General features: G+C 44.8%; 186 protein-coding genes, 1 pseudogene and 2 riboswitches (2 of these 189 only partly in view). Of the genes and pseudogenes, 101 read left to right on the forward strand and 86 right to left on the reverse strand.

The window, feature by feature from the left end:
• Both QQL36_RS23705 and QQL36_RS23710 read left to right on the forward strand, forming a co-directional pair.
• A protein-coding gene (locus QQL36_RS23705; RefSeq protein WP_321566993.1) for a hypothetical protein crosses the window boundary here: on the forward strand, positions 1-119 show its final stretch. 259 nt of this gene lie to the left of the window's left edge; 119 of the gene's 378 nt are visible here — the last part of the coding sequence; its start codon lies beyond the left edge, outside the window; the stop codon is at positions 117-119.
• Positions 120-201: 82 nt separating this feature from the next.
• Entirely contained in the window at positions 202-474 is a 273-nt protein-coding gene (locus tag QQL36_RS23710; protein ID WP_321566994.1) for a hypothetical protein, read from the forward strand.
• A 262-nt stretch (positions 475-736) separates the two neighbouring features.
• On the opposite strand, the gene QQL36_RS23715 is transcribed toward QQL36_RS23710, so the two are convergent.
• The 9 genes from QQL36_RS23715 to QQL36_RS23750 all read right to left on the reverse strand — a co-directional run bounded on the left by QQL36_RS23715 (position 737) and on the right by QQL36_RS23750 (position 10,495).
• Positions 737-2,431, reverse strand: coding sequence for an ATP-binding protein (locus QQL36_RS23715; RefSeq protein ID WP_083727603.1), 1,695 nt, complete (start codon positions 2,429-2,431; stop codon positions 737-739).
• 1 nt (position 2,432) lies between these two features.
• Positions 2,433-3,557 carry a histidine kinase gene (locus QQL36_RS23720; RefSeq protein ID WP_083727601.1) on the reverse strand — a complete coding sequence of 375 codons (1,125 nt, stop codon included), beginning with the start codon at positions 3,555-3,557 and terminating at the stop codon, positions 2,433-2,435.
• A gap of 42 nt (positions 3,558-3,599) precedes the next feature.
• On the reverse strand, positions 3,600-4,193 hold the full coding sequence (locus QQL36_RS23725; protein WP_083727599.1) for an N-acetyltransferase: 594 nt from the start codon (positions 4,191-4,193) through the stop codon (positions 3,600-3,602).
• A gap of 8 nt (positions 4,194-4,201) precedes the next feature.
• Entirely contained in the window at positions 4,202-4,756 is a 555-nt protein-coding gene (kdpC, locus tag QQL36_RS23730; protein WP_321566995.1) for a potassium-transporting ATPase subunit KdpC, read from the reverse strand.
• Between the two features lie 11 nt (positions 4,757-4,767).
• A complete protein-coding gene (kdpB, locus tag QQL36_RS23735) occupies positions 4,768-6,783 on the reverse strand; it encodes a potassium-transporting ATPase subunit KdpB (RefSeq protein WP_083727595.1) in 2,016 nt (671 codons plus the stop codon).
• A gap of 12 nt (positions 6,784-6,795) precedes the next feature.
• Complete coding sequence (gene kdpA / locus QQL36_RS23740) at positions 6,796-8,475, reverse strand: potassium-transporting ATPase subunit KdpA (RefSeq protein ID WP_321566996.1); 1,680 nt, start codon at positions 8,473-8,475, stop codon at positions 6,796-6,798.
• A 1-nt stretch (position 8,476) separates the two neighbouring features.
• Positions 8,477-8,557, reverse strand: coding sequence for a K(+)-transporting ATPase subunit F (gene kdpF, locus QQL36_RS35755; protein WP_083727591.1), 81 nt, complete (start codon positions 8,555-8,557; stop codon positions 8,477-8,479).
• Positions 8,558-8,648: 91 nt separating this feature from the next.
• Complete coding sequence (locus QQL36_RS23745) at positions 8,649-8,999, reverse strand: hypothetical protein (RefSeq protein ID WP_083727589.1); 351 nt, start codon at positions 8,997-8,999, stop codon at positions 8,649-8,651.
• A gap of 158 nt (positions 9,000-9,157) precedes the next feature.
• The gene (locus QQL36_RS23750; RefSeq protein WP_321566997.1) at positions 9,158-10,495 is read right to left on the reverse strand and encodes a sigma-54 dependent transcriptional regulator; all 1,338 of its coding nucleotides are present in this window, start codon (positions 10,493-10,495) and stop codon (positions 9,158-9,160) included.
• A 304-nt stretch (positions 10,496-10,799) separates the two neighbouring features.
• Between QQL36_RS23750 and QQL36_RS23755 the strand changes: the two genes are divergently transcribed.
• Positions 10,800-11,264 carry an AAA family ATPase gene (locus QQL36_RS23755; RefSeq protein WP_321566998.1) on the forward strand — a complete coding sequence of 155 codons (465 nt, stop codon included), beginning with the start codon at positions 10,800-10,802 and terminating at the stop codon, positions 11,262-11,264.
• 16 nt (positions 11,265-11,280) lie between these two features.
• On the opposite strand, the gene QQL36_RS23760 is transcribed toward QQL36_RS23755, so the two are convergent.
• Together QQL36_RS23760 and QQL36_RS35760 are read right to left on the reverse strand one after the other, a co-directional pair.
• Complete coding sequence (locus tag QQL36_RS23760; protein ID WP_083727583.1) at positions 11,281-11,595, reverse strand: hypothetical protein; 315 nt, start codon at positions 11,593-11,595, stop codon at positions 11,281-11,283.
• 193 nt (positions 11,596-11,788) lie between these two features.
• Positions 11,789-12,064 (reverse strand): transposase, encoded by a 276-nt coding sequence (locus QQL36_RS35760; protein ID WP_415751081.1) that lies wholly within the window; start codon positions 12,062-12,064, stop codon positions 11,789-11,791.
• 156 nt (positions 12,065-12,220) lie between these two features.
• Between QQL36_RS35760 and QQL36_RS23765 the strand changes: the two genes are divergently transcribed.
• The gene (locus QQL36_RS23765; RefSeq protein WP_143709039.1) at positions 12,221-13,222 is read left to right on the forward strand and encodes a hypothetical protein; all 1,002 of its coding nucleotides are present in this window, start codon (positions 12,221-12,223) and stop codon (positions 13,220-13,222) included.
• A 639-nt stretch (positions 13,223-13,861) separates the two neighbouring features.
• Here QQL36_RS23765 and QQL36_RS23770 read toward each other — a convergent pair.
• From QQL36_RS23770 to QQL36_RS23835, 14 genes are all read right to left on the reverse strand, one after another.
• Positions 13,862-15,034, reverse strand: coding sequence for a hypothetical protein (locus tag QQL36_RS23770; RefSeq protein ID WP_321566999.1), 1,173 nt, complete (start codon positions 15,032-15,034; stop codon positions 13,862-13,864).
• Positions 15,031-16,350, reverse strand: coding sequence for a hypothetical protein (locus tag QQL36_RS23775; protein ID WP_321567000.1), 1,320 nt, complete (start codon positions 16,348-16,350; stop codon positions 15,031-15,033). Before QQL36_RS23775 ends, QQL36_RS23770 begins: the two co-directional genes overlap by 4 nt.
• Positions 16,347-18,227: a glycosyltransferase gene (locus tag QQL36_RS23780; RefSeq protein WP_321567001.1), complete on the reverse strand. Its 1,881-nt coding sequence runs from the start codon at positions 18,225-18,227 to the stop codon at positions 16,347-16,349. Before QQL36_RS23780 ends, QQL36_RS23775 begins: the two co-directional genes overlap by 4 nt.
• Positions 18,211-20,043, reverse strand: coding sequence for an FISUMP domain-containing protein (locus tag QQL36_RS23785; protein WP_321567002.1), 1,833 nt, complete (start codon positions 20,041-20,043; stop codon positions 18,211-18,213). Before QQL36_RS23785 ends, QQL36_RS23780 begins: the two co-directional genes overlap by 17 nt.
• A 31-nt stretch (positions 20,044-20,074) precedes the next feature.
• Complete coding sequence (locus QQL36_RS23790; RefSeq protein ID WP_321567003.1) at positions 20,075-24,421, reverse strand: hypothetical protein; 4,347 nt, start codon at positions 24,419-24,421, stop codon at positions 20,075-20,077.
• Positions 24,422-24,435: 14 nt separating this feature from the next.
• Positions 24,436-25,374: a hypothetical protein gene (locus QQL36_RS23795; protein WP_321567004.1), complete on the reverse strand. Its 939-nt coding sequence runs from the start codon at positions 25,372-25,374 to the stop codon at positions 24,436-24,438.
• Between the two features lie 7 nt (positions 25,375-25,381).
• Entirely contained in the window at positions 25,382-26,851 is a 1,470-nt protein-coding gene (locus tag QQL36_RS23800) for a hypothetical protein (RefSeq protein WP_321567005.1), read from the reverse strand.
• A 26-nt stretch (positions 26,852-26,877) separates the two neighbouring features.
• On the reverse strand, positions 26,878-30,117 hold the full coding sequence (locus tag QQL36_RS23805; protein WP_321567006.1) for a DUF6603 domain-containing protein: 3,240 nt from the start codon (positions 30,115-30,117) through the stop codon (positions 26,878-26,880).
• 33 nt (positions 30,118-30,150) lie between these two features.
• Positions 30,151-30,645, reverse strand: a complete 495-nt coding sequence (locus QQL36_RS23810) for a hypothetical protein (RefSeq protein ID WP_321567007.1) — start codon at positions 30,643-30,645, stop codon at positions 30,151-30,153.
• A 38-nt stretch (positions 30,646-30,683) separates the two neighbouring features.
• Positions 30,684-31,853, reverse strand: a complete 1,170-nt coding sequence (locus tag QQL36_RS23815) for a hypothetical protein (RefSeq protein ID WP_321567008.1) — start codon at positions 31,851-31,853, stop codon at positions 30,684-30,686.
• 16 nt (positions 31,854-31,869) lie between these two features.
• Positions 31,870-32,871 carry a hypothetical protein gene (locus tag QQL36_RS23820; RefSeq protein ID WP_321567009.1) on the reverse strand — a complete coding sequence of 334 codons (1,002 nt, stop codon included), beginning with the start codon at positions 32,869-32,871 and terminating at the stop codon, positions 31,870-31,872.
• 1,070 nt (positions 32,872-33,941) lie between these two features.
• Positions 33,942-34,940 (reverse strand): M91 family zinc metallopeptidase, encoded by a 999-nt coding sequence (locus QQL36_RS23825; RefSeq protein ID WP_321567010.1) that lies wholly within the window; start codon positions 34,938-34,940, stop codon positions 33,942-33,944.
• A 113-nt stretch (positions 34,941-35,053) separates the two neighbouring features.
• Positions 35,054-35,599, reverse strand: coding sequence for a hypothetical protein (locus QQL36_RS23830; RefSeq protein WP_321567011.1), 546 nt, complete (start codon positions 35,597-35,599; stop codon positions 35,054-35,056).
• 6 nt (positions 35,600-35,605) lie between these two features.
• Positions 35,606-35,842: a DUF4172 domain-containing protein gene (locus tag QQL36_RS23835; RefSeq protein WP_321567012.1), complete on the reverse strand. Its 237-nt coding sequence runs from the start codon at positions 35,840-35,842 to the stop codon at positions 35,606-35,608.
• Between the two features lie 431 nt (positions 35,843-36,273).
• Between QQL36_RS23835 and QQL36_RS23840 the strand changes: the two genes are divergently transcribed.
• Positions 36,274-36,813: a hypothetical protein gene (locus tag QQL36_RS23840; RefSeq protein WP_321567013.1), complete on the forward strand. Its 540-nt coding sequence runs from the start codon at positions 36,274-36,276 to the stop codon at positions 36,811-36,813.
• Positions 36,814-36,849: 36 nt separating this feature from the next.
• Here QQL36_RS23840 and QQL36_RS23845 read toward each other — a convergent pair whose 3' ends face one another.
• The gene (locus tag QQL36_RS23845; RefSeq protein ID WP_321567014.1) at positions 36,850-37,473 is read right to left on the reverse strand and encodes a hypothetical protein; all 624 of its coding nucleotides are present in this window, start codon (positions 37,471-37,473) and stop codon (positions 36,850-36,852) included.
• A gap of 102 nt (positions 37,474-37,575) precedes the next feature.
• Between QQL36_RS23845 and QQL36_RS23850 the strand changes: the two genes are divergently transcribed.
• From QQL36_RS23850 to QQL36_RS23890, 9 genes are all read left to right on the forward strand, one after another.
• Positions 37,576-37,857 (forward strand): hypothetical protein, encoded by a 282-nt coding sequence (locus QQL36_RS23850; RefSeq protein WP_143709036.1) that lies wholly within the window; start codon positions 37,576-37,578, stop codon positions 37,855-37,857.
• A 13-nt stretch (positions 37,858-37,870) separates the two neighbouring features.
• The gene (locus tag QQL36_RS23855) at positions 37,871-38,194 is read left to right on the forward strand and encodes a LytTR family DNA-binding domain-containing protein (RefSeq protein WP_321567015.1); all 324 of its coding nucleotides are present in this window, start codon (positions 37,871-37,873) and stop codon (positions 38,192-38,194) included.
• A 287-nt stretch (positions 38,195-38,481) separates the two neighbouring features.
• The gene (locus tag QQL36_RS23860; protein WP_321567016.1) at positions 38,482-39,045 is read left to right on the forward strand and encodes a hypothetical protein; all 564 of its coding nucleotides are present in this window, start codon (positions 38,482-38,484) and stop codon (positions 39,043-39,045) included.
• 358 nt (positions 39,046-39,403) lie between these two features.
• Entirely contained in the window at positions 39,404-40,507 is a 1,104-nt protein-coding gene (locus QQL36_RS23865; protein WP_321567017.1) for a hypothetical protein, read from the forward strand.
• 132 nt (positions 40,508-40,639) lie between these two features.
• Positions 40,640-41,512, forward strand: a complete 873-nt coding sequence (locus QQL36_RS23870; RefSeq protein WP_321567018.1) for a hypothetical protein — start codon at positions 40,640-40,642, stop codon at positions 41,510-41,512.
• Positions 41,475-42,116 carry an ATPase gene (locus QQL36_RS23875; protein ID WP_143709035.1) on the forward strand — a complete coding sequence of 214 codons (642 nt, stop codon included), beginning with the start codon at positions 41,475-41,477 and terminating at the stop codon, positions 42,114-42,116. The genes QQL36_RS23870 and QQL36_RS23875 overlap by 38 nt, the downstream gene beginning before the upstream one ends.
• A gap of 2 nt (positions 42,117-42,118) precedes the next feature.
• Positions 42,119-42,484, forward strand: a complete 366-nt coding sequence (locus QQL36_RS23880; protein WP_321567019.1) for a hypothetical protein — start codon at positions 42,119-42,121, stop codon at positions 42,482-42,484.
• Positions 42,485-43,354: 870 nt separating this feature from the next.
• Positions 43,355-43,993 carry a colicin E5-related ribonuclease gene (locus QQL36_RS23885; protein WP_321567020.1) on the forward strand — a complete coding sequence of 213 codons (639 nt, stop codon included), beginning with the start codon at positions 43,355-43,357 and terminating at the stop codon, positions 43,991-43,993.
• A gap of 5 nt (positions 43,994-43,998) precedes the next feature.
• Positions 43,999-44,289, forward strand: a complete 291-nt coding sequence (locus tag QQL36_RS23890; protein WP_083727528.1) for a hypothetical protein — start codon at positions 43,999-44,001, stop codon at positions 44,287-44,289.
• Between the two features lie 1,536 nt (positions 44,290-45,825).
• On the opposite strand, the gene QQL36_RS23895 is transcribed toward QQL36_RS23890, so the two are convergent.
• Positions 45,826-46,308 carry a transposase gene (locus tag QQL36_RS23895; RefSeq protein ID WP_321567021.1) on the reverse strand — a complete coding sequence of 161 codons (483 nt, stop codon included), beginning with the start codon at positions 46,306-46,308 and terminating at the stop codon, positions 45,826-45,828.
• A 124-nt stretch (positions 46,309-46,432) separates the two neighbouring features.
• On the opposite strand from QQL36_RS23895, the gene QQL36_RS23900 reads away from it, so the two are divergent.
• On the forward strand, positions 46,433-46,825 hold the full coding sequence (locus QQL36_RS23900; protein ID WP_143709100.1) for a hypothetical protein: 393 nt from the start codon (positions 46,433-46,435) through the stop codon (positions 46,823-46,825).
• Between the two features lie 246 nt (positions 46,826-47,071).
• Here QQL36_RS23900 and QQL36_RS23905 read toward each other — a convergent pair whose 3' ends face one another.
• Positions 47,072-47,392, reverse strand: a complete 321-nt coding sequence (locus tag QQL36_RS23905) for a winged helix-turn-helix transcriptional regulator (protein ID WP_083729609.1) — start codon at positions 47,390-47,392, stop codon at positions 47,072-47,074.
• A gap of 125 nt (positions 47,393-47,517) precedes the next feature.
• On the opposite strand from QQL36_RS23905, the gene QQL36_RS23910 reads away from it, so the two are divergent.
• The 3 genes from QQL36_RS23910 (at position 47,518) to QQL36_RS23920 (ending at position 50,375) form a co-directional block, all read left to right on the forward strand.
• A complete protein-coding gene (locus tag QQL36_RS23910) occupies positions 47,518-48,288 on the forward strand; it encodes an SDR family NAD(P)-dependent oxidoreductase (protein WP_321567022.1) in 771 nt (256 codons plus the stop codon).
• 456 nt (positions 48,289-48,744) lie between these two features.
• A complete protein-coding gene (locus QQL36_RS23915) occupies positions 48,745-49,068 on the forward strand; it encodes a hypothetical protein (RefSeq protein WP_179091322.1) in 324 nt (107 codons plus the stop codon).
• Between the two features lie 182 nt (positions 49,069-49,250).
• Complete coding sequence (locus QQL36_RS23920; protein WP_321567023.1) at positions 49,251-50,375, forward strand: DUF5009 domain-containing protein; 1,125 nt, start codon at positions 49,251-49,253, stop codon at positions 50,373-50,375.
• Positions 50,376-50,395: 20 nt separating this feature from the next.
• On the opposite strand, the gene QQL36_RS35765 is transcribed toward QQL36_RS23920, so the two are convergent.
• Positions 50,396-50,560 (reverse strand): cytochrome P460 family protein, encoded by a 165-nt coding sequence (locus tag QQL36_RS35765; protein WP_415751082.1) that lies wholly within the window; start codon positions 50,558-50,560, stop codon positions 50,396-50,398.
• A gap of 81 nt (positions 50,561-50,641) precedes the next feature.
• Positions 50,642-53,053 (reverse strand): FtsX-like permease family protein, encoded by a 2,412-nt coding sequence (locus QQL36_RS23925; RefSeq protein WP_321567024.1) that lies wholly within the window; start codon positions 53,051-53,053, stop codon positions 50,642-50,644.
• Between the two features lie 154 nt (positions 53,054-53,207).
• Here QQL36_RS23925 and QQL36_RS23930 point away from each other — a divergent pair, with 154 nt between their 5' ends.
• Positions 53,208-53,696, forward strand: coding sequence for a YhcH/YjgK/YiaL family protein (locus QQL36_RS23930; RefSeq protein ID WP_321567025.1), 489 nt, complete (start codon positions 53,208-53,210; stop codon positions 53,694-53,696).
• On the opposite strand, the gene QQL36_RS23935 is transcribed toward QQL36_RS23930, so the two are convergent.
• Positions 53,650-54,036 (reverse strand): MBL fold metallo-hydrolase, encoded by a 387-nt coding sequence (locus QQL36_RS23935; RefSeq protein ID WP_321567026.1) that lies wholly within the window; start codon positions 54,034-54,036, stop codon positions 53,650-53,652. The two genes, QQL36_RS23930 and QQL36_RS23935, sit on opposite strands and share 47 nt — an antisense overlap.
• Before the next feature lie 103 nt (positions 54,037-54,139).
• Between QQL36_RS23935 and QQL36_RS23940 the strand changes: the two genes are divergently transcribed.
• Entirely contained in the window at positions 54,140-54,433 is a 294-nt protein-coding gene (locus QQL36_RS23940) for a hypothetical protein (protein WP_083729590.1), read from the forward strand.
• Positions 54,434-54,455: 22 nt separating this feature from the next.
• Positions 54,456-55,217: a hypothetical protein gene (locus tag QQL36_RS23945; RefSeq protein WP_321567027.1), complete on the forward strand. Its 762-nt coding sequence runs from the start codon at positions 54,456-54,458 to the stop codon at positions 55,215-55,217.
• 42 nt (positions 55,218-55,259) lie between these two features.
• Here QQL36_RS23945 and QQL36_RS23950 read toward each other — a convergent pair whose 3' ends face one another.
• The gene (locus QQL36_RS23950) at positions 55,260-56,180 is read right to left on the reverse strand and encodes an AraC family transcriptional regulator (RefSeq protein ID WP_321567028.1); all 921 of its coding nucleotides are present in this window, start codon (positions 56,178-56,180) and stop codon (positions 55,260-55,262) included.
• A 218-nt stretch (positions 56,181-56,398) separates the two neighbouring features.
• Here QQL36_RS23950 and QQL36_RS23955 point away from each other — a divergent pair, with 218 nt between their 5' ends.
• Together QQL36_RS23955 and QQL36_RS23960 are read left to right on the forward strand one after the other, a co-directional pair.
• Complete coding sequence (locus tag QQL36_RS23955) at positions 56,399-57,931, forward strand: aldehyde dehydrogenase family protein (RefSeq protein WP_321567029.1); 1,533 nt, start codon at positions 56,399-56,401, stop codon at positions 57,929-57,931.
• A 71-nt stretch (positions 57,932-58,002) separates the two neighbouring features.
• Positions 58,003-58,359 (forward strand): DUF779 domain-containing protein, encoded by a 357-nt coding sequence (locus QQL36_RS23960; RefSeq protein ID WP_321567030.1) that lies wholly within the window; start codon positions 58,003-58,005, stop codon positions 58,357-58,359.
• A 2-nt stretch (positions 58,360-58,361) separates the two neighbouring features.
• On the opposite strand, the gene QQL36_RS23965 is transcribed toward QQL36_RS23960, so the two are convergent.
• Both QQL36_RS23965 and QQL36_RS23970 read right to left on the reverse strand, forming a co-directional pair.
• The gene (locus tag QQL36_RS23965) at positions 58,362-58,781 is read right to left on the reverse strand and encodes a MauE/DoxX family redox-associated membrane protein (protein WP_321567031.1); all 420 of its coding nucleotides are present in this window, start codon (positions 58,779-58,781) and stop codon (positions 58,362-58,364) included.
• Positions 58,782-58,868: 87 nt separating this feature from the next.
• Entirely contained in the window at positions 58,869-59,807 is a 939-nt protein-coding gene (locus QQL36_RS23970; protein WP_321567032.1) for a hypothetical protein, read from the reverse strand.
• A gap of 56 nt (positions 59,808-59,863) precedes the next feature.
• Between QQL36_RS23970 and QQL36_RS23975 the strand changes: the two genes are divergently transcribed.
• The 9 genes from QQL36_RS23975 to QQL36_RS24015 all read left to right on the forward strand — a co-directional run bounded on the left by QQL36_RS23975 (position 59,864) and on the right by QQL36_RS24015 (position 71,386).
• A complete protein-coding gene (locus QQL36_RS23975) occupies positions 59,864-60,022 on the forward strand; it encodes a hypothetical protein (RefSeq protein ID WP_321567033.1) in 159 nt (52 codons plus the stop codon).
• Between the two features lie 807 nt (positions 60,023-60,829).
• Positions 60,830-61,420, forward strand: coding sequence for a nucleotidyltransferase family protein (locus QQL36_RS23980; RefSeq protein ID WP_321567034.1), 591 nt, complete (start codon positions 60,830-60,832; stop codon positions 61,418-61,420).
• A 225-nt stretch (positions 61,421-61,645) separates the two neighbouring features.
• Positions 61,646-62,119, forward strand: coding sequence for a molybdopterin-dependent oxidoreductase (locus tag QQL36_RS23985; protein WP_321567035.1), 474 nt, complete (start codon positions 61,646-61,648; stop codon positions 62,117-62,119).
• Between the two features lie 534 nt (positions 62,120-62,653).
• Positions 62,654-63,931: a TlpA family protein disulfide reductase gene (locus tag QQL36_RS23990; protein ID WP_179091320.1), complete on the forward strand. Its 1,278-nt coding sequence runs from the start codon at positions 62,654-62,656 to the stop codon at positions 63,929-63,931.
• 178 nt (positions 63,932-64,109) lie between these two features.
• Entirely contained in the window at positions 64,110-65,156 is a 1,047-nt protein-coding gene (locus tag QQL36_RS23995) for a class I fructose-bisphosphate aldolase (protein ID WP_321567036.1), read from the forward strand.
• 89 nt (positions 65,157-65,245) lie between these two features.
• The gene (locus tag QQL36_RS24000; protein WP_321567037.1) at positions 65,246-67,159 is read left to right on the forward strand and encodes an amylo-alpha-1,6-glucosidase; all 1,914 of its coding nucleotides are present in this window, start codon (positions 65,246-65,248) and stop codon (positions 67,157-67,159) included.
• Between the two features lie 81 nt (positions 67,160-67,240).
• A complete protein-coding gene (locus QQL36_RS24005; RefSeq protein ID WP_321567038.1) occupies positions 67,241-69,001 on the forward strand; it encodes a DNA polymerase III in 1,761 nt (586 codons plus the stop codon).
• A 1-nt stretch (position 69,002) separates the two neighbouring features.
• Positions 69,003-69,833 carry a universal stress protein gene (locus QQL36_RS24010; protein ID WP_083729579.1) on the forward strand — a complete coding sequence of 277 codons (831 nt, stop codon included), beginning with the start codon at positions 69,003-69,005 and terminating at the stop codon, positions 69,831-69,833.
• A 32-nt stretch (positions 69,834-69,865) separates the two neighbouring features.
• Entirely contained in the window at positions 69,866-71,386 is a 1,521-nt protein-coding gene (locus QQL36_RS24015; protein ID WP_321567039.1) for an alpha-N-arabinofuranosidase, read from the forward strand.
• A 173-nt stretch (positions 71,387-71,559) separates the two neighbouring features.
• Here QQL36_RS24015 and QQL36_RS24020 read toward each other — a convergent pair whose 3' ends face one another.
• Positions 71,560-71,775, reverse strand: coding sequence for a YwbE family protein (locus QQL36_RS24020; RefSeq protein WP_072357996.1), 216 nt, complete (start codon positions 71,773-71,775; stop codon positions 71,560-71,562).
• 71 nt (positions 71,776-71,846) lie between these two features.
• On the opposite strand from QQL36_RS24020, the gene QQL36_RS24025 reads away from it, so the two are divergent.
• From QQL36_RS24025 to QQL36_RS24045, 5 genes are all read left to right on the forward strand, one after another.
• Entirely contained in the window at positions 71,847-72,560 is a 714-nt protein-coding gene (locus QQL36_RS24025; protein ID WP_321567040.1) for a thioredoxin family protein, read from the forward strand.
• Between the two features lie 493 nt (positions 72,561-73,053).
• On the forward strand, positions 73,054-73,410 hold the full coding sequence (locus QQL36_RS24030) for a YciI family protein (protein ID WP_083729575.1): 357 nt from the start codon (positions 73,054-73,056) through the stop codon (positions 73,408-73,410).
• Between the two features lie 214 nt (positions 73,411-73,624).
• The gene (locus QQL36_RS24035; protein WP_321567041.1) at positions 73,625-74,866 is read left to right on the forward strand and encodes an RNA polymerase sigma factor; all 1,242 of its coding nucleotides are present in this window, start codon (positions 73,625-73,627) and stop codon (positions 74,864-74,866) included.
• Between the two features lie 27 nt (positions 74,867-74,893).
• Positions 74,894-75,904 (forward strand): MBL fold metallo-hydrolase, encoded by a 1,011-nt coding sequence (locus tag QQL36_RS24040; RefSeq protein ID WP_321567042.1) that lies wholly within the window; start codon positions 74,894-74,896, stop codon positions 75,902-75,904.
• A 551-nt stretch (positions 75,905-76,455) separates the two neighbouring features.
• Positions 76,456-77,298, forward strand: a complete 843-nt coding sequence (locus tag QQL36_RS24045) for a glycoside hydrolase (RefSeq protein ID WP_321567043.1) — start codon at positions 76,456-76,458, stop codon at positions 77,296-77,298.
• 264 nt (positions 77,299-77,562) lie between these two features.
• Here the strand turns inward: QQL36_RS24045 and QQL36_RS24050 are convergent, their stop codons facing one another.
• The 3 genes from QQL36_RS24050 to cysC all read right to left on the reverse strand — a co-directional run bounded on the left by QQL36_RS24050 (position 77,563) and on the right by cysC (position 80,426).
• Entirely contained in the window at positions 77,563-78,837 is a 1,275-nt protein-coding gene (locus QQL36_RS24050) for a Na+/H+ antiporter (protein ID WP_083729572.1), read from the reverse strand.
• Between the two features lie 28 nt (positions 78,838-78,865).
• Positions 78,866-79,696, reverse strand: coding sequence for a sulfotransferase (locus QQL36_RS24055; protein ID WP_321567044.1), 831 nt, complete (start codon positions 79,694-79,696; stop codon positions 78,866-78,868).
• 172 nt (positions 79,697-79,868) lie between these two features.
• Positions 79,869-80,426 (reverse strand): adenylyl-sulfate kinase, encoded by a 558-nt coding sequence (gene cysC / locus QQL36_RS24060; protein WP_083729570.1) that lies wholly within the window; start codon positions 80,424-80,426, stop codon positions 79,869-79,871.
• A 299-nt stretch (positions 80,427-80,725) separates the two neighbouring features.
• Between cysC and QQL36_RS24065 the strand changes: the two genes are divergently transcribed.
• Genes QQL36_RS24065 through QQL36_RS24080 form a run of 4 tightly spaced genes read left to right on the forward strand, consistent with a single transcriptional unit; the run spans position 80,726 to position 85,232 of the window.
• The gene (locus tag QQL36_RS24065; protein WP_321567045.1) at positions 80,726-81,148 is read left to right on the forward strand and encodes a hypothetical protein; all 423 of its coding nucleotides are present in this window, start codon (positions 80,726-80,728) and stop codon (positions 81,146-81,148) included.
• Between the two features lie 19 nt (positions 81,149-81,167).
• On the forward strand, positions 81,168-83,825 hold the full coding sequence (locus tag QQL36_RS24070; RefSeq protein WP_321567046.1) for a hypothetical protein: 2,658 nt from the start codon (positions 81,168-81,170) through the stop codon (positions 83,823-83,825).
• A gap of 4 nt (positions 83,826-83,829) precedes the next feature.
• Complete coding sequence (locus QQL36_RS24075) at positions 83,830-84,462, forward strand: DUF6250 domain-containing protein (protein ID WP_321567047.1); 633 nt, start codon at positions 83,830-83,832, stop codon at positions 84,460-84,462.
• Positions 84,462-85,232 (forward strand): rhamnogalacturonan acetylesterase, encoded by a 771-nt coding sequence (locus tag QQL36_RS24080; protein ID WP_321567048.1) that lies wholly within the window; start codon positions 84,462-84,464, stop codon positions 85,230-85,232. Before QQL36_RS24075 ends, QQL36_RS24080 begins: the two co-directional genes overlap by 1 nt.
• Positions 85,233-85,302: 70 nt before the next feature.
• Here the strand turns inward: QQL36_RS24080 and QQL36_RS24085 are convergent, their stop codons facing one another.
• A complete protein-coding gene (locus QQL36_RS24085) occupies positions 85,303-85,929 on the reverse strand; it encodes a response regulator transcription factor (RefSeq protein WP_083729565.1) in 627 nt (208 codons plus the stop codon).
• Between the two features lie 529 nt (positions 85,930-86,458).
• On the opposite strand from QQL36_RS24085, the gene QQL36_RS24090 reads away from it, so the two are divergent.
• Both QQL36_RS24090 and QQL36_RS24095 read left to right on the forward strand, forming a co-directional pair.
• Positions 86,459-87,433 carry a sugar phosphate isomerase/epimerase gene (locus tag QQL36_RS24090; protein ID WP_321567049.1) on the forward strand — a complete coding sequence of 325 codons (975 nt, stop codon included), beginning with the start codon at positions 86,459-86,461 and terminating at the stop codon, positions 87,431-87,433.
• Positions 87,434-87,564: 131 nt separating this feature from the next.
• The gene (locus QQL36_RS24095; RefSeq protein ID WP_321567050.1) at positions 87,565-88,617 is read left to right on the forward strand and encodes a phosphatidylinositol-specific phospholipase C1-like protein; all 1,053 of its coding nucleotides are present in this window, start codon (positions 87,565-87,567) and stop codon (positions 88,615-88,617) included.
• A 193-nt stretch (positions 88,618-88,810) separates the two neighbouring features.
• On the opposite strand, the gene sprA is transcribed toward QQL36_RS24095, so the two are convergent.
• The 4 genes from sprA to QQL36_RS24115 form a co-directional block, all read right to left on the reverse strand.
• Positions 88,811-96,055, reverse strand: a complete 7,245-nt coding sequence (sprA, locus tag QQL36_RS24100) for a cell surface protein SprA (protein ID WP_321567051.1) — start codon at positions 96,053-96,055, stop codon at positions 88,811-88,813.
• Positions 96,056-96,367: 312 nt separating this feature from the next.
• On the reverse strand, positions 96,368-98,845 hold the full coding sequence (locus tag QQL36_RS24105) for a YfhO family protein (protein WP_321567052.1): 2,478 nt from the start codon (positions 98,843-98,845) through the stop codon (positions 96,368-96,370).
• A gap of 21 nt (positions 98,846-98,866) precedes the next feature.
• Positions 98,867-100,192 carry a hemolysin family protein gene (locus QQL36_RS24110; RefSeq protein WP_083723017.1) on the reverse strand — a complete coding sequence of 442 codons (1,326 nt, stop codon included), beginning with the start codon at positions 100,190-100,192 and terminating at the stop codon, positions 98,867-98,869.
• Between the two features lie 18 nt (positions 100,193-100,210).
• Positions 100,211-100,570 carry a winged helix-turn-helix transcriptional regulator gene (locus QQL36_RS24115; protein ID WP_083723018.1) on the reverse strand — a complete coding sequence of 120 codons (360 nt, stop codon included), beginning with the start codon at positions 100,568-100,570 and terminating at the stop codon, positions 100,211-100,213.
• Positions 100,571-100,760: 190 nt separating this feature from the next.
• Here QQL36_RS24115 and QQL36_RS24120 point away from each other — a divergent pair, with 190 nt between their 5' ends.
• The 5 genes from QQL36_RS24120 to QQL36_RS24140 all read left to right on the forward strand — a co-directional run bounded on the left by QQL36_RS24120 (position 100,761) and on the right by QQL36_RS24140 (position 109,411).
• Positions 100,761-100,970 carry a hypothetical protein gene (locus QQL36_RS24120; protein ID WP_321567053.1) on the forward strand — a complete coding sequence of 70 codons (210 nt, stop codon included), beginning with the start codon at positions 100,761-100,763 and terminating at the stop codon, positions 100,968-100,970.
• Between the two features lie 60 nt (positions 100,971-101,030).
• Positions 101,031-103,184, forward strand: a complete 2,154-nt coding sequence (locus QQL36_RS24125; protein ID WP_321567054.1) for an alpha-galactosidase — start codon at positions 101,031-101,033, stop codon at positions 103,182-103,184.
• Positions 103,181-104,659, forward strand: coding sequence for an OmpA family protein (locus QQL36_RS24130; RefSeq protein ID WP_321567055.1), 1,479 nt, complete (start codon positions 103,181-103,183; stop codon positions 104,657-104,659). Before QQL36_RS24125 ends, QQL36_RS24130 begins: the two co-directional genes overlap by 4 nt.
• Positions 104,660-104,886: 227 nt before the next feature.
• Positions 104,887-108,027 (forward strand): SusC/RagA family TonB-linked outer membrane protein, encoded by a 3,141-nt coding sequence (locus QQL36_RS24135; RefSeq protein WP_321567056.1) that lies wholly within the window; start codon positions 104,887-104,889, stop codon positions 108,025-108,027.
• Positions 108,028-108,031: 4 nt separating this feature from the next.
• Positions 108,032-109,411, forward strand: coding sequence for a SusD/RagB family nutrient-binding outer membrane lipoprotein (locus QQL36_RS24140; RefSeq protein WP_321567057.1), 1,380 nt, complete (start codon positions 108,032-108,034; stop codon positions 109,409-109,411).
• A 40-nt stretch (positions 109,412-109,451) separates the two neighbouring features.
• Here QQL36_RS24140 and QQL36_RS24145 read toward each other — a convergent pair whose 3' ends face one another.
• Complete coding sequence (locus QQL36_RS24145; RefSeq protein WP_321567058.1) at positions 109,452-110,783, reverse strand: HAMP domain-containing sensor histidine kinase; 1,332 nt, start codon at positions 110,781-110,783, stop codon at positions 109,452-109,454.
• Between the two features lie 172 nt (positions 110,784-110,955).
• Between QQL36_RS24145 and QQL36_RS24150 the strand changes: the two genes are divergently transcribed.
• From QQL36_RS24150 to QQL36_RS24170, 5 genes are all read left to right on the forward strand, one after another.
• On the forward strand, positions 110,956-111,450 hold the full coding sequence (locus QQL36_RS24150) for a DUF4251 domain-containing protein (protein WP_083723025.1): 495 nt from the start codon (positions 110,956-110,958) through the stop codon (positions 111,448-111,450).
• Between the two features lie 83 nt (positions 111,451-111,533).
• On the forward strand, positions 111,534-111,797 hold the full coding sequence (locus QQL36_RS24155) for a hypothetical protein (protein WP_083723026.1): 264 nt from the start codon (positions 111,534-111,536) through the stop codon (positions 111,795-111,797).
• 138 nt (positions 111,798-111,935) lie between these two features.
• Positions 111,936-112,781 carry an SAM-dependent methyltransferase gene (locus tag QQL36_RS24160; protein ID WP_321567059.1) on the forward strand — a complete coding sequence of 282 codons (846 nt, stop codon included), beginning with the start codon at positions 111,936-111,938 and terminating at the stop codon, positions 112,779-112,781.
• A gap of 32 nt (positions 112,782-112,813) precedes the next feature.
• Complete coding sequence (locus tag QQL36_RS24165; protein ID WP_083723028.1) at positions 112,814-113,260, forward strand: nuclear transport factor 2 family protein; 447 nt, start codon at positions 112,814-112,816, stop codon at positions 113,258-113,260.
• 364 nt (positions 113,261-113,624) lie between these two features.
• Positions 113,625-114,080 carry a PA2169 family four-helix-bundle protein gene (locus QQL36_RS24170; protein ID WP_083723029.1) on the forward strand — a complete coding sequence of 152 codons (456 nt, stop codon included), beginning with the start codon at positions 113,625-113,627 and terminating at the stop codon, positions 114,078-114,080.
• A gap of 224 nt (positions 114,081-114,304) precedes the next feature.
• Here the strand turns inward: QQL36_RS24170 and QQL36_RS24175 are convergent, their stop codons facing one another.
• On the reverse strand, positions 114,305-114,655 hold the full coding sequence (locus tag QQL36_RS24175) for an Hpt domain-containing protein (RefSeq protein ID WP_083723030.1): 351 nt from the start codon (positions 114,653-114,655) through the stop codon (positions 114,305-114,307).
• 21 nt (positions 114,656-114,676) lie between these two features.
• Entirely contained in the window at positions 114,677-116,035 is a 1,359-nt protein-coding gene (locus QQL36_RS24180) for a sigma-54-dependent transcriptional regulator (RefSeq protein ID WP_083723031.1), read from the reverse strand.
• 598 nt (positions 116,036-116,633) lie between these two features.
• On the opposite strand from QQL36_RS24180, the gene QQL36_RS24185 reads away from it, so the two are divergent.
• Positions 116,634-117,353, forward strand: a complete 720-nt coding sequence (locus QQL36_RS24185; protein WP_321567060.1) for a hypothetical protein — start codon at positions 116,634-116,636, stop codon at positions 117,351-117,353.
• Between the two features lie 279 nt (positions 117,354-117,632).
• Here QQL36_RS24185 and QQL36_RS24190 read toward each other — a convergent pair whose 3' ends face one another.
• From QQL36_RS24190 to QQL36_RS24200, 3 genes are all read right to left on the reverse strand, one after another.
• Positions 117,633-118,805, reverse strand: a complete 1,173-nt coding sequence (locus QQL36_RS24190; RefSeq protein ID WP_321567061.1) for a glycosyltransferase family 4 protein — start codon at positions 118,803-118,805, stop codon at positions 117,633-117,635.
• 96 nt (positions 118,806-118,901) lie between these two features.
• A complete protein-coding gene (locus QQL36_RS24195) occupies positions 118,902-119,387 on the reverse strand; it encodes a response regulator (RefSeq protein ID WP_083723034.1) in 486 nt (161 codons plus the stop codon).
• Positions 119,388-119,582: 195 nt separating this feature from the next.
• On the reverse strand, positions 119,583-120,815 hold the full coding sequence (locus QQL36_RS24200) for a DEAD/DEAH box helicase (protein ID WP_083723035.1): 1,233 nt from the start codon (positions 120,813-120,815) through the stop codon (positions 119,583-119,585).
• A 149-nt stretch (positions 120,816-120,964) separates the two neighbouring features.
• Between QQL36_RS24200 and QQL36_RS24205 the strand changes: the two genes are divergently transcribed.
• Positions 120,965-122,101, forward strand: coding sequence for a mechanosensitive ion channel family protein (locus QQL36_RS24205; protein ID WP_083723036.1), 1,137 nt, complete (start codon positions 120,965-120,967; stop codon positions 122,099-122,101).
• A 277-nt stretch (positions 122,102-122,378) separates the two neighbouring features.
• On the opposite strand, the gene QQL36_RS24210 is transcribed toward QQL36_RS24205, so the two are convergent.
• Genes QQL36_RS24210 through QQL36_RS24220 form a run of 3 tightly spaced genes read right to left on the reverse strand, consistent with a single transcriptional unit; the run spans position 122,379 to position 126,257 of the window.
• Positions 122,379-122,834, reverse strand: a complete 456-nt coding sequence (locus QQL36_RS24210; RefSeq protein WP_321567062.1) for a VOC family protein — start codon at positions 122,832-122,834, stop codon at positions 122,379-122,381.
• 23 nt (positions 122,835-122,857) lie between these two features.
• Positions 122,858-123,415: a T9SS type A sorting domain-containing protein gene (locus QQL36_RS24215; protein WP_321567063.1), complete on the reverse strand. Its 558-nt coding sequence runs from the start codon at positions 123,413-123,415 to the stop codon at positions 122,858-122,860.
• A 1-nt stretch (position 123,416) separates the two neighbouring features.
• Positions 123,417-126,257 carry an OmpA family protein gene (locus QQL36_RS24220; RefSeq protein ID WP_321567064.1) on the reverse strand — a complete coding sequence of 947 codons (2,841 nt, stop codon included), beginning with the start codon at positions 126,255-126,257 and terminating at the stop codon, positions 123,417-123,419.
• A 370-nt stretch (positions 126,258-126,627) separates the two neighbouring features.
• Between QQL36_RS24220 and QQL36_RS24225 the strand changes: the two genes are divergently transcribed.
• Both QQL36_RS24225 and QQL36_RS24230 read left to right on the forward strand, forming a co-directional pair.
• Positions 126,628-128,913, forward strand: a complete 2,286-nt coding sequence (locus QQL36_RS24225) for a GH92 family glycosyl hydrolase (protein WP_321567065.1) — start codon at positions 126,628-126,630, stop codon at positions 128,911-128,913.
• A gap of 321 nt (positions 128,914-129,234) precedes the next feature.
• Positions 129,235-130,404, forward strand: coding sequence for a FecR family protein (locus tag QQL36_RS24230; RefSeq protein WP_321567066.1), 1,170 nt, complete (start codon positions 129,235-129,237; stop codon positions 130,402-130,404).
• Positions 130,405-130,443: 39 nt separating this feature from the next.
• Here the strand turns inward: QQL36_RS24230 and QQL36_RS24235 are convergent, their stop codons facing one another.
• Positions 130,444-131,109, reverse strand: coding sequence for a response regulator transcription factor (locus tag QQL36_RS24235; RefSeq protein ID WP_321567067.1), 666 nt, complete (start codon positions 131,107-131,109; stop codon positions 130,444-130,446).
• 1,408 nt (positions 131,110-132,517) lie between these two features.
• Here QQL36_RS24235 and QQL36_RS24240 point away from each other — a divergent pair.
• Positions 132,518-133,285 carry an SGNH/GDSL hydrolase family protein gene (locus QQL36_RS24240; protein ID WP_321567068.1) on the forward strand — a complete coding sequence of 256 codons (768 nt, stop codon included), beginning with the start codon at positions 132,518-132,520 and terminating at the stop codon, positions 133,283-133,285.
• A gap of 84 nt (positions 133,286-133,369) precedes the next feature.
• Here the strand turns inward: QQL36_RS24240 and QQL36_RS24245 are convergent, their stop codons facing one another.
• The 5 genes from QQL36_RS24245 to QQL36_RS24265 all read right to left on the reverse strand — a co-directional run bounded on the left by QQL36_RS24245 (position 133,370) and on the right by QQL36_RS24265 (position 139,872).
• Positions 133,370-136,396 (reverse strand): efflux RND transporter permease subunit, encoded by a 3,027-nt coding sequence (locus QQL36_RS24245; RefSeq protein ID WP_321567069.1) that lies wholly within the window; start codon positions 136,394-136,396, stop codon positions 133,370-133,372.
• A 25-nt stretch (positions 136,397-136,421) separates the two neighbouring features.
• A complete protein-coding gene (locus QQL36_RS24250; RefSeq protein WP_321567070.1) occupies positions 136,422-137,618 on the reverse strand; it encodes an efflux RND transporter periplasmic adaptor subunit in 1,197 nt (398 codons plus the stop codon).
• Between the two features lie 22 nt (positions 137,619-137,640).
• Positions 137,641-139,002, reverse strand: coding sequence for a TolC family protein (locus tag QQL36_RS24255; RefSeq protein ID WP_321567071.1), 1,362 nt, complete (start codon positions 139,000-139,002; stop codon positions 137,641-137,643).
• Between the two features lie 102 nt (positions 139,003-139,104).
• The gene (locus QQL36_RS24260; protein WP_321567072.1) at positions 139,105-139,713 is read right to left on the reverse strand and encodes a TetR/AcrR family transcriptional regulator; all 609 of its coding nucleotides are present in this window, start codon (positions 139,711-139,713) and stop codon (positions 139,105-139,107) included.
• A gap of 24 nt (positions 139,714-139,737) precedes the next feature.
• Positions 139,738-139,872, reverse strand: a complete 135-nt coding sequence (locus QQL36_RS24265) for a hypothetical protein (protein WP_321567073.1) — start codon at positions 139,870-139,872, stop codon at positions 139,738-139,740.
• 53 nt (positions 139,873-139,925) lie between these two features.
• Positions 139,926-140,039, forward strand: a riboswitch (SAM riboswitch).
• A gap of 140 nt (positions 140,040-140,179) precedes the next feature.
• On the opposite strand from QQL36_RS24265, the gene QQL36_RS24270 reads away from it, so the two are divergent.
• The 3 genes from QQL36_RS24270 to QQL36_RS24280 are packed head-to-tail and all read left to right on the forward strand — an operon-like array spanning position 140,180 to position 143,960.
• Complete coding sequence (locus QQL36_RS24270; RefSeq protein WP_321567074.1) at positions 140,180-141,349, forward strand: PLP-dependent aspartate aminotransferase family protein; 1,170 nt, start codon at positions 140,180-140,182, stop codon at positions 141,347-141,349.
• 35 nt (positions 141,350-141,384) lie between these two features.
• Complete coding sequence (locus QQL36_RS24275; RefSeq protein WP_321567075.1) at positions 141,385-142,686, forward strand: amidohydrolase family protein; 1,302 nt, start codon at positions 141,385-141,387, stop codon at positions 142,684-142,686.
• The gene (locus tag QQL36_RS24280) at positions 142,683-143,960 is read left to right on the forward strand and encodes a YdcF family protein (protein WP_321567076.1); all 1,278 of its coding nucleotides are present in this window, start codon (positions 142,683-142,685) and stop codon (positions 143,958-143,960) included. Before QQL36_RS24275 ends, QQL36_RS24280 begins: the two co-directional genes overlap by 4 nt.
• 63 nt (positions 143,961-144,023) lie before the next feature.
• Here the strand turns inward: QQL36_RS24280 and QQL36_RS24285 are convergent, their stop codons facing one another.
• Positions 144,024-145,277, reverse strand: a complete 1,254-nt coding sequence (locus QQL36_RS24285) for a dicarboxylate/amino acid:cation symporter (RefSeq protein WP_321567077.1) — start codon at positions 145,275-145,277, stop codon at positions 144,024-144,026.
• Between the two features lie 176 nt (positions 145,278-145,453).
• Here QQL36_RS24285 and QQL36_RS24290 point away from each other — a divergent pair, with 176 nt between their 5' ends.
• The gene (locus tag QQL36_RS24290; protein WP_083723050.1) at positions 145,454-147,151 is read left to right on the forward strand and encodes a sodium:solute symporter family transporter; all 1,698 of its coding nucleotides are present in this window, start codon (positions 145,454-145,456) and stop codon (positions 147,149-147,151) included.
• A gap of 330 nt (positions 147,152-147,481) precedes the next feature.
• Here QQL36_RS24290 and QQL36_RS24295 read toward each other — a convergent pair.
• The 4 genes and pseudogenes from QQL36_RS24295 to QQL36_RS24310 form a co-directional block, all read right to left on the reverse strand.
• Positions 147,482-147,880, reverse strand: a pseudogene (locus tag QQL36_RS24295) (transposase); the annotation flags it as partial.
• Positions 147,881-147,891: 11 nt separating this feature from the next.
• On the reverse strand, positions 147,892-148,425 hold the full coding sequence (locus QQL36_RS24300; RefSeq protein WP_321570559.1) for an IS110 family transposase: 534 nt from the start codon (positions 148,423-148,425) through the stop codon (positions 147,892-147,894).
• A complete protein-coding gene (locus QQL36_RS24305; protein WP_321566369.1) occupies positions 148,314-148,655 on the reverse strand; it encodes a hypothetical protein in 342 nt (113 codons plus the stop codon). Before QQL36_RS24305 ends, QQL36_RS24300 begins: the two co-directional genes overlap by 112 nt.
• A 329-nt stretch (positions 148,656-148,984) precedes the next feature.
• Positions 148,985-149,524: a hypothetical protein gene (locus tag QQL36_RS24310; RefSeq protein ID WP_321567078.1), complete on the reverse strand. Its 540-nt coding sequence runs from the start codon at positions 149,522-149,524 to the stop codon at positions 148,985-148,987.
• Between the two features lie 453 nt (positions 149,525-149,977).
• Between QQL36_RS24310 and QQL36_RS24315 the strand changes: the two genes are divergently transcribed.
• From QQL36_RS24315 to QQL36_RS24325, 3 genes are all read left to right on the forward strand, one after another.
• Positions 149,978-153,202, forward strand: a complete 3,225-nt coding sequence (locus QQL36_RS24315) for a TonB-dependent receptor (protein ID WP_321567079.1) — start codon at positions 149,978-149,980, stop codon at positions 153,200-153,202.
• Positions 153,203-153,221: 19 nt separating this feature from the next.
• Positions 153,222-155,045 (forward strand): RagB/SusD family nutrient uptake outer membrane protein, encoded by a 1,824-nt coding sequence (locus QQL36_RS24320; protein WP_321567080.1) that lies wholly within the window; start codon positions 153,222-153,224, stop codon positions 155,043-155,045.
• 458 nt (positions 155,046-155,503) lie between these two features.
• Entirely contained in the window at positions 155,504-157,084 is a 1,581-nt protein-coding gene (locus QQL36_RS24325) for a DUF5123 domain-containing protein (RefSeq protein ID WP_321567081.1), read from the forward strand.
• Positions 157,085-157,091: 7 nt separating this feature from the next.
• On the opposite strand, the gene QQL36_RS24330 is transcribed toward QQL36_RS24325, so the two are convergent.
• Positions 157,092-157,238 carry a hypothetical protein gene (locus QQL36_RS24330; RefSeq protein WP_321567082.1) on the reverse strand — a complete coding sequence of 49 codons (147 nt, stop codon included), beginning with the start codon at positions 157,236-157,238 and terminating at the stop codon, positions 157,092-157,094.
• Positions 157,239-157,407: 169 nt separating this feature from the next.
• On the opposite strand from QQL36_RS24330, the gene QQL36_RS24335 reads away from it, so the two are divergent.
• The 5 genes from QQL36_RS24335 to araA all read left to right on the forward strand — a co-directional run bounded on the left by QQL36_RS24335 (position 157,408) and on the right by araA (position 163,623).
• Positions 157,408-158,058, forward strand: coding sequence for an HAD family phosphatase (locus tag QQL36_RS24335; protein WP_321567083.1), 651 nt, complete (start codon positions 157,408-157,410; stop codon positions 158,056-158,058).
• Between the two features lie 412 nt (positions 158,059-158,470).
• Positions 158,471-159,175 (forward strand): NUDIX hydrolase, encoded by a 705-nt coding sequence (locus QQL36_RS24340; protein WP_083723056.1) that lies wholly within the window; start codon positions 158,471-158,473, stop codon positions 159,173-159,175.
• 144 nt (positions 159,176-159,319) lie between these two features.
• Positions 159,320-160,963 (forward strand): ribulokinase, encoded by a 1,644-nt coding sequence (locus QQL36_RS24345; protein ID WP_321567084.1) that lies wholly within the window; start codon positions 159,320-159,322, stop codon positions 160,961-160,963.
• A gap of 108 nt (positions 160,964-161,071) precedes the next feature.
• Positions 161,072-161,776 carry an L-ribulose-5-phosphate 4-epimerase AraD gene (gene araD / locus QQL36_RS24350; RefSeq protein ID WP_083723058.1) on the forward strand — a complete coding sequence of 235 codons (705 nt, stop codon included), beginning with the start codon at positions 161,072-161,074 and terminating at the stop codon, positions 161,774-161,776.
• Between the two features lie 341 nt (positions 161,777-162,117).
• Positions 162,118-163,623: an L-arabinose isomerase gene (araA, locus tag QQL36_RS24355; RefSeq protein WP_321567085.1), complete on the forward strand. Its 1,506-nt coding sequence runs from the start codon at positions 162,118-162,120 to the stop codon at positions 163,621-163,623.
• Positions 163,624-163,733: 110 nt separating this feature from the next.
• Here araA and QQL36_RS24360 read toward each other — a convergent pair whose 3' ends face one another.
• Together QQL36_RS24360 and queG are read right to left on the reverse strand one after the other, a co-directional pair.
• Positions 163,734-164,279: an RBBP9/YdeN family alpha/beta hydrolase gene (locus tag QQL36_RS24360; RefSeq protein WP_083723060.1), complete on the reverse strand. Its 546-nt coding sequence runs from the start codon at positions 164,277-164,279 to the stop codon at positions 163,734-163,736.
• Between the two features lie 481 nt (positions 164,280-164,760).
• A complete protein-coding gene (queG, locus tag QQL36_RS24365) occupies positions 164,761-165,687 on the reverse strand; it encodes a tRNA epoxyqueuosine(34) reductase QueG (RefSeq protein WP_321567086.1) in 927 nt (308 codons plus the stop codon).
• Positions 165,688-165,789: 102 nt separating this feature from the next.
• Here queG and QQL36_RS24370 point away from each other — a divergent pair, with 102 nt between their 5' ends.
• From QQL36_RS24370 to QQL36_RS24385, 4 genes are all read left to right on the forward strand, one after another.
• A complete protein-coding gene (locus QQL36_RS24370; protein WP_321567087.1) occupies positions 165,790-167,823 on the forward strand; it encodes a DUF3858 domain-containing protein in 2,034 nt (677 codons plus the stop codon).
• Between the two features lie 3 nt (positions 167,824-167,826).
• Complete coding sequence (locus QQL36_RS24375; protein ID WP_321567088.1) at positions 167,827-169,734, forward strand: DUF3857 domain-containing transglutaminase family protein; 1,908 nt, start codon at positions 167,827-167,829, stop codon at positions 169,732-169,734.
• 162 nt (positions 169,735-169,896) lie between these two features.
• Complete coding sequence (gene clpB / locus QQL36_RS24380; protein ID WP_321567089.1) at positions 169,897-172,509, forward strand: ATP-dependent chaperone ClpB; 2,613 nt, start codon at positions 169,897-169,899, stop codon at positions 172,507-172,509.
• Positions 172,510-172,831: 322 nt separating this feature from the next.
• The gene (locus QQL36_RS24385) at positions 172,832-173,311 is read left to right on the forward strand and encodes a nucleoside deaminase (RefSeq protein WP_321567090.1); all 480 of its coding nucleotides are present in this window, start codon (positions 172,832-172,834) and stop codon (positions 173,309-173,311) included.
• Between the two features lie 118 nt (positions 173,312-173,429).
• Here the strand turns inward: QQL36_RS24385 and QQL36_RS24390 are convergent, their stop codons facing one another.
• The gene (locus QQL36_RS24390; RefSeq protein WP_083723069.1) at positions 173,430-173,621 is read right to left on the reverse strand and encodes a hypothetical protein; all 192 of its coding nucleotides are present in this window, start codon (positions 173,619-173,621) and stop codon (positions 173,430-173,432) included.
• A 267-nt stretch (positions 173,622-173,888) separates the two neighbouring features.
• Between QQL36_RS24390 and QQL36_RS24395 the strand changes: the two genes are divergently transcribed.
• Positions 173,889-174,128, forward strand: coding sequence for a hypothetical protein (locus tag QQL36_RS24395; protein ID WP_083723070.1), 240 nt, complete (start codon positions 173,889-173,891; stop codon positions 174,126-174,128).
• A 149-nt stretch (positions 174,129-174,277) separates the two neighbouring features.
• Here QQL36_RS24395 and QQL36_RS24400 read toward each other — a convergent pair whose 3' ends face one another.
• The 3 genes from QQL36_RS24400 to QQL36_RS24410 form a co-directional block, all read right to left on the reverse strand.
• Complete coding sequence (locus QQL36_RS24400) at positions 174,278-176,473, reverse strand: ATP-binding protein (RefSeq protein WP_321567091.1); 2,196 nt, start codon at positions 176,471-176,473, stop codon at positions 174,278-174,280.
• Between the two features lie 95 nt (positions 176,474-176,568).
• Positions 176,569-176,781, reverse strand: a complete 213-nt coding sequence (locus tag QQL36_RS24405) for a hypothetical protein (protein ID WP_321567092.1) — start codon at positions 176,779-176,781, stop codon at positions 176,569-176,571.
• Positions 176,782-176,916: 135 nt separating this feature from the next.
• Positions 176,917-177,612 (reverse strand): LytR/AlgR family response regulator transcription factor, encoded by a 696-nt coding sequence (locus QQL36_RS24410; protein ID WP_083723073.1) that lies wholly within the window; start codon positions 177,610-177,612, stop codon positions 176,917-176,919.
• A 119-nt stretch (positions 177,613-177,731) separates the two neighbouring features.
• Here QQL36_RS24410 and QQL36_RS24415 point away from each other — a divergent pair, with 119 nt between their 5' ends.
• From QQL36_RS24415 to QQL36_RS24435, 5 genes are all read left to right on the forward strand, one after another.
• Positions 177,732-178,088: a hypothetical protein gene (locus QQL36_RS24415; RefSeq protein WP_143708844.1), complete on the forward strand. Its 357-nt coding sequence runs from the start codon at positions 177,732-177,734 to the stop codon at positions 178,086-178,088.
• Positions 178,089-178,159: 71 nt separating this feature from the next.
• Positions 178,160-179,566: a TolC family protein gene (locus tag QQL36_RS24420; RefSeq protein ID WP_321567093.1), complete on the forward strand. Its 1,407-nt coding sequence runs from the start codon at positions 178,160-178,162 to the stop codon at positions 179,564-179,566.
• A gap of 210 nt (positions 179,567-179,776) precedes the next feature.
• Positions 179,777-182,974: an efflux RND transporter permease subunit gene (locus QQL36_RS24425; protein WP_321567094.1), complete on the forward strand. Its 3,198-nt coding sequence runs from the start codon at positions 179,777-179,779 to the stop codon at positions 182,972-182,974.
• Positions 182,975-183,044: 70 nt separating this feature from the next.
• A complete protein-coding gene (locus QQL36_RS24430; protein ID WP_083723076.1) occupies positions 183,045-184,133 on the forward strand; it encodes an efflux RND transporter periplasmic adaptor subunit in 1,089 nt (362 codons plus the stop codon).
• Between the two features lie 837 nt (positions 184,134-184,970).
• The gene (locus QQL36_RS24435; protein WP_321567095.1) at positions 184,971-185,162 is read left to right on the forward strand and encodes a hypothetical protein; all 192 of its coding nucleotides are present in this window, start codon (positions 184,971-184,973) and stop codon (positions 185,160-185,162) included.
• A 237-nt stretch (positions 185,163-185,399) separates the two neighbouring features.
• Here the strand turns inward: QQL36_RS24435 and QQL36_RS24440 are convergent, their stop codons facing one another.
• Positions 185,400-186,221: a phosphatase PAP2 family protein gene (locus QQL36_RS24440; protein WP_321567096.1), complete on the reverse strand. Its 822-nt coding sequence runs from the start codon at positions 186,219-186,221 to the stop codon at positions 185,400-185,402.
• A 164-nt stretch (positions 186,222-186,385) separates the two neighbouring features.
• A riboswitch (Fluoride riboswitch) is annotated at positions 186,386-186,459 on the forward strand.
• A 53-nt stretch (positions 186,460-186,512) separates the two neighbouring features.
• Between QQL36_RS24440 and QQL36_RS24445 the strand changes: the two genes are divergently transcribed.
• The 3 genes from QQL36_RS24445 (at position 186,513) to QQL36_RS24455 (ending at position 191,700) form a co-directional block, all read left to right on the forward strand.
• Positions 186,513-187,775 (forward strand): voltage-gated chloride channel family protein, encoded by a 1,263-nt coding sequence (locus tag QQL36_RS24445; protein WP_321567097.1) that lies wholly within the window; start codon positions 186,513-186,515, stop codon positions 187,773-187,775.
• Between the two features lie 380 nt (positions 187,776-188,155).
• Positions 188,156-189,103 carry an NADP-dependent oxidoreductase gene (locus QQL36_RS24450; RefSeq protein ID WP_321567098.1) on the forward strand — a complete coding sequence of 316 codons (948 nt, stop codon included), beginning with the start codon at positions 188,156-188,158 and terminating at the stop codon, positions 189,101-189,103.
• Positions 189,104-189,525: 422 nt separating this feature from the next.
• Positions 189,526-191,700, forward strand: coding sequence for a bifunctional alpha,alpha-trehalose-phosphate synthase (UDP-forming)/trehalose-phosphatase (locus QQL36_RS24455; RefSeq protein ID WP_321567099.1), 2,175 nt, complete (start codon positions 189,526-189,528; stop codon positions 191,698-191,700).
• A 192-nt stretch (positions 191,701-191,892) separates the two neighbouring features.
• Here QQL36_RS24455 and QQL36_RS24460 read toward each other — a convergent pair whose 3' ends face one another.
• Positions 191,893-193,674 carry a glycoside hydrolase family 15 protein gene (locus tag QQL36_RS24460; RefSeq protein WP_083723082.1) on the reverse strand — a complete coding sequence of 594 codons (1,782 nt, stop codon included), beginning with the start codon at positions 193,672-193,674 and terminating at the stop codon, positions 191,893-191,895.
• 248 nt (positions 193,675-193,922) lie between these two features.
• On the opposite strand from QQL36_RS24460, the gene QQL36_RS24465 reads away from it, so the two are divergent.
• The 3 genes from QQL36_RS24465 (at position 193,923) to QQL36_RS24475 (ending at position 198,095) form a co-directional block, all read left to right on the forward strand.
• The gene (locus QQL36_RS24465; protein WP_321567100.1) at positions 193,923-196,370 is read left to right on the forward strand and encodes an AsmA family protein; all 2,448 of its coding nucleotides are present in this window, start codon (positions 193,923-193,925) and stop codon (positions 196,368-196,370) included.
• Positions 196,371-196,436: 66 nt separating this feature from the next.
• Positions 196,437-196,871, forward strand: coding sequence for a hypothetical protein (locus QQL36_RS24470; RefSeq protein ID WP_083723084.1), 435 nt, complete (start codon positions 196,437-196,439; stop codon positions 196,869-196,871).
• 330 nt (positions 196,872-197,201) lie between these two features.
• Positions 197,202-198,095, forward strand: coding sequence for a YihY/virulence factor BrkB family protein (locus QQL36_RS24475; RefSeq protein ID WP_083723085.1), 894 nt, complete (start codon positions 197,202-197,204; stop codon positions 198,093-198,095).
• 112 nt (positions 198,096-198,207) lie between these two features.
• Here the strand turns inward: QQL36_RS24475 and QQL36_RS24480 are convergent, their stop codons facing one another.
• Positions 198,208-198,453, reverse strand: a complete 246-nt coding sequence (locus QQL36_RS24480; RefSeq protein ID WP_083723086.1) for a hypothetical protein — start codon at positions 198,451-198,453, stop codon at positions 198,208-198,210.
• 417 nt (positions 198,454-198,870) lie between these two features.
• Here QQL36_RS24480 and QQL36_RS24485 point away from each other — a divergent pair, with 417 nt between their 5' ends.
• Complete coding sequence (locus QQL36_RS24485; protein WP_321567101.1) at positions 198,871-201,054, forward strand: S9 family peptidase; 2,184 nt, start codon at positions 198,871-198,873, stop codon at positions 201,052-201,054.
• 8 nt (positions 201,055-201,062) lie between these two features.
• Positions 201,063-201,467: a hypothetical protein gene (locus QQL36_RS24490; protein ID WP_083723088.1), complete on the forward strand. Its 405-nt coding sequence runs from the start codon at positions 201,063-201,065 to the stop codon at positions 201,465-201,467.
• 128 nt (positions 201,468-201,595) lie between these two features.
• Here the strand turns inward: QQL36_RS24490 and QQL36_RS24495 are convergent, their stop codons facing one another.
• The 3 genes from QQL36_RS24495 to QQL36_RS24505 all read right to left on the reverse strand — a co-directional run bounded on the left by QQL36_RS24495 (position 201,596) and on the right by QQL36_RS24505 (position 204,049).
• Positions 201,596-202,240, reverse strand: coding sequence for a VIT1/CCC1 transporter family protein (locus QQL36_RS24495; RefSeq protein WP_321567102.1), 645 nt, complete (start codon positions 202,238-202,240; stop codon positions 201,596-201,598).
• 180 nt (positions 202,241-202,420) lie between these two features.
• Positions 202,421-203,653: an ornithine--oxo-acid transaminase gene (gene rocD, locus QQL36_RS24500; RefSeq protein WP_321567103.1), complete on the reverse strand. Its 1,233-nt coding sequence runs from the start codon at positions 203,651-203,653 to the stop codon at positions 202,421-202,423.
• A 138-nt stretch (positions 203,654-203,791) separates the two neighbouring features.
• Positions 203,792-204,049 (reverse strand): acyl-CoA-binding protein, encoded by a 258-nt coding sequence (locus QQL36_RS24505; protein ID WP_083723091.1) that lies wholly within the window; start codon positions 204,047-204,049, stop codon positions 203,792-203,794.
• A gap of 132 nt (positions 204,050-204,181) precedes the next feature.
• On the opposite strand from QQL36_RS24505, the gene lepA reads away from it, so the two are divergent.
• Positions 204,182-205,972, forward strand: a complete 1,791-nt coding sequence (gene lepA, locus QQL36_RS24510) for a translation elongation factor 4 (protein ID WP_083723092.1) — start codon at positions 204,182-204,184, stop codon at positions 205,970-205,972.
• 223 nt (positions 205,973-206,195) lie between these two features.
• Here the strand turns inward: lepA and QQL36_RS24515 are convergent, their stop codons facing one another.
• Together QQL36_RS24515 and manA are read right to left on the reverse strand one after the other, a co-directional pair.
• The gene (locus QQL36_RS24515; protein ID WP_083723093.1) at positions 206,196-206,792 is read right to left on the reverse strand and encodes a SoxR reducing system RseC family protein; all 597 of its coding nucleotides are present in this window, start codon (positions 206,790-206,792) and stop codon (positions 206,196-206,198) included.
• Between the two features lie 212 nt (positions 206,793-207,004).
• Positions 207,005-208,222, reverse strand: coding sequence for a mannose-6-phosphate isomerase, class I (gene manA, locus QQL36_RS24520; protein ID WP_321567104.1), 1,218 nt, complete (start codon positions 208,220-208,222; stop codon positions 207,005-207,007).
• A gap of 16 nt (positions 208,223-208,238) precedes the next feature.
• On the opposite strand from manA, the gene QQL36_RS24525 reads away from it, so the two are divergent.
• Entirely contained in the window at positions 208,239-208,664 is a 426-nt protein-coding gene (locus tag QQL36_RS24525; RefSeq protein WP_143708845.1) for a YraN family protein, read from the forward strand.
• A gap of 95 nt (positions 208,665-208,759) precedes the next feature.
• Here the strand turns inward: QQL36_RS24525 and purB are convergent, their stop codons facing one another.
• Positions 208,760-210,097, reverse strand: coding sequence for an adenylosuccinate lyase (gene purB / locus QQL36_RS24530; RefSeq protein ID WP_083723096.1), 1,338 nt, complete (start codon positions 210,095-210,097; stop codon positions 208,760-208,762).
• A 94-nt stretch (positions 210,098-210,191) separates the two neighbouring features.
• On the opposite strand from purB, the gene QQL36_RS24535 reads away from it, so the two are divergent.
• Both QQL36_RS24535 and QQL36_RS24540 read left to right on the forward strand, forming a co-directional pair.
• A complete protein-coding gene (locus QQL36_RS24535) occupies positions 210,192-210,932 on the forward strand; it encodes a menaquinone biosynthesis protein (protein ID WP_321567105.1) in 741 nt (246 codons plus the stop codon).
• Between the two features lie 254 nt (positions 210,933-211,186).
• Positions 211,187-211,852 (forward strand): NADPH-dependent F420 reductase, encoded by a 666-nt coding sequence (locus tag QQL36_RS24540; RefSeq protein WP_083723098.1) that lies wholly within the window; start codon positions 211,187-211,189, stop codon positions 211,850-211,852.
• Between the two features lie 40 nt (positions 211,853-211,892).
• On the opposite strand, the gene QQL36_RS24545 is transcribed toward QQL36_RS24540, so the two are convergent.
• The gene (locus QQL36_RS24545; protein WP_083723099.1) at positions 211,893-213,527 is read right to left on the reverse strand and encodes a M1 family metallopeptidase; all 1,635 of its coding nucleotides are present in this window, start codon (positions 213,525-213,527) and stop codon (positions 211,893-211,895) included.
• Between the two features lie 45 nt (positions 213,528-213,572).
• Between QQL36_RS24545 and QQL36_RS24550 the strand changes: the two genes are divergently transcribed.
• The 3 genes from QQL36_RS24550 to QQL36_RS24560 all read left to right on the forward strand — a co-directional run bounded on the left by QQL36_RS24550 (position 213,573) and on the right by QQL36_RS24560 (position 218,792).
• Positions 213,573-215,177, forward strand: a complete 1,605-nt coding sequence (locus QQL36_RS24550) for an ABC transporter substrate-binding protein (protein ID WP_321567106.1) — start codon at positions 213,573-213,575, stop codon at positions 215,175-215,177.
• 184 nt (positions 215,178-215,361) lie between these two features.
• Entirely contained in the window at positions 215,362-216,129 is a 768-nt protein-coding gene (locus QQL36_RS24555) for an acyl-CoA desaturase (protein ID WP_083723101.1), read from the forward strand.
• Positions 216,130-216,347: 218 nt separating this feature from the next.
• A complete protein-coding gene (locus QQL36_RS24560; RefSeq protein ID WP_321567107.1) occupies positions 216,348-218,792 on the forward strand; it encodes an ABC transporter permease in 2,445 nt (814 codons plus the stop codon).
• A gap of 224 nt (positions 218,793-219,016) precedes the next feature.
• On the opposite strand, the gene QQL36_RS24565 is transcribed toward QQL36_RS24560, so the two are convergent.
• The 4 genes from QQL36_RS24565 to QQL36_RS24580 are packed head-to-tail and all read right to left on the reverse strand — an operon-like array spanning position 219,017 to position 222,586.
• Positions 219,017-219,607: an HAD family hydrolase gene (locus tag QQL36_RS24565; protein ID WP_321567108.1), complete on the reverse strand. Its 591-nt coding sequence runs from the start codon at positions 219,605-219,607 to the stop codon at positions 219,017-219,019.
• Positions 219,607-220,338: an SDR family oxidoreductase gene (locus QQL36_RS24570; protein ID WP_083723104.1), complete on the reverse strand. Its 732-nt coding sequence runs from the start codon at positions 220,336-220,338 to the stop codon at positions 219,607-219,609. The genes QQL36_RS24565 and QQL36_RS24570 overlap by 1 nt, the downstream gene beginning before the upstream one ends.
• A gap of 32 nt (positions 220,339-220,370) precedes the next feature.
• Entirely contained in the window at positions 220,371-221,699 is a 1,329-nt protein-coding gene (locus QQL36_RS24575; protein WP_321567109.1) for an FAD-binding oxidoreductase, read from the reverse strand.
• Positions 221,699-222,586, reverse strand: coding sequence for a decaprenyl-phosphate phosphoribosyltransferase (locus QQL36_RS24580; protein WP_083723106.1), 888 nt, complete (start codon positions 222,584-222,586; stop codon positions 221,699-221,701). The genes QQL36_RS24575 and QQL36_RS24580 overlap by 1 nt, the downstream gene beginning before the upstream one ends.
• A 139-nt stretch (positions 222,587-222,725) precedes the next feature.
• Here QQL36_RS24580 and QQL36_RS24585 point away from each other — a divergent pair, with 139 nt between their 5' ends.
• From QQL36_RS24585 to QQL36_RS24595, 3 genes are all read left to right on the forward strand, one after another.
• The gene (locus QQL36_RS24585) at positions 222,726-224,417 is read left to right on the forward strand and encodes a hypothetical protein (RefSeq protein ID WP_321567110.1); all 1,692 of its coding nucleotides are present in this window, start codon (positions 222,726-222,728) and stop codon (positions 224,415-224,417) included.
• Between the two features lie 157 nt (positions 224,418-224,574).
• A complete protein-coding gene (locus tag QQL36_RS24590; protein WP_321567111.1) occupies positions 224,575-225,834 on the forward strand; it encodes a putative DNA modification/repair radical SAM protein in 1,260 nt (419 codons plus the stop codon).
• A gap of 1 nt (position 225,835) precedes the next feature.
• Entirely contained in the window at positions 225,836-226,567 is a 732-nt protein-coding gene (locus QQL36_RS24595; RefSeq protein WP_321567112.1) for a TIGR03915 family putative DNA repair protein, read from the forward strand.
• A gap of 260 nt (positions 226,568-226,827) precedes the next feature.
• On the opposite strand, the gene QQL36_RS24600 is transcribed toward QQL36_RS24595, so the two are convergent.
• Together QQL36_RS24600 and QQL36_RS24605 are read right to left on the reverse strand one after the other, a co-directional pair.
• The gene (locus tag QQL36_RS24600) at positions 226,828-228,033 is read right to left on the reverse strand and encodes a DUF763 domain-containing protein (protein WP_321567113.1); all 1,206 of its coding nucleotides are present in this window, start codon (positions 228,031-228,033) and stop codon (positions 226,828-226,830) included.
• Positions 228,034-228,036: 3 nt separating this feature from the next.
• A complete protein-coding gene (locus QQL36_RS24605) occupies positions 228,037-228,705 on the reverse strand; it encodes an MgtC/SapB family protein (RefSeq protein ID WP_321567114.1) in 669 nt (222 codons plus the stop codon).
• Between the two features lie 95 nt (positions 228,706-228,800).
• Between QQL36_RS24605 and QQL36_RS24610 the strand changes: the two genes are divergently transcribed.
• The 3 genes from QQL36_RS24610 to QQL36_RS24620 all read left to right on the forward strand — a co-directional run.
• The gene (locus QQL36_RS24610; RefSeq protein WP_083723112.1) at positions 228,801-229,055 is read left to right on the forward strand and encodes a hypothetical protein; all 255 of its coding nucleotides are present in this window, start codon (positions 228,801-228,803) and stop codon (positions 229,053-229,055) included.
• A 79-nt stretch (positions 229,056-229,134) separates the two neighbouring features.
• On the forward strand, positions 229,135-229,371 hold the full coding sequence (locus tag QQL36_RS24615; RefSeq protein ID WP_083723113.1) for a hypothetical protein: 237 nt from the start codon (positions 229,135-229,137) through the stop codon (positions 229,369-229,371).
• A 220-nt stretch (positions 229,372-229,591) separates the two neighbouring features.
• Positions 229,592-230,686, forward strand: partial view of an ABC transporter ATP-binding protein gene (locus QQL36_RS24620; RefSeq protein ID WP_321567115.1) — the 5' portion only. It continues 672 nt past the right edge of the window; only the first 1,095 of its 1,767 coding nucleotides appear in the window; it begins with the start codon at positions 229,592-229,594; the stop codon falls past the right edge of the window.

Genomic DNA, 230,686 nt, shown 5'->3' on the forward strand with positions numbered 1-230,686 from the left:
AGGAAAGGGATGCCGCGCTGAAACCAGTATTGTCTGACGATCAGTTTAAGAAATTTCAGGAAAATAAGAAAGCGAGAAGAGAGGAAATGAGAGAGAATTATAAAAATAGTAAGAGCTAACGATCAGCTCAGGCACTTTAGCCTTTAGTAAGAATAAAATAAAAACCTGATTTCCATGAAAAAGATATTGATTTGTTCTGTTTTGGGTTTGTTTTGCGCCGCAGGCGCAACCGCGCAGGTAGTTGTTGTAAGACCAGTACATAGAGTAGTCGTAGCCGCTCCACCTGCAAGAGTCGTGGTAGTCGCAAGGCCAGTTCCTCCACCTCCACCCGCAAGAGTCGTGGTGGTCGCAAGACCAGTCCCTCCACCTCCACCTGCAAGATTCGTGGTGGTCGCAAGACCAGTCCCACCACCTCCACCCAGCGTCGTAATCGTCAGACCAAGACCAATTGTTCGCGTATACGCAAGATTATAAAATCACTTCAGACAACTGCTGCTATTACATTAACTGGAATGGCAGTAATAGTAGTGGTTGTCTGTACCTTCTACACCACCATGAAGACCTTCTACACGACCATGGACAACCCGCTACAAGACAATGAACCCCTTTTAAACCACCATGGCCATCCCTCTTCACCACAGCCACCCGCTCTACCACTTCCACCTCTTCACCACAGCCACCCACTCTACCACTTCCACCTCTTCACCACATCCACCCGCTACACCACATCCACCCACTACACCACTATCGGCAAACTAAACCCAAATGTCGCCCCTTCCCCCAACTTACTATTCACCCATATCTTTCCCCCCTGTGCTTCTATAAACTCCCTTGATATCGACAACCCTAACCCTGTCCCCGCTTTCTCAGGCGTACCAGGCACTTTAAAATACCTATCAAAAATCTTCGGCAAATACTTCTCATCTATCCCCCTCCCATGATCCTCCACCGTAAAAGAAATATTATTATGGTGAATAGTCGTCGTCAACACAATCTCATCATCCTCCGGTGAATACTTCACCGCATTCGTCAAAAAATTCGTCAACACCCACGCCGTCTTCTCCGGATCCGTCAGCATCTTACATGAAGTACCCGCCTCTTCCACCCGCACCCTGATATTCTTCTGCTGTGCTAAAAAACTCACTGTACTCGTCGCATTTTCAATAATAATCTCCGGACTCACAGGCGCTATCTTCAACTGTATATGCCCCGTTTCTACCTGACTCATATTCAGCAACTCACTGGTGATCTTTAACAATCTGTCTGAATCATCCGTAATACTCCTGATCAACTCATCCTGCTCTTTATTTACCGTACCCACCCGATGATCCGCCAATAACTGCGCACTCATTTTTATACTGGCAATAGGTGTCTTTAACTCATGAGAAATGGTCGCAATAAAGTTCGTCTTTGCCTCATTCAACTCATGGAAAGGCGTGATATTCCGTAACACAATTACCTGCCCGATCACCCGCTCATTATTATCTACATTGATCACATCAAGATGGAAATAACTCTCTTTATTATCCGCAAAGATCTTCAATTCCTTCTCCTTATTATTCTCCTGCAATAAACTGCGCATCAGATCATTCTGCAACGCCACATCCGGGGCATACTTACCAGCTATCTCCATTTCTTTCAACCCTAACAACTTCTCTGCTACGCGATTTGCAAATAGAATATGCCGGGTATCATCTATCCCGATAATACCATCATTCATCTGGTTGATGATCGTATCAATACGGGATTTTTCAAATTTAATTTTAGCAAGATTACTATGTTCATATTCATTCAGCTTTTCCGCCATCGTATTGAAAGCCTGTGCCAGCTCTCCGAATTCATCATGCTGATTCAAATGTATCCTGCGCGAATAGTCTTTATTGACAATAGATTTGATCCCTTCTGATAATGCATTGATAGGCTCACTGATAATACCCGGGAAGTTCACCGCCAGTGTAAATGCAATCAATGAAAGTAAAGAAAAGATAAGCACCAGCCAGTTACTAAACCGCTTTGCATTAGACATCGCAATATTGTTCTTCGCAAAGATAGCCTGTTGATTGGCGGTATTGATCAGGTATATTTTCTCTCTTAATAATTGTTGCAGTGAGTCATTTGATGGTGATTTTTTTAACTGCTCAAAAAGCGCCCGCACAGCGCCTGTCGCCGCACCCTCACCGGGCTCTGTGATATTCGCTTCCTGTTTAGCCAGGTTTTGCTCAAAGGTTTGAATACTGGCAGGATGCGTATGAAACTCCTCGAGTGTCTGCAACATATTATTGCTATACACCAGCGTCTCGTAGTTATCTTTCAATACAAGATGTGCATCTTTCTTCATCAGGTTGATAGAGAAGATACCCAGCAATCCGGATACAAGGATGGCCGTAAATAAAAACCCAATGCCTATACTTAATTTCGTTTTCAGGCGCATCTTATGACAGAATTATAATATCAATATCCGATTCTGACAACTTCCCCAGCAACTGGGAAAATACAGCCGTATTCAACACCATCCCCAATACATTCAAATGAGGTTTGCCCATACAAATAGTGGTAATGTTCTTTTCTTCGGCTGTGGTCATGATCGTTTTGGCAATATTACTACTTTTTACTTTCAGTACTTCTCCTCCCAGTTCCATTGCCAGTTTGAAATTATTGATCAGATGGCGCTGAGAGGCCAGCTCGATCCTGTCCATATTCTCCTTTGGCGTTTGTACATACAACACATAGAACCGGCTTTGGTAGTACGCCGCCAGTCTGGCCGTTTTGCGGATCACCTTGCGGGCTATAGCATGATTACTGCTGATGCAGGCCAGAAAGCGTTCACTGCGTAGGTGTGCTGTGCGTGGAAGAGCAGTCTCAATTTTATGCTCCACCTGCGAAGCTACTTCTTTCAATGCCAGCTCACGGAGTTGTAAGATCTTTTCCGGCTGGAAGAAGTTCTTCATAGCTACCGCAATCTTATCCGGGGTATAAATTTTCCCTTCCTTTAAACGGGTGATGAGCTCATCGGCTGTGAGGTCAATATTGACCACTTCATCTGCCTGCATTAAAACGTTGTCAGGAATGCGTTCCGATACATCGATGCCCGTAATATTCTTTACTGAAGCCTGCAGGCTTTCTATATGCTGTATATTCACCGCGCTTATCACATTGATCCCCGCATCGAGTATCTCCATCACATCCTGCCAGCGTTTTTCATTCTTGCTACCTTCTATGTTAGAGTGCGCCAGTTCATCGATCACCACTACTTCCGGGTGCAGGTTCAATACCGCCTGCATATCCAGTTCGTCCAGCATCTTGCCTTTGTAAAATAGCTGGCGGCGGGGTATAACAGGCAACCCCTCCAGTAAGGAGTGGGTTTCCGGCCTGTTATGTGTTTCGATGTATGCGATCTGGATGTTGACACCGTTCCGCAGGAGGGTCCTTGCCTCTGTAAGCATACGATATGTTTTGCCTACACCGGCACTCATGCCGATGTAGACTTTAAATTTTCCTCTTCTGGACTGACGGATCAGGTCGAGGAAATGTTGGACATTATTTTCTTTTTCAGTCATGAAAAGAAAGGCTGTTTTGTTTTTATCCTGAAAAGGAATTTTTTATTGAACCACCACCTGTTCCCCTGCACGCACTCCTACCCGCAATCCCGCATGTTCTTCCGGCGTATACAACATCGCTGTACATATGCAATGCTTAAAATCCTTTTTCTGTAAAATGTCATAATTGACACAACCCTTACACCCTGCCCAGAAATTCTCATCCTTCGTGATCTCACTAAATGTAACAGGCTCAAATCCCAGTTTGGTATTCATTTTCATTATCGTCAACCCACTCGTAATACTGAATACCTTTGCTGCAGGATACAGTTCCCCCGATAACCGGAAGATTCTTTTCTTAATCCTGGAAGCGACCCCCATATTACGAAAGGCAGGGTTCACTATCAAACCAGAATTGGACACATACTCCCCATGCCCCCATATTTCAATATAAGAAAATCCTACCCAAACTTTATCAGCCGTCACCGCTATTACTGCCTTTCCCTGCCTGATCTTGTCAATAATAGTAGATACAGGTCTCTTTCCTATTCCGGTCCCCCTGGCTTTTGCCGAAGCTTCCATTTCATCCGTAATTGTGGCAGCATATTTAATGTCAGAAAGAGTCGCCTTTCTGACGATTATCCGGTCGTGTTCCATTGTGCAAATTATTTTAACGCGTCCAGCGCGATATTGAGTTTTAAGACATTAATTTTATCCGGGCCTAACCACGATTTATCTGTGTGGTTGGCGATTAATTGGTGCAATACATTGACGTCTATATGACGGGTTGCAGCAATTCTGATTACCTGTATGTCCGCAGCAGCGGGAGAGATGTCCGGATCCAGGCCACTCCCGGATGCAGTAACTAATTCACTTGGAATGTCTGCCATTGCAGTACCGGGATTATGTGCCATAAAGGTATCGATACGCTCCTGTACTGTTTTGATATAATCAGGATTGCTCGCTGCTTTGTTTGAACCACCGGAGCCTGCTGCATTGTAATCTACAGCAGAAGGACGACCCTGAAAATATTTATCTTCAGTAAATTTCTGTCCTATATTTTCGTAACCTACTACTTTACCATCGACAGTTATTGTGCGTCCTTTGCCCTGTCCATTAGCAAAGTGTGCGACACCTGCAATCAACAGTGGATAGGCTACACCTAAAACTAAGATCAGTATTAGGGTGAGTTTTATAGATGGCAAGAGATACTTTTTCATAATTTCAAATTTTACATAAAGATTGACAGGAACAGGTCTATCAGTTTGATACCGATAAAGGGGATGATTACACCACCCAGACCATATATAAACAGGTTTCTGCGCAACAACGCACTTGCCCCAATTGGCTTATAAGCGACCCCTTTCAGTGCCAGTGGTATCAATGCCGGTATGATAAGCGCATTGAAGATCACAGCAGAGAGGATCGCACTCTCCGGACTTTTCAGGTGCATAATATTCAGTCCCTGTAATGCTGGTATAGCTGTCACGAACAGCGCCGGCACAATGGCAAAATATTTAGCCACGTCGTTGGCAATAGAGAACGTAGTCAATGTACCACGGGTCATGAGCAGCTGTTTGCCGATCTCTACGATCTCAATGAGTTTGGTAGGGTCGTTGTCCAGGTCCACCATGTTCCCCGCTTCTTTTGCCGCCTGTGTGCCACTGTTCATTGCCACACCTACATCCGCCTGTGCCAGTGCAGGTGCATCGTTTGTACCATCACCCATCATCGCCACGAGCTTACCACCTTCCTGTTCACGACGGATGTAAATCATTTTATCTTCCGGCTTTGCTTCGGCAATGAAGTCGTCCACACCTGCTTTCTCTGCAATGAATTTAGCCGTAAGTGGGTTATCGCCTGTCACCATTACCGTCTTTACACCCATCCGGCGCAAACGTTCAAAACGCTCACGGATACCGGGTTTGATAATATCCTGCAATTCGATCACACCCATTACCTGTTCATTCTGACTCACCACCAGTGGCGTACCACCATTGGAAGAGATCTCTTTTACTTTCTCCTCTGTTTCAGCAGGGAATGAATTTGCAAGTTTGCGAATCGCATCATACGCCCCTTTACGAATACGCAGGTGACCTACATTCACACCACTACAACGTGTCTCGGCTGTAAATGGAATAAACGTAGCACCGGTCGACTGTAAACTGCTGGCTTTGATACCTTTCTCCGCAGCTAATTCAATGATCGATTTACCTTCAGGGGTTTCATCTGCTAAAGAAGCCAATACACATGCTTCGAAGAATTCTTTTTTACCGATAGCAAAAGCAGGCCAGAAATGAGTCGCTTTTCTATTTCCGATAGTGATAGTACCTGTCTTATCGAGCAAGAGCGTATCCAGGTCACCAGCGGTTTCCACGGCTTTACCACTTTTTGTGATCACATTCGCTCTCAGGGCGCGGTCCATACCTGCTATACCAATAGCACTTAGTAAGCCACCGATGGTAGTAGGAATAAGACACACAAAGAGAGAGACAAATGCAGCAATGGTGATCGGCGTATGTGAGAAGTCACCAAAAGGTTTCAGTGTCACACATACAATAATGAAAACCAGCGTAAAGCTAGCCAGCAGGATCGTAAGGGCGATCTCATTCGGCGTCTTCTGCCGGCTGGCGCCTTCTACAAGGGCGATCATTTTGTCCAGGAAACTTTCCCCGGGATCCGTCGTCACCTTCACTTTGATTTTATCACTCAGCACTTTGGTACCACCGGTTACAGAGCTTTTATCTCCGCCTGATTCGCGGATCACCGGGGCAGATTCACCTGTGATGGCTGATTCATCTATGGTGGCGAGACCCTGAATGATCTCACCATCCATAGGAATCATGTCTCCGGCTTCACAAATAAAGATATCGCCTTTGCGCAGTTGGGAGGAAGGAACTATTTTCACTTCGTCCATAAAGATTTCACCGACTGCCAGTATTTTTTTTGCGGGGGTTTCTTCTCTTGTTTTACGCAGACTTTCCGCCTGCGCTTTTCCCCTTGCTTCGGCGATGGCTTCTGCAAAGTTGGCAAAGAGTAAGGTTAAAAACAGGATGATAAAGACCGTAAGATTATATCCGGGCGCCCCCTGTGAGCGATCGCCTGTAAAGTAGGTATATATGGTCACAGCCAGCATGATAGCAGTACCTATCTCAACGGTGAACATGACCGGGTTGCGGAACATGATCTTTGGAGACAGCTTCACGAAAGCCTGTTTCAGTGCGCCGGCAAATTTATAATTAGACATGACAGATACTATTTAATAAAGTTGAAAGAATTCAGCAATAGGTCCCAGTGTCAAAGCCGGGAAGAAAGCCAGTGCAGCTACGATCATAATCACAGCATACGTCATGATACCGAAAGTAGCCGTATCCGTTTGCAGCGTACCTGCTGATTCAGGTGTATATTTCTTGCCGGCCAGGATGCCTGCGATCGCTACCGGACCAATGATTGGGAGGAAACGACCTAACAACATCACCAGACCCGTGCTGATATTCCAGAAGATATTATTATCACCCAGCCCTTCAAAACCGGAACCATTGTTGGCAGAGGCAGAAGTATATTCATACAACATCTCTGAAAAACCATGGTGACCGGGATTATTCAACCATCCCGCCTGCGGATGATAAGCCGCGATAGCAGTACTCACGAGTACAAGGAATGGATGGAAGAGGGCAATGATCGCAGCGATCTTCATTTCCTTTGCTTCTACTTTTCGCCCCATGAATTCAGGGGTTCTGCCTACCATGAGACCGGATATAAACACGGCGATGATAAGGAAGATAAAGTAGTTGAGCAGGCCCACACCTTTACCGCCATAAAAGCAGTTGATCATCATACCGAGTAGTTGCATGGCGCCGGAAAGCGGCATAGAACTATCGTGCATAGAGTTCACCGAACCGGTAGAGATGATGGTCGTCATCACCTGCCAGTAAGCAGAAGCAGCTACGCCGAAGCGGACTTCCTTGCCTTCCATGGCACTGTGATCATGCAACCCGATTTTTGCAAGGGCAGGATTACCGCCCAGTTCGGAGAGCATATTGGGGATCATCAATGTGAGCATACCAATGGTCATCACACCGAAGATGGCATAACCGAGTTTCCGGCGATTGATGAAGAACCCAAAGGCAAACACCAAAGCCATTGGAAGTATACATTGAGCGATGGCTTCCACCATATTGGTGAAGTAGCTGGGATTTTCCAGCGGGTGGGCGGAGTTAGCGCCGAACCAGCCACCACCGTTAGTACCTAAGTGTTTGATCGCGATCATGCCGGCAGCCGGGCCACGGGATACCTGTACCGTATCACCCTGCAGGGTGGTAATGGTATCCTTGCCATCGAAGGAAGCAGGCGTACCGCTAAAGGCGAGGATGATAGCCATGATCACAGCTAACGGCAATAACAGGCGCGTGATCGTCTTAATAAAGAAAACGAAGAAGTTACCCAGCTTCTCAGTCGTTTTGCCTGCAAACGCCTTAAAAAGCACCGCTACCGCTGCCACACCGGTTGCTGCAGATACAAATTGCAGGAAGGTGATGACGAGGAGCTGTGTCAGGTAAGTTAATCCGGATTCGCCGGAATAGTGTTGCAGGTTACAGTTGACGAGAAAACTGATACTGGTATTAAAGGCCAGATCGGGAGTCATGCTCGCATTACCATCCGGGTTGAGGGGAAGGTGAGACTGGAACAGGAGTACGAAGAAGGCATAGATGAGCCAGACCAGGTTGATGGTTAATAAAGCCACCATGTGCTGTTTCCAGTTCATTTCCCTATTTGGATCGATGCCGCAGATGCGGTAGAGGAATCTTTCAAAAGGATGGAGAAAGTCGGTAAAGGTCGGCGCCCCGCTGAATACTTTGGCAATGTACTTTCCGAGGGGGAAAGCAATCAGTAAGGTGATTAAAAAAGTGGCTAAGACGCCTGTCATTTCGCTGTTCATTTTAGAATTTTTCAGGTTTTAAGAGCACATACACCAGGTAGATGAATACGAGGACGGATATGATCAGAAGTAATGTCATCATAGCTTAGATGTTTTCGAAGAAGTCAATAGATTTATAAAAGATGTAAAAACAGGCTGCTAAGATGAGCAGGTAGATGAATGTGAGCATATGTTTAAGCGTGTAATTGTTGGATATAAATAGAGAAGATGTTAACGGGCATCTTGCTTTGTATTTCCTGCCATTCCTGGCGGGAGCAAACCATTTTCATGGCGCTGAAGCTGTAGATGAATACGTTTTCGATGGCTGTTTTTACCAGCTGATTACCTTTGTTGTAGATTTTTTCGGCCAGGAGCATGGAGTGTTGTACTTCTCTGATTTCATGGTCCTGGATCATTTTCAGGGTATAATTAGCCAATACTTTGATACAGAGATAGGCAGAGCCGAATACGGGGGCTTTGACTATTTCTTTTTGGATGGAAGGGATTTCATCTGCGATTTCGGCAGCGGCTTCATATTGGTTCATAAAAAATGATTTTTATATGGGGAGTGAAGCCAATTGGTGTGCCGGGGTGTTTTTTCTAATTTAAGTGGTTGATTTACAATATGAATGTAAAATAAGTGAAATAATAAAACCCTCTCAAAATGAGAGGGTTTTATCAATTTGGAGGGGCCTGCGGCCGGCTAGAGTTTATACTCTTCAATCTTTCTATACAGCGTAGCAAGCCCTATGTTTAATAGCTTTGCTGCTTCTGTTTTATTGTTTTTAGTATGATGCAACACCTTTATTATATGTAACTTTTCTACACTTGCGAGATCAAAAGCAGACAGTATATTTGAGGACTTATCTGCTATCTGCAGGTCAAAAGGTAAATGCTCTACTTTCAATTCATCACCATCAGCGAGTATCACCGCCCGTTCCAATACATTTTTCAACTCACGTATATTCCCTTTCCATTCATGCAATTGCAGTTTCTCTACAAATGCCGGCGCCATAGTAAATGGCTTTCGGTTATTGCGATTGGCAGCGAGCTGGATGAAGTATTCCGCCAGTGCGGGAATGTCTTTTTTCCTTTCTCTTAAAGGAGGTAGTGTAATCGCGAATACATTCAGTCTATAATATAGATCTTCCCTGAAAAGACCTTTTTCAGCTTCTGTCTTCAGATCCCTGTTCGTCGCTGCAATGATGCGTACATTTACTTTGGTAGGTTTGGTATCGCCTACTTTTATAAACTCCCCGGTTTCTAATACGCGGAGCAGTTTGGCCTGTAAGTCCAGCGGCATTTCACCCAGTTCGTCCAGGAAGATGGTGCCGTTATTCGCTTCTTCAATCAATCCTTTTTTATCGCGGGTGGCATTGGTAAAAGCCCCGGCTTTATAACCGAACAGTTCACTTTCCAATAATTCCCTGCTGAAAGCGCTACAGTTCAGGGCTACAAAGGGTTTGCCGGCGCGCCTGCTATTATTATGAATAGCCTGGGCAAAGACTTCTTTTCCGGTACCGGTTTCACCTAATAATAATACGGTGGTGTCGGCAGGGGCTACTTTGCTGGCCTGATCGATGGCATCAGAGATGGAACGGGAATTGCCAAGAATGCTTTCAAAGCTATATTTCTGTCCTACCTGTTTTTCCAGTTTTTCGATACGTTTTTGCAGCAGCACTTTCTCATGGGCACGGTTCAGCAATGGGATGATACGGTTATTGTCATCTCCTTTGGTGAGGTAGTCGAAAGCCCCGTTTTTAATAGCCTGCACGCCGTCGGGGATGTTGCCATAGGCAGTGAGGAGGATGACTTCAACAGAGGGATATTTTTCTTTAATGGTCTTTACGTAATCTACGCCACTGCCGTCGGGTAGTCTTACATCGCAGAGCACGACATCAATTTCTTCTTTATCTAATAACTTTTGCGCTGATTTGATATTACCGGTTTCCAGGACGTTGTAACCTTCCAGTGTGATGAGGCGTTTCATCAGGCTGCGTAACTTCTCTTCATCGTCGATTATGAGTATCGTTCCTGCCATATAGTTTATTTGTGGGGCAAAATTAAGGTTTATTGGTTAGTAATAGATTTGTCAATGTAATTATAGACTATTAGAAGCACAAGCCAGTTCAACGCATATTCATTTATTAGTATGAAAAGCATTTTGCGCGCGTACTGGTCCTGGCAGGCGCGTTATTTGAGAAGGCATGCGAACATTTACAGCAAACTGTTATTATCCTGACCGGATTAGGTTCGAATTTTATTTGCAGCGAATGGAATAGCAGTTTTTATTGTTTGTGATTTTGGACATGGTCACCAAATAGAAAAGATTGGTATTTGAGCACATGGGGGAGAAGGAAGAAAAGTTTGAATTCAACTTCAGCGAAGAATCGGATGGTACTAAAAGATTATTGGAATACTTACCAGTATTAAATAGTATTGTGAATTCATCTTCAACCTTTATAATCGATGAAATTGAAAGGAGCATCCACCCTCTCGTAGTTAAAAAATTGATAAGTAAATTTTCTGGAGATGAATTAACGCAAGGACAACTGATTTTTACTACCCATGAATCAAATCTTTTAGATCAGGAAATTTTTAGGCCTGATGAAATTTGGTTTGCTGAAAAGAACATTATTGGGGCCACCAGCTTATACTCACTTAGTGACTTTAAAGAGCACAATACCATTGATATAAGAAAAGGATATTTAAGTGGAAGGTATGGAGCTATTCCATTCTTAGGGAATTTAAATGACTTAAACTGGCATAAATTCAAGATGAGACGAAGTAATATATACCAGGCGGGATAGGGTGGCGACAGCTTGCTCAATGATTATAATATGTTCTTGGCTCATCATCTCTGTAAGCAGCGTCTATCTCATCTGCTAATTCTACCAGTGTTTCAGCGAGGTAGGAGCCGCGGTATTCAGTATGATGCAGAAATACTTCAGCTACCCAATAGCCAAGGGTATCGTCGAACCATACTATCCCTACGAAATGGGGTGCAAGGTACAGGGCATATTCATGCCGGCCTTTTATTAACTTTGCTATATGGTAATTAATTTTATAGTTAAATCTGGATATGATTGGTTCATTGGAAAATATCATGAAGTTATTGGGTAATGTGAGGGTTGTTTTCATAGTGTTAAAATTATGTAATTCCACACGAAACCAGGCAGCAGTGTAGCCGCTTCTGGTTAGGGAAGGTGGTGAATGGCAATTTGCCGTGCTGTGCATGTTGCCAGGGGAATAAGCTCTTCGAATACCATTTCAACTGGCAGGTGTCTTTTCCGGCCATTAATATGTTTTCCGACATCAATGCCAGTTTCAATATTTATGAATGGACTTTTTTTATACTCTGGTTATCAATGGCTGCTGCAGAAGGAGCATAATTTCGGCCCTGCCTCATTCGTTCCTTTCGTACAACCTTCTTCGTGACATCGTCAAAGAATCCATTCTTCTTCCACTTGTTAAAGTAATAGTAAACTATCTGCCAGTAATGGAATTCGTTGCTTAGGTTGCGCCATTGACAACCCGTTCTGCAAATCCATAGAATAGCATTAAATATGGTTTGAAGAAAATATTTACGTTTTCTTTTGTCGGGTAATATTTTTTTCTATACTTTTCCATTGCGAATCGGTCAATAATGTGTACTTCGGTCTCATAGTTTATTTTTGATAAATCCAAACTAATTGATCGATTCGTTTTTAGCTAATTTCCCGCAGTTTTATTTTTAAACATTGTTCCTTAATAAACGGAATTATTTATGAAGAAATTATTTCTTTTCCTATGCCTTGGAGCCAATCTACATATGTTCGCCCAAACAAGCTACGACACCCTCCGCACCAACTACATCGGGGTAGGCGGTAACGTTAACTCTGCCTTCCCCTTGAACGTAGGCGGCATTTCCCGCTTTTCAGAACAAGTCCATTTTGGCGAATGGTATGATGCCGGTGCTTACGGTAAAGTACAGATATCAAGATTGGCTGATCAGGGGGATAATGCCTTTCACCTTTCCTTTGTCAGAGCCGGATCTATTACCGCAGGTATGGGTTTCCTCCGCAACAGCAACACTTTTGCGATACAAACTGCTGCGTCAAATAACTCCTCTACCAAAGGTATCTTTATGACATCCGCCGGAAATGTAGGTGTCAATAATTCCAGTCCAACCGTACCACTTGACGTTACCGGGAATATCAGGCTCAGCGGCAACTTCCTTTATCTGAACACCTATGGCGCATTGTATTCTGATGTCAACAATATCGCCTTATTCGCTGATGGCGGACTTTTCTTTGGAGATAGAAATAATACCTATCCCAGGGCGATTATAGAATCCAGCGGTGTTTTAAGGTTGTACAACAGCACTTCGCATGTGACGACTGCTTATGTAAGCCCCAATGGCGATTCTTATTTAAATAGCGGCGGCCTGGCGATTGGTTTTACCTCCGTGCCGGCGAATTATAAACTGGCTGTAAATGGAACAATAGGCGCTACCAAATTAAAAGTAACGCAATCATGGGCTGACTATGTATTTTCACCAGACTATAAACTTCCTGCATTAAAAGATGTAGAAGCACATATCAAAGCTAATAATAAACTACCTGATATTCCTTCTGAAAAGCAAATTGCTGCTGAAGGGCTTGACGTAGGTGAAATGCAGAAATTGCAAATGCAGAAAATAGAAGAGCTGACACTCTATATCATCGATCTGGAAAAACGCCTGCAAAAACAACAACATGAGATTGATGAATTGAAAACCGGAAAATAATTACTTCCCACCAAACTGATTAATATTAGAACTCATTTCATAATTACCATTTAAGTATTGATTATCAACCACCAATGCCTATTTGTGAAATGAGTTCTATACATAAATTTGCGCTTTCTTTTGTCTGTTAATAATTTTTCTATACTTCTCCATTGCGAATCGGTCAATAATGTGTACTTCGGTCTCATAGTTTGTTTCTGATAAATCCAAACTAATTGATCGATTCGTTTTTAGCTAATTACCTATCATACTAATAATGAGCTTATGTTTTAGAAAAAGCCTTAATACTCATTTAGGATAATCATTCGTGCATTTTTGTTTATTGAAGGGCTGGAATTGAATTTCATGATTTATCTTCTTGGACACTATGGCTAAGAACCATACCACTAAAGTTTATCTGTTTCCCCTGATTGGCCGTGTATATTGAAGTAGATTTCGATTGAATTATTATCATAAGGAAGAAAGCTGCTTAAAAAAGATAATAATCACTTCGGACTTTTTAAAAATATCTTCCCAAAACTCTTCAACTAAGAAATCTTCTCTAAATTCTATTACACCCTATACATCTCATAAAACAGGAAAAAGGCGCCTATTACTTCTGAGACGCCTTTTTAATATTTGAATTACAATCTTTCAATACTACGAAACATTGATCGTGATCGTAGCCGGCGTACCGCTTACCTGGCTGGCTGAACCTGGATTGCCCTGTGAACCCGTAGCGCCCTTGGTACCATTGGTACCGTCGCCATGACCTTTACCGCCATCACCGCCAGTACCTTTCGCGCCACCACCACCGGGAGCGCCGCCCTGTCCGAAATTACCCGGAGGCGCAGTGGCGCTGCCTTTGGTTACCATGCTTGCCATAGCGCTGGGTATCATAACTGTGATATCCCCTGCACAGTTCACCCCATTCCCTGCATCACCTCCACGGCCACCTGAACCACCGGAGCCGCCGTTACCACCATTACCACCTTTGGTGCCGGTACATTCGCAATTGGCGCCATTACCGCCTTTGCCACCGTTACCGCCATTGCCGCCCGTGCCTCCGTTACCACCCGATCCACCTGTACCAGAACGGGTGAAGAAAACTACTGGCTTGCCCGTACTGGTGGTGATTGCATTGTTGATGGTAAATATCGCCTGGCAGCTTGCCAATCCGGGACCACCGGGGTTGCCGGCACCGCCTGTAGCGCCTGCTGTACCATTTCCGCCATTACCGCCTTTGTCGCCGGGTTCTGAACCCGATACTGTACAGGTGCCTTTGCTGCCTTTACTGCCGTTGGTGCCGAAAATATTGAAGTCGCCGATTTCGGAATTGCCGTTGTCCCCATTGCGCACCAAGGTATCCATGGTAAAACCATTGACCACCGTGTTGTAGAAATTGATATAAACACCCTGGTTCAGCGTTACGGTGCCATAGTTGAATGTCAAGGGTATTACCGGGCTATTGAACGTCTCAGGCCCAGTAGGCGTGTAATTGGATTCAGAAGTAGCCTGTATCTGCATCGGGAAGGCGCCCTTGATCCGTTCCCGGTCGGCAGGATGCAATTCAGCATCGCCATAAATAAATTCATTCACACGGCGAAGGGTACCTGCCGCCGTACGGTCGTTCTGTACATCCGTTAATGGAACATTGCCGAAAAGCTGGGCGCCGATGTTGGGATTGTTTTCCCGGTCGATGAATAAATTCGTGATCTCTTTCAACTGGTCAACGTCCTTGACCGTAATGAAGGTGGTAACGGGTATTCCCTTTTCAAGCAATTCGAGGGAATGCCCCAATCGCTCAGCCCTTTCTTTAAAACTCAATTTCATAATGTGTAGTGTTTAGGTAAAGAAAATGATGAATGATACTTATGATCGTTGAGATAGCATACTGCTGCATGTCGCCCCCGGCCATGGAGCCCGTTCTTACCTGGTATTCCATGATGTCCGTTGGTACCGGGCACACCGTTGAGCGTGGCATCGGTCATCGGCACAACGGTTCCGCCTTTGCCGCCCAATCCGCCTTTGCCGCCTTTACCGCCAATACCACCCAACGAGCAGAAAGCCGTCATACGTACATGACCAACCGCTTCTTCCGGAACATTGAGATAAATATTGGAAGAAATACCACCATGACCGGCATTACCGCCACGGCCACCGTTACCGGCAGGCACTTTCATATTGAAACCATCCAACCCGGGTGCGCCGTTGCCACCATTACCGCCATGGCCTCCATCACTGCCGTCACCACCTGCACCACCGGCACCGGCCTGTGAAAAAAGATGCAGCCGTCCTTCGAGCTCACGAATGGTGATCTCAGCCAGCTTGCACATACCGCCATTACGCCCTTTACCGCCGTCGGTGCCGTTTTCGGCATCGGTTGCATCGGCGCCGTGCAATTCGTTCAATGGCTGGTTGGGTATCCAACGTCCAAGAATACTTGCTTCAGCAATACCCTGTATACCATTACGGCCATGCAAACCGCCCGAGCCATTTTCGCCATGGATGCCGTTTTGCGGACCGTGCCCGAAATCAACCGAAAAAGGTGTAGGCATTATGCCCACCTGGTAATCTATATCAGCACCGGCATTGCCCAGTGTAATGAACCGCTGGCAAAGCAAGGAGAACACATTGCCGCGTATTACTACTTTGGCGCCTTCTTCCAGCACAAGGGTGCCGATATTTACAATGGTGTACAATTCTTCCATTTCGCCCAGGTTCCATATTTCCTGCGGCATGGTCAGGTCCCAGGTTTCTCCTTTGGGAACTACTTTGTGCAGCACCGAAATGCCTTTCAAACACAACGGGAAATGCCGGTTGATCCCTTTGGCATCTTTTTCTGATATGGGCGCACCGGCAAATAATACGGCTTCGCCCCGGTCGTGCTTACCCTGTCCCAGCTTGGTGCGCAGTTCATGTGCGGCACTATAAAATGTAGGCAGGCGCAGGCGGTGCTGTTCATCCGTGGCATTGCTCAGCACCTGGCGTGCAATGTTAAAATCATGCAAATGGAAATATGTGGTGATCTCTTCACCGCTGAGTAATGGTTCATGGTCGTGCCCGATGAGCGATGCCTTGTGCAGGAATTCCTGCATCGATCTTTCAGAAAGTGCAGTAGTCGATTGGGTTTTAACGTTAGCGATCATAATACATCGGTTAAAATAGTTGAAGGATAATACCCGGCCACACGCGCAAACGGGCGCATGCTGCATACCCATTCAAAATTGCGCAGTTGTGCAGGCCGGTTCACGAAATGATGACTCGCGGGGTTCCTGTTATTGTACCGGTATAAAATAGTTTCGTTGAAAATAACGCGGTAAAAGCCGGCCATCTCCATAAGAGGGAACATGATGGCGGTGTCTGTTGCCGATTGTAACCATTCGCCTTCGCTGTTTTTAAGACAATTGTATTCCGGGTCCTGGTCGGCAATAGCCATAAAAAGTCCGGCACGGAAAGTCCGGATATGCGATACACGCCAGCCCTGTCGCAGGGTGGCAAAATCTTTTGGTGAGGCATAGGGTGCTGAAACGCCCAGGCATCCGTCGGCATCCATATATTGACCGTACATGGTCCAGCAATCGTAACGAACATATTGTTCATTGATGATGGAAAGCGCATTGTGGCAGGCCAACTGGTCATCGCCATCGAGGCAAACCACAATATCATCCGGGCGGCACCAGGTTGTGATGGCCTGGTATATATTGTATGCAGATCCCATTTTTTGTTGATTGCGCAACAGCACTGCATCGAGCGCTTGCGGTGGTTCAAAATGCGCACTGGCGTCGGTAGAAGCATCATCTATAAATATCACCTGTGCATTCGGGTAATCCTGCATCAGCATACTGCTTACACATTCACCCAGGAAACGGCCCGGATTGTGAAATGGTACGATCACCACCAGCCGGTTGCGCGTTTCATCCATGTCACGGCCTTTGCCGTGGATCAGTTCAAAAGCCATTTTGCGCGCGTGTATGGTGTATTCGTATATGCCTGGCGGTAAACTATTCTGCCATAGCAAACGGTTGGCGGCTGTAATGGCTTCCGATACCCGGCCACAGGCAATGGCGCAGACCATGAACTCGAACAGCAACTGGTAATCATATACCGGTTTATCGATGAATAGTTTATCATTTGCCGGGTAAGGCGGGTCCTGTAAAGCCAGAGATGCCATACAGTATCCCTGCAAGTACTGGTGATTTTCGCGATAATAACGGGCCATGGCATGTAATGTTTCAAGGCGCCAGGGTCTTGCATCGAAGGCCGCCATGTAGGCAGCCTGTACGTCCGTCCATGCGCGTCCCAGCAAACGCAGCATGTCGGCACGCTGCAAACGGGCATACCAGCGTTCTTCATCCCAGCCTTCTTTTTCAATTCTTTTTTCATACCAGTACAATGCCTGTTCGTACAACTTCAGGTCGCTGTACGACTGCGCCAGGTAAAACATATACCGTTCATTGTGCGGCTCTGTTTGCAGCGCTTCGGTAAGCAATTGCACATCGCGCCCGAATTTATCCGAACGGCAACCGCCATCGCCATAATGGGTAAGGCTTATTTCGGGCAAAAAAGCCCATTCCGTGGCAGTTTCTGCATGAAGGTATTCGTGGGTAACACCGATGTAACGCCATTGGTGACGGCTGCTGATGAGCATGGGTTGCGAGTAATCGAGACTGCCTTCGTAACGGATCTCGTAAAAATCGTGCTGCAGTTTTTGCCTGAAAGGCGCTTTCACATTCAGCGTCATATCGGCATCCATGATCAGCAGGTAATCGGCATGGCTACGCGCCCGTTCAAGTACTTCACTGCGGTTGCGCCCGAAGTTTTTCCAGGTGGTATGATATAGTTGACCGGGTTTGTCCTGCATCACATTGGCAATGACGGCAGGCGTATCATCGTTTGAACCGGTATCGCAAATCACCCAATAGTCTATATACGGCAGTGCCGATTCCAATGCGCGCCGGATGATATGCGCTTCGTTCTTTACCATCATACAAAGGCAGATGGAGGGATCAGGTATTCTTGACATATCGAACGGAAAGAAAATAGGTTCTGTCTATAGAATTTTTGGCGTTCACCGATTTTTGCGTCAGGAAGAAAGCGGTGTCGAAATTACTTCCCGGCTGCTGGTTGTTGGCGGTGGAGGTCCAATAGTAACCTGTAGCCAGGAGGCTGTTGAAATTGCCGAGATTATCGCCCATGCCGCCCGCCTGTGCATTAAAGCCGCTGCTGCCGCCGTTGATCAATGCGGCAAATGCATTGGCGCCAAGCGAAGTGAAAAGATTATTCCAGTCGTCCTGGCTGGGTATACGCCAGCCGGCCGGTGTATTGGTCTGTGCCTGCGCTTCGGTATACAGCATGCCATATTGCTTACGGTTGCTGCTGTTGTTGTCATAGGCCACACAACCATTGCCTGAATTATAATTGTAATTGGCCGCCAGCCAGGTTTGATTGTTGAGGAAAACTGTTGGATACACCTGTCCGTTCGGATCAACAAAAAAGCTGGCCGATATGAATACGGTAAACTGCAGGGCGTTGAGATAATTATTGTTGTTATCGAAAGCCTGCAGGGTAATGAACACGGGCGTTTCCTGCGATACCTGTATGGGCAGCGTCAATGTATAGGTATCATAGGCAAGCGGCTGTATGTTTGGCGACTGGTCGGGCAGGAAATAATTTTTTTGTAGCATGGGTGCCCCGGGAATATTACAAATGAGCTTGATATTATCTACGTAGAACATCGCCCAGCGCAAGGGGATCTGTATGGTTTGTGAAGGTTCCGTTAGGGCTATGATAGAGCCATTGGTGCCAAAAAAGTTGAAGAGTCCACGGGTAGAAGGCGGGTTCTGTTTCGAAATATCGAGTATGAAAGTGACCGGTTTGTATGCCGTGGTACTGTTCATCATAAAGTTATTGAACGTTACCATCATTTGCGTATGACCGGCTGGCGTAAACGAATTGATATTGTTGAAGGCAAAAGTAAGGTTGGCCTCGTTGCCGGTACCGATAATGCCTGCATTGCTGCTTTGGGGATAAAGGGTCCATACAGGTGTATTGCCATCCCCGGTATTGGTGGGGTTTTTGAAAACCCATGACTGGTTGGTAACCAGGGTTACGCCAATATCCCAGGCCTGCCCCGAATTATCGGCAGGCGCCAGGGCACCCGCGGTATTACCATACACGAAAGAAACAGTAACAGTGGGATTGCCCGTCCAGGGTTTGGTATCGTTGTATAAAGGCGTATTCGCCGTGTTTTTGATATTCAGGAAAATGGTATTGCTCAGCGGGTCGCTTGCTGCAGAAACATAAACGGTGCCCTGGTTGTCGAGGCCAAGGTTCAACACCGTAGTAAGGTCTACCGCCTGTGGAGGCGCACTGCTGTTGAGTGCCAGGTTTTGCGATTGCAAACCGGCAGGCACATTCTGACCATTGAGATTGTTGAGATTCACGTTCACTGCACCAATGGTCGGCGATGCAGTGGCTGTTACATTGATGATGGTAAAGGTAAGGCTGGTATCTTTTGCCCAGATGCCCGATGTATTTCCATACGCGAGCAGCAGCCCTTTGTACGGAGCATCATAGCTGAAGCTCCAGCCCGGTTGCGATATATTGTTGATGGTCATTCCGGCTTTCTGATCGGCGGTAAAAAAATTGGGCATGAACAGCTCGATGCCCGAAGCCGTATCGGCGTTCCCGCCTTGCAGGGTAATATCGGCGCCGGTATTGTTCACAATGGTAATATTCAGCGTAGCGGTAACTTCTACATAGAGCTGGGGCTGGTTGCCGGCATCGGGATTGGCCATGGAAAAGTAAACAGGATCGGAAGAAACGGCATAAGTGCTCATGCTGTTAATAAGTTAATGTTATATGAAAGCATTACTGTTGATTATTTTCCGGTGGTATGGGGCTCAGCACCAACCATCCTTCCTGCAGCACCTGCGGCGAATAGCCGTACACTGGGGTTTCATTCATCACGTTGGCCTTAAGCGCTGTGGTATTGGCGGCGCCGGGTGTTATCCACGACCAGGAATACCCGCTTTCTGCCGGCAGGGGAACGGTCATGCCCTGCGCCATTTGCAGCATGGGGCGCGTAGTGAAGTTCACCGCCAGGTTGTTCATGATATCAGAATACTGATCGGGTGGTATCACCAATTCGCTTACGGCCAGTACACCAGTGGTAGCATGCACCGCAGCACGCGGGTCAACCAGCATGGTAATGGCAATGGGTTGCTGGTTCAACGTAACCTGTATGGTGGTATCGGTAGGTAGCGTTACGCCATTTTTCCAGAAGGCTTTAGCAGCGGGCATGTATAAAGGCTGTTGAGTGTACGGGTTGCTATTAGTTGTTTCAAGCACGTAGGCTACCAGCCCGTCGTCGAGGTTCGCCAGGTCACCCAGGCGGACAGGAAAAAGTACATTGCCCAGGTTCGCGCTGCTATGGGGCATACGGGTGGGGTAGCTGTAGCGCTGGTTGTTCACATCCTGCGGAAAGGGGCTCTGGGCATTGTTATCCGCCTGGTTCAGCGGCAGCAGGTTGCCCATTGTTTCAAGTCCCAGAATGGCGCGCGTAATTGCCAGCGGGCGTCCGATGAGCACTGCCAGTGAATTGTCCTGCGCATAATTGGAGGGGCTTACAAAGGTTTCCGAATCCTGTATCGCCGTCATCATGTCTTCAAGAAAAGCGCCGCTCTGGTTGAACAGGAACCACATGAAATTAGCCACATGCGGGTTAACGGTAGGCGTGCCACGCTGGCCAATGTCTACAGCGAGCTGCTGTTCGCTGGTGCCGGCATTGGCAATATTACCGGCACGGGTACGGTATACGTTCTGACCATGTTCAACACCAAATGTGCCAATGGCGGAACCATCTATATCGTAAAAGAAAAGATCGTTATCGAGGTGGTTGGGCATTACCCATCCGCAAATAGGCGCGGTAGCAGGGTGGCTGTTCGTTTCCACGAAATCATCACTTACACCCGTCACTTCGTTATTATGCGTTGCCGACAACCATTTGAACCAGGTCCTTGTGGGTGTTACAATACGGGGCGAAAGGTAAATGCGGCCCTGGTTCTGCTTATCGTTTTCGTTGGGCGTCATGGCATAGGATGTAATGCAACTAAGACCGCCCTGTGGACTGCGGGTTGCTGTTTGCAGGTCCATCCGCTGTCCGAATGCATCAACGATCTCGATGCTGAGGATGTCCATAAACCCGGCGCGCAGTGGACCGAAATTTCCCTGTGCCAGCAAACCGGTAGGGATGGGTTCCAGGTTGGTGAAGGCATCATCGTACCAGTTGTCGTTGGCCGTAGCGCCGGCGGCTGTATTTATCCTTGGCGTAATACTATCCATTCGCCCGGCAACCAGGTTTTCTACTGCTACCTGCGCCACATAGGAAGTAAGTACCAGGTTGCTATTGAAACCGCTCATGGACTGCGAAAGGATCTTACGGTTATCGTACAACGCGGCTATCTGCTTCAGCGTATTGTCTTCCAGGTCGGTTGGATTGTTATTAATATAATTGGTGATCTGGAAAGAGAGTACGCCGGTAGCGCCCGAGCGCATCGTAGCATCGTCGTCATAACTTACCGGAGTGGGCGATGTAAAAGGCAGCGGTGCCGTACCATTCATCTTGTATACATAGTCAACCCCATCGGCATCGAGGTTGAAATAATCGGTGATGTTGGTAGCGGCGTACAACTGGTTACCGTGGTCCTGCACCCATTGCAAAGGCGACAGGTTCACATTCCAGATCATAAAGATCGGCATGAAAGGATCTACACGGTTGGTGGAAAATTCAGGCAATGCGTTTTGCGTATTCCAGCCCACGCTGCCACATGAATAACCGTCGTTGTTGGCATTGGTCCAGGTTACGCTCAGCGCCTGCGGGCCTGTTACATTAATGACCAGCGCAGTGCCGGGTTGGTAGGTGCTACTATTGATCAATGCAAATAAACTGTTGGCGGGTGGTGTAGGAACGCCACCGGGATTGGGGGCAATGTCGAGCGGACTGAGTCCTCCCTGTGCATACATCAGCGAAAGCGTACAATTTGCCAGCGATGCTACTGCCGGGTTGCCATTACCGCCTGCCGAAGCAAGCGCCGATGCTACCTGACCAGCCAGCATGGGAGTAGTGAGAAAAGCTTCGCCGGTAAGGGTTTGCGCATCGCTTTGTATGGCGGCAGGCATATTGGTGTTCACAGCCGGTACGCCGGGAACAGCCGTTGCATTGACAGTGAAGTTGTTCGAATTGTAGTTGATGAGCAGTTCAGTAAGCAATTCGGTGCTTAACCGCACAAAGGTGGTATCGCCATCGCCATTCCGCTGCGGCGGTTCCATCATATCCCCTTCCATCAAGATCACGGGTTCTGCCGGCATCTGGAAATAATCGGCCATATCGCATTGCAGGGTCCATATGGCATTTGTATTCTGCTTGTTGATGTCGGTAAGTGCATTCAGCACTGTTTGGTAATTGTTATATACGGCATATGCCAGGCTGCTGGTGCTTACGCCCGAACCAGGTGCTAGGATGCCACTTACCTGCCCGGTTTCTTCATCGATGGTATATTGCAGCAATCCTACACTGTTGCCATAGCTGATCACATCGTTCAGTTCACCGGCGGTGGACGTGTAGATGAAATTATTCATTGTGCCCTGCTGTATATAGCTGTCGCTGGTTTCGCCCTGGAACATTTTCACGTACCTTATCCAATCCATGAACAGTTGTTTACGGCGCATGCTCAGCGCGCCGCGTCCCATATCGTACTGCTTTTGCACGCTGTTCAGCAGGTACAACTGTTCGGCCAGGGTAAGCGGCAGGGTTATTTCTGTGTCTTCGGTGCTGCCATCGTTGGTGCCCTGCTTTGTATTTGTGATCAGCCAGTTGAAGCCACCCGAAATATTTTCAAACCCATTGTTGTGCAATGCTTCTTCGAGTGTAATGAGTTTGTTGGGCGTTTTTTCAATATCGTTCAGCAAACCCAGTTGCAGGGCATCGAGGAGGTATTCGTAATTCGTAAGTACATTTGGGTCGTCGGTATCCTGCCCCATATCGATCTTCAGAAGTGCCGAAAGCGCTTCTTCGGTTGAATTGCCGATGGCAATTTCGGTATTGGCATTCCATACCGACATATTGCTTTGCCCCGAAGAAAGAAAATAGGTACTGCCTGTATTGCTGGTCATGTTCCATACTACTTCCTGCATAGTGCCGGCGCAAAGTGTTTGCGTGGGCAGGTTTAGTTGTGTGATCTGGTATTCGTCATTTACACTGTATGAAAGATCGCCATTGTTAAATGTCCACTTCAGGTTTTGTGTGGTTATCTGGCTGAAGAAATCCAGCGGCGTCATTTCAGGCACTGTATTGTTTGCCAGGCAGCGTTGCACATAATCATTATACTGCTCCGTTACCTGGTCCCTGATATCGTTGAGCGGGTCGGTGCTTACATCGTTCAGCCATCCGATCACCTGGTAGGTAGCGCGGAACTGGATGGGGTTATTGCTTTTGATGGCCGATTGCACATCGGGCAGATCGCTGAAATTATCCCAAAAACCAAACACACTGCAACATTCGGGATAATAAGAACTGAAATAAGGTCCCACAAAACCAATTGAAGTGAGATAACAGGGATTGCCATCGGTGTCTTGTTGCGAAGGCAGGTAGCTGGAAGCTGGCTCGGTGGAAGGGTTCCAACTGCTGTGGTCAACCACGCGGCCCATGTACATATAGGGTTGTTGCTGATAAGCGGGGTTTACGGGCAAGGGCACGGTAATATGGGGACGCCCGTCGGAAGGTTTATCAGATGTAATATAGTCGCTCTCCACGATCCAGCTTTTTGCCGTTGGCGCGGCATAGCTGTTGGTCGACTGGTCATAGATGCTGAGATAGCGGGTCACCAGCCAACGGTTTGGGGCATGCGGGAATAAGATATTCGAACTACCGGGCAGTTGCTGTCCTTTTTTGAAATAATCGGGCAATTCCCAATGCAGATGAATACCCGCGCCCAGCGAGTTGTTGGGGCTCACTAGCGGACCGCCGCTGCTGGTTAAACCGAGGGGTTGAAAAATTTTATCTCCGGTACTTGCCATATTCGTATAGCTGTCACCGGGGTCGGCCCAGGGCATTTTTTCGAACAGGGCGGTCTTGCCCTGGAAATTACCTGCTACTTTATCATAATCATTCTGATTAACGCGCAGTGCGGCGATATTCAGCGGAACGATTGCATTCATACGATCGGGTGCTTTTATTGGTTGATGAAACTTACCATGCCTACGCCTTCGGTCATTTCGAAGCCCATAATGGCGGCATCTATCGTTGCCCCGTTGTTGGCATTTGAAATAGTACCCGCAAGCGCCTTCATATTCAGTACACGGGTAGCCGGCGACCTGAATGTGTTGCTGATGTCGGTGGGCGTGGAGGTATCGCTCATGGTAACGCTTTGCACTTTGGTGCCATTGGGATTAGTGGTAGTGGTAATGGTGAATGTATGCAGGTTCTTTACTGCCAGCACGGGTACCGTTTTCACCTGGCAATTATCATTGAAACAGTCTATACCATAATGCAGTGCCTGCGGCGCTTCGTGTATGTCGATGCGCCAGGCATTGCCCGAAATAAGACAGATCATGGTGTCGGATTTTGGTCCCAGTTGTTCCAGCCGCAGTATATCGAGCATGTCGGGATCCTGATCATCGGGCGTACCGCCTTTGGGGTACGCATTCACGCCCAGGCTGGGATAATCGAGCACCAGTGAAGAACGCAATAAAAACCCGGTGATGATGGTAGGCGTAGGAGGCGGATCGGTACCCAGTTTCTTCGAACGCACTTTTGTTGTGAATTCGTTGGTCTTTTGCAGCGACTGCGGCAATACCGCCGCATCGAGGTTCAGCATGGCATTGCTGGTATCGGCAGTGAGGTTGCGTCCGATGCTGAAGGCGCCGTCGCACAAAGTTGTTACCCAGTTCTGGTCGAGGTAAAAAAAGCGGATCGATTCCTGCGGCAGCATCCGTTCATCAGGCACCAGGTAGTTGAATGGCACCCCATTCAGCAATGCCAGGCGGCTCAACCAGGAAGCCAGGTCATCCGGCAGAACGGGATCGGTGAGAGAAGCCTGGATACTTGCCACACTGGCATAAGTAGCAGCCAGGCTTTTTCGAAGAAGCGCTCTTGTCAATGTCTTTTTCATAATGGGTTTATTGCTTTAGCTTCAGCACTGTTTGTTTGAAAATACTGCCCGGCAGCAACGATACACGCTTACCACTGCGTTGCGATAAGGCAGGTTGTGGTGATGGCTGCACATTGAAATACTGCATCATCAGCGTATTCTCTACATTGTTGTTCACCTGTTGGGCCAGGCCTTTTTTCCAGTTGTATAGTCCGGTGGAAAAAGAAGTATCCTGAAGGGCTACCATGCGTCCGATGGTCCATGCAGCCGCATAGGAAGTATCGAGCATGCCGGTAGTGGGGTCGAATACGTTCGCCGCATCGGGCGAAGGAATGGGCACCTGTAGGGGATTGGCGCCGGCATTAGAATAGGGAAGCAGCGGTCCGCGGTACCACGACACGTTTTTTTCGGCGGTGCGCATGGTTTGGTTAAGCGGTACAAAACCCATATTGAAAGCGCCGGCTACCACCGCATTGCTACCGGCATATGGTATGCGAATGTTTGTATTGCTGGCCGGTACGCCACTGCCCGGAGTACAATCATTAAGGCTTTCGAGCTGGTGTACGAATGTGGCGCTTTCGCCGGTGCTGAAAAAGGTCCAGTTTGCCAGCACCGCCAGCCGAATGGTATCAGTTTGTTTATAGTTGGTTGCCGATGGAATGGAACCATCATCCTGCGGCAGAAAAACTTCCAGTCCCTCCAGCGACACCAGGTAAGCCCTGGTTTTACGCTGGGTATTGGGCAGACGGTTGCCAAATACGATCGAAAAGCTGCCGGTAGGCTCGCCGTTCGAATTGCCATTTGTAGGCTGGTTCACCAAACTCACAATGCGCACATGCGCCATCAGTTCCAGGTCATCGATCGAAGGCGCCAGTTGCCAGAACAAACCCATCGGCACGTCGATCACATTGATATTATCTGCCGTATTCTGACCGGGCTCAAGGTCGGCCAGATCGGTAGCTGCGTAAAAGTAAGAATAGGTATTGTCAGGTATTTTACTGTTGGCGTAAGCGGTTTTTGGAAAAAGATCGCAGGTGGTGCAGGGCGTAATACTGTTGGTCAGCGCCGGGTAGGCCGCCGTATCATCATCGTCGAGCAGCAGCACCCAAAGCCAGGTGGGCACATCGCCGTCTACATCCTTACCTGGTTGTGGCGGATCGTAAGGTTCCTTAAGCGTGGGATAACGCGTCCAGGGAAACGTTGTTTTATTGAATACCACATGCGGCAGCACGTTCGAAAATTCGCCCGAAGCATTGTCGTTCGGGAAAACGCTGTTGATCACGCTACCGGGATTGGCAAGACTGAAGCGATCGCTGGTAACGGCAAATGTATAGGTATTGCTGTAGGCTTCGCCGCTCACGGGCGTTTTACCATCGCTTTGAAATACCTGCTGGTTTAACTGCAACTGGTACTCCCCGGCATCCAATCCGGGTAAAGCATGTTGTACGAAGGATACCTGTTCATTCAGCAGGTACTGTTCGCTGTTATTATCGGGCATGATACAAATATTTTGATGAAAATATTTTATGCGGCATTGTTGGTTTCAAGAATGGCTATCATTGGCCAATCGGTAAGCATTTCGGTGCTGCCCATATTGGTGAGCGTCACCAGCGAAGATGCGTACGTATTCCAACCATTATCATTCAGGTCGTCCAGTATGGCATTTCGCTGACCGTTCACCCAGGTATTGATGAACGCACTCAACACATAACTGCTATTATCGAGTTCTTGCGAAGTGGTGCCACTGACGGTGATGTCGAGGGTTTCAGCTTTATCGTTTTCCTTAACCTGCAAGGTGTAGCTGGTATCGGGTTGCGGCGACATATAGCTGAAATTGGTTTGCTCGCCACTGGTGAACAGCAGATCGATGAGCGGCACATTGTTCACTGTATCGGGATTACGCGGCACCGGCGTTATGTTGAAGCCCAGCAGGGTTTGGGTAAGTAGGGCGGGGGTATTGGCATCGTTCGAAGAGAGAGCGGGATCGCCCCAAAGCGCCGTATTGCTACTGCCAAGCACGGGGTCAACCGATACATTGTTGCGGTAATCGCTGAACTGGCCTTTTTTATCAGTGCTTTCCCGTTTGCAAAGCGTAATGGTATGTACCGATTGTACATTGGAAAGCTTCATTGGCTTTACATTCACATTCGGGTTCCATACCTGTGTTTTGGAATAGGTTTCCGTGCCTGCCGGGAGGTCGTAATAAGGATGACTGCTGGTATCGATATCGGCGCCGTTGTATTGCGTGGGGTCATTGGGAATAGCGGCGTTGGTAGTGGCGCCCGTTGCCCAGTTGGCCATGTTGGCAGGGATGGTGGTAGTGGTAACGATATTGAAATTGTCGGGATCGAGCAGCCAGTTCCAGGTTTCGCCGTCCTGGCTGGTGGCATCCTTGCCCAGCAAACCGGTCGATACCGAAGCCGATACATTGGTCGTAATAGTGGTATCGGTAGCGGCAGCACTCATGCTAACAGCGCTCATCAATCGCTGTTGCGGTTGTGGAGCAGGTTGCTGGGTTTTTACAGGCGGCGGTAAAAAGTTCTGTTCCAGGTTCTGCCAGGTAACCGGTACAGGAGCGGCTGCCGTTGATCCAAACTGGATGGTGATCGTGATCACATCGAGGTCAACATCGGCATGGCCACCAAAGGGTGGTCCCCACAATTGCAGATCGGCGCCTACATGTATCTTGATAGTGAACAGTCCAACATTGAGATCACAGCCTATGTTCACATACGCATCGGCCTCGTACTGGAAGGGCGACCAACTGATGAGAAAATCGGCGCCCATGTTGAACCATACTTTCACCACGGTGGCATCGTAGGTGGCCGCCACCGACATGCCAGCCATGAACATCGAAGGCGTAAGGGCCAGGTAGCTGGAACCAGAAGCCTGGAAGGGACCGAGGTTGAATGTAACGCGAATGCGCGGCACATCAGGATACCATTCAGGTTTGTTAAATGCAGGATGATAACCACCCAGGCTCACAACAAAATCGCCCTGGTGCTCACCGGCAAACCACAGGTAAAAAGCAAAGCCGCCGCTGAGTTTTACAAATGGTCCGAATATATAAGATGCCGGTGTAATAACGCCTGTTACATTGATAAGACCGGTGGAAGGCGTAATGGCCGCCACCAGGTTCACCTGTATACTTGCCAGTGCATCGGGCGAGCCTTCGGGCAGTACAATAGCGCAACTACCCAGCAGGGCTACCTGCATATCTACCCCGAACGAGAAAGTGACCATGGCAAAGGCCGAGATCATATCGAAAGAGGTAAACTGTACGCCGAAACCTACCCAGTACTCACCGGCTTCGTATTTGATCACACTGCCGTTCTGCAACTGGCCGATGACGCTGCTGAGCGCATCCTCCGCGTTGCCCTGCGGCGGCGCCATATTTGGCAGCAACAGGTAGGTTGGCAGAGTGTCGATGGTAGGCAGTATCAGCGCATAATTCACCCCGAAGCCAAAAGCCAGCCCCGATACATAGAAGAAGGGCGGACCACCAAGCGGCACTTCAAGATTGGCGTAAATGAAGAAAGCTGCCGGGTTGCTATTTTGCGCCGGGGCATAACCTCCCACAGCTTTAAAACCAAATTCGGCTATCTGTACAATGACTTCACCAAAATAGTTGGTGATATCGGTTTTGGGGTCGACCGTTTTCAGAAAGGCGCCACCGATCTCCAGGCCCGGTTCGGTAAAATCCATACCCAGTCCCTGTATGTCGAAGGTCACTTCATTGCCTGCAGGCATGCCAGGCAATGGGAACGGGAACGTTATGCAAAGTCCCTGCACATCCAGCGTAAAACCGCCCATGCTCATACCGGCGGAAATGCCGAAAGTAGCTTCGCCCGATGCATAGTTCAACCCAACCTTCTGCAGGCTTACCGGGCCAAAGGTTTTGTTTACATTGATCCAGTGCACCGGACTTGCAGGCGGACTGGTTTGTACTTTATTGGCCGGGTTGTTATAATAGGAAGCCGGCGTATTACCAGGTGTTGCAGCAGGCAACGCCAAGGGAAGGGCAAAATTATTTTCCGCCGTAGCCGATCCTTCGCGCATAAGCCCCGCTGTAAGCGAAAAACCACCCTGGGTGAGCGTGAAAGCCGTTTGATCGCCTTTCGTATCGATCGAATAGTTGTTCTTTTCTTTGCCATCGCCAATGGTGCGCGTGTAAAGCGGGTTGGCCGTTGTATTTACTTTGGGAATATGAAAGTTAACTGGTTTGCCCGTTGTTTTCGGATCGGCATTTGTGTAAGAAAAGCCGATGTGCTTCAGGGTATATTCATTGAACACCGGTATATCGCCCACCAATGGAAGGTTTTTAAAAGCCAGGTCGGTATCGATGGCGGCGCCCACCACATATGGGTTGGTGCCGGTTGCCCCGGACTGTATGATGGAGTCAGCATAGAAACTCAATGTTACCTTATCGGTGTTACTGCCATTGGAATACTCCAGTTCAAAACTAGCAGACACGCCCAGCTCGGTAGTAGCATTACCGGTTTTGGGCGATGTATAGATCACCTGTCCGGCTACATAGTTTATGATTGCTTCGAGATTCAGCTCAGGCGGCAATAGCACATTCACACCGAATTGCTGACCAACAAAACTGATGAAGGTACCAATGTCGATCACGGCATTTTGTACGCAGCCGTTGAAAGTATATGTAGTGGCGGTATCGGTGGTGGTCAGTTCTGCAGCCAGCGATACTGGAACGGAACCTATTTCAAGGTTGATGCCTGTTGTCAGATCTACGTTAGTGGGCATAATGGCGGGTTGAGAAATGCTTAAAGAGTTTGGTCATGTTTGTTGCGATGCGCTGCCCGATGTGGCAGAGAAAGCAACGGAAAGGCTTTGGATCTTCAGCCAGTTGTTCAGATCGCCCGGAAGGGCAATGAGCCCCTTCGAAGGATCGCTGCCTTCTATATCGAGATTAAAGGAAAAAAGAAATTCTTTGGAGGATGAGTTGATAGAGAATTCATATACGTTCACCATCGTTTGATTCTGCGCGTTAAAGGTATCTGGTGTAAGCGATGGGAATGCCTGTGTAATGAGCGACATGCCAGGGCTTTGGGAAAGATCGGAAGCGCCGAGTTTCGATTCGATGAAATTGATCACATCGCCCAGGTAAACGGTCACCGGCGGATCGCCCGGCTGCCGGTCGAGTTTAAAAAGAAAGCCATTGGTTACGCCATCCTGCGACTGGTCATCACCAAAAGCGAGTTCCGAAGCCAGGGGTACCGTTTGCTCACCGATCAGCAACTTCGCTTTGAAATTAACGGCAGTACTGCTCATGATTTAAAGTTTAAGGTTCACGGTCAAACACCAGGCGGTTATGATGAATAGGCAACCGCTATACTAAATGATTCAAGTGAAAAATTCTCGAAAATGCCGAACTGGCCCGACATAGCTATTTCGAACTCAAAATCCGAAATGTAGCCCGTGGTCACATCGGCATCTGTTGCAAAGTCGAATTTCTCAAGAGTGATACTATTGCCGATGCCCAGGTCGGTAGCCTGCCCCAGCAGGTCCGACACGATCTGCGAAACCGGCTGGTTATATGGATTGTCGAAATTGCCCGAGAGGCTGAAATTAGGTTGATCGGGCGGGTTAGGAAAACCCATATTCAGGTCGAAGGTAAAGTCGGGATTGCCGGTATCGCCCGGGCGATTGAAATTGCACAACACGAAATTACCAACCAGCCCCCAGGCAGGCTCGGGTGTTGTATTTATGTTACTGATATTGATCCATATGGCCAGCGGGTTGAGATAGAGGGCTTGTTTATAAATGGGAATATTGGTAATGCCAATGGTAACGTCTACACCACTCACTACTACCGAAAAAGAAGGCGCTGTGCTTACATACAGCGATACCCCCAGACTTAGCAGTTCAAGTTGGGTTTGGTTATTATAATATGGGCCCAGTTGTGTTGAAGGAAAGCAAGTGCTGAAATTGTTATTGCCTGGCACCAAAAAGTTAAGATCGCTGAGCGCGATACCGAAATTGGTAAAGCTGGCCGAGATGTTGAAGAAGCCGTCAGACATTGGTATCTGCGTGGTAAGGGTGCCTGTTCCGCTGCCGATGGCAATGGTCATGCTGAGATCTATTTCGTCTGTTTGCGGCTCATCATCGCTGGTTTGCTGTGTGCCGGTAACATTCACGATGCTGATGCCGGCATTTTTACAAATATCGCCCCCGATGATAGGAATGCAGGCGGCAAGTGCTTTGGTCAATACATCATTATCGGATGATTGCAGGTTCACCGAAAGTTGGTTATTGCTGGTGGTAACGGTGCCAGTTATGGGAATGGTCTTGGTGCCGGTAAGCGCCGCCAGTACATTCATGGCATTGCCGGTAGCTGTAAGATCGAGGCTGGCGCTGAATGAAGTGCCGATCACAGGCGAGTTGCCCGAAGGCACATCGAATACCAGCAAGCTGAGTATACTGTTGGCCAATGCAGGGTAGGTGCTCCCGTATTGGTCGGTAAATTTCCAGGTGGACATGATTGTAGTTTTTTTGTTACCACTCTATTACTACGGGCAGGTGATCGCTCACTATATTATAGGCATTTACCAGTGCCAGCAGGTTGGTGCCTGCCAGCAGGGTATTATTCGCATTCATATTGCGGGCCTTGCCGATCAAATCCACTACCAGTTCCTGACCGTTTTGAAGGACGGTATTGTAAATGATATTATCATATGCATCGCTCAGATAATTAGCCGGTGGCTGCATGCTGTTGGCCGGTTTGGTTCGTACGCTTGATAAAGTGCCGTTAGGTATGAGGGTAATATAGGTAGCCAAACCCGGGGTAAAGGGGAAAACCTGTACTTGCTGCCCACCGACCTGTTCCTTGTTGTAATATGATGCCGGATTGCAATTGAAATCGCCCATGATGAAAGTGTTGTTCATCGTTGCCAGCTCGATAGTAGGCAGAATAGTACAATAGTTGATAGGAGGGCGGTATTTAACACCATCGGCGCCTTTAGGCGGTGGTGCATGAATGCCTACTACCTGGAAAGAATCGGTGCTGTTGAGCACCTGGAACTTGGCGCCATAAGGCGTGCGTGGGTTGATCCAGTTCTGGGTGGTGTTATTGCGAAAAGCCTGTGCCGACAATACTTTCAGCTTTTTGGTATTAAACAATATGCCCACGGTTTCATGATAGCCTGTTATCTGCGGCACAATATAATCGTATTCATAAGTCGGGTTCTGATTATTTGAATAATTTTTTTTAGCAAGCGTGTTCAACTTGGCCTTGATATTATTGAGGGTGGGAAGGCAGGTGCCGCTGATGGCTTTGCCTTTCTGGCTGCCGCCAGTCTTCAGCTCTATGACGACAAAGATATCGGCCGGGTTGGTGCTCAGGTTGGGTACGGCATTCCAGCATGGGTTGCCCATTACCAGCCCCGTAATATAATCGATCACATTATTGCCCAGCCCAAAAGCGTTGAAGATTGGGCTGAATGGATTATTAAGTTTGTTATCACCAATATTCTTGAGATTCCAGGAAACGATTTTCATGATAAATTATTGGTATAGGGTTTAGTGGTTATACTGTAATAATGATAAGATCATTTTACTTTTTCAGATACAGTTTCGCTGTTGGGAGAGTTGGGTAGATTGCTATCAGGGGTCAAGGGGTGTTTTCAGTATAATATTTATCCTGTAAAAGGACAAGGTTTTGTTTTCATAATATATGTGTTATCACGCGGAAATGTATTTGAACTGACTATACAATTTAAATCTTTTTTTTCATTAAACCGGATGTATCATTTTACTTTTTTTTAAACCCGGTTATTTTTTTTGAAAATATGTATATCAATGTTCGGTAAGTTTTTCCATAGCGCAGCTGTGGAAAAACTTACCGAACATTGATTAATGAATATGATATTTGAAATTACATTTGTATCTGGCTTACATATTCAATAAAATCTTTTTTAAATTTCTCTTTATCAAAATCAGGTATTTCCAAAACATTAATAGCTACAATGGATTAATAAGTTCGGTTTTAATTCGTTTGGTTAACTCTTCTCTTTGTGCATTTAATATACTTTGGAAATCAGCATCCGGCTACAAATTCCGAAAGACACTCGATGACAGGAAAAGGCACGATCAGAGAGGATTAGATAAGTTTGAAAAAGCCTCTTCCTAAGTTGTCAAAGTAGAATTAAACGTACCTATAAAACAGCAAAGCCGCAGATTTTTCCTGCGGCTTTGCTGTTTATCTCTTTCGCTTTTTGTATTTCTTATCATACCAGTCATGCCATTTCCGTAAATCTTCCTTTGTAAAATCAAACTGCCCAAAATATGTAATTTTTCCGGATGAAGGGACTTCCGTTTCATCCTTCATAAACCGTACACAATTAATGCATCCATATAGGGTATCATTGGGCGATGCAGCAACCAGTGAGTCCATTATCCTAAAATAATAAGCACGCTCAATATTCTTTTTGGAAGTATTTATGTAATAGTTATCAACTTGGCCATACATAATATTAGGCACAAAAAAACACAGTATTAGTATTCTAAAACTCTGACCTACAGACAACATAGTTTTACATTTACGTCTTCTCCGGTAATAACAATCGTGGTCACAGTTGCCTTAAATAATTACCATACAACTTAAACCTTCGCTTGTTCATAACTACATAATTCCCAATGGGAATATCAGTCAATACAGTAAGTGCTATTTTTCTTTCATTAAACTTAATGGGAATCCATCCTGACGACATACCATTCTCAAAAGCAATTTTAACGCTATCTATCTTCTCATATTCTCCCTTACACATTCCAATCATTGGGAGACATTTTATAGTGTCATTATTAACTACCACAAAAGCATCTGTCAGGAGTTCATGCTTGACATTTTCTACAACAGCAATATCACAACTATCAACGAATTTTCTATTTTCTCCATTACTTATTTCAGCAGGAAAATTATTCATTTGAAATGTACTTTCCAATATTAATATACCTTCTGACAATTTCCATGTACCCTCACTTATTTGATGAGTGCCAATAGTATTAGCACTATAATAAAAAGTATTATCCTTTTTCAATATTAAGCTTACAAGGCCATAACTGTCTTTGGCTGAATAGTTGAACTTAAAGGAAATACCTTTCATCCTATCATTTTTAGTAATGCGTTCCTTTTTTAATGTTTGGCAATTGCCACATATTGAAAAGAAAATTATGACAGCAACTATAAAAAGTACTTTCATATTGTCAAAAAGCTTTGGAAAACGGGTTGTTAAATGACTTAGAAACGTGTGACGCAGTGATTCCTTATCAATACTATCAGTATTAAGATTGCCCGTACTATGGAGCGATTCCTTACTCCTTACATTCAATTCCTCGTTTGGAAGATTGCTGCCTGGATGGTCCGGATCGTTGGAATAAGTAGCTGTTCTATAGTCCATCTTACCTTCGAAAATGTTTTCCGTATGTATGAGTTCATGCAACAGACCAATAAATGATGGCCTACCTGATGTTCCGTTTTCATTTTGGATCCTGCTACCCGGATCAGTTGGATTGTATTCTACTACGGCATCTGTCCCATTACCTGTTCCTGCTGATTCTTTTGAAAGCATAAATTTGGGGATAAAAAAATATTTTCTTGCTTATTCATCTGCGGCGAAGGTGAAAGCAAAAACAAACGCTACCTGATTGAGTGGCGTTTGTTTATTTTTATTGACTGATAATTTTAGTCTATCATAAAAGCGGGTATCAGCTTTACATAAATACTATCCATTCCTTTTTCATACATGCCCACATAAATAAAATTTGAACCAGATAATGTTTTTCCTTTTTCTTTAGCTAATGTTTCCAATTCTGCAAAGCGATGCTCTTTTAAATATTTTATAATTGCTGTATCGCTGTCTATTGGGTAGCTATACCTTTCAACTTCTTTACTTAAAAAAGGGGTTTTATAAAAGAGCTTTGAAGTATCGTCTATTATCATTTCACCGTAACTGGATTTCCCCCCTTCAAAACTTACCATGTCTAAAATAATAAACCTATCAATCTTTGAAGTATCTGTTTGTACTCCAAATAAAAGAGCAGCTTTTTCCCTTATCGCATATATGCGACTATCATAAGACTGATAAGAAGAACCAGCTTTAATTCCTGCTTTTTGTTGATGCTCTTTATTGATTAATTCAATAACAGATTTACTACTCTTAGTTACTTGCAGCGTAGGACTACAAGATATAAAAATAATTATGCTGAATAATATTTTAATGGCTCTCATATTGTACTATTTTGGTTTTCTATAGATATAACGATTGGCTTCAGGTACATCACTGGATTTTATTACATCGAGGGTGAGCGTTTCTAACGTGGCCTCGTCCTGTAAATTGAAGCTTAAACTCTCCATACTACCTAATCGCCTGCCTTGCCTGAAGCGTACATTTGCACGTATTTCGGTTATTGCTTCCTTATCCCATTGGAAATGGGGCCAATCTTTCAATTGATATATGTAGATGTAACTCATTCTACGCAAGATTTGCGTCAATTATAGCTAATATTCTTCGCATGAAGAAGTATTCTACGCATACTTTGCGTAGAATATATGGCGTAATCTACGCAAGGGCAGATGAGGAAGGCCATAACCGGTGGTAAGTCTGTTGGACCTGCTCAAATATTCCAATCTCCCCAGTATAACGATGAAGGCATCACCCACTTGGTAAGACAGACTATCCATGACAGGAGCTATACTTTTCTATGTAATTATAGACCTCCATAGCTATAGTATAGCTATACTGCTATCAGTACACCACAAGTACATTAAAAGTACATTTCTATATCAATTCGATATTGAGGTGTTGATTAAGTGTAGTATTAGTACTCATTTAGTAATATAGTTACACTATAGTTCGGACGAAGATTTTAATATTGTCCTTATTACCCCAAAAATTGTTTGTTATGGCGCTTGTAAAAGACAACATACTCCTTCAACTTGTCCGAGGTACCCTCGGCGATCAAATCACGATTTACGAACGGAATGGCCAGATTATAATGGCAAAAAAACGTGGCCCGTCAAAGAATAAGCCGACAGCGAAACAGCTGGAAGCCCGGTATAAAATGAAAGTAGCTGCGGCTTATGCAAAATTGATCTTGCAGGATCCTGCGCTAAAGGCTTATTATAAGTCACTGGCAGGTCCTGGTCAGAATGCTTACAATATGGCAGTAAAAGATGCATACAAGTCTCCTGAAGTGCAGCAAATACAGTTCGAAGACACGACGGTCGTCGTGACGGCAAAAGATGAATTTAGGGTAGCAGCAGTGGAAATTCGCATAGAAGATGCGGCAGGTAATATACAGGAACGGGGCAATGCGGTATTAGGGCGAAATGGCGTGGATTGGTATTATAAAGGGAAAAGTTTCCCGGCAGGGGGGAGGGTGATAGTGGTGGCGGTAGATCTGCCTGGCAATGAGACGGTGAGAGCGGTGAGATTGGAATAGAAAAGTTTACTTATTCTCAGGGCGTAAAATGCTTGCTTAGTTTCCTTTATTCACGCCAATTATTTTTACTGCCTGACAAGTAATAGCGGATGCCGTGTCGTTCGTATATGCTACCCCTATAGCTACAAATAACGGTTGATCATTATTTATTTCAATATAAACAGGTCCTGCCTGCAGATCGCTCCTGGCGATCCACGCTGTACTTCCGGATGTTGTTGTGGAGGTATAAGATGCAAGATCTATTCCTACACCCAACAATATAATTTTACAATAAGCAGTATGCACCTGCCACCCGATCTGGTCGGATGGGATGGTAAGCGTGATTTTATTATCAATGCCTGTTATTATTCCGGCAGGAATGTAATTCGATACCTGGTGATCCGGGTCGAACTCATATCCCTCAAAAAACTTTAAATTTTCAATGAGTATTTGCCGCTCACCTGTTTTGTGGAAGGTGTCTGCATGAATAACATGATGTAGTATAAACTTCGCGAGCCGGTGAAAACGACTGCGATCTGGTTTCATTAAAGCTGCGCAAACCCTGATCAGTTTTGCAGCACGGATGGCGGTTGTAAATTCTGGATTCAGGGTTCTTTTGGAGACTTTCTTTTGGGACTTTTTATTATGAAGATGCAACAATAATTTACTCTTTGCCGGCATAATTAATTTAAATTTTGAGTAGTACAAAATGGCCATGGAAGCGGCATTATTTCTATATTTGTTTTACCCAAAACAATTATAAACAAAATAAATTTCAGCGTATTGAGCAATGAAAAACGGGACGAAATTGACAGTTTTGAGAAATTTACTGTCAATGGCGAGTATGCATATTTATTCCATGAGGTGATAAGAGCAAAGGCGCTCATGTGGATGATAGATGATTCTTTATCTACTGCTTATAGATTATTGAATAAGGCGAAAATTGCGCTGGAGAAACCTTTGACCTATAAGTTGACCTTGGGGGAATTTTGTGTTTATTATCGCGATCAGCGGCCGGAGTGGCTGGCGTATCGATTTTGGAGGTATATGGAAGGTGGAAAGTAAAATTCTTTTTTAGATGATGGATGATTTTCTTTTTGTTAAGCAATCAAATGGGCTTTTCACGAAAGTGGATAGTCGGGGGATTGTGCTCGTGGAGGCTAGTGGAGGATGTTCAAAGATCATTACCACTAGTAGTCATTACCTGGTGAATAGCACGCTGGGTGAACTGGAAGGGATATTGCCTGAGGCACATTTTTGTAGGGTCAATAGATCTTGTTTGGTGGGGATAGGGCATATTAGTGGGTTTACGGTTGAGTCGATTTTTATTTTGGATAAGGAGGTGGCTTTGACAAAGGCGTATGCGGAGAAGTTTTTTGAGCGGGTGAAGGTCGTGTTTTGATTGGATCATGGCAGTCTTGTGAGGAGGACGCTGGCGAGGTTGTTTGTGATAGATTGGCTAAAAACCTTTCGTGAACGAAGTGAAGGCTTTTTAAATATTCATCCCCACCCTCATCCTCCTCTTTTCGATTCCCCAACCCCCACTTTTCGATTCCCCAACAGATTTTCTTATTCCGCACCCATTTCTTGCCGATCATTGCTCCAGGAATACAGGCCGTGCCGGGGATGAAAGAGAGGCACCTTTTATCCCACTGTATCCTATCTTTTTCACCCCTTAAAACAAATGTCATGGCAAAATCAGCAGCAATGATCTGGAAATCCGCCTCCGGAACCGTAGGGAAAGAACTCACCATTACCACCAAAAGATCCGGTACTGTCCTGATAGGCAAACACCGCAAGGCAAGTTCTGTAGATCCTACGGAAGATCAACTCAAAGTGCAGCAAAAATTTAAACAGGGCACTATCTATGCAAAAGCTGTGATGCAGAACCCTGATCTGAAAGCACAATACCAGGCAGCGGCAAAAAACGACCAATCTGCCTATAACGTGGCTTTACGGGATGCCTTCAAAGCCCCGGAGATCAATGATGTCAGCACAGCCAGCTATACCGGTGCTATTGGTACTACCATCACCGTTAGGGCTACCGATGATTTCAAAGTAGCCGGTGTGAAAGTGCAAATCACCAATGCAGCGGGAGTATTGCTCGAACAGGGAGATGCTATACTGCTGGAGAATGGGCTGGACTGGTTATACACCGCCACCGTGTTGAATGATGCTGTGCAGGGTAGTATCATCACCGTGAGTGCAAAGGATCTGCCTGCGAATGAAACGGTGAAGGAAATTGTGCTGTAATCTTAATGAGGATATTGGATGTTAAGTGGCCAGTTGCACCTTAGAACGTTGATTGCATTTTAAAACGTCAATTACATTTTATAACCGCAATTGCATTTTAAATCCCCAATTGCACCTTCATACAATCCAATTTCCTCTTAAGAATACCTGTCTGTTTTTTAAAAAGCGCCTGCTTTTTTTCTTAAACCCCGTGTTGCTCCCGATTATTCGGGAGCAACTTTTTTTATAAATATCATAGTATCACTTATGGTACTATCCAATGCTGTATTGCATTTCACGTCATGGTATCACTTGTGATACCCCTGCTCGTTGCAGTTATGTCCCGGTACTTTGCACTAAGATCAAATTCAATACTCACATGAATCACCTATCAACCTTCGAACACCTGGTTAACGCCACCGGTCAAACAGATTTTCCTACCATCCTACATGAAGAAAAAAACAGGATTATCGCCGAATGGCAGCAAAATCTTTATGCAGATGATAACAGATTGAAACAACGCATCCAGCTATATCAAAACAAACTTCTATTCCTGTTGGAAACCATTACGAACCAGTTTCCTCCTGAAATGTTCACCACAGATCAATCAGACGATCAGCTTGTTCAGCTTTCCTTCACCTTGTATGATTTGCTTGTCTACCTTGAAGAGAACTATGCCGCCTACCTGGATCTTTGTTATAACATTTCCCGGCTTCACCTACTATCAGCCCGCGAAGAATTAGCCAGGGAAACACCGCTACTGAACCGGATACTGCCAGACACTGATGTAATGAGAATCGTGATCTCTTCTTTTGAAGAAACCCTGCGATCGGATCATGTCACTTTCCGGCAGCTTTATTATACCAGGGAGTTGAGCAAATGCCTGCGAAACCTACAGCCAGACAGTCTTCCAGAAGATGTAGAAGCCCTGTTGCTTTACATGAATTTTAATGATAGTATGTACCTGAAATATAAACTACAGTTGTTATCAGTAGAGATCAATTCGCATCCAACAACTCATCAACAACTAACACAAACAAAATGGTTGTTGAAAATGAATAACCAGCAACAGGAACAGTACGGTTATGCATACGACATTGATCAACTATCCCTAAAAGACCAGATCAGTGAGTGGCTAATGCATGAAAGTGAATTCCTGGAATATAAAATCAAGATCGATGAAACAACCCCCTTGCCACAAGAGGTGGCCCGGTGGCACAACTTTAAAGTGAAAGTAGACCTGTCTGTCAATGAATTGGCCTTCCTGTTGCGGGTGATGATCGAACATGGATTGATCCTGAATAACAATAAAAGCGAAGTGGCGGAGTTTTTTGCCAGGTATTTTGCTACGAATAATCAACCGTCTATTTCAGCAGATAGCCTTCGTAGAAAAATGTATGATTATTCTGCATCCAGCATAGAATCTGTAAAGCAATTACTACTTGACCTCTTTCATACGAGTAAACGTATCAATTCTGATTAAAAATCTAACACTTTTTTTATTTAGTAACACTTTTAAAATCAATTAGTCGCAACCCTGGTTGTCACCCCTGTCACTAGTCTGGCATCGTTTATTGGTCTTCATTTGCATCATAAACAAAACAAAAAATACGCTATGATTTCAAATTTACCTTCGGATGAATTACATCATTTCAAAACAGGCGTGCTGGCTGAAAAGCAGGTAAGAATGACTCTCCCGGAACAGTATACAACGGAGGGAGCTGGCGAGATTAACTACATACGCCATATGAATGCTTTCTATACACGGTTAAAGAATGAGCGCCGGTTAAAAGCACATCATATCAGTTTGTATTTGTCGCTCTTTATGGCCTGGAACAAAAATCATTTCCTGGATAGTTTCCCTGTATTTCGCGAGCAGGTGATGTCGACCAGTGGAATAGGATCTACCAAAACGTATACCGATAGTCTGAAATGGTTGCATGAATGTGGATATATCATCTATCGTCCCTCCGGGAAAGTATATGTTCCCTGCCAGATCAGTATCATTTCTTATACCGGAAGCCGATCGGGTGGTAGTAAATATGCTACTGATATCGGTAGTAAATATGATACTGATACAGGTAGTAAATATGCCACTGATACGGGTAGCAAATATGCTACTGATACAGGGCCTCAAAATGGTACCGTCTCAGTAGCAAAATCGCTACACAATTATAATAATAAACAAATAAACGGGGGAAATGATTGTAAACAGGCACTCCAATCCCCCCAATTAATTATTCATGAAAAAAAAATTCCAACAATGGAAGCTGCCACGCATTGGTTTGCGCAAAAAGGCCAAACGGCCCAGGAAGCCCGCAAATTTTTCTACCATTACGATGCGATTAACTGGCGGTTCGGCACGCAGCCGATAGCGAATTGGAAATCACTCGCATCGAAATGGATCGAGAGTATCAGAATAACCAGGAATGAAAAACCAGGAAAGTTGCATGTCGACAAAAACAAATTATATAGCGAGCCCCTATGATTATCATTTTATGCTGCAGCATGTGTCCAAAACAGGGAAAGATCTTTTCGGCCGCGATTTTGTAATCGAGGATGTTGATAAGCCAGTGATCAACAGGTTGTTATCTTATTTCCTGAAAGATAAAAGAGTGGCGGAATCGGAAGGGATCAGCCTACACAAAGGCATACTCCTCGTTGGTCCGGTAGGGTGTGGTAAAACATCTATCCTGAAGATCATGAGCAATTTTTGCTCTTCGGCGGAAAAACCTGTTTTTCGTTCGTGCAGCGACGTGGTATTTGATTTTAATACGAAGGGATATGAGGGTATTGAACCTTATACCAGGGGCGCGTTTTGGTCATACTCTTCTCAGCCACTCGTCCATTGCTTTGACGACCTCGGACCGGAACCTATAGGGAATTACTATGGGAATAATACCAATGTCATCGCAGAGATTTTATTGTCACGGTACAACTATTTTATTTCCAGGAAAATGATCACGCATATTACGACGAACATGAATAGTGATGAGCTGGAAGGAATATATGGAAATCGCATTCGTAGTCGTATGCGCGAGATGTTTAACCTGGTTGTTTATAGCAATTTGTCAACAGATAAACGAAAGTAACCATGTTCTTAGTAAAAATAAATAATCAATTGGATGGTTCGCGGGTATTGGAAATTTGTGGGCAGGCATTTACAGCGGAGGCTGATGATCATTCCATTGATCGGGCCATCGAACTGGCGGGCTGTTGGGAACCTTACCAGGTCACATACGCAAGAGTGGTGCATTTGAGAAATTGGATCATGGAGAATGAGGAGTACCAGGTGTCTTTGGTGGATATATATGATATGGTAGGGTGTAAGCGATTTGTAGATAAAGTGATCAATGCTGCATTTGTTGACTTAGGTGGGCGGTACCGGGAAGGTTTTCTTGCAAGGATGAGGGAGAATGAACGAATTTTTTTTGAAGAAGATTTTATGGATACAGTTTGAGTGATTTAAAAATGTAGGAATGAAAAGGGCCTGGTAGTCTTGCCGGGCCTGTATTTAAAAGAGATTAAGAGTTATTAGGGTTAACATAGAGTAAGTAAGAGTAAGGCCTGGTATTCTTGCCGGGCCTGTATTTAAAGGATATTTATTAGGGTTAAACATAGAGTAAGTAAGAGTAAGGCGTGGTATTCTTGCCGGGCCTGTATTTAGAAGATATTTATTAGGGTTAAACATAGAGTAAGTAAGAGTAAGGACTGGTAATCTTGCTTTGCCTGTATTTAGAAGATATTAAGATATTTATTAGGGTTAACATAGAGTAAGTAAGAGTAAGGCCAGGTAATCTTACCTGGCTTTACTATAAAGATTTTCATCAGAACGGATAATGTGTAAGGCCTGGTAATCCTGCCGGGCCTTTAATTTCCCGTATTCCCCAATGAAGAATACTGTAAAGTGTTATGCAAAATCTCTCTTCTAAATTCCCGCAATCATTAATAAAATTCCACTAATAAATTTTGTATTCTCCATTTATTCTCTAATTTTGTCCCACAGCATTCCATTTTAACGTTTATCTGTCAGTGAATTACTTAACCCATTTTTTAATCCAAAATGTACCTATGTCATAATTTTTACGCATCGAGAACGCATTGATACCCATTCTGATTTAAGAATACCTATGTTCGTATTCCCAATCACAACTGTTTAAATAACAAGTTGAAATTACTATACCTTATATTATTCTTCCTCACGGCAGGGAGCCTGGTAACCTATGCTCAATTACAACGTAGCACCAGCCTTCCCGGAGCCCCAGGTAAAGGACCCATAGTTGCATTCCCCCGCGGTATTAAGCAATCTTCCGGCGAAGTGTCTTATATAATGGCTACTGACACCGGCGGCAATGTTAACCTGGTACCCTTGTACGGTAATAAACACTATGATAGCACCACCCGGCCGCTACCACCCCGCAAGCCTTTCCTGAAGGTGCATGGGAATGTTATGTATGACTATTACTACCAATCCGGCGTTGATACCCCATATCAGCAAAAAAATATTTATCAGCATACTGTACAGACTTCCTTAGACCTCACTATCAGTGATCAATATCCCATACGTGTGAATTTTACCACTGCCAGAGGTAACTCTACGCTGTTTCGCAATATCACAGGTATTTTAAATGGTGCTACTGCAGTGAATAAATATGCAGAATTGAAGGCTTTTGCTGAGTCAGGTAGGGCAACCAGTGTTTATGGCATAATAGACAAAAAAATTGCTGATCAAATGTTGTATAGAAAATGGACTGGAGAGTTAATTGATGAGACAATATTACATCCATATACTACAAGAGTCTCTACAAATAAAGCAACAGGAGTAGAGTCTACAGTTTTTTATCAAGAAAATGGATCCTACGTAATAAGAGAAAATAATACTAATAAAATTATTCAAATTAGCGATAGGACAGTTCCTGATTGGATTCCTGATGATAATATTATTAATCCATATATTCCTAAAAAATAATTATAATGAATGAAGTCGAAATTTTTTTTCAAGAAAAAGCAATAAAGCGAGGTGGGGTTGTTTTATATTCAAAACAGGATACTTTGGACTTTATTAAAAAGTGTAAAGATTGCGACATTGGTATTCTTGGAATAGACGGATTCTATATAAAAGAGACAAATATTCAGCCAAGTTTGGACAATAGCATTGATTATTCAGCTGATTTATCAAATAATTCTATTTATGATTATGATAACGCATTGGAATTTGTTTCAAAACGTGATGACAATCTTTTTTTTGAAATAGTATGTGATTAACTGCAAGGCTTCGTCTCATAAATAATAATTGCTTCATTTTTTATAACGTGGTTGCTACATCGAAAGAATGATCACCAGTATAATTTCAAGCGATTATATAGGAGGATGAATGGATGTATAAGAGGTGATGATGTGAATAGCTTCAATTTTTATTAATGAACATGACAAATAAGGCACCTTATACCATAAGGTGCCTTATTTTATTTACTTAGCGGTCACATTATAGGATTTCTCACAGTTGTTTAATTGTATAAATGCTAAGGTTTTTACCATATTCCTAGGAGGAAATAGAGACATGGCCTTATTAGACTGGTTTAAAGAGATAGTGGTTATAAACGAGAGTTATTATCCCCTCATATTCTAATTATTACCAGGGAAAGCTTGTGGCTCCGGGAACGGGAAATAAGAAGTTAGCAGATTTTTCCAATGATTCATGGAACATTGCAGCAGCTACATTAGTGTATTTACGTGCGTTACAAAATAGTCCGGATCCTGAAGTAAGGCGAAGATTTGAGGTGCTGAATAGTAGTCCTAGATATGTTTTCAGCATTAAGTTTTTGTCCCAATGAAGGTTCTTCCAGTTACAAATTAAAAGTTAATGGAAACCCATACCAACTTGACTATAAAGGGAATTACAAAATATCAAGAAAAGAACTTTAGGAAATTCAAATACCGGAATTGTTAAAATTGAATTTGCATGGATGGGAGTGTATAACGATAGCATTTTCTTAGATGAAGATGATAATTTAGTATTGTATTTTTTCCATTTAAATGATAATAGTACAATGATGGATGTACAGAATGTAGATTTGGTAGCCATTCACCCAGGAAAAATGATAATGAAAGGTATTGTTATATTGGTAAGACAAAGGAATTATTCAAAAGAGTTCATTATTCCGAATCAGGTTTTTCACCGATGCTAATAAAGTTTTTTAGTCTTGGTAATGGCATCAATTTATAATGGCAATTAAACAACTTCATATAGTAAAACTGATTGATGATGCTCAATACAAGAACCGTAACAAAGACGGGGAAAAAGGATTTACCCGGAACCTTAAACTCCCATTCAAAGAACTCATAGTACTTATAAGCCGAGGTATGATGCGATCAATTCAGCGTGAGCTTAACGATTTTTTTGGAAAGATTCTGGATCTGGATTATAGTATGATGATATACTTCTTAAAACATGTGAAAGTATTAGAACTGGTAGAAAGTTTCCTAGGAACCATAAAGTCAAGAAGCCTGCAATGGAATACAAATAACAAAAGCCGTCTCTGAATAATAAGAGACGGCTTTTACCGTAATTAAGGAAATGAAATCAAAATTGAATATTCGCCTCTTTTAAAGGGTTGTCCTGTTTATCTGAATAGAAATTCACAGATAACAAATTTTGACCGATTACTAAATATCTGACAAATACAAGGTCATTTGGCCTTTTTTCATCATAATAGAACACATGTGAAAGAGCTGCGGGATGTGTTTCTATATAATACACCCCTTTAAATTTATACCCACAAATCTCTTTCGGAATTTTAGCTAATTCTTCAAGGTGACACCAATTTGTCCGCAGTATTGTCTTTTCACCCCTGCAGAGAGTTTTCCTTTTTTAGGATTACCACTTTCATCAATTATCAAACAGGTATCGTCTTCCAGTCCACTCTGTTGTAAAAGATGCCAGAAATCTAATGTTATCCTATCCATCAACTTTGAATAACACCACTTTCCAATGGTTATAAAGTGATGTAAGCATTGCTGACTGGTATTTTGAAGCTCCTCTGCCATCACCTGGCAATTACGTCGTCGACTAACCATTAACCCCTTCAAATAAGAAGCTGCATTTGATGTTCCGTCTTTTGTCTTGCTCTTAAAGTAAAATGTAAAGCTGAGAAGAAATTGTAACAACCGACTCTCTACGAGCCGGAAATTGTTTATTTTCGACTCATATTTTTGTTTATTAATAAAGCCCGTTCGGTTTCTACTGTTTGGGCTCTTCTTTTGGGATATTGCAAATGTATGCAAAACCCGCTTCCGTGCAAAGTTTCGACTATAATATGTAAAGAACTATAATTTGACTAAACAGAGTTAAAATTTATTTTTAATGATAGAGGTCACAGCAAGAAAGTAAATAAATAAAATTAATTTTATGAAATATTTTGGTGTTGACGTCTATGATGCAACGTTTATTTCTCCATTTGTTTTAGATGAAAATCAATCTCTCGAATCTCAGGATTTTCTGTTAGATAGTGAGATTGGAGGTTTGGATTTTCTTTTTAGACAATATGAGTTTTTCCTCACTATTGCTTGGTATGGAGACAAAGATGATCTGTTTAATGAGAATAATGTGTTTGTAATTAGGATCTATGAGCCAGTTAATTTTGAAGGGCGTAAAACTTTTTTTAAAAAGATAGCCAGAACTGATTTTGGAGAACTTAAAAAACTACTACATGAAGCTGTTGAATTTATGGAGAAAATGAAGACAATGAGTGATAAAGATATCCAGGAATTTCCAGATTTGAATTATTGGAGTATACGGTGAATGTTTTAAGAGTGTAGTATCATACCAATAAGAAGAGGTTGCGTCTCAAGATATGATGCAACCTCTTCTTATTGATTCTGATTAACCCAATTGAGGTGTTTTTAAGATATAGTGGCAGAAATCAAAGCACCAAAGTTCAGTTTTGCACAAAAGTTCAATCAAATAACTTCAGTTTAACTTTATACTATAGTTGAATCGTAGCCGTTCATTCGCTTATCGTCAACACTATATTAGTGGTTGCGTTTTTTATTTTGTCTGTTGAAATTTTATTGCCCATTCATTCATTTGTTCAAGCAGGGGTTTCATTGTTAAGCCGCCTGTTGTCAAACTATATTCAACTGTTATTGGAACAGTATTAAATGTTTGTCGGTTTACAATTCCTGCGGCTTCTAAATCTTTCAATTCTTTGATGAGCATTTTGGCTGAAATACCTTCTATTTCCCGTTCCAATTCCTTAAACCGTTTTTTACCAAAATACAGTATGGAAAGAATGTGCAATTTCCATTTTCCACCCAAAACCTGCAAGATGAATTGTAATGATTCAAAATTGTTCACACATTTTTCCATGTTTATCTTCGTTTTATTTATCTGATTTCTAATAATAGTAACTTTTTGGTTATTAGTATACTTTATTGTAACTACTTGCAAAAGTATACCATTGGGTTTACATTTACAATTCAAAACGAAAAATTATGTTGAAAGGAAGAACAATTTTAATTACAGGCGGTGGGTCGGGAATTGGCGAAACACTTACAAACAAGTTGTCAAACGATAACAAAATTATCATTTGCGGAAGGAATGAAGATAAACTGAAAAAGGTTGCCGCTGCAAATACGAATGTGTCATATTTTGTTGCTGATGTTTCTGTCGCCAACGAAATTGACGAACTTTTTAAAAGAATAAAAACAGACGGAATTGTTTTAGATGTTTTGTTCAATAACGCAGGTGTCGTTGAGCAATGGGACATTACAAAATCGGCCTTGTCATCTGCTCAGATTTTTGAAAAGATAAATACAAACTTGTCTGGTGCTATCGCTATTACACAACAATTTGTAGGTCAGGCAAACAAGTCAGTAAGCAACGTAATTGTAAATATTACTTCTACTATTGCAATTTTTCCTTTTCCTGTTTTAGGTTTGTATTCTACGTCTAAATCAGGGTTAAGTATATTTACAAAAATGATAAGACAACAACTGAAAGGTACAAATTTCAAAGTTGTTGAAATTCTTCCGTCTCAGGTTGAAACTGAAATGCCTAAAAAATTAGGATTTACGTCAAGAGGTATGAATGTGCAGGATTTTGCAAACAAAACGATTAACGCAATCAACAAAGGTAAAACAGAATACTCAGCTGACCCGAATGTTCCTATGCTTAAATTATTCAATAGACTTTTACCGAAAAGTAGCGTGTTGAATATGGCTGATAAAATCAGTAAAAAAATATTGAAAAGTATTGCAGTCTGATGGTTGGGGAGAAACCTTTTGGGTGAAAGGGGGAACCATCATTGATTCTTTGAAAAAATATGATATGAATAATATTGGAGAATTGGTAAAGAAGAATATTTGTTTACCAGGATAATAAGCTTAGGTGCCTATTTAAAAGGCTGAGGATATTATTGATTTTTAATACTTTCCCAAAAAGAATAAACTTTTATTTTGCTCCGTAGGAAATAATGTATGACGAAGTAGTCGGATTTTTAGTTGGGCAGCTCTGCACACTGTACTTCCCATTGCAGTAAATTACCGTTATTTCAATCATTATTAACCTTTCGAAAAAAGCCTATGTTTAACCCATTAGTCATTCCATACTTGGTGACGACCGATTGCATATGCAGCCGTGGCCGAGTATACCGAAGACCCGAAGATGCAATCGCCTCGTATTGTTAGTAATCCATTTATTAACGATGTATCGCATCTTCCATGAACACTCACTTTAATTTATACATACAACTTCCTGCCTTCTGGAAACTTAGAATGGCAGACAAAAACATCAAACCTCATCATGTTATATTGTACCTCAACCTCTTGTTGAAATGGCATGAACAGCATGACAACCCCGTTCTCCACATCAAGTCATATGAAATGATGGATGAAACTAATCTTGGTTCCCGGAGAACGTATTTCCGTTATATGAGAGAACTCCTTGAATGGGGTTACATCAATGGATACCGCAAAGGAACCAACGGAGCGATAGTAGAGATGAAATTCCTACACCTGCCTGCTGACGAACAGATTGTATCCTAACCCCGTACAAAGAGTTAGTAGCAGGAGATGAGGATGTTGAAGTGTATGATAACGTCTAAAGTCCAAGGTTGCTTCCAGGTGGTACTGGAAGCAACCTTTTATTAAATTGGCCATAGTATATTATAAGCTGAGAGGGAGGATAATTAAATAAAATTTACTATTTTGTTATGTAATGTTCGATTATGAAAAACTTGTCTCAACGTCTCTTATCTATCGATGCCTTCCGTGCCATCACCATGCTGGCTATGATCTTCGTCAACGATGTCAGTGGGGTATCTAACATCCCTGCCTGGATAGAACATACCAAAGCTGCAGATGATGGAATGGGGTTTGCTGATACAGTATTCCCTGCCTTTTTATTTATTGTCGGGTTGTCGATCCCATTTGCCATTGGAAAGCGGATCGCGAAGCAGGAGTCATTTATCAAAACAGAAACACATATTTTAACCCGTTCACTGGCCCTGATCGTGATTGGCTTTTTTCATGTGAACCTGGAAAGTTATAATCGCGAAGCGGCCATCCTGCCATATGCAATATGGGAGATATTGATCACTGTAGGATTCTTTCTGATCTGGCTGGATTATAAGAAGAAACAATACCTGTTGCAGGGATTAGGAATTGCATTACTCATAGCCATGGCTGCCTTGTACAAAGGGGAAGGCGGTCAATGGATGCGGCCATCCTGGTGGGGAATATTAGGTATTATAGGCTGGGCTTACCTGGTGAGTGCGACGGTCTTTTTATTGGCGAAGGGGAAATTTCCTGCATTAATAGTATTGCTGGCCGTTTTTTTAGGGATCAATTTTGCAAAGCATAGCGGGGTGTTATTAGTGGATATACCTGTAATAGGAGACGCGTCTTCCATTACATTGATCATGGCCGGCGTAGTCATTTCCAGTATCCCTAAAAAATCAATTCCCCTGTTAATTGGAATAGGTGTAGCGGCTATAGTGATTGGTTTGATCGTACGACCTTATACAGAAGGGATTTCAAAGATCAGGTCTACACCTTCATGGGTATTGATATGTGCGGGTATCAGCACGGTTGTATTTGCAATTATGATCTGGTTAGTAGATCTGAAAGGTAAGATGCACTGGTTTTCGTTTATCAAACCTGCTGGAACCAGTACATTGACCTGTTATCTTATTCCATACCTGTTATATTCACTGATGTTATTGGTACATTTTCATTTTCCTGCATTCTTAAGTAATGGAATAGGTGGGATCTTAAGAAGTATTGCAATAGCCTTTATGGTGATCTGGATTGTGGGCAGAATGGAAAAGATCCATCTCCGGCTCAAGATATAAACTGTTCCCCTGAGCGATACTTAAAATATAACCATCTGTGAAGTGAATACATAATTCTTGTTTTTCTGTGGCCGGTAACAATTGGTGCACTCATTTGTAAACGTCGCGTTCCTGCCATAGGGCTTCAAACCGGCACCTTTCCATCTGGCCCATCCCCAGCCTAATGTAAAAAAGAAACCCCTGATCCGGACAAATCAGGGGTTGGTATAGACATTAATGATGAAGTGGATTCGGGAAAACTGCAATTGAAGTCATCATGCAATATTTTATTCCGCCTTTAAACTATGCACCGGGTTGGCCAGCGCCGCCTTTATCACCCTGAAACTAATCGTCAGCAAAGTAATACCAATTGCCACCAGCGCGGCAATCACAAACACCATCCAGCCAATATTTGTACGGTATGAGAAGTCCTGCAACCAGCGGTTCATCAGCACATAAGAAAGCGGTGTTGCAATCAGTATCGCCACAATCACCAGCCTTAAGAACTCTTTTGACAACAGCGTCACAATACCTGAAATACTAGCTCCCAATACCTTGCGGATACCAATTTCCTTGGCCCGTTGTTCCGCCGCATAAGTCACTAAACCAAATACACCCATGGCCGCAATAATGATCGCCAGTACTGCAAAGATGGTGAATACCTGGCCGGTACGCTCTTCCGCTTTATACATGTGATCAAAGTCATCATCCATAAAGGTATATCTGAAAGGTTGCCCTGACATATCCTGCTGGTTCTGGTATTTATCTTTGATCTGTGCCACTACCCCGGTAAGGTCATTGCTCTTAATACGGACTGCCATATATTGACGATACTCACCCAATCTGAAAATCAATGGTGGAATCTTGCTCTTCATTGTCCCTGCATTGAAATCTTTTACTATGCCAATCACATGGAACTGACCTTCATTATACAAATACCTGTCTTTGAGATCTTCATATCCTAATACCTTTGCGGCCGTTTCATTCAGCAACACCGCATTGGTATCACTCGCCATCTGTGGAGAGAAATTTCTTCCACCTACCACCTGCATATCCATGGTCGGAATATAATCGGCATCCACCATCCACTCCACCAGCGCCATTAACTTGCCATCCCCCGCCATCGGCGTTTTTGAATAAGAATTGGTATTTCTGAATTCAGACGTAGGCAGTGAGCTGGTAATGGTCGCATTCACAACCCCCGGAATCTGTTTTACCTCCTGCTGAAAACTCTTTGCATGGTTCCATAGCGCGCCTATATTCTGTAATACCAGCACCTGCTCCCTGTTATAACCGGTATTGCTGTTGCGGATAAACTGTAATTGTTTGAAAATAACCAGTGTACCCACCAGCATTAATATCGTAGCGGTAAACTGAAATACCACCAGGCCGTTACGCAGCCAGCTACCTTTCATCCCTTTGGAGTACTTACCTTTCAACACTTGCACAGGCTCAAAAGAAGAGAGGAAGAAAGCAGGATAACTCCCCGCCAGTAACCCCACCACCAAACAGGTGACAATAAGCCCCGGCATTATCCAGGTGAGATGGGTCCAGTGTAGGCTGATGGATTTATCTGAAAGGTTATTGAGATAAGGTAATAAAGCAGCGGCGATGATCACAGCTATCAACAAAGCAAAAAATGCTGTTAAGACAGACTCGCTGATAAACTGAAAAACCAGGTGACGTTTCTCAGAACCTAATACCTTGCGTACCCCAACTTCACGGGCCCTGCCTGCAGAACGGGCCGTACTCAGGTTCATAAAGTTCACACAGGCGATGAGTAAGATCAATACACCCGTAATGATAAAGATGTACACGTAGGTGATGTTACCGCCTGGTTCCGCTTCGTCATTATTCGTAGAGCGGAGGTGAATATCTTTCAACGCAATGGCATTGTAGCGGAAGTAACCACCATGTTTTTCCAGCTGGGCGAAATTCTCTCCCAGGTAACTCATAAGACCTGGTTCCATATATCGCTTAGTACCTTCATTGATGATCTGTTGTATCCGGGAGGCAGACACACCCGGTTTTGCCAGTATATAGGTCGTATAACTATTGCTGAGCCATCTGTCCATCATATCATCTGTGCGGTGACCCATAGAACGGATTATATCAAAATGAAGATGAGACTGGGTAGGCGTATTCCGGATCACCCCGGTGATAGTATAAAAGGTCGTATTATCCATTTTCAGGGTCTTTCCCAGTACATCGGTACTTTGGAAGTACTTACGTGCCATCCGTTCGGAGATAACGAGCGTATTGGGCTGTGAGAGTGCTGTAGCCGGATCGCCCACAATGAATGGTAATGAAAAGATCTTAAAAACGCCAGGATCTGCAAAGCTGGTATTTTCCTCAATGAGGGTTTCTTCTCCCTCTGCTTTTTTAACCAGTGCCTTACCCTGGTTGTCAAACCGCACGAATTCCTCTATCTGTGGGAAATCCCTTTTCAGGGAAGGCCCAAATGCTGCAGGCGTACTTCTTTCATGAAAGATAGTGCCATTGATCAGGAAGTCCGCATCCAGGCGATAGATCCTGTCTGCATTTGCATTGAATTTATCATAACTCAGTTCATCCGTCACGAAGAGAGTGATGAGCAGACAGGTAGCAAGTCCGATAGCCAGGCCAAAAATGGTGATGGCAGAAAAGCCTTTATGCTTCCATAGGTTCCGGAGGGCGATCTTTAAATAATTCTTCAGCATGCAGATCTTTATTTGTTCAGGTGGCGTACTAAGAAAATGCCAAAATTAAAGTGAGTTGTAAATCAATACATTGTGATAAATGTTCGGGCGTAAGTGTCCGCTTTTGGTACGAATGATGTACGGTTTTGATTATCTTCCCCCCGAAATTTAAATTATGATACTGGATACACTGGCACAATACTCAAGGTATGCGTTTTTAGGGCCAAAGTTCGCCCGTGCGTTTGAATATTTACTCTCTACTGATTTCAGTAAAGTAGAGAAAGGGAAGTACGAGATAGATGGGAAAGACATTTTTGCGATCGTGAATGAATATGACACGGTGGATGCTGCGGGAGAACAGATGGAATCGCATAGAAAGTATATCGATATTCAATACATGGTAAAAGGGGAGGAGCTGGTAGGCCATGATTTCATGCAGCGTCATCAGCCCTCAAAGGCGTATGATGCGGAGGCGGATTATATGTTGTTTGCAGAAAAACCGATGTTCTTTTCTGTATTGAAAGAGGGAATGTTTGCTATATTTTTCCCCACCGACCTGCATATGCCGAATATAAAGATTGACCAGCCGGTAGCGGTGAGGAAGGTAGTGATTAAGATTAGTGTGGATGCCCCTCTTCGCAAAGATCGTATGTTAGCTGAGTAGAGTAGGTCTTAACCCCCATCCTTTTGTACACATCAAAACCACCTGCACGATCCCCGTGATGATGGGTGGCAATCACCATTAATACAGGCAGATGATGCCTGCGCAGAATGCTGTCGCTGAGCGGCCTTATCTGGGTCGTATCCCATGGGGTATCAATGATGACGGCACCTTTGGCGGTTAGCAGGTACATACCGGTAGCGGGGTACTGTGCACCGTCATTTTCATGCCAGGTAACGTAGGTATACACGTGTCCGCTGAGGTGTTGGATCTGAAGCCCCTTTTGTGCGAACACGCAACACGAAAAAATACAGTAGAGTAGTAGGTGGAATGATCTTTTCATGTACTGTAAATGTAGTTTTATTTGCGTGTTAACTTCTCATTAACTCGTTCGTGAGAATAGATAGTCTACTTTTAACACCTGTAGTATCAATAATTCATTTGTCATGGATAAACAAGCTATCTCAGAACTTGCTGCCGGTGCTGTTAATGCCCTTAGTGCTAATCTGAAAGTAGGTGGCGCAATAGAAACTCCTTTGTCAAGATGGATTAGTAGCAGACTTTCTGCAACAATTATAGCCGCGCTTCGAAAATCTCCGACTGACCAGACCATACAGGAAGGTGCAGAACAGGAACTGGTAGCCTTGTTAACAGCGCAGCCTGCATTAATTCAACAACTCTCCGGCCTGATGCGGATGGCGCACAATGGAATTGTGATGCCGCAGGATGGCAAAAACTAATTTTCTTATCTAACAGCACAAGATGTCGATACCTTCTTTAATAACCACTGCCCCTACTGAAGATTTATTCGAAGGAAGGAGGACTGACCTGGATGCGATCAATACTTTCGCAGGTATTTCGAACCGGGTGGTCTGTATTAGTGGTTTGGCGGGTATTGGGAAAACGGCTTTACTGAAGCAGTTTTTTAATGCGGCGATCCGGCGGCTCAATTTGATGGGGCAGCCGTATTATCAGCATGCACTGTGGCTGGAAAATGATTTCAAAGTACTCATGGATACCTGGCAGCTGACCAGTGTACATGATGTGTTGCTGAAACTGGTGAATATGGGGGGCGATAAGTTGTTGTGTATGGACAATGCACCTGCTGATCCCGCACTACTGGCTTACCTGACGGAGCATAAATGGACGGTGATCGTTACCTCGCGGGAGCGGATAAAGGAAACCATTCCGTATGAGCTGCAGGAAGTGAATATTGATGATGCTATCCGGATATTTGCTTTGTATAATGGGCTGGATCCTGATTCATTAAATATTTATGAGACGGAGATGATCAGTGATATTGTATGCCGGTTATTGCAACACACGCTGGCGTTGGAGATTACGGGTAAGTGTTCGGGAGAGAAGGGGTGGAGCTTGCATGAAATCAACCAGATATTAAAAGAGAATGGTTTGAACATACCCAGACTGGCGGATATTAGTCGCCAGTTGACAGATACCAAAGTGAAGGCCATGTTTGCGCAACTGGCTGTAGTTTTCCCCGTGGGAGCAGAAATGGCTTTTTGAACTGGATAAAGTTGTTTGAGTAACCGGCTATAAATTCTCACATCAAATAATACAGGACTGATACGCTTTTGGAGTAATACCTTCCAACTGTTTGAACACCCTTACGAAATAATTTACATCACTGAATCCACATTGTTTACTGACAGTATTTAAATTTTGCGAGGGCTGCGACAGTAGCTGTTTTGCCAGTTTCACTCTTTCCCTGGTTATATATTCCAACGGTGTAATACCGAATTGTTCCCGGAACCATTTAAAAAAGAGATTTCTGCTCAGGTAAGCTTTACGACTCAGGGCATCTACGGCGATTTTTTCTGTAAGGTGTTCCTGTATATAATGGAGCACATATTGCATCCTGTTCTGATTATTCGAGCTGTGAAGCGATGAATTCGATTGTTCCAGGTGCTGACTTTGAATCAACCGGATCAGCAATTCTTTCAGGTGCAGGTCAGCGTAAATGTTTTTGGCCTTGTCACCACTACTGCATACGCTAATGAGCTTATTGATCAGCGCTGTGATTTGATCATCGTTTTCGAAGTGGTATTTATTAAAGGTGAGTTGCCAGTTGGTTTTATCGTCTCCTATATTGTAATAAGAGTGAAGGTATTCAATGGTGTCCCTGAGGTACGCGTCGTCTACGGCGAGTGCAATGCATTGTGTAGGATTGTCAAGACTCGCTTCGGGAAAGTCGATGATCATAGTTTCGTTGGGAGGTACGATCACAGTTTCGCCTGGAAGGTAGTGAAACGAGGGACGGTCCATCAGGTGCATCACTTTGTGACCTCGCACCATAGAGGTGATAACGAGGTCGTGGAAGGTGAGGGGCACGTGTTGAGCCTGCTCATAGCTTTCGAAGATGTTCAGCTCACAATTTTTGAGATTAAAGATCCTTCTGTTTTCTACCAAAGTATGGAGCTCGCGCGACGAGGAAAGTGCAACGTGGTTTAAATGATTTTTAACCTGCATGATAAAATCATTTTTGTTAGTACTATAAGTAAGTTAAGCTATTTTTTCTGGAAGAATATGTTAAAGCTTTTGCCGGATTGGTTTACTCCGATAGGTAGCCTTTTTAATATCCTTTTTAATAAAGTACAATCGTGCTATAAATAAGTACAAAAATCTCCCCCTGTCAATCCCATATGCCTGATATTAGCAATATTAATTCACGAAATAAATTCCACCGTATGAGCAACACAGTCGCCGTGGCTCCAACACCAAACGTGGCGGAACGCCCTGCTTTTAAATCGAAATACGATCATTTTATCAATGGAGAATGGGTAGCACCCTCGAGCGGAGAATACTTTGATAATATCTCTCCGATAGATGGCAAACCCTTTACACAGGCGGCCCGTGGCAATGCCCAGGATATTGACAAAGCTATCGACGCCGCACATAAAGCATTTGAAACCTGGGGCAGAACAGCCGCAGCGTATCGCAGTAATTTATTACTTAAGATCGCCCAGATCGTTGAAGACAATCTCGACTACCTTGCTACCGTAGAAACCATTGACAATGGTAAACCTATTCGCGAAACCAAGGCAGCTGACCTGCCACTGGTGGTAGACCACTTCAGGTACTTTGCAGGGGTGATCAGGAGTGAAGAAGGCTCGCTCAGTGAACATGATGAGACTACGGTAAGTATCAACCTGCACGAACCAATCGGTGTAGTCGGACAAATTATCCCCTGGAATTTCCCGCTGCTGATGGCTGCCTGGAAAATAGCCCCCGCATTGGCTGCAGGTTGTTGTGTAGTGGTAAAACCAGCGGAACAGACACCTACCTGTATCATGGTCCTGATGGAATTAGTCGGACATGTACTGCCAAAAGGAGTGTTGAATGTGGTAACCGGTTTTGGGGTAGAAGCAGGTAAACCACTGGCTTCCTCTCCAAAGATTAACAAGGTGGCCTTTACAGGAGAAACGACCACGGGGCGTCTGATCATGCAGTATGCATCAGAAAACCTGATTCCGGTAACGATGGAACTGGGGGGCAAGAGTCCGAATATCTTCTTTGAAAGCGTGATGGATGCAGATGATGATTTCCTGGACAAAGCGGTGGAAGGTGCGGTCATGTTTGCACTGAACCAGGGCGAAGTCTGTACCTGCCCCAGCCGTATCCTGGTGCATGAACATATTTACGATGCCTTTATTAAGAAAGTAGTAGAACGTACCAAGGCGATTAAGATGGGAAACCCGCTGGATCCGACCGTGATGATGGGGGCCCAGGCCAGTGAAGACCAGTATCAGAAGATCCTGAGCTATCTGGATATCGGCAAACAGGAAGGCGCGGAAGTGCTGGCAGGTGGAGATGCATATAAACAGAACGGTGGTCTGGAAAACGGCTATTACATTCAGCCTACTTTGCTGAAAGGAAATAATAAGATGCGCGTATTCCAGGAAGAGATTTTTGGCCCGGTAAGCTGCATCACTACTTTCAAAACAACGGAGGAAGCGATTGCGATCGCCAATGATTCATTATACGGATTAGGTGCCGGTGTATGGACCCGCGACGCGCATGAGCTGTACCAGGTGCCAAGAGCAATACAGGCAGGCCGTGTTTGGGTGAACTGTTACCATGCTTACCCGGCGCATGCACCATTCGGTGGATACAAGAAGTCTGGTTTTGGTCGTGAAACGCATAAGATGATGCTGAATCACTATCGTCAGACCAAAAATATGCTCATTTCTTATAGCAAGCAAAAACTAGGATTTTTTTAAATAGGGATCATGTGGACAAGAGGGCTGCTGCCCGGATGGGAGCAGCCCTTAATCTATTATCTGATTTTATAATGATAGCAAGAATTCTGGCCACACCGGCCGCAATAGAACTGATTGAGAAGCTTAGGCAACAGCATGGGCCGCTGATGTTTCATCAGAGTGGTGGGTGTTGTGACGGGTCTCAGCCTATGTGCTTTCCGGAGGGAGAGTTTAAGGTGGGACAGTCAGATGTATTATTGGGGAACGTTGCCGGCTGTAATTTTTATATGGGTGGTGATCAGTTTGAATATTGGAAACATACGCAGCTCACACTGGATGTAATTGCTGGCAGGGGAAGTAGTTTTTCGCTGGAGATACCTTTGGGCGTAAGGTTTCATATACGGTCAAGGGTGTTTACAGAGGATGAAATAAAGGCATTGGCTAATTGATCTCATTTTGCATTGTTCGTTTTATACAACAATACGCCGGTGGCCGCCAGCAGGGTGAACCCGGCATTGAATGCGATGTGAGCCGGGTAAGACATTTTGCCTAATATCCCTCCACAGGAGCAGGGGATATTTGTATAAAAGAAATACAGCGTACTCAGGTACAACGTGAACAATAACATGGCAAAGAAAGAGAGAAATAACCCAGATTTGCGCGTAGCAGCAAAACTCAGTAAGGCTACTATTAAAAACTCAATTCCTAAAACTCCCGGACCTAATAATTGTTTGTCATATTTTACTAAGAGGGGAGACTTACTCATATCGGCTAGAAAGAGGCCGTAGTCCATTGCTTTTACAACAGCAGCGTACATAAATAGTAAACCTAGTAAACTTACGATGGTGATGACAGCGTATTCTTTTTTCATTGATCAGACAGTTTGAATCGTAAAATGGGTCTATTATAAGCAGCGATGAGGGGGCGCTGTATTTTAGTAATAGTAATTATTTCTTTTTCATTGATCAGACAGTTTAAATCGTAAGATGGTTCTCTCATAAGCAGCGATGAGGGTATCACCGCATTTAGCCATCTGCAACACAGGTTTATTCTGGAATCCCGGCAGGCGGAAGCTGCCTGTATACTTACCGTCAGCAATATTGTAAACATCTACCGCAGGCCCCCTGTAATCACTTTTGATGGCATCCTGAGAGAGCACATAAGAGAGAACATACAAATGTGCTGCATCGGCAGTAGCCGTAGAATTGATAATGATCGCTTTTGGGGAGCGGGAATAAATATTGCCGGTTGGCACCGCGATATTGATAGGTGGTGATTGATCGATGGTTTGGAAAGATTGTGAAACACCTTTTGAAACATCATACTTTATAATATCACTATTATAAAATGAAACATAAAACTGGTACCGGGCATCATTCACAAAGAAGCCATCGGCAGATAAACCACCATCTTCAAAGTGCGTGAATTCCCGGATGGTGCTATCCTTAAAATGTAGCTGAGTACCTTTTCGTGTCAGGAAAGCAGCTATGCCTGTACTGTCGATCTGTTTGTTTGCCGGTTGATAGAGGGTAATATGTTCCTGTGTTTCATCAAACAAATAAAACGTCTTCCCATCCTCCGAAATTTCTATTCTCGTAACAATAGATAATGGCTTTACACCATCGTTAAAAAAAGTATCCAGCTGCTGACTTACTGTATTATATCTGAAGACGGCTTTCTGGCTATATACATACCCGTAGATGTCATTGCCGTTAGCCCTCATAATACTCACCCTGCCAGGAAACGCAATGGTATCAATCGTTTCCAGCTGATAATGATTGTACATCCGGCTGACACCTGCAACAATTCTATCCGGTTCGGCACCACGTACGAGTATATACATAATGATAAATGCACTGCAAAAGAGTGCGGATAAGATCCAAAGATTTCTTTTCATAAAATAGAATAGGTAGTAAGAGGGTGTTGCTCACACCCTCTTAACAAACAGCATAAATGAGTGTGAAACGTAGATCAGGGGCAGATCTGAGTTTTGATACCCCACGCACCGCTGGAATTACAGGTCAGGTCGGGTTCACAATGGCAGTATGCTGCTCTTTTGGACTGGCCCGCCTTTACGGCAACAGCAATAGTGGTGCCTGCAGCAAGCACTAACAGAAGAAACGCTAACTTTTTCATCGTTTTCGATTTGTGTTTATGATTATTGGTATGAGAAATGAAAAATTACAGGGTTTATGTGGTTGACATTTGATGAAAGGGTTTAGAATGAAAATTACAGGGTTTTAGTAATTGACATTTGATGAAAAGGTTTAGAATGAAAATTACAGGGTTTTAGTAATTGACATTTGATAAAAGGTTTAGAATAAAAAGTAAAGGGTTTTATGACTGACAATTTATTTTTAAAATGTTAAAACTACATGAATAGCTTCCATTCCAGGTAGTCGTTTCTGATGATAGAAATTTAGATATTAATAATAATTACAGGGCTTCTCTGCTATCTGGGCTCACAATATGTTTTTTATAGTATACTCAATCTAGGAAAGTTTTTTGAGAGTAACAATAATTTTGTGAGTATTATTTTTATTCAAAACAAAAATGTTTTTCCCTGAAACGCGTTATATTTAATAGACGAAATCAGCTATTCGATAGACAGAACGGGCGGATGAGCCGTAACCCCGTTCCATTATTTACACAGAATTTCCCAAATCTGGAATTATTGAGCAGACAGAGCACTAGATAAATCACTGAAAATTAATGGTTTGCCTTAATTGGCATGTGCTATGCATTTACTATAGTACGTTGCTTTTTTCATAAACTTACTAGGAGATCATACGCAGCATTTGGACTATCAGCCTTCAGCTTGCCAGCAGGCTGTAACCCTTATGATGCAATTGTGGTCTCCTATTTTTTTTCCTTAAATTGTGAGCGTCCTTTCCCCTGATACTTAAAAATTTTTAAGTTATGAACAGTTATGGTGTATTGATACTGGGAGCAGGAAATTCTTCCCGCCTGGGACAGCCAAAGCAACTATTGCGCTACCAGGGCAGGACCCTGATCCGGCAAATGGGTGAAGAGGCCATTGCAGCGGTAGATGCGCCTGTGATGGTGGTGACCGGGGCCAATGCGGATCTTGTGGAAGAGGCACTGCGTGAGCTTCCCATTGAGGTGGTGGAAAATGATCATTGGGAAGAAGGGATGAGTAGTTCTATTGGTATTGGTGTGACAGAATTGCAATTGTTGCATCCGGAGCTTTCCAATATTATCATTATGGTTTGTGATCAGCCGTTTGTAAATGCCGGTTTGCTCAGGCAGCTAATTCAGCACCAGATAGTAACTGGGAAGGGGATTGTAGGAGCTACCTATGAAAATACTATTGGTACCCCGGTGTTATTTGGGAGCGATTATTTTCCTGCTTTAAAGGAACTGAATGGTCAGGATGGGATACGGCAGATTTTGCGGCAGTCAACGGGGGATATTGCGATTGTATCTTTTCCTTTGGGAGCATTGGATATTGATACTGCGGAAGATTATCAGCAATTGCTAAAACGGTAGATAAGGTTTCTTTTGCTATAGAAGTCTGAATATTGATAGCGCTGCCAGCAACCAGCAATTACTAAAACGGTAGATAAGGTTTCTTTTGCTATCGAAGTCTGAATATTGATAGCGCTGCCAGTAACCAGCAATTACTAAAACGGTAGATAAGGTTTCTTTTGCTATAGAAGTTTGAAAATTGATAGCGCTGCCAGCAACCAGCAATTACTAAAACGGTAGATAAATATGAGAACCATTTGCTTCCTCTTTGCATTTTTTTTCCTCCAACAATTAAAAGCACAAACCATTCAGGTCACTGGTGAAGTCACCAAAAAACTAAACCTGACAAAAGATGATCTTGCAAAGATGAACAGGACCACCGTTACTGCCAAAGACAAAGACGGCAAGGACCATACCTACAAAGGCGTGGCTGTAGCCGAGATCTTAACCCAGGCTGGTGTAACTACCGGCGCCCAGCTGCGGGGCGCAAACCTTTCTAAATATTTATTGGTGACATGCGCAGACGGATATGCTGTGGTGTTTTCTCTTGCTGAACTGGATGCAGCCTTCAATGATAAGGTCGTAATTCTGGCGGATGAAAGCGATGGTCAACCGCTGCCTGTAGACAAAGGGCCATGGCGCATTGTTGTACCCGGCGAAAAGAAACCGGCGAGAAGTTGCTACAGGGTAACAAGATTAAATGTAGGCTTTGCAAAATAGTTGCTACCCACCCCAACCCCCATTTTTCCAAAATAATTACTGGATTTCCAATCACTTATTACCCCAAAATCCCAATTTTCCCCGCCCACCCCAAATAGATAGGTCGTTTAGATACTATTATTCCCTTCGCTGATACTATCCTCTCATATATGCTAAATCGAATAACTAAAAAACTGTTAATATTTGTTAATTTCTAATATAAGTGGTTGCTAATGCAAATAATATAATATATTGAAAAGTAACTATTTGCATTAAAATTTAATGGATATGAACCTTGTTAACAATCATTTTGATGATAAGAAGTAGTATTATTTTGCTTGTTTTGAATAGAAGAGGTTGTAACTTTGCGTCGCTTTTCCGATCGAACGAAATGTGAAGACTGATGGAAAAGTAACAGGAGGCGATCTACCCCTGTTTATATATAATAATCAAACACGTTTACTGATTAACTAACGATAGCCTCGTTAAAAGGGGCAGGGCAATTTATTGCCTGAAAAGTTAAATGTTAATTTAAACAGATAAAAACTCATGAAGATGAAAGTTTTATTCCTGATGGGCCTTCTTGGTGCTGCGTTTTTGCAGGTAAATGCGCAGTCTCTGTTGAACAATCCGATTGGCGAAAAATTGAGCAGTGGTGTACTGGAAGAAACCTATTTATCAAAAAAGATTTCCGCTTTTAACAAGGTACGTGCTGACTATCCAAATAGTGATACCGGTTTGAATACGGCGTTGTATGACCAGGCCAGGTATTCTATCGCTATCAGCATGGCAGAAGCACAGCAACCAGTGAAAGTAAAGGAGATGATTAAATCTATGACCTCCAAAGGCTACAAAAACGCTGCAACTACCGGCGCTGCTATAAAGCTGGCTGATGCAGGTCTGTTCGACGATGCACTGGCATTGTTAAAGCCTAACATGGACACCATGGAATTCATCCAGAAACAAGGTGATTCACAGGCGTTTAACCCTGATTTTATTGCTAACTATACCAATTATACAATTGCGAAAGCTAAAGTGCTGAACAAAAAAGGTGCGTACAGGGAAGCCCTCGAGCTTGTAAAACCACTGTATGAGCAGCACGATCCTAGTTCCTTCACCCGTGTACAGGAACCATACATCATGGCACTGTCCGGTATGGGTAAGAAAGCAGAAGCTTTTGAACTCATCAAGCATGCAATGTTGAAATCTTCCAGCACAGTTGCACTGAGAGACGTGGCGAAGGAAATCTACCTGGACATGTATGGTGACGAAGGTGAATATGCTATGTTCGTAGATTCTACCAGCGGTGTGGCTAAACGTCGTATGAAGGAGTCTATCGCTTCTAAACTGATGGAAAGACCAGCTCCTGACTTCGTACTCACCGACGTTAAAGGCCGTGAAGTTACGCTGAATAGCTTCAAAGGTAAAGTAGTGATGCTGGACTTCTGGTCTACCTGGTGTACACCTTGTAAGAAATCTTTCCCTGTAATGCAGAAAGTATTTAACAAGTTCAGACACGACACCAGCGTTGTATTCCTGTTCGTTCATAGCTTCGAAACAGAAAGAGATCCTAAAAAGGCAACTTCTGAAGCAGCTAAATACATGATGGAAAACAACTATCCTTTCAGAGCCCTGATGGACCTGAGAAGTACTACCGACAGCCGCGTGGCTAAATTGTTTGAAGTGAACGGTCTGCCTTCTAAATTTATCATCGACGGTAAGGGTAACATCCGCTTCTCACTGAGCGACCTGGATGAAGATGATGATGTGGAAGCAGAAGAAATCGTACAGATGATTGGTATGGCTGAAAAGGGAATGCAAAGCGTACTATAAGATTTGAATAAGTAGTTTGATTGTAAAGGGGGACCGTCTCAAAACTGAGACGGTCTTTTTATTTTTGTTAATATTGATAAATGGTGAACGTTATATCGGTGCATTTGTACATCTTACAGTTTTTACCCCCGTGGGCATGGTAATTGTGCGATTTGGACAATTATAAATGAGCTACACCATGTTAACTATTTCCAAATATCTGGGCGATGATGCCGCCTCCTTACTGGAACACATTTGCGGAAAGATCACCGCACAGGATATTGTCCACCCCGGCAACTGGCAGCAGATCTTCATTGAAAGTAACCGGCCTGCCCCGGTGCTAAATAGCCTGGCGCGTATTTATGGGCATGGGCGATTGGCCAATACCGGGTATGTGAGTATCCTGCCGGTAGATCAGGGCATCGAGCATACTGCCGCTTATTCATTTTATAAGAACCCAATTTACTTTGATCCGGAGAATATTGTAAGACTCGCGATTGAAGCGGAGTGTAATGCTGTCGCTTCTACCATCGGGGCACTGGCCCTGCATGCACGCAAGTATGCCCACAAGATCCCTTATATCGTAAAGCTGAATCATAATGAGCTGTTGACCTACCCTACCAAGTATGATCAGGTGCTTTTTGGCAGCGTGCGCGAAGCGTGGAATATGGGGGCAGCTGCCGTAGGCGCCACCATTTACTTTGGATCCGAACAGAGCGACCGGCAGATTGAGGAAATCGCAGCTGCTTTTGAGGAGGCTCATGCATTGGGGATGGCTACTATTCTTTGGTGTTATACCCGGAATGCTACCTTTAAAACCCCGGAAAGAGATTATCATACCGCTGCGGATCTCACAGGTCAGGCGAACCATATTGGGGTGACCATACAGGCGGATATTATTAAACAGAAATTGCCGGACACTAATTTTGGGTTCAGGGATTTGAAGTTTGGTGTATTCAATGATGCGATGTATGAGGCGCTGACAACCGCGCATCCGATAGATCTGTGTCGTTTCCAGGTGGCTAACTGTTATATGGGTAAGATTGGGCTCATTAACTCTGGTGGTGGATCTGCAGGTGAGTCGGATATAGCAGAAGCAATTAAGACAGCAGTTATCAATAAACGGGCTGGAGGTACTGGCCTTATTATGGGTCGGAAAGCTTTTCAGCGACCTTTTGCTGAAGGGGTGGAACTGATTCAAAATGTACAGGACGTGTACCTGGATAAGAGTGTTACGATTGCCTGAATGCTGAATGTTGTGCACAATGCCAGCGCAATTACCTGATTTCAACGTACAATAAACGTATCAAAGATCATTATTACAAAACGGAGACCATGCGCACGATTTATGACCGTTCACAACTGAACGACCTGGCTTTTTCCAACAGCAAAGAATTTCTCGCAGTAGCCGCAAAAGGAAACTATGCGGCAGGTACAATCGCAGGTTGTAACACCCGCAAGTACCACGGCCTGGTGGTAGCCCTGCAACCCCAAATTGACGAAGACCATCATGTGCTGCTCGCCAGTCTGGACGAAACTCTAATTGATGGCGATCACACCTACGACCTTAGCATTCATAAATACCCAAACATCTATGCGCCGGATGGGACACAGTATATGGCTTCGTTTACAGCCCAGCCCATACCTTCCTGGACATTTGAATGTGGAGAGAATACTATAAGTAAGGAATTGCAAATAGATGATGAAGGCAGTTTAACGATCCGTTATACACTTACGAAAGCCAACGGCCCTCTTGTTTTGCGCTTACACCCTTTATTAGCTTTCAGAAATATGCACTGGGTACGCAGGGCCGATGAACACGCAGATAAGACCGTGCACTATATAAACGACGGCATCAGTATGCAGCTATACCCTCAGTATTCATCCCTCTTTTTACAAATGACCGGAGATGCAGTATTCAAAGAAGCCGGTTACTGGTACTACAATGTAGAATATCCTATAGAACAGGAAAGAGGATATGAATACCAGGAAGACCTATACGGTCCCGGGTATTTTGAAGTCACCTTACACCCCGGTCTTGCTGTGATTTTTTCAGGTGCGATCACGGAGCGCCAACAACTGGTATGCAGAGCGCCGAAGCCCGTAACCCAAACTACAAAAGAATACCTGCTAAAAGCTGCCTCGCAGTTTGTCATTCATACTTCAGGTGGTTTAAGTATCAAAGCTGGTTACTACTGGTTTGGCAGCTGGGGAAGAGATACCTGTATTTCGCTGCCAGGACTGACTTTTTTAGCCGGAAATCCAGGCGCCTTCTCCAGTATCATGTCATTGCTTCGCGTGCTCTTAAAAGACGGATTATTGCCCAATACGGGCAATCTGAGAGATGAAAGCAAGTATGCCACTGTAGATGCCTCCATGTGGTTCGTATGGGCCTTGCAGCAATACGCCATTCACGAGGTAGGCGCCGCTGCTGTCTGGAACATATATGGCGATCTGCTGAAAGATATTTTGTATCATTACCGGTATGGTACCGCATTCAATATTCACATGGAGCCTGATGGTATGATCAGTGCGGCTTATCCCGGCAAAGCACTGACATGGATGGATGCCGTGATCCTTGATACCCCCATTACACAAAGACCCGGAAAACCTGTAGAGGTAAATGCACTCTGGTACAATGCCGTTTGCTTTTGTGTCAATGCTGCCCGCGATGCGGGAGATAATGTTTTTGTACAGGAATGGAGTGAATTCCCTGCTCTGATCGCCACCGGTTTTGTAAAATGCTTCTGGGATGACAACCACCAGTATTTAGCAGATGTGGTGCATGAAAATATACCTGACTGGTCCATACGACCCAATCAGATCTTTGCCGTTGCATTGCCTTATTCACCTTTAAATGAGGTACAACAAAACGCAGTTGTAGCTATTGTTAAAAGAGAACTGTTAACCCCAAGAGGATTACGTACCTTATCTCCACAAGATCCTAATTACATCGGGCATTATGGCGGTAGTCAGCTGGAACGTGACCATGCTTATCACCAGGGAACTGTGTGGCCATGGTTACTGGCGCACTATGCCGCCGCCGTATTAAAGACAGCTGGAGATGCCGGTAAGGAGGAATTGAAGGAATTATTTAGCCATGTAGAGAGTGCACTGGAAGAATGTTGCCTGTACTCTATTCCCGAAGTGTATAATGGAGATGCCCCCCATGCAGCGGGAGGTACGGTGGCACAGGCATGGAGCGTGGCAGAATTTATCCGTTTTGAAAGGCTTATTTCGGGCGCCTGACAACTATCATTTTCCCCTTTGACCATACTCATTGCCCACCGGCGTTTATATGCGAACCTTTGTGTATAAACCCTCCTTGTTATGTACACCGATGTTTATCAGCCTTCGCCACCAAATAATGTCGCTATTGCGGATATCTTCCACCACATAGCTGCCTGCTACAGGTATATGGGTAAAGACCATTATGATCAGGTCCAGGCCTATGACCGCGCTGCCACCTGCCTGCGCCGCCTGCCTGTAGACATTGAAGTATTCAGATCCCGCCTCCGGGAATTAACCGGCCTGACAGACGTGATCCGAAACGAAATCACGGAATTCCTCGACGCTGGCTGTATCCAACACTATCAACGCTTTAAAAATAAAGTCCCCTTCGAACTGCTGGACCTGCTGGAAATAAAGGGTTTTGGCCCATCAACTGTAAAATTACTGCATGAAACCTGCGGGATCCAGAACAGGGATCAACTCATCACCGCCCTGCAATATGGCAGACTGGACGATGTAGGCGAAATCAGCCCTGTCAAACTCGATCTGCTCAAACGCAGTTTCAAATTACATAAATCTTCCACCAACCGTTTACTGCTTTGGGATGCCATGCTGCAAGGCCATGAGATCCTGCGTGTTCTCCGCCTCGTCAAAGGCGTTGCACATGCGGAAATAGCCGGTAGCCTGCGCCGTGGCTGCGAAACCATCGGCGACCTGGACATGGTATTGCAGGTGGAAGAACCTGACCGCGAACAGGTCACTACACAGATCGTGCAGTTGCCACACGTGGAAAACGTCGTGCTCCATGGCAGAAACAGGATCTGTGTAGTACTCTACAATAATACACAACTAGACATCAGGATGGCCGGTGCTACCGCTTTTGGGGCAAGCTGGCTGTATTACACAGGTAGTCGTGAGCACCTGCTCCACCTGAGCGATCTGGCCGAACAAAAAGGCTTTATCCTTTCTCCGGAAGGCCTGTTTGACACCATGTGCAACTATGTAGCCGGTGCCAGCGAAGAAAGTATTTACCAGGCCCTCGACATTGCCTTTATTCCTGCTGAACTGCGGGAAAGCGGCAAAGAGATCCGTCGCGCAGCACGGCATATGTTGCCACAGCTGCTGGCACACCACCAGATCAAAGGCGACCTGCGCATGCATGTGGATGAACACCTGCATGACAGTATTGCCACGACGGCTCATTACGTCATGAATGCCTTTCCTCATTATGAATACATTGTAGCAGCTGCACACGGCGATACTCAGGACAAGAAAGGATTAGCTGCATGGATCAGCAATATAGACCGCATTAACGAACAGATAGGATTCTCTTTCCTGAAAAAAGGGCTCACCGTAGAAATCTTACAGGATGGCACACCTGCGCTGCCCGGTTCTCTGCTACAACAATTTGACTGGGTAACCGGTATCGTGCTGAATGATACCGAAAAGGAAATCACCCAGCGCCTGCTCACCGCCTGTGAACATCCATATATCCACTGCATCGGCAATCCTTCCAACAGGATCATTGGCAAGAAGAAACCTTCTATTGTAAACTGGGAACTGCTGTTTGAAAAAGCTGCTGCTACCAACACCGCACTGGAAATAAATGCACAACCATGCAGGATGGACCTGCGCGATGAATGGGTGAGGAGAGCAGTGGAGAAAAAAGTATACCTGGCTATAGGTAGTTGTGCCGCTATTATGCGACAAGTTGACTATATGCAGCTAGGTGTTACACTAGCCAGGAGAGGCTGGTGCAAATGCGAAAATATTCTGAATACCATGCATTGGGAGGCAATCGAAGAATTTAAGACTGCCCGGGAAAATGCATTATCGCTCACAAATATAAAACACGTGTGATATGAAAACGATTTTATTGGTGCTGAACGGCCCTAACATGGCAAACACCATTGCTTTTGGCTGCTATCTGTCAGGTATTACCAGAGCCAGACTGGTGGGGGTATTCCTGTGTGATAAGATAAGTGAAACGACTTCCGCCCTGAAGCAGATGTACGGTTTTAGCTATGTAGAATCTATACTGGCTGAAGACCTGCCGGAACGCACCCATGACAGAATGGAACAACAGATTGGCCTGTTCAAGGAAACCTGCCGCAAGAAAGGGATCAACGCCACCATGTATTCTAATCAACGGGTTACTTTAAAAGAAGTATTGTCAGAAAGCCGCTTTGTAGACCTGATCCTGACGGACAGTGTGTTCAGCACCGATCAGTCCAGAGAAGGCCTGCCAGACAATATGCTGAAGATACTGCTGGCCGGCGCAGAATGTCCTGTGCTGATCACACCTTACAAACCTACACCGATTGAAGAAATCGTGTTCTGCTACGATGGCAGCGAAGCGTCCTTCTTTGCCATGAAACAACTGGTGTACCTGCTGCCTGAGCTGGACGAAGTGAAAGCCACAGTGCTGGAAGTAAACACCGGTCAGGCTATAGAAGAGAATGAACAGATACAGGTATCCGACTGGTTGAGCAGACATTATAGCTATACTGAGTTTGTCATCGTAAATGGCAAACCGGCGGAAGAATTATTCCATTACCTGGCGCCTAAAAAGAACACCTTAGTTGTGATGGGCGCTTATGGCCGGAGTATCCTTTCCCGCTTCTTCCAGGAAAGTAAGGCGGATAAGCTGATTCAACGGCTGGCGTTCCCGTTATTTATTACTCACCATTAAGAAAATACAGAAAGCATTATTATTTTAGTGAAATGAATAATAATGTGAACCGTTTTTCCCGCAGGGTTTTTCTCAAATCTGGCAGTGGCGTGATGGCCGGGTTAATGATACCGGCAACTGTGAAGGGTCTTTTTGCCAAAGAGAAAGCCAGTATAAGCGTGGATGTGAATGAGGTCAGGGGCATCGTTTGCCCGGAAATATACGGACAGTTTATAGAGCACCTGGGCAGGGCTATTTATGGAGGTATCTTTGATGAAGAGACGAATAGTTTTCGCAAAGATGTACTTGAAAAAGTGAAGCCACTCAAAGCCCCCCTGATGCGCTATCCCGGTGGTACGGTGACAAAGACCTATCACTGGAAAGATGGAATTGGTCCTGTAGATAAGCGGCCCGTAAGACGGAACCTGATCTGGGGTGGGGAAGACAGTAATCATTTTGGTACGGACGAATTTATGAAATATAGCGCTGAGATAGGCGCAGCGCCATTCCTCACGGTGAATATGAATACCGGTACAGCAGAGGAGGCGTCAGACTGGGTGGAGTATTGTAATGCCAATGGCAACAGTTACTTTGCCACACTACGTAAAACGAATGGACATGCAGCACCCTATAAGGTTAAATATTGGGGGCTTGGAAATGAAGAAGCGGCCAAAGAGGATGTGGGGTTGTTACAAAACCCTGACGACTATATTAAAAAGGCCTGGTATTTTGCAAAGTTGATGAAATTGCAGGACCCGGAAATCAGTCTGGTGCTGGTGGGGGATAATGATGAGTGGAACAGAAAGGTCCTGCAGGAAATGCATCCCATATGTGATTATATCTCCCTGCACCTGTATGCAGGTTCACAGCCGGGGAGACCGGCTACCTTGTTCTCTTCGATTGCTTCGATGGAAAAGAGGATTGAGGAAACGGCGCAGCTTATAAAGGAGATTGCCCCTGAAAAAGTGGAAAACTTTAATAAGTGGTATCGTTTTCCCAGCAGGCAGAAGCCGGTGAAGATTGCGCTGGATGAGTGGGGGATATGGGAGAATGGTGGCACAGGTAATTATGGGTTGGAGGTGAAGTACAATTGGAACCATGCACTGGGAGTCGCTACATTTTTTAATATTTTTCACAGGCATGCGGATGTGATTGGAATGGCTACGTGGGCGCAGACGGTGAATGTGCTGGCGCCGGTTATGACGGATCAGACAAAGGTATTTGTGCAGACGGTGTATTATCCAATGGTGATGTATAGGCAATTGTGTGGAGGAAAGAGTGTAGGTGTAAAGGTGGATGGACCGGTGAATGATGGGATTCCGGCACTCGATGTTGCTGCCACTGTTAATGAGGATATATTAACGATTACAGTAGTGAATAGAGATCCTAAACAGGATATTGATATCGCATTAAATAAGAACGGGAACTGGAAGGTGTATGTGTTGAATGCACCGGGGATAGAATTGGAGAATACATTTGATAAGGATGTGGTTTCTCATAAAGAAACCACGCTGAAAGGGAGCAATTATTCAGCCCCGGCACACAGTATTTCTTTCTTACAAATAAAGATATAAGGTGGCCGGAGAACTATGCCAAACCCTTCGCAGAAAATTACGTTTTCCTTTGGGGAAGTAATTTTCAGCGAAGGATTTGATGTTTTATTCAATTCAAATCAATTTTTGTCTCGTCCGGCTATAGGTTTACACCTTGGTGAGATAATCCTGATTTTAGTTTACACCAGGTTTTATCAATCCAGATCGGGATCCGTATCCAGCACCTGTACTCTCCCCACCTGCCCATCTTCCAGCCTCACCTTTATCCCCCTGGAATGAAACGCCGCTGATGTCAGCAAATCCTGCACGATCCCATAAGTTATTTTCCCACTCCGCTGGTCTTTCTTGAGAATGATCCCCACTTCCAACCCCGGATAAATGTCTTTTCTATATTGTCCTTCTGATTTCATAAAATAAAATTAAATCCTTTGTCCGGATTTTCCATTTCTCTGTGTCATTAAGGAAATAAAACCCACACAATATGGAAAATCGTATCGTATCGCATGCTGAATGGGTCGAAGCCCGCAAAGCCTTTCTGGTCAAAGAAAAAGAATACACCCACCTCCGCGACCAGCTGGCAAAAGAGCGGCAGTCGCTGCCCTGGAGAAAAGTAGACACAAACTATGTATTTGACGGCCCCAACGGTAAAGTGACCCTGTCAGACCTGTTTGAAGGTCGTAGCCAGCTCCTGGTGCAGCATTTTATGATGGGACCGGAGTGGAAAGAAGGGTGTATCGGCTGTTCCTTTATGGCGGACCATGTACCGGGTACCCTTCCACACCTGAACAACCACGATGTTTCTTTTGCCGCTATTTCAAGAGCGCCCATAGACGCTATTGAAGCTTTCAGAAAGCGGATGGGGTGGAACTTTCCCTGGGTTTCCTCCGGGCAGAACAACTTCAATTTTGATTATCATGTATCATTTAAAAAGGAGGATACCGTATATTACAATTACGAGAATAGTAAATTTGGTGGTGAGGAATTGCCGGGTATCAGTGTATTTTACAAGGATGAAAGCGGGCAAATCTTTCATACCTATTCCTCTTATGCCAGAGGCAATGAGGAATTGCTGGGGACTTATGTGATACTGGACCTTATGCCTAAGGGGCGGAATGAGGAGAATGGGTTGCAGGATTGGGTGCGCCATCACGATAAATATGAAGTGGTGAGCGAACATAAATGTTGTCACTCATGAGGGGGAATTGCGAGGCCAGTGGTGGGGAGTCGTACGTGAAGAATTGCGATTCCGGTGGTGTGTCGTCAATCATGAAGAATTGTGATTCCGGTAGTGTGCCGTCATACGTGAAGAATTGTGATTCCGGTGGTGTGTCGTCAATCATGAAGAATTGTGATTCCGGTAGTGTGCCGTCGTACGTGAAGAAGTGCGATTCCGGTAGTGTGTCGTCATACGTGAAGAATTGCGATTCCGGTAATGTGTCGTCAATCATGAAGAATTGCGATTCTGGCGTGCTATCACGAATGAAGTGTAACTGCCGCCCCATTCGTATGCTCCTGCCAGGTATCCTTCTCATATTAATACCCAAGTGCCCCCTTTGCCTGGCCGCCTGGATCGCCCTTGGTACCGGTATCGGTATTTCGTTTACAGTGGCCACCTGGCTTCGCTGGGGCCTGATTGCAATGTGTATTGTTTCCCTTTGTTATCTTATATTTAGAAGTACTGTTCACTTATGGAAAAATTCATGCTCCTCATCAGGGAAGACCTGCAAAAGTTAAAAGAATACACAGACAAAGACAGGGATTATGGTATCAAAGAAATGACAGCATGGGTGGAAGGCCTCGCTGCCACAGGCAATTTTGTAGGAGGTGAGCCTTTATGGACCGAAGGCCGGTACGTTACTAAAGATGCCATTATATCCGATGGCCCATTCATTGAAGCCAAAGAAGGTGTAAGTGGTTACATCCTGATCAATGCAGAAAATCTGGAACAGGCAGCTGCGCTGGCGCAAACCTGTCCAATCGTACAGCGGGGAGAGCTTGAAATAGAAGTAAGACCTATCATGGTGACAGATTTCCCGAATGGTTGATCCATATAATTCAAAGAATGGTTAAGCCATGTAATTCCGGAAAGGTTGATCTAAATAATTTCCCGAATGGTTGATTCATACAATTCAAAGAATGGTTAAATCATATAATTACGGAAAGGTTGATCTAAATAATTCCCCGAATGGTTGATCCATACAATTCAAAGAATGGTTAAATCATATAATCCCGGGAAGGTTGATCCATATAATTCCCCCAATGGCTGAACCACTTAAAAACGTGCAACAGGAAATAGACCATTTATACAAACAACACTTTGGCAAAATGGTCGCTTCCCTGTTGCGCTTCTCAAAAGACATAGACCTGGAAACAGCAGAAGACCTTGTTCAGGATGCCTTTGCAGCTGCATTATCCCTCTGGGAAAAGCAGCTGCCGGATAACCCCGCCGGCTGGATTTTCACCGTATGCAGAAATAAAGCATTAAACAAACTGAAAGCGGATAAAAAATTCCTTCGCCTTCACCAGGCGCCGGAACCTGCTCCGGAGTTGGTATCCCCAGCCATCACCTTTTCTGCTGAATTTCCGGACGATGAACAGCTTCGTTTACTATTTGCCTGCGCTCATCCCGACCTGGCGCCTAAAGTACAGGTCGTGATCACCCTGAAGTATGTGATCAACTTCAAAGTAGCCACTATTGCCAGTCTGCTGGGAATGACCATCGATGGGATAGATAAATTGCTACTGAGGGCCAGACAAAAGATCAGAGAAGAAAAGCTCCTCCTTATTCCCCCCGCACCTGAAGCCATGCAGCAGCGGTTACCCATCGTACACAAAATCATTTACCTCATTTTTAACGAAGGCCACACTTCTGCAGAAGGAAAGGAGCTTTTAAGAGAAGACCTTTGTGAAGAAGCCCTGATCCTTAATAAAGCGATTTTAGATAGCCAAATGGGCAATATCGACACCCTTGCCTTATATGCGCTTATGTTGTTAAATGCCGCCCGTTTTAAGGCCCGTTTTGATGAAAATGGAGAGTTGCTGGACCTGGAACAACAGGATCGTTCATTGTGGAACCAGGACCTGATAAAATTGGGAGACTATTACTTTCATCAATCGAAAGGATCACTGCTTTCTTCATATCATATTGAAGCATACATTGCCTGGCTGCACAGCACGGCCACATCATTTGCAACGACTGAGTGGCAAACGATCGCGCAATTGTATAAACAGTTATTACCAAATCCATTTGTAGAATTAAACTATGCGATTGCATTGTATTATGCCGGCGAGGTGAACAATGCATTTACCCTGTTAAACAACTTGCAACGCTCCCCATTTATGAACAGTTATTACCTGCTGAATGCCACACTTGGCAAACTCTATATGCAAGAAAATAATCATGCTCAGGCCGCCGTATATTTTTCTAAAACCCTTTCCCAGACAAGATCTTCAGCAGAAGCAAATTATATCAGGAAGATGTTGTCAAAGTTAAATTTGTAGACATTATCTTTAGGCATATTTAAATCTATGGAAGCAATCATGGCAGCCGGTTACGTGAACAATGTAGCATTGGAAACGATTATAAAAGATGAAGACTGGAAAGGAACTCCGGTTGATGCACGTGGACGTTATGTAAATCTGAAACATCCATACTCCCCGTCATTCATGGAAGTACTCCGCTGGAAGATGAAAGAAAACCCTTTCAAAGCGGAGAAGGAAAAACTGCGCTGGAAGCCTGAAGTATTGACAGATGCAGCCTGGCGGAATGGAGATGATGATGTGATTGCATGGCTGGGCCATTGTACGTTCTTTATTCGCATAGGCGGTGTTCGCCTGCTGACCGATCCTGTATTTGGCGATATCCTCGCAGTGAAAAGAGTGTCTCCGTTTCCAGTGAACCCGATTCTATTAACCAAACTGGATTACATCCTGCTCTCTCATGATCATCGTGATCATTGTGATAAACCTACATTGCAACGGTTAGCAAGGAACAACCCGAAAGCGACTTATCTTACGGGATTGGGCATGGAACCTTTATTAAAGGAGTTTACCGGTTCAGAACTGATCCAGGAAGCCGGTTGGTACCAGCAATACCTGACAGAAGATGTGAAGATCACGTATGTGCCTGCACGCCACTGGGGCAAGCGGGGCGCTTTTGATACCAACCGCCGCTTATGGGGTGGGTTTGTAATAGAGTCTGCGCAACGTCGTATTTATTTTGGTGGCGACAGTGGGTATGATACCCATTACCAGCAATTGAAAGAAGTGTTTGGTGGATTTGATTATGCTTTGCTGGGTATTGGTGCGTTTGAGCCGGAGTGGTTCATGCATCCGGTACATCAGTCCCCGGCACTCGCTATTAAGGCCATGGAAGAACTGAATGCAGGGCATGCCATTCCTATGCACTTTGGAACTTTTGATTTGTCTGATGAGCCACTTGATATGCCGCTAAAAGTGTTTAAACAGGTTGCTACAGCGCACGGATTGGAAAAGCGGATCAAGCCGCTCCGGATTGGCGAAGCTTTGCATCTTGCCTGATGCCTGATAAGAGGTGTTTTAATTCATTCAGCAACTAAGGAATTAATATGCTGCACTTAAGCATGAAGACCTGTAGTACCTGTGTAATAAGGCTGCTGTAAGAATGAATAAGGTTCATATTTAAGCGGATTGGCGAAGCTTTGCATCTTGCCTGATGCCTGATAAGAGGTGTTTTAATTCATTCAGCAACTAAGGAATTAATATGCTGCACTTAAGCATGAAGAACTGTGTAGTACCTGTGTAATAAGGCTGCTGTAAGAATGAATAAGGTTCATATTTAAGCGGATTGGCGAAGCTTTGCATCTGGCCTGATGCCTGATAAGAGGTCTTAATTCATTCAGCAACTAAGGAACTAATATGCTGCACTTAAGCATGAAGAACTGTGTAGTACCTGTGTAATACCTGTGTAATAAGGCTACTATTAGAATGAATAAGGTTCATATTTAAGTAATCAGGGTTATAATACTGCTATTCCCCCACGGGAAAATGGCGTATCATTGAGTGGTACAGGTCACAGGAGCATTTTGTTCATCCATAAACCTTTCCACTCTATGAAAATCATAACTGTAGTACTGCTAGCTTTAAGCATCCCTTTTTTAACTTCCTGTGGTAAGCAATGGCAGGAGAAAGTCCCTGCCGCCGTCAGCGCGAAAACCATCGCTGCTGCCGAAGCAGCCGAAACATGGGAAACGGTATTAGATGGCAATTCATTTGCCGATTACACAGCTTTTGAAGCTGCATGGAACTACCTTTATCCATGGGGCTCCGATCATAACGGTACTGCACGTATGTATGGCAGCAGTACAGATCACAACCACATTTACCTGAACAACGGTGTGCTCACTATCAAAGCGGCAAAGATCACCTGGGACGAGGGCACCAGCACATCCAGTCCTTATCTGGCCATTCATTATCATTCAGGTGCAGTCAATACAAAAGAACATGTGCTGGTCAATGACCAGTTTCCCAACTGGGAAGTAAAATGCGATTTTCAGGTACCTACTGTTACCGGCTCCTGGCCAGCTTTCTGGCTCACCGGTGTGAACAGCTGGCCTCCTGAAAGCGATATCATGGAGTTCAAAGGAAGCGCTACCAACTGGCAGAACACTTTCAGAACATCCTCCGATGTATCCAGTACTTTGACCACAGTGTCTTCACCAGGTAGCTGGCATACTTACCGGGCATGGATCACGAAGGTAAGTGATACCAATGTAGACATTCACTACTATATAGACGGTGTATGGAAAGCGGTACACAATGCCAATTTTGTAGGCAAACCACTGTATGTGATCATTAACATGCAAATGGAAGGATCCAGTGGAACACCCGGGCCTACGGCAGATACGTACCTGTATGCGAAGAATATTTATATAGGCCGAACACGTACTTATTAATTTACGCTACCTGTGACCTGTACATCTTACCTTTCAGGTGATTAAATCATGCTTCCTGTGATCAATGCTTACGCCCATCGGGGTTAAGTTTCAACCATCTTACCTTTCAGGTGATTAAATCATGCTTCCTGTGATCAATGCTTACGCCCATCGGGATTAAGTTTCAACCATTTTACCTTTCAGGTGATTAAATCATGCTTCCTGTGATCAATGCCTACGCCCATCAGGTTTAAGTTTCAACCTTTTACCTTTCAGGTGATTAAATCATGCTTCCTGTAATCGATGCCTACGCCCATCAGGTTTAAGTTTCAACCATTTTACCAGCAACGGCAGTGTAAGCCCCTGCATAACAAGAGAAATAACGACGACCATTACTGCAATGAAAATAATGGTATCCCTTTGTGGGAATGGCGCTCCGCTATCCAGTTTCTCCGGCAGCGCCAGTGCGGTGGCCAGCGATACAATTCCACGCATGCCGGACCAACCTACAATGAGACATGTCTTCCAGTCCAGCAATGCTTTTTTATGCCTGTCCGTACCGGTTTTACGAAAAGTAAGGTAGTGCCTGTGACTCTCTAAAAAGATGCGTACCACGCGAATGGCAATGGTCACGAATACTATCAGGAAACTATACCCTATCAGTGGCAGGATCTGTATACTCTTTACATTATGAATTACGTAAGGAAATTCCAGACCGATGAGGATGAATACAAGTCCGTTCAGGATGAAAACGATAATATCCCAGAACGCTTTGGATTGCGCTTTTGTAGCAGCAGGAAAATACATACTGGTAAGTCTGGTCGTAAATACACCTAATACGACTACCGCGATCACGCCTGATACATGCAGGTCTTCCGCCAGTGAATACGTTACAAAAGGAAATAGCAATGTAAAGCTGATGGCTACAATACCATTCTGCCTGGTATGATGTAAAATGAATTGTAACAATTTTCCCGCAACAGCTCCTAGCAGCACCCCACCAGCAAGGAGCAATATAAATTGTCCGCCTGCTTTGTACCAGATAAATGAACTACCCGCTACTGCCGCTACTGCAAAACGGTAAGCGATCAGACCGGAGGCATCATTGATGAGACTTTCTCCTTCGAGGATGGTGAGTGTTTTGTGAGTGAGGCCCAGTCCCTTCGTGATACTCGTAGCAGCCACCGCATCTGTAGCGGATAAAACGGCTCCCAGCACGAAGGCTAACGGCCATGGCATCCCCATGAGAAAATGTGCCAATAGCGCAATACCCCCGGTAGTGATGAACACTACCGTAAAGGCCAGCGTATTGATGGTCTTACCATTATTTCTAAATTCCTGTACGTTGATATTACATGCCGCATCATACAGCATGGGAGGGAGGAATATCAGGAATACGATTTCCGGACTGATCGTGATCTGTGGCATACCAGGTACGAAACCTAGTGCAATACCCGCAGTAACGAGCAATACAGGATACGGTTTCTTGAGTTTATCTGCAAATGCTGAGAGTGCCATCATTACACCCAGTATAAGCATGATGATGCTGTAATTTTCCATGTGGCGCTAAAGCGCGCAAAATAACAAATTATTTTAATAAGCTATGTAATAATAACTTAGCCTGTAATGCTTCGGCTTCGGCCAGCAGACTTTTATCTTTTACATACGCCGCCACATCCCATACCTCACTCAGTAGTTTTTCTTTGTAAACTTTTGCAAAGTCGTGATAGTTTAAATCCAGCTGCCATTCCTTTGTGAGGTGATCAAAGATCTCCTGATTAGTAGCCGATAAACGCGTCTGATCTACCACGAGGTAAGTTCCTTCGGGTTGTAATAGTAGATGTTGATGTATCTCTTTATTATACAGGATCCATGTTTTAAGATAAGTTTCACTGTACGCCTGCAAAAGTTTCTTTTTGCGGAGATCTCTTTTGAAATATTTCCAGATAAATTGCCGGATGCCACCCTTTGCCGCATATTTCAGGTCTGTCTTTTTATGATGCCGGCTCACAAGAGAACTAACTACGCTGCGATAGTCTCTTAATATAACCAGGTATTTTGCATTCGGGAGAAATTCCCTGTAAGTGCGTAAAAACAGGCAGGTACGGGGATCTTTCCAGCCCCATTGCGTCTGTGCCTGTTGTTTTTTCTGTACCAGTGTAAGTAATGATTGTTGCTGCGCTGCGCTGATGTCGCAAATCGGTGTATCGATAGTGCCATCACCAGAATCAAAAAGCGCTAACAGAATTTGCTGGTGTGCTGTTACAAAATCAAGGTCCTCAAAATGTCCGTCTGTATTGCCGATGCCGGCACCTAAGAATTGTTCGCCCAGGTGCAGGCCGCACTTATGCAGCCATTGAGTGATCAATGAAGTGCCGGACCGGTGCATACCGGTAATCACTAAAACGTTATTATTCATCTTTGTTTATGCAGTTACTGCCTGGTAAAGCCTGGTTTGTGTTTGAATAGATGTCTGTATGAAATTGAACAACTCACTGGTGCAGGCCGCACTTATGCAGCCATTGAGTGATCAATGAAGTGCCGGACCGGTGCATACCGGTAATCACTAAAACGTTATTATTCATCTTTGTTTATGCAGTTACTGCCTGGTAAAGCCTGGTTTGTGTTTGAATAGATGTCTGTATGAAATTGAACAACTCACTGGTGCAGGCGGTTATTGTTTTTTCATTGGTTTTTAAGTGCAGGTCTGGCAATAACGGTACTTCGAAAGGATCGTTCACCCCGGTCAGGTTGCGCAGTTTGTCAGGATGGTTATCCGGCAGCATCGCTCTTTTGTAGAGACCTTTGGTATCCCGCTGTACAAGTTCTTCAACAGGACAATCTACGAATACTGTTTTCACCTGATCGTAAGCATTAGTCAGCTCCTCGCGCATGGCGTGGTAGGGATTGATCGCACTGATAATGCATATGATACCATGCCCGGAGAGGCGGCTGGCCACAAACCCCAGTCTGCGTATATTTTCGCAACGGTCTGCTTTGGAAAATCCCAGGTCTTTGCATAAGAATTCCCGGTAGTTGTCTCCGTCAATAATTTCGATCGGCGTGCCATAGGCCATCGCCTTTCTTTTTACACTAGTGGCAATAGTGGTTTTTCCTGCGCCGGAAAGTCCGCATAGTTGAATGATCATCGCATATTGAGTTTACAGGTTGACAATAAGCCGCAGATAATGGAATAAAAGGTTACATGGTGGGTGGATCGTAGATATTGGGGCAGATAGATGATAGTTCGCAATCAATATCCTTTAGCAAATTGGATATGGTTCTGTAAATTAGTAAAATCCTGTATAAATCCTTCCTGAATACGATAAATTTTTAAAAAGTATCGACAAATGGTAATTTGAAATGGTTGATGGTATAGTGTCAGTGATACATTTTTTATACATTTATGCCCGATTTACCACCACCACCTCCGGTAATTTTTACTTAAATGTATAAGTTAGTTGTATTGTTATGCCTATGTTCCACGGTTTTTGGGCAAAGAAACATGGAGTACCTGGACAGGGGAATAATGGTAGTATGTCATCAGCGGGATAGCGTATTCCTCAGCTGGCGCCTGTTAGCGACAGACCCCGAACCGTTGGCCTTCAACATTTATCGTGATCATCAGTTACTGAACAGACAGCCTTTACACAAGGCGACCTGCCTTACAGCGCCTTTGGCAGATACTGCTACAGATAGTAAATGGACCGTTGTGCCTGTGATCAATGGTCGTGAGTATCCGGGAAACGATAAATTTTTGTTAAAAGCACATATGCCTGTGCAGCAGTATCTCAATATACCTTTACAGCGCCCTGCTGGAAAGTATGCTTACATCGTCAGACCGAATATTATAATAAATGGAAAAAGGTAATCTTTCCCGGAGGGAATTTATGAAGCAATCGATGATTATAAGTGCAGGTTTTCCCGTAGCAGCGTCCTTACAATCGTGGATGCCGGGCAGTGTGCAGGATAATATAACCTTGCACTGGCTGGGAGATAAAGTGCCTCAGCTGAGTATAGGGGCTACCTGGGGTGTACCCTGGCCACAGGGCGCTGTGAGAAAAGAACATGGATTTGTATTGGAAAGCAAGGGGGCGGGTGTGAACCTGCAATCATGGCCACTGGCTTACTGGCCGGATGGGTCATTGAAGTGGACAGGGCATGCAATAGGAGCGAATAAAGGATTGACGGAACAGTTAGTATTGAAAAGAGTGACAAAAGCTGCTGCTGCTGGTTCCGGTTCTGTGAACGTGAAAGAAGCCTCCGATAATTTCGTTGTTGACAATGGTATATTACAATGTACCATTCAAAAAAATGGAGCCCCTTTAATCAGTACTATTTCTAAAAATGGGAAAGTGCTGGCGACAAAAGGAATATTAGTATTACAGGTGCAAAACGCTCCGGAAGCAGCAACGATCCATGATCATTATGAAAGCAATATTCAGGAGGTTCTTGTAGAACAATCCGGTCCGGTAAGAGCCGTAATCAAAATCACAGGGCATCATGTAAATACCACGCAGCGCTATTTATTGCCTTTTATTGTCCGTCTGTATTTTTATGAAGGTAGTGAAGCGATCCGCATCTTACACACGATCATTTATGATGGCGATGAACAGAATGATTTCATCAGTGGATTAGGAATTCGTTTCAATGTCCCGCTCGAAGGCGAAACTTACAACAGGCACATTCGCTTTACAGGTGAAAAAGAAGGCGTATTTGCCGAGGCCGTCAAAGGACTGACTGGTTTGCGCCGTGATCCCGGAGAGGCTACCAGGAAGGCTCAAATAGCCGGGAAAAAAGTAGAAGATGTATCTGCTATCAAAGACAATCTGAAATACATACCAGACTTTGGCGATTATACCTTATTTCAGCCCACCCCCGATGCATTTGAAATTCAGAAACGAACCAAAGAAGGTTACGGCTGGATTCAATCTGCCTATGGCCGTCGTGCATCCGGCACTGGCTATGTAGGTACACCTACGGGCGGTCTTGCATTCGGCATCCGCAACTTCTGGCAAAGCCATCCGGCACAGTTAGATATTCGAAACGCACATACTACTGAGGCAAGTGTGACCATGTGGTTATGGGCGCCCAAAGCAAATCCCATGGACCTGCGTTTTTACCATGATGGTATGGGACAGGATACTTTCGAAAAACAACGGGAAGGGTTAGATATCACTTACGAAGATTATGAACCCGGTTTTGGTACACCGATGGGGGTAGCCCGCACCAGCGAAGCACAGATATGGGTATTGTCCGCTACACCTGACAATGCTTATTTAAGCCAGATAGCCGGTTATATCCAGGACCCGGATACCATCGCCTGCGCTACCAATCAATGGCAGTTGGCCGGGGTATTTGGAGGTAACTGGAACCAGGCTGTTTCACCTTCTCCTACCAAAGAGCAAATGCTGAAACAACTGGATTTTTATTTCGACTATTATCGCCAGCAGGTAGAAGACCGTCATTGGTACGGCTTCTGGAACTATGGCGATGTGATGCATACCTATGATAGCGACAGGCATGTATGGCGCTACGATGTAGGCGGCTTTGCCTGGGATAACTCAGAACTGTCTACAGACCTCTGGCTCTGGTATTACTACCTGCATACCGGCCGTAAAGACGCCTTCCGCATGGCAGAAGTTATGACCCGGCATACCGGCGAAGTAGACGTACATCACATTGGCAGATTTGCCCCCTTAGGCTCCCGTCATAATGTACAACACTGGGGATGTAGTGCAAAACAGTTACGTATTGCTACCGTTGCCAACCGTCGTTTCTATTACTACCTCACCGCTGATGAAAGGGTAGGAGACCTCATGCAGGCAGAAGTGGATGCTGCTTTTACACTCCGCACGATTGTTCCCGGTCGTAAAATAGGCCAGCCGGTAGGTGATCCGGATGGTAAATATGCCGGTGTTGGATTTGGTACGGACTGGGGCTCACTGGCGGCAGCCTGGCTCACCGAATGGGAACGACATGGTACGCCATTGGCAAAGGATAGATTACTCAACAGTATGCAGACCATCGCTGCTCAGCCACATGGTTTCTTTACCGGGTCTGCAGATATGGAACTGGCTACAGGCAAATTCCTGCCTGCACCTGCTGATAAGATCTCCGTTTCTCACCTGAGTGCTGTATTCGGGTTGCCAGAGATCTGTATGGAACTGGTGGCATTGATCCCCATGCCGGCATTTGAAAAAGCATGGTTACAATATTGTACCTTATACAATGCGACCCCTGAAGAACAAACTGCTGTATTAGGGAAATCGCTGGGCAAACTAAACCTCAGACAAGGGCATGCACGCCTCACTGCATTTGCAGCCCGTGTAAAACAGGATAAAAAACTGGCAGCCCGTGCATGGGAAGAATTCCTGGGTGGAGAAGCCGGTATTAAGAAGATGTCTGCCAGACTGGATGCCGTGAATGGCCCCGCTGTATTACACCCTATTGAAGAAGCCCCCGGTGTATCTACAAATGCGGTGGCGCAATGGGGATTAACGGCAATGGCTATGTTAGACCTGGCAGGTAATGCTTACAATGAATAATACAATGAAACAACTACTGATATTATTACTCTTTTCTCAAATGGCCATGGGGCAAAAGATCCGCTTTACATCCCCGTTGGATACTACTTTGTGGAAAGCGGAAATAGCCCCTAAACCAGGCTCCCGTGTATATACAGCAAAGGGTAAACTGGTATTGGATACCAAAGGCGGGGTCACCGTATGGCTGAATAAAGAACTGAGTGGCAACTTCACCATTGAATACAAAAGAACCGTTGTAGTAGACGGTGGTCCGAATGATCGCCTCTCTGATCTGAACATGTTCTGGATGGCACAGCATCCCGGTTTTCAACGCCATGGTATACTGGAAGAATACGACTCCCTGCAATTGTATTATGTAGGCATGGGCGGCAATACCAACAGTACTACCCGGTTTAGGAAATATGAAGGCACCGGCGAAAGAAGATTGATACAGGAATATGCAGACAGCGCACATTTGCTGAAACCCAATCATACTTATACAATCAGGATCGTTGTAAAAGACGGTACGACCAGTGTGTCCGTAGATGGGGTCAAATATTTTGAATACGCTGATCCTCAGCCATTACATAAAGGTTATTTCGGGTTCAGGTCTACCTGGTCCAGACAAGTAATTAGTGATTTTAAAATTTATCAATAATGTACAAACTGTTGTTAACTGTTATCACCGCTGTTTTTTTAATGATCGCCGCGCCGCAAAAGCCCACCTTGTACCTGATAGGAGATAGTACCGTTAAAAACGGGAAAGACAAGGGAGACGGAGAGCTGTGGGGATGGGGGCATTTTATCGGCGACTATTTTGATACCACAAAAATTAAGGTGGTCAATCGAGCCCTGGGAGGTACCAGTAGCCGTACTTACAGAACTAAAGGTCTTTGGGATTCTGTATTGGCAAAAGTACAACCCGGTGATTACGTCATCATGCAATTTGGTCATAACGATGGTGCGCCTTTGGATGATACAGCCCGTGCCAGGGGAACGATCAAAGGTATTGGTGATGAACAAAAGGAGATCTATAATCCTATCACACAGCAGCAGGAAGTGGTGCATAGCTATGGCTGGTACCTGACGCAGATGATCAAAGAAGCGAAGGCAAAGGGTGCTATTCCTGTAGTATGCTCACCCATCCCACGCAATGTATGGAAGGATGGAAAAGTAGCGCGCAATAATGATGATTATGGCTTATGGGCAAAGCAGGTGGCAGAGAAAGAAGGGGTGACTTTTATTGATTTGAATACTTTGATTGCAGATGTATATGACAAGGAAGGTGAGACAAAAGTAGCGGGTACCTATTTTGGGACCAAAGATCATACGCATACCATTGAAGCGGGAGCAAAGCTGAATGCAGCAGAAGTGGTAGCCGGAATAAAAGGAGTAAAAAAGTTGAGCCTGAACAAATTTCTAAAGTAATCCTCCTGCCTTTTTCTAAAATAATCTTCCTGCCCTGCCGGGAAATTTTCCGGCGGGGCTAACTTTTATATTAAGAATACAATTGTACTTTCTCTATCATTTCCACGATATTCGACACCTGTAGCTTCTCACAGATCCGCTTTTTATAGGTACTGACTGTAGATACCTGCAGACTCAGTTTATCCGCAATATCTGCTACACTTAACCCTTTGATGAGCAGTTGCATAATATTGCTTTCCCGGTTAGAGAGGCGGTCCAGCGGATTGATGTTATTTTTCTTCCTGGTGATATTATTAAGCAGGGTCTGCTTCAGTGCAGGGCTTAGGTATTTCTCATCTCTGAGCAGGCTCTTTGTGGCATTTTTGATTTCTTCTATGCCCATTTTTTTGGAGAGGAAACCATCCGCACCAGCTTCGAGGTAGCGCCAGCCGAAAATCTGTTCGTCATAACTGCTAAAGATGAGGATCTTAATATCAGGATGCCTTAAGCGGATAACATCCAGCATCTGGTGATTATTACCACCAGGCATGTCGATGTCCAGAATAACAAGGTCAAAAGGTTTTGAGGACAAGATTTTCAACGTATCTTCAAAACTCCCCGCTTCACTTACATGAACATCTTCTATGGATTTTTGCAAAATGAGGGTTGTTCCATAACGTACAACCTCCTGATCGTCTACTACTAAAATGTTAGGCATATAGAGATATTAGGTAAATATACGGGGTAACGCGTAAAGATCAAAACCCGGAGGCCTTTTTTTGTAGTAAAAATTCTACAAGAGATTACAACTCTTACTAACAATTTGCTATATGAAGATATATAATTTTGTTTCATGTGATTCGGTACAGTTTGTGAATGCAAATTTTTAAACAGCTATAACCTGGGGCAATCCTTTCATTTACAAAATCATCACTTCACCAGTTACTAAGAGAAGTGAACAAGCCACGCAAGAGGCGTGCTTTCTTTTTTCCAATCAACAATTTTATTTTAAACAGTGAACAATAAGTGATTGAGCAGCTTAAGTTGCTCAAAATGAATATTACCTATCCTATATCCCTATCCTACGTACGAACAAGGGGGCTTTTCTGTCTGGCCTCGGACTGTAAAAGCCCCTTTACCATTTCTCCTTTTGGCCAATTTTTTGTACATTCATTTTTCAGTGCTTCAGAAATAAGCACTACCATGGATACTATTCTTATGCCACGTTAAAAAACTAAAACATCATCATGAGCTCTCGGAGAATTTTTATGCAACAAGCCGGCCTGATCGCCGCCGGACTTATGTTGAACCCGTCGGATATCTTCAGCAGAAGTCGTGCAAATACTGTAACTAAGATCGGTATCCAGTTGTACACGCTGCGTGATCAGCTGACCAAAGACGTAAAAGATACTATCCGGAAAGTGGCTAAAACCGGCTACAACCATGTGGAAACCTATTATGGCTATGGCGGGCCAAAAGAACCGGCAAAGTTCTGGGGGCTGGATCCTAAAGCGCTGAAAGCGTTGCTCACAGAGAACAAACTCACTACTCACAGCGGACACTACCAGTTGAATGACTACCTCACCAGGGGCAATGGCAACGACGACGCCCTGAAGGCCCAGCTAGAAATCGCCGCTACCCTTGGTCAGCAGTACCTGGTAGTACCCGTACCGCCCATGAACCTGATCGCCAGCCTGACAGGAGCAGATTTTCAGTTCATGGCTTCCCAGCTGAACAAAGCAGGTGAACTGGCTAAAAAATCCGGTCTCAAAGTCGGCTACCATAACCACTTCTGGGAATTCAAACAACTCCCCGACGTAAAAGGAACAGGTTACGATATCCTGCTCAAAGAAACCGATCCGGCACTGGTGGTACTGGAACTGGACATCTTCTGGGCAGAGAAATCCGGCATAGACCCAGTAGCCCTTTTTAAGGCGCATCCGGGCCGTTTCGCCATGTGGCATGTAAAAGATATCGACAAGTCAGCCGCGGGCAAAATAACCGGTCCTGGTGAAGACGGGAAGGGGTTGAAAGACCTGATGAGTGAAATCAAATTTGCAGAAGTTGGAACGGGCACGGTAGATTTCAAAAAGATCTTTGCCAATGCCAGTGAAGCAGGGGTAAAATATGCATTTGTAGAACAGGATCAGATCACTATCGATCCTTTTGTAAGTATTAAAAAGAGCTACGACTATGTAAAGTCCAACCTTTTAGTACGATAATAATATGATTAAAGGGGAGGCCCGTCCTTCCCTTTAATAACACAAAGGTGTTATCTGATAATAGTTTCTTAATATACTCCCTCAAAAATAATTTAAACCTTTGTCTGTAGAATAATCAATTAACCTGACAGATGAAAGTAGCCATGATTGCCTTAATGCTGGGCCTTACAGCATTCGCATTTCCCGGGGAGGATAATTTACCGCTGAACAAAGTCCAAAGTATCGGATCCCACAACAGTTATAAGATCGCTATCGATCCAAAAGTAATGGAAGTCATCCGCCAGCATGCCGGCGAGGGTGCCAAAGGACTGGAATATACCCACATTTCACTGGAACAGCAGCTGGACCTCGGTCTGAGAGGCCTTGAGCTGGACGTATACGCGGATAGCGCTGGTGGAAAATACCTGCATCCCTTTGTATTGGAACAATTAGGTTTGAAACCTGTATATAACACTGATGTGATGAAGGAGCCAGGTTTCAAAGTGTTTCATATGCAGGATGTGGATGTGAACAGCAATTGTCCAACCTTTAAAATAGCGCTGGAACAATTGAAGAACTGGTCCAATGCGCATCCGGATCATTCTCCTGTATTTATTACTATGAATGCGAAAGATGAGATCTCCAAACGTCCGGAATTCACCAAACCAGAGCCGTTTACCCCCGCAGTATATGAGCGCCTCGATAAAGAAATTATCGATTATTTAGGAAAAGATAAGCTGATCACACCTGATGATATCCGTGGCAAGGATAAAACACTGGAAGCTGCTGTCCTGAAAGGACATTGGCCTACTGTAGGACAGGCAAAAGGGAAGTTTATTTTTATCCTCGATGAGAAGGATCCCAAAATGTCCGATTATATGCAGGGACATCCTTCACTGAAAGGACGGGTGCTATTTGTAAACGCACCTGCCGGAAAACCGGAAGCGGCGATTATGATCATCAATGATGCAATCAAAGACCAGGAATTAATTAAACAGATGGTCGCTAAAGGATATATCGTTCGCACAAGAGCAGATGCCGATACAAAAGAGGCAAGAACAAATGATTATACAAGATACAAAGCCGCCTGTGAGTCAGGTGCCCAGATTATTACAACTGATTACTACCAAAAGAGTACCTTATTCCCATCCGACTATATCGTGAATTTTGGCAACAACGAGTATAGCCGGAAAGATATCAGATAATCTTATTGGCAGCTTATCCGGCTGGCGTAGCCGCTTTTATCAGCAGTTTATCAGCAGTTTATCAGCAGTTTATCAGCAGTTTATCGGCGGGCCTTCGCCCGCCGATAAACTGCCTCCAGCGAAAAAGAGGACTTTTGACGAAGTCAAAAGTCCTCTTTTCGCCCTATTTCAAATCCTCTTTTCGCGCTGTTTTTTACTGCCCAAGCACAAACCTCAACGTCAACCCACCCGTCGTCGTCACCGTCGGACTCGACGTCGACAACACCGGTATCGTCTGTTTCCTCGTATAATAAAACTTCAAATTCATCCGCTTATTCAACACATAATCTATACTCGGCGCTATACTAATCACCTTCTGCCCCGACGTAGGCGTCGATATCCCCCCATCCAGCTGGTTATTCACCGACTTCTCATCCCTATAACTCAAATCCAGCCGCATATTCAAATCATTATCCAGCTTATGCGACCCATTCTTCCCCACCACAAACGGCAACGTCACCCCCTTCAACCTATACCCACCACCCAACGTGATCTCCGCCGTACGCGCCTCCACCAGCTGATAATCCGTCAAACTCAAACTCAATGACCTCGTTCGCTTATAATCCACATGCACATTCATATTGTTCTTCAGTGTCATATCCACCCCTAATAACGGCGATAACTGTTCTATCATCGTCACATTCGGCACCGTATAATAAGGTACATAGTTCCCCGACACCGTATCTATAAAACTCGGATTCCCCAACGAGTTCTTATCCATATAACTGGAGGATGAATTGTAGGAGTTCATACTCAAATTGCTCACATAAGAGTGATTCAGTGTCAGCGTCTGTACAAAATTACTGAACGGCGCTAATTTCGCTAACCCATCATACGTGATCCGCCAGTTCGGCAATGGAATAATATTCCTGAAAGGATTACTTCTGATCTTATCCAATCCATCCGTTGCAATCAATCCCACCTTATTCGGATCCTTCCCTGTGTAAGCCGCAATAAAAGAGGATATCAGCACATTCTGTTCATACTTGCCATATCCATACATATAAGAAGCGTCGCTGGTATCATACGTTGGCGTAGAACCATCGTGTGCATAAGGGTTTTTAGACCAATATCTCTTTGACAATGTCGTTCTGTACTTTCTGAAATTCGCAAAGCTCCTCGCCAGTCCTCCCTTCATGAACAAGGTCTTCAGCATAATCGAAGTGACCTGGAATCCACCAGTCTCATATGCATCCAGGTGCTCATAGTTCCCTCCGCCATACCTGTCTTTAAATGTTTCAGAGTGGTTCTTGGTAAATGTCTTGGTCAGCGTCAAATCAATCCGCAGATTTGGTACCGGTTCCAACTGCGCCTGTATCTGCAGGTTCTGTGAGAACTGCTGTACAACCTGATTATTGAACAGGGTATCGGCAGAAAATAATCCCTTCGCCGCCTTTTTATCCAGCCATTTTTTATCTGGCTGATAACCGAACACAAATGCCAGTCCCGGCTCCATACTCCGCCAGTTCATACCCAATGCCTGTGTACTGTCCATCCATCCCGGCAGACTCGTATAGTTGTTCTCAGAGTAGTTGATGTTAACACGCTTGAGTGATAAGATCGGTCGCAATATAGACTTCACCAAAGGAGATATTTCCGGTAGCTTTTCCTCCTTCTTCGCAGGCTGATTTTTGCCGTTTGCGTTCGCCGTTGGTTTTGCATTCGGATTCACCGGCTGTTTTGTGGCTGTGATTGCCTTCAGAAACTTTGATTTATTATACAGGTCTGTGAATTTAAACTCCGCCAGCACCGCGACCACCTGTGTATTTTCAATAGTGTTACCCTGTATCCTGTTAGAGAGGGAAGCCGCCGTCCATTTGTACTGCGCCGTATATTGCACGGCAAAGTTCGTCCAGCTCATGATCGGGATCTTTGACAATGGCAGGGTATACGTGGCATTGAAAGTCTGGAAGTAGTTGGTATTACGACCCAGTTTCAGCAGATTGTTCCATACCGTATCCCGCTTGGCAGAGGAGTTCAGTCTTCCGGTTGGCTCGTCGATACGTGCATTGTTCGTCGCTGTCAGGTCTAAGCTCAGACTACGTGTCAGGTCCCACTTCAAACCATAATAACGATCGAAGGTAAAGTACTTGTTATACGTCTCGGACAGTTTATAATTACTTCCTACGTTCCTGAGCTGTGTAGCACTGAACTGTCTTGTCAGGTCCGCCCGGAAGCTGATCATAGAAGGCAGGGGATTCAGGTTGATGTCTTTGAACAACTTCATCCACGGCGATTTATTTTTGATCGTTTTCTTAAAAGGCTCCCAGAATTTGTTGGTGCCGGTAAAGTTATAACCTAATACACCTCTGTTCTTAGTTAGCTCATAGTTCTCAGTAGTAGGACTATGCATTTTAGTGCCCGTATATGCATAGGTGAAGTCAAAGTTCTCCAGGCTCCAGGGGCGCAGCTTCTTTTTCCCGTCACTCAGCTTGCGCACATTCGTCACGTTGAAACTACTGGTCGTCGTCGCGTCTTGTGCCTGTGCCTTGATAGAATCTCTTTCGTGTTTATTAGCCGCTAATTTCAGCTTTTCCTTCAATTTGATGTCCAGGTCAAACGGATCCCATTCCGGCATGCTGCTGGTTTTGGATTGCCCAACATAGAGGGGAATCGCTAACCTTGTTCTTTTTGGTAACAATTTACCCATATCCAGGCTTAATGATGCATCGTAGGAGATGAGGTTATCCTGGTAGCGTTCATTCACACTCTGGTTCACGGCCCCATACCCTGCGGTGTGCATGGTACTGGTTACGGCCAGCTGGCCGAGGTCGGCGAGCTGCATATTCAACCTGCCCGTAGCGGCATATCCTCCTTTTTCATCCAGCCCGGTCAATCGCAATTCATCAAACCAAACTTCTGCATTCTTCGTCAACCCATCATCCAGCGGGTTGTAAATAGCCACCATTAACCCTTCCACATCACCCAGGTTCGGGTTACCGATCACCCCGATCACATTTCCGTTTGCGAGGGTCTTCTCATACAGCGTAGCTGTAGAAGCACCTGTATTGTTACGGGTTTGTTTCAGGGTGCTGAAGTCCGTCAGCGTAATGTCCATATTATTCGCCGTAGGCCAGATAGCCGCCTGTGAGGTGGCGCCAAAGGCTGTTTTGGTCAGTGGAATACGGTATTCATAGAAGTTCTCCGTATAGTCACTACCAATACGGATCACCGCCTGCAGGTCTTTATCTTTTAAACTATTGTCGTCTTCTACCGCTTCTTCGTGTATGAACATCTGCAGTTTTTTATACCTGCGCAGGTCCATGCCCAATGTTTTGTATACCGCCCTTGACTTACCATCCTGCAGTTTGGACAGCTGTAAGGAAAGGGATTGCTCATTCATCAGCAGGGTGGTATTGCTGGTACTGAGCGTTGACTCGCGTGATAATCCCGGTGGCAGTACATAGTTGATAGGCGTACGGGAAGCGTTTTCTTCGATATTTACAGACGTTGTATTGAAGGTCGTAGTGCCATCCGCAGCTACCAGATCGCCGGAGCCTGTCTGTAATTCGTAGCTATACTGGCGCCACTGGTTCCTGACCAGTTGCAGTTTACCAAAGCGCAGTACGACAGAATCAGAGAAATTCGTGAGGAACATACGCATAAACTGAATGGACTTGAAGTCTGCAATACCACCGATCGCCGCGCTATACTGTTCGATCGGGATCTTGAACTGGTACCAGGTTTCTGTACCGGTGCTACCATTGGTATAAGTGACGGAGGCATCAACCTTATCCACGATGTAATTCTGTCCGATCGTCATATTCGGGCTTAAATGCACCCGGTACTGGAAATAGGACTCCGTTTCATTCATGGTATTATCAAAGTTCAGGTCTTCTGACTCCGGAATATTAGTCGCCGCAGTAGAGTAGGAGGACCCACTGGTAGTAGCAGGAGAGTTACCGTCTGACATGGCATAGCGTTTATATCGGGCCAGAATGCCATATTTCGCCTTGTCATAATCATTACCCCTGTAGTGATGGTAGTTGTCATTACTCGGGTCACCAAGCGCTTGTGTATATACCTCCGCACTAACGCCAAAGTTGGTACGCAGCTGGTTCAGGAAGTGTGTACGGTAAGATACTTCTTCGGCAGTACGCAAACCATCGTAACCTACGTCCTGGTATTGCCTTACATCTGCATCATTGTCAAAAGCCTTCGTCAGCTGTGTGGTATAGTTTGGTGTATGGCCCCAGGCAGTAGAATCATAGTTGATCGTAGTACTGGGTGCCTTCATCCCGTTTTCAAAAAACTTATAGGAGTCTTTCAGAATATCCTCAGAAACGGCACCGAGGTTGAAGTACAGGTCACCACCGGTACTGGTAGTATTCTTTATAAATGGATCCTGAACCCAGAATTCGATATACTGTATATTGGAGGTCTCAAAGTCAGTATTGTCTAAGGCGCGCATGATACCTCCCCAGTGTTTCTTGGGGTTATTCAGCGTACCATCTGTATTCACCTCTGTACGGCTGGCTTCGAAGTTGTATGGACCACGATCTTTTGGATAATACGCCAGGTCAAGGGTGGTGAGTTGTGTGGAAGTATAGTCCGTAGAAAGGTTCGGGAATATCTCCTTCTGGTATACGATACGTGTACGTGGATCAGATTGGTCATCTTTGGTAATACCTGCTGGCAGATCGGAAGTACTGTTTACCTGCAGGGTAGGTTCGATGATGTACCAGGAGAGTAAAGCCCTGTTCTTTCCATAATCAACAGAATCAGTCAATGTCGCTTCCGGGAACATGATATTACCTGAACTATCTGTAGCACCAGCCGGGGTAGAAGCCAGCGCCCAGCTGCTACTCGGCGTTTTCAGGTCGTAGTTACTTTCAGTGCCTTCAAAGTCATCAATGTATACCTGTCCTTCATTGGAACCAAATGCATTGATCAGTTTACTATGGCCGGGGAATAAGCGGGCTACTTCGCCCGTCAGACTCACAGCGGAGGTAGACTTGGTGCTATAATTTGGTAATTTATTTAACAGCCGGGTCAGTCCTTTCCATTCAGAGTTATAGTTACCATCCAGCCCTACGACTGTGTTATTGATAGGGTCTTCGCCATAACTTACTTTGGTGGTGTAAGGGCGTTCACTCATATGCACGATGGTAGAACCCAGGCTCAGCTTTTCATTCACAGCATAGTCAAAACGTGTACCTACATAGTTACGTACCTGCTGCCCATATAGGCCGCTATTCTCAAAAGAGACGTTGATAGTAGTACCGGAACTGAGAATACCATCATTGATGATCTTTACTTTACCCAGGTTATAATCTACTGTATAGTCAATATTCTCAGTCAGTGTTTTACCACCTGCAGTAACGGTTACAGAACCAGAAGGAATGTTGTATGCATTCAATGATACTTCTGATGAACTACCTGCTTTATAACTCCCTTTAATGAGGTACCTGTTGAGCGAAGAATACTGTTGTGCGGCCGTTTTGGTGGTATCATACAGTTTGGTATAGAGGTATTGTTTTTCCAAAGCAGCGTCACCGCCAAATGCTTTGGCAAGGTCTTTACCAAAAGGTTCCAGTACGGGGAAGATGAGTTTACCATTAGATACGTCTACAGTATACCCGCTCACAAAGTCATACACACCATCTGGTTGCGGGTCATTGTTCGTATTCAGGTTATCGAGGTTGAGAATGGTAATGATCGGTGCACCGCTGTAAGAGCCGACAGCATCCGGCAGATAGCGTCTGGGGCTGGCTGCGCGGGTATCATTGCCGGGGTCATTGTAATATACATCGGCAGTGAAGTCGGTACTGCTCAGCTGATAACCACCGGTGGAATAGATGTTTTTCATCATCAGGTCCCAGATAGGCAGTATCGGACGGGCAGCAGTAGCTTTCAGCATTTTCAGGAAGAGGATGCGGCTGTTGTTATTGTTGCTCGCATCTGGTGGTACATCCTGTGCAAAGTCGCCGACCTTGTAGGTACGACCGTTGTAACTATATTCATACGCCACAGCAAGCACCTGGTCTGCCGAAAGCGTTGTATTCAGAGATATGTAGCCGAGTTTCTTATTCACGGTATATTCCGTACTATCCAGTTTACGTGCATAGGTTTTTTCATAATCCTGTACGGCAGAGAGACCGTACGATTGGAGTTGGGAAATGACGGTACTGGGTAGCCGCGCGGCATCGTCTGCAGAGAGTTTGCTATACAGGTCGTTGATACCGTTGTAAGGCAGTTTGCCGCTGCTTACAACGTGTACGGCATTTGTATTGTAAGGACTGTATTCAGCAAGGTCCATCAGACCTACTACGTTACGGGTGTTCGTTGTTGTACCTGTCTTATTCGTTACCCATACCTCGATACGTGTGATGTTGGAGAGCGAACGGATACTAGGCAGATTACCCATAGCATAGTTGAAGGTATCGCGGAAGAACTGTGCCAGCAGGAAGTTTTTATTTTCATCGTACGCATCAGATTTGAGGCTGTAGCTGGTGGTCTGATTACCGCCTTTCAGGGTGAGCGTCTGCTTCTGTGACTTCTGGCTGGAAAGCACGCTGGTCATAGTTAAGCGGCCGAACTGCAACTGCGTCTTTACCCCAAAAAGTGATTGCATTCCACTGATCAGTGTCGTTGGAAGCGCAAAGCTTACATTACCGGCTTCAATCTTTTTTATGATCTCATCATCATAACCGGTGTACTCGAGTTTGATCTGATTTTCGAAATCATAGGTAGACTGAGTGTTATAGTTGGTGATGATCTTTAGTTTATCACCGATTTTGCCCGTTACGTTCAGGTTGATATTCATATTCATATCAAACCCACCACTGCGGCGTGAAGACTCGGTCAATACAGGGTTGTTGGTATACTGGCCTGCATAGCCCATTGATATTTCAAGGTAACCCTGTGGCTTGATATCTACCTTACTGCCACCGAATAACCGATCAAAAAGTTTATTTGATTTTTTAAGTTCAAGCGGATTGCTTCTGTTCAGGTTTCCCAGCGTGGAAGCGCGTTTCATGAAGTAATCATTCTCGCTCTTACGGGACTGCGTGTTATAGAAGTCCTGGAAGCTCATAGACGTAGGATTCCTATAATATTTATCACCGATCTTTTCGGAGATAATATACTCTTTTGTAGCAGGATCGTATTCCACGTCCCGTTTGATACCTTTAGGATCTTTCAGGTCAATAGCATTCTGTACAGGCTCTACGAGCTCCGGAGAGTGCCTGTCCCTGATAGGATACTTTAACGTATCCGTAGTATCTTTCACAGGTATCATGGAATCATATGCAGCATGATTCGTAGAAGAGCCAATTGGATAGTAACTAACGCCCCTGGCTCCCCTTGCTGCAGAATCAACCATGAAAAAGGCCACTATGCTAAATACAGTTAAGGCAGCATAGTGTTTTCTAAGACGTTTTCTAAGGGATTTCTTCACGCGTTCTTTCTATAGCAGCAATTCGTAAATACCAATAATAGTAGCCTGTATAGTCTGACTATACGAAAAGCGGCTTCGCATCAAACGAGCATTTTTACAGTACTATTGTTTGTTGGCTACAGATAGGAGAATTGTATAGATGAAATGGTAAAGTTGATAGCTGAAAGGGCAAGACAGCCCTATATTTCACGCAAGATAGGGGAATTTGCTATTGTAAAACAAGAATCGCGTTTTTTTACTACGAACAGCTAAAATGTATAGATGAAAAGGGAAAGTCCACCTTCAAAATTTATTGAAGGCGGACTTTGAAATTTATTTCTTACGGAAGTACAATGCAAGACTTCCTGCTAATAAAAGCAACATAATGATATAGCTACCGAGGGATAATTTTACACCTGCATAATATGCTTCAGGTGCAAAAATGAATGTGATGGTATGGTCGCCTGCCGGAACAGACATCCCTCTTAAAGCATAGTTTACCCTGGTATAAGGCGCTTCTTTTCCATCTATATAAGCTTTCCATCCCTGGCGGTAATAGATCTCAGAGAATACGGCAAACTGTGGTGTGGCGGCCCTGGATGTATACGCAATGGTATCCTGGTGATTGAACTGTAAAGCAATGACGGCACTGGAATCAAACTGGAAATCCGCCTTCACCAGTGGTTTATATTGCTGGTCAATCACCACGGTATCTTTTGGATGGAATGTGGTGAGTGCACTCATTTCCGCATCTGCATCCGGTACCCACTGAATGGTTTTTACAAACCAGGCATTGCCCAGTGCATCCGGATTCTGATGTACGGCAGCACCTTCCACGCCGTTGGTAATGATATACTTTGTGTTTAGCATGTTCAGTACCTGCATATTGTTCTGACTGATCTGTCTTTCAATCAGGTCCTGGTAAAGTTGGAGCTTCGCCGCATGGTAACCTCCTATGCTCTTATGATAATAAGACGTCATGGCGTCCTGGAAGGGGTCGCGGGTCAGGTTAAATACGCGGTAGTACGGATCCTTGTCCTGTAGTATCTGCTGATCGGCAGGAGAGGCCTGAAATGGCATACTATAAGATCCGGCATCCATGAAACTATCTTCATTCAGATAGCGCCTGTCTACCTGCAGCAAATCGATCATAATGAGTAAAGTGATACCTATAGCCAGGTAACGCGCCTGTAGTTTCCCTTTGATAAAGAACCACAGGAGGCCAAATGCCAGTGCTGCAAAAAAGATAGAACGAAATACATCACTTCTGTACAGATCCGCCCTGTCTGCCCTTGTTGCAGCCATCAATTTGTCTGCAATATCGGTCCGGCCCTGTGTCATTTGTACCAGCTGGGCATGGAACTGATCATCACTATGCGGGTTGGCGTTGTCGCCGGTGGCATTGGTATAGCGCATACTGGTAGATGCCAGTAGCAACAACACCAGTAAGCCGCCCATGATATAACCAGACCATTTCAGTTTCTTCAGTAGCTCCTCCTTTTTGATTTCACCGCTGATCATTTCCTGCAATGTCATCACTGCCAATATCGCAAATGATAACTGCGGGATGATCAATGCCTGCGAAGGTGCGCGGAACTTATCATAAAGCGGAAAATGATCAAACATAAAATAGTTGAACGCAGCAAAGTTGCTACCCCATGCCAGCACAATACCCAGTATTGAGATGCCGATCAGCCACCACTTGTGCCATGAACGGATTATGAACAAGCCAAGCAGTGCAAGCAGGCACACTATGACACCCAGGTACACAGGCCCCGAGGTACCTAATAAAGACTGATCTCCCCAATAAAGGTTCCAGCTGCTTACCAGTTTTTCTGCATTGTTAGTAGGTACACCGATTTCGGTTAATGTTTTATAGGTAGTTGAATTCGTGCCTAGTTTACCACTTGAGCTGCCACCATAAATATCAGGTGCAATGAGCGTGAACGTTTCAAACTTGCCATAGCTCCATTGAAATGCATAGTTCTTTCCATTATGTTGTTCGGCAGTTTCACCCGGCAGTGGACTCAATGGCGACTTACCACCGCGGGTACTTTCCTTCGAATATTGATAGGTCGTCCACAAGCTCACAGCATTGGATGCCAGTGCCAGTCCTACAGCAAGCAAAACCAGTAAACCACCTGTGATGAGGTGTTTAAACGCTTTTTCCCTGATAGAATAGACGGCATAGGCAATACCCAGGACGGCCAGTATCAGGAAGAAATAATACGTCATCTGCAGGTGATTGGCGGCAATCAGGTAGGAGAGGGAGAGTGCCATGATGCCCGTACCCGCCAGGTAACTACGCCGGGTAATGAGCACCAGACCTGCAATGACCGCAGGCAGATAGGCCAGTGCGATCATCTTGGTGTCATGCCCTGTGACGATGATAATAGGCGAATAACTGGCATAGGTATACGCCACTGCACCGGCAAAGCCGATCCATGAGCGCGTACCTAAAACGATGCAAAGCAAATAAAAACAAAGTGCGGAGAGAAACAATACATTGATCGGCTTGGGCAATCCCAGTGTGAGGATTGCAGGAATAGCACTATCAATGTGATAAGGAGACTCCATGGCCAGCTGGAAGGTCGGCATCCCGCCAAACATACTGGTGGTCCATAATGGAGGAATGCCATGCTCCTTTTTATAATCCATGGCTTCTTTGGCCATCGCCTGCCACTGTACATTATCACTTTGACTGATGACCTTATCTTCTAATACAGGTTTGCAATACAAAACCGCAAGGATCAGCAAACCCAGAATGGCTGCCAGGTGCGGTAACAGGGACTTGAACCAGCTGGTTTTCATAGAAGTATATTAAGTTGTGTGTTATTCCTCTTCCTCTTTAGGATCGTTTTCAATATTGCAGATATGCACCTTGGCAATGCGGTGCTGGTCCATCTTCACCACTTCCATTTTCAGGTTTTTCCATTGCAGACTGTCGCCACTCTGAGGTATTTTACCCAGTTTGTCGAGGATAAAACCACCCAGGGTGACAAAGTTGTTTACATTCACTCTTTGCTGGTCGGCATCTACACCGATTAGTTCCAGGAATTCCACGAATGGCAGCTGTCCGTCTACCAGCATACTGCCATCTTCATGGCGGATCACTTCGTATTCAAATTCATTCGTTTCAGAGATATCACCTACCAGTGCGTCTACGATGTCATTGATGGTCACGAGGCCTTTGATAGAACCAAATTCGTCAACGACCATAGCCTGGTAAATACGTTCTCTTTTATAGAGTTCCAGCAGCTGGTAAGTACGGTTGTGTACCGTCACCACGAGTAGTTTGCGGCTCAGGGCTGACAGGTTATTGATGGCAGCGTTGAAATTATCGCTGAGCAGGTCTTTGCTGTAAACAAAGCCGGTAGTATGATCCAGGTCGCCGTTAGCCAGCGGGTACATGGTATGTTTATGTTTCAGGATCTTAGCTTTGTTTATTTCCGGGCTATCCTGGATATCCAGCCAGATCACCTCATTTCGGGGGGTCATGAGGGTAGATACATGGCGGTCGCCCAGGTTAAATACGTTTTGGATCAGGGCTTTCTCCGTTTCTTCAATCACACCGCCCTGGTGGCTTTCAGCAATGATCACACGGAGTTCCTCTTCCGTGTGTATGTCTTCATTTTCATGAACGGGGGTGATACCAATGATACGGAGGATCACATTGGCCAGACCGTTCAGGATCCAGATGAAAGGACGGAAAATGACATAGAACAATTTCAGCGGCACTGCCACTGTAAAAGTGGTTGGCACTGGTTTACGGATAGCGAGAGATTTGGGGGCCAGCTCGCCAAATACGATATGCAGAATGGTGATAGCGAGGAATGCACAGCCGATGGCTACTTTTTGAGCGATACCTACATCTGGATTCAGGCCCAGTGAAGTAAAGAGATTGATGATCATTTCTGTCATCACCTTTTCACCAACCCAGCCAAGGCCCAGAGAAGCGAGGGTGATACCTAACTGGGTAGCTGCCAGGTAACCGTCAAGGTTATTCAGCATGTCTTTGGCTATCTTGGATACTGTTTTATTGCGACCTGAGTTTACTTCTATCTGCGAGGATCGGACCTTTACGATAGCAAATTCTGCAGCAACGAAAAACCCGTTCAGCAGCACCAAAAAGATGGTAAAAAATATTTCTAAGCTCATTATTGCGTGTCTTAATTTTTAAACGTTTGCTTTGTGAGGTCTATGCACATCACCCCATTCAGATATGATTTGTAACATGGGTTGGAGTGAGGCGCCGTCTTTAGTGAGCTCGTATTCTACTCTTGGCGGCACTTCTGCATAAACGAGTCGATTGATTAGTCCGTCTTTTTCCAGTTCTCTCAACTGCAGGACCAGGATTCTTTCAGATACATCGGGAATAGATTTTTTCAGTTCACTATACCGCAGCTTGCCATTGAGCAGGCTCCACAAGATAGTCGGTTTCCATCGGCCGCCTATTACGTCCAGCGTATACGCCATGCCGCAGTTATTGCTGATTTTATTCCTGTTCAATGTATTAGTAGAGCTTTCTTTTCTCATTACTTACATTTTTGTCAGTACTCTATAAAAGTATCAGTACCCCCAAAGTTAATGTTTAACAGTTAAAGGAAAAAACTATTATGAAAGGGGTTGTGGTTCCATTGTTTTGTTCAAGTCGCAGGCTAATTTATCCAAATTAGTCTAGTTCTTTAGTAGGAAATCCGTATTTTAGGAAATATAACCCTTGAATATGCCCGGAATAGCCCCGCTTCCGTTATCAGAAACGCTCTACAATGTCCAGATGGCCTATACGGCACACAAGAGTAAGTACAATGCCCGCATTACCAATATGAAAGCAACATTAGGCCGTTCCCGGGTTGCTTTTGAGGTGTATATGGACTGGTACCCGCTTTATGAGCAGATTAAAACCTTTATCGGGAACCGGTCTGCTCATCGATAAATGGTTAGTAAAATTTGAAAAAAAGTAATAGCTTAACCCGCTAATTAACCATTTTACGTTATGATTAAACAGGTCGCTATTGCCTTTACGCTATTTTGCTGTTTACCCGTCACGCGTTTGCTGGCGCAGGAACGATTCTCTACCACCACCGATCATTTACAACTGGATTTTGAAGTAGATGGCAAAGGAAGATTGTTGCAGAAATACTTTGGTCCCAAACTCGCAGATGGCGGAGAACAGCTTCGTCCTGTAGAGCGTTGGGAGGCATATACACCCGCGGGTACAAACAACCTGTTTGAACCTGCGATACAGGTCACCCATGCGGATGGCAACCCTTCGCTGGAGCTGTTGTACATTAACCGGAACACGGTAAAAACGGATGACAATATCACTGCGACCACTATCACCCTGCGTGACCCGAAATATCCATTTACCGTATTACTACATGTAAATACCTATGCAAAGGAAGACATCTTTAAGGTCTGGACAGAGATCAGTCATAAGGAAAAAGGAGCCGTTGTCCTGGCTAATTTCGCATCCAGCATCCTGCACTTCAATGCACATAAATACTACCTTACCAACTTCCATGGTGACTGGGCAGAAGAAATGAAGATGGATGAAAACGAACTGACCAGTGGTATCAAGATCCTTGATTCCAAACTGGGTACCCGTGCAGATATGTACCAGATGCCTTTCTATTTTGTCTCTTTAGATGAACCTTCTACTGAAACACATGGCGCTGTGATGGCAGGTACGCTGGCCTGGACGGGCAATTTCCGGTTTGCTTTTGAAGTCGACGAGCTGAATATGCTTCGGGTTATTTCAGGTATGAACACCTATGCTTCTCAATATAAACTACAACCTGACCAGAATTTTGAAACTCCTGCATTTATATTTTCTTACAGCGATAATGGCCGTGCTGCTATCAGTCATAACTTCCATCGCTGGGGTGCGAAGTATGGTGTAATAGATGGCGATAAACCACGTACCGTATTGCTGAATAACTGGGAGGCGACTGGGTTTGATTTTAATGAAGAAAAGCTCTCTGCTTTGTTTGATGATGCCCATAAATTAGGGGCTGATCTGTTTTTGTTAGATGATGGCTGGTTTGGGAATAAATACCCCCGCAATGCCGATAATGCAGGGCTGGGCGACTGGCAGGAAATGAAGGCTAAACTGCCGCATGGACTGGGTTACCTGGTAAAAACTGCGGAAGAGAAAAAGGTGAAATTTGGTATCTGGCTGGAACCTGAAATGGTGAATCCCGCCAGCGATCTGTATCACCAGCATCCTGACTGGATACTGAAGTTGCCAAACAGAGGTGAAGATTACTTCCGTAACCAGCTGGTATTGGATCTGGTGAATCCTAAAGTACAGGATTTTGTATATGGCATCGTTGATAACATGATGACTGCCAACCCGGGTATTGCCTACATCAAGTGGGATTGTAACCGTATGATCACAAATGCATATTCTCCTTACCTGAAAGACAACCAGGGAGGACTATATATTGAATACACCCGTAGTTTGTACCAGGTACTGAAACGTATCCGTAGCAAGTATCCGCACTTAGCGATCATGTTGTGCTCCGGTGGCGGTGGCAGGGTTGATTATGGGGCGTTGCCTTACTTTACAGAGTTCTGGGCAAGTGACAATACAGATCCGTTTGAAAGGGTATTTATACAGTGGGGATATTCTTATTTCTTCCCTTCATTTACAGTAGCCGACCACGTTACCTCATGGGGTAAGCAATCCCTGAAGTTCCGTACAGATGTGGCGATGATGGGCAGACTGGGGTATGATATAAACCTGGATAAATTCACGGGCGATGAATGGACATTTAGTCAGCAGGCCGTGGCGAACTATAAACGGTTGCAGCCGGTACTGGCGCATGGTGATCTGTATCGTTTGATCTCTCCCTATAAGGAGAATAGAGCCGTGTTGATGTACGTAGATGCTGCGCAATCAAAATCAGTCTTATTCGCTTATAACCTGCATACCCGTTTTGGAGAAAACTTTGCACCTGTAAAATTGCAGGGATTGGATCCACACAGACAATACAGGGTGACGGAAATCAACCTGAAGCCCGGCGAAGAATCTCATTTATATGAACACAATAAGATATTTTCGGGTGATTATCTCATGAAAGCGGGTATCAATGTATCCGGGAATGAGCCGTTATCCAGCAAAGTATTGGAAATTGTGACTGAATGAAAATAAGCTTACTGATTATATTATTCTGTTACTGTACAAACCTGCTAAGTGCACAGAACCTGTTGCCGAATGCGAGTTTTGAGGAAGTAAATATCTGCACGGAATACATAGCGCCCTGTGCTCCCTGCGGGTGGATGGCTGTTGCACCAGAGATGATCAAGATGAAATATCTCTGTAATGGCGCTGCTTTGCAGGGGCAGCACTATGTATCCCTGTTGCAGGAAGGACCTGTGGAGAATCCGGATGCAAGAGTGTATATACAAACCCGGTTGTTGTGTGCGTTGCAAAAAGGACAGGCGTATAAGATAAGGGTGTATATGAATACGGAAAATTATCCGTTGCGTATCGGACTGCGGTTTGATACGGCTTTTATCTTTAGTGAGAATACGGGTTGTTTGTCACAACCTGTCAGCGTAGAACTAAATGAAGCGGATCAGCAAAAAAAACTGTGGCATACCAAAATGCCCTGGTATATATTAGAGAAGACCTATGTGGCCACTAATAATGCGACACACCTGATAGTGGGGAATTTCAAAGCACCTGTGCGTAAAAATGGATTTTCTGGTTATACCAATGCACAGGTATTAATAGATAGTATCAGTATTACAGCTGTCAATGAGCAATTGCAGCTATGCGGAGATACCGCTGCTACACGGGCTGCTTTATATGCAGAACATCACAGGCATTCTATTCCGGAAGCTTTGACACCGGGCAGACCTGTCCTGCATACACTCAATGGGAGTCATGAGGGATGTGATACATTGATATTGAAAGATGATTTATTTAACCAGGATCATACTACGATTAATGAACGATATCGGCAGCCTATCAACGACGCACTGAAAAATTATAAAGGAGATACGACCATGCGGATTCAGTTGGTCGGCCATGCATGGCAGGCAGCATCGGAAGAGTACAATAAAATTATTTCCTATGATAAGGCGAAGGCAGTGGCTACTTATCTTGTATATAATGAGGGGTATAGTTTTGATGATTTCCAGATAAGAGGAGAGGGGAAGCGAAATCCGCGATATGATACAACTGAGGCAGATAATAACAGGGTAGAAATGATCTTGTGCCATGTAGCGCCGCCGGTAGTGGTCGTGAAAAAGGTGGTCCCACCTCCTGATACACTGGTCATACCAGATATATTATTCAAATTTAACAGTAGTGAGCTCAATCCTGCATTGCATGCAGCACTTGATAGTTTGATGAAAAAAATACCAAGGGATGGAAGCGTGCAATTACAGGTAACAGGGCATACAGATAATGCAGGTAATGATGATTATAATTATACTTTATCATTACGTAGGGCAACTGCCGTAACCGGCTATATGCAGCAGTATGGTGTAGGAAATGACATCCGCCAGATTAGCGGAGCTGGCGAAACGCAGCCGGTGGCGGATAACAAAACATTAGAAGGAAGAAGAAAAAACCGGAGAGTGGAAATAATTATTTTCCATACAACAGATTAAAATAGCACAACATTTATAACCAAAGGCTTCACGGTCCCAAGCCTCCCGGCTTAAAGCCGGCCGCAGGCCACACTCCCAAACAAACGCTGCTGCCAAAGGTAGCAGCGTTTGTTTGTACAATATATTTTCCTAAATTTAAAAGAGAGAAACCAGAATCAATCGCCCAAAGGAAGATTTGTCTAACTCAATAATCTGTACAGTCACTTTGTTCACCTAAAACTCAACTTATGCAATTATTGTCATGGTTGATGCTAGCATCATTGCTAAGTATTACCTCGATTTCCCTTGCGCAGCAGGGAAAATCCGTACACGGCACTGTTACTGCCGGAGATAATAAACAACCCCTGGAAAGAGTCGTCATTATCGAAAAGAGCACCCAAAATCACGCCTACACTGATGCATCCGGCACCTACTCCATTACCCTGAAAAACGACAACGCCACACTTATTTTTAGCTATGTAGGCTACTCCACACAGGAAATACCGGTCGGTGCTCAGTCTGTCGTCGATGTTGTCATGCAACCCTCTCAGAAAGACCTGAGTGAAGTAGTTGTCACCGCCTTCGGTGTCAAAAAAGAAAAACGCGCACTAGGTTACACGATCCAGCAGGTAGACAACGCAGACCTGAATGTAAACCACCAACCGAATGTAGTCAATGCGCTGCAGGGCAAAGTAGCAGGCGTACAGATTACCAGTACCGGGGGCGGCCCCGGCCAGAGTTCCCGTATCATCATTCGGGGTATCAACTCCCTCGCTGGTGATAGAAACAACCAACCCCTCTTTATCATTGACGGGGTGGAAATAGACAATAGTACTTATACCACTGGTGGTGCAGAAACACGTGGTATGAGTAACCGTGCTTCTGACATCAACCCCGATGATATTGACAACATTTCTGTACTACGTGGTGGTGCGGCCACTGCCCTCTATGGTATTCGCGCAGCAAACGGCGCGATCATCATTACTACCAAATCAGCAAAAGCCGGTAAGATCCGGGTATCTTACAATGGTTTGTATGGCTTTGACCAGGTGAATAAGATCCCTGAAGTGCAATCTACCTACACGCAGGGTTACCTCGGCGTATACGACGCTACCAGCTTCTGGCCCACCTGGGGACCTACCGTGGCCGAAGCCAGGCAGGAAGATCCTACCCATCCGGCTACACTCTTTAACAATTATAAACAGGCTTTCCGAACCGGCATGCAAACCCGCCATACTGTGAGCGTAGGCGGAGGTACAGAGGCGGCGCAGGTTATAGGATCAGTCTCCTATTTCAAGCAGAATGGTGTGATCCCCTTTAGTGACTACACCAGTTACAACGCCCGCCTGAATGCCACTTTCAGGATCAGTAACAAGGTGACCGCCGGTGCGTCTCTCAATTACATCAACTCCGGTGGCAATAGGGTCAACTCCGATCGCTATGGCGAACAGATCATCTACTGGGCGCCCCGGTGGAACATGAAAGATTATAAGAAAGAAGATGGTACCCAACAAACGTACAGCAGCGGAACGAACAATCCCATTTACACACTCTCTACCAATAAATTCAGGGATAATGTAAACAGGGCTATCGCAAGTGCCTACATCACTTATAAGCCTGTTGACTGGTTGAATTTCTCTTATCGCTTTGGTAATGACTTCTACACCGATGGCCGTACGCATACCGCTCCCGGTCCACTGGGCGTGGTGGATGAAGCACCTAACCTCGATGACAACGAATACGGTTTCATTGATGAATACAACCTGCGCAGTCGTAACCTTACTTCTACCATCATGGCGAATTTCACAAAGACATTCAATGAGAAATTCTCTATTGACTTTAAACTCGGTCACGATCTTCGCGACCAACGGGTACGTAGAAGTAGTGTGGAAGGAGATACACTGGTGGTGCCGGATCTTTTTTTATTAGGCAATGCCAAACGTGTGAAAGGGGATTCTTATATCCTCGACTACCGCAATTACGGCTATTTTGGAGACCTGACCCTGGGGTGGAAGAACCTGCTCTTCCTGGAACTCACCGGTCGTAATGACCTGACATCGACCTTGTCCCGCGAGAACCGAAGTTACTTTTATCCCAGTGCCAGTCTTAGCTATATCTTCTCTGATATGTTCAAATTACCAGATTGGTGGAGTTATGGAAAACTGAAAATCTCCTATGCACAGATAGGCAAAGATGGTGATGCATACGCGATTACGAATGGTTTTGAAACGGGTGATCCGATTGGGACCACTGTACCTTTTTATCAAAGCAGAACCTTGGGCAATGCGAACCTTCGTCCGGAATTTACGAATACCAGTGAAATCGGTACAGAACTGCGTTTTCTCGATAATCGCCTGGGATTGGAAGTAAATGCTTATCAGCAAAAGAGCAAAGACCTGTTGGTGCCGGTGTATGTATCAAATGCTACCGGTTATGATCAGGCTTATGTCAATGCGGGTGAAATCAATAACAAGGGTTTGGAAGTGACTGTAACAGCGATGCCGGTACGTACGAAAGACTTTAGCTGGGATGTTAAGATCAATTTTTCTACGAATAGGAACAGGGTGATTAAACTGAATGAGCAGCAGGGCGCAGAATTGAAAGAGATCGTGATTTCCAGTCAGTATGGCTACCTCAGTTCAACTGTTACCAGCAAGCTGGTACCCGGTATGGCTTATGGTGCGCTGTATGGCCGTAGTTACAAACGGTATTATGCTAAAGACGATGATGATGGTGTGACCCTGCGTAAAGACCTGCCATTGCTCATTGGTGCGAATGGTTTCCCTGTGTTGGATGATGTCACTAATCAGCGGTATCTGGGTAGTACTTTGCCAAAATGGATGGGGAGCACACTACAGACTTTCAGGTATAAGAATTTTACACTTTCGTTGTTACTGGATGTTCGTCAGGGAGCCTATAAATACAACCAGCTATCCAACTTCCTCGCTGCCTTTGGGGAATCAAAGATAACAGAGAACAGGAACCAGACGATTGTATTTGATGGTGTGCTGGCAGATGGAACACAGAATGCAAAAGCCGTTTATTTAGGTCAGAGTACGGGGCCTGATGGGGTAGATTATGGGGCAGGTTATTATCGTAATTACTATCGTGGGGCAAGTGAAAAGTTTATTGAAAATGCTTCGTGGGTGCGGTTACGATCAGCAGGGTTATCGTACACATTGCCTGCTGGCTGGCTAAAACCTACCCATGCCATTTCGGGAGCGACTGTGTCATTCACAGGGAATAACCTCTGGTTGCATACAAAGTATACGGGTTTCGATCCTGAAACCAGCTCCGCCTCTGCCAGCAGTAATGGTGCCGATAGCTTTGCAGGGTTTACTTATCCTGCTACCCGTAGTTTCCTGTTCAGTGTAAACCTTCAATTCTAAAGTCATGAAACGAATATATATAATCTTACTGGCCGCCATAGCAGGTTGTTCCAAAGGCTACCTGGATGTGAACCAGACGAACCCGAATCAAACAACCAACCCACCTATCAATGGGTTATTATCAGAAGTTACTTACCAGACAGGTGTAAACGTATTCAATGTAGGCAATATCACTTCTTATTACGTACAACAGCTGGCCTCACCCAATGCCAGCAGTAGTACAGATGTGTATGATGACATTGATGCCAGCACCACCTGGAAAAACATCTACCTCACGATAGAGGATATACGCCAGATGGAAGTACTGGCTGTAGAGAAGAACGCTTATCAGCATATGGGTGTAGGCCAGATCCTCGAAGCTTACAACATGAGTATGCTCATAGATCTTTGGGGAGACGCTCCTTACTCGCAGGCATGGCAGGGCGCTACTTATCTCACACCCGCTTACGATAAAGGAGCGGCGATTTATGATAGTTGTTTATTATTGATAGAAAAAGGAATTGCTTCCCTCAAACAGGCAGATCCGCTTATTACCCTCGATGCAGAAAACGATCTGGTACATAGTGGCTCGGTAGCAGGTTGGATCAAAACAGCCTATACACTCAAAGCGCGGTTACTAAACCGCCTGAGCAAACAAGCGGATTACGATCCTGCAGCCATCCTATCAGCACTGGATAGTGGCTATACCAGCAATAGCGATGATGCCGCCATCACCCGGTTTGAAAGTCTGAGTCTATGGAACGGCGTAGCCGTCAATAATGCCAGTGGCAATCTCGACGGCTGGCTGAGTGCGACTTTTATCAATGCCCTGAATGGCAGTACATATGGGATATTCGATCCTCGTTTGCCATTGATAACAGATACGACTAAATATGGTGATTACAGGGGGACTGTTAATGGTGCGGGGCGTGTAGGCTCCGGTACGGACAAAGGGCAGTGCTACCTGTCAGTAAATGGGTACTATTCTAAATCAGGTGCGCCATTATTATTGCTTACGTATGCAGAGGCCCGGTTTATTGCAGCAGAAGCCTATTTTAATACCGATGCTGCAAAGTCTTATCAGGCATACCTGGATGGCATAGGTGCAAATATGGATAAGGTAGGCGTGTCTGTTACAGACAAGGCGAACTACCTGTCTCAATTACCTGCTTATTCAAAGGAGCTGTTGTTTAAAGAGAAATACGTGGTAATGTTCCTGCAGCCTGAATGCTGGACAGATGCACGGAGATATGATTATCAATATAAGAATTTCAATTTACCGGCGAATGCGCTCTTAACCACCTTTATCAGAAGGGTAAGTTATCCTGCATCTGAAACCAGTAGGAATGCAGCGAATGTGCCGGCAGTGAGTTCGCTGGCGGATGTACTCTGGTGGGATAAGTGATTTTTAGAGAGGGACAGCGGGGTAGTAGCTCCGCTTCCCCTTACGCCGATATCCTCCCATCCGCAGCAGGATCCGCCACCGGTATCGTCGCATAAAAAGTCGTTCCTTTCCCCTGTACACTTTCAAACCAAAGCTCCCCATGCTGTAAAGATTGCAGCTCTTTGCAAAGTACCAATCCAAGCCCAATCCCTTTTTCATTATTCGTTCCGAAAGTAGATTGCGTCTTCAAGGAAAAGATTTCTTCCTTATGAGAACTTTCAATACCAATACCATTATCCGTCACCATCAGCTGGCAAATACCATCTTTTACCAACAGGCTGATCGTCACCTGTCCGTTATTAGGAGTAAACTTAATCGCATTATTCACCAGGTTCCTGATGATGAGCTCCAGCATATTATGATCTGCCGTTACATACACAGCAGGATCAATTTTGGAAGTCAGCGTCACTGATTTTTTATCTGCAAGTATCTGTTGAATACCCAATACCCGTTGCACAACTTCGTATACATGTACCGGTGATAACCGTACCCCACGACCATCCATCTGCATCTTACTCCATGTAAGCAGGTTCGTCAGCATATTGGAGGTATTCTTGGTCATGGTCAGCAGTTCATCGCCCAGCATTTTACGTTCCTCTTCTGACAATTCGTATTCTGCAATGAGGTGCAGGGTCGTAATAATCGAATTTAAGGGACTTTGCAGGTCATGTGCGATGATAGAGAAGAGTTTATCCTTTTTCTGGTTCAGTTGTTCCAGGTTGGCATTCTGAATATCGATTTTATCCGCCCTGTCTTCCGCCTTCTTTTTCTCCCTGTTATAATTATTCCGCAGGTAATTAGTGATCAGGAAGGTGCAGGTTAGGGTCACAAAGTAGCTGGAAGCGAGGTCAATATACCTGTTTTGCGCACTCTGATAACTATCTGCAATCCAGCTGGGGTGCAGGTATTCCATGGTGAGCAGGGTAATTGGTAGGAGCAAATGCAGGGAAGCCCAGATCCAGTGTCGATTACGTGGGCTGAATGCAATCAGCAGGTTAAATGTGAGGAAAAACAACAGGAGAACGGGGCCATGACTGCCGGAGTTCAGGTAATAAGTGGCCGTCAATGTGATATAACTGACAATCACATAGGCCAGCATGCTCACGTTGTAAATCCCCTTAAACCTGGACAACCAGAAGAAGAAAACCTGTAAGATCAGTAACACCAGCACGATGATCCATACCGCAGTCAGTCCCAGCCACATATTGAATGGCAATAATACAGTTAAGAGTGCCAGGGTAATGACACTGATGGAGTTGAAAGCACGGTTCTCCAGCGAAAACGCTGCAGGGTCTCCCACTAGCTTCTCCCATAAGTTGGTAAGTCGAGCCAAAACATTTCGCAAGTGTGAGTCTTTATTAGTTAGTGATCGTCCCTCGGTAGTGACTACAAAGGTCGGGGATGAAAAGTTAATATGTTATAACACGAAAATGTGATAGTAGGATTTCTACTCACACTTCATTTTATGGAATGATATTCGCAGCTACCTAAATAAATATCATTTTATGAAAAATATCGTAATAGCCGGCCTTGTGTCCATGGCTATATCCCTGCCCAGCCTCACTTCAGCACAATCCAAAAGCGACGATAAGAAAGCGGCCATCACAAATCTGATTCATAACCAGTCATATGTATTTACTGCTCAGTCTTCAATACCTGCCGGCCCTTCGCCGGACAGGCAGCTGAATGGTCAGTATGACCTGACAGTCACCAAAGACTCTGTAATCAGTTATCTGCCGTATTTTGGCCGTGCGTATACAGCACCGATGGATCCTTCCAAAGGAGGCATACAATTTACCTCTACTAAATTTGATTATAAGGTCACAGAAAAGAAAAAAGGAGGATGGACGATTGTGATCAAACCAAAGGATACACAGGAAGCCAGTCAACTGATACTCAATGTCTCTTCAGCAGGATATTCTTCACTGCAGGTGATTGGCAACAACCGCCAGCCTATTACATTTAATGGAGTAGTAGATGAAAGGAAATCTAAAAAATAAGTTAAAATTATCTTAAGATGCACTGGAATTTGGCATAGCGGAATGGTTGTTGTTTTTTATTCTGTGAACCAAAAACAGATACCATGTCTAAGAATAACAAAGAAGGTGTAAAGCATTCCATTCAGGAGCTGGCCATGGGAAACTACAGAAGCTATCCCGAAGAGTATAATGAAGTGTCAGTGGAAACGACTGATAATGTTCAATCACTCGCAAATGGTTATTGGGATTCCAGGGATGATAAGGAAATACAGCGCGATGAGCGATTAGGTATAGGCTTAGAAGATTATCAGGCGTGGACGCTTGAGGCCTTCGAAGCATTTGTGGAAGCGGAGCATGTGCTGAATTAATTGAACTTAAAAGTGTAAGAAGCGCTTGCTTCACTAAGCTGACTTTTAAAAGTATTATTACGCAGAAAGGGTTACGGTATGTAACCCTTTCTGCGTTTTTTTATATCTTTAGATCAAAGCACAACATTCTACGCCGTTATGAAAGAACTCTCCGCCAGTCGGACCGCCCAGTATATGGCTTTATTCCGGGCGCTTGAAACCCAGCGACCACATGATAAACTGGTCTACGACCCTTATGCCATCAACTTCCTTGACCGTGGGTTTCAGATAGCCACCCGTTTATCTGTTATTCCTCCTATCCGCCGCATGATCCAGCGTATTATCCAGAAAAGGATCCCCGGTGCTTATTCCTCTGGCATAGCCCGAACCAGGTATATCGATGAACTTGTGCAACAAGCTGTGAACCAGGGTATACAGCAAGTGGTCATATTGGGTGCCGGGTTCGATACGAGGGCATTGCGCCTTGATTTTCTGCGCCTCCTGCCCGTGATAGAAATAGACCATCCCAATACATCGGCTGTGAAAAAAGAGAAGTTAGGGAGCTTGACCCCACATGTACAATACCTGCAGCTCGATTTCAATGAAAAAGGATTGGATGACCTGTCACTCAACGCTTCACTGCCAACGGTATTTATCTGGGAGGGCGTGACGAATTACCTGCAGGAAGAAGCTATTGCTGCTACATTCCGGTTTATAGAAAAGTTCCCTGAAGGCTCCTTCGTAATCTTTACTTATGTAGATGAAAAAGTATTGCGGGAACCCCATGCCTATTATGGGGGAGAGAAGTTGCTCAATGATGTAGCACGGCTGGAAGAAAAATGGACATTTGGCTGGAAACCAGGTAATTTACGAAAATATTTGCAACAGTTTGAACTGGAATTACTGGAAGATAATAGTGCGGTAGAATACCGTCGTCAATATATGCCGGCAAGGACAGAAAAAGGGTATGAGTTTTATCGTGTAGCATTTGCCGTAAGAAAGTAGTACATTATATCACATAACCATAACGACGTTTTATGAAAACTAAATTGTATTGTTTCCTGATTATTTTTTGTAGTATGACCATGATTTCATTTGCCCAATCTAAAGAGGAAAAAGCGGTAGCCGCGCAGGTAGAGTCATTGCGGAAAGCGATGGTAGACGCGGACAAAGCCACGTTAGAGAAACTGGCTGATGCAAAGTTGACTTACGGACATTCTGGTGGGAAGATAGAGGACAAGGCTACGTTTGTAGATAATATTGTAAGTGGGCATTCAGACTTTTTATCGATTGATCTGAGTGATCAGACGATTGTGATCAGTGGGAATACCGCGATAGTAAGGCATAATCTGGCGGCCGCTACAAATGATAATGGCAAGCCCGGCAATGTACATTTGCATGTATTGTTGGTGTGGGCGAAGGAGGGGAGTCAGTGGAAGTTATTAGCGAGACAGGCGGTGAAGCAGCCGGTAGCAAATCAGTAATTAGTGTTCTGTTTGATTGGCAGTTCAGGAATGATTGAAGACATAATATGCTATTTGTTAAAATCCGGAAACATATCCGGAATAATTCAGAAATCGATACCGGATTGAACACGGACTGATCATCAATTGATCATGAATTTCTATAGATGATTAAATAAATCTGCCTGATCGAATTCCTGAGCACGTCGGCTTATTTACCCAAACTGATGATTAGCTTCCTGCCCTTGTTGCCCCCGGCTTTTATGGCCTGACCTCAAACCCCTATTTATAGCAATTTCCGCATCATGGCATAGTTTTTCTATTGGTAGTAGAAAATAGAACGACCAGTAACGGTCATATCTGTTAACCAATAAAAAAGTATTTTATGCAAGCTACATTGGAAACCATAGAGATCCTGAATGATCTGGTACAAATCAACAATGACCGAATTGACGGTTATGAAAAAGCGTTACAAGAACTGAAACAGGAAGATAATGACTTGAAAGCATTGTTCTCTTCCATGATCAGCGAGAGCCATGAAATCAGACTGGCTTTAGGAACAGAAGTAAATGCATTAGGTGGTGATATGGAAACTTCCACAACTACCAGTGGTAAGATTTACCGCGCATGGATGGATATCAAGGCTGTATTTACCGGTCATGACCGTCATACAGTACTGGCGAATTGTGAGAGAGGAGAAGATGCAGCCCAGAGAGCTTATAGTAGTGCATTGGAAGAGGAAGAGTTGCCAGCTTACCTGAGAGAAATGGTGACAGAGCAACAGCAGATTTTAAGACGCTCTCATGATAAAATCAAAGAGCTGAGAGATGCTACCAAATAATATTGATCAGGCTTCTTATTTAGTCTATTTTTTGCCTGGCGTCCTCTCATGTGGGAGGACGCCTTTTTTTATATTTATCTTTAGCCTTTTTACATGTTTAGTTGAGTAAGGGTACTTATTTAGATGAAAAAGATTAATTATTCAGATGATAAAGGGTACATCATCGTTAGCGAATAAGGTTACTTATTTAGTTGAAAAATGATTACATCTTTAGATGAAAAAGATTACTTATTTAGTTGAATAAGATCTTCTTCCATCATTGGTTTTATCTGCTGAAAGATTACTTTCAGCTGTTCTACCAACCTTTCTACTTCCTCATTCCATTTTCCCGCTTCTTCCAGTTTTAAAATAATTTCTTTAGCCCCCGCTACCTCCATACTCAGTACACTGGGCTTTAACTTATGTACAGTCCTTTTCAGGTCATGCAATACCTTTGTAACCTGCAACTGTTGCAGGTCCCCCGTATATTCTGTCACTGAATTGATGAAAAGGGAGATCATCTTATCGATGAACGCTTGGTTGTCAGATATTTTGTACAGATAGTTATATGAATATAGTGCATGATTAGCGCGCATATTGATTGTAGGTTGTTAAACTCAGGCGCCTTCAATCTCGCCGGTCTGTAACATTTTGTAAATAGTAGATTTACCAATATCCAGTTTCTCTGCTACCAACAGTACATTATCGTTGTACCGTTTCAGATAGTTCCGGATAATCAGTCTGGTATACTCTCTGAGCGTTAATTCTGTATTCAGTACTGTATCCACATCATGGTTATTGCCGGAGAGGAAGGTAATGTCATCCGGCTCAATAATGTTGTTTTCAGACATTACGGCGGCGAGTTCTATCACTGATTTCAATTCACGGATATTACCAGGGTAATTGTAGGTGAGGAGTTTTTCCCGGGAAGCAGGGGAAACCTTGATTTCCGGAATTCTATTGTCCTTACAGTAATTAGAAAGGAAGAACTGTGTAAGCAGTAAAAGGTCGTCTTTTCTGTCCCTAAGGGGTGGAAGTGCGATGGGCAGACCTACGATACGATAGTAAAGGTCTTCCCTGAAGTTCCCTTTCTTTACTTCATCAGCCAGGTTCTTGTGGGTAGCCACGACGAGGCGGAAGTCCAGTTTGATTTTACTGTTGCCTCCCAGGCGGATCAGTTCTTTTTCCTGGAGTACTCTGAGGAGTTTACTTTGGATATTCAGGTCCATTTCCCCGATTTCGTCCAGGAATAGGGTACCGCCATTAGCTTCTTCAAAACGGCCGGTTTTACGGTTCTGTGCCCCTGTAAAAGCTCCTTTCTCGTAACCGAACAATTCACTTTCTACCAATTCCCTGGGAATAGCGGCCATGTTCACTGCTACATACGGTTGTCCGCTGCGGGCAGAATTGTAATGGACAGCTTTGGCGACCAGTTCTTTACCCGTACCGGTTTCGCCGGTGATGGATACGTTGATCATGGAGCCCGCGGCCTTATCGATCAGGCGGAATACAGCCTGTAGGGCAGGACTTTTTCCTACGATGGAGGTGGAGTAGTCGTACCGGGTTTTTAATTCCGCTTTTAACTGTGTGATCTCATTTTTTAAGGATTGATTTTCCCGAAGGCGGATGATGGCTTTCCAGAGTAACTGCTGGGTGTTTTCATCTTTGACGAGATAATCTTCGGCACCCATTTTCAGGAGGTCAACAGCCGTCGTGATCTTTTCCTGGGCGCTGATGATAATGACAGGAACGTTTGGTTGAGCCTGCTTTATCTTACGGTATAGCTCTTCACCGTTCATGTCGGGAAGGCCAAAGTCGATCGTGATCAGATCAGGTTTTCGGTGCAACTGAGCCAGGCATTCCTTACCTGAGCCGATTAGGGTTACTTCGTAATCGGGGTTTTGACTGAGGTAGTGTTGTAAAAGGTTACCATACCATTTGTCGTCTTCAACTATAAAAATCTTAAAATCGAGCATTCATGGAATTTTCCGTTAAATTAGGAAATTTTCCAATCATGATCGATTCAGTTAGGGATCAGAATAGTCATTTTTATTTTGATGGTATAAAAAAGACTATGCTGATATGGTATTGGTGGGATGAATTTGGCTATATATTTTTTGATTTTCTATAAAGTTCTTTAACTAGTTAGAATGTTTTCTAATTGGTTATAAAGTTCACTAATTGCTTAGAAAGTTCTTTAATCGCTTATAATGTTCTCTAATGTTGGTCTGAAATTGACCCATCCGTGGCCCCACTCCGTCGTACATAATCTAGGTCACGTGGGGCCTGGATGAATCGGTTATGAAAAAAGCACGATAATTAGTTTGTTGTCTTAGGTTCTTTAATTTCTTTTATTATCCTTGAAACTCCTTGAATTCATTCAATCCCTTCAATGCCTTGAATCTTTAATCCAATCCCTTTGATCCTTTTTAATTTTTAAATTCGTCTATATTTTTTTGAATTTCTTTTGAATCATGCCCTGGCCCCTTTTCTTGTTCCTCCTTCCTTCATTTGCACAGGGGCCGGGATGACGCACTCTCACATAAGTTCACTAGTTTCTATAAGCTTCTAAAAATGACAAGCTCGTTTGTTAGCATAGGTTATGATCCTCCACACTTGTTCGATCTGCACGCTTCATTGTTCACTGATTCAAATGCACTGGCATTATCTCTTTCACGTTCCATCTTCACCCACAAACTCTCTTCACCTTCCTCCATCTCTGTCAATCCATCCTCTCCCACAAACTCTCTTCACTTTCCTACATCTCTTTCACGTTCCATCCTCACTCCACAACCCCTTTTCACTTTCCTCCATCTCTTTCACGTTCCATCCTCTCCCACAAACTCTCTTCACTTTCCTCCATCTCTTTCACGTTCCATCCTCACTCCACAAACTCTCTTCACTTTCCTCCATCTCTTTCACGTTCCATCCTCACTCCACAACCCTTCTTCACCTTCCTCCATCTCTGTCACGTTCCATCCTCACTCCACAACCCCTTTTCACTTTCTTCCATCTCTCTCCATCCATCCTCACCCACAACCCCTTTTCACTTTCTTCCATCTCTCTCCATCCATCCTCACTCCACAACCCCTTTTCACTTTCCTCCATCTCTGTCACGTTCCATCCTCACTCCACAACCCCTTTTCACTTTCCTCCATCTCTCTCCATCCATCCTCACTCCACAAACCCTCTTCACTTTTCCTCCATCTCTCTCCATCCATCCTCACTCCACAAACCCTCTTCACCTCCATTCCTTCTCAACCCTCCCTCACTGCCATTCCACTCCCTCATTAAGCAAAAACTCAAAAATTACCCTCTAAATCCTTTGTTCTCTGTTCCACTAAAAAATTATAAAAAACCAAAGTAAATCTCTTTCAATCCCAACTTCCATCTCCTGGCCCCATCCTATAATCATCCGTCTTTTTCTATACCACCAGGGCCGGGATGTGAAGTTCCACATACTCAAACAAAATATCTTTAGTGTAATCCAGTATCCGTGGGCCCCGTTTCCTTTCCAGGTCCCCCTCAAACTTCACCCAGGGCCCCGGTACTGATACACGCAACAAAAACTCTTTAATTCAACGCGGTGTTAAGGTATTCCTGCAAAGCCGCAGGATAAAGCAGTACCTCAGCTACCTCTTGTTTCTTTGTGGGTGTATAGCAGGTCCCTTCCATAAATACATCCTCTAGCTGCTGCTTGAAGTGTGTAGGCTTGAACTGGCTAGCCACCAGCTGCGCCGCACAACTCATATCTGCGTATAACGGTTTATTATGCAATAGCTGTTCAACATGCTTGCGTACCTGCTCTACATAATGTCCGCTGATGCGGTAACCATTCCAACCATGCGCTACCAGTTCGTTCGCACCACCTGCCAGCGGTACAATCACCGGACGGCCATAACTCATTGCCTGCAGAATACTGATATCAAATGTCTCCTGGTAATGTCCCGCATGAGACAGGTTCAGTACTACAGCCGCACGTTGATAGAATGGGTGCATATCCAGCTGTGTATCGTAGATCATGATATTGTTCGGTACGGTCATACCTTTAAAATGATCTGCAATTTCTTTATATGTTGCTTTGATAACCAGTTCAAACCTTGTTTTCGGCATGGCCTTAGCCAGTTCTATCAGTTCTTGCACACCGCTCTCTTCTTCCAGTTTAGCCACCATCAGGATGGTCTTGCGGGCACCATGATTTGCATGTAATACCGCTTCCTGTACAAATGAACTGGGCAGACAGCTGTGAATTACTCTCTTTTCTGCTTTCCTGAACTCAAATTGTGACTGTACAAACCGGCAAGCATATACGATCTGGTGTGCGAGTAACTGTGCACTTTTCAGCATCGGTTTCCTGAATGCTACAGGCTGTATCGCCGTTTCGTGAATGTGATAGGTGATTTGCGCTCCCTTCAGCCTGCTGGCCCAAGCCGCCCCAAAAGGTTGTAAAGTATTAATGTATACCTTATCGCCTTTTTTACTTAACCAAAGTACCTTGAAAAAAATACTCATCTGCGCCAGCAGGAAGCTGAAGAATAAACGCGTTTTGTTCCCCCGTTCTATATAATTTATGTAGTGATACTGTATGTGCGATAAATCGGTCAGGTATCCTGGTGTATGCGTGTTGCCGTTCGTAATTAAATGGATGTCCATGCCCTTCTCCGCTAAGGTTTCCAGCGATTCACGGAAGATCAATGTGTTTCCACTCCTGTCGTTTGATAAATGAACTGCTATTATCTTTTTCATGGGTTGCATAATTTAAAAATGCGTTTTAACAGGTATAGGGATAAAAGGACTAAGGTGTAAGCAATCGTAGGTTAGGTAGTTAAATAAAACATTGTTTTAATGTCTTAACATATCGTGCAGAAAGCTTACAATCATTAGTGTGGCGACGATCAGGCTAAAGAAAAAGAAGAAGCGGTTATTGCGTTTTTTCTTCTTCAGGTAGTCCTGTACAACGAACAGCTTGCTGAGTGTTGATGTGATATGCTCCAGCACGTTGTCATCCTTTATAATGTAGTCAAATGCACCGTTCTTGAGTGAGGCAGTCGCAATGTCTGTCTGCTGTCTTGCACTGGCAAAAATGACAAAGATGTTTGTGTTAAAGCGTTTGATCTCTTTCAGTACATCCAGACCAGTCATATCGCCCAGGTCATGATCCAGTATTACGATATCCGGCTCATCCGTCAGCTGTTCCAGGAAGTCTTTGCCTGAAAGGAAGCAGGAGATATTATTGTAGCCCTGAGCTCTCAGGTGTTTATCGTAAGTAGCCAGATAAAATGGATCATCATCTACGACGTATATTTTGCTGTCTGTTTTTGTTGCCATTTCGTTGTCGTTTGATATAGTAGAAACCAATTAGAGGCCAGAAATATTTGACGTGCCAAATCAGCCACCACGGCGGGTTTTGAAATTGGCATGGGCTATAAATGGTCTCTTTTCTAGAAGATTTTCCAAAAAATGGAAAAAAAGAAGGCCCTGGTCGTATGACCAGGGCCTTCTAATATATTTTAAGCCGAATGCTTATTTCTTATTACTATAATTACTCTTATTATTCCTGAATTTATACCCGCCAGGCCGCTTCTTTCCTCCACTACCTGGTTTGGCGGTATATTCCGGCACGGGGCCTAATTCCTCGGGCACCGGGGTTTTCGTCACCGATTTTCCCAATACTTCTTCAATTCGTGCAAACTTCCGCTGCTCCTTTTCACTCACGATTGTATAAGCCGTGCCCTCTGTGGCAGCTCTGGCCGTACGTCCAATCCTATGGATATAATCCTCCGCATCATTGGGCACATCATAATTTATCACAAGATTGATATCCTCAATATCAATCCCTCTGCTCAATATATCTGTCGCTACAAGGATTTTCAGTTTCTTACTCTTAAAATCCATTAGCACCTGCTCTCTCTGATCCTGCTCGAGGTCAGAATGTATCTGTTCCACTGTAAATTTTGCCTTCTGCAACTCATTAGTGAGTTGCTTCACATTCTGCTTGCGGGAACAGAAGATAATTATATTATCAAATTCCTTCGCCTTCAGCAAAGCCTTTATCAAAGCGGGTTTTTGTTCATCATATACCACAAAAGCCTCCTGTACGATCTTCTCCGGTGGCTTGGAAATCGCAATATTGATCTCCTCCGGCTGATGCAGGATCTTCATTGCCAGTTTCCGGATCTTTTCCGGCATGGTCGCAGAAAATAGCAGGTTTTGTCTCACCTTTGGCAGGAAGGACGTGATTTTAATGATATCATCATTAAAACCCATATCCAGCATACGGTCGGCTTCGTCTAATACCAGGTATTTCACCGCGTCCAGTTTCACATACCCCATGTTCAGGTGCGCGATCATACGCCCAGGCGTACAGATCACCATATCCACCCCAGAGGTCAATGCTTTCTTTTCGGCAGAGAACAAGGCGCCATTACTACCTCCATATACAGCAATGGAGCTGATATTGGTAAAATAAGACATCCCTTCCAGCGTCTGTGCAATCTGCACCGCCAGTTCACGTGTAGGAACAATGATCAGGGAATTGATCTTATGGTTATCGTGATGCTCGGTAAGGAGCCGGTGAATAATGGGAAGCAGGAAAGCGGCAGTTTTACCCGTGCCTGTTTGTGCACAGGCCAGAATATCCTTACCAGCAATAATGGGGGGGATAACTTTTTCCTGTACAGGCGTTGCTGTGGTATAACCCATTGCGTCAATCCCGTCTAGTACCCTGTCATCCAGGTCAAATTCATCAAAATACAAAGCGTGTACTGTTTAAAATCATTAAATATTAACTAAAGATAACAAAAAACGGCCACCTTAGGTGCGATACAAATAATAACCTCCAAATACTGCCCATCCCGGTATGTTCTTTGCGGGAAATTAGGCTTTTCATTACAAAATACGTGACCATGCTTGAAGATTTACAGAAGAACCTAAACATGCCGCCATTTTTATGGAATATTTTGCTAGGGGCCTCGGCACTTATTACTGGATTGATAATCAAATACTTAATAGCATTTATTCTACGTCTTACTACGAAGAATAATACCAGTTATTCCCTGATCAGATCCATATTGAAGCACCTGGGCCTGGCTGTCAATTATCTACTTCCATTATTGGTTTTCAATATAGTGCTTCCATTCATGGAACTTTCCCGGAAGCCTATGAATATTCTCTCTAAAACCGCTGAAATTGGCCTTATCCTATCCTTTGGCTTTGCCCTCGCAGGCCTTGTTAAGGTCTTTGAAGACTATATGTACCACTCCTACGACCTGAGCAAGGAAGATAACCTCAGGGAACGTAAATTGAGGACCCAGTTACAGTTCGTGCGTAAGTTCGCTGTCAGCACAATACTGGTTCTCACTCTCTGCGCCGTTCTACTCAGTTTTGATAGTCTCCGCAAGATCGGTGCCGGCTTACTGACCGGTGTGGGTGTCAGTGGTATTATTATCGGTTTTGCCGCTCAGCGGTCACTGTCCAATTTTCTCGCCGGTATGCAGATCGCCTTTACCCAACCTATCCGTATAGACGATGTGCTCGTCGTAGAAGGTGAATGGGGCAGGGTAGAAGAGATCACCCTTACCTATGTGGTACTCGGTATCTGGGATCAGCGTAAATTAATCCTGCCTATCAATTATTTTATTGAAAAGCCGTTTCAGAACTGGACCCGTACCGGCTCTGCTATTTTGGGTACAGCGTTTTTATACCTGGATCATACTGCGCCTTTCGACGCCATGCGCGAGGAATTGGATCGCATACTCAAAACCCATCCGCTGTGGGATAGAAGAGTGAAAGCTGTACAGGTGACTGATATTAGAGAACGTGTGGTGGAGGTCCGCTTCCTGGTGAGTGCTAACAGTTCAGGGAAGGCTTTTGATCTCCGTTGTGATGTCAGGGAAAAGATGCTGGTTTTTTTAAGGGACAATCATCCTTATTGTTTGCCTAAGACACGTGCAGTGCTGGAAGAAAGCGCAAATAAAACCAATGATCCTAACCAGGCAAATGGTGCTGGCATCAATCCATTCAACCTGCCTTCACAGGCTTAAACTATACCTGTCATGGGGCATCAATCCATCCGATTCATGCCTCATGCTAAATCTCCATCCAACTAAATCCATCAGATGTTCATGCCTCATTGCTGAATCTCCATCTCACATCCAACTAAATCCATCAGAAGCCTCATGCCTCATTGCCGAATCTCCATCTCCATCCAACTAAATCCATCAGATGTTCATGCCTCATTGCTGAATCTCCATCTCACATCCAACTAAATCCATCAGAAGCCTCATGCCTCATTTTCAATCTCCATCTCACATCCATCCCTCAATACTTATCATCATTCACCTCAATCCAATTCCCCTCCGGATCTTTAAAATAAACCTGCTGCACCCCATCCACTCTCTTATTCGCCACATCCTTCACCCCCTGCCAACTCTCAAATGGCACCTTATTCGCATGTAGTCTATCAATAAACGCTGCCATAGAAGGCACACTAAAACAGAGATGCCCATTCTTATCATGCGTCGTCACAGCTGCCGCCCCCCTGATCAGGTGCATCTGACTATGCTCGCCAATCCTAAACCAGGAATGTTTACCATCATGAAAGGGTTCTGGAATCGTATCTATCTGGAGTACATCCCTATAGAATGCAGTGGTTTTTTCAAGATCGTATACATATACGGCAATATGGTTCAGTATCGGGCTTTTTCGTTGGGCAATGGCTTGTATATGGGTCATCATAACAATTGCCAGCAGGCAGAGTGGAATTATCTTTTTCATACCTTTAAGATAAGGCATATTCCCTATATTCTCACCCGTACAAATTTTCGGCTGGCTTTAATACCAGTATTCATAAACAGCGTGATCACATATACGCCTGGATTGTATTTATCTACGTCAAACTGGTATTGAAATATAGTTTCACCCTTTTTAACCTCCTGCGAATCCGTAAACATCAGCTGCCCCGACATGTTCACAATCCTGATATCGATCTTGGTGATCCTTGAACTGTCGCTACCATCAGTCATCACATACTTCACCGTCGCTGTACTGGCATATGCGGGATTGGGGTATACAATCATATCATCTTTCTTATAAGCGATAGTATCCCCCAAAGGCTGCTCAAAGCCAAACCAAAGGGCATAGTTCAGACTACTATCTGCAAATATGATGGGTTCACCAATATTATAGGCGATATAAAACATACCCTGAACCAGAAGGTATGATCCGGCAGTACCGATGGTATACTGCTTGGCTGTGTACCTTTCTGAAGTATCAGTCTGCCCATACGACAAGCCTGCAACCAGCATCATGGCGGCAACCAGCAGTCCTGTAAATATGGTTTTTCTCAGATTTATCATTTTAAGGTCTTTCTGAATAAATTGCGATCTCTACGCGTCGGTTCTTTTCTTTGGCAACCTGGGTATTTTGTGTGCTAAGGGGTTTAGTTTGTCCGTAACCGATAGTCGTGATATGATCTGCACTCACTCCTTTTGAGGTCAGGTAGGTCTTTACCGCTTCGCTTCTTTTTTCTGAAAGGGTTTGATTAAATGCCGGGGTACCTTCATTATCTGTATGGCCGCTCAATGTTACGTACCATTCAGGATGAGTTTTCAGCAGGGTGGCCAGGTTGTCCATTGATGACAATGAACGTTTAGCAATATCTGCTTTCGCACTCGCAAATTGGAGGTTAGAAAATGCTTTATTTACGATAAGTTCTTCTTCTGTTTTTAATGCCGCTTTTTTAGCTTCACCTGCTGTAGAATCAATCACTGGTCTCACTTCTTCTGTAGACAGCATCGGACCCGGGCCTACTGCAAAACGCTGATCTGAGTAGTTCAGTGTAGCGCCTGTCGCAACCACTTCATCTGCTCTGCTGGCTACAATCTGCCAGGTGAACGCCACATTTGATTTCCCGTTTTGTAATTCTTTTACATCAAAGCCATTAGGTGTTTTATTGGTTACAAACACACCGTTACAATCACCTTCCAGCTGGATAAATACTTTTAGCGGATGTTTCTCATCTACACGAATATGTTGCGTAAGCAGTTTGTCAAGATCAATATGCGCTTTACCATCTTTCAGTTCACCAGCACCATAGTCCTGGAACAGAATTTCCGGTGCTTCTGTACAATACAGTAACCGTGGCGTACCAGCTTCGTCCTTGATAATGGTAGATTTACTACCTGTAGTAGCATACCCTACAAATGTGCCGGCAGTGGCCTGACCGGCTAAATAAATATTCCCGATCACTGTACTACCATAGCGGCTTTCGAAATACCCGCCCCAGCGACCGGCATCACCACCGGAATTGGTAGAACTCTTTCCATAACCACTCACACCAATATAACCCACCCCAGATACTCCTGTACCACCTGAAGCTGGCGCAACGACTGACATATTGTTACCTCCACCAGCTACACCCACACCTGCAGTAGTATTAGAAATACCACCAATACCTACCACACCGTAGTTAATACCGTTACCCAATACACCTGCACCAGATGTAGGACCCTGTAATAATGAAGTATTCGTATAATCAATGTTGTTACCTATCCCCAGCAAACCTATCCCCGTGGTACTCTGTGCCCAACCAATCATACCTGCACCATACGCTCCGCTGGATGTATATATAAAGGGAGATCGCGTGGAACCAAAGATCCCATACCCCCCTGTACTGGAATAGTTTTCACCTTTTATGGGCAAGGAACCCTTACTGTTTGACCAGCCATATACACCGGCACCTGCAGAGGAGACCCCCTGTATACCATAACCATTACTATAGTTACGGCCATAGATCGCAGCAGTACTGTTAGAGTTATAACCATTGATCGCGTGTTCTGTACTAGCTTCGCTTGAATTCAATGCCAATGGCGCACCACCCCCAAATACCGTGAATACAGCCTGCCCCTGGGAAGAAGCTGTATCCGCACTACCATTCACAAACACCCTGGAAGTATTGGTGAAGTGTATTCTTTCCTGTTGCGTACCATTACCATTTGTTTTGATGGCAAAAGCCGCTGTATCAAGTGTACCTATAAAATCAGTGTTCGAATTCGTACCCGTATTACCTGTCGTGAGCCAAACCTTTTTAGTCGCTTTCAAGGTATCAGTGCTGGCAGTTGTGGCGAGACCTAACTGGCCAGTCGTTTCATAATCCAGCGTTTTCATCGTCCAGCCTGTACCACCTTCTGCCAGTACCTGCCAGGCCGTGCCATCATAGATATAAGAAGTACGATCAGTCGTATTATAATAAGCCTGGTTCAGAGTAGGAGAGGTGGGTGCGGTGGCAAAAGAACCCAGCCATGAAATACCTATCCCTTGCACACCATCTTCGGTGAGCACCTGCCAGGTTGTACCATCGTAGATGTATGATTTTCTATCTGTAGAGTTATAATAAGCCTGGTTGAGCGAAGCGGTCGTCGGGGTATCAGTCAGGGTACCGAGCCAAACGAGCGTTGTACCATCCACTCCATCCTGTGCCATAATCTGCCACGCAGTGCCATCATAGATGTAAGACTTTTTGAGGGTCATATCGTAGTAGGCCTGGTTGGAAACAGGACCAGTAGGTTCGGTGGTGAAAGCGCCCAGCCAGGTCACAGAAGTACCATCCTGGGTCATAATCTGCCATATACCGGTACTATCGTAGATATAAGATTTCTTGTCAACACTGTTATAATAAGCGTCGCCGGTAACAGCGGTCAGCGGTGCTGTGGTCAGTGTACCTTTCCAGCTGATGCCAGTACCAGTACCTGTTCCGCCGGAACTGGATCCACCGTTGGCCGCATACAATGCATAGGGTACGGCAAACATCTGTACTGGGCTACCAATCGCTTCATAATTACCGGATGAGGTCATATCTGCATAAGCCTGCAGCCAAACATAACCACTGCTCCATGGAATGGCACTCCATGATCCGGTGATCACGGTCCCTTTACCAATTACAGTAGAAATAATACCCTGTTGGGAACTTACTAATGAAGTTACTTCTTCATATACAGGGGCACTATTATATTCAGCAGAAAAAGAGAACTTGACCATCACCGTCAGGTTCGCTGCTACGCCCTGGGTACTGGTCTTTCTCAAAACTGCCTGATAGTTCATACCTTGTAAACCGGTAATGCCTGTATTGGTAGTTTGAGCACTTACACTGCTTACACACACTAGAAAAGGAAGAAGTAAAATGAGTAAAATTGCTTTCATCTCATAGGATATTTGGCCTGCGCTATAAATATAAATAATATCAAGTTAAAAGATATTATTATATAATAACTTAAATATAGTAAAGATAGTGCTAATATTTTAGAATTTCCGGAGAAAGTGTCTTTTTTGCATGCTTTTGCCATCAGAATATGCAAAAATGGCCGAATTCAGGGACCGTATTGTTTGATGGTCAAGGATTAGAGCTAAATATTAAATTATCGGAATAGTAAGTAGCACTAACAGAAACGCTGAATATCAAATGTTTCCTGCATTTCATTGTAACATATTAACCCTGACTAATGTCATTTTCACCGGGCTTTACTTTTTGCAGCCAGCACCGTATATTGGGTGTTCTAAAGGATTTCAAGATATGAAATTGGGACTCATGCATTACCCAATGCTGGCAGCGGCGTTGCTCGCTTCCGGCATTCAATTAAACGGTCAATCAAAAAAGACAGTTGTTACAGGCACCAAGGTTTACAAACCAGTAGATTATGTAGATCCTTACATCGGATCGGGCGGCCACGGCCACGTATTTGTAGGCGCCAACGTACCTTTTGGTGCGGTTCAGGTAGGGCCTACCAATATCACAAAAGGTTGGGATTGGTGCTCTGGTTATCATTACTCTGACAGTGTCATGATCGGTTTTTCGCAGACACACCTGAGTGGTACCGGTATCGGTGACCTGGGCGACGTACTCATAATGCCCTATACCGGCAAGGTACGTACGAACCGTGGTACACAGGATAATCCCACCAGCGGTTATGGCTCGCACTACTCCCACGCACACGAAACGGCAAAACCTGGTTATTATGCCGTAACGCTGGAAGATTACAAAATTAAGGTGGAACTCACCGCCTCTGAAAGAGTAGGCTTTCATAAGTATACTTTCCCTCAGAACGAAGAAGGTCACATTATTGTAGACCTGAAAGAAGGGATCGGTTGGGATGGTCCCGTAGAAACTTACATCACCAAAAAGGATGAATACACCCTCGAAGGCTATCGATATTCTAAAGGATGGGCGGTAGACCAACGCCTGTGGTTCGCGATCAAAAGTAATGTGCCAATGAAGGACTTTACTGTGTATAATGCCGATGTGCTGAAAACAGGCACTGCTGCCAGCGCCAAAGAGGTGAAAGGTGTGATCTCCTTTCAAAAAGCGCCCGCCACTGTGCTGCTGAAGGTGGGTATTTCTCCTGTAAGCAGTGACAATGCCTTAAAGAATATCAATACTGAAATTCCGGGATGGGATTTTGCAGCCGTGACAAAGGCAGCAAATGAAAAATGGAATAAGGAGTTGTCAAAAGTAAGTCTGACTACCAGGAATGATTCTGCAAAGACGATTTTCTATACTTCCTTATATCATACCATGATCGCACCGTCATTGTTCAATGACAATAATGGTGCATACCGTGGTACTGATAAGCACGAGTATGCGAACCCGGGTTTCAACAACTACACCGTATTTTCTCTCTGGGATATTTACCGTTCAGACATGCCGATGTATACGCTGTTGCAACCTGATCGTGTAAGCGGGTTTGTAAATTCTATGCTGGCTATTTACAAACAACAGGGCAAACTGCCTATCTGGCCACTGATGGGCAATGAAACGGATTGTATGGTAGGATACCATGCAGTGCCTTTTATTGCAGATGCATACCTGAAAGGGTATACCGGTTTTGATCCAAACGAAGCTTTTGAAGCCATGAAGACTTCTGCCACCAGAGATGATTATGGCATGAAGGATATCAAAGCGAAAGGCTATATCTCTTCCGAACATGAAAAGGAGTCCGTGTCCAAAGCGATGGAATACGCGATCGACGACTGGTGTATAGCTGCCATGGCAAAGAAACTGGGTCGTACCGAAGACTTTGAATATTTCTCTAAACGGGCAACTTATTATAAGAACTACTTTGATCCTTCCATACGTTTTGTGCGTCCAAGAATGGATGATGGTAGCTGGAAAACGCCTTTTGATCCTTTCAATTCTATCCATGAATTTGGGGATTTTACAGAGGGCAATGCCTGGCAATATACCTGGCTGGTACCACAGGATCCGGAAGGCCTGATTGCCCTGCTGGGTGGCGATGAGCCGTTCACCAAGAAACTGGATAGCCTGTTTACCGCTTCCGGTGATATGGGTGACAAGGCAAGTAGTGATATTTCTGGTCTGATCGGGATGTATGCACATGGAAATGAACCAAGTCATCACGTCACTTACCTGTACAATTATGCCGGTTACCAGTGGAAGACGGCGGAGAAGGTAAGACAGGTGGTCAATGAATTCTATACCACTACGCCCGAAGGACTGGCAGGTAACGAGGATTGTGGTGCCATGTCTTCCTGGTATGTAATGTCTTCATTAGGTTTCTACCCTGTAAACCCTGCAAAAGGGATTTATGTACTGGGTAGCCCGCTGTTTGATAAAGCAGTGCTGAAATTAGCCGGTGGAAAGACCTTTACTGTGGAGACTGTGAACAATAGCGGGACGAATATCTATATCCAGAGTGCTACCCTGAATGGTAAGCCGTATAAGAATAGTTATATCCGTCATGCGGATATGGTGAAAGGAGGGGTGTTGAAAATCAAAATGGGCCCTCAGCCCAACTATGATTTTGGGAAGGCACCAGAAAATCGCCCGGATTCTAAATTCTGATTTTTTTATAACTGAGAAAAAGCCGCTTTTGTCCGAAGGGACAAAAGCGGCTTTTTTGATTTCCAGGCCTGCCGGAGGCAAAAAAAACACACCCCGCATTCAAATCCTGACCGCAGGTCATGAAATTGATAAAATACTACTCATTTTTGTGAAAATAATATAGAGTGTAAAATAATAAGCGTAAGAAAAACAACTTGTTATCTCAAATCATTAACTGGTAATTAACTTAATTATCAAACAGATGGTCCTAACTTCGATGCAATAGATTGCAAGAGAAATTCACGTGCAGAAGCCACCGTCTTATTTAACAAGGAATTATTTATGATGATCGAGAACCACGAGCACATTTACCAGCTCCTGTTGGAAAAACGAAACGGTACAATCAGCGAAGCAGACGATGCCTGGGTCGCAGGTCTTATCGACAACCACGAAGAGATCGCCCTAATGTGGCGTGCCCTGAAACAAAGCTACATCACTCCCGGCGAAGAAGCCCTCTGGCATCAGATCGATGAAAATGCTGCCTGGAACAATGTTAAAAGTCAGCTCACTGTACCCGGCCGAAAGGTTCACATGAACCGTACGCTCCTGATGGCAGCTGCCATCACGGTCCTCGTAGCCCTTGCCATCAGTGCCGTCTGGCGTTCCGGTATCTGGCAAAAAGATACCCCTCTGCCCATCGCTGCCGCCACCCATCCGGTAGGCACCGTTCCCGGTTTGCAATTACAACTGGCCAACGGTAGCACCGTAGCGTTGCCATACAACCAGGCCCGTCAGCAAATTACTGCCGGTGACGTACAGCTGAGTGCCGGCGCCAAACAACTACAATATGCAGCTAATGGAAAAATGGGAGAAGGGTTCAATACACTGACCGTTCCCCCAAAAATGGATTATAAACTCGCCCTCTCAGACGGTACGGAAGTATGGCTGAATGCCACCTCCAAACTTCGCTTCCCCTTCGCTTTCAACGGCGATAAAAGGGAAGTATACCTGGAAGGCGAGGGCTACTTCAATGTAGCAAAGAAAGATGGACAGCCTTTTATCGTACACACTGCCCACACAGATATTACCGTACTCGGTACCACCTTCAATGTGAATGCATACAACAAAGACGTGACCACTACCTCCCTGGTAACAGGTAAGGTGCTGACTAAATCCGGCAACGAGGAAGTAACCCTGAAACCCGGCCAGCAGGTAGCATACAATACCAGTAACAAATACAGCGTGGACAACTTTGACGCTGAAGAAGTACTGGCATGGATGCGTGGTCTCTATGTCTTCCACAACACCTCTTTGGAACACATCGCTACTGTAATAGAGCGGTGGTATGGCGTAAAAGTAGTGTTCGACGACCCTTCCCTCGCTGGCAAGAAATTTACCGGTGGACTGGAAAAACTTCAGACCCTTGATTACTTCCTCGAAACACTACAGATCATTGGAGATGTAGATCACTACTACGACAAAGACGTATTGCACCTGAAATTGAAGAAATAATTGTTATTCAGAAAGCTATAGATTTTGATAAAATAATAGCTAACCTAATATCCGGTATTGCTGCTGCAAATTCCGGATGGCGTACTTGATCAGGGAATTATGCCCTGTCAGGTTTAGCTTTTTTGAAATGTTGTGCCTGTGGTTCTCAACAGTCTTGATACTAATGTTGAGAGCCTGTGCAATTTCTTTAGTGCTCAATCCTTCCGCAATCATCTGCATGATGCGTAGTTCTGTTTTACTCAGTTTGCTGTGTATCTCCGGGGCAACTACAGGCATAGACACAATGGTGGTATGCTTTTTCTCCCGATGTTGCAGGTTGAAAACCGTAAACCTTGTGATCCTCGATTTAATACTCATGAGCAGTTCTTTGCTCTTAAAAGGCTTGGTCAGAAAATCATCTGCACCGAGATTCATTCCCATCCGCATATCTTCCTTACTTTCTTTGCCACTGATCAGTATAATGGGTAAATGCTGCAGTGTGGGGTCGTTTCGCAATTCCATAAGGAAGTGGTAACCACTGCCACCTCTCAGTTTTACGCCACATAAAATGAGGTCCGGTTTAAACTGACGGCTCATGTACATCCCTTCTTCGGGGGTTGTACTGGTGATCAGATCGTAGTTGTGTAGGGCTAGTAGCTGCTGGATTTTCCGGATTAAAGCAGTGTCTTCCTCCAAGAGTAAAATTTTATAGATTGGTGCTGTCATTCAATTTAATTTGAGCTGGTTTATACGTTCTCGTTAGGCCTGTTTTCGCTGCATAGGGGCCTTTTTTAGTTCGCTGGTTCTCATCAAGAACGCATATCTCCTGCTGACGTGGTTTAATAGGACTGATAAATGCCACTGTTAGATTGAATAAATTTTCCCACTCTGATTGGTGAAAGCGATGGATAATGGTTGGTTCCTTTCTCCAAAGTTGCAGGTAATGTGCTAATGACCATACTCATTTTTTTTTAGTCTAATAATAATGTCTTTTTCCTAGTGGGGTTTTTCAAGAAGATAGGTATGGATTCCAACTGCTGACCTGCACGTAAATATGCGTCAAATAACCGCCCCTTTTGCCTTTTCAGCTGTGGTCGATACTTAAAATAAGTGTTAGTACCTAGAAATATGTGTATACTTACTCATTTTATAAAAAAGCATGCCAATAAATGTAGTTTTGACGACAACAATTTTACATCTTTACAGTAATAAATGCATAAAGCATTTAAAACTAGATATATTCAGTGTAAAAATTAACATCAATAAGGTATAAAATTTATGTCTTATTTCATTGATTTAATTTTTTGGAACGATATACAAGTGAAACAGGAAGAGTATAGCTCAAAATTGATAGAGAGCCATATCCATAATAAAGCCAGACTCTCGCTAAGCCTTGGTATGCGTATTGGGTACCAGGGCAACTGCGATAGATTTGGGACCCCAAGGCTACAAGCTGTGTATCCCTCTATACCAGGCTCTGCATAGGAACTGTGTAACCCCACGGTAAATATATAGAACAGCGCCAGGTACCTTATTAATACACAGGTTTTCATAGGATAGATAACTAAATTGCCGCCTATTCCTGGGCGGCATTTCATTTTTACGTCAGTCACGATCGCTACTTTCTTCTGCTAACTATCAATTTTCAGGCAGTCAATACCGCTATTTCCTTCTACCGACAGTACATTTTCCGTCATTCAATACCGCTATTTTCTTCTGTTGACTGTACATTTCCCGTCAGTCACGATCGCTATTTCCTTCTACCGACAGTACATTTTCCGTCATTCAATACCGCTATTTTCTTCTGTTGACTGTACATTTCCCGTCCGCCACGATCACTATTTCCTTCTACCGACAGTACATTTTCCGTCATTCAATACCGCTATTTTCTTCTGTTGACTGTACATTTCCCGTCAGCCACGATCACTATTCCCTTCTGCCATCCATCCATTTTCCATCATTTACCCATCCCTATTACCTCCTCCTTGCCCCCCGCGACCCTACTTTCATTCCCACTCCGATGCTACCATTCCCAACACCCGTTTCCTTTTAATTAAATAATTCCTTAGATTTATTCTTCAGGTCTTCGGGCCCTTCTAACTACTATGTATATACTATTAACTTAAATAATTCCATGGAACAATCCACTACTCAATCAGCCCGGAGGAAATTTCTCCGTAACTTATCACTTGGCACCCTGGCTGCGGCGGCCCTTCCTGACATCTCATTTGCCAACCCCATTAGTGAAAAAGCTAAAAAGATAACCCTGAAAAAGGATGCTGTGATCCTGTTCCAGGGCGATTCTATTACCGATGCCGGCCGTAAAAGAGATCATGATGAAGCAAACAATGGCGGTGCCCTGGGCACCGGGTATGCATTTCTCGCAGCGGCAGCTTTGTTAAAACAATTCCCTGACCGGAACCTGAAGATCTATAACAGAGGCATCAGCGGGAATAAAGTATACCAGCTGGCAGAACGCTGGGACGCAGATTGCCTGAACCTGCAACCAGATGTACTCAGTATTTTGATTGGGGTAAATGACTATTGGCATACGCTGACTAATAATTATACCGGTACCGTTAAAACCTATCAGGATGACCTGACTGCTTTGCTGGATCGTACGAAGCAGAAATTACCAAATGTACAGTTGATTATCGGAGAGCCGTTTGCTGTCAATCATGTGAAAGCTGTAGATGACAAATGGTTTCCGGCATTTAATGACTATCGTACAGCTGCAAAAGAAATAGCAGGTAAATACAATGCCATTTTCATTCCTTACCAGGATATCTTTGATAAGGCACAAAAGTCTGCACCAGGTAGTTACTGGACGGGGGATGGGGTACATCCCAGCCTGGCAGGTGCAGAGCTGATGGCGAGTAGCTGGTTGGATACTGTAAAATAATAATGCAAAAAGAAACGCTTCTGCCCAAGGTAGAAGCGTTTCTTTTTTAGTACCCTGACCTGCGGCCGGCAGAAATACAATGGTTTAATACATCAATTTATACACCACCGGCGTCACTATCCTCGACAACAACGTTGAACTAATCAACCCGCCAATCAACACAATCGCCAGCGGCGCTATCAACGGATTCGTACTGATCGCGATCGGTATCAATCCACCAATCGCCGTCAATGATGTCAATACAATCGGCAGGAACCTGATCTCACCCGCCTCACGGATCGCTGCGTCCAATGATTTACCCTGCTCTCTCAACTGGTTCGTAAAATCTACCAGCAGTATCGTATTCTTCACCTCAATCCCTGCCAGCGCAATCATACCGATGATCGCCACAAAAGACAGTGAATTGCCCGTCATCCATAAAGCTACTGCCGCACCTACAACCCCCAATGGGATGACTGACAATACCACAAACGTGCTCTTGAATGTCCTGAACTCCAATATCAACACCGCTATAAACATAAACACCGTCAGGATAATAATATTGGTAAAATCCCCAAATGAATCCTTCCTTGATTCAATCTCACCACCCATCTCATATGAATACCCCTTCGGCAAGGGCATCGCATCCATCTTCGCTATCACATCATTCAGCACCTTGTCCACCAGTACTCCTTTATCTACAAAAGCCGTCACAGATACTACTCTTCTCTTCTCCTGATGACTGATACTGATCGGAGAGTTCTCCATTTTCAAATCCGCCACCTGGCCCAAAGGAATCGCCTTTCCATCATTGTTATTTACATACAGACTGTTGAACACATCCATCGTTGGTCTGCCTTCCTTATTCCTCGTCAGCAAAATGTCGTAGTCATTATCATTATTATCTGCATAGTGCCCCAGGTTCAAACCTGCCACTGCCAGTCTCACCGTACGATCTATATTCAGACTTGGAATACCCAGCTGCTGCGCCTTCTCTTTATTGATTACTACCCGGATATCACTCTTCAGCAACTTCACAGGATTGTCTACATAAATAGTACCCGGTGTTTTCCGCAACATTTCTTCTGCCCGACCCGCTAAGGTTCTCAGTGAATCCAGGTTATCGCCGAACAACCGGATCTCTACCGGTGCCGGTAAAGCAGGTCCCTGCTCAAAGTTTTTCACTTCTACCTTCGCACCCGGATAAGGTGTCCACAGCTGACGTAGTTTATCAATAATTACCAGTTTCTTTTCAGGAGAGGTCTCGGGTTTCAACTGTACAAAGATCTGTGCATAGTCACTTCTTTCATGCTCCTGTATAATATTATAATACACCCTTGGATTACCCCTGCCTATATTTGTAGAAAAGTATTGTATATCCTTTTCAGTCTTTAACACTTTCTCCACTTCCAGCGCAATCTGCTGTGTATAGGGCAGGTTGGACTGTGCCGGGGTGGTTATATTAATGAGAAACTGTGGCTTCTCTGAAGCGGGGAATAACCCAAATCCTATTATTTTGAACAGGTAAATAGAACCGCCAAAAATGATCACTGTCGCTACGATAGTTAAAACAGGACGCCTCAGCGCACCATCCAGCAATTTACTGTAACTGCCATGGATCAGGCGTTTCAACCCACGCATAAAGATATTACCATCCGGATGACCACTATGCGTTTTCAACAATTTGCTGCTCAGGAAAGGAATAATCGTCAATGATACGAGCATGGAAGCCAGTACACTAAAGATCACCGCCAGCGGTAAACCCCTGATAAAATCACCGGAACCTTCCGGCATAAATACCAGTGGCATAAAGGCAATGATCAACGCTGCCGTACACCCAATTACTGCCAGTCCAATCTGTTTGGTCGCTTTCAGTGTGGCCTCCATTCTGTTATGCCCTTCCAGCATCCATCGCTCTATATTTTCAACGACCACAATACTATCATCCACCAGTAAACCCAACGCTACCACCAAACCAACAATACTCAGCTGGTTCAGGTTATAGCCAAATACATTCAGCAATACGATCCCAATAGACAAAGACAGCGGAATAGAGATCATCACAATCAGCGCCGGTCTGAAACCCAGTGGCAGCAAGGTCACCGCCACCAGCAGGATTGCAATAATAAAGTCTTCGCCCAACCCACTCAATCGCCTGTTTACATTTTCTGCCTGATCAAAATTTTCTACCAGGTCAATATTGGCAGGCAATGTTTTCTTAAACTGCTCAATCACCGGACCATACACCTGTTTGGTCTTACTGATATTCTCACCTTCCTTTTGCGCGGCCACCAGGAATATACACCGGTGTGCATTCAGGCGCGTAGCATAAGTTTCATCATTAAATCCATAGTATATATTCGCAATATCCCGCAGAAAAATATTCTTATTACTATTTACATTGATCACAGTATTCCTGATCTCATCCAGTGATTTATAGCTACCACTACTCTTGATATTGTAAGTACGATTTCCCGCATCAATGCTACCACCGGGGATGTTGGCCATTTCTCCCTGCAAACTACTGATCACGCTGTTCACAGAAATTCCCATCTGTGCAATCTTCTCCATCTGCAATTCAATCCGCACCTGTCTGTCAGGTACACCATGAATTTCTACATTCTTCAGCTCCTTCAGTCTTTCCAGTTCATCCTGCAATTTCTCAGCATAGTATTGCAGTTTGTCCATGGGCGCATTTTCAGACACAAGACCCAGTTGCAGGATATTTACATCACTTGGCTGGAACCGCATCACGTCAATGCGTATATTTTCTGGTAGTTCTCCACGCTTGCCATTTACTACACGCAGCACTTCCTGGTACTTTTCATTCACATCGCTGCTGTATTTATATTCTACCCTGATCACGGCCAAACCATCGCCAATAGAGGTACGTAACCTTTTTACATTCTCCTGTGCATAGAGTTCTTTTTCCAGTGGATCGACCACGAGGTCTTCCATATCTTTCGGACTGGTACCGGGATACACGACTACCACAGAGTAAGTAGGCGCATGCATTTCCGGGTCTTCGGAACGTGGCATATTAAAGATCGTCGTGATGCCCAGTGTGATAATCATGATAAAGATGACCAGGGTAAACTGGTAATTCTTTACCGCATATGTTGAAATTTTCATGTGCTGATAGTTGAAACGGTTAAACTTATTTTACACTGATCGGGCTGCCATCAGTGAGATAAGCACTGCCGGAAATAATGAGTGCACCTGCCTGTTCCAGTCCTTTGCTAATGATCACCTGGTCTTTTTCCATACCACTGATAGTCACGGTGATTTTCTTTGCAGTTTTGTTATCGTTGGTGATGAATACATAACCAGTACTGCCATCGCCTTCCATCAGGGCATCGTAAGGAATGGACCATGGACCATTGTTCGCTGCTGTTGCGCCAACACCAGCAGACCTGCCAGCTTCAGATCTACCAACACCTACAGACTTTCCGGTTTCAGATCCACCAACACCCACAGACCTGCCAGCTTCTGATCCACCCTCACCAGCATTCGCCTGATTTTTCGTTTTCCCACCTCCCGGCTGAATCGTCGCCTTGCCAAACATGCCATAGGCAATAGCTGCAGGTTTTACACCATTCAATCGAATATCTGCTTTGAATGTACCACTGGTCTGATTCAGACCTTCTGTTTTACGTACTACAGTACCTTCAAAAGTCTTTCCTGCTACCGATTCAATTTCAATCATCGCTTTGTCCTGTGCCTGGATCGCCGCCCATTGTTTATTGCTCAGGTCTACGCGCAGCAGCCAGTTGCCGGAAGCTGCACCATTAGTTTCGAAGATGGGGGTACCGGCTTGCACCAGTTGACCTTCGTTAGCGAGTTTGCGCAATACATATCCGTTAGAGGTGGCACGGATCTGTGAATGACTACGATTGAACTCAGCCGATTTGAATTGTTCCCCTGCAATGCTCATCGCTGTTTTTGCATTCTGCAATTGTTCCAGCGTGGCTACGCTATCCTGGTATAAGTGTAGTACGCGGTTGTAGTCACGCTGTGCTTTTTCAAAGCCCAGTTGAGCCTGTGTAACCTGCGCATTGATCTCAGTAGGATTGAGCGTGGCCAGTACCTGGCCGGTTTTGATAGCATCACCTTCTTTCACAGCGAGGCTTTGAATGATACCACCGGTTTTAAAAGAAAGCATAGTTTCATCGTCAGTAGTAAATTGTCCGGATACGGCTATGGTAGCGGCACCTGTGCGTTGACCATTCAGTGGCAACAGTTTTACCGGAATGACTTCAGTGGTGTTTTTGTTTTCAGCAGCTTTGTTATCTCCACAGGAAACAACGAAGACAGCGAGAAAAGGCAGTAGTAAGATGGCGTGAATAGTTTTCATATATCGACGTTTAATATTGTTATTATAACTGGTAAGCGGCGGCCTGCAATTCAATGTCGGCCATAGAAGTTTGTACACCTGCAAAAGCAACAGCTACCTGCAGGCGTGCGTTGGTTAATTGGTTTTGTGCATCCAGCAGTTCCAGGTAAAGGAGCTGACCGGCTTTATATACTTTGAATTGATCGCGGTAATATTTTTCAGAAAGTGCGAGTTGGGTTTGAGCATTCTGATAATTAGCAACAGCCGTATGGTAGTTGTTGTACGCCGTGGTGAGTGCGAGTTGCAGCGAACTGTAAATTTCGTTGTAAGTAGCATCGACCGTTTTTATTTCCATGGCAGCCTGTTGTGCTTTGTGCTTTTGCTGACCAGAGGTGAAGAGGTCCCACTGCAGGTGTACGCCCCAGAGGTAATAGCGGGTTTTATTGTCTACACTCCAGTTGAAGCCCTGTGAACCAAGATCCAGGAAGGTGCTGAGTTTCGGAACGAGGTAGGAGTTGTATTGTTTGTATTGCAGACCTGCGATCTTTTTTTGCTGTTCCAGCTGTTGTAGTTCTTCTCTGTTTGTAATCGTGCCGGTATCGGCTACAGGCAGGAGGGAAGCAGAAACAAAAGTAGTGGTGTCCAGAAAAATAGTATCGTTCAGTGGTTTGTTGAGTAGGAAATTGAAATATGCTTTTGATAAGGTGCGTTGGTTTTCAGCGCTGGTGATATTGGTGATAATCTTTTGTTGTTCTGCCTGAGAGCGGGTCAGGGCAGTGGTATTAGTCACCCCGTTAGCAATAAAACTTTTATTGACCCTGATATTTTCATCTACGAGCAACATGGCGGCGTTGTAGATTTCAACAGCGCGGCAGCTTTGGTAGTACTGGTAGTAGGCGGTTTTGAGATCCTTCACCAGTTTACGCTTATACACGTTCACAGATGCCTGTTGCAGGGAAATGCTTTCGTTGCGGATTTTGTTGGCATACCAGATCTCAGTGTTGATGAGCGGGAGGGTGGTGTGCAGTTTGACGTCGTAGAAATTATCAGGGTTGAGGAGCACGGATTGATTTTTCAGCTGGGGAAACTGGTTGCTGCCCGTGAGCTGATTGAGACTCGAGTACACATTGTTCAGCAAATCCCCGAGTGGAAGGTCGATGGTACGGCCACCGGCAGCACGGGTATAATCACCTTCCAGGCTCACGCTGGGGTAAAAGAGTGATTTGGCTTCCTGCAGGGCATACAGCGATTTGTCCAGCTGGAAATTGCGCTGCTGGAGGCCCTGGTTGTGGGTAAAGGCTTCCCGGATGTAGTGTTCAAGCAGCGTATCCTGGGCAGAAAGGCGGAAAGATGCGCCCAGAATAGTTATTATGAACAAAAGTCTTTTTTTAATGTGTGTTGACATAATGAACACTGTTTAGTAAAGTGGTATAAAAAAAGACACGTTAAGTGTCAATGAAAAGAAGGATTGTTTGTCTGTGTCAACCTGATGGTTCTCACAGACAATTTATTTCTGAATAATTTGCATAAACTCTTGTAGTGCAGACTGGACAAGAGCTGCCTGCTCTCCTTCATTCAACCTGGTCACTTTCATTCTGTCACGGATAGAGAGGGCGATAATGCCATGTCCTAAACCCCAAATGATCATTCCTGCCTTTACAGGATCAGAGAAACGGAGGTAGTCTTTTGCAGCACTTACTGTATCCAGCAGGAACCTAAAGGAGCCGTTACAATTTTCCCAGAAGTCATCTTCCTGCACCGCTTTCATAGGAGAGCGGAGGATGAACATGAGGTCGTAGAGGTCCGGGTTGGCAATCCCGTATTCGATATATGCTTTCAGCAATTCACGCAGTCGCTGCATTGGATCGGCAGAGACAGCATGCACCCGGAAGTATTCATGCATCTGATCAAACGCTTCGCGCTGGATCTCGTAAAACAATTCGTCTTTATCCTTGTAGTACAGGTAGATGGTAGCAGGAGAATACTCAATCTTTTCTGCAATGTTGCGGATAGAGGTTTTCTCATATCCATCTTTTACAAACATCTCCATGGCAGCGACAATGATTCGCTTCCGCATCTCCTGTTTTTCTCTTTCTTTCCGATCAGAAATCCCCATAATGATTTACTTTACGATGCAAACTTACTGAACAGTGTTTAGTAAACCAAATAAAAATTGATACCGGGCATTATTTTCATTTTCTTTTGCCGTCTGTAGGGCCTCTTCGTCCCAAAAAACTTCTTTGACCAAAGGCATATGAAGATTTTTTTGCTGCATATTCTTGGAAATTTGGAATTTCCCGCTTTATATTTGCATCAGTTCTTTAAGATATCTTATCAAGAAAGGCAGAGGGAAATGGCCCTGCGAAGCCTTAGCAACCATCCTGTTCCACCAAACAGGAAAGGTGCTACATCCATCCCGGATCAAACCGGGAAAGATAAGTCAGTAGATTTGATCGATATTACTCAATATACTTTTAAACTCACCTGACTATCCAGGTGAGTTTTTTTATGCCCACTCCTTTCTGATAAGCTCTAACGGAACCCTGTTTAATCAATTTCATCATCAACTAAAAAACAAACCGATGAGCAACATCACCAACCTCCTCCATTCCATTCCGGTAGATCCATTAACAGGTGCAATCGCAGTCCCAATCTACCAGACTTCCACCTTTGTACAGGAAGCACCCGGCGTGAACAAAGGCTATGACTATGCCCGTACCAACAATCCTACCCGCGAAACATTAGAGAAGATCGTGGCCGGCCTGGAAGGCGGCAGTACCGGCATCGCTTTTAGCAGCGGACTTGCAGCTATCGATGCTGTATTAAAACTCCTGCAGTCAGGAGATGAAATCATTGCAGTAGACGATATTTACGGGGGCGCTTTCCGTCTTTTTGACAAGGTGTACAAAAAGTTCGGGATCAAAGTCACTTATGTAGACACCAGCGATGTACAAAACGTTCTGGACGCCATCACACCGGCTACAAAGCTGATCTGGCTGGAAACACCCACTAATCCAACTTTAAAGATCTCAGATATCGGGGCGATTGCGAAAATTGCCAAAGCTCATCAAATCCTCTTTGCTGTGGACAATACCTTTGGTACCCCGGTATTACAGCAACCACTGTTGCTGGGTGCAGATATCGTTATCCACAGCGCCACCAAATACCTGGGTGGCCATAGCGACCTGATAGCAGGTGTGGTCGTCACCAAAGAACCTGCATTGGGCGCCGAAATCAAATTTTACCAGAATGCCTGTGGTGCGATATTGTCACCATTCGACAGTTTCCTGTTAATTCGTGGTATCGAGACCGTTCACCTCCGGGTGCGCCAGCATTGTGCCAATGCAAGAGAGGTTGCACGCTTCCTGGAGCAGCACCCGTTGGTCGATAAAGTATTTTATCCCGGCCTTTCATCACATCCTCACCATGATATTGCAAAAAAGCAGTCTAAAGGATTTGGAGGCATTGTGAGTTTCACCCTAAAAACAGATACGGAGGCAGCTGCACAGCAATTTGTGACCAGCACCAAATATTTTAAGCTTGCTGAAAGCCTTGGAGGTGTTAAAAGTTTGTTATGTCATCCGGCTGCCATGACCCACAAATCTATCCCTGACGAAACGCGCAGAGCCGCCGGGGTAGCGGATAGCCTGATCCGTTTAAGCGTGGGACTGGAAGAACCGGAAGACCTTCTGGCGGACCTCGCTCATGCCTTTCATCAAATTCAGTCCGCAACGGTCGCTATTTTTAACTGATAGTTCGTAGTTTGCAATACTGCAAACCATACTGAATGAAGAATTATCTGTTGTTGACCATAGGGGCAATATTTCAAAGCTGCTTAGTTTTTGCGCAGCAGGGATCCCTTACGGTACTGAAAGATATTACGCTCATAGACGGCAGCGGCGCGCCAGTGCGCCAGCATGCAAATATGGTGATCCAGGCAGACAAGGTAGTTTCCTTTCCGGATACTAAACACCTGCCTAAAAACGCCAGACGCATTAACATGAACGGCAAAACGGTCATGCCGCTGCTGATCAATGCCCATGGGCACCTGGGACTGATAAAAGGAAATACAGCTACCGCCAATAATTACACGGTCGGGAATGTAAAACGGCAGCTGGAACAATATTTACATTACGGCATCGGTGCCGTATTGAGCATGGGTACTGACCAGCCATTGATCTGGCCACTGCGCGATTCTTCTCAAAAAGGCGCCATTCCCGGTGCAACCGTTTATACGGCCGGCTACGGCTTTGGTGCTAACGGTGGCGTACCTCCCGGCGCATTTGGAAAACATATCCAACGGCCCCTTACTCCTGAAGCAGCAACGGCTGCCATGGAACAACTGGCGGACCTACATCCTGATTTTGTAAAGATTTGGGTGGATGGGAACCCCAAAGTGACGCCTGAAATTTACCAGGCGATTATTACTTCCGCCCATGCCCATGGTATTAAAGTAGCTGCCCATGTCTATTATCTGGAAGATGCCCGCAATTTAGTGAACGATGGCATCGACCTGCTGGCACATAGTATCCGTGATCAGGTGGTAGATAATGCTTTCATTACCCTGATGAAAGAAAAAGGTACTTATTATATTCCCACACTCTCTTTAGACAGATATAATTTTGCATACGGTACGCAATGGTCTGCCTGGATAAATGATGACTTTTTTATTCACTCCCTTGAACCAGGTGTATACGATGAATTAAAAAGTATGCCCCAGAAGAACGATAAGGACCGTGAGAAAAAAATCAAAGCCTTCAACATCGCAAAAACAAACTTACATAAACTGGACAGCGCCGGCATCCCCATTTGTATGGGTACTGACTCTGGTGCACAACCCACCCGTGCACAGGGCTTTTCAGAACACCTGGAACTGGAACTGATGGCCGAAGCAGGGCTCTCCCCACTCAAAGTTATTACCTGTGCCACCGCCAATGGCGCAAAATTGCTAAACGGCGCGCATCATTCAGGAACTTTAATACCAGGAAATAAAGCAGATTTTATGATCCTTGATGGCAATCCTGCAGAGGATATCAAAGCCACCAGGAGCATTACCGCAATTTGGAAAAATGGAAAGGAAATAAAATGAAATTGAACAGAAAGATCTTTGCCATTAGCCTTTGCACAGGGCTACTGGCTACCACAATGACCTTTGGGCAACACAAGAGTAAACATTATCACAAGCCGGCAGCAAAACCACGCGCCACTGTTCCGGCAGGTATCACGTTTACGGCTACACAGCAGGTACAAATCAGGAAGTCTTTTTACTTTCTCTATACGTTGGAAAGAAAAGGAGAAGCCCATGATATCGTGCAAAAGGATGCCGTATTTAATACCATCGCAACTGAAAGAGCCACCCGTTTACAAACGGCACTCAGCAACTGTACCGATGCAGCCTGCCTGGGCGAAGCGCTGGAATGGACCCCGGACGAAATCCGCAGAACAGGAGATGAGTTTGTACAGTTAGTAAGCACTAACAGTGATATGACCGAGATGGTACAACGCCTGAAAGTAGTGAACCGTTACCCGGTATATGACGAAGAAAATGATACGGCTTATATCCGCAAAGTATGGGGAGATATCGCTACCGGTATGAACCACATTTACGAAGTGTATTTACAGGGTGAACGCCCCCGCTATGCAGCGATCGATAGCGCTTCTTTACAGCCATCTGATTTACCTGCTGTGAAAACAGGTTTACAGCACAAGATGGGAGGGGCCTTCTATCGTCAGTCATTACAGGCAGCTCTCACTGCACTGGAAGTAAATGGCAGGGATGAGGCCACCCGTTACGAACCACTGTACGCCGGTAGTAATGCGGCTGCCTTTAAGAGTTCCCGTTTGATTTACTGGAATGCCTACAAGTACAGTGTGATCCTCGTGCCCGGTGCAGGTCCTGGAAAGAAAGGACAAAGCATGGATTCAGTAGGTGTGTATCGCTGCAAACTGGCTGTGGAAGCTTATAATAACAAACTCGCACCTTACATCGTTGTTTCCGGTGGACATGTACATCCGTACAAAACGCCATTCTGTGAGGCGGTGGAAATGAAGAAGTACCTGATGTCAAAATTGGGTATTCCGGATAGTGCCATCATCATAGAACCGCATGCGAGACATACGACGACCAATATCCGTAATACGGAAAGGCTGATGTTCCTATTTAATATGCCGGCGGCCAAACCGGGACTTATTATTACCGATCCGATGCAGTCGCTGATGATCGAGAAGATGGCGCCCCGTTTTGTAAAAGAAATCGGTTATGTGCCATATAAGGAAATGGAGAGAGTGGATGATACGACGAACAGGTTCCTGCCGGATGAAAAGGCATGGCAGGAAGATCCTAATGATCCGCTGGATCCGTGATATAAATGCTACCACTTCGGCAGGATGGCCTAGTTCGTCATCCTGCCGGACTGTTATTAGTATCTACCCCTTTGGCAAGCTATCACTGGCCGGAATCACTTCACGCTCCATCCACTTCTTCCCTTTCAGCACCCTGGTCACCATCATCGCAGCTACAGTATCGCCTGTTGCATTCAATACAGTAGCCAGCGGATCCACCAGCGTACCAACTATCATCACCGCTGGCAAAGCCGCCACCGGAAATCCATAAACAGACATTACAAGGAGTTCCCCTATGTACCCGCCATTAGGGACGCCTCCTTCCACAATACTCACGATCACCGTAATCCCCAATGCCAGCAGGATCGTATCCACCCCCGAAAAATCCCTTCCAAACAGCGCAAATACCACCCCGATCTTTACAATCGAAGAAATACTGGACCCATCCTTATGCAGGGTGGCACCTAACGGTACCACAACGTTATTAATACTTTCCGGCACCTTCATTTTCTTCCCCGCCTCAAGATTGGCAGGAATGGTCGCAATGCTGCTACAGGATCCTAAAGCGGTCAGGGAAGGCACAATATTATATTTCCAAAATGTAACAATCCCTTTCCACCCACCGGCCAGAAAAGCATAAAAGGAAAACCCCACGAAAAAGTAGACAATACCAAAGCCATAATAAATCTTCATAGAACTGGCATAGGTCACGAACAACTGCGGACCCAGTTCCGCAATCTGGCAGGCGAAATAAACGCCCAAACCTAATGGCGCCATCACCATAATAATGTCGAGGAAGCTCTTCATGACCGCATTGGCCGATAGCAGGAACTTCCTGAAAGGTGCACCTGCTTCCCCGGCTTTCAGGGCCGCAAAGCCCATAATAGCGGCAAAGATTAACAACGGTAGCATATTCTTCCTCGATAAGAGGGAAAAGAACTCCTCTGTGGTCAGTAATCTTACCAACTGATCTCCCCAGTTACCCGCATCTTTGAGGTCCGGCAATGCCCCCGGAACGGTCACTACCGCTTCCAGTGGAAAAAACCAGATCACCACAATCGTAAAAAATGCAGCTATTAATATAGTAGAAAGGAATACCAGCCCCATGGCAGACATGATCTTACCCAGTTTCTGCCCCGGATCAATATTGGCAATAGCTGCAGAAATAGCAAAAAACACCAGCGGTACGACCGCAATAAAGATCAGGTTAAGGAAAATATCACCGATGGGTTTCAGGATCAATACCCGTGGCCCTAGCGTGAGACCCATAATGCTGCCGGTAATGATCCCTCCCAGCAAAAGCAGGATGCTACTATAGTTCTTTAATAATTGACGCATAAGGATGTAATATAGAAAAAAACTGCCGAAGGCAAAATCTGCACATTCGAAGGTTAAAATTTTACCAGATAAAAATATTTTTAGACTTTAAATGTAAAATTGACAATTATTACTATCTTGCCTCCCGATGCAGGAGCACCCGTTGTGAAACCAGACACCGTTACATTCCACATAATATGAATAAACTAGCCAACATTGATTACATCATCTTTGTAATCTACTTCCTGGTAGTCGCTTCTTATGGTTACTGGATTTACCTCCGGAAAAAGAAGGCCACTATGAGTACGAAAGATTTCTTCCTGGCAGAAGGATCACTCACGTGGTGGGCCATAGGCGCTTCCCTTATTGCCTCCAACATTTCAGCTGAACAATTCATTGGTATGAGTGGCAACGGCTTCTCTGTCGGTATCGCCGTTTCTGCCTATGAATGGATTGCTGCCGTAGCCCTCATTATCGTAGCAGTCTGGTTTATTCCTGTTTACCTGAAGAACAAGATCTACACGATGCCACAGTTCCTCAAAACCCGTTATAATGAAACGGTGGCGCTGATCATGGCTGTATTCTGGTTATTCCTCTACGTGTTCGTCAACCTCACGTCCATCCTGTTCCTCGGTGCACTGGCCATCAACAACCTGGTAGGTGCTGAACATTTTCACATCATCATGGTGGCCCTGGCTATATTTGCTCTGGTCATCACGCTAGGTGGTATGAAAGTGATCGGTTACACCGATGTGATCCAGGTGATTGTACTGATCATTGGTGGCCTCGCTACTACGTGGCTGGCACTGACCATGGTGAGCGAACACTTTGGCCTTGGCAAAGATGCACTGGCTGGTTTTAATGCACTCATGAAAGATTCTCCCGATCACTTTGAGATGATCCTCAAAAAACCTGGTCCCGGTGCTTCGCAGGAGTACATCAACCGTTATCTCTTATTGCCTGGTATCACTATTTACTTTGCAGGCCAGTGGATCATCAACCTGAACTACTGGGGTTGTAACCAATACATCACACAAAGAGCACTGGGTGCGGATCTGAAGACAGCCCGTAATGGTATTCTCTTTGCGGGTCTTATGAAACTGATGATGCCTGTGATCGTGATGTTGCCTGGTATCGCCGCTTATGTATTGTACAAGAATGGTGGACTGCAGGGCGAAATGGCACCGGGTGGTCAATTCAATGCGGACAATGCTTATTCTGCTGTGCTGACCTTCCTGCCAAATGGTCTGAAAGGCTTGTCTCTCGCGGCGTTGACAGCTGCTATCGTAGCGTCACTGGCGGGTAAGGCAAATAGTATTTCGACGATCTTTACACTGGATGTTTACAAAAAATATATCAATAAAGAAGCTGACGAGAAAAAGCTGGTATGGACAGGTCGCCTTACGATCGTTGTGGCCATGCTGGTGGCCATTGCCTTTACATGGAACGACCTGTTAGGTATTGGTGGTGCTGGTGGTTTTACCTTTATCCAGAAATATACAGGTTTTATCAGTCCTGGTGTATTCGCCATGTTCCTGCTCGGTATGTTCTGGAAGCGTACCACTGGTGCAGCGGCAGTAGCAGGTATCGTAACCGGCTTTTTACTTTCCGTGGTGTTCAATAACTATGCAGCGGAATGGTTTGGACATGAAACGTGGTTATACACTGCGTTCCTGAACAGCAAGGGGGTATATGAAATTCCATTCCAGATCTGTATGGGCTGGGCATTCTTCTTTACCCTGTTGGTGATGGTGATATTGAGCCTGGCAGGTCCGGCCATCAATCCGAAAGCCTTCCAGCTGGACAAAGCGATGTTCAAACTGGCACCGTCTACCATCGTTATGATCGTAATAACGCTGCTGATACTCAGTGCGCTGTACATCCGCTTCTGGTAAACATTTATTTAGTCTCTACAAGCTGTATGAACTCTCAGTAATTTTTGCAGATTACAGCTATTCAATAACGTGAACTATGATATACGAAGGTCGAATTCATTCGACCTTTTTTCTTTGAAAATAGTTCGTCCAGGCCATAATTTGATATGACTCTATAGGATTAAAATTTTCTTTTCGTGCTTATAGCAACAATCGTTTGTACTTAGAGTCTTAAATCAGTTTTTTCTACAGGCTGAAAAAGCACCAATAAAAGGTCGATTTTTGTAACTTAGTAATCTTATTGAGATGGGGGTAATGCCTCAAGCTCGCGCAGGCGTCTGAGATAATTATTTATCTGCGCCTGCTTTCTTTTTTTAGCCACTCCTGATTATCAGGTTCCATATATGGCACTCTATTTTTGAGTATAAAATAAGCGGCAATTAGGATTTTGTGTGAAATTGCAATAAGTGCTCGTTTTTTGCCTCTTCGTATACTCAAAGTATAATATTTTCTTTTCAGATAAGTATCTTTCGTATGTGCTGCAGCCCATGCTGCTTCCACGAGTGCGGTTTTAAGGGATCTGTTGCCATGATTGATTCTTTCACTTTTCTTTTTTCCGGCACTTTCATTATTACCAGGACATAAACCACACCAACTAGCCAAATGATGCTGATTAGGGAACGCATGCATATCTGTACCTATTTCGGCTAAGATGGCGGTAGCTGTTTGTTTTTGTACTCCGGGAATAGTCTGAAGTAATTTTACTTCTTCCTCCCATTTTTTAAGTACTGATCTATACGGTTATCCACCTGACCAAGTAGGTCATTTAGCTGTAAAATAACAGTTTTAGACAGGCTGAGCATAAAACGGTGATGCTCATTAAGATGGCCTTCTAATGCAAGAATAAGCTCTTGTTTTTTGATTTTGAGCCTACCTTTTGCCAAATTGGCCAATATCATAGGATCCTGTTCTCCTTCAATAATGGCAGTGATCATTGACCAGCCACTTACACCGAATACATCACTGACTACAGTGCTCAATTTGATATTGGCTGTCTCTAAAATGTTCTGTAACCGGTTATATTCACTGGACCGCTGTCCTATTACTTTACGTTTGTATCGGTACAATTCCCGTAATTCGCGAGTGTATTGCGGTGGAATAAAACTTCCCTTTAGTAGCCCGCTTAGCAATAATTTTGCAATCCAGGCACTGTCATTGCGATCGGTCTTATGCCCCGGCACATATTTAATATGCCGGGCATTGACCAGAATAAGTTCAAAGTGAGGTTCCAGTATATTAAAAACAGGCTTCCAGTAAACCCCGTGCTCTCCATTGCGACATGTGTAATGCCGGATTCTTCAAGCCAAGCTACCAGGTCCCTAAGTGAACTTGTGAAAGTGCTAAAAGTGCGGGTTTGTTCTTCCAACCCATTTCCTCTGATGGTGGCTACTACATTCTCCTGGTGAACATCGAGGCCACAGCCGCGACTCACAACCTGTTCAAAACTGATATGTGATTGTTCCATGGTAGTACTTTTGTCGAAGGTACCACCATTTTCATAGTCGTTTGTGAACCCGGTTCATGAGGGTTTTTTCTGAAAATGGTTTTCATCCCCGTTGGTGAATTCCCTCTTTCATGAAGGTTTTTATGCCTGTAATAGACCGGTTGGCAGGTGAAGGCTGTTGGCCGCCGTGATCTTTTTCCCGGTATACCTTCAGCTGGCGCATGCCAATAGCCATACCCCGCATATCAGGAGGTTGATTTTATTGCTGAAATACTGTTTTTCTGAAAATGGTTTTCATTCCCCGTTGGTGAATTCCCACTTTTCATGCATGTTTTTATTGCTGTTTGAATTTATTCTAACCTCACTTCTCTCACTGTTCCGTTTCCCGCCAGATCTTCCGCTACCGCTACGACCTTTCCACCAGCAGGCAAACTGGCTGCGTTATAATACCAGTCCACGCCATTCCTGCCTAATACAGCCTTGCCTCTTTCCAGCATAGCGCCCGCCGCATCATGCACCCGTACTTCCACTTCCGCTACCCTGAATTCATCTTTTGCTGTGACGATTACAGTCGTTTCTTCGAACCGGATTTGCTGTACTTCGGGTGACTTAAAAGCATCTTTTATCGCCATGTTATAAGCATTCTGTCCGGCTCCTGCTTTGGACTTATAATAAGCCTTTAGCTCAGGATCCAGTAGGATCATCTTTGCATATGCCGCTGCCACCTGCATCTTATACCTGGCTTCCAGCTGCTTTTTAGTCGGTTTTTTCTTCGACGGACCACGTTTCTTGGCCATAATGATCTGGCCATTCCGTTCGTAAATCGTGAGTTGATCGCCGAGGGTACCTCTGACGAGTTGGAGGAGTAAACTGTCTTTAACAAGCGCCATAACAAACAATTTATAGGTGATAGGAATGAAGGTACTATACCGCTTGCAACTACGGTGAAGCTTTTATACTAAATCAGCACTAAATGAGTACTAATACATCACTTAATGTTCACCTCAATATCGAATTGATATAGAAGTGTAGTTATAATGTACTTATAGTGTAGTTGAGATGTATGATTGGTCATAAAGCTTCCCTATACTTTAGTGGGCTATCCAATAAAGGCTAAATTCACCTGTGAGGTATTACCTCCGGTTAAGTTCCGGGAACGATTGCGTAAATAAACACGCGTAATAAGTTGTTCGTTAGAAAATTAGCCGTTAAAATTGTTGAAGGAGCATGAATAATAAGGAGGGACATTTTGTAGCAGTAACCCGATATTCTCCGACAATTCTATCAACCACTTGAACACGTCTATGAAATAGTTATAAGATTCTAAACATTGAATTCCACTTATGAAAGGATTAATTTTCTTCATGACCATCCTCCTGGGATGTATGGAGGTGTTTGCCCAGTCGTATCAGATTTCTGGAACAGTTACCAGCAAAGAATCCGGCGATAAATTGCCGGGGGTTACCATTCGTATTAAAAACACGAATACGGGTACCCAGACTGATGCCGACGGACAGTTTCACCTCAAAGTTCCCAATGGACAAACGGTCTCTCTGGTACTGACCTATGTAGGCTACCAGACACTCACAGTGAACGCTTCACCATCCAACACGGTAAAGGCACAATTACAACTAGCGAACAACAACATGAACGAAGTAGTGGTAGTTGGCTATGGCACCGTATCCAAAGGCAACTTTACCGGTGCTGCTTCTTCGCTGAATGCGCAGAAAGAACTGAAAGACGTACCGGCCAATACCGCTGCCGAAGCACTGGCAGGCCGCCTGGCAGGTGTGCAGGTCACGACTACCGAAGGTAGACCCGGTGCTGATATCCTGATCCGTGTAAGAGGCGGTGGCTCTATCACACAGGACAATTCTCCGCTCTACATTGTAGATGGTATACAGGTTGAAAATGCGCTCTCTTTATTGTCACCACAGGAAATTCAAAGTATCGATGTACTCAAGGATGCTGCATCTACAGCCATCTATGGTGCCAGAGGTGCGAATGGTGTGGTGATCATCACCACCAAAGGGGGGAAAGACATGCCGACCCGCGTAAATTATGATGGCTATATGGGGGTACGCAGTATTGTGAACGAACTACCGGTTTTATCGCCGTATGACTATGTAAAGTACCAGTATAAACTGTACAACTATCAAACCGACGATGATACCAAAAATGCTTTCAGGGATAAGTATGGTCGCTGGGAGGATCTTGAATTGTACAAACAGGTACCGGCTACTGACTGGCAGGATGAAGTATTTGGCCGCAATGCCACGAACAATACCCATGTGGTCACGGTAACAGGTGGTAGTAAAACTTCGTCTTTCAACCTCACGCTGAACAATACTTCCGAACAGGGTATCATGCTGGAATCCGGTTATCGCCGTACCATGGCAGCATTCCGTTTTGATCATACTGCCAGCAAACGTTTGAAGGTAGGCATCACTACCCGGTACAGCCGTCAGCGGGTAGATGGGGTAGGTACTTCAAATACGGGTTCGCAGGGTACTAACCGCCTGCGCAATGCCGTACGTTACAAGCCGTTCATCGCTCCCGGTGATGAAGATGTGGTGGATGTATTTGATCCTGAATATGCGAATCTTACGAACCTCACGAATCCTGTGTTACTTGCACACAATGAATTGAAATATGATTACCGTAATGATGCTAACCTGAATGGTTATCTGAATTTCACGATCCTGGATGGATTGACCTTCCGGAGTACGGTAGGTTTCACCAGTACAGGCACGCGTACCAATACTTACAATGGATATGTTACATCCGTTGCGCGTTCTAATGCAGATATGCCGGTAGTCACTATTGCTACAGGAGAAACGACGACCCTCACCAATTCAAATACGCTTAGTTATAACAAAAACTTTAATAATAAACACCAGATCGATCTGCTGGCCGGTCAGGAAATTTATATGCTGAAAGGGAATTCTCAGAGCACTACTGTCAAGTGGATGCCTGTGGATCTTACACCGGAACAGGCATTTGCCGGTATTCAAAAGGCCACGCCGCCTACCGGACAAATACAGGATCCGCCTACTACCAGCGTGACCCAAAACAGGCTGATCTCATTTTTTGGCAGGGCCAATTATGGGTACAACAACAGGTACCTGGCCACACTCACCCTGCGCTATGATGGGTCTTCCCGGTTCAGTTATGAAAATGGTTTTGCTTCCTTCCCATCTATAGCGCTCGCATGGCGGGTGACACAGGAAAATTTCATGCGGAATATTCATTGGCTTTCTGACCTGAAACTACGCGCTACACTGGGTACTGCGGGTAATAACCGCATCTCGGAAGACCTGTTCAAAACCATGTATGGTACCAGCACCAGCTCCTATGCCTTTGATGAATCTGTGACTCCTGGTACTGCTCCTTTGTCTTTAGCAAATCCACGACTGAAATGGGAAACGACCGTATCCCGCAACCTCGGTCTGGACTTCGCTGTATTAGATAACCGGATCAGTGGTTCCGTGGATTATTATTACAACAATACCCGCGATCTCCTGCTGGCTGCCCAGATACCTCAGACAACCGGTTATAGCAGCCAGATCCAGAATGTAGGGAAGACACAAAATAAGGGACTGGAGCTACAGATAGCGGCGGTGGTGATCAATAAGAAAAAAATGAGTTACAATGTGTCTTTCAACATTGCGGCGAACAGAAATAAAATTGTGAGTCTGGGTACGGATCCTACCGGTGCTCCCTTGAAATCTTATTACGCCCAATCCGGTTGGGTAAATAGTCTGAACGACTTTCTCGTACAGGTAGGACAGCCAATCGGGCAGTTTTATGGCTATGTCACCGATGGTTATTACAAAATCGAAGATTTCAATTACGACGCCGGCACACAACATTATACACTGAAATCAGATGTGCCAAATACCAGCGCGGTAGCCCTTGGTAGCCGTGAAGTGCAACCCGGTGACCTCAAACTGAAGAAGCTGTCAAAAGATACTTCCAAAATCATTGGACTGAATGACAGACAGGTTTTGGGCAATGCCCAGCCGAAGTTCTTTGGTGGTTTTAACCAGCAGTTTACATGGAGGGGATTTGACGTCAGTGTTTTTGTCAACTTCTCTTATGGCAACAAGGTATACAATGCGAATAAGATCGAATTTACCACTACCTATCAATACAAAGACAACAACCTGATCAGGGAGATGAAAGATGCGTGGAAATGGTATGGCGACAATGGTGCACTGGTAACAGATCCGGATCAGTTGCAGGCGTTGAACAAAGATACTAAATACTGGTCAGCACCTGCGGGCAACTACTTCCTGCACTCCTTTGCTATAGAAGATGGATCCTTTATCAGGATCAGTAATCTGACCATCGGGTATTCACTGCCAGCTACCTTGCTGAAGAGAACCCATGTCTTCTCCCGTTTCAGGGTGTATGCCACCGTCAATAACCTGTACACATTTACAAAGTATACGGGCTATGATCCGGAGGCCAATACCCGCCGCAGCAACCCGCTCACGCCGGGGGTAGATTATGCGGCTTACCCAAGAAGCCGTTTCATACTGGGTGGTGTCAATGTTTCTTTTTAATGGATTAAACGATTTGATTATGTACGCGTACATACGTTCATTCTTTATACTTATCATTTTTGCCACAGCATTCAGTGCTTGCAAAAAATACCTGACGATCGAGAACCCGTCTACGATATCGCAGGATGCTGTATTTACCAGTGTATCCAATACGAATGCTGCGGTGGTGGGTGTATACGCCATGTTGATCGGCGATAATGGATACGGTAACCGTATTTCCTGTTTGTTTCCACAATCATCCGACGATTTCAAAACGTCCGGTGACTATAGTGCTGACGACAGAAGAGGGATCAGTACTTATGGTGCCAGTGCGGGGAATAGTGATTTGCCGAACCCTTTCAACCAGTTGTTCAAAGGAATAGAGCGAGCGAATATTTGTATCAAATATATCCCGTTGTCTCCTTTGTATAATGGTGGTTCTGCAACAGAGCAGTCACAGATGAAGAAGATGTATGGAGAGGCATTGACCCTGCGTGCGCAGTTTTACTTTGAAGCGTTGCGCAACTGGGGAGATCTGCCCGCACAATTGGTGCCCGCCGCAGATCTGGCGGATATGTACCTGCCCAGGACTGACAAGGATTCCATTTATCAGCAATTGCTGGATGATCTGGCAGTGGCGGAAGAATTAGTGCCCTGGAGAACGGAATCACCCGATCAGAATTTACGACTCACCAAAGGTGCGGTGAAAGGGATCCGGGCCAGAATTGCACTGGCAGTGGGTGGATATTCATTGCGTACAAATCCTCATGTGATGGCGAGAAGAGATGATTATAAAAAGTTCTACCAGATAGCTTATGATGAATGTGCGGATATCATGGCTCATCCTGAACAGCATTCGCTGAACCCTGTGTATGAAAATATCTTCAAGTCATTGCATACATCTACGCGGACAGACGATGCGCATGAACTGATGTTTGAAATTGGCGCCTATGGTGGGAATGCCAGTACAGATAGTAAGCTGGGGTATTACAATGGCCTGAAGCATAATACCTCTTCCCGCTTTGGTGGCGGTGGTGGCGGCATCAATGTATTACCCACGTATTTTTATGAATTTGATTCCATTGGCGATTGTCGCCGGGATGTGACCATTAACCTGTTTGAAATAGATGCAAATAGTCAGAAGATAGCGGTAACAGCTGGGGTGATGACGGATGGTAAGTATCGCCGTTCCTGGACGAGCATTACCGGCACATCGCAGAATCTGGCTATCAACTGGCCGATACTTCGGTTCTCTGATGTATTGCTGATGTATGCAGAGGCAGACAATGAAATCAACGAAGCGCCTTCTGCAAAGGCGCAGGATGCTTTGCTGCAGGTACAGAAAAGAGCTTATGTAGGGCACCTGGAACGGTTGCCAGAAATACCTACAGATAAACAGGGATTCTTTGATGCTGTCGTGCATGAAAGGTTGCTGGAATTCGGGGGTGAAGGGATTCGGAAGTATGATCTGATCCGCTGGAACCTGCTGGCTACAAAGTTGACAGAGACAAGAGATAAGTTGCGTCAGTTTATGAATGGAGAGGGGCGGTATGCGAATGTGCCTTTGTACCTCTATGCAAAAGCGGCGACGTATAATATTACGAATTCAGTGGATGAAACACAGGCGCTGAATTTGTATGGCGGACCGGTATCGCAGGTGTTGTTTGAACCGGGATTGGGGGTTTCTTCTGCGCCTTCGGGGTATACCGCCAAGAGTTGGCGGGCGGCGGTGAATGAAGATTACCTGACGGGGGCAAGGAAGGGGTATGCGATTTATTTTGAGGCGAATAAGAAAGAGCTGCTTCCTATTCCTACAGATGCTTTGAATAGTAATTATAAGCTGGTACAAAATCAAGGTTATTAATTTCTGTAGATGCTTTGAATAGCAATTACAAGCTGGTACAAAATCAGGGTATTAGTTTTTGTAGATGCTTTGAATAGCAATTATAAGCTGGTACAAAATCAGGGGTATTAGTTTTTGTTGATGCTTTGAACAAAAACAGCAAGCGGGTACAAAATCAGGGCTACCAATTTTTGTTGATGCTTTGAATAACAATTACAAGCTGGTACAAAATCAGGGCTACTAGTTTTTGTAGATGCTTTGAACAAAAACAGCAAGCTGGTACAAAATCAGGGCTACCAATTTTTGTTGATGCTTTGAATAGCAATTACAAGCTGGTGCAAAATCAGGGCTACTAGTTTTTGTAGATGCTTTGAACAAAAACAGCAAGCGGGTACAAAAATCAGGGCTACCAATTTTTGTTGATGCTTTGAACAATAAATACAAGCGGGTACAAAATCAGGGCTATTAAAATGACTTATATGCGTTATGTAATATTTTTTCTGTTCATCAGCCTGTTGGCCTGTAAGAAAAAAGAAGATGAACTCAGTCTGTCCAGGCAATTTATGCCATCGGGTGATATCTCTATCAGTACGGCAGATACGCTGGCTACACTCACATGGAAAGCGGCATTGTTCACTTCCGGTACGGCAGTGACATATGCAGTCGAGGTTTCACAGGATTCTACTTTTGCGACCACGGCGCATAGTTTTGCAACAGATACCACTGGAATCAGGATTTCAGATCAATACCTGGAAGTACGTAAAAAGTATTATGCCCGTGTAAGAACGAATGGCAAAGATACGGCCAGTGCATCCAATTGGGTGTATAGTAAAAGTTTCTCCATTACAGGTGAGCAGTTGTTGCTACCATTGGCAGATAGTAATCTCATCGATAAATCTGTCATTCTGTTATGGAAATCTACACAGGGGTTGACGAAGCTGGTCTTCACAACTGACGGTGTTTCCAGAACAATTGGATTGTCGGAAGAACAGAGTATTGCGGGCAAATTGCAGGTAGATAGTCTGCAACCACTGACAACCTATACAGTAGAAATCTTTAAAGAAGAAGTGAGTAAGGGGATACTGACCTTTACGACCAAAGCCGGTGTGGCGACCGGACCGAATGTGATAGACCTGACAGGTATCACAGGCGTGCCGGGTATCCTGGAAGATACCTTACCGAAAGTGGGAGCGGGGAGTATTATCATCCTGAAAAGAGGGGAGACGTATAATATCGATATTGCGATGGAACTGGGCAAAGCCGTATCATTCGTGAGTGAGAACAGCTTCAATACACAGTTACCATTGATCTATTTCACCAACAACTTCAATGTGACGGCGGGGAGTGTGATCGACTCTGTTGTATTCAGGGGATTGACTTTACGGAGTAATGACTATGCCAGCAGGTACGTGATCAATGCCAGCAATGTAGCAACCATTGGTAAGATCCTTTTTGAAGATTGTCATGTAGAAATATTCCGTGGTGTGGTAAGGTTACAAACTTCTGCTACCGGTGGTACAAAGGTGGGTGACTTTGTGGTGAATAATTGTGTGGTAGACAGTATTTCGAATTATGGAGTGGTGAATTGTGATAATGTGGCTTGTGCGATACAGAATATCACAATACAGAACAGTACATTATATAAGCTGGAAAAAGTGGTGACCAGTAAGCAGAATTCCAATTCAGTGGTACTGAGTAACTGCACCTTTAATGAGGCGCCGCAGGGTGGGGGATCGGCTTACCTGGTGGATTATAGTCAGTCAGCGACCAACAATATCACGGCGGGTATCAGTCTGAAGAGTTGTATCATCGGTGTCGGGCGGAATAACGGAGGAAGTACGAGTGTACGTGGGATCCGGGCGAATGCTGCCACGTTGATTAATGTAAGTAGTAGTTTTAACACATCGGATTATGTGGTGAGTGGAAATGCGATTGTGGGATTGACGGTGTATGCAGGTACGGTGACAGATCTGTGGACGGATCCGGCGAATGGGAATTTTACTATTAAGGACAGTGGTTTTGCAGGGAAGAGTTCCGCGGGAGACCCGCGGTGGTGGTAGATGAAATTTAATATCCGGGTTGTACTGCCCGCCGGAGGGTCTGCTCATTCTCCCGAAGGGTAAGGCCATCTTCTTGGAAGGTATGCACATTCTCCCGGAGGGTGTGCTCATCTTCCAAGAGGGTATGCTCATTCTTCCAAGAGGGTATGCTCATCTTCCAGAGGGTATGTTCATCTTCCAGAGGGTATGTTCATCTTCCAGAGGGTAAGGCCATCCCCAGGATGGCCTTACCCTCCGGCCCGCGGGGATTTGATGATTGTCCGGAGGACAACCATCAAATCCCCGCTTTTATTTTTCTACCTTTGCCCCAAAGTACAACGACTATGAAACGGGCATTTATCTTCGACATGAACGGCACTATGATAGATGATATGGAGTATCATGTACATGGCTGGTTTAATATCCTCAACGACGACCTTGGTGCAAACCTCAGCCGCGAAGCAGTAAAAAAGGAAATGTATGGCAAAAACCAGGAAGTCCTGATCCGTATCTTTGGCAAAGGCAAATTCACAAACGAACAAATGGATCAACTGGCCCTCGAAAAAGAGCGCCGTTACCAGGAAGCTTACCGCCCTCACCTTGGCCTGATTGCCGGATTACAGCAATTTCTGGATCAGTCGCGTGAACTGGGCATCCCAATGGGTATCGGCACCGCCGCGATCCCATTCAATGTAGATTTTACAATTGATGATCTGCACCTGAGATCCTATTTCAAGACAATTATAACCGCCGATGACGTGGTAGACAGCAAGCCTCATCCGGAAACTTTCCTGAAGGCGGCTGAAAAGATGGGGGTAAGACCCGAAGACTGCATCGTGTTTGAAGATGCACCTAAAGGTGTAGAAGCCGCGCAGAATGCAGGTATGAAAGCGGTGGTGATCACTACTATGCATACTAAAGAGGAGTTTGCAGCTTATAACAATATTATTCGTTTTATAAGCGACTATACGGAACTATCCCCTTCGGAGCTATAAAGGGAGACTATCTTTTCTAGTGCTATAAGTGGAACTATCCTCTTCGGAGCTATAAAGGGGGACTATCTTCTTCATAGCTATAAATGGTACTCTCCCCTTCAAATCTACAAATGTAACTATCCCCTTCAGATCTATAAAGAGGTACTATCCCCTTCATAGCTATAAACAGAATTTCTTTTTCCATAAAATCCCCTCCCAAAACAGAACGCTTTTGCCTACAGTAAAAGCGTTCTGTTTTGGCGCAATCCCCTGCGGGCTGCTAAAAAAGAAATATTAAAAAAGGCGGGATAAATAATTGTAAAAATGACATTTAATTTTTTATATTGCATTCATATTATAGCTATCAATATCACTAAATGCTGGGAATATCAATGGGGAGTTTTATATTAGCAGAATTAAACACCAGGAAAGTATGACACGTTATTCCCGGCAAACCCGGATGCTGATAGCAGTAGACTGTATAATTTTCGGTTTTGACGGACAGGATCTTAAGCTCTTGCTTATCAAGCGTGGATTTGAACCGGAGAAAGGAAAGTGGAGCCTGATGGGCGGTTTTGTGCAGGCGGACGAAGGCCTCGAAGAGGCAGCCACCCGTACACTGACCAAACTGACAGGACTGGATGGCGTCTTCATGGAGCAGCTCAATGCCTATGGTGGCCCTAACCGCGATCCGGTGGAGCGAACCTTGTCTGTAGCTTATTATGCCCTGATCGACATCAATCAGTACAAACAACAGCTGAGCGATGAGTACAAGGCAGAATGGTTCCCTCTCAAAGAGGCGCCAAAACTGATTTTTGACCATGCACAGATGGTATCTGAAGCACTGGCACGCTTACGTTACAAAGCAGCTATTCACCCGCTGCTGTTCGAACTGTTGCCAGCCAAATTTACCATCCCACAGCTGCAAATCCTCTTCGAAGCCGTATACGAATCCGGCTTTGACAAAAGGAACTTCAGCCGTAAAGTATTGTCCACGGGTTTACTGATCAAACAAAAAGAAAAAGAGAGGGCTACTTCCAAAAGGGGAGCATTCTATTACAAGCTGGATAAAAGAAAATACAGCGCCAAATTCCACGCCTTCCTCAACTTCGTTTCCGATCCGGGTAATCTTAAATAATAAAAAATGATAGATATGGGTCTCCCTCATATCGTCTTTTTTTACCACGTTTTATAAATGTCAAACTGACAATAAAGGCATTATTTATTTTTCATTTTAAAACAACTTTCCGCCGCCTTAGGTTGTTGGAAAGGGCCGATCGTTATGGAACATTCATATGTTATAGGTGTCGACTTCGGCACCGACTCAGTCCGCTCCCTTGTTGTAGATACGCAGACCGGTCAGGAAGCCGGTAGTGCCGTGTATTTTTATCCTCGCTGGAAAAAGGGGCTCTTCTGTGACCCCGCCATCCAGCAATACCGCCAGCACCCTAAAGATTACCTGGAAGGGCTGGAAAACAGTATTAAAGACGCGCTGAAACAATGCCCGGCTGGCACCGCCGCCAGGGTGAAAGGCATCGCCGTCGATACCACCGGTTCCACCCCCGGCCCTGTCAACGAACAAGGTACGCCCCTGGCCCTGTTGCCCGGTTTTGAAGAAAACCCCAACGCCATGTTCGTTCTCTGGAAAGATCATACTGCCAACTCGGAAGCGGCCCTGATTAATGACATCTCCCATAGCAATGGCAAAGATTATACTGCTTACAGCGGTGGCATATACAGCAGCGAATGGTTCTGGGCCAAAATACTCCATGTCGTAACCGAAGATCCTGCCATCGAAGCAGCAGCCGCTGCCTGGGTAGAACATTGCGACTGGATCCCGGCCGTACTCACCGGCAACAAAAGTGTCGATACCCTGCTTCGCAGCCGTTGTGCCGCAGGTCACAAAGCTATGTGGCACGCTTCCTGGAAAGGATTGCCGCCAAATGACTTCCTTTCCAAACTGAACCCTGTTCTCGATAAATACGATCAGATGTACACCGATACAGTGGATGCCACTGTACCTGCTGGTACTATCACCGCTGAATGGGCAGAAAAATTAGGGCTGCCTGCTGATGTTGTGATCGGCACCGGCGCCTTCGATGCCCACATGGGTGCGGTAGGTGGCGGTATCCGTCCATACTCCCTCTGTAAGGTGATCGGCACCAGCACCTGCGATATCCTCATCGCTCCGCTGGAAGAAACCAGCGACAAACTGGTAAAAGGTATCTGCGGTCAGGTAGACGGCTCTGTGGTGCCCGATATGCTTGGTTTGGAAGCAGGCCAGTCTGCTTACGGCGACATCTTTGCATGGCTTCGTAAACTGATCATGGGACCATTATACGACCTCATGCCGGAAGAAAAAGATAAACTGGCGGAAGTGGAAGGCAAACTCCTTGCTTACCTGTCAAAAAAAGCAGAACAACTCCCATTGCGTGACAACGACCCGATAGCCATGGACTGGTTCAACGGCCGTCGTACACCTGATGCTAATCATACTGTCAAGAGCACTATTACTGGTTTACACCTGGGTACCGATGCGGTGCAACTTTTCAAAACGCTCGTAGAAGCGGCGGCCTTTGGTGCCAAAGCCATTGCGGACCGCTTTGTTCAGGAAGGCATTCCTATTCAGGAAGTGATTGCACTGGGTGGTGTGGCTAAAAAATCAGGTTATGCCATGCAGGTACTGGCCGATGTGATGAACAGACCTATCCGCATTGTAAACAGCGAAAATGCCTGTGCACTGGGTGCGGCCATGTTTGCCGCTGTGGTAGCGGGTGTTCACCCTGATATTGATGTTGCGCAGGCTGCCATGACCTCTGGTTTTGAAACTACCTGGTTCCCAAGGGAGCAAAATGTGTCTTATTATGCCAATAGGTATGAGAAGTTTAAGGAAATAGGCGCATTTACAGAAAAACTGTTTAAGTGAGTCAATTCAGGGAATTCAGGGAAATAGGTGCATTTACAGAAAAGCTGATTAAATGCGTCCTATCAAAAAATTCAAGTAAACAGGAGCGTTCACTGAAAAATTATACAAATGAGCCATCCATACAAGGAACTTCAGGAGCAGGCTTACCACGCTAACATGCAACTGCCCGCTTTAGGGCTGGTCCTCTTCACCTTTGGCAACGTCAGCGTAGCCGACCACAAAGCCGGGGTATTTGCCATCAAACCCAGCGGCGTGCCTTACAACCTGCTCTCGCCAGAGAAAATGGTGATTGTCGATTTCGATGCAAACAATGTTACGAACAACGGACGGCCATCGTCAGATACCAAAACCCATGCAGTGCTCTACAAGCACTGGGCCCACATTGGCGGTATTGTGCATACGCATTCTACCTATGCTACTGCCTGGGCACAGGCACAAAGGGATATCCCGATCTATGGCACGACCCATGCAGATCATCTGACCAGCGATGTGCCTTGCGCACCACCCATGCACGATGATATGATCAAGGGTAACTATGAGCATGAGACCGGCTTCCAGATCATGAACTGTTTGAATGAGCGTAACCTCAGTTACGAAGAGATTGAAATGATCCTGGTAGGCAATCATGCCCCTTTTACCTGGGGAAAAACAGCAGACAAAGCAGTGTACAACGCCGCCGTGCTGGAAGAAGTAGCGAGAATGGCTTATCTCACGGAAACCATCCGCCCTTCATGCCCCCGCCTGAAGGACTCTTTGATTAAAAAACATTTTGAGCGGAAACATGGTCCGGATTCTTATTACGGGCAACAGTAACGGAAGGCTGTAATCGGTAAACAGTAATGAGATAGCTGTAATCCGATACTAGTCATCAGAAAACAGGAATTCGATAAAGGTAACCGGTAAATGAAAATCCGATAACTGTAATTCGAAACCTGTAATCGGTAAACAGTAAAGAGATAGCTGTAATCCGATACTAGCCATCAGAAAACAGGAATTCGATAAAGGTAACCGGTAAATGAAAATCCGGTAACTGTAATTCGAAACCTGTAATCGTTAAGCAGTAAAAAGATAGCTGTAATCCGATACGAAACCTATCATCCAATTTCCGTAAACGGACAACCATAAATACTAATCACAAAAAAATTCAATAGCATATGATACAGTTGAAGCAACTTGAAGCCTGGTTCGTGACCGGTAGCCAGCACCTTTATGGAGAAGAGACCCTGCAGCAGGTAGCTGCGCATGCACAAACCATCGCTGCCTCCCTGGACGCCGATCCGAACATTCCCGTTAAGATCGTATTCAAGCCTACTGTAAAAACCCCCGAAGAGATCTATGCCATTTGCCAGGAAGCCAATGCCGCAAAAAACTGTATCGGTGTGATTGCCTGGATGCATACATTCTCTCCTGCCAAAATGTGGATCAGGGGGCTGAAAATATTACAACGTCCTTTATTACACCTCCATACCCAGTTCAACCGGGATATTCCATGGGGTGAGATCGATATGGACTTCATGAACCTGAACCAGTCAGCTCATGGTGACAGAGAGTTTGGTTTTATGATGTCACGCATGCGCATCGAGCGCAAAGTGATATGTGGCCACTGGCAGGATCCTGATGTGATCGGCGAACTGAATACCTGGCTCAGAGCAGCCGCAGGTTGGTTCGACTGGCAGGGTGCAAAATTTGCCCGTATCGGCGATAACATGCGCGAAGTAGCGGTTACTGAAGGTGACAAGGTGGAAGCTGAGTTACAGTTCGGTTATTCCGTAAATGGTTATGGTATCGGCGATGTGGTGGCTTTCGTGAACCAGGTTTCCGACGCCAGCATCGACAAGCTGGTGGCTGAATATGCAGATGTATATAAACTGGGTGCTACCCTTGTAAAAGGTGGTGCACAACATGCTTCTCTGCGTACAGCTGCTAAGATCGAACTAGGGCTGCGTGCATTCCTGGAAGATGGAAACTTCAAAGGATTTACAGATACTTTCCAGGACCTCCATGGTATGGAACAACTGCCAGGTATCGCTGTACAGCGTCTGATGGCAGATGGTTACGGTTTTGGCGGTGAAGGCGACTGGAAAACTTCTGCACTGGTAAGAGCGGCGAAAGTAATGGGTAGTGGACTGCCTGGTGGTAACTCCTTCATGGAAGACTATACTTACCATTTCGATCCGGCTAACAGGCTCGTACTGGGCGCACATATGCTCGAAATCTGTTCCTCTATTGCAGATGGTAAGCCAAGCTGCGAAATCCATCCACTGGGTATCGGCGGCAAAGCCGATCCTGTAAGACTGGTATTCAATGTAGACGCGGGACCTGCCATCAATGCATCTTTGATTGATATGGGCAACCGTTTCCGTTTGCTGGTAAATGAAGTGGAAGCCGTGAAACCTGTACAGGACCTGCCTAAACTGCCGGTAGCGAGAGTGTTGTGGAAACCACTGCCAGATATGCGTACAGGTTGTGCCGCATGGATTCAGGCTGGTGGCGCACACCATACCGTATATAGCCAGAACCTGGGTAGTGCACATATGCAGGACTTTGCCGACATGGCGGGTATCGAGTATGTGAAGATTGGTAAGGACACTGATTTATACCAGTTCAGGAATGAGCTGAGATGGAATGAAGCTATCTACCTGTTAAAAGGTCAGCGATAAAAGAATTGGCATAACGCCATAGATGACGTGGAATAACAAAGGCTGGAATCTTCCAGCCTTTCATTTTTTAAATAATTTGATGGTTTTAGTGATTTGCCTGCATTTAAACTTTACAGCGTTTCCCAATTCCTCACTAACTCCTCCACCAACGTCTGCCCATTTTCCCATTCCCCTAAATTACTCTCCGCATTAATATGGCCCGCTTCCCCTACATTCACAAACCTGCTTCCCCATGCACTCGCAAATGTCTTTGCCCGTTGCAGGCTAGCATATTCATCATTGGTACTCGAAACCACAATGCTCCTGAAAGGTAATGGCTGTAACGGCGTAGGCGCAAAGCTTTTCGCTACTGTTGGAAATCCCGTTCGGTCAGCATCTGGTGGAGCCACCAGCAGCGCGCCGCGGATCTTCAATTTTGTGTGCTGTGCCCAGTGGGCAAGGGCGAGGCATCCCAGGGAATGTGCTGCGATCACTACATCAGGACCGGCTTTGGATACCGCATCTTCAATGCTGTTGATCCAGTCGTTTAGTTCGGGTTGATCCCAGTTGTTCTGTTCTATTCTCTTTACACCCGGCAGGTTTTCCCATATTGTCTGCCAGTGTTGCGGCCCCGATCCGTACAATCCCGGAGCAGTTAAAACCTGTACTTCTTCCATAATAAAATAAGACTCTTTTTAGTAACCCCCGATAGAGTAAGTTTGTTGGCAAGTCATACAATTTACGGAAAAGAAAAGATAAAATAACGTTAAAATAAATGGGGGATTGGCCTGTGGGCCGGGTGAATGTTTTAAAATTTCAGGAAATTTAGAAGACTTCGTTAGTGAACTCTTTATTATTCCCAAAGTTCAGATTCCTTCTGCTGCCCACGTTAGTGAACTCTTTATTATTCCCAAAGTTCAGATTCCTTCTGCTGCCCGCGTTAGTGTACTCTTTATTATTCCCAAAGTTCAGATTCCTTCTGCTGCCAGCATTAGTGAATTCTTAAGTATTCCAAAAAGTTCAGATTCCTCCTGCTGCCAGCGTTAGTGAACTCTTTAGTATTCCCAAAGTTTAGATTCCTTCTGCTGCCAGCGTTAGTGAACTCTTTAGTATTCCCAAAATTTCAGATTCCTTCTGTTGCCAGCATTAGCAAATTCCTCAAAATTCCAAAAAGTTCAGATTCCTCCTGATGCCGGCGTATTTCGATCGTTTCATGGGCGAATGTTTAAAAATCCTTCTAAACTCTTCCTCCGTTAGCTCCTCCCAATCCTTTGTGGAAAAATTCAGTATTTCAGGTATAGGCGTAAACTCTGCCGTTTGATTCGGCTTTGAAAACCTGTTCCAGGGGCATACATCCTGACAGGTATCACACCCAAACATCCAGTTATCAAATTGCCCCTGCATCTTTTCAGGAATCAGCAATTCCTTCAGTTCTATGGTATAATAAGAGATGCACCTGCTACCATCTACCACGCCCGGTGCTACCAGCGCCCCTGTAGGGCAGGCATCCAGGCATTTGGTACAGGACCCGCAATAATCTCCTACAGGATTATCGTATACCAGCTCCACATCCGTAATGAGTGTAGCAATAAAAAAGAACGACCCTGCCTGCTTGTGGATGAGATTCCCGTTTTTACCGAGCCATCCCAACCCACTCTTTTGCGCCCAGGCCCTTTCCAATACCGGTGCCGAATCGACAAATCCCCGTCCGCTCACTTCGCCCATGGTCTCCTGCATCCTGGCCAGCAAGGTATTCAGTTTCGCTTTGATCACCTCATGGTAATCTTTTCCATAAGCATATTTGGAGATCCGGGGGGCATCGGGCACCTGCTGTTCCGAGGGGTAGTAGTTTAATAATAGCGTAATCACCGACCGGGCGTTATCCACCAGTTTCCTGGGGTCAATCCGCTTGTCAAAATGATTCTCCATGTACTTCATATTTCCATGCATACCCTTGTTCAGCCACGTTTCCAGTCTTCGGGCATCGTCATCCAGCTGTACGGCACGGGCTATTCCACAGTGATCAAATCCCAGATCCGCTGCCTGCGCTTTTATAAATGCTGTATATGTCTCTGCCAATTGCATGTGACCTGCAAGGTAAAGAAAAATGAAATTTTTTATGGAAAACCTACTTTTTGCATATCTTCATTTACGTAAATCAATCCTATTACCTTAGTTACTTCGAGTATGCGACCACAACAAGTCGGAATGTTCCCCTTTGCCCTGTTTATGGGCATTGTATTGTCATTGAATGTGTTTTCCCAGGACAAAATTAAATTTGGGAAAGTTGATCCAAAAGATTTCAGCAAAACTGGTTTTGAGCAGGATACCGGTGCCCATGCGGTGATTATCTCTGATATCGGCGAAGCTTCGTTCGAATCAGAAAGGGTCAATGGCCTGGTATTGGTATTTAAACGTCACACCCGTATCCGCATTCTGGACAAAAACGGTTATGATGCCGCCACTGTAAAGATCCATTATTACAAAGGAGAAACAGACGAAAACAAACTCAAAGACATCAAAGCGACTACCTATAACCTGGAAGGGACAAAGGTGGTAGAAACGAAGATGGACAGCAAAAGCATCTTCACAGATAAAATTGACAAAAAAGGCGATGTCGTGCAGAAGTTCACGTTGCCTGCTGTAAAAGAAGGCAGTATCATTGAATACACTTACACCCTCGCCACTCCTTATAAGATGCGCCTGCACCCCTGGCAGTTCCAGAGCACCAATTACCCTACGATCTATAACAGGTATGAGGTAACAGTGCCGGAGTTTTACGAATACATCTTCCTGCGATCTGGTTATATCCCTGTTAAGGAAAATAAGTCGCAGGGGCATCAGTCCCTTACCATCGCTTATGATGAAGAGAACGCTTATGGCGGTAAAACAGGTCATACCCAGTATTACACCATCAACTCCGTTACCAATATCTATAAATGGGAGGCGGAGAATGTGCCTGCACTGCGTGAAGAGGAATTCACTACCAGTATCTGGAACCACGTATCTATGATCCAGTTCCAGCTTTCTGCCTACAGGTATCCGGATCAACCTGTAAAACCGGTACTGGGTACCTGGGGTAAACTGTATGAGGAGCTGAAGAAGTCTGAATACTTTGGCGATGGTCTGGACAAAAACAACGGTTTCCTGGGTGATAAAGTAGATGAGCTGATCAAAGGGCTTACCGATGATACAGCCAAAGCTCGCCGCATTTATAATTATGTAAGAAGTAATTTTACCTGCACCAGTCACGACGACCTGTATTTGTCCCAATCATTAAAAGCCATTTATTCCTCTCACAGCGGGAATGATGCCGACATCAACCTGTTGCTGGTAGCTATGTTGCGCAGAGCGGGTCTGAACGTGTATCCCCTCATATTGAGCACCCGCGACAATGGTGTTACTTATGAAATGTACCCAATGGTAGGCCGTTTCAATTATACGATTGCGGCCCTGAATACCGGTGAGGAGTGGTATTTCCTGGATGCTTCCGAGCCTTACCTGGGCTTTGGCCATCTGGATTATACCTGCTATAACGGGCATGCAAGAATTATGTCTCCTGAAGTCATCCCGGTTTCACTGGATCCCAATACCCTGTTGGAAGCCAAGAGCACTTATGTGACGCTGGTGGGCGATAGCGGTAAGATCAAAGGCTTTTTTTCCCAGAAGCCGACTTACTATGAGTCCTGCAAAATGAGAGCAGATATAGTGAAGAATGGCAAGGATGCGTACTTTAAGCCGATTGCTAAAGGCTTCTCTATGGAAACTACCATATCCAATGCAGAGATCAGTGACATGGATGATTACGAAGTGCCATTATCGGTAAAGTATGATTTTGAAATGACCCCGGACGATGCGGGTATGTTGTACCTGAACCCGATGCTGATGGAAGCCTATAAAAGTAATCCGTTCAAATCACTGGAGCGTCGTTACCCTGTGGAAATGCCGTACCTGATGGACGAGGTGTATACGCTGAACCTGATCGTACCTGAAGGCTATGTAATAGAAGAGCTGCCAAAATCAACCATGGTAAAACTGAATGAAGATGAAGGCCAGTTCCAGTACCTGATACAGCAAAATGAAAATACCATTCAATTCCGCTGCAGGGTTCAATTGAATAAAGCGACATTTACGCCGGATGATTATTCCACCCTGCGTGACTTCTTCGATTTGATTGTGAAAAAACAATCTGAACAAATTGTACTGAAAAAGAAAGCATAACCCATGTTTAATAAATCAATTGGACTGGCCCTGTTACTCATGGGATACCTGTTACCATCGCAGGCAAAGGATCCGGAGTATCCGGTATCCGCTATACCCGCGAACCTGAAAGAAAAAGCCCATGTTGTAAAGCGCATGGAAGAATTAACGGTACGGTTGGTAAATCCCGGTGAAGTACGTGTGACCAGGCATTATGTACTGACTATACTGGATGCCAAAGGCGATCGATACGCCAGCATCTACGAGGATTATAGTAAACTAAAAGATGTGCGGTCTATCAAAGGCCGCCTGTTAAGTGCAGAAGGGGTGGAGTTATCCAAAATCAGGCAAAATGATATCACTGATGTGAGTGGGGTAGGCGATGAGGCCCTGATGTCAGATACCCGTTATAAAGTCTACCGCTTTAGTTGGAAAGTGTATCCTTATACGATAGAGGTAGAGACTGAGGTAAAATATAACCACGCCTTTTACCTGCCTGACTGGACGCCACAGGGAAATGAAAACTATGCGGTAGAGCAGGCAAAACTGACAGTAAGCGTGCCGCCCGATTATAAACTGCGCTATAAGTCCTTCCATTATAATGGGGAGCCTGTAGTTACAAGGGGGAAGGAAAACCTGACCTATACCTGGGAAGTAAAAGGTATGGTGGCAATGCCGGAAGAAGATTATATTCCGGAATCTTATGACAGAACGACCACGGTGATGCTGGCGCCTTCCAACTTTGAAATGCAGGATTTTAAAGGTAATATGAATAGCTGGGAAGAACTGGGGCACTTTATTTACACCCTCAATCAGGGTCGTGATGTGCTGCCTGATAATGTGAAGCAGACGGTACATGACCTGACAGATGGCAAGTCTCAAAAAGAGAAAGTAGCTATTCTTTACCGCTATTTACAGCAGCATACCCATTATATCCTGATTGTACTGGGTATAGGTGGGTGGCAGACATTTGATGCCAATTCGGTGGCAACAAAAGGATACGGCGATTGTAAAGCATTGTCCAATTACATGGTAGCCCTGCTGAAAGAAGCAGGTGTACCGGCCAATTCTGTGCTGGTGCGGGCAGGTGATACGAATTTAGAACTGGTCGAGGATTTCCCGTCTACCCAGTTTAACCACATGATCGCCTGCGTACCCGGCAATGGTGATACCACCTGGCTGGAATGTACAAACAATACGCTGCCTGCGGGTTACCTGAGTAGTTTTACTGCCAACAGACCGGTGCTGGTGATTGCAGACCAGGGTAGCAAACTGGTACGCACCCCGGCATATACTATGGATCAGAATGTGAAAGTTCGTCGTATTACAGCGACAGTTTCAGAGACAGGCGATATGCTGGTGAAAATCAATACGCATTCTACTGCGCTGCAACAAGACTATGCACATGGCATGAATCACGCCCTTTCTCATGACAAAATTATGGAGTGGTTACGCAAAGATCGCCTGATGCCCAGTTATGATGTAAATAAATACGAGGCGAAAGAAATAGCGGGATTAGTGCCCGCGATGGACGAAGAGATGGAAATCAATGCACATAACTATGCAACGGTGAGTGGGAAGCGGATGTTCCTGGAGCCAAATTTACTGAGCAAGGCTGGTTCAAAACAGGAAACAACGGAGCCCCGGGTTTCAACAGTAAATGTCTATTCTCCTTATAAAAATGTAGATACTGTTGTGATTAATATTCCGGCAGGCTATACATCAGAGTCCGTGCCTCAGCCTGTGATCCTGAAGAGTAACTTTGGGGAGTATACTTCTAACATACAGGTAAAAGACAACCAGGTCATCTATATCCGGAGTTACTGCCATAAGGCGGGAGTCTTTCCAGCCAGTGAGTGGGTCAACTTTGCGGCGTTTAATAATATGGTTTACAAAGCAGACAGGGCGAAAATCGTGCTTGTGAAGCAATAAACCTGTAATAATAGCAGTCGAATGCCCGGGAAGCTGTTAAAAGAGCAGTCCCGGGCATTTTTTTATGCCAAAATATCGCATTCGCAGACTTGGAGCACGTTTTGATGTATATTTTTTGCATGTGAAACGCATGAAAACACTAAACGGAGAAATTATAACGATATGAATTTGAACAATTTCACCATTAAATCGCAGGAAATACTGCAAAAGGCCCAACAGCTGGCGTTTAATAACCAGCAGCAGGCCATCGAAACAGGGCATTTGCTGAAGGCATTGCTTAATGATGAGGATAGTGCGATAGATTACCTGTTGAAGAAAAACAATGTCAATACTAATTTCCTGGCGTCTAAAGTAGATGACCAGATTAATAAATACGCAAAAGCAAGCGGCGATGCCGGACAGGTTCTAAGCCGTGATGCAAATAATGCTATGCTGAGAGCGGGCTCCAGCATCAAAGAATTTAAAGACGAGTTTGTAAGCGTAGAGCACCTGTTGCTCGGACTGCTGGGTGGCAGCGATGACACTGCCAAGGTGCTGAAAGATGCAGGCCTGACCGAGAAAGGACTGAAAGCTGCGATCACCGAACTGAGAAAAGGAAGTACTGTCAATTCACAGACTGCTGATACCCAGTTTAACTCGTTGCAGAAATATGCGAAGAACCTGAACGAACTTGCACAGGCCGGGAAACTGGATCCTGTGATTGGTCGTGACGAGGAGATCAGGCGTACCCTGCACATCCTGTCACGCAGGTCTAAAAACAACCCGATCTTAGTAGGTGAACCGGGTGTAGGTAAAACTGCGATCGTAGAAGGGCTGGCACACCGTATTATCAATGGTGACGTGCCAGACAACCTGAAGTCAAAGATCATCTATGCACTGGATATGGGTAGCCTGATGGCAGGTGCCAAATACAGGGGTGAATTCGAAGAAAGGCTGAAAGCGGTGATCAAGGAAGTAACTGAGAGCGATGGACAGCTGATCCTCTTTATCGATGAGATCCATACCCTGGTAGGTGCCGGTGCGATGGAAGGTGCAATGGACGCAGCGAACATCCTGAAACCAGCTTTGGCCCGTGGTGAATTGCGCGCAATAGGTGCCACCACCCTGAATGAATACCAGAAATATTTTGAAAAAGATAAGGCCCTGGAACGTCGTTTCCAGAAAGTAATGGTCAATGAGCCTGGAGTAGAAGATGCGATTTCCATTCTGCGTGGTTTGAAAGAGCGTTACGAAAGCCATCACCATGTACTGATTAAGGATGAGGCGATCATTGCAGCCGTAGAATTGTCTCACAGGTACATTACAGACCGTTTCCTGCCTGATAAGGCAATTGACCTGATCGATGAGAGTGCGGCGAAATTAAGGCTGGAAATGAACTCTATGCCGGAAGAGCTGGATGAACTGGAAAGAAGGATCCGTCAGCTGGAAATAGAGAGAGAAGCGATCAAGAGAGAGAATGATGAAGATAAACTGCGGGAACTGAATGGTGAAATCGCCAGACTGGGTGAGCAGCGGAGTACTTTCAAGGCAAAGTGGCAGGAAGAGAAAGAGGTGGTAGACAAACTGCAGAATGCAAAGGCTGCGATTGAAAACCTGAAGCAGGAAGCAGAGCAGGCAGAAAGGAACGGAGAATATGGACGTGTGGCAGAGATCCGGTATGGTAAAGTGAAAGAGCAGGAAGAGCTGATTGAGAAATATACCGCAGAACTGAATGAAATGTCTACTGACCACAAGCGCTTGCTGAAGGAAGAAGTAGATGCAGAAGATATAGCAGAAAATGTGGCGAAAGCGACGGGTATTCCGGTACACCGGATGATGCAGAGTGAAAGGGATAAATTACTGAAACTGGAAGATGAATTGCACAAACGGGTGGTAGGACAGGAAGAAGCGATTATCGCGGTATCCGATGCCATTCGTCGTAGCCGTGCAGGGTTGCAGGATCCTAAGAAGCCGATCGGTTCCTTTATCTTCCTGGGTACCACCGGGGTGGGTAAGACTGAGTTGGCAAAGGCACTGGCAGAATACCTGTTCGACGATGACAACATGATGACGCGGATAGATATGAGTGAATACCAGGAGAAACATGCGGTAAGCAGACTGGTAGGAGCGCCTCCGGGATATGTGGGATATGATGAAGGAGGTCAGTTGACCGAAGCGGTGAGACGTAAGCCATATTCCGTAGTATTGCTGGATGAAATAGAGAAAGCGCATCCGGATGTATTCAATATCCTGTTGCAGGTGCTGGATGATGGACGGTTGACCGATAATAAGGGCCGTGTGGTGAACTTTAAGAACACTATTATCATCATGACGAGCAATATGGGTAGTCATATTATCCAGGAGAATTTTGAGAAGATCGATGAGCGGAACAGGGAGAGTGTGGTAGATGGAACAAAGGCGGAAGTGATGAATCTGTTAAAGCAGACCATCAGGCCGGAGTTCTTAAACCGTGTGGATGAGGTGATTATGTTCCAGCCGTTGTTAAGAAGTGAAATTAAGGGAATAATTAACATTCAGTTGCAGCAGTTGAAAGAGATGGTAGCACAGAATGGCATGATATTGGAATTCTCTGACTATGCACTTGAGTACCTGGCGGTGCAGGGTTATGACCCTACGTTTGGTGCGAGGCCGTTGAAGAGATTGATACAGAAGGAGATTATCAATTTGTTGAGTAAGAAGATACTGGCGGGAGATATTGATAAGAGTAAGCCTGTGCTGGTAGATGTGTTTGATGGGGTAGTGGTGATCAGGAATCAGGTGACGGTTACGGCTTAAGTGTAAGAGATTATAAGTTTATTCAAATACGACGATATACAGTTACGAATACCCGGGCAATTCTTTGCCCGGGTTTTTTTTGGCTGGTATTTATTATCTAATGGTACCAGCTATTATCCAATGCTACCAGCGTTTGAATGGTGCATGCGTTTGAATGGCAGGGCGATTTTCGCGCCTTGTAAATAAAACGTGCGCACTCAAAGGGTTTTGCGCCTTGCCATTCAAACGCGTGCGCACAAAATTTTTTGCGGACAGTGTGAGCTGCCAGTAAAAAAAATGCTGGTTTATTTTCAGTAAATTTGGTTAAAATGCGAATAACATTATGATAGGAGAAAGAGAAAAACACTTCATGTCCATTGCGATAAATTTATCCCGCGAAGGCATGGAGCATGGCGACGGAGGACCATTTGGCGCAATTGTAGTACGTGGTGATGAAATAGTAGGACGTGGCTGGAACAAGGTGCTCTGTACCAACGACCCCACTGCTCATGCAGAAGTAAGTGCTATTCGGGATGCCTGTGAGCATCTGGGCACCTTCCAATTGCACGACTGTGAAATCTACACTTCCTGCGAACCCTGCCCCATGTGTCTTGGCGCTATTTACTGGGCCCGCCCGCAACGCGTGTACTTTGCGAACACAAAAGAAGATGCAGCTGCTATTGATTTCGACGATTCTTTTATTTACAACGAAATAGGAATAGCCCACGAAGACAAGCGTATCCCGTTTATTGCATTTCCTTCTGCTGCTGCGATTAAAGTATTTCAGGACTGGCAGGCGAAGGGAGATAAGACATTGTATTAGGCAAATTACCCCGTTCCCTTTGCATCACGCAAATTAATCTAACTTTAGGATAGCTATAAAATACAAAAAGCTGGCCCTAAGGCCAGCTCCCTGAAAGACTTTTTGTGTCTTGGCTAGATTATGCACCTTTTTTAGGAGTTGCAGTAGCAGCTGCTTTGTGTGCTTTGTGAGCTTTTGTAGTGTCAGCAGCTGGCTTTTCAGTTTTTGCTTTTTCTTTCTTAGCTGGTTTTGCAGCTGGAGTCTGTGCAAAAGTGATAGCGCTAACACTCATAAATACTGCAGCTACAATAAGACTTTTCTTGATGTTCATGATCTTTGTTTTTAAATAATTTTGAATTGTTTGTTTGTAGTTTCTGACGTAAAATTAAGCCTGATAGACCCGCTTTAACCTTCGGTTTCGGTGAATGAGGCCGAAGTGTCGTTGAAAAAGGGAAATTGGGTGTTAACGTGTTCGCATTATTACAACAGGTGTTCGAAGTTGAATACTTTTCCTGTAGTACCCGTTTTCAATCTTTTGTATATCAGTAGTTTGTGATTTTGGCGTAGTTCGTGATACTTATTACACGCCATTTTCCACATGACTATGATTACAAATTCCATTAAAATTGCCTGGCTCAATCTGGCTCATAACAGGCTGTTTAGCGTCTTAAATATCTTTGGTCTGGCTATGGGCCTCACCATTGCTATTTTGCTCTCCTTATATATTATACAGGAGCGTTCCTTTGATGCTATACCTAATCAAAACAGGACTTACCGTTACCTGGCTCATGTCACCTACGATGGTACGAGCAAGACCTGGTCAGGCGTGGCTTCATAAGACAATAGACGATAAACAGGGAGCTAAGCTTACCTGTGACTATATGGAGGGAGATATTACCCTGTTTTGCAGTTAAAATTTCTTGCTGGCCGGATGGTGCGGGATCGTAATCGTGGAGATATTACCCCTGATGGAAAGGTTAAAATCATCTATAACAGGATAGCCATGGTTTCTTCCATGGCCTTCAGACTCAGCTCGCGCAGTGTGGCAAATTTTTCTGCTACCAGCGCGGGCTGATAGGAGTTAGGGTCCAGTGACTCCAATGGGTCCAAAATAGGATATAAAATACCATCCAATCCGATAAAGGAAATGGTTGTCTTCAGGTTATGCGCCGTACTCCGGATGGCCGCCACATCCTCAGCCTGAATGGCTTTTTTCAATGCCCCGAGATCTTCAGGTAATTGTGTCACGAATTGTTGCAGCATAGCATGCTCAAATTCCGTATCTCCCTTACTCAGCGTCTTCAGATATTGTAATTGTACCAAAGGTCCGTCATGCGGTTGGAAATGGCCGTTAAGGGCAGTATGTACCTCAGGAGGACTGAACTTACCCGTAAAGATCTGGATCAATCTGAATAATTCTTCTTCCCGGATCGGTTTAGAGAGGTATTCATTCATCCCTGCCTGCAGGCATTTCTCCCTTTCCCCAGCCATAGCATGTGCTGTCATGGCAATGATGGGAATGTTGGAATGCAGTTCCTGCCTGATTTTGCGGGCAGCGGTGTACCCATCCATCTCCGGCATCTGGATATCCATCAGCACCATATCATAATGTCCTTTGGTCAGGGCATTTAGCACATCCTGTCCGTTTGTGACCAGTTGATAATGCAGCTGCCGGTTGCCCAGCAGGTGTTTCAGCAGGTCCTGATTCATTTTATTGTCTTCTGCTACCAGCAGTTTTACATCTGCATGCAGAGAAGAGAAAAAATTCTCATTAATGGATTCCCCGTTTTCAGGCAGTAATTCTCCGTGTGCATAAGGTAGTTCTACCATAAAGGTGCTGCCTTTGCCGGGTTCACTTTCTACGGTGAGTGCGCCATGTTGCAGTTCTACCAGTTGTTTTACGATGGTCAATCCCAGGCCGGTACCACCATATTTACGGGTCGTATCGGCTTCTGCCTGGTTAAAGCGGTCAAAGATAGCGGGTAGTTTATCGGGGGCAATGCCAATACCGGTATCACTCACTGCAAACAGTACACGTACTGTGTGTTCATTTTCTCCCAGCCGATTGATCATGATATTTACATGCCCCTGGTTGGTGAACTTGATCGCGTTGTTAGCGAGGTTCACCAATACCTGTGTAAGCCGAACGACATCGCCGTACAGAATATCAGGTACATTGTCATCGATGGTTACATTAAAGGCCAGTTTCTTCTCTTCAGCTTTCAGGCGGAACATGGTCTGCACGCCGTGCAATACCCCGCGCAGGCTGAACGAGACTGGTTCCAGCCGCATCATGCCTGATTCTATTTTAGAAATATCGAGAATGTCGTTGATGATTTCCAACAGGTTTTCGCCGGCATTTTCGATGGCGGCGACATATTCCCTTCCTTTTTCATTCAGGGGTTGCTGTTGTAGCAGGTGTGTAAAACCAAGTACGGCATTCATGGGCGTTCGGATCTCATGGCTCATGTTAGCGAGGAACTGTTCTTTGATAGCAGCCAGTTTCTTTTCCTGTTGCTGTGATTTGTCCAGTGCTTCGATGAGTTGTTCCTGTTTATGAATGCGTGTGGTAATATATAAAAAAGCGAGCAGGCTGCTGATGCAGGCAAAGATCATCATGACCGAGCCCCAGTTTTGCGCACGCTGTCCGCTGGTATCGATGAGTCGTACGGTACGGTTTACTTCTGTCTGCCGGGTACTGTCCAGTTGATGCAAAATAACGCCGATGGCTTCGCCAAGGCGTTTTCCTTTCTGTGCGTTGATGAGTCGTTCAGCAGACCATTTGCCGTGTGTATAAAAAGAGTCGAGTACGGTGACGTTGAAACGGTTTTTTTCTTCTACCAGGTAGTTTAGCTGGGTCAGCAGTTTCTCTGTACTGTCGCTGATGACGAGCTTATTAATTTCGTTGAGGTCGGCTTTGATAAGGGCTACGTCGGCTTCTATGCCGGTAATATTCAATGTATCCTGGGAGATAACGGTACCTCTTACTTTACTGTCGGTCCTTGCTATACTGGTCTGGAGTTTTTGCAGCTCATTCTTTACGTTCAGTTCATTCAGCAACTGTTCATTTCCTGAGATCAGCTTGCGGATGTTCTGCGAGGAATTGAACTGGAGTACTATAAACAGGATCATCCCTGAAATAAACACGCCAAGTAAATAGTATTTCAGATGTTTAGGCTGCATATATCGTTGATGATACAAGGTACAATTTTTCTCCACAAACGATCGCTTCTGCCTTGGGCAGAAGCGATCGTATTGTAAAGATGTCCACTAAAAAACTATTTGGTAGCTGGAGCTGGCTTAGCTGCTGCACCTGCTGCTTTCTTGTGGTGATGTTTCTTATGACCTTTGTGCGCCTTCTTTTCAGTAGCAGGTTTTTCAGCCTGTTGAGCAGTCTTTGTAGCTTTTGCAGTATTAACAGTGTTGTTTGCAAAAGTGGCGGTACCTACCAGCATCATGGCAGCGGCCATCAGCATTGTTATCTTTTTCATGACAGTTGTTTTTATTATTTGTGATCAATTTGTTTGATGACCTAAAGGTACATCCGGGATGACCACCTGTCATTTCGATTTGGGTTAACAGGCATTAGCCGTCGGTCAAAAAGGAAAAACTGTCGGTGGAGGTATTTACAACAGGTTCAATTTACTGTTAAGCGCTGATCTGTAGGCATCTGCCACGGGTACAGCGTTTTTATGTATGATGATGGTACCGTCTTCAATCGACTCTATTTTGTCCAGCGCCACTATGTAGGAGCGATGCACACGCATAAATTTGCCGGCGGGCAGTTTCTCTTCTACCGCTTTGAGGGTGGTATGGATGGCGTGAAACTTCTGAACGGTATGTAGTTTTACATAATCGCCCATGGCTTCGAGGTAGAGGATCTCATCTATGCGGATCCTTTTGAGCACCCCATTGTCCCGGATAAAGACAAATTCATTGTCTGTGCTCTGGACTTCCTGTACCGTGCTTTCACAGATCTCCTTCGCCTTGTCGATGGCCTGAATGAAACGGGCAGGACTTACCGGTTTGATTAGGTAGTCTGCAACGTTCAGTTCAAATGCTTCTACGGCATAATCTTTCTTGACAGTGGTAAAGATGATGATCGGACCTTTCTTACCCAGGTTACGGGTTAGTTCCAATCCGCTCATGCCCGGCATTTCGATGTCGAGGAGGAGCAGGTCTACTTTTTCTTTTTGCAGTACATTATAGGCTTCGATGGCACTGGCACATTCGCCCAGTACATGCAGTTGTTCAACGTGGCTGGCCAATTGTTTCATTGCAGTGCGGGCCAGCTTATTGTCGTCTACAATAAGGCAATTCATTGGGCAAATATAAGGGCTTTCAATAGTACAGGCTATATTATAATTTGCTTAAAACTTGATGAGAGATTATTATAATTAAAATGTAATAAATATCTTGCATATTCTAAATCAGGTCTCAATTGAAACAGCTGCAAAGGCTCATCCTTATATTATCATGCATATTTCTTCCGTTCGTATACGGGGGAATATCCGGGGAATACACTTCTCCGCATGATCAGCCGCAGTTACTCAGTTATACTACTACCAGTCATTTTCATTCCCTTTGCAGGAATCAGCATTACAAGGCAGCTACTGGCAATAAATTCAATTTACGCAACCGTGGGTTGATTGATTTTAATGAATTTTTCCTGATCGTTTCCAGTATCAGGATCAAGCCACTGTTTGTTTATATACATCCCCACTACAAAGGATTCGCTGCATCTATCATCAGTGTTTCCGTTTCGCTCAGCGACTGGCGAGGGCCTCCAATGGCATAATTTCCATATAACGCATTTCCTTTAATTACTTATTGACGCGCTATTGCAGCGCATTAACATTTCGCGCAGTTATGTATGTGAACATTACTGTAAGGCGATGTGCGGTTTTGCTATGCCTGTTGGCTGGCATAGGCACGCATTGCTTTGCACAAACATTACCATTGAAGCAGGCCATTGATATGACCCTGCAGAATTATCCTTCACTGAAGGTCAAGAATACCATCTCCAATGCAGCGGCCGCGCACACAACTGATGTAAAGCATGAATGGTGGCCTAACCTGAAACTGGTGGAAGAAGCCACCGTGGGCACTGACAATGGTGTGTATGGTTCTTATTTTCCCATGAGCATTATTCCTTCTACATCCGGCGGTATCCGGGATGCCAACAGCTTACAGGCGGTATCCGGCAATGTAGGTATGGCACAATTGCAATGGGAGGTCTACAACTTCGGGCTGTACAAAGTACGGAAGGACGAAGCCAGGCAACAACAACAGGTAGCAGGTGCCGATGCCGGTATCACGGCAAACGATCTGACTGTGTCAGTGATCCAGGACTACCTGTCTATGTTAGAATATTATAACCTGATGCGTATTCAGGCAGACAATATAGAACGTACAAGATCTGTGTCAAAGGCGGTGACTTCGATTGTATTGCATGGTTTGAAACCGGGGGTGGATAGTGCAATTGCAGCAGCAGAGCTGTCAAAAGCCAGGCTGAACTATATCGATTTCCAGAATGGATATAATAAGGTGCGCATGCACCTGGCCAGTCTGACAGGTCTGGACAGCACGGCCATTGTACCGGATACCCTGTATGACAAAGGATTGCCGCAGATATTGCTGGCTCAGTCCGATACGGCTACCGTAGAGCAAACACATCCGGCACTGGTTTATTACAATGCGCTGCTTACACAAAATCAAAAACACGAACAGGTGATCCGTAAAACGGCTATGCCAAAAGTGATGGTGCTGGCGGCGGGATGGGCCAGAGGTTCCAGTATTAATAGCAATGATGAGTACCAGAATTTAGCCAGTGGTTTTGGGTACAATCGTTACAACTACCTGGCAGGGATCGGGATCACTTATAATGTGACAGACATTTTTCATACAAGGGATAAAATGAGAGAGCAATATGTACGTACCCGGGCTGCGGCCAATCAGCTCGAATCTTCGCATGCGCTGCTGGATAACCAGCTGAATCAGGCCAGGGTGAATATTCACACGGCGGTAGACAAATTGAATGAAATGCCGGCACAGCTGAATGCGGCAAGAGCGGCGGCGGCTCAGAAAATGGCGTTGTATAAGGGTGGGTTGACGAATATTATTGATGTGACGAATGCACTGTATGTGTTGAACCGTGCGGAGAATGATCTGATACAGACGCGCCATGATGCATGGCAATCGCTTTTTATGGAGGCGTTTGCGACGAATTCAATACAAGTGCTGGTACAGCAGCTGGAAGCGGCGAGGGTGGAATAAGACGCATTTTCGAATTGAAGAGGGGAAGGGTTTTAATGTTGTGAGAAGGGAGAACTTTTGATTTCGGGTTGAGAAGTGAAAGGTTTTATTCTGGTCTGAGAAGAAAGAAACTCCTGATTCAGTATTGAGAATGTGAAACTTTTATTTCCGCCCTGAGAAGGCCAAAATTTTTATCACCCTCTTAAGAGGGCTACACCTAAAATGTAACATATGTCATTAGTCTCTACTGCCTTAAAAAAGCCAATCTCGGTTGTCGTACTGACACTGGGCGTGTTCCTTTTTTCTATACTGGCAGTTATCAATATTCCCATCGATATCTTCCCGAAGCTGAACCAGCCGACCATTTATGTGATAGAACCATATGGAGGTATGTCTGCCCAGCAGATGGAAGGTTTCTTTGCCACCCGCTTACAGGATCAGTTTCTGTATGTGAATGGTATTAAAAATATCAGCAGTAAAAATATCCAGGGTCTCAGCATGATCAAGCTCACCTTTTACGAAGGTACTGACATGGGGGAGGCTTCGGCACAGGTAGCGCTGCAGGTAAGCCGTGCTATGAACTTCTTTCCTCCGGGTGCTGCACCGCCACAGGTCATTCGTTTCGATGCGTCTTCACTGCCTGTGGGTGAACTGGTATTCAGTTCTCAGACACGTCCGCTGAAAGATATTTACGATATGGCGACCACCCGTATCAGGCCGATGTTTGCCACCGTACCGGGTTTGTCTGCCTCGCCACCATTTGGTGCGAATGCCCGTTCTGTAGTCGTGAACGTAAATCCTGACAGGCTGCGTAGTTACAATCTGAGTGCGGATCAGGTGGTGGAAGCCATTGCGCGTAACAATGCGATGAGCCCTTCAGGAAATATCCGTATTAATAATAAAATGTTCCTCACTACCATCAACTCACTGGAAGAACAGGTGACTGATTTTGGAGATATTCCTATAGCGACAAATGGTAACTCCACTGTGTTTGTAAAGGATATAGCGACGGTATCAGATGGTGCGGATGTAACGGTGGATTATGCACTGGTGAATGGAAAACGTTCTGTATACATGCCGGTTGTAAAGACCCCGGATGCGTCTACCTGGGAAGTGGTAAAACAACTGAAAGCAAAGTTGCCGGAGATGCAGAATCTCTTGCCGGAAGATACAAAAATCACCTATGAATTTGACCAGTCAGTAGCCGTGATCAATGCTGTGAAAGGCCTGATGACAGAAGGTATACTGGGTGCGATACTAACAGGCCTGATGGTATTGCTCTTTCTGCGTGATTTAAGGAGTTGTATGGTTGTAGTGATCACGATACCTATAGCAATATTGTCTGCGGTGTTTGGTTTATATCTCACCGGACAAACCATTAACCTGATGACATTGTCTGGATTGGCGCTGGCCATCGGGGTACTCGTGGATCAGGCCACGGTGACGATTGAGAATATTCACCAGCACCTGGAAATGGGCAAGCCAAAGAAGCAGGCGATATATGAGGCTTGTGAAGAGATCGCGTTTCCTTTGCTGTTGATCCTGTTGTGTATCCTCGCCGTGTTTGCGCCTTCCTTTATAATGTCGGGTGTGCCGAAGGCCATGTTCCTGCCACTGTCGTTGTCCATTGGTTTTGCAATGATTGCCTCGTTCTTTATAGCGCAGACATTGGTACCTGTTATTTCCAACTGGTGGCTCAGGGCGGAGAAGTACCAGCATGCACATGCGGGGCTGGCATTGGATAAGGAAGAGGTGAAAGAAGTGAATGATCATATGCAGGAGCAGCAATCGCATCCTGAAAAACTGAGTGGCTTTGAGAAATTCAAAGCGTGGTTTATGCGGGTGTTGGAAGGGCTTGGAAAACGTTCATCATTGGTGATCGGGTTGTATTTAGTAATTGCCTTTGGCGCAGCAGGTACTGCCTATGTGGTGATTGGTAAAGACCTGATGCCACATATTAATACAGGACAATTCCAGCTCCGTATCAAAGAGCCAGATGGTACCCGACTGGAAAGAACAGAAGAAAAGGTACACCAGGTGCTTAACATCATTGATCAGGTCACGGATGGTAATGTGGAAATCAGTTCTGCTTATGTAGGTCTGATCCCTTCCAGCTATGGTTCCAGTAACCTGTATGTATTTAATGCAGGTACACACGAAGCTGTATTGCAGGTGAACCTGAATGAGGATTATAAAGTAAACATAGAAGCGCTGAAAGATACGTTGCGTGAGCGGATAACAGCGAAGTTTCCGCAATTGCGGTTATCATTTGAGCCGATCGATATGACGGAGAAGATCATGGCGCAGGGTGCTTCAACACCGATTGAAGTAAGAGTAGCAGGCAAGGATATGCAGCAGATCCAGAAGTATGCGACTACGCTTACGAACAGATTGAAGAATATTTCGTTTTTGCGTGATGTGCAGATAGTACAACCCCTACATTATCCTGTGATCAAGATCAATGTAGACAGGTTCAAAGTGGCGCAGATGGGATTGAATGTGTATCAGGTAGCCCGCTCTGTAACGGCGTCTACATCCAGTAGCCGGTTCTCTGAAAAGAACCAGTGGCTGGATGAGAAAGGTGCTTACACGTATCAGGTGCAGGTGCAGATCCCGGAATATAGTATGCAGGCGATCAGTGACCTGCAGGAGATTCCACTGGTACGCGGGCAGGCGAGACCTGTATTGGGAGATGTGGCGAGTTTTAGTACCAGCGAAGTGCCGGGGGAATATGATCGTTCTGGTCCCCGTCGTTACCTGACGGTGAGTGCGAATATATCCAACATTGATCTGGGGGCTGCGACTAAAGCGGTGCAGCATGAGATCGATGAGATGGGACCTCCGCCACGTGGTCTGATAGCGGATGTACAGGGTAGTTCGAGTTTGCTGACAGATACATTGAATGGTTTGCAGAATGGGTTAATGCTGGCGGTCCTGGTGATCTTCCTTTTGCTGGCGGCTAATTATCAGTCGTTCAGACTGAGCTTTGTGGTATTGGTGACGGTGCCAGCGGTAATAGCAGGAGCACTGCTGATGTTGTTGCTTACAGGGTCTACACTGAATTTGCAATCTTATATGGGGATGATCATGTCTACAGGTGTATCTGTAGCGAATGCGATCCTGATAGTAACGAATGCAGAGAAGTTGCGTATTGATTACAGGGATGCGTATAAGGCGGGGATTGTGAGTGCGGGAATTCGTTTGCGTCCGATTTTGATGACGAGTCTTGCTATGATCGCGGGTATGGTACCGATGGCATCTGGTATGGGGGAGTCAGGAGATCAGACGGCGCCTTTGGGGAGAGCGGTGATTGGAGGATTGATTGCTTCTACGATAGCAGCGTTATTCATATTGCCATTGGTGTATGCGCGTATGCAACGCAGGACGACTTTTGAGGCGGTTTCGCTGATGCCGGAGGGAAGTGAATAACACTCAGCGCAAACTAAAACTACAGCACACATGATGCAAACTACAATTACAAAACACTAAACTACAGACCATGAATAATCAACATAGAATCGTTATCATATGTACCGCAGTCACCATGCTGGCAGCTTGCCGGGAGGCTGCATCGAAAAAGAAGAAAGAAGAGAATCATCACGGTAGTCAATATACTTTTTCAACGGTGGTACAAGAGCCGTTATCATCCAGTATCCAGCTGCCTGCTGTACTGGATGCTTATCAGAAAGTGAGTATCTATCCACGTGCAAATGGATTTGTGAAGAGTGTAATGGTAGATAGAGGATCTGTGGTGAGGAAAGGACAGATGCTGCTGGAGCTGGATGCACCGGAGGTGATACAGCAATACTATGCGGCACAGGCGAAATGGTTGCAGGCAAAAGCAGACTATGCTGCATCGAAAGATAACTACGAACGTACGATGGCAGTAAGTGCTACACCGGGTACAATTTCTCCACATGATCTGGAAGTGTCCGGGGCAAAAATGATGGCGGATAGTGCTATTGTGAATAGTCAGCTGGCGAATTTCAGGGCACTGGAAGCAACGAGGAGTTATCTGCAGGTGACAGCTCCTTTTGATGGGGTGATCACCGAGCGTAATGTACACCCGGGTGCACTGGTGGGGCCTACGACCAGTATTGATGGCCGGCCTATGCTGATGTTGGAGCAGGAAGATCGTTTGCGTCTGATCGTACAGGTACCAGAAATTTATAGTGCACAGCTGACAGATGGGCAGAACGTTACATTCCGTGTAAATGCTTTGCCAGGCAAGGAGTTTACAGGTAGCATTAGTCGTCAGGCGGGGTCATTAAATGATCGTTTCCGTTCAGAGGCGGTGGAAGTGGATGTATATAATCCGAATCATACCTTGAAACCGGGGATGTATGCAGAGATTACGATTCCGGTGAGTGGGAGCCGACAGGCGATGGTCGTGCCTGCTACGGCGATCGTAACTTCTACAGAAAAGAAGTATGTGATTGCGGTGAGGAGTGGGATTACACATTGGGTAGATGTGCAGGAGGGGAATCATCACAATGATTCTACGGAAGTGTTTGGTTCGCTGCAGGCGGGGGATAAGGTGATTGCACCGGCTACGGATGATATAAAGGAGAATACGAGTATTGATTAGTGGGCTCATCGGCGGTATTGGGATGACAATAAGAAGTGTTGTTATGTATGAGATGAATAGCAGGAGATGATTAACAGGTTGGGGATGAATAGGAGGAGATGTATGTCAGGAAGGAAATGATCAACGGGTAGGAAGTGAATAGCAGGAGATGTATGTCAGGGAGGAGATGATTAACAGGTTGGGGATGAATAGCAGGAGATGTATGTCAGGAAGGAAATGATTAACAGGTTGGGGATGAATAGGAGGAGGTGTATGTCAGGAAGGAAATGATTAACAGGTTGGGGATGAATAGGAGGAGGTGTATGTCAGGAAGGAGATGATTAACAGGTAGGAAGTGAATAGGAGGAGATGTATGTCAGGAAGGAAATGATTAACAGGTTGGGGATGAATAGGAGGAGGTGTATGTCAGGAAGGAAATGATTAACAGGTTGGGGATGAATAGGAGGAGGTGTATGTCAGGAAGGAGATGATTAACAGGTAGGAAGTGAATAGGAGGAGATGTATGTCAGGAAGGAGATGATCAACAGGTAGGAAGTGAATAGGAGGAGATGTATGTCAGGAAGGAGAAGATCAACAAGTTGGGGATGAATAGCCAGAGATGTATGTCAGGAAGGAGATGATTAACAGGTTGGAAGTGAATAGGAGGAGATGTATGTCAGGAAGGAGATGATCAACAGGTAGGAAGTGAATAGGAGGAGATGTATGTCAGGAAGGAGAAGATCAACAAGTTGGGGATGAATAGCCAGAGATGTATGTCAGGAAGGAAATGATCAACAGGTTGGGGGATGAATATCAGGTAGGCAGCATTTTTGTGATATACTTCCTAAAAGGTGTATTATGAAAAAATCAACAAACCTGAAGCGGAAGATTAAAGAAGTGAAGAGAGAAAATGTAGAAGTGGCGCCAAAAGCAAAGACAACCGCAAAAAAGGATTATGATGATGATCAGAACCACTTGCTGGAAGGATATGACGAGAGTGAGTATGATCAGAAAGATATCGCTGATGAGAAAAGAAAAAAGGGGGCCTGACAGTGGCTCCCTTTTGTTTTTTGGATTATTGGCGGATTTGAAACGACTAAGTTGTTTGTCTGGTGTATGCAGGTAAATTTCTAACTCTAAGGAAGAAATTTTGTTACTGGCTCATGGGCTGGTAGCACCTGGATTATTTTTAGAAAACCTGTAAAGCTACAAGGCTTGTGGCTGATAGTACCTGTTTAGATACCCGTAAGGATAAAAGGCTCATGGGCTTCAGCTCCCCAATCGCATTTAACTACCCGGAAAGAACACCACACTTATCCCAACAGATTTCGTATCCGGGCTGTAAGTAGGCATCGCAATAGGATGCATACTATTTTTGCCCTCTTTCTTAGCCCAAACCTTTTCCATTTTCGGGAATACCCAATAAGCAGCCTTTGCACTTAATATACCGAGACCAGCCCCTGCTACAACATCGCTGAGCCAGTGGCGGTTATTATACATACGAAGTACGCCGGTGGCAGTCGCTACAGCATATCCATAGACCCCATACCACGGACTGACATCTTTGTACTCCTGTCTCATAAATTCTGCTCCCATAAATGAAGTGGCGGTATGACCGGAAGGAAAGGAGTTAAAAGTACTTCCATCCGGACGCTGCCGGTGAGATAATGTTTTCACCCCACCTACGGTTCCCATCATCAGGAGGCTGGAAATACCGAGAATGATAGTCCGGTCACGGAAATTATGTGCACCCTGGATGCCCATTGCATTCAGTGCGTATACGCTCAGTGCCGGTGTATATCGCAACCAGTCGTCTACTTTGGTATGGAAAGTAGAATTATCCTCCCTGATTTCGTTTTTGGTGGTATGATCGAGGCTACGGAGCGGTCCGTATTCAAAAGTAGCGATTCCATAGCCAAGCATAGCTGCCGGTACAACTACGCTGGCGATGGAGCATTGATATTTTTTTGTTCCCCTGAAGAGCTTTAAAAAGGACGTATCCTTTTTAACTTGTATAGCAGCCGAGTCGACTGTAATTTGTTGGGCGTGGGCCCCGGTTATTATAACGAACGGCAATAACAGTTGTAGGCATAAAGAATTCACTTTCATCCAATACAGATTAGCGGTAGTAACGTAATGTTGAATATATACTACAAAACAAAAAAAAGATTCTGTAGAGATTCTGAAGGTAAAAAATATTTTAATCACATGGATCACACGTTCGTGGCTGGTTTTGCTAAACAAACGTTTGAATAATTTTTGTATATTTGCATGCACAACCAGGAAATGGTGTCTTCCTGCACAGAACTGTCCCGTATTCTTCGGGTCTGATGGCGCCTACAAATAGTGTATAATTCTGCCGATACAAGCGAGCAGTTCTATTTATATATTTGTAGGAACATGATGAAATTTAACAAATCTTTAGAACAATTCACAATTGCTTACCAGCTCATTCGCTGGACTGTTATTATTATTCCTGTTGCACTGGTAGTCGGTTCACTGGTAGCTCTATTCCTCTGGCTATTAGACTATGTTACACATTTTCGCTGGGAACATCCATGGTTATTGTACTTACTGCCTATTGCGGGTATCGGGATCTATTTCCTGTACAATAAGCTCGGCGGTACTTCAGAAAAAGGGAATAACCTCATTATGGATGAAATCCATGAACCAGGCGGTGGGGTACCAGCCAGAATGGCGCCACTGGTATTGATCACAACAATTCTTACACATTTATTCGGCGGCTCTGCAGGCCGTGAAGGTACAGCTGTACAGATAGGCGGTAGCATGGCTGGTTTGTTGGGCAAATGGATGCGGTTGTCACAGGCAGACCTGCGTATTCTTTTGATGACAGGGATTGCCGCGGGTTTTGGGGCGGTATTCGGTACACCGCTGACAGGTACCGTTTTCGCGCTGGAAGTGCTGGCAATAGGTGTGATCCGATACGATGCATTGGTGCCCTGCCTGATCGCGGCTGTATTTGCAGACTGGGTATGCAGTGCCTGGGGTATTCATCATACACATTATCAGATCTTATCCAGGGCAGAAACGCTATTCGATTATTTGTTGCTGGCAAAAGTGATTTTGGCTGGTATCGCCTTTGGCCTCGCCAGTTTTGCTTTCTCCAACTGTATGCACCAGATCAAAAAATACAGTAAGCAATTTATTCGCCCTGCCTGGTTGATACCAGTAGCAGGTGGTATTATTATCATTGCCATGTGCTGGATACTGGGCACAGATGATTATACTGGTCTGGGGGTAAATAGCAAAGACCCCGGTGGAGTGAGCATAGTCAATGCATTTAAAGATATGGAAATGTCTAACTGGGCGTGGTTGTGGAAGTTGTTATTTACTGCTGTCACACTGGCCATGGGGTTTAAAGGAGGAGAGGTGACACCGTTGTTCTTTATAGGAGCGGCCTTAGGGCATACTATAGCGGTATTGATCGGTGCACCTGTAGATCTTTTTGCAGGCCTGGGTTTTATTGCTGTATTTGCAGGAGCTACCAATACCCCGATTGCCTGTACCCTCATGGGGGTGGAATTATTCGGCACCAGCAATGCATTGTATTTTGCAGTGGCATGTTTTACTGCTTATTATTTCAGTGGCCATGCAGGTATTTATAGTGCGCAGCGAGTAGGAGTTTCAAAGAAATGGGAGTAATGTGTTTGTTTGGGAGTGATTTATAGTGCGCAGGGATTATGAGTTTGAAAGAGATTGGAATAATGTGTTTGTCCGGCAGTGATCTATATTGAGCAGGGATTATGAGTTTGTAAGAGATTGGAATAATGTGTTTGTCCGGCAGTGATTTATAGTGTGCAGGGATTATGAGTTTGTAAGAAATTGGAATAATGTTTTTGTCTGGCGGTGATTTATAGTGCGCAGCGATTAGGGGTTTCAAAGAAATGGGAGTAATGTTTTTGCCTGGCAGTGATTTATAGTGCGCAGTGATTAGGATTTTCAAAGAAATGGGAATAAGATATAGGCCCGGCAGAGTTTTTGTTGCATATTACTATCTAAAATCAGCATATTAAAATCAACATATGAAGGCCATTACAATTCCCCAATTTAAAGCAACACCTGAATTGACAGAACAACCCAAGCCGGTCGTAAAGCCCGGTAGTATGGTTGTACGGATAGTAGCAGCGGGTATCAATCCTTTTGATACCAAGATGATTGATGGTATACTGGATGGGCATATGCCGCATCATTTTCCTATGATACCTGGCGTAGATGCGGTGGGTATTGTGGAAGAAGTTGGAGAAGGTGTGACACTCTTCAAGGTAGGTGATCACATCTATGGTCAGTTTTTACATTCACCTGTAGGTGAAGGGACTTTTGCAGAATATGTATTGGTGCCTGAAAAAGCGGCGCTGGCACTAGCGCCTAAGAACATTCCTTTGAAGCAGGCGGCAGCTATACCGACTGCAGGTATGACCGCGTTGCAGATGTTGGAAAAATCTGGTCTGAAGCATGAACAGATCCTACTTGTAGTAGGAGCTACCGGTGGTGTTGGATTATTTTTAATTCAGTTAGCTGCTATGCAGGGGATTTATATTATTGCTACTGCAAGTGATGAAACTGGCGCGAGCAAAGTGAAAGAACTGGGGGCAAAAGAAACCATCAATTATAAAAAAGTATCAGTAGCAGATGAAATCAGGCGTAAATATCCGGATGGTGTAGATGGATTGATTGATATGGTCAGTTCCCCGGATGCTTTTAAAGAGATGACATCACTTGTGAAGAAAGGAGGTGTAGCATTAACTACTGCGTTTGTAGCGAATGAGGAGGATTTGAAGAAGAAGGGATTGCAGGGTGGTAATTTTGAATTGAAGGGGAATCGCGCATTGTTAGATACATTGTCAGATGCGGCAGATAATGGGGTATTGAAAATTCCTGTTGAAAAGGAAATTACATTGGAAGAAACACCGGCAGCATTGGCTGAGATAAAAAAGCTGAATAGTAAAGGGAAAACGATTATAGTATTATAGATCTAAAGTATCAAAGATTTAACTTTAATTCTGATTCTATAGTTTACTATAACTATAATTAGAATTGTAACTATAATAGATATACGCTATCCTTTAGTAGCTTATCAGGCTGACCTTTGGTCAGCCTGATAAGCAAGCGCGAAAAAATCGCTTCTGCTGAAGACAGAAGCGATTTTTTCGTAAGAGCAAAACCTACAACAAAACCTATAGCAAAACCCATTAAATAATTTATTCGTACCTTCGCCTCACCTATCACATCCCCATACATACATTTTACTTGCTTCTACTTAGCAATCTCCGGGGCCTTCATTTATTTGACATTTGTGATAGGTTTCAATTTTCCCGTACTATTCAGGTGCGTTTTTTGATGTGTGGAATTCCATACTTCAATCGGCATTGATTTTTTTGACTAAAACTGTATTATGAGTAAAACCATTATTGTATCGAACAGGCTACCGGTAAAGATCACTGAGAAAGATGGCGAATATGTGTTGAATCCGAGTGAAGGCGGTTTGGCTACAGGGCTGGGGTCCATTTACAGACAAGGCTATAACATCTGGATTGGATGGCCCGGCGTGGACGTAAACGAAGTAGCACAGGGGCAAATCAAACAACAACTGGGGACCATGAACCTTATGCCGGTATACCTGACCCAGGATGAAATCAACAACTATTATGAAGGATTTTCGAATGAGGTACTGTGGCCGGTTTTCCACTATATGTCCGTTTATGCACGTTATGAACAGGTATACTGGGATTACTATTATCAGGTAAATACAAAATTCAGGGACGCCGTTTTAGAAGTCGCAGAACCCGGAGATATTATCTGGATTCATGACTACCAGTTACTACTTCTTCCAGGCATGATCCGCGCTGCTGCGCCGGATGTAGCCATTGGCTATTTCCAGCATATTCCTTTCCCTTCTTTTGAATTATTCCGTCTTATTCCTTGGCGTGTAGAACTGCTCGAAGGGATGCTGGGCGCTGACCTCTTAGGCTTTCATACTTTTGATGACAGCCATCATTTCCTCAATGCAGTGACACGTTTGCTTCCATTGAATGCTACTGCAAACATTGTGACGGTGAACGACCGTGCAGTAGTGGCAGAGACATTCCCCATGGGTATTGACAACAATAAATTTGAAGAGTTATCACTCGACCCTGAAGTACTCAAACAGGTAGAAAGCCTGCGCGAGAATTTCCAGAGTACACACATGGTCCTCTCTATTGACAGACTGGATTACAGCAAAGGAATTCTACAACGCTTGCAGGCATTTGAATTATTCCTGCAATTGTATCCTGAATATATTGAGAAAGTCGTACTGTATATGATCGTAGTACCATCGAGAGATTCGGTGGCACAATACAAAGAACTGAGAGACGCTATCGATATGCTGGCAGGCGGTATCAACGCCCGCTTCCGTACACTGAACTGGCATCCGATCAATTATTTTTATCGCAGCTTCCCGGTAGAGACACTGTCTGCTTTGTACAGCTTTTCAGATGTAGGACTGGTGACTCCGATGCGGGATGGTATGAACCTTGTGAGTAAGGAATATGTTGCCAGCCGTAAGGATAGCAATGGTGTATTGATCCTGAGTGAAATGGCAGGCGCCAGCAAAGAGCTCATTGATGCACTCATTGTGAACCCTAACAATATCGGTGCAATCGCACGCGCGATTCATGAAGCTTTGAACATGCCGGAAGGTGAGCAACGGAGAAGAATGAAACAGATGCAGCAGATTGTATCTAAGTTCAATATTTCACATTGGGTAAAATTATTTATGGCAAGATTACAGGAAGTGAAACAGCTGCAGCAGTCCATGCTGGCGAGAAGAATGAGCCTGGAAATGCAGGTGCATGTAAGGAAAGATTATAAAGCAGCGAATGAAAGAGTGATCTTCCTTGACTATGATGGAACACTGGTAGGATTCCAGACGAATATTGATCTGGCTTCTCCTGATCAGGACCTCATTCAGTTATTGACAGAACTGACAGCTGATCCATTGAATCAGGTGGTGATGGTGAGTGGGCGTAAATACCAAACGCTGGAAGAATGGCTGGGACATCTGAGATTAGATCTCATTGCAGAACATGGTGCGTTTCAGAAGAAATATGGTGAGGAATGGCAGCAATTACCCGGATTGACGGATCAATGGAAGGGGGATATCGCGCCGATCCTGGAGACGTTTACAGATCGTACACCCGGTTCGTTCATAGAAGAGAAAAGCTTCTCGCTGGTGTGGCATTATCGCAAGGCGGAAGCTGGTTTGGGTGAATTGCGTGCGAATGAGTTGATGAATACCCTGCGGTATTTTGCAGCAGATAAAGGGTTGCAATTATTGCCAGGGGATAAAGTGATTGAAGTAAAGAATGTAGAGATCAATAAGGGCAAGGCTACTATGTCATGGTTGGCAAACAGGCATTTTGATTTCACATTGGCTATTGGTGATGATCATACGGATGAAGATATCTTTAAGGCATTGTCACATGATGCAGTGACGATAAAGGTAGGTAGTCAGGTGTCGTCGGCGAGGTTTTATTTGAGGAATCATAGGGAGGTGAGAGCGTTTTTGAAATCATTGATTCTAGTTTAAATATTTAGGTTTTATTATTTTTGAGGCATTAGCCCGCCAAAAAAATAAAACTTGCGGAGCGGCATTAAAGGGTTGGCAACACCAATCCATTAATGCCGCTTTCAAAATAAAGAAGGCTATTGATTGCTTCAAATAAAAAGACTACTGAGAGAACTCTGTAGCCTTTTTCATTATTGTAAACCTTAAGATAAACTATTTAAATATTGGTGTGTCCAACTTCATCGATATCCTGTATGCTGCATTCATCAATCCTACATGACTATACGCCTGCGGGAAATTTCCCCACTGACTACCATTCGTCTCATCCACATCCTCACTGAACAATAACAAGTGATTCGAATACTGCATCAGCTTTTCAAACTCCCGTACCGCATCATCTATTCTTCCCACACACGCAAGCGCCTCCACATACCAGAACGCACATACGAGGAACGTAGTCTTGGGTTTCCCAAAATCATCTGAATGCAAATACCGGTAAAATAATCCATTCGGTGTTTTCAACTCTTTCTCCAACGCCGCCAGGTGATCTTTTGCCCTGTCCGAAGCCGGATCAAGGTAGTTCATCATAATCAGCTGTAAAGTACTTGCATCCAGGTGTAAACTGCCTGTTGCATTTGTATATACTTTACGAATCGGATCATAACAACTCTCTATATGCGCCGCAGCTCTGTTCTTCAACGCAGTGGCCTGTGCGGCGAGATCATTACTGCCAATGATGCGTGCCATCTTTTCTGCCGCAGAACAACCCGCCCACTGGAAGAGATTACTATAACAATGGATGTTTGCGAAGTTGCGGAACTCCCATATCCCTGCATCCTTTTCATCAATCGTCCGCTCTATCTTTTTCAGCAGGTATTCTATCCACCAGGCAGAATCTTTTCTTTCTGAAAAGATAAACCGGTGGTCTGTATACAAAGGCAACATGGAAATGAGCACCTGACCATAAATATCGTTCTGTATATGCTCATACGCCTGGTTGCCGATCCTTACAGGCTGATTGCCCAGATAACCGTCCAGGTGGGGAAGTATTTGCTCAATCAGGTTCTTTTTGCCTGTGATCCCATAAAGAGGTTGGTACCGATAATCACCTGAGAAAGAAATATCTGCCACATAGCTAAAGTATTTTTCCATCTCTTCGAAGTGACCGATATGGTTGAGCGCGGTTATCACATAAAATGTGTCTCTGAGCCAGCAATAACGGTAATCCCAGTTACGCCCGCTGCCCGGAGATTCCGGCAAACTGGTGGTACTGGCGGCGATAATAGCGCCGGTATCTTCATATTGGTGAATCTTTAGTGCCAGCGCGGAACGGATCACAGCCGGCTGGTAGAAGTTGGCGATATTGGAGTGTTTTATCCAGGTACGCCAGTATACAGTTGTTTCGCGAAGGAAACGTTCAGCAGTACTATTGAGTGGCGCTTCCAGTGGCTGACCATAGGAGAGGAGCAGGTATTTTTCTTCATTTAAAACAAAGAACTCCTCTTCAAAAAGATAGCTCACCGGAATATTGGTGGTCAGGCGGATATGTTCATCGCATCCAAGGAATTCGATGTGGTTACTGCCTCGTTGTGCTTTGAGTTTGCGGCCACCATAATCGCATACAGGTTCACATTTGACCCGGATACGGGGATTACCTTCCAGTGGTGTGATCTTGCGGATCAGCATCAGTGGTTTGAAATACCTTTCATACTGATAAAAACGGGGTGCAAAGTCAGTGATCCTGTATTTGCCATCGCCACTGGTAATTTCAGTGACCAGGATGTTGGTGTTTTCAAGATAATACTGGCGGCTATTGTATTCACCCTCGGGCAGGATCGAGAATTCCCCTCCTTTTTTCTTGTCAAGCATGCCTCCGAACACGAAGGTACTATCCATCTGAGGCCAGCAAAGCCAGTCGATATTGGTGTTGATGTTCACGTGCGCCAGGAAGGCGCAGTTACCGATCAGACCTGTTTGATAGGTGTGTTTTTCCATAAGTCTTATTCCTTTTCCGGCTTAGTATTATAATATTCAATTACATCTTTCTTGACTGATTGATCCTACTTTACACAAAAGCTGTTCCACAATTGAGGAATAGAGGAAACAGAATTGGCCACAATGGATTTCCGGATTAGCTTAGGAGGCGAAATTGCCCGGCAGACAGGGCTTTTAACTAAATAGTATTGGTAAAGAATTCAATGAAGCAGTCTGGTTGGCATTTTTTTTCGTATATTAAAGAATATATGCGCAAATGGCTTCGTATAACCATCATTGTTTTCAGTGGCCTCATAGGTCTGTTGCTATTGCTTTGGCTGGCCGTTGCAGCTTATATTTATACGCATAAGGCGTATATTTTAAAGCAAATCAGTGACCAGCTGAACGATCGCCTCCACGGGGGAGTGCTGTCCATTGGAGATATGGAACCTTCACTCGTACAAAGTTTCCCTGATGTATCAGTTTCATTAAATGACGTCAGTGTGAAGGATAGTCTCTTTGCACAGCACAATCATGAACTGGTAAAGGTGTCTCGTCTTTTTGTACAGGTAAATACCCTCGCGTTGCTGAGAAAACAACTCGATATTAAACAGATCAGTCTTAAAAAAGGAACAATCTATTTATATACTGATAGTACAGGTTACTCCAATGCCAGTGTACTAAAGAAAAAAGACGAAACGGTAAAGACCTCTAAAGGTAGCAGTACGAATACAGACATTACCCGTCTGAATTTAGAGAATGTAAGACTGGTGCTGGATAATCAGCTCAAAGGCAAATCTTTTGACTTCGATATCGCCCGTCTGAAGGGGAGTATGCTCACCAACGATTCCGGCTGGACCGCTAATGTGGATATGAATCTGAAGGTGAACTCTTTTGCTTTTAATACAGACAGGGGAAGTTTCTTAAAAGGTAAAGACCTATCTACAGATTTGGAATTACATTTCAATACAAAGAAAAAAGTATTGGATATTCCTCAGCAAATACTGCGGATAGATGATCAACAGGACCTGAATGTAGGTGCGAATTTTTCATTTGGCGATGATAAAGCTTTCACGATCCATATCATAGCAGAGAAACTATCTCTGGCGCATGTCGCCACCATGCTCACACCGAATATCAAAGAAAGGCTGGACAGCATTCATATGGAAAAGCCACTGGATGCAGAATGTGTGATAAAAGGTGGGTTGGCAGAAAAAGGAACTCCGCTACTGAAAGTGATCTGGAAAACAACCAATAACAATGTCACTACCAAAGGGCTGGAATTAACGGAATGTAGTTTCGGTGGTAGTTACAGCAATGATTGGATACCGGGCAATGGGCATGGAGATGATAATTCTATTATTAGTTTATACGACCTGAATACCCGCTGCTTCAGTATTCCGGTGACAGCAGATACTGTACATATTTCCAATCTGCAACACCCGGCGCTGACCGGTTATTTCCGGGCTAACTTTCCCCTGACCGATCTCAATGCTGACGGGGTTTTCAATTTTACCAGCGGTACAGCGAAAGCGAACCTCTTTTACAGGGGTGGCATCACTGCCGGCGATACTATTAAACCTTTCCTGAAGGGAACTGTAGAAGTATTACACGGTGCCCTGGCCTACATTCCGCGTAACCTGCAGTTTACTGATTGCAATGCCAGGCTGGATTTTACCGGGCAGGACCTTTATCTTAAAAATATCAGTGTGCAAACTGCCCAAAGCAAACTCTTTATGGAGGGCAGTGTGCTGAATATAACCAATCTCTTTTTTACTGCTCCTGAAAAGTTACAGCTCGACTGGAAAGTACGTAGTCCTATCGTGGACCTGAATGAATTCCGGGGTTTCCTGGCGCGGCGAAACAAGGTGGTACAAACCAAGGCGGCTGCGCGGAAAAAGATGACCCGCATCACCAGTCAGCTGGATGTGATGCTGAATGCCTGTAATGTGAACCTGAATGTACTGGTGGATAAGTTAATCTACCAGCGCTTCATAGCTCAACAGGTAAAAGCGGACCTTTCATTGACCCAAACTGATATTAAACTCAATCAGATCTCCCTGTCTCACGCCGGGGGATCCATCCGGCTGAGCGGAGACATTCGCCAGGATGGGAACAATAACCGTTTTAAGATCAATACAGATATTAACAACGTACACATAGATCAGTTGTTTTACGCTTTTGATGATTTCGGTATGCAGACCTTAAATTCGAAAAACCTGAGAGGGATCCTGACTGCGAAAGCGAACCTTTCCGGAAATATATTTGACAATGGGAAAGTTGCTCCCAAATCCCTGTATGGTACTATGGGCTTTGAATTGAAACAGGGTGCGCTGGTGCATGTTTCGCTGCTGGAAGATATCGGCAATATCGCTTTCAGAAAGCGCGACATGGGCAATATCACTTTTGAAAATGTAAAAAATAACTTCACCATACAAGGAGACAAGGTGCTTGTACCACCCATGCAAATTAATTCCAGTGTACTTTACATGGACGTTTCAGGGGTTTACGGCATGACTTCCGGTACGGACCTTTACATAGATGTGCCGCTGCGCAATCCCAAAAAAGACGAAGGCATAGATGACAAGGAACTAAAAATTAGACGGAGAACCAAAGGGATCGTGGTGCATCTACACGCTACAGACGATGGGAATGGCAAAGTGAAAATAAAATTAGCGAGTAAGAAGAAAGATGAGGCTAAGGATGTAACAAATTAGGGATAGCCGGCGTTTGAGGGAAGGGAAAATAAACTATTTTTGCGGCCTTAATTATTTTTAACATCCATGAGGAAACTACTGCCAATCGTTTTGCTGGCTATGATGATAGCCTGTAAGAAAAATGATGATACCAGAACGTCTATCAAATATACGGGCAAATGGTTCATTACGCAAACGGTAAGTAAGCAGTATTACACGGATACCAATGGGGATACTGTTTTCTATCGTAATGAAACCAGCACGTATGCAGATAGTACTGCCTACCTGGAAATCAAGCTGACAGATTATACGACGGGTAAGGCTGTTCTGTATATGAATAACCAGCTGGATTCTTTGAGTTATGAGTATATGACGCAGGAGTATTTCAAGCTGGATAGTACGTTGTGTGTGGTGACTTCATTGAGTGATTCTGCTTTTCAGTTTAATACGTTGTCTTATGAAGGGGATGTGATACCGGATAGGGTGTTGGTTTCGCAGGATTACTTTATTATGAAGAAATAGGATGGTGGTAGAAGTGGATTTCTATTATACTGGCAGGAGAGGAGATTTTAGGCTGGATAGTTGGCTGGTTGAATAGGATTTCTATTATACTGGCAGGTGATGAGGATTTTAGGCTGGATAGTTGGCTGGTTGAGTAGGATTTCTATTATACTGGCAGGTGATGAGATTTTAGGCTGGATAGTTGGCTGGTAGAAGCGGATTTCTATTATAATGGCAGGTGATTGGTCTGTGATACCAGCTATGAATTTTTATACCAAGCAAATAAACGAATGATGGGAGAGGATAAAGGGCATGATTTTTTATGCTTTTAACCTGACCATATGATTCCCGATGTCAAGAGACTTTTTTAGCACATTCCGGACTGCGTTCCGGACTTTACAAAGTAACGACCCACTGAGGCTGGCAGGCGCGACCGCGTTCTTTGCCAGTTTTGCGCTACCTCCTATTTTATTAATTCTCCTGCAGGTGATGGGCCTGTTATTCGATCGGAAACATTTGGGCAAGCAGTTATTTCAGCGCCTGGGTGAGCTGGTGGGGACGGACAGTGCGGAACAGGTGATCGTGACCCTGAGGGGGTTCCGCAACCTTGGTAAAACCTGGCCGGTGGCGACATTGCTGTTTATATTCCTGTTGTTTGTTGCGACTACCTTATTGAAAGTGATTCGTAGTTCCCTCAATCAGTTGTGGCAGATCCGCCTGCCTGAGCGGGAGGGTTTTGTAATGTCATTGATGGGGAGGTTACGTTCCCTGATTGTGATTGGAGCAGCGGGTATTCTGCTCCTTGCCAGTGTACTGACAGAGAGTGCACATGCCTTTGTGGGCAGTTATATCCATGACCTTTTTCCCAATGCAGACCTGATCTTCAACGAAGTATTCGGACAGCTGGTATCGCTGTGTATTGTCACTGCCTGGTTTGCGGTTTTGTTCCGTTACCTGCCTGATGCCCGGCCTGACTGGAAAGTGGCTTTTTCCGGAGCGTTCCTTACGGGGATACTGTTCGGAATTGGCAAATTTGCATTGAGAAGGTTACTGTACGGAGGAAATATAGGAATTTTATACGGCGCCTCAGCTTCAGCTGTATTATTGATGCTGTTCATCTTTTACAGTTCTATTATCTTCTACTATGGGGCAGCATTTACAAAAGCCTGGAGTGAGTTTAAACAACGACCCATTCAGCCTTTGCGAAATGCTACGTTTTACGAACTTGCGGATGTAGAAGTGTGAAAAGATGTTATTTGAGTTTTTTGCAGGGCAATCACTGTATAAGTACTATTGATATGATAACCTCCCGGTAGTACAGCATGTGAAGTGTTGTATTTTATTACAAGTGCAACACTTACGCCTCACCTCTCAGTACCATTTCAATATGCTCCTTCACAGGATTACTAAATCCTTCAACTTCAATTTTTGGATGCTGGTCAAGATTGATCTTAATCCTTCCATTTTCGTTTACCAAAGTGTCGGAAAAGGGCTCCAGTAATGCATGCATTTGTCTTACGCCCATTTGTGCAAGCTGGTTCATGACAGCATCTTCCAGTTGATGGAATTCACGGTTTTTGTAAGAATAGATAACCTGGATCATAGTGTTTAAGATTTTCAAAGGATGATAAAATAATTAATGACTTCTTCTTTCTTCTTAATGTTGGGTACATGACTATCCCCGTTTACAAAGGATAATAAAAAGTTTTCATTGGATGATTTATATTATATGTCCCCATTGAATGGCAAAAATCAAACCATGTTGGAATGCCTGTGTAAATATATAAATTTTATTAATAACTAGTTGTATTTCACTTTTATAAAACTTTTCCACAATCTGTTATCCATAAGTGAAATTTAGCTCTCAAAGGAGGGGTAAAATAGCTTTCCATCTATGAAAATGATTCCTTTTATTAAGGCGATGCTTTTAGCCGGCAATCCGTAAGAATGCATTGATTCTGGTATGGATGGCATCAATATAAATCTGAATATCGTTATCTTGCCGCCTCAAACATAGCAGATGCGCAAACTTCGTTACACAAATCTATTCCTGGTGCTGACCTGCCTCACAGCTGTCACAGCAGTGGCGCAGCCCGGGCAATCAACAAAATGGAGCCGTGACGGGCAATATATCTATCAGCCATCTACCAGTTCTATCGTTGCGGTAAAACTCTCGGACGGTTCCCAGTCAGAAAAAATCCCTGCCCGATTATTAACCCAGGGCGGTTACCCACTCAGGATCCGCGATTTTGACTTCTCTGCTGATGAAAAGAAACTCCTTATTTACACCAATGCCAAACGTGTATGGCGCTACGATACCCGCGGCGACTATTATGTACTGGACCTCAGCAACAATAGTCTGAAGAAAGTGGGCACAGGTTTGCCAGAATCTTCATTGATGTTCGCCAAACTTTCTCCTGATGCAAAGCAGGTTGCCTATGTAAGTGGTCATAACCTGTATGTAGAAGATATCGCTACCGGCAAGCGCAAAGCCCTCACTACCGACGGAACCCGCCGCCTGATCAATGGTACTTTCGACTGGGCATACGAAGAGGAATTTAGCTGCCGCGATGGTTTTCGCTGGAGTCCTGATAGTAAGTCCATCGCCTACTGGCAGATCGACGCGACCAGGATCAGGGACTTCCTTATGATCGATAATACAGACTCTATTTATTCATATACCATTCCGGTAGAATATCCAAAGGCAGGCGAAAGTCCTTCTGCCTGTCGTGTTGGTGTAGTAGATATTGTCACCGCAAAGACCACCTGGCTGCAGGTGCCCGGCGATGCGCAACAACACTACATTCCCCGTATGGAATGGGTGCCTGGCAAAAATGAGCTCATCCTGCAACAGCTGAACCGCAAGCAGAATGAAAGCATCCTATTCCTCGCTAACGCTGCTACCGGCAAAGCCACATCTTTCTATAAAGAAAACGACTCTGCCTGGATCGATGTAAAATCCCGCTGGGATGATCGCGATATCAGTGGCTGGGACTGGTTGTCCAACGGACAATCTTTTGTATGGGTAAGTGAAAAAGACGGTTGGCGTCACCTCTACAAGGTAGACCTGAAAGGGAAAGAGCAACTGATCACTCCGGGTAACTACGATGTGATTAACCTGCTGAAAGTAGATGAAGCCCACAAAGTGGCCTACATCCTCGCATCTCCTGACAATGCTACCCAGCAGTACCTGTACAAGGTATCGCTGGATGGTAAAGGTGCACCAGAAAGGATCTCTCCGTTGTCTGAAGAAGGTATGCATACTTATGAAGTCTCTCCTGATGCACAATATGCATTACATGGTTTCTCAAACCACTTCTATCGTAACCAGGAAGAAGTGGTGAAACTGGCCACACACAATACCGGTGAAGGAGAAACAATCTATAAAGATATTATCAGCTCACGTCGTATCAATAAACAGGAGTTCTTCAATGTCACTACCGAAGATGGCGTGACGATGACCGGTTGGATGGCGAAGCCTAACAACTTTGACTCTACGAAAAAATATCCTGTTGTATTTTATGTATACGGTGAACCGGCTGGTGCTACTACGCTGGATCAATATGGTGCGGGTTACAATCACCTGTACAATGGCGATATGGCGGCAGATGGTTACATCTATGTGTCTATGGACAACAGGGGTACTCCTCAACCAAAAGGCAGAACCTGGCGCAAGTCAATCTATCGTAAGGTCGGTATGCTGAATGCCCGGGATCAGGCCATGGGAGCGAAGGAGTTGTTCAAAGAACACCGTTATATGGACACTTCCCGTGTAGCCGTATGGGGTTGGAGTGGTGGTGGTTCAATGACACTGAACCTCATGTTCCAGTATCCTGAAATTTATAAAACAGGTATCGCGATTGCGGCAGTTGGTAATCAGCTGACTTACGATAATATTTACCAGGAGCGTTACATGGGATTGCCTGAAGAAAACAGGGAAGATTTTGTAAAGGGATCACCAATCACCTATGCGAAAAACCTGCGTGGTAACCTGTTGTATATACATGGTACAGGTGATGACAACGTACATTATCAAAATGCGGAGATGCTGCTGAATGAGCTGATCAAATACGATAAGATCTTCCAGTTCATGGCGTATCCAAATCGTACGCATGGTATCAGTGAAGGGGAAGGTACCAGAAGACATTTATCTACTTTGTATACTAATTATTTGAAAGAACATTGTGCGCCGGGCGCCAGGTAATTTAATTTATGTCAAGAAGTAAAATCTTTGGACTGTTATCAGTCGTTGTCGTTATTGTGTGCACATTCCTGCCATGGATCACAGTTGTGGGGGAGGGCAAGGAACTTGTTTTTACCGGGTTGCGGACCTATGGTTCTAATTTCGGTGAGCCGGGGAAAGTGAATGTTTTCTTTGCGGTGGTGATAGGGATATTGTTTATGATAAAGGGGAAAATGCCTCCAAGGTTCAATTTGTTTTTGGCGGCGTTTCTGGCGGCATGGACGTTTAGGAACCTGTTGTTGTTTAGCCGGTGTGAGATGGGGGTGTGTCCGGACAGGCATATTGCTTTGTTCCTGTGTTTTGTAGCGGCATTGGGAGCGTTTGTCTGTGTGTTGTTTACCACTGATGGGAAGGCGGAAAAGAAAGATGCTTAGGTAAAGCTTTAGTGAAGGCCCCAAATTATCGGCAGGGAATTCCGATTAAAAGAAAGATTCATATTGGTATCGGTAACGGAATTATCGTAGTAGATTATTTCCGTTACCGATACCATTGAAATCAAAGACTAGCGGAAGATCATGGCCATGATCCATGCGCCAAAATACACTGCACTTGTGTAGCCGATATTCCGTAAGATAACTGGCAATGCCGGCTGGCTGGTCATTTTGGACTTTATAAAACTAAATACTATCATCAGTACGAAACAGAAAGTAACACTGTTCTGTGCTGCCCGATAGAAATTCTCATTTTTCAGATAAGGCAGCAGGGGCAGAATACCTCCAACCAGAAAGAAGACCCCTGTAATCACTGCACTCAGCAGTGCACGTCCCAGATTGAAATGGGTCACTTGCACCTGTTCCTCCTGTAAAGTATTTTCCCAGTCATTTGCATCTTTTTCCATTTCGCTGGCAATGTCGGCGATGATGTGATGGCCTATTTCCAGGTCTTCCAGTTTCTGGCGCTCTTCGGCAGAGAGGGTGCCAACGTCATGCTGGGTGTCGCCTTTGTTAGCATAAAAAGCAGTGATCATTACGAGTAGACTGCCAACGAGCCAGATCAGGGTATTGATGGTATAGAATCGCTGTATAGTAATGTTCAGGTCGTGTGACAGGAAGGTGGTGAAAAACAGTAATAGCAGGCCTTCCGGAAAGCCGATGATGAAATCCGTTTTCCAACCGGTGCTTCGGATAGTTTTAATATTTTCGGACATGCAGTTATGTAGGATTGTAGATGAGTCGTTTGCTACCATGCCTGATGGTATTATTTCAGGAGCATGACTTAATGAAATAAGTTATCAAGGAATGTGCCTGACGTTATGAAATCTCAGGAACCCACCTGATTTTATAATCATGGTGGAAGTAAACCTTATCCTTCCTCATTCACTCAGCTCCTATAAGATTTCCAGGCTCTTACCGATGATCTCCACGCTTTCCATGACCTGTGCGGCGGTAATCAACAAAGGCGGTGCAAACCGAATCTTATCTCCATGAGTTGGTTTTGCCAGCAAGCCATTCTCTTTCAGCGTCAGGCATAGATCCCATGCAGCTTCCGGATTTGGATGATTGATGACAATGGCATTTAGGAGACCTTTCCCCCTGATAGTTCCGATATGTGGGGAGGCCAATGCGGCCAGTTCCGTTCTTAACAATTCTCCCATGGCAGCGGCATTCTCCGCCATATTTTCCGTTTTGAGCACGGTAAGGGCAGCGATCGCTACTTTACAGGCAAGAGGGTTACCGCCATAGGTACTACCATGCTCTCCTGGTTTAATAGTCAACATGATCTCATCATTGGCCAGTACGGCAGCTACGGGCAATAAACCTCCGGAAAGGGCTTTGCCAAGAATGAGGATATCCGGATGTACATTTTCATGATCACAAGCCAGCATTTTGCCGGTTCGGGCAAGGCCGGTCTGGATTTCATCGGCAATAAAGAGCACCTGGGCATCTTCGCAGTACTGGCGGGCTTTGGAAAGGTAGCCTTCATCAGGTACTACTACACCTGCTTCACCCTGGATGGGTTCTAATAAGAATCCAGCCACGTTTTTATCCTGCAGCGCTTTTTCAAGAGCAGGCAGGTTATTATATGGAATCACTTCATAGCCGGGCATGAAGGGACCAAAGTCTGTACGCGAACCGGGATCAGTGCTGAAAGAAATGACATTCAGGGTACGGCCGTGGAAATTGTTGGCACATACGATGATCTTTGCTTTGTTTACAGGAATGCCTTTTACGACATATCCCCAGCGGCGGGTCAGCTTGAGGGCTGTTTCGACAGCTTCCACCCCCGTGTTCATGGGGAGGACTTTGTCATAGCCAAAGTAGTTGGTGATAAATGCTGCATATTCACCCAGCACGTCATTGTGAAAGGCACGGGAGGTCAGGGTCAGTTTCTGCGCCTGATCAATGAGTGCCTGTACAAGTATCGGGTGGCAGTGCCCCTGGTTGACAGCGGAGTAGCCGGAGAGGAAATCATAATATCTTTTTCCGTCTACATCGTAGAGGAATACGCCTTCGCCGCGATCCAGTACCACAGGTAGCGGGTGGTAATTGTGTGCGCCGTATTGTTCTTCCAGGTCCAGGTAATGCCGGGTCTTTTCACTTATCTTGAATGATTGTAACATACATTACAAAAGTACGGTTTATAGAGAAGGGTTGGCGAAAAAATCGCTGCAACCTTTGGCAGAAGCGATTTTTTTCGCGGTGCGCATTGGCCTGCGACCGGCTAAAGTCAAATAAAGTGGCTGGCTAAAAAGCGGCTATTAGTTTTTGAGTTTTGTTACCAATTGGATGTATTCTTCCATAGCGGCATCTGAAGTTTTTCCTCTCAATTCCTCCCATGCCTGATACTTTGCTTTTGCGACAAAGTCAAAAGGGTTTGCTGGTGGCTCAGCCGTATTATCGCCCTCCGTTGCCTGCTTATATAGGGAATATAATTGTAATAATACCTCATTGGAGGGCTTTTCAGACAATGTTTTGCTGTCGGCAACGGCGGTTTCGAATTGTGCTTTGAGGTCCATATTATATGTTTGTATTAAATATAGCCAAAATAGTATGAAATACCCGGGCCCGACATATTCAGGAATAGCAAAATTTAAATACCTTTGCGGCTTGACGCGGGGCGGAAGAAACGTCTTGTTTTATAAGCATATATGAAGAATATCAGGAATTTTTGCATCATTGCGCACATTGACCACGGTAAAAGTACATTGGCCGACAGGCTATTAGAGCATACCAAGACCATTTCCGAAAGGGATATGCAGGCGCAGGTCCTGGATGATATGGATCTCGAAAGAGAAAAGGGTATTACTATTAAGAGTCATGCCATCCAGATGAACTATACGTCCAATGGACAGCAATATGTATTTAACCTCATTGATACCCCCGGTCACGTGGACTTCTCTTACGAAGTATCCCGCGCACTGGCTGCCTGCGAAGGCGCTCTGTTGCTCGTAGACGCTGCCCAGGGTATTCAGGCACAGACTATCTCTAACCTGTATCTGGCACTGGAAAACGACCTGGAAATCATCCCGGTTATTAATAAAATCGATATGGAAGGGGCTATGATCCCCGAAGTAAAGGACCAGATCATCGAGCTGATCGGCTGTAAGGAAGAAGAAATTCTACTGGCCTCCGGTAAGTCCGGTATCGGTATCGAAGAAATTCTGCAGGCCATCGTAACCCGTATTCCAGCTCCGAAAGGCAATCCGGAAGCTCCGTTACAGGCGCTGATCTTTGATAGCGTGTTCAACTCCTTCCGTGGTATCATTGCTTATTATAGAATTTATAACGGAATCATCAAGAAAGGTGAGAAAATCCGTTTCGTAAATACCGGTCAGGAATACTTTGCCGATGAGGTAGGTGTACTGAAACTGGGCCTTTCTCCTCAAAAGGAAGTGAAAACAGGTGATGTGGGTTATATCATCACCGGTATTAAGAACGCCAAAGAGGTAAAGGTGGGTGATACCATCACCAGCATGGCAAACCCTTCCCTCGAAAGTATCAAAGGTTTCGAGGAAGTAAAGCCAATGGTATTTGCCGGTATTTTCCCGGTAAACACTGAAGACTTCGAAGAGCTGCGTGACTGTATGGAGAAACTGCAGCTAAACGATGCTTCCCTGACTTTCGAACTGGAAACATCCCAGGCGCTGGGCTTTGGTTTCCGATGCGGATTCCTGGGTATGCTGCATATGGAGATCATCCAGGAAAGGCTGGAAAGAGAGTTTAACCAAACGGTGATCACTACCGTACCGAACGTAAGCTTTATTGCGTATACGACCAGGAACGAAGTGATCCAGGTAAACAACCCTTCCGAAATGCCTGATCCAAGCCGTATTGAAAGGATTGAAGAGCCTTTCATCCGTGCACAGATCATTACAAAACCAGATTATATTGGTAATATCATGACCCTCTGTCTGGGTAAGAGAGGTTTGCTCATCAATCAGAGTTACCTGACGCCTAGCCGTGTAGAGCTGATCTTTGAACTGCCACTAACAGAAATCGTGTTTGACTTCTATGATAAGCTGAAGAGCCAGACCCGTGGTTATGCATCATTTGATTATACTCCAATCGGAATGAGGGATTCTGATATTGCGAAGATGGATATCCTGTTGAATGGTGATAAAGTAGATGCGCTGAGTGCGTTGATTCACCGTGGCCGTGCACAGGATTTTGGTCGTAAGTTGTGTGAAAAGCTGAGAGAATTGCTGCCACGTCAGCAGTTTATGATTGCGATTCAGGCGGCGATCGGTGCGAAGATCCTGGCGCGTGAAACGATCAGTGCGATGCGTAAAGATGTGACTGCGAAGTGTTATGGTGGTGATATCTCACGTAAGCGTAAGTTGTTGGAGAAACAGAAGGAAGGTAAGAAGAGAATGAGACAGATCGGAAACGTAGAGGTGCCACAGGAAGCATTCCTGGCGGTGTTGAAACTGGATGACTAAGTGAGTCTCCTAAAATAGGTATTAAAATAATTGATAGGCTGTGTTGTTGCAACACAGCCTATTTAATTTGTACGAAAACAAGTCTTTTGACAGATTAAATGCTGTTTTTTAAAGGCATAAAAAAAGCCGGTAACGAATGTCGCTACCGGCTTTTTTCTCTGAAAATGGTTTTCATCCCTGTTGGTGAATAACCTCTTTCATGAATGTTTTATAAGCATATCTTTTAAGCTAATTGCTGTTTCTTCGGTTGGAACGAAATCTGTTTGATCAGCGACAATGCACCAAACAGTACTGCACTAAAGAATACGTTTCCAAGAATGCCATTCAGGGCAAAGCTGCTGAACAGGTCACCTTCTTTGTAAAAAGGAATACCAGCTGCGTAGCAGGCGATGAGGCCACTGAGTGTATGCGGATACAGATTAGTAGTGAGGAAAGTACCAAGGTTGGTGATCATGAAGAACACCACACCGCTGCCGATGCTGGCAATCAGAATGGTGAGTGCATCTGCCTTTTTGATACGGGTGGCGATCCAGGTGATAAACAGGAATGCACCATATACAAAGAACAGTTGGCCTATGTAAGCGCCATAGAAGGTCTGTACATTGGTAAAGAACTGGAGGAAAAGATCACTCAGGAAAAGGGTGAGGACCGGTAAAAGATAAGCCAGGCGTTTATTGCGGATCATCATACCACCAAAAAGAGCGGCGGCGCCGATTGCGTTAAAGTTCCATAACTGAAGATTGTTGGTGATGACACGGCTGATGATAGCCAGGAAGATCAGCACAGCGATCATAATATTTTCACGGGTATCCTTCTTCATTTGATCAGTTTATTTGTGCAAAGATAGGGAAACAAGCGAAAAAATCGCTTCCACCTTTGGCAGAAGCGATTTTTTCGTATGGGTTGGCCTGTGGCCGGCTGGAAAAACGTTTATTAACGATTAGGGAAGCTGGCATACGGTCGGCCAGGAAAACGTTTATTAGTGATTAAGTTGGAAGGCCGGTATCTGTTATGCCGGAATGCCAATATCTATTATGCCGGAACGCCAGCTTTGTAAATAACAACTCCATCTTTAGATTCAATCTGGTAAGTGGTATCATACAATGCTACAACAGACTGACCTTTCACCACTGGCAGGTTCACACCACCTTCACCGGTAACGGTCGCATTGCCCTGCAGCACCAGCAGAATTTCTGTAGAAGTGGTATGCTGCTCATATTTCTGACCCGCTTTCAGCCCGATACGGCTTACCACGAAGTCAGGAGCTGGACTGGCATAAATACTTTCCATACCGCCCTTTACTGCATCTCCTTTCAGGATCTTAGGATGTACTGCTTCGAAACGGGTATGTTTCAGCAATTCAGGTACATCAATATGTTTAGGTGTCAGCCCACCACGCAGCACATTGTCAGAATTTGCCATCAGTTCCACATTCTGGCCTTCGAGGTAAGCGTGAGGAATACCTGCATCCTGGAATACTGCATCGCCTTCATGTACTTCCATAATATTAAAGAAGTAAATAGAGAAGATTCCTCTATCCAGTCTTTCGAGGCCCTGAGGATCATTTGCGATGGCACGACCTGTCCAGAAAGCAGGATCTGATTTGTGCAGGGTACCTGCCTGGTAAGCAGGCAATACTCTTTCTGCCAGCGGACGAAGGAATTTGTTCACTTCTTCCTGTGGCAGTTCCATCACTGCTTTGTACAGCCCATAATAACCTTCTTTTTCGAAGATAGGTGCGAGAGTAGCAAATTCAGGTACGGTAGTCAGTACATTCTTCAGTTTATCTTCAGGCAGGAAGCCATGGAGCAGCCAGAATTCGCTGAGGGCTACCATGATTTCAGGCTTGTGGTTGGCATCTTTATAATTACGGTGCGATGCGTTCAAAGGAATACCAGCTTCGTTTTCACGGGCAAACCCTTTTTCAGCTTCTACTTTGGTAGGATGCACCTGGATAGATAACATGTCTTTTACGTCGAGGATTTTGAACAGGAAAGGCAGTTCACCGAAGCGATCCCATACTTTCTGGCCCAGGGCAGCGGTAGGATTGGCTTTGATCAGTTGGTCGAGTGCAGTGGTCTGACCGTCTGTATCAATTTTTGAAGGTGCGCTTTGGTGTGCACCCATCCAGTATTCCGCGCTGGGATTGTTTGTTTCGGGGATGCCCAGGAGGGATGGGATATAGTGGAATCCTCCCCATGCATAATTTTGAACCTTACCTTCCAGTCTGAATAGTTTCTTCTCACTCATACGTTATGCGTTATAATTGTTTATTTTCAATAACAGTGAACCTAAAAAATTTCCCCAAAGGAAGTTAAAAAATATTCAAAATCCAATGTTAACCTACCTTGATTTAGGTAAAAAAGGCGAGGAAATTGCGAGGGCGCATTTTTTAGCACAGGATTATATCATTTTGCATGCCAATTGGAAGTTGGGGCGGAAGGAGATTGATTTGATTGTAAGGAAGGGGGATTGTTTGGTTTTTGTGGAGGTGAAGACGTTGGCTTCTGATATTTGGGGTTTTCCTGAGAAGAATGTGACTGAGAGGAAGATCAGGCATATTCGGGCGGTAGCGAATGGGTATATGGATAGGATGAGGGAATTACCGAAACGGATAAGATTTGATATTGTGGCGATTACTTTTAGGAGGGATGGGAGTCATGAGTTGGTGCATTTTGAGGATTGTTTTTGAGGGGTGGGGGTGAAGGTGGTTTTTAAAAAAGGACCACAAATTTCTTTTGGCTTTGGCAAAAGAAATTTGTGGTCGGGCGGTTGGCCTGCGGCCGGCTACCAAATGCCGGTGTAATTGTGAGGCGTGATAGCCTTTAATTCTTTCTTTAGGCTTGCGCTTATTTTCAGCCCATCGATAAATTTATGCATCGTCTTCTGTGTGATCTGTTCACCACCACGCGTCAACGCTTTCAGTGCTTCGTAAGGCTGAGGATAATTTTCCCTGCGCAGTACTGTCTGAATAGCTTCAGCTACTACGGCCCAGTTATTTTCCAGATCATCGTGCAGTTTCGCTTCGTTCAGGATCAGCTTTTCCATGCCTTTTGCGAGGGACTTCAATGCGAGGATAGAGTGGCTGAAAGGCACACCTACATTCCTCAATACGGTAGAGTCAGTGAGGTCACGTTGTAAACGTGAAATAGGCAGTTTTGCACTCAGGTGCTCAAACAGCGCATTTGCCAGACCCAGGTTACCTTCTGCATTTTCGAAATCGATCGGATTTACTTTGTGCGGCATGGCAGAAGAGCCTACTTCATTCGCCTTGATCTTCTGTTTGAAATAATCCATAGAGATATACTGCCAGATATCGCGGCTGAAATCTATGAGGATAGTATTGATACGTTTTAAGGTATCGAATTGCGCAGCAATGTTGTCATAATGTTCGATCTGGGTCGTGTACTTCATACGCTGTAAGCCCAGGGTATTGTTCACGAACTTGTCACCGAACTTTTCCCAGTTGATCTTAGGGAATGCTACGTGGTGTGCATTAAAGTTGCCGGTAGCACCGCCGAATTTAGCTGCAAAAGGAATATCTCCCAGCAGTTTTATCTGACCTTCCAGTCTTTCAGCAAATACCAGGATCTCTTTACCCAGGATGGTCGGAGATGCGGGTTGGCCATGTGTACGTGCCAGCATGGGGATCCTGATCCATTGTTTGCCGAACTTTTTCAGCTGCAGAACCAGGTTAGCGATAGCTGGCATATATACATGTTCAATTGCTTCCTTCCAGAACAGGGGGGTAGCGGTGTTGTTGACATCCTGGGATGTCAGACCGAAGTGTACCCACTCCAGTTTATCTTCCAGGCCTAAGCCTTTCAGCTCGTTTTTAACGAAGTATTCTACAGCTTTTACATCATGATTCGTCACTTTCTCCGTTTCCTTGATCAGCTGGGCATTTTCTACCGTAAATTCCTGATAGATCTTACGCAGGGCCCCTACCTGGTTTTTGGGGAGGGTGAATAACTTCTGTTCGCCGAGGGCGATGAAGTATTCAATCTCTACCAATACGCGGTAGCGGATGAGTGCAAATTCAGAAAAATAAGGGGCCAGTTCTTCCAGTTGCTTGCGATAACGCCCATCCAGCGGGGAAATGGCGGTCAATGATTGTAATTGCATACTATAATTTTATTGTTTAGTAATAGGTGGTTTTCACCCATTACAGGATACATATAGCTAAAATGTCCTAATTTAGCCGGCAAAATTACTGAAATTGGAACGGAAAGTAAAAGTAGCGGCAGTAAGTTATTTGAATACCAAGCCATTATTATTTGGATTTAGGAATCATCCGGTGATGGACATGATGGAGTTGAGTGTGGATTATCCGGCTAAGATAGGCCAGCAGCTTATAGATGGGGTTGTAGACGTTGGACTTGTACCAGTGGCAGTGATACCGAAGATGAAGGAGTACCACATTATTTCAGATTATTGTATTGGAGCGGAAGGGCCGGTTGCATCGGTGTGTTTGTTCTCGGATGTTCCTTTGCATGACATTAAGCGGATTTATCTGGACTATCAGAGCCGGTCTTCAGTGGCATTGTTGAAATTGCTGGTGAGGGATTACTGGAAGCTGGATGTGGAGTTTATTCCTACTACAGGTGATTATGAAGGGAATATCAAAGGAACGGATGCTGGTTTAGTGATTGGGGACAGGGCGTTTTTACAGCGTAAGGTGTCTCCTTATATTTATGACCTGGCGGAGCATTGGATCAGGTATACGAGTTTGCCGATGGTGTTTGCGGCGTGGATTAGTAATAAGCCATTGCCAATAGAGTTTATTCAGCAGTTTAATAATGCGAATGGGATAGGGATTAGTAATATTCCGGCGGTAGTGGCGGAGAATCCTTATGGGGAGTATGATCTGACGACTTATTATGTGAAGAATCTGAGTTTTCCTTTGACGCCTTCGAAGCGACAGGGGTTGAATAAGTTTATAGGGTATTTGCAGCAATAAGAGATTTGAAATAGCAAAACGAAAACGCTTTTACCTTTGGTAGAAGCGTTTTCGTTTTTGGGCGGGGCCTGCGGTTGGCAGGGGGAAACGTTAATGATGGCAAGGGGGGCGGGTTGGTGTAGGAATACGTTAATGATAGCAAGGTGCCGGGTCTGGTTTAGCAATACGTTAATGATAACAAGGTGCCCTGCGGCCAGCAGGGACGGGAAATCCAATTATTTTCATTAAATTAGTTACCCACAAATAACGGAAGCATGAAAATAGGTATCCTGGGCAGCGGCCCCGTCGGCCTTACACTAAGTGAAGGCCTGGTCAGGGCAGGACATGAAGTGATCCTTGGCACCCGTAATCCTTCCAAAGAATCCCTGCAACAATGGATACGAAAAATTGGCAATAATGTGATTGCTGCTCCTTTTCGGGAAGCAGCGGCTCAGGGAGAACTACTCGTCATCTGTACCAGCTGGGCAGGTACCCAAAAAGCCATTGAGGCGGCCGGGTTATGGAATTTCAAAAACAAAGTTGTAGTGGATGTGACGAACCCGCTGGATGGGAAAGGCCCCGATCAGCAGGGGAGGCTGAGTTTTTCTATCGGGCATACCAGCTCTGCGGGGGAGCAGCTGCAAGCGTGGTTGCCACCGGATGCACATGTGGTGAAGGCATTGAGTTGTATCGGGCATGAATCAATGTTCCGGCCACAACATGAGCAGGATGCACCTACCATGTTTATTTGTGGAAATAAACGACAGGCGAAGACGACAGTAACTGAGTTATTACAGCAAATGGGGTGGATTGATATTGTGGATATGGGTAGTATTGAAATGAGCAGGAATATTGAGCCGCTGAGTATTTTGTGGTATGCCTATGGGTTTAGAACAGGGACCTGGCAGCATGGGTTCAGGTTGGTGAAAAGGCCCTCCTGATTGGAAGGCCCTTTATAAACTTATAAACTTTTAAATCAGTTTAGATCTGCTTAACATGTATGTAAAAATTCGGATCTACCTTAAAGTCCTTTTTATTCGACATGGTAAACTGCGTTGATTGCCAATGCTTACCCGGATAAATAAACTGATACCCTCTATCATTCAGTGTCACCTTCACCGGCATATTGAAATTCTCCACATCCGTCACCCACCTGAACTGCAACTCATTCCCATTAAAATGATATTCCAGCGTAGGAATCGTAGTATGCATCAGGTATTGTTCAAACACCTTTGTAAAGTTCATCTGTGTACGGAAATTCAGGTAGTCAAGAATATCCTTCGTCGTCACTGTCTGATGCCAGAACGCCTGGTTCATTCCTCTCAACACATCCCTGAATACATTGTCGTTGTTCACTATCTGGCGAATGGTATGGACCATATTCCCCCCTTTATAATACATATCCCCACTACCTTCCGCATTCACCCCATATGGCGCAATGATTGGCTCATCATTCCTGATATTCTGCCGTACACCTGTAATATATTCGAAAGCCGCCTTTCTACCGAACTCACATTCAGTATATAATGTCTCTGAATAGTTCGTGAATGCCTCATGGATCCACATATCTGCAATGTCCTTGCTGGTAATGTTGTTTCCAAACCACTCGTGGCCACTCTCATGTACGATGATAAAGTCCCACTTCAAACCCCAGCCGCTGCCGGACAGGTCACGACCTTTATACCCCCAGCCGAAGCCATTACCATAGGCCACACCACTCTGGTGCTCCATGCCTAAATGCGGCGCTTCGATCAGCTTATAGCTATCCTGGTAGAAAGGATATTTACCAAACCAATACTCGAAGCATTGCAGCATTTTCTTCACTTCTTCAAAGTGAATGGTAGCTGTATCTACATTATAATCCAGTACCCAATAGCTCAGGTCCAGTTTACCGCCCTCACCATTGTAGGTATCTTTGATCTCTTTATAGTTGCCGATGTTCAGCGCTACATCATAGTTATTTATCGGGTTGGCCACATACCATATATAGGTATCGGTACCATCTTTATTAGATACTTTTTTCTTCAGACGGCCATTTGACACATCTACAAGGAAGTTCGGCACAGTCACGGCAATCGTCATATCATTCGGTTCATCTGACTGGGTATCCTTGTTAGGCCACCACACGCTTGCACCAGTTCCCTGGCAGGCAGTGGCGATCCATGGACGGCCATCTTTGTCTTTGCGCCAGATGATACCGCCATCCCATGGTGGATTTACAGCAGTCTTAGGACGGCCATGGAAAAAGATCGTTATCTTCTTCGTACTTCCCTTTGGTTGCTGTGCCAGTGTACGCACCATCACCGCATCGCCATCACGCTCGTACGCCAGCTTCTGTTTATCCTGCATGACACTGTCTACTTCCATAGGCAACTGCAGATCTATCTGCATAATGCTATCCGGTTTATTTATAAAGTAGGTAATGATATTATAGCCTCCCAGGGTACTATCTTGTGCGTTTAGCGCCACATGAAGATCGTAGTTCTGAACATCCCACCATTCCCTGGCAGGGGTGATTGAACCACGGAGTGTATCCGCATGGGTGAAGGTCCGCTCCTGGGCGCTAACCGAGAAGGCTGTAGTTATGACCAATAAAAGCAACAGTAAGCCACGCATAGAAATTGATATTTTTATAACGGAAAGATATTAATTTTCAGTTTAATGAGCATACAACGTTTTTTAATAATATGGGCAACTGTATTCCTTTTGAGTAGTTGTCAGACCAAACAGGCTGATAAACGGCAGGTATTCCGGTACAATGTGGTAGACGGTATTGCCACCCTCGATCCGGCATTTGCGAAGAACCAGTCTATCATCTGGGCGGTCAAACAATTATATAATACCCTGGTGGAACCGGATCAGCAATTGCAGATCAGGCCTTCGCTGGCACAAAGCTGGGAAGTATCACCAGATGCAAAGGTGTATACCTTTCACCTGCGCACGGATGTATTCTTTCATGATAATGATGTATTCCCCGGTGGCAAAGGACGGAAGATGATAGCCAGCGATGTGGTGTATAGCTTACATCGTATTATGGACCCGGCTACCGCCTCTGCAGGGGCCTGGATCTTTAATGGCAAAGTCGATAAAGACAAAGGCTTTGAAGCCCTGGATGACTCTACCTTCAGACTCACTTTATTGCAACCGTTTCATCCTGTGTTGGGTATTCTAAGTATGCAATATTGCTCTGTTATTCCCCATGAAATCGTTGAGAAGTATGGTAAGGATTTCAGAAAACATCCCTGTGGTACAGGGCCGTTTCAATTTGATTACTGGGAAGAAGGACAGGCATTGGTATTACATAAGTTTCCGCATTATTTTGAAAAAGGACTTCCTTATTTAGATGCCGTGAAGATGAGTTTCCTCGATAACAAGGCTACCGAATTCCTGTTATTCCGACAGGGGCAACTGGATTTTATGAATGATATCGATGCTTCTTTTAAAGATGAGGTACTGAATAAGAAGGGAGAGTTAAAAAAGGAGTGGGCCGGAAAGATGATCCTGGATAAGACGCCGCAACTGAATGTAGAATACTTTGGGTTCCTGTTGGATAGTACCAAAATCCGTCAATCGCCTACGCGGTTAAAAAATATCCGCCTCGCCATCAATTATGGTTTTGACAGGGCGAAGATGATCACTTATCTCCGCAATGGTATTGGTACGCCTGCCAATGCAGGATTTATCCCCCAGGGCTTACCTTCATTTGATACAAGTAAAGTAAAAGGATATAATTTTAATCCTGCGAAAGCCAGACAGTTTTTAAAAGAAGCTGGATACCCGGAGGGCAAGGGATTGCCGCCGATCAAGCTATTGTCCATTCCTGTTTATGAAGATTATGCCAACTATGTAGCGAACCAGCTGCAGCAAATAGGTATTACCGTACAGGTAGAGGTATTACAAAAAGCATTGTTGCTGGAGCAAACTGCTAAGTCGGATGCGCTATTCTTCAGAGGTAGCTGGATGGGAGACTATGCAGATGCGGAGAACTACCTTGCCGTGTTTTACAGCAAAAACCCGGCGCCACCGAACTATACGAGATATAAAAACCCAGCGTACGATAAACTCTATGAAGCCGCCTTGCAGGAGAATAATGATAGCGTGCGGTACAGCCTTTATAACCAGATGGATAGGATGATAGTGGCAGATGCGCCTGTTGTGCCATTGTTTTATGATGAGGTTATTCACCTGATTCAGCCAAATGTGGAGGGGATGGAAACTAACGGGTTAAATCAGCTGGAATTACGGAAGGTGAGGATAAAGAAATAACGAACTGAGCCAACTCAAATTGCCCGACGTGCCTCTTAAATAGTAAATTTTAACATTTTTTTGAGCCTTATGTATGGCCGAATAACCAACTATTGTAAACTATCTATATGGTTATTACGTAATTAATGATAGTATTTATTTTATCTTCGGCCCCTTATTGATCAAAAAAAATTAAAAAGAGTTAATGACGGCGATATTGATATTTTTCTTCGCGCACTGGTTCCTGTCGCTTTTCTTCCATACCTTTTTCCTGCACAGGTATGCATCCCACCAGATGTATACGACCAGCAAGTTCTGGGAAAAAGTATTCTATTTTTCTACCTGGTTTTTCCAGGGAAGTTCTTATCTGGTACCCCGTGCGTATGGTGTGATGCACAGAATGCATCATGAGTTTAGTGATACGGAGGAAGATCCACATTCACCACACTTCTTCAAAGATGTATGGGCTATGATGGTTCACACACGTGAAATGTATAATGATTTTCTGAAGGGAAAGCGGGTGGCTAGTGAAGAGTTTACCAAAGATCCGCTGCCTGTGTGGAATGCGATGGATAAATTCGGGGATAATAATATTACCCGTTTAGCCTGGATGGGTATATATATTGGTTATTATGTAGCGTTTGCACCCAGTTTCTGGTGGTATTTGTTACTGCCTATTCACTTCCTGATGGGTCCTGTACAGGGCGCGGTAGTGAACTGGTGTGGTCATAAATATGGTTATCACAGTTTTGATAATGGGGATCATTCAAGGAACACTTCTCCATGGGGGATCCTGTTGTTAGGTGAGTTGTTCCAGAATAACCACCATAAGTATAAGGATAGTCCGAACTTTGCAAAGAAGTGGTTTGAGTTGGATCCAACTTATCCGGTGATGAGATTGATGCATTTGGTTGGGATTATAAAGATCAAACCCAGAGTAGCTAAGGTAGTGAGTATGAAAGCTGCGGCTTAATTAGATAAAAAGCAAACAAAAAGCGCTTTTGCCTCTGGCAAAAGCGCTTTTTGTTTGGGGGTAAGGCCTGCCGGTGGCTGGAAGGCGTTCATTAGCGAACACGGGTTGTTACGTTTATGAACAAAAGGGGCATTGATTTTTGGTGTAATTATTTGATTATGAATACCATTAGTTTTTGACCTGCTTTTTGTATTCAACAACCTCTATATTCCATTATCATGAATACCCATCTCAAATTATCCTTCCGAGCACTCTGGGCAAAGAAGTCATTCTCCCTCCTTAACATATTAGGGCTGGCCATCGGCATCGGCGCCAGCTTACTGATCTTTCTCGTGATCCGTAACGAGATGAGCTATGACAACTATCAATCAAAAAGAAACCGCATTTACCGCGTAGTCAGTACCGAACGGAAATTCAGTAATGACGAGATCACGTCGAAATATACCATGGTCGCCATGCCATTGCCTGATGCTTTCAGACAGGAATTTCCACAAATGGAAACAGTGGGTAGAATGCACACGATTGGCGGCGCACAGATATATATACCCGGCAAAAACGGGGCAGAAGAAATGCGGGTAAAAGAAGTGAGTCGTGGCCAATACTTCGTTGAACCTCAACTATTTGACATCTTCGATGTAAAATGGATCATAGGCAATGCGGCAGAAATGAAAATGCCCAATACCGCAGTGATCAGTGAAAGCAGGGCAATAGCCTATTTTGGCAGTGCACAGGCAGCGATGGACAAGACCATTCAATTATGGTCATATAGAGTTCCCCTGAGAGTAACGGGTGTATTCAAAGATTTACCCAAAAACACAGATGTTCCTTTTGAACTCGCAGCTTCCTTCGAAACGCTCCTGAGTTTAGGGAATGGTAGTTTGCGCGAAAAGGCGAAAGATAACTGGTCTCATTTGATCGGTGGCTCCCAGTGTTTTGTGGTGTTAAAACCCGGAACTGATCCTAAAAGTATTGCATCTCAATTTCCCCGTTTCGTTACCACCCATTATAAGGAACAGGAGAAAAAACAATATACATATACACAACTCTTTTTGCAGCCGCTGACTACCATGCACATGGATCCGGAATATGACCTGCCTTATACCAACAGGATCGCTCCCCGTGAAATGTGGTCACTGGCATTGATTGGGGTTTTCCTGCTGCTGGTAGCCTGTATCAATTTTATCAACCTCGCCACCGCCCAGTCAGTGAACAGAGCGAAAGAAGTAGGGGTACGTAAAGCTTTGGGAAGCAATCGGGTGCAATTGTTGAGACAATTTCTGTTTGAAACAGGGCTTATCACTTTGCTGGCCTTGATCATAGGTACAGTCATGGCTGTAGTGTCCCTGCCGTCTATGAGTCATATACTGGGAAAACCAATTGTACTGAACGGATCCAGTCTGCCTGTTATTATCGTGTTTTTAATACTAACAGGTGTCATAGTTACCTTTCTGGCCGGATTTTATCCCGGGTTGGTTTTGTCAGGTTTTAACCCCGTTATGGCACTAAAAAGCAGGATCAGGGCACAGCAAAAAGGCGGTGTATCTCTGCGCAGAGGTCTGGTGATCTTTCAGTTTGTCATTGCACAATTATTAGTGATCGGTACCATCGTTGTCGTAAAGCAAATGCAATATTTTAGAAACCAGTCTATGGGATTCAGGAAGGAAGCAGTGCTTATGATCGATCTGCCAAGTGATAGCGCATTGAAATTAAAATATCGTTATCTCGAAGACAGGTTTGCAGCATTGCCGGGTGTAAAATCAGTGACACTATGTAATAACGCACCCTCTACCAGGTCAGGATATTATACCAGCATACAGTATGATACCAGGGCTGAAAAGGAAAATTTCAGTGTAAAACAGTTAATGTGTGACTCCGGTTATTATAAAACTTTTGATTTGAAACTGGCGGCAGGCAGGTATATATTTGGGAATGATAGTATGCGGGAGGCGCTGGTGAACGAAACACTGGTGAAGAAACTGGGCTTGAAATCAAATGAAGAGATCATTGGCAAGATGATCACCATCGGAGAAAAAACGATACCAGTGGTGGGGGTGTTGAAAGACTATCACAACAATCCGCTGGATGAGCAGATATGGCCTTCGGTCGTAACTTCAGAATTTAATGCTTACGCTGCCATCGTTGTGAGCATTGATCCGCAACGGGTGATGACCACCGCCGATCAAATCAGAAAGACGTTTACAGCAGTATATCCTACCTATTTATATGACTATGCTTTTATGGATGACCAGATTGCACAGTTCTATGAATCTGCTGCCGTTGTGGAGCAATTGTTTAAAGTCTTTGCCTTCCTGGCGATCCTGATTTCCTGTTTGGGATTATATGGTTTAGTGTCTTTTATGGCGGTGCAAAAGAACAAAGAAGTGGGCATCAGGAAAGTGTTAGGCGCCTCTGTTCAAAGCATATTGTATTTATTTTCAAAGGAATTCACCATCTTAATTGGAGTAGCGTTTCTAGTGGCAGCGCCTTTGGGGTATTTCTTTATGAACAACTGGCTACAGGGGTATTATTATCATATCGAATTGGGCTGGGGGGTATTTGTACTTGCCATAGTTCTATCTATTGTGATTGCCTGGATCACGGTGGGGTATAAAGCGATCAAAGCTGCATTGGCAAATCCGATTAATAGTCTCAGGAGTGAATAAAAAAGGGGGGGATGTATCATAAGTTACAGGAAGGCCATGAGAATTGCATGTACGAAAATTCTCTACATCCGGTATCCGAATGAAACATTCATGAAAGAGGGAATTCACCAACAGGCATGAAAACCATTTTCAAAGAAAGGGGACGTCCAGAAGACGCCCCCTTTATAAAATTAGAACTTCCCGGGAGTAGCTAACATGTAGAATTTTCCTAAATCAGCCAGCATTTAAAACTTTCTGAAATATCCATACTTCGCCATTTCCAACATCGGTTTATCTCCATTCGTATCTCCATAGGCATAAATATCATCATATCCATTCAGGTCAAATGTCTGCTTAATCCGTTCCACCTTTTCAGGGCCATTGCAATTCAACCCTTGTATCTTTCCGGTAATCAATGCATTGCGCACTTCTAACCTGGTACCGATACAAACAATTCCCAGACTGCTACACCATGGTTCCACCCATTCTTCTGCCGAAGCTGTCACAACTGCAACCTGATGTCCTTGTAACAGGTGCTGTCGAATCGCCTGCAGGGCATTTTCCTTCACCAGCTCAGGCAATTTTTCTGCACAAAACGCTGCACATTTATCCCGAAAAGTATCTATCTGTGTTCCTCCAAAGAAAAACCGAAATACCATTTCCTTCATTCGTTGAGTGGAAATCAGGTTCATCTTAAAAGCCACTAAGGCAGGGGAGAGCAGGGCCATTCCAATATTCAAAACAGCACTACCTTTATGAAAACGGATGATCTCAAAGAGCGTATCCTTTGTTGTGATCGTCCCATCAAAATCAAAAAATGCGATGGATGGCTTCATTATAATTTTAGTTTTTTGAAAATGCCTTCCGGTATCGACTTGATGATGAGCATGATATATCGCCAGAACCACTTTGTGTAAAGAACATTTTTCTTTTTGACAGCGGCCTTATATACATCTTTTGCCACAGCTTGTGGCTGTGCCGTCAGCAATGGCGGCATCTTCAGGTGTTCCGTCATACGGGTATACACGAAACCCGGTTTTACAGTCAGTACGTGCACGCCCTTGTGAAAGAGCCGGTTGCGCAAGCCACTGAGGTAAGTTGTGAAACCAGCTTTGGAACTACCATATATATAATTGCTCTGACGACCACGTTCGCCTGCTACAGAACTGATACCCACGATGGTACCCGTACCTTTTGCAGCATAATCGTCCGCCACTATATTTAAGATAGACACCGCTCCGGTGAAATTGGTATGAATAATACGGGCAGCTTCTGACCAGTTGGATTGTGCCTTTTCCTGTTCGCCAAGGTAGCCAAACACGCAGATTGTGATATCTGGTTTAACGGGCAGCCCTGCATAAAAAGCAGCATGACTATCAAAATCCGTCGCATCGAATGCAAAGCTTTCGGCCTTGATATGATAGCGAATTTGTAGATCCTGTTGTAACGGGTAGAGGGAATCAACGTTTCGGGCGGCCAGCTGGAGATCATATTTCCCGCCGGCATAGTGTCTGGCAATAGCTACGGCCATGTCAGACCCCGCGCCCAATATGAGTGCAGTAGGCATATTCTAATGTTCGGTTAAGACGGTGAAATTAATCAATTGATACCCAGTCGTTCAGACTGTACAGAATGGAAGATATTATCACCATTATAAGCTTTTACAATTTCTGCAAATCGCTGTGCATTGGGATAACTCTGCCAGAATACTTCTTTCTTCATCCGGGCATCTTTGGAAAGGTACAACCTTCCACCGTATTGGAGTACCACAGCATCCAGTTCATCCAGGAATGCAAAGAGTCCTTTGCGCACCGGGAAGTCCAGCGCCAGGGTATACCCTTGTCTTGGAAATGAGATCAGGTCGTCCTGGTGACCAAATACTTTCAGTACCGCCAGGAAAGAACCCAATCCTGCATCGCTGATGCGCTTCAGGATTTCCACGAGACCTTCCTTCTTATCCAATGGCAGCACGAACTGGTATTGTACAAATCCAGCTTTGCCATAACCACGGTTCCAGTGCAAAATTGCATCCAGCGGGTAGAAGAATGGTTCGTAAGGGATCACATTGTTAATCTCCCTTTTGGTATTCTTTGCATAATACAACCAGTTGAAGGCCTTCACCGTCAATGTGTTAAGGGCAAATGATGGGAAATTGAACGGAACTGACAGCGGGCGTTTCTCAGGCAGGTTCAAAGGGGCTGGCTGTTGCTGGGCATTCAGTTCCTCCTTTGTAGCATGTTCACCTACGATGAGTATACCACGGCCAAAACTATCGCCTTTCTGCAGGCAATCGATCCAGGCCATGCTGTAGGTATACTGATTATATTCTTCAAAGAGGCGGATCAATTCGTCCAGATTTTTGGCTTTGATCTGCTTCTGTTTGATATACGCAGTTTCAACTTTCTTGAGGCCGAACTTCACACGGGTAATAATGCCGGTTAGTCCCATACCACCGCAGGTAGCCCAGAACAGGTCGGGCAATTTGTCCTTCGAGCAGGTAAGGGTTTCCTTTTTACCAGTGATAACGTCCATATCGATGATGTGGTTCGAGAACGAGCCTTCCGCATGATGGTTCTTACCATGAACATCGGAAGCTACAGCACCACCTACGGTAATAAACTTTGTACCGGGTGTGACAGGGAGGAACCAGCCTTCAGGCACTACGATCCGGAGGATCTGGTCTAAAGTGATACCCGACTGGCATTCAAAGACGCCGGTCTCAGTATCGAACTGCAACACCTTGTCAAACTTAAGAGTGGAAATACTATTAGTAGCCAGCGAGGCGTCACCATAGCAGCGGCCGTTGCCGCGGGCAATGATGGAAGAATGTGAGGAAATCATGTCCTCAACCTGATCTACCTGCGTAAATGTTGTCTCATCGCAGGAGATGATGGGGTAGTTGCCCCAGTTTGCTAACCGTTTTTCCATTACTCAAAAAAACTTTTGTTAGTGGGTAAATAAATAAGCACATAAAAACTCAGCACCCACAGGAGTATGGTTAATTGTATGAAACGGTCTTTGTATAGGATTTTGGTAGGAGAACCTGTATTGTTCTCTACATATGTTATTTGCAAATATCGTAATAATCCGCCAATTACGAACAGGCAGGTATAGTAAAGACGGTATGTCTTGAAGCGGATCATGGTTTCTGGTGCCATGGTATACATGAGGTAAGCCACTATGATCACGGCCGAAACCAGTGCCAGCATGACGTTCATGAAGTCCAGGTTGTAACCGGCGGCGGCTTTTCGCATTTCCTGGCCAGTGCTGGTTTTGATCAGCACATCGTCGCGGCGTTTGGCTACGGCCATAAAAAGTGCCAGCAGGAATACCATTATCATGAGCCATTCAGATACCGCTACATTGGCAGCCACCCCGCCTGCCTTGACACGCAATACAAAGCCGATGGATAGTATCAGGATGTCGAGGATACTGATGTTTTTTAATCCGAAGGAGTATAGCAGGTTGATAATGAAGTAAATACCTGTTACAAACAGGAATTTGGGTTTCACATACCACGCTAATAAACCTCCTATCAGCAGGCAAAGTACAAAGAATACGAGCGCCATTGGTTTGGAGACAGCACCTGATGCAATAGGGCGTTTGCACTTAACAGGATGGCGACGATCGGCCTCCACATCATTATAATCATTGATAATGTAAATACTACTGGCGATGAGACTAAATGCAAAGAAACCGAGGAGTACTTCGACAACTTTGGCATAGTCGAAAATTTCGCCAGCAAAGAAAAGGGGTATGTATAAAAACAGATTTTTTGCCCAATGGGAGGGTCTTAATAATTTTAAATATTGCACGGGGATAAGTTCTTAATAACCGTGCCAATATACGATGGTTTATGGAACAACTGCGTGAAAAAAAGCAATTTTACGGTTAATTCTCCTATTTTTGGTCCGTTCAATACAATTTTACACTCGTTTTTATCCCCGTTTTTGTATGCCGTCAACTTATGCTCCGTTCAGCCGAAAGAGCGCTTTTGTTACAGAAATTGTAATCATTATCGGCGTGGCGTTGTTCCCCCTTTTCGTTCCCTTACCATACAGGGTCAATATCTTTTTGTCCTGGGAAGGGGCTTATCGTATTTCCCAGGGTCAGGTACCTTATCGTGATTTTGGGTTGCCATTAGGGTATGGTTTCTGGATTGTACCTGCATTGTTTTTTAAAATCTTTGGGCCGCAACTGGTGACTTTGGTGAAGGCGCAGGTGTTTATGAACATTCTGGCAGGGATCTCTTTCAGGTCTATCCTGAAAAGTCTGGATGTAAAACCGGTGATAAGGATCCTTTCTGTGTTGTTGTTTGTCCTGTCGTATTCTTTCTTCAATTTCTGGCCATGGTACAACCAGACGGTGATTGTGTATGAGTTGGTCGGACTGGCGTTTTTGTTCCGTTTCCTGATGGGACCACAGGGCCGGGTTAAGTTCCTGCATCTTTTTTTAGCCGCCCTGTTCACCTTCCTGTCCTTCTTTACCAAACAGGATGGCGGTGGTCTGGCATTGTTGCTGTCGCTGGCGTTGTTGACCTATAATAGCTTAAATCAGAAGCGCTTATGGGATGTACCTTTATATGTTGCTTTCTATGGTATAGTAGCTGCGATCTTTATTGGTCCGTTTATTCACTATGGATTTGGATACTGGTTTAACCACGGACAGGCGCCGCATAATAGTCGTTTGTCATTGTATGATATTGTGTCAGAAGTGTTGTACCAGTCACAATGGATTAAGTTCTATATCGTGATGATGGTGATCGTGTTGCTGCCTGCGTTTAAACAATTCAAAGCTTACTGGCAGGATAGACAGGCAATGCTGTTTACGCTGTTAACTTTAGGTATACTGGCAGAATCGGCTATCTTTCAGGTAACTAGCTACACCCCGCCTGATAATAATATCTTCTTCCATGCATTCGCATTTGCATTTATTGCGTCCCGCTTAGTGGATCAGTTGCACATTGACCTGAGTAGAAAACCGGCATTTGCAGGTGCGGCATTACTTGTGTTGCTATGGTGGTCAGGTACCTTCTGGAAATATATGGATAAGGTAACGAGCCGGTTGTTACCACATGATGAATCGGTGAATAAACTACCGGCGTTACATGCGGATACCTCTTTTGCCGCATTTGAGCCAATGGTGAGTAAAACGGGGGAGAATGTGGTGTCTCGTAACAACTATATGATCGAATGGGATACGACAGATGTTCCGACTTCCAAATGGGTATTCTCTGATCTGAAAGCGTTTAAAGGAATTTATATGCCGCCACAAACGGTGGAGGGCATGCGGAAACTGATGGATATGCCTGTGGTGAAGAATAATAAAGGACATCTTAAAGTATTGAACATGACTGAGTTAACTCCGTTGGCCGCAGAAATGCCTTATACCCCGGAAACGGGTAGCGATAGTCCGCTCTGGTATCATTTGGGTGTAGGGATGTTCAATAAACAGCTGAGTGTGTTTACCCAAAAGGTGAGGAACCAGTATTATGATGTGGTGTTGTATGAATATGCGCCGGAGAATAATAACTTCTTCCCGTTTGCTTTGCGGTATGAGCTGGAGGCGCACTATAAGAAAGCGGATGTGTTTTTGGCGCCGAGAAGGCCAACGCATGCCATTATAGAGGTGTATGTGAAAGAGTAACAATGATTAAATGAATTTTGAAGAGCTTGTATCCGGTGGATGCAGGCTCTTTCTTTGAAAATGGTTTTCATTATCCGTTGGTGAATTCCCTCTTTCTTGAATGTTTTATTAGGTTGAAATGCTAAATATTTTAGTATTTTTGGCTAAAGTGATTGTCATGCAGGAAAGAGTTCATGAAAAACTATCCATACTGGCGGACGCTGCCAAATACGATGTGAGTTGTGCAAGCAGTGGCAGCGACCGGAAAAATACAAACAAGGGGCTTGGCAATACCCATCCAGGTATGGGTATTTGCCATTCTTATACACCCGATGGGCGATGTATCTCTCTCTTAAAGATCCTGTTAACCAATTACTGCATTTACGATTGTGCTTATTGCGTATCCCGCAAGAGCAACGATATCAAAAGGGCGGCCTTTACTGTACAGGAGGTCGTGGATCTGACGATCAATTTTTACCGAAGGAATTATATAGAAGGGCTTTTCCTCAGCTCGGGGATATTTAAAAACCCGGATTATACAATGGAACGTATGGTGAGGATTGCCAAGGACCTGAGAACCATACACAAGTTCAATGGCTACATCCATCTCAAAGCCATTCCCGGTGCCAGCGATGAACTGATGAAGGAAGCAGGTATGTATGCTGACCGGTTGAGTGTCAACCTGGAACTACCTACTGAGGAAGGACTAAAATTATTAGCACCTGAGAAGAAGCGGGCTGATATGATCCAGCCCATGAACTTTCTCAAAAATGAAATTATCCGGCTGGATGATGAACGCAAGGTGCTAAAAAAGGTACCCACATTTGTACCCGCGGGCCAAAGCACACAGGTCATAGTGGGAGCAGGGAAGGAAACGGATAAGGATATCGTACACCTGGCCTCCCGGTTTTACCAGCAGTTTAAGTTGAAGCGGGTGTATTATTCCGGTTATGTACCCATCAGTAACGATGCCCGCTTACCAGGTTTACAAAGTCAGGTACCCATGATGAGAGAGAACCGGTTATACCAGGCGGACTGGTTAATGCGGTTTTATGGGTTCAATGCACATGAGTTACTAAATGACGCTAATCCTCACCTTGATACTGAGATAGACCCGAAATTATCCTGGGCATTGCGGAACATGCACTTTTTCCCGATAGATATCAATACGGCCGATAAAATGCTGATCGCCAGAATTCCGGGCATCGGAATGAACAGCGTGAACAAGATCATCGCAGCCCGTACTTTTAGTGCGCTGGGGTGGGACCAGTTACAGCAAATGGGGGTTCAATTAAACCGTGCTAAGTACTTCATTACGTGCAAGAAAGGTGCGATGGAGAAGAAGGATTATACTTCCGGACAGATCAGGCGACAGATCTTACATCAGTCACATAGCAAGTACCTAAAACTACATACTCCTCAACTTTCTTTATTCTGATATGGAGATTTATCTATATGATGGTTCGTTTGAAGGGTTCTTAACGGCCGTGTTCGATAGTTATAAAAAACAGGGGGTGATCAGGAAGGAAAATGCCTTCGTTCCGGACATGTTTGCTACCACAATTTCAGTGCAAACCGACCTGGAAAAGGCAGATCGGGTCTGGATGGGTCTTAGCAAAAAACTATCAGCAGATGGGTTACATCAGTTTTTCGCTGCTTTTCTCTCAGAAATAGATGTTATTGAAGATCAATTGTTAAACTATGCGCGTTATATATTTGAAAATCAGTTTACTATAGAGCATGATTTCGGTAATGCTTTTGTGCTGTTTGTTGCCCAGACGGCTCGCAAGGTGCATAGAGAGAAGCATCGAATGGAGGCTTTTGTACGGTTTCAATTGACGAAAGATGGTATTTATTTCAGCCTGGTTGCCCCGGACTATAATGTGCTTCCTTTAATCATCCGGCACTTTAAAGAGCGATATGCAGATCAGTGTTGGATGATTTATGACAGGGTGAGGAACTATGGAATTTATTATGATTTGGAGAAGGTGGATACTATTTGGATGGAGATGGATAAACAGGAGGGGATTTGGGATCCGAATGAAAATGACTACCAGGCATTGTGGCAAACTTATTATAAAGGGGCGAATATCGCGGGTAGGGTAAACAGGAAATTGCAGTTACAGCATATGCCTAAAAGGTATTGGAAGTATTTGCCGGAATTGCGGTAAATCGCTTTTCATTTATTTAAGGGTTGGGTAGCTTCTGTATTTATTATGACTTATCAATAGGCTGAATGTTGCCCATTTCCCTTAATCAACTAATCAAATAAACTCAACTGGTTGTTATTAAGACTATGCCCATTTCCCTTAATCAACTAATCAAATAGACTCAACTGGTTGTTATTATGACTATGCCCATTTCCCTTAATCAACTAATCAAATAGACTCAACTGGTTGTTGTTATGACTATGCCCATTTTCCTTAATCAACTAATCAAATAAACTCAGCTGGTTGTTTTTTTGGGGCGGTTTCTCCTTCCCAAATATCGTTCTCCCTCCATGTCTCCATGAATCTTTCCGCTCCCGCTCAACCACCTCATCAAACCGCTCGTTCGGTATAAAATCCTTTTCCAATTGTTGTGACAACACCGACAACTTCCTGATCGCATCCTGCTTATCATTCTGCCCAATTTTCGCCTTATTCACTGCCTCCCGCATCACACTGATCGTTTCATCATACACATTCACCGGCACCGGAAACGGATGTCCATCCTTTCCACCATGTGCAAATGAAAACCTGGCCGGGTCGGTAAACCTGGAAGGGGTACCATGTATCACCTCACTTACCAAAGTCAGCGATTGCAATGTTCTCGGACCCACACCTTCCATTAGTAACAGCGTCTCAAAATCCATCACCTGTCTTTCATGGGCCACCGCCAGCACGGCACCTAACCTTTTCAAATCCACATTCTCCGCCCGCACATCATGGTGCGAAGGCATGGTGAGCTTCCGGATCTCCGGCAATAGCTGTTCAGGTGAAGCCTTCACCAGTTCAATGAGCCCCTCCTTCGTCGGCATAGCCGCCTTGTCAGTCAGGTTCAAAATCAGTCCCTGGTTCTTACCATATATAAAGGAATGCGGTGTCTCTGTAAAATTGCGCACCGTTGCCGAATGCCAGTGGTACCTACGCGCCATGCCATTTCCATCATTCATGCCTTGCTGTACCACTGCCCAATCTCCTTCACTGGAAACAATAAAGGAGTGGAGATATAACTGAAAGCCGTCCTGCATGGCTGTATTATCTACCTTAGCCGCCAGCTTACTATGTCTTACCAATTCATGGCCCGGTAACCCGGTTTTGTCTGCAATGATGAGCAACTCCTGCGGTGTGGCCCGGGAATGCTTTCCTTTACCACCACAGATATATATACCCAGTTCATGCGCTTTAGGGTTTAATGCCTTTTTCAAAGCCCCCATCACAGAAGTCGTGATCCCCGAAGAATGCCAGTCCATTCCCAATACACATCCCAATGCCTGAAACCAGCAGGGATCGCTCAATCGTCTCAATACCTCCGCCTTACCATAGTCAGCGACAATAGTTTCAATAATAGCCCCACCCAGCAGGCTCATTCTGGCCGCCAGCCAGGGTGGTACTGACCCATAATGTAATGGAAGATCCGCATACGCACGTGACATAGTCTACAATGGATTTATTTGCATTTCGAATTGACAAATGTCGGGATTATTCTGAAGGTAATGACTCATTTCTTTCATATCCGCCGGGTTGCCTTTGATTTCAAACCGGTTTTCAACGATGTTTTGATTACGAGACACCATCAAATGGCTGTGGATCACATTAAAACGCTTAAAAATGGACGGGAAATCAAGGTCCTTCGTCTGAGAAACATCAAAGGAGATGGACACCATTTTCTTCTGCCTGATCTTTGAAATCCTCCTTTCAATCACTTTCAAACCCTGCAGGACGATCAGCACCAATATGAGTGCAATTGTCACCAACGTATAGTGACCCATGCCCACCCCAATTCCCAGTGCGGCTGCTATCCAAATGGTAGCAGCGGTCGTAATACCATCAATACTGTAAGTGCCTTTGAAAATAACCCCCGCACCGATAAAACCCACACCTGTGAGAATATTGGAAGCCACCCGATCCGGACTTCCCGGCATTCCCAATTCCACCGAAAGAATGGTGAACAGGGTACTACCCACACAAATCAACGTGAGTGTGCGCATCCCCGCCGCCTTGTGATGAAATTCCCGCTCCATACCCAAAAGGGCTCCTGTGACACAGGAAACTACTACTTTGAGTATAGTAGGCAACTCAATTAATTGAAATAAAACGTTTTCCATAACCTGTGCTAATTAATGAGGTGCGCGTTGGCACAATTATTTCGAATAAAAGGAGTATTCAACATTATTTGTTCATCCTGACAATCTGGTTAATCATGAAAATGCAAAAAAAAGACCTGGGCACACAAGCGATCAATTTCCGTCTCGCAGTTTGTAAAGTTTGTATAACCGCCTGTTTTGCTATAGCGTTCAGTCTCTTTCTCTTTGCGTGTGAAAGCGGCAAAGGTACGGGGTCTAATGATAGCAGCGCAACTTCTGTAAGTAATGATACGACTACCACTACACCAATAGATACAGCGACTATGCCAGTTGATTCATCCGCACATCCCGATTCAACAATGAATCACTAAGCTGATGCGTTTACGCTACTAATTGTGGAAAATAATTCCTTCGAAAATATTGATATTCTTTATAATATAAAATAATTGTATGAAAAAGGTATATATTATTTTAATAGCCGGAGGTGCATTCATTGCATCGTGTGGAAATGGTAAAAACTCCGGTACTGATTCTACTACAACAACTGTAGATACTTCGATGACCGGTATCAACCCTGATACGATCCCGGCGGCAGATGTGCCGGCAGGCGCGCCAAATCCGGGAGAGGATTCATCCCGCTATGGCACCGGTACACAGGACAGCTCTAGAAACAGAAGGCCCCAGTAAGTAAATGATAAATGACGGAACCCTCCGTCATTTATTTTTTTATAGCCGGCCATAATTGACAATAAATACAAGTGAATTTGGTTAATAGGCGCTTCTGCTTCGGCGGGAGCGCCTTGCTTTTGGAAATTTCCCCCCATATTTGTACAATATTTACTTCTCCACCCCGTCATAACCTATATCAGCTCCCTGTAATTTAAAATTGTACTTCGCAATTAATTCTATGGAACAACACCAGAACGTTAAGAAAGCATCGTTTAAAAAGACCTTTCGCTTATATAAATACATCAGGCCCTATTGGCCCATGTTCAGCGTAGGCATGTTATTATTATTTATTACCAGTTTATCGAACCTCGCATTTCCACGTTTATTGGGCGACCTGGTAGACAATGGTTCTCATTCGAAAGACATTTCGGCAATCAACCACACGGGACTATGGCTTATAGGGTTACTTTTAGTGCAGGGTATCCTGGGGTATTTTAGGATCAACATTTTTGTCCGGGTCACGGAACGCTCGCTGGCTTCCCTTCGCCAACATGTGTACAACCACCTGATCCGCCTGCCCATGAGTTTTTTCCTGAACCGCAGGGTGGGAGAACTGGGCAGCCGTATTTCTTCTGACATCTCTCTGCTACAAGAGACGTTTACTACCACCGTCGCCGAATTTATCCGGCAGATCATTATTATTGTCGGGGGGATCGCATTGCTGGTACACACTTCTGCACAGCTGACGGTGCTGATGCTGGGCACCCTGCCGGTAATTGTGATCCTTGCCTGGTTGTTTGGCCGCGTGGTGCGCAAATATTCCAAACAGGCTCAGAGCCAGGTAGCAGAAGCGAATACCATTGTGGAAGAAACCCTGCAGGGGATATTGAATGTAAAGGCATTCGCCAATGAGTTTTTTGAAATGCGGCGATACCAGCACAAAACTGCTGAAGTAGCAAAAACCGGTATTAAAACGGGTACTTACCGGGGCGCATTTGCCGCCTTTATGATCCTGGGCGTATTTGGAGCAATCGTCGCAGTGATATGGAGAGGTGCGGTGTTAATTGCTATGGGTACCCTGCAGCCAGGCTTACTGATCTCCTTTGTTTTGTACTCTACCTTTATTGGTGCATCTGTAGCCGGACTGGCTGAAGTATATGCCACCATTCAAAAGACCCTGGGTGCTACCGAACACCTGCTGGAAATTCTCGACGAACCGGCAGAACCTATTACCGATAGTGCGCTGATTGCTGAAAAAGATCACCTGAATGGGGAAATCTCTTTCAATCACCTCGCTTTCCGTTACCCATCCAGGGACGACCTGAATGTATTG

Origin of the sequence: Chitinophaga sp. LS1 (assembly GCF_034274695.1) — a bacterium.
Lineage (GTDB): Bacteria > Bacteroidota > Bacteroidia > Chitinophagales > Chitinophagaceae > Chitinophaga.

Excerpts from the sequence above, each read along its gene's own strand:
- QQL36_RS24345 (WP_321567084.1), top strand. The coding sequence starts at position 159,320 with ATGGAACATTCATATGTTATAGGTGTCGACTTCGGCACCGACTCAGTC.
- QQL36_RS24085 (WP_083729565.1), bottom strand. The coding sequence starts at position 85,929 with ATGCCTAACATTTTAGTAGTAGACGATCAGGAGGTTGTACGTTATGGA.
- QQL36_RS24015 (WP_321567039.1), top strand. The coding sequence starts at position 69,866 with ATGAATAATAATGTGAACCGTTTTTCCCGCAGGGTTTTTCTCAAATCT.
- kdpF (WP_083727591.1), bottom strand. The coding sequence starts at position 8,557 with ATGATGACATTACTTCTGATCATATCCGTCCTCGTATTCATCTACCTG.
- QQL36_RS23995 (WP_321567036.1), top strand. The coding sequence starts at position 64,110 with ATGTTAACTATTTCCAAATATCTGGGCGATGATGCCGCCTCCTTACTG.
- QQL36_RS24275 (WP_321567075.1), top strand. The coding sequence starts at position 141,385 with ATGAAGAATTATCTGTTGTTGACCATAGGGGCAATATTTCAAAGCTGC.
- QQL36_RS23965 (WP_321567031.1), bottom strand. The coding sequence starts at position 58,781 with ATGAAAAAAGAATACGCTGTCATCACCATCGTAAGTTTACTAGGTTTA.
- QQL36_RS24305 (WP_321566369.1), bottom strand. The coding sequence starts at position 148,655 with ATGGAACAATCACATATCAGTTTTGAACAGGTTGTGAGTCGCGGCTGT.
- QQL36_RS24310 (WP_321567078.1), bottom strand. The coding sequence starts at position 149,524 with ATGGCGCTTGTTAAAGACAGTTTACTCCTCCAACTCGTCAGAGGTACC.
- QQL36_RS24605 (WP_321567114.1), bottom strand. The coding sequence starts at position 228,705 with ATGGAAAACGTTTTATTTCAATTAATTGAGTTGCCTACTATACTCAAA.
- QQL36_RS24120 (WP_321567053.1), top strand. The coding sequence starts at position 100,761 with ATGCCCGGAATAGCCCCGCTTCCGTTATCAGAAACGCTCTACAATGTC.
- QQL36_RS24080 (WP_321567048.1), top strand. The coding sequence starts at position 84,462 with ATGTACAAACTGTTGTTAACTGTTATCACCGCTGTTTTTTTAATGATC.
- QQL36_RS23905 (WP_083729609.1), bottom strand. The coding sequence starts at position 47,392 with ATGGAAAAATGTGTGAACAATTTTGAATCATTACAATTCATCTTGCAG.
- lepA (WP_083723092.1), top strand. The coding sequence starts at position 204,182 with ATGAAGAATATCAGGAATTTTTGCATCATTGCGCACATTGACCACGGT.
- QQL36_RS23880 (WP_321567019.1), top strand. The coding sequence starts at position 42,119 with ATGTTCTTAGTAAAAATAAATAATCAATTGGATGGTTCGCGGGTATTG.
- QQL36_RS23820 (WP_321567009.1), bottom strand. The coding sequence starts at position 32,871 with ATGAAAATCGTTTCCTGGAATCTCAAGAATATTGGTGATAACAAACTT.
- QQL36_RS24055 (WP_321567044.1), bottom strand. The coding sequence starts at position 79,696 with ATGAATAATAACGTTTTAGTGATTACCGGTATGCACCGGTCCGGCACT.
- QQL36_RS24400 (WP_321567091.1), bottom strand. The coding sequence starts at position 176,473 with ATGCAGCCTAAACATCTGAAATACTATTTACTTGGCGTGTTTATTTCA.
- QQL36_RS24545 (WP_083723099.1), bottom strand. The coding sequence starts at position 213,527 with ATGCGTGGCTTACTGTTGCTTTTATTGGTCATAACTACAGCCTTCTCG.
- QQL36_RS24050 (WP_083729572.1), bottom strand. The coding sequence starts at position 78,837 with ATGGAAAATTACAGCATCATCATGCTTATACTGGGTGTAATGATGGCA.
- cysC (WP_083729570.1), bottom strand. The coding sequence starts at position 80,426 with ATGATCATTCAACTATGCGGACTTTCCGGCGCAGGAAAAACCACTATT.
- QQL36_RS24230 (WP_321567066.1), top strand. The coding sequence starts at position 129,235 with ATGATGATCGAGAACCACGAGCACATTTACCAGCTCCTGTTGGAAAAA.
- QQL36_RS24235 (WP_321567067.1), bottom strand. The coding sequence starts at position 131,109 with ATGACAGCACCAATCTATAAAATTTTACTCTTGGAGGAAGACACTGCT.
- QQL36_RS24290 (WP_083723050.1), top strand. The coding sequence starts at position 145,454 with ATGAATAAACTAGCCAACATTGATTACATCATCTTTGTAATCTACTTC.
- QQL36_RS24410 (WP_083723073.1), bottom strand. The coding sequence starts at position 177,612 with ATGAATTGCCTTATTGTAGACGACAATAAGCTGGCCCGCACTGCAATG.
- QQL36_RS23845 (WP_321567014.1), bottom strand. The coding sequence starts at position 37,473 with ATGCCGGCAAAGAGTAAATTATTGTTGCATCTTCATAATAAAAAGTCC.
- QQL36_RS24240 (WP_321567068.1), top strand. The coding sequence starts at position 132,518 with ATGGAACAATCCACTACTCAATCAGCCCGGAGGAAATTTCTCCGTAAC.
- QQL36_RS24515 (WP_083723093.1), bottom strand. The coding sequence starts at position 206,792 with ATGAAGAAGGATACCCGTGAAAATATTATGATCGCTGTGCTGATCTTC.
- QQL36_RS24390 (WP_083723069.1), bottom strand. The coding sequence starts at position 173,621 with ATGAACATCAAGAAAAGTCTTATTGTAGCTGCAGTATTTATGAGTGTT.
- QQL36_RS24335 (WP_321567083.1), top strand. The coding sequence starts at position 157,408 with ATGAAACGGGCATTTATCTTCGACATGAACGGCACTATGATAGATGAT.
- kdpA (WP_321566996.1), bottom strand. The coding sequence starts at position 8,475 with ATGAACAGCGAAATGACAGGCGTCTTAGCCACTTTTTTAATCACCTTA.
- QQL36_RS24225 (WP_321567065.1), top strand. The coding sequence starts at position 126,628 with ATGAAATTGGGACTCATGCATTACCCAATGCTGGCAGCGGCGTTGCTC.
- QQL36_RS24495 (WP_321567102.1), bottom strand. The coding sequence starts at position 202,240 with ATGTCCGAAAATATTAAAACTATCCGAAGCACCGGTTGGAAAACGGAT.
- QQL36_RS23970 (WP_321567032.1), bottom strand. The coding sequence starts at position 59,807 with ATGAAAAGAAATCTTTGGATCTTATCCGCACTCTTTTGCAGTGCATTT.
- QQL36_RS24340 (WP_083723056.1), top strand. The coding sequence starts at position 158,471 with ATGACACGTTATTCCCGGCAAACCCGGATGCTGATAGCAGTAGACTGT.
- QQL36_RS23840 (WP_321567013.1), top strand. The coding sequence starts at position 36,274 with ATGGCGCTTGTAAAAGACAACATACTCCTTCAACTTGTCCGAGGTACC.
- QQL36_RS24040 (WP_321567042.1), top strand. The coding sequence starts at position 74,894 with ATGGAAGCAATCATGGCAGCCGGTTACGTGAACAATGTAGCATTGGAA.
- QQL36_RS24195 (WP_083723034.1), bottom strand. The coding sequence starts at position 119,387 with ATGGCAACAAAAACAGACAGCAAAATATACGTCGTAGATGATGATCCA.
- QQL36_RS24205 (WP_083723036.1), top strand. The coding sequence starts at position 120,965 with ATGCTTGAAGATTTACAGAAGAACCTAAACATGCCGCCATTTTTATGG.
- QQL36_RS23810 (WP_321567007.1), bottom strand. The coding sequence starts at position 30,645 with ATGAGCAGTACTGCCGTTAATTTCAAAGCGAAGTTGCTGATCGGTGAG.
- QQL36_RS23960 (WP_321567030.1), top strand. The coding sequence starts at position 58,003 with ATGATAGCAAGAATTCTGGCCACACCGGCCGCAATAGAACTGATTGAG.
- QQL36_RS23835 (WP_321567012.1), bottom strand. The coding sequence starts at position 35,842 with ATGAGTTACATCTACATATATCAATTGAAAGATTGGCCCCATTTCCAA.
- QQL36_RS23920 (WP_321567023.1), top strand. The coding sequence starts at position 49,251 with ATGAAAAACTTGTCTCAACGTCTCTTATCTATCGATGCCTTCCGTGCC.
- QQL36_RS24440 (WP_321567096.1), bottom strand. The coding sequence starts at position 186,221 with ATGAAAGTGAATTCTTTATGCCTACAACTGTTATTGCCGTTCGTTATA.
- QQL36_RS24130 (WP_321567055.1), top strand. The coding sequence starts at position 103,181 with ATGAAAATAAGCTTACTGATTATATTATTCTGTTACTGTACAAACCTG.
- QQL36_RS24575 (WP_321567109.1), bottom strand. The coding sequence starts at position 221,699 with ATGGAAAAACGGTTAGCAAACTGGGGCAACTACCCCATCATCTCCTGC.
- QQL36_RS23750 (WP_321566997.1), bottom strand. The coding sequence starts at position 10,495 with ATGGCAGGAACGATACTCATAATCGACGATGAAGAGAAGTTACGCAGC.
- QQL36_RS24475 (WP_083723085.1), top strand. The coding sequence starts at position 197,202 with ATGTCAAGAGACTTTTTTAGCACATTCCGGACTGCGTTCCGGACTTTA.
- QQL36_RS24585 (WP_321567110.1), top strand. The coding sequence starts at position 222,726 with ATGCCGTCAACTTATGCTCCGTTCAGCCGAAAGAGCGCTTTTGTTACA.
- QQL36_RS24425 (WP_321567094.1), top strand. The coding sequence starts at position 179,777 with ATGTCATTAGTCTCTACTGCCTTAAAAAAGCCAATCTCGGTTGTCGTA.
- QQL36_RS24550 (WP_321567106.1), top strand. The coding sequence starts at position 213,573 with ATGAGCATACAACGTTTTTTAATAATATGGGCAACTGTATTCCTTTTG.
- QQL36_RS23870 (WP_321567018.1), top strand. The coding sequence starts at position 40,640 with ATGATTTCAAATTTACCTTCGGATGAATTACATCATTTCAAAACAGGC.
- QQL36_RS24435 (WP_321567095.1), top strand. The coding sequence starts at position 184,971 with ATGAAAAAATCAACAAACCTGAAGCGGAAGATTAAAGAAGTGAAGAGA.
- purB (WP_083723096.1), bottom strand. The coding sequence starts at position 210,097 with ATGCAATTACAATCATTGACCGCCATTTCCCCGCTGGATGGGCGTTAT.
- QQL36_RS24610 (WP_083723112.1), top strand. The coding sequence starts at position 228,801 with ATGAAAATGCAAAAAAAAGACCTGGGCACACAAGCGATCAATTTCCGT.
- rocD (WP_321567103.1), bottom strand. The coding sequence starts at position 203,653 with ATGTTACAATCATTCAAGATAAGTGAAAAGACCCGGCATTACCTGGAC.
- QQL36_RS24065 (WP_321567045.1), top strand. The coding sequence starts at position 80,726 with ATGTATAAGTTAGTTGTATTGTTATGCCTATGTTCCACGGTTTTTGGG.
- QQL36_RS24445 (WP_321567097.1), top strand. The coding sequence starts at position 186,513 with ATGATGAAATTTAACAAATCTTTAGAACAATTCACAATTGCTTACCAG.
- QQL36_RS24125 (WP_321567054.1), top strand. The coding sequence starts at position 101,031 with ATGATTAAACAGGTCGCTATTGCCTTTACGCTATTTTGCTGTTTACCC.
- QQL36_RS23875 (WP_143709035.1), top strand. The coding sequence starts at position 41,475 with ATGTCGACAAAAACAAATTATATAGCGAGCCCCTATGATTATCATTTT.
- QQL36_RS23785 (WP_321567002.1), bottom strand. The coding sequence starts at position 20,043 with ATGAGCACTTATGCCGTTTCTTCCGATCCTGTTTACTTTTCCATGGCC.
- QQL36_RS24175 (WP_083723030.1), bottom strand. The coding sequence starts at position 114,655 with ATGCGCGCTAATCATGCACTATATTCATATAACTATCTGTACAAAATA.
- QQL36_RS24170 (WP_083723029.1), top strand. The coding sequence starts at position 113,625 with ATGCAAGCTACATTGGAAACCATAGAGATCCTGAATGATCTGGTACAA.
- QQL36_RS24215 (WP_321567063.1), bottom strand. The coding sequence starts at position 123,415 with ATGATAAATCTGAGAAAAACCATATTTACAGGACTGCTGGTTGCCGCC.
- QQL36_RS24005 (WP_321567038.1), top strand. The coding sequence starts at position 67,241 with ATGTACACCGATGTTTATCAGCCTTCGCCACCAAATAATGTCGCTATT.
- QQL36_RS23925 (WP_321567024.1), bottom strand. The coding sequence starts at position 53,053 with ATGCTGAAGAATTATTTAAAGATCGCCCTCCGGAACCTATGGAAGCAT.
- QQL36_RS23715 (WP_083727603.1), bottom strand. The coding sequence starts at position 2,431 with ATGCGCCTGAAAACGAAATTAAGTATAGGCATTGGGTTTTTATTTACG.
- QQL36_RS24330 (WP_321567082.1), bottom strand. The coding sequence starts at position 157,238 with ATGAGCATACCCTCTTGGAAGAATGAGCATACCCTCTTGGAAGATGAG.
- QQL36_RS24325 (WP_321567081.1), top strand. The coding sequence starts at position 155,504 with ATGCGTTATGTAATATTTTTTCTGTTCATCAGCCTGTTGGCCTGTAAG.
- QQL36_RS23900 (WP_143709100.1), top strand. The coding sequence starts at position 46,433 with ATGAAATATTTTGGTGTTGACGTCTATGATGCAACGTTTATTTCTCCA.
- QQL36_RS24160 (WP_321567059.1), top strand. The coding sequence starts at position 111,936 with ATGAAAGAACTCTCCGCCAGTCGGACCGCCCAGTATATGGCTTTATTC.
- QQL36_RS24090 (WP_321567049.1), top strand. The coding sequence starts at position 86,459 with ATGAGCTCTCGGAGAATTTTTATGCAACAAGCCGGCCTGATCGCCGCC.
- QQL36_RS24155 (WP_083723026.1), top strand. The coding sequence starts at position 111,534 with ATGTCTAAGAATAACAAAGAAGGTGTAAAGCATTCCATTCAGGAGCTG.
- QQL36_RS24315 (WP_321567079.1), top strand. The coding sequence starts at position 149,978 with ATGAAAGGATTAATTTTCTTCATGACCATCCTCCTGGGATGTATGGAG.
- QQL36_RS24220 (WP_321567064.1), bottom strand. The coding sequence starts at position 126,257 with ATGAAAGCAATTTTACTCATTTTACTTCTTCCTTTTCTAGTGTGTGTA.
- QQL36_RS24540 (WP_083723098.1), top strand. The coding sequence starts at position 211,187 with ATGAAAATAGGTATCCTGGGCAGCGGCCCCGTCGGCCTTACACTAAGT.
- QQL36_RS23755 (WP_321566998.1), top strand. The coding sequence starts at position 10,800 with ATGGGGGAGAAGGAAGAAAAGTTTGAATTCAACTTCAGCGAAGAATCG.
- QQL36_RS24095 (WP_321567050.1), top strand. The coding sequence starts at position 87,565 with ATGAAAGTAGCCATGATTGCCTTAATGCTGGGCCTTACAGCATTCGCA.
- QQL36_RS23815 (WP_321567008.1), bottom strand. The coding sequence starts at position 31,853 with ATGTCCACCTGGAAATTTACCGACCAATACGGGAGCACCTACCCTGCA.
- QQL36_RS24360 (WP_083723060.1), bottom strand. The coding sequence starts at position 164,279 with ATGGAAGAAGTACAGGTTTTAACTGCTCCGGGATTGTACGGATCGGGG.
- QQL36_RS23825 (WP_321567010.1), bottom strand. The coding sequence starts at position 34,940 with ATGCTTTCAAAAGAATCAGCAGGAACAGGTAATGGGACAGATGCCGTA.
- QQL36_RS24210 (WP_321567062.1), bottom strand. The coding sequence starts at position 122,834 with ATGAAAAAGATAATTCCACTCTGCCTGCTGGCAATTGTTATGATGACC.
- QQL36_RS24165 (WP_083723028.1), top strand. The coding sequence starts at position 112,814 with ATGAAAACTAAATTGTATTGTTTCCTGATTATTTTTTGTAGTATGACC.
- QQL36_RS23780 (WP_321567001.1), bottom strand. The coding sequence starts at position 18,227 with ATGTCAAGAATACCTGATCCCTCCATCTGCCTTTGTATGATGGTAAAG.
- QQL36_RS24505 (WP_083723091.1), bottom strand. The coding sequence starts at position 204,049 with ATGGACCTCAAAGCACAATTCGAAACCGCCGTTGCCGACAGCAAAACA.
- QQL36_RS23915 (WP_179091322.1), top strand. The coding sequence starts at position 48,745 with ATGAACACTCACTTTAATTTATACATACAACTTCCTGCCTTCTGGAAA.
- QQL36_RS23800 (WP_321567005.1), bottom strand. The coding sequence starts at position 26,851 with ATGCCCGATAATAACAGCGAACAGTACCTGCTGAATGAACAGGTATCC.
- QQL36_RS23775 (WP_321567000.1), bottom strand. The coding sequence starts at position 16,350 with ATGATCGCTAACGTTAAAACCCAATCGACTACTGCACTTTCTGAAAGA.
- queG (WP_321567086.1), bottom strand. The coding sequence starts at position 165,687 with ATGCAATTGGCAGAGACATATACAGCATTTATAAAAGCGCAGGCAGCG.
- QQL36_RS24255 (WP_321567071.1), bottom strand. The coding sequence starts at position 139,002 with ATGTCAACACACATTAAAAAAAGACTTTTGTTCATAATAACTATTCTG.
- QQL36_RS24260 (WP_321567072.1), bottom strand. The coding sequence starts at position 139,713 with ATGGGGATTTCTGATCGGAAAGAAAGAGAAAAACAGGAGATGCGGAAG.
- QQL36_RS24030 (WP_083729575.1), top strand. The coding sequence starts at position 73,054 with ATGGAAAAATTCATGCTCCTCATCAGGGAAGACCTGCAAAAGTTAAAA.
- QQL36_RS24420 (WP_321567093.1), top strand. The coding sequence starts at position 178,160 with ATGTATGTGAACATTACTGTAAGGCGATGTGCGGTTTTGCTATGCCTG.
- araD (WP_083723058.1), top strand. The coding sequence starts at position 161,072 with ATGAGCCATCCATACAAGGAACTTCAGGAGCAGGCTTACCACGCTAAC.
- QQL36_RS23955 (WP_321567029.1), top strand. The coding sequence starts at position 56,399 with ATGAGCAACACAGTCGCCGTGGCTCCAACACCAAACGTGGCGGAACGC.
- QQL36_RS24450 (WP_321567098.1), top strand. The coding sequence starts at position 188,156 with ATGAAGGCCATTACAATTCCCCAATTTAAAGCAACACCTGAATTGACA.
- QQL36_RS24560 (WP_321567107.1), top strand. The coding sequence starts at position 216,348 with ATGAATACCCATCTCAAATTATCCTTCCGAGCACTCTGGGCAAAGAAG.
- QQL36_RS24490 (WP_083723088.1), top strand. The coding sequence starts at position 201,063 with ATGTCAAGAAGTAAAATCTTTGGACTGTTATCAGTCGTTGTCGTTATT.
- QQL36_RS24180 (WP_083723031.1), bottom strand. The coding sequence starts at position 116,035 with ATGCTCGATTTTAAGATTTTTATAGTTGAAGACGACAAATGGTATGGT.
- QQL36_RS24150 (WP_083723025.1), top strand. The coding sequence starts at position 110,956 with ATGAAAAATATCGTAATAGCCGGCCTTGTGTCCATGGCTATATCCCTG.
- QQL36_RS24455 (WP_321567099.1), top strand. The coding sequence starts at position 189,526 with ATGAGTAAAACCATTATTGTATCGAACAGGCTACCGGTAAAGATCACT.
- QQL36_RS23855 (WP_321567015.1), top strand. The coding sequence starts at position 37,871 with ATGATGGATGATTTTCTTTTTGTTAAGCAATCAAATGGGCTTTTCACG.
- QQL36_RS24555 (WP_083723101.1), top strand. The coding sequence starts at position 215,362 with ATGACGGCGATATTGATATTTTTCTTCGCGCACTGGTTCCTGTCGCTT.
- QQL36_RS23940 (WP_083729590.1), top strand. The coding sequence starts at position 54,140 with ATGGATAAACAAGCTATCTCAGAACTTGCTGCCGGTGCTGTTAATGCC.
- QQL36_RS24280 (WP_321567076.1), top strand. The coding sequence starts at position 142,683 with ATGAAATTGAACAGAAAGATCTTTGCCATTAGCCTTTGCACAGGGCTA.
- QQL36_RS24250 (WP_321567070.1), bottom strand. The coding sequence starts at position 137,618 with ATGAAAACTATTCACGCCATCTTACTACTGCCTTTTCTCGCTGTCTTC.
- QQL36_RS23725 (WP_083727599.1), bottom strand. The coding sequence starts at position 4,193 with ATGGAACACGACCGGATAATCGTCAGAAAGGCGACTCTTTCTGACATT.
- QQL36_RS23790 (WP_321567003.1), bottom strand. The coding sequence starts at position 24,421 with ATGAATGCAATCGTTCCGCTGAATATCGCCGCACTGCGCGTTAATCAG.
- QQL36_RS24105 (WP_321567052.1), bottom strand. The coding sequence starts at position 98,845 with ATGAAAACCAGCTGGTTCAAGTCCCTGTTACCGCACCTGGCAGCCATT.
- QQL36_RS24245 (WP_321567069.1), bottom strand. The coding sequence starts at position 136,396 with ATGAAAATTTCAACATATGCGGTAAAGAATTACCAGTTTACCCTGGTC.
- QQL36_RS24070 (WP_321567046.1), top strand. The coding sequence starts at position 81,168 with ATGAAGCAATCGATGATTATAAGTGCAGGTTTTCCCGTAGCAGCGTCC.
- QQL36_RS24010 (WP_083729579.1), top strand. The coding sequence starts at position 69,003 with ATGAAAACGATTTTATTGGTGCTGAACGGCCCTAACATGGCAAACACC.
- QQL36_RS24370 (WP_321567087.1), top strand. The coding sequence starts at position 165,790 with ATGCGACCACAACAAGTCGGAATGTTCCCCTTTGCCCTGTTTATGGGC.
- QQL36_RS23980 (WP_321567034.1), top strand. The coding sequence starts at position 60,830 with ATGAACAGTTATGGTGTATTGATACTGGGAGCAGGAAATTCTTCCCGC.
- QQL36_RS24430 (WP_083723076.1), top strand. The coding sequence starts at position 183,045 with ATGAATAATCAACATAGAATCGTTATCATATGTACCGCAGTCACCATG.
- QQL36_RS23910 (WP_321567022.1), top strand. The coding sequence starts at position 47,518 with ATGTTGAAAGGAAGAACAATTTTAATTACAGGCGGTGGGTCGGGAATT.
- QQL36_RS23760 (WP_083727583.1), bottom strand. The coding sequence starts at position 11,595 with ATGAAAACAACCCTCACATTACCCAATAACTTCATGATATTTTCCAAT.
- QQL36_RS24460 (WP_083723082.1), bottom strand. The coding sequence starts at position 193,674 with ATGGAAAAACACACCTATCAAACAGGTCTGATCGGTAACTGCGCCTTC.
- QQL36_RS24405 (WP_321567092.1), bottom strand. The coding sequence starts at position 176,781 with ATGAAAAAGATAACAATGCTGATGGCCGCTGCCATGATGCTGGTAGGT.
- QQL36_RS23745 (WP_083727589.1), bottom strand. The coding sequence starts at position 8,999 with ATGAACCAATATGAAGCCGCTGCCGAAATCGCAGATGAAATCCCTTCC.
- QQL36_RS23795 (WP_321567004.1), bottom strand. The coding sequence starts at position 25,374 with ATGAAAAAGACATTGACAAGAGCGCTTCTTCGAAAAAGCCTGGCTGCT.
- kdpB (WP_083727595.1), bottom strand. The coding sequence starts at position 6,783 with ATGTCTAATTATAAATTTGCCGGCGCACTGAAACAGGCTTTCGTGAAG.
- QQL36_RS24385 (WP_321567090.1), top strand. The coding sequence starts at position 172,832 with ATGATAGGAGAAAGAGAAAAACACTTCATGTCCATTGCGATAAATTTA.
- QQL36_RS24590 (WP_321567111.1), top strand. The coding sequence starts at position 224,575 with ATGCAGGAAAGAGTTCATGAAAAACTATCCATACTGGCGGACGCTGCC.
- QQL36_RS23865 (WP_321567017.1), top strand. The coding sequence starts at position 39,404 with ATGAATCACCTATCAACCTTCGAACACCTGGTTAACGCCACCGGTCAA.
- clpB (WP_321567089.1), top strand. The coding sequence starts at position 169,897 with ATGAATTTGAACAATTTCACCATTAAATCGCAGGAAATACTGCAAAAG.
- QQL36_RS24485 (WP_321567101.1), top strand. The coding sequence starts at position 198,871 with ATGCGCAAACTTCGTTACACAAATCTATTCCTGGTGCTGACCTGCCTC.
- manA (WP_321567104.1), bottom strand. The coding sequence starts at position 208,222 with ATGAGTGAGAAGAAACTATTCAGACTGGAAGGTAAGGTTCAAAATTAT.
- QQL36_RS23860 (WP_321567016.1), top strand. The coding sequence starts at position 38,482 with ATGGCAAAATCAGCAGCAATGATCTGGAAATCCGCCTCCGGAACCGTA.
- QQL36_RS24020 (WP_072357996.1), bottom strand. The coding sequence starts at position 71,775 with ATGAAATCAGAAGGACAATATAGAAAAGACATTTATCCGGGGTTGGAA.
- QQL36_RS23830 (WP_321567011.1), bottom strand. The coding sequence starts at position 35,599 with ATGAGAGCCATTAAAATATTATTCAGCATAATTATTTTTATATCTTGT.
- QQL36_RS24135 (WP_321567056.1), top strand. The coding sequence starts at position 104,887 with ATGCAATTATTGTCATGGTTGATGCTAGCATCATTGCTAAGTATTACC.
- QQL36_RS24595 (WP_321567112.1), top strand. The coding sequence starts at position 225,836 with ATGGAGATTTATCTATATGATGGTTCGTTTGAAGGGTTCTTAACGGCC.
- QQL36_RS23885 (WP_321567020.1), top strand. The coding sequence starts at position 43,355 with ATGGCTACTGACACCGGCGGCAATGTTAACCTGGTACCCTTGTACGGT.
- QQL36_RS24035 (WP_321567041.1), top strand. The coding sequence starts at position 73,625 with ATGGCTGAACCACTTAAAAACGTGCAACAGGAAATAGACCATTTATAC.
- QQL36_RS24045 (WP_321567043.1), top strand. The coding sequence starts at position 76,456 with ATGAAAATCATAACTGTAGTACTGCTAGCTTTAAGCATCCCTTTTTTA.
- QQL36_RS23765 (WP_143709039.1), top strand. The coding sequence starts at position 12,221 with ATGAAGAAATTATTTCTTTTCCTATGCCTTGGAGCCAATCTACATATG.
- QQL36_RS24115 (WP_083723018.1), bottom strand. The coding sequence starts at position 100,570 with ATGAGAAAAGAAAGCTCTACTAATACATTGAACAGGAATAAAATCAGC.
- QQL36_RS24615 (WP_083723113.1), top strand. The coding sequence starts at position 229,135 with ATGAAAAAGGTATATATTATTTTAATAGCCGGAGGTGCATTCATTGCA.
- QQL36_RS23990 (WP_179091320.1), top strand. The coding sequence starts at position 62,654 with ATGAAAGTTTTATTCCTGATGGGCCTTCTTGGTGCTGCGTTTTTGCAG.
- kdpC (WP_321566995.1), bottom strand. The coding sequence starts at position 4,756 with ATGAAAAAGTATCTCTTGCCATCTATAAAACTCACCCTAATACTGATC.
- QQL36_RS24470 (WP_083723084.1), top strand. The coding sequence starts at position 196,437 with ATGAGGAAACTACTGCCAATCGTTTTGCTGGCTATGATGATAGCCTGT.
- QQL36_RS24600 (WP_321567113.1), bottom strand. The coding sequence starts at position 228,033 with ATGTCACGTGCGTATGCGGATCTTCCATTACATTATGGGTCAGTACCA.
- QQL36_RS23975 (WP_321567033.1), top strand. The coding sequence starts at position 59,864 with ATGAGTGTGAAACGTAGATCAGGGGCAGATCTGAGTTTTGATACCCCA.
- QQL36_RS24110 (WP_083723017.1), bottom strand. The coding sequence starts at position 100,192 with ATGAGCTTAGAAATATTTTTTACCATCTTTTTGGTGCTGCTGAACGGG.
- QQL36_RS23935 (WP_321567026.1), bottom strand. The coding sequence starts at position 54,036 with ATGAAAAGATCATTCCACCTACTACTCTACTGTATTTTTTCGTGTTGC.
- QQL36_RS24075 (WP_321567047.1), top strand. The coding sequence starts at position 83,830 with ATGAAACAACTACTGATATTATTACTCTTTTCTCAAATGGCCATGGGG.
- QQL36_RS24465 (WP_321567100.1), top strand. The coding sequence starts at position 193,923 with ATGCGCAAATGGCTTCGTATAACCATCATTGTTTTCAGTGGCCTCATA.
- QQL36_RS24140 (WP_321567057.1), top strand. The coding sequence starts at position 108,032 with ATGAAACGAATATATATAATCTTACTGGCCGCCATAGCAGGTTGTTCC.
- QQL36_RS24565 (WP_321567108.1), bottom strand. The coding sequence starts at position 219,607 with ATGAAGCCATCCATCGCATTTTTTGATTTTGATGGGACGATCACAACA.
- QQL36_RS24570 (WP_083723104.1), bottom strand. The coding sequence starts at position 220,338 with ATGCCTACTGCACTCATATTGGGCGCGGGGTCTGACATGGCCGTAGCT.
- QQL36_RS23805 (WP_321567006.1), bottom strand. The coding sequence starts at position 30,117 with ATGCCCACTAACGTAGATCTGACAACAGGCATCAACCTTGAAATAGGT.
- QQL36_RS24395 (WP_083723070.1), top strand. The coding sequence starts at position 173,889 with ATGACTATGATTACAAATTCCATTAAAATTGCCTGGCTCAATCTGGCT.
- QQL36_RS23890 (WP_083727528.1), top strand. The coding sequence starts at position 43,999 with ATGAATGAAGTCGAAATTTTTTTTCAAGAAAAAGCAATAAAGCGAGGT.
- QQL36_RS24025 (WP_321567040.1), top strand. The coding sequence starts at position 71,847 with ATGGAAAATCGTATCGTATCGCATGCTGAATGGGTCGAAGCCCGCAAA.
- QQL36_RS24480 (WP_083723086.1), bottom strand. The coding sequence starts at position 198,453 with ATGATCCAGGTTATCTATTCTTACAAAAACCGTGAATTCCATCAACTG.
- QQL36_RS24285 (WP_321567077.1), bottom strand. The coding sequence starts at position 145,277 with ATGCGTCAATTATTAAAGAACTATAGTAGCATCCTGCTTTTGCTGGGA.
- QQL36_RS23930 (WP_321567025.1), top strand. The coding sequence starts at position 53,208 with ATGATACTGGATACACTGGCACAATACTCAAGGTATGCGTTTTTAGGG.
- QQL36_RS24265 (WP_321567073.1), bottom strand. The coding sequence starts at position 139,872 with ATGCAGCAAAAAAATCTTCATATGCCTTTGGTCAAAGAAGTTTTTTGG.
- QQL36_RS23770 (WP_321566999.1), bottom strand. The coding sequence starts at position 15,034 with ATGAAATTGAGTTTTAAAGAAAGGGCTGAGCGATTGGGGCATTCCCTC.
- QQL36_RS24190 (WP_321567061.1), bottom strand. The coding sequence starts at position 118,805 with ATGAAAAAGATAATAGCAGTTCATTTATCAAACGACAGGAGTGGAAAC.
- QQL36_RS24185 (WP_321567060.1), top strand. The coding sequence starts at position 116,634 with ATGACAAGCTCGTTTGTTAGCATAGGTTATGATCCTCCACACTTGTTC.
- QQL36_RS23945 (WP_321567027.1), top strand. The coding sequence starts at position 54,456 with ATGTCGATACCTTCTTTAATAACCACTGCCCCTACTGAAGATTTATTC.
- QQL36_RS24320 (WP_321567080.1), top strand. The coding sequence starts at position 153,222 with ATGTACGCGTACATACGTTCATTCTTTATACTTATCATTTTTGCCACA.
- QQL36_RS23950 (WP_321567028.1), bottom strand. The coding sequence starts at position 56,180 with ATGCAGGTTAAAAATCATTTAAACCACGTTGCACTTTCCTCGTCGCGC.
- QQL36_RS23720 (WP_083727601.1), bottom strand. The coding sequence starts at position 3,557 with ATGACTGAAAAAGAAAATAATGTCCAACATTTCCTCGACCTGATCCGT.
- QQL36_RS23985 (WP_321567035.1), top strand. The coding sequence starts at position 61,646 with ATGAGAACCATTTGCTTCCTCTTTGCATTTTTTTTCCTCCAACAATTA.
- araA (WP_321567085.1), top strand. The coding sequence starts at position 162,118 with ATGATACAGTTGAAGCAACTTGAAGCCTGGTTCGTGACCGGTAGCCAG.
- QQL36_RS24375 (WP_321567088.1), top strand. The coding sequence starts at position 167,827 with ATGTTTAATAAATCAATTGGACTGGCCCTGTTACTCATGGGATACCTG.
- QQL36_RS24000 (WP_321567037.1), top strand. The coding sequence starts at position 65,246 with ATGCGCACGATTTATGACCGTTCACAACTGAACGACCTGGCTTTTTCC.
- QQL36_RS24270 (WP_321567074.1), top strand. The coding sequence starts at position 140,180 with ATGAGCAACATCACCAACCTCCTCCATTCCATTCCGGTAGATCCATTA.